General features: G+C 66.7%; 171 protein-coding genes (1 of these 171 cut by a window edge). 76 read left to right on the forward strand and 95 right to left on the reverse strand.

Going from position 1 to position 230,686, the window contains the following annotated elements:
* Positions 1 to 414: 414 nt before the first annotated feature.
* Positions 415 to 807, reverse strand: a complete 393-nt coding sequence (locus HZA32_07125) for a hypothetical protein (GenBank protein ID MBI5423842.1) — start codon at positions 805 to 807, stop codon at positions 415 to 417.
* Positions 808 to 1,098: 291 nt separating this feature from the next.
* Between HZA32_07125 and HZA32_07130 the strand changes: the two genes are divergently transcribed.
* The 4 genes from HZA32_07130 to HZA32_07145 all read left to right on the forward strand — a co-directional run bounded on the left by HZA32_07130 (position 1,099) and on the right by HZA32_07145 (position 4,513).
* Positions 1,099 to 1,461 (forward strand): hypothetical protein, encoded by a 363-nt coding sequence (locus HZA32_07130; protein ID MBI5423843.1) that lies wholly within the window; start codon positions 1,099 to 1,101, stop codon positions 1,459 to 1,461.
* A 166-nt stretch (positions 1,462 to 1,627) separates the two neighbouring features.
* Positions 1,628 to 2,833 carry a hypothetical protein gene (locus tag HZA32_07135; GenBank protein ID MBI5423844.1) on the forward strand — a complete coding sequence of 402 codons (1,206 nt, stop codon included), beginning with the start codon at positions 1,628 to 1,630 and terminating at the stop codon, positions 2,831 to 2,833.
* 3 nt (positions 2,834 to 2,836) lie between these two features.
* A complete protein-coding gene (locus HZA32_07140; GenBank protein ID MBI5423845.1) occupies positions 2,837 to 4,054 on the forward strand; it encodes a hypothetical protein in 1,218 nt (405 codons plus the stop codon).
* A 72-nt stretch (positions 4,055 to 4,126) separates the two neighbouring features.
* Positions 4,127 to 4,513 carry a hypothetical protein gene (locus HZA32_07145; GenBank protein ID MBI5423846.1) on the forward strand — a complete coding sequence of 129 codons (387 nt, stop codon included), beginning with the start codon at positions 4,127 to 4,129 and terminating at the stop codon, positions 4,511 to 4,513.
* 25 nt (positions 4,514 to 4,538) lie between these two features.
* On the opposite strand, the gene HZA32_07150 is transcribed toward HZA32_07145, so the two are convergent.
* Positions 4,539 to 5,366 (reverse strand): alpha/beta hydrolase, encoded by an 828-nt coding sequence (locus HZA32_07150; GenBank protein ID MBI5423847.1) that lies wholly within the window; start codon positions 5,364 to 5,366, stop codon positions 4,539 to 4,541.
* 166 nt (positions 5,367 to 5,532) lie between these two features.
* Here HZA32_07150 and HZA32_07155 point away from each other — a divergent pair, with 166 nt between their 5' ends.
* The 6 genes from HZA32_07155 to HZA32_07180 all read left to right on the forward strand — a co-directional run bounded on the left by HZA32_07155 (position 5,533) and on the right by HZA32_07180 (position 11,165).
* Positions 5,533 to 6,759: an efflux RND transporter periplasmic adaptor subunit gene (locus HZA32_07155; protein ID MBI5423848.1), complete on the forward strand. Its 1,227-nt coding sequence runs from the start codon at positions 5,533 to 5,535 to the stop codon at positions 6,757 to 6,759.
* The gene (locus HZA32_07160; protein MBI5423849.1) at positions 6,756 to 7,463 is read left to right on the forward strand and encodes an ABC transporter ATP-binding protein; all 708 of its coding nucleotides are present in this window, start codon (positions 6,756 to 6,758) and stop codon (positions 7,461 to 7,463) included. The genes HZA32_07155 and HZA32_07160 overlap by 4 nt, the downstream gene beginning before the upstream one ends.
* A 92-nt stretch (positions 7,464 to 7,555) precedes the next feature.
* Positions 7,556 to 8,707, forward strand: a complete 1,152-nt coding sequence (locus HZA32_07165; protein MBI5423850.1) for an FtsX-like permease family protein — start codon at positions 7,556 to 7,558, stop codon at positions 8,705 to 8,707.
* 2 nt (positions 8,708 to 8,709) lie between these two features.
* On the forward strand, positions 8,710 to 9,900 hold the full coding sequence (locus HZA32_07170) for an ABC transporter permease (protein MBI5423851.1): 1,191 nt from the start codon (positions 8,710 to 8,712) through the stop codon (positions 9,898 to 9,900).
* Positions 9,901 to 9,985: 85 nt separating this feature from the next.
* Complete coding sequence (locus HZA32_07175) at positions 9,986 to 10,516, forward strand: sigma-70 family RNA polymerase sigma factor (GenBank protein MBI5423852.1); 531 nt, start codon at positions 9,986 to 9,988, stop codon at positions 10,514 to 10,516.
* A complete protein-coding gene (locus HZA32_07180; GenBank protein ID MBI5423853.1) occupies positions 10,503 to 11,165 on the forward strand; it encodes a hypothetical protein in 663 nt (220 codons plus the stop codon). Before HZA32_07175 ends, HZA32_07180 begins: the two co-directional genes overlap by 14 nt.
* Here the strand turns inward: HZA32_07180 and HZA32_07185 are convergent.
* On the reverse strand, positions 11,151 to 13,082 hold the full coding sequence (locus HZA32_07185) for a tetratricopeptide repeat protein (GenBank protein ID MBI5423854.1): 1,932 nt from the start codon (positions 13,080 to 13,082) through the stop codon (positions 11,151 to 11,153). The two genes, HZA32_07180 and HZA32_07185, sit on opposite strands and share 15 nt — an antisense overlap.
* Positions 13,082 to 13,558, reverse strand: a complete 477-nt coding sequence (locus HZA32_07190) for a methylglyoxal synthase (protein MBI5423855.1) — start codon at positions 13,556 to 13,558, stop codon at positions 13,082 to 13,084. The genes HZA32_07185 and HZA32_07190 overlap by 1 nt, the downstream gene beginning before the upstream one ends.
* A gap of 100 nt (positions 13,559 to 13,658) precedes the next feature.
* Here HZA32_07190 and HZA32_07195 point away from each other — a divergent pair, with 100 nt between their 5' ends.
* The 3 genes from HZA32_07195 to HZA32_07205 all read left to right on the forward strand — a co-directional run bounded on the left by HZA32_07195 (position 13,659) and on the right by HZA32_07205 (position 17,066).
* A complete protein-coding gene (locus HZA32_07195) occupies positions 13,659 to 14,240 on the forward strand; it encodes a TetR/AcrR family transcriptional regulator (GenBank protein MBI5423856.1) in 582 nt (193 codons plus the stop codon).
* Between the two features lie 49 nt (positions 14,241 to 14,289).
* Entirely contained in the window at positions 14,290 to 15,033 is a 744-nt protein-coding gene (locus HZA32_07200; GenBank protein ID MBI5423857.1) for an SDR family oxidoreductase, read from the forward strand.
* Positions 15,034 to 15,227: 194 nt separating this feature from the next.
* The gene (locus HZA32_07205; protein MBI5423858.1) at positions 15,228 to 17,066 is read left to right on the forward strand and encodes a M14 family metallopeptidase; all 1,839 of its coding nucleotides are present in this window, start codon (positions 15,228 to 15,230) and stop codon (positions 17,064 to 17,066) included.
* Positions 17,067 to 17,273: 207 nt separating this feature from the next.
* Here the strand turns inward: HZA32_07205 and HZA32_07210 are convergent, their stop codons facing one another.
* Positions 17,274 to 17,639 (reverse strand): YXWGXW repeat-containing protein, encoded by a 366-nt coding sequence (locus HZA32_07210; protein MBI5423859.1) that lies wholly within the window; start codon positions 17,637 to 17,639, stop codon positions 17,274 to 17,276.
* Positions 17,640 to 17,830: 191 nt separating this feature from the next.
* Between HZA32_07210 and asnS the strand changes: the two genes are divergently transcribed.
* On the forward strand, positions 17,831 to 19,231 hold the full coding sequence (gene asnS / locus HZA32_07215) for an asparagine--tRNA ligase (GenBank protein ID MBI5423860.1): 1,401 nt from the start codon (positions 17,831 to 17,833) through the stop codon (positions 19,229 to 19,231).
* 13 nt (positions 19,232 to 19,244) lie between these two features.
* Here asnS and HZA32_07220 read toward each other — a convergent pair whose 3' ends face one another.
* Both HZA32_07220 and HZA32_07225 read right to left on the reverse strand, forming a co-directional pair.
* On the reverse strand, positions 19,245 to 21,638 hold the full coding sequence (locus tag HZA32_07220; protein MBI5423861.1) for an ABC transporter permease: 2,394 nt from the start codon (positions 21,636 to 21,638) through the stop codon (positions 19,245 to 19,247).
* Between the two features lie 112 nt (positions 21,639 to 21,750).
* Entirely contained in the window at positions 21,751 to 22,947 is a 1,197-nt protein-coding gene (locus HZA32_07225) for a M23 family metallopeptidase (GenBank protein ID MBI5423862.1), read from the reverse strand.
* Between the two features lie 251 nt (positions 22,948 to 23,198).
* Between HZA32_07225 and HZA32_07230 the strand changes: the two genes are divergently transcribed.
* From HZA32_07230 to HZA32_07250, 5 genes are all read left to right on the forward strand, one after another.
* Positions 23,199 to 26,702, forward strand: coding sequence for an autotransporter-associated beta strand repeat-containing protein (locus HZA32_07230; protein ID MBI5423863.1), 3,504 nt, complete (start codon positions 23,199 to 23,201; stop codon positions 26,700 to 26,702).
* A gap of 215 nt (positions 26,703 to 26,917) precedes the next feature.
* Positions 26,918 to 28,192 carry a cobalamin B12-binding domain-containing protein gene (locus HZA32_07235; protein MBI5423864.1) on the forward strand — a complete coding sequence of 425 codons (1,275 nt, stop codon included), beginning with the start codon at positions 26,918 to 26,920 and terminating at the stop codon, positions 28,190 to 28,192.
* A gap of 147 nt (positions 28,193 to 28,339) precedes the next feature.
* Positions 28,340 to 30,172, forward strand: coding sequence for a hypothetical protein (locus tag HZA32_07240; protein MBI5423865.1), 1,833 nt, complete (start codon positions 28,340 to 28,342; stop codon positions 30,170 to 30,172).
* Entirely contained in the window at positions 30,169 to 30,765 is a 597-nt protein-coding gene (locus tag HZA32_07245; protein ID MBI5423866.1) for a hypothetical protein, read from the forward strand. Before HZA32_07240 ends, HZA32_07245 begins: the two co-directional genes overlap by 4 nt.
* Positions 30,762 to 32,399 carry an acyl-CoA carboxylase subunit beta gene (locus HZA32_07250; GenBank protein MBI5423867.1) on the forward strand — a complete coding sequence of 546 codons (1,638 nt, stop codon included), beginning with the start codon at positions 30,762 to 30,764 and terminating at the stop codon, positions 32,397 to 32,399. The genes HZA32_07245 and HZA32_07250 overlap by 4 nt, the downstream gene beginning before the upstream one ends.
* Before the next feature lie 243 nt (positions 32,400 to 32,642).
* Here HZA32_07250 and HZA32_07255 read toward each other — a convergent pair whose 3' ends face one another.
* Entirely contained in the window at positions 32,643 to 33,173 is a 531-nt protein-coding gene (locus HZA32_07255; GenBank protein MBI5423868.1) for a hypothetical protein, read from the reverse strand.
* 251 nt (positions 33,174 to 33,424) lie between these two features.
* Between HZA32_07255 and HZA32_07260 the strand changes: the two genes are divergently transcribed.
* Both HZA32_07260 and HZA32_07265 read left to right on the forward strand, forming a co-directional pair.
* Positions 33,425 to 34,951 (forward strand): response regulator, encoded by a 1,527-nt coding sequence (locus HZA32_07260; protein MBI5423869.1) that lies wholly within the window; start codon positions 33,425 to 33,427, stop codon positions 34,949 to 34,951.
* Positions 34,948 to 35,589 carry a response regulator transcription factor gene (locus HZA32_07265; protein MBI5423870.1) on the forward strand — a complete coding sequence of 214 codons (642 nt, stop codon included), beginning with the start codon at positions 34,948 to 34,950 and terminating at the stop codon, positions 35,587 to 35,589. Before HZA32_07260 ends, HZA32_07265 begins: the two co-directional genes overlap by 4 nt.
* 58 nt (positions 35,590 to 35,647) lie before the next feature.
* On the opposite strand, the gene HZA32_07270 is transcribed toward HZA32_07265, so the two are convergent.
* The 9 genes from HZA32_07270 to HZA32_07310 all read right to left on the reverse strand — a co-directional run bounded on the left by HZA32_07270 (position 35,648) and on the right by HZA32_07310 (position 49,509).
* Complete coding sequence (locus HZA32_07270) at positions 35,648 to 36,172, reverse strand: hypothetical protein (protein ID MBI5423871.1); 525 nt, start codon at positions 36,170 to 36,172, stop codon at positions 35,648 to 35,650.
* 193 nt (positions 36,173 to 36,365) lie between these two features.
* The gene (locus HZA32_07275; GenBank protein MBI5423872.1) at positions 36,366 to 39,119 is read right to left on the reverse strand and encodes a TonB-dependent receptor; all 2,754 of its coding nucleotides are present in this window, start codon (positions 39,117 to 39,119) and stop codon (positions 36,366 to 36,368) included.
* A 176-nt stretch (positions 39,120 to 39,295) separates the two neighbouring features.
* Positions 39,296 to 40,126 (reverse strand): response regulator transcription factor, encoded by an 831-nt coding sequence (locus HZA32_07280; GenBank protein MBI5423873.1) that lies wholly within the window; start codon positions 40,124 to 40,126, stop codon positions 39,296 to 39,298.
* Positions 40,123 to 41,253, reverse strand: coding sequence for a histidine kinase (locus HZA32_07285; GenBank protein ID MBI5423874.1), 1,131 nt, complete (start codon positions 41,251 to 41,253; stop codon positions 40,123 to 40,125). The genes HZA32_07280 and HZA32_07285 overlap by 4 nt, the downstream gene beginning before the upstream one ends.
* Positions 41,250 to 42,821, reverse strand: coding sequence for a hypothetical protein (locus HZA32_07290; GenBank protein ID MBI5423875.1), 1,572 nt, complete (start codon positions 42,819 to 42,821; stop codon positions 41,250 to 41,252). Before HZA32_07290 ends, HZA32_07285 begins: the two co-directional genes overlap by 4 nt.
* 309 nt (positions 42,822 to 43,130) lie before the next feature.
* Positions 43,131 to 46,073, reverse strand: coding sequence for a TonB-dependent receptor (locus HZA32_07295; GenBank protein ID MBI5423876.1), 2,943 nt, complete (start codon positions 46,071 to 46,073; stop codon positions 43,131 to 43,133).
* Between the two features lie 143 nt (positions 46,074 to 46,216).
* A complete protein-coding gene (locus HZA32_07300; GenBank protein ID MBI5423877.1) occupies positions 46,217 to 47,014 on the reverse strand; it encodes a response regulator transcription factor in 798 nt (265 codons plus the stop codon).
* Positions 47,011 to 48,036: a histidine kinase gene (locus tag HZA32_07305; GenBank protein ID MBI5423878.1), complete on the reverse strand. Its 1,026-nt coding sequence runs from the start codon at positions 48,034 to 48,036 to the stop codon at positions 47,011 to 47,013. Before HZA32_07305 ends, HZA32_07300 begins: the two co-directional genes overlap by 4 nt.
* Positions 48,037 to 48,282: 246 nt before the next feature.
* Positions 48,283 to 49,509: an argininosuccinate synthase gene (locus tag HZA32_07310; protein ID MBI5423879.1), complete on the reverse strand. Its 1,227-nt coding sequence runs from the start codon at positions 49,507 to 49,509 to the stop codon at positions 48,283 to 48,285.
* Between the two features lie 151 nt (positions 49,510 to 49,660).
* Between HZA32_07310 and HZA32_07315 the strand changes: the two genes are divergently transcribed.
* Entirely contained in the window at positions 49,661 to 50,152 is a 492-nt protein-coding gene (locus HZA32_07315) for a prepilin-type N-terminal cleavage/methylation domain-containing protein (protein ID MBI5423880.1), read from the forward strand.
* A gap of 107 nt (positions 50,153 to 50,259) precedes the next feature.
* Here the strand turns inward: HZA32_07315 and argF are convergent, their stop codons facing one another.
* The 10 genes from argF to HZA32_07365 form a co-directional block, all read right to left on the reverse strand.
* Entirely contained in the window at positions 50,260 to 51,195 is a 936-nt protein-coding gene (gene argF, locus HZA32_07320) for an ornithine carbamoyltransferase (GenBank protein MBI5423881.1), read from the reverse strand.
* 91 nt (positions 51,196 to 51,286) lie between these two features.
* Positions 51,287 to 52,507, reverse strand: a complete 1,221-nt coding sequence (locus tag HZA32_07325) for an aspartate aminotransferase family protein (GenBank protein ID MBI5423882.1) — start codon at positions 52,505 to 52,507, stop codon at positions 51,287 to 51,289.
* 62 nt (positions 52,508 to 52,569) lie between these two features.
* Positions 52,570 to 53,451 carry an acetylglutamate kinase gene (gene argB, locus HZA32_07330; protein MBI5423883.1) on the reverse strand — a complete coding sequence of 294 codons (882 nt, stop codon included), beginning with the start codon at positions 53,449 to 53,451 and terminating at the stop codon, positions 52,570 to 52,572.
* Between the two features lie 28 nt (positions 53,452 to 53,479).
* Positions 53,480 to 54,619, reverse strand: coding sequence for a type III PLP-dependent enzyme (locus HZA32_07335; protein MBI5423884.1), 1,140 nt, complete (start codon positions 54,617 to 54,619; stop codon positions 53,480 to 53,482).
* A 19-nt stretch (positions 54,620 to 54,638) separates the two neighbouring features.
* On the reverse strand, positions 54,639 to 56,090 hold the full coding sequence (locus HZA32_07340) for a homospermidine synthase (GenBank protein MBI5423885.1): 1,452 nt from the start codon (positions 56,088 to 56,090) through the stop codon (positions 54,639 to 54,641).
* Positions 56,091 to 56,313: 223 nt separating this feature from the next.
* Positions 56,314 to 57,546 (reverse strand): bifunctional glutamate N-acetyltransferase/amino-acid acetyltransferase ArgJ, encoded by a 1,233-nt coding sequence (argJ, locus tag HZA32_07345; GenBank protein ID MBI5423886.1) that lies wholly within the window; start codon positions 57,544 to 57,546, stop codon positions 56,314 to 56,316.
* Between the two features lie 16 nt (positions 57,547 to 57,562).
* Positions 57,563 to 58,594 (reverse strand): N-acetyl-gamma-glutamyl-phosphate reductase, encoded by a 1,032-nt coding sequence (locus tag HZA32_07350; protein MBI5423887.1) that lies wholly within the window; start codon positions 58,592 to 58,594, stop codon positions 57,563 to 57,565.
* A 103-nt stretch (positions 58,595 to 58,697) separates the two neighbouring features.
* Complete coding sequence (rpsI, locus tag HZA32_07355; protein MBI5423888.1) at positions 58,698 to 59,096, reverse strand: 30S ribosomal protein S9; 399 nt, start codon at positions 59,094 to 59,096, stop codon at positions 58,698 to 58,700.
* Positions 59,097 to 59,104: 8 nt separating this feature from the next.
* A complete protein-coding gene (rplM, locus tag HZA32_07360; GenBank protein ID MBI5423889.1) occupies positions 59,105 to 59,527 on the reverse strand; it encodes a 50S ribosomal protein L13 in 423 nt (140 codons plus the stop codon).
* Positions 59,528 to 59,632: 105 nt separating this feature from the next.
* Positions 59,633 to 60,364 carry a hypothetical protein gene (locus HZA32_07365; protein MBI5423890.1) on the reverse strand — a complete coding sequence of 244 codons (732 nt, stop codon included), beginning with the start codon at positions 60,362 to 60,364 and terminating at the stop codon, positions 59,633 to 59,635.
* Between the two features lie 48 nt (positions 60,365 to 60,412).
* Between HZA32_07365 and HZA32_07370 the strand changes: the two genes are divergently transcribed.
* From HZA32_07370 to tal, 3 genes are all read left to right on the forward strand, one after another.
* Positions 60,413 to 60,799, forward strand: coding sequence for a DUF423 domain-containing protein (locus HZA32_07370; GenBank protein ID MBI5423891.1), 387 nt, complete (start codon positions 60,413 to 60,415; stop codon positions 60,797 to 60,799).
* Positions 60,800 to 60,862: 63 nt separating this feature from the next.
* Positions 60,863 to 62,269, forward strand: coding sequence for an HD domain-containing protein (locus tag HZA32_07375; GenBank protein MBI5423892.1), 1,407 nt, complete (start codon positions 60,863 to 60,865; stop codon positions 62,267 to 62,269).
* 7 nt (positions 62,270 to 62,276) lie between these two features.
* Positions 62,277 to 63,227, forward strand: coding sequence for a transaldolase (tal, locus tag HZA32_07380; GenBank protein MBI5423893.1), 951 nt, complete (start codon positions 62,277 to 62,279; stop codon positions 63,225 to 63,227).
* A gap of 102 nt (positions 63,228 to 63,329) precedes the next feature.
* Here the strand turns inward: tal and HZA32_07385 are convergent, their stop codons facing one another.
* The 3 genes from HZA32_07385 to HZA32_07395 all read right to left on the reverse strand — a co-directional run bounded on the left by HZA32_07385 (position 63,330) and on the right by HZA32_07395 (position 71,189).
* On the reverse strand, positions 63,330 to 65,348 hold the full coding sequence (locus tag HZA32_07385) for a S9 family peptidase (GenBank protein ID MBI5423894.1): 2,019 nt from the start codon (positions 65,346 to 65,348) through the stop codon (positions 63,330 to 63,332).
* 150 nt (positions 65,349 to 65,498) lie between these two features.
* Positions 65,499 to 68,243, reverse strand: a complete 2,745-nt coding sequence (locus HZA32_07390; protein ID MBI5423895.1) for a TonB-dependent receptor — start codon at positions 68,241 to 68,243, stop codon at positions 65,499 to 65,501.
* Positions 68,244 to 68,474: 231 nt separating this feature from the next.
* Entirely contained in the window at positions 68,475 to 71,189 is a 2,715-nt protein-coding gene (locus HZA32_07395; protein MBI5423896.1) for a TonB-dependent receptor, read from the reverse strand.
* A 246-nt stretch (positions 71,190 to 71,435) separates the two neighbouring features.
* On the opposite strand from HZA32_07395, the gene HZA32_07400 reads away from it, so the two are divergent.
* From HZA32_07400 to HZA32_07415, 4 genes are all read left to right on the forward strand, one after another.
* Positions 71,436 to 73,430: a S9 family peptidase gene (locus tag HZA32_07400; GenBank protein MBI5423897.1), complete on the forward strand. Its 1,995-nt coding sequence runs from the start codon at positions 71,436 to 71,438 to the stop codon at positions 73,428 to 73,430.
* 62 nt (positions 73,431 to 73,492) lie between these two features.
* Positions 73,493 to 74,374 carry a hypothetical protein gene (locus tag HZA32_07405; GenBank protein MBI5423898.1) on the forward strand — a complete coding sequence of 294 codons (882 nt, stop codon included), beginning with the start codon at positions 73,493 to 73,495 and terminating at the stop codon, positions 74,372 to 74,374.
* Positions 74,365 to 75,681 carry a fumarylacetoacetase gene (fahA, locus tag HZA32_07410; protein ID MBI5423899.1) on the forward strand — a complete coding sequence of 439 codons (1,317 nt, stop codon included), beginning with the start codon at positions 74,365 to 74,367 and terminating at the stop codon, positions 75,679 to 75,681. The genes HZA32_07405 and fahA overlap by 10 nt, the downstream gene beginning before the upstream one ends.
* A gap of 131 nt (positions 75,682 to 75,812) precedes the next feature.
* A complete protein-coding gene (locus HZA32_07415) occupies positions 75,813 to 76,289 on the forward strand; it encodes a nuclear transport factor 2 family protein (protein ID MBI5423900.1) in 477 nt (158 codons plus the stop codon).
* A gap of 118 nt (positions 76,290 to 76,407) precedes the next feature.
* Here HZA32_07415 and HZA32_07420 read toward each other — a convergent pair whose 3' ends face one another.
* From HZA32_07420 to HZA32_07450, 7 genes are all read right to left on the reverse strand, one after another.
* Positions 76,408 to 77,607: a 5-(carboxyamino)imidazole ribonucleotide synthase gene (locus tag HZA32_07420; GenBank protein MBI5423901.1), complete on the reverse strand. Its 1,200-nt coding sequence runs from the start codon at positions 77,605 to 77,607 to the stop codon at positions 76,408 to 76,410.
* Positions 77,608 to 77,699: 92 nt separating this feature from the next.
* Positions 77,700 to 78,185 (reverse strand): 5-(carboxyamino)imidazole ribonucleotide mutase, encoded by a 486-nt coding sequence (purE, locus tag HZA32_07425; protein ID MBI5423902.1) that lies wholly within the window; start codon positions 78,183 to 78,185, stop codon positions 77,700 to 77,702.
* 57 nt (positions 78,186 to 78,242) lie between these two features.
* Entirely contained in the window at positions 78,243 to 78,446 is a 204-nt protein-coding gene (locus HZA32_07430; protein MBI5423903.1) for a hypothetical protein, read from the reverse strand.
* Positions 78,447 to 78,467: 21 nt separating this feature from the next.
* A complete protein-coding gene (locus HZA32_07435) occupies positions 78,468 to 80,450 on the reverse strand; it encodes an RDD family protein (protein MBI5423904.1) in 1,983 nt (660 codons plus the stop codon).
* Positions 80,447 to 81,067: a hypothetical protein gene (locus HZA32_07440; protein MBI5423905.1), complete on the reverse strand. Its 621-nt coding sequence runs from the start codon at positions 81,065 to 81,067 to the stop codon at positions 80,447 to 80,449. Before HZA32_07440 ends, HZA32_07435 begins: the two co-directional genes overlap by 4 nt.
* 9 nt (positions 81,068 to 81,076) lie before the next feature.
* Positions 81,077 to 81,631: an RNA polymerase sigma factor gene (locus HZA32_07445; GenBank protein ID MBI5423906.1), complete on the reverse strand. Its 555-nt coding sequence runs from the start codon at positions 81,629 to 81,631 to the stop codon at positions 81,077 to 81,079.
* A 177-nt stretch (positions 81,632 to 81,808) separates the two neighbouring features.
* Positions 81,809 to 82,570: an amino acid racemase gene (locus HZA32_07450; protein MBI5423907.1), complete on the reverse strand. Its 762-nt coding sequence runs from the start codon at positions 82,568 to 82,570 to the stop codon at positions 81,809 to 81,811.
* Positions 82,571 to 82,756: 186 nt separating this feature from the next.
* On the opposite strand from HZA32_07450, the gene HZA32_07455 reads away from it, so the two are divergent.
* Both HZA32_07455 and HZA32_07460 read left to right on the forward strand, forming a co-directional pair.
* Positions 82,757 to 85,762, forward strand: coding sequence for a bifunctional proline dehydrogenase/L-glutamate gamma-semialdehyde dehydrogenase (locus HZA32_07455; protein ID MBI5423908.1), 3,006 nt, complete (start codon positions 82,757 to 82,759; stop codon positions 85,760 to 85,762).
* A 193-nt stretch (positions 85,763 to 85,955) separates the two neighbouring features.
* A complete protein-coding gene (locus tag HZA32_07460; protein ID MBI5423909.1) occupies positions 85,956 to 86,894 on the forward strand; it encodes a hypothetical protein in 939 nt (312 codons plus the stop codon).
* A gap of 90 nt (positions 86,895 to 86,984) precedes the next feature.
* Here the strand turns inward: HZA32_07460 and HZA32_07465 are convergent, their stop codons facing one another.
* The 4 genes from HZA32_07465 to HZA32_07480 all read right to left on the reverse strand — a co-directional run bounded on the left by HZA32_07465 (position 86,985) and on the right by HZA32_07480 (position 98,442).
* On the reverse strand, positions 86,985 to 90,110 hold the full coding sequence (locus tag HZA32_07465) for a hypothetical protein (protein ID MBI5423910.1): 3,126 nt from the start codon (positions 90,108 to 90,110) through the stop codon (positions 86,985 to 86,987).
* A gap of 164 nt (positions 90,111 to 90,274) precedes the next feature.
* Positions 90,275 to 91,702, reverse strand: coding sequence for a nitronate monooxygenase (locus HZA32_07470; GenBank protein ID MBI5423911.1), 1,428 nt, complete (start codon positions 91,700 to 91,702; stop codon positions 90,275 to 90,277).
* A 101-nt stretch (positions 91,703 to 91,803) separates the two neighbouring features.
* On the reverse strand, positions 91,804 to 93,828 hold the full coding sequence (locus tag HZA32_07475; GenBank protein MBI5423912.1) for a heparinase II/III family protein: 2,025 nt from the start codon (positions 93,826 to 93,828) through the stop codon (positions 91,804 to 91,806).
* 138 nt (positions 93,829 to 93,966) lie between these two features.
* Positions 93,967 to 98,442, reverse strand: coding sequence for an autotransporter-associated beta strand repeat-containing protein (locus tag HZA32_07480; GenBank protein ID MBI5423913.1), 4,476 nt, complete (start codon positions 98,440 to 98,442; stop codon positions 93,967 to 93,969).
* Positions 98,443 to 98,648: 206 nt separating this feature from the next.
* Between HZA32_07480 and HZA32_07485 the strand changes: the two genes are divergently transcribed.
* Positions 98,649 to 100,562, forward strand: a complete 1,914-nt coding sequence (locus HZA32_07485; protein ID MBI5423914.1) for a hypothetical protein — start codon at positions 98,649 to 98,651, stop codon at positions 100,560 to 100,562.
* Positions 100,563 to 100,611: 49 nt separating this feature from the next.
* Here the strand turns inward: HZA32_07485 and HZA32_07490 are convergent, their stop codons facing one another.
* From HZA32_07490 to HZA32_07515, 6 genes are all read right to left on the reverse strand, one after another.
* The gene (locus HZA32_07490) at positions 100,612 to 102,117 is read right to left on the reverse strand and encodes a hypothetical protein (GenBank protein ID MBI5423915.1); all 1,506 of its coding nucleotides are present in this window, start codon (positions 102,115 to 102,117) and stop codon (positions 100,612 to 100,614) included.
* Between the two features lie 49 nt (positions 102,118 to 102,166).
* Positions 102,167 to 103,969 carry a cation acetate symporter gene (locus HZA32_07495; protein MBI5423916.1) on the reverse strand — a complete coding sequence of 601 codons (1,803 nt, stop codon included), beginning with the start codon at positions 103,967 to 103,969 and terminating at the stop codon, positions 102,167 to 102,169.
* 32 nt (positions 103,970 to 104,001) lie between these two features.
* Positions 104,002 to 104,316 (reverse strand): DUF485 domain-containing protein, encoded by a 315-nt coding sequence (locus HZA32_07500; protein ID MBI5423917.1) that lies wholly within the window; start codon positions 104,314 to 104,316, stop codon positions 104,002 to 104,004.
* A 138-nt stretch (positions 104,317 to 104,454) separates the two neighbouring features.
* Positions 104,455 to 106,623: a hypothetical protein gene (locus HZA32_07505; GenBank protein ID MBI5423918.1), complete on the reverse strand. Its 2,169-nt coding sequence runs from the start codon at positions 106,621 to 106,623 to the stop codon at positions 104,455 to 104,457.
* A 92-nt stretch (positions 106,624 to 106,715) separates the two neighbouring features.
* Positions 106,716 to 107,501, reverse strand: a complete 786-nt coding sequence (locus HZA32_07510) for a hypothetical protein (GenBank protein MBI5423919.1) — start codon at positions 107,499 to 107,501, stop codon at positions 106,716 to 106,718.
* 225 nt (positions 107,502 to 107,726) lie between these two features.
* Complete coding sequence (locus tag HZA32_07515; GenBank protein ID MBI5423920.1) at positions 107,727 to 109,550, reverse strand: phosphoenolpyruvate carboxykinase (GTP); 1,824 nt, start codon at positions 109,548 to 109,550, stop codon at positions 107,727 to 107,729.
* Between the two features lie 416 nt (positions 109,551 to 109,966).
* Between HZA32_07515 and HZA32_07520 the strand changes: the two genes are divergently transcribed.
* Positions 109,967 to 110,416 carry a hypothetical protein gene (locus HZA32_07520; GenBank protein MBI5423921.1) on the forward strand — a complete coding sequence of 150 codons (450 nt, stop codon included), beginning with the start codon at positions 109,967 to 109,969 and terminating at the stop codon, positions 110,414 to 110,416.
* Between the two features lie 70 nt (positions 110,417 to 110,486).
* Here HZA32_07520 and HZA32_07525 read toward each other — a convergent pair whose 3' ends face one another.
* Complete coding sequence (locus tag HZA32_07525) at positions 110,487 to 111,326, reverse strand: cation transporter (GenBank protein MBI5423922.1); 840 nt, start codon at positions 111,324 to 111,326, stop codon at positions 110,487 to 110,489.
* A gap of 242 nt (positions 111,327 to 111,568) precedes the next feature.
* Between HZA32_07525 and HZA32_07530 the strand changes: the two genes are divergently transcribed.
* On the forward strand, positions 111,569 to 112,024 hold the full coding sequence (locus tag HZA32_07530) for an acetolactate synthase (protein ID MBI5423923.1): 456 nt from the start codon (positions 111,569 to 111,571) through the stop codon (positions 112,022 to 112,024).
* A gap of 127 nt (positions 112,025 to 112,151) precedes the next feature.
* Here the strand turns inward: HZA32_07530 and HZA32_07535 are convergent, their stop codons facing one another.
* On the reverse strand, positions 112,152 to 115,424 hold the full coding sequence (locus tag HZA32_07535) for a TonB-dependent receptor plug domain-containing protein (GenBank protein MBI5423924.1): 3,273 nt from the start codon (positions 115,422 to 115,424) through the stop codon (positions 112,152 to 112,154).
* Positions 115,425 to 115,629: 205 nt separating this feature from the next.
* On the opposite strand from HZA32_07535, the gene HZA32_07540 reads away from it, so the two are divergent.
* Positions 115,630 to 116,664 carry a LacI family DNA-binding transcriptional regulator gene (locus tag HZA32_07540; protein MBI5423925.1) on the forward strand — a complete coding sequence of 345 codons (1,035 nt, stop codon included), beginning with the start codon at positions 115,630 to 115,632 and terminating at the stop codon, positions 116,662 to 116,664.
* Positions 116,665 to 116,794: 130 nt separating this feature from the next.
* Here the strand turns inward: HZA32_07540 and HZA32_07545 are convergent, their stop codons facing one another.
* The 9 genes from HZA32_07545 to HZA32_07585 all read right to left on the reverse strand — a co-directional run bounded on the left by HZA32_07545 (position 116,795) and on the right by HZA32_07585 (position 125,614).
* On the reverse strand, positions 116,795 to 118,921 hold the full coding sequence (locus HZA32_07545) for a hypothetical protein (protein MBI5423926.1): 2,127 nt from the start codon (positions 118,919 to 118,921) through the stop codon (positions 116,795 to 116,797).
* A 158-nt stretch (positions 118,922 to 119,079) separates the two neighbouring features.
* Positions 119,080 to 119,619 (reverse strand): DUF3299 domain-containing protein, encoded by a 540-nt coding sequence (locus HZA32_07550; protein MBI5423927.1) that lies wholly within the window; start codon positions 119,617 to 119,619, stop codon positions 119,080 to 119,082.
* 50 nt (positions 119,620 to 119,669) lie between these two features.
* Positions 119,670 to 120,848 (reverse strand): DUF4178 domain-containing protein, encoded by a 1,179-nt coding sequence (locus HZA32_07555; protein ID MBI5423928.1) that lies wholly within the window; start codon positions 120,846 to 120,848, stop codon positions 119,670 to 119,672.
* Complete coding sequence (locus tag HZA32_07560) at positions 120,845 to 121,972, reverse strand: glutathionylspermidine synthase family protein (protein MBI5423929.1); 1,128 nt, start codon at positions 121,970 to 121,972, stop codon at positions 120,845 to 120,847. The genes HZA32_07555 and HZA32_07560 overlap by 4 nt, the downstream gene beginning before the upstream one ends.
* On the reverse strand, positions 121,972 to 122,355 hold the full coding sequence (locus tag HZA32_07565; GenBank protein ID MBI5423930.1) for a hypothetical protein: 384 nt from the start codon (positions 122,353 to 122,355) through the stop codon (positions 121,972 to 121,974). The genes HZA32_07560 and HZA32_07565 overlap by 1 nt, the downstream gene beginning before the upstream one ends.
* A 19-nt stretch (positions 122,356 to 122,374) precedes the next feature.
* Positions 122,375 to 122,557: a DUF350 domain-containing protein gene (locus HZA32_07570; GenBank protein MBI5423931.1), complete on the reverse strand. Its 183-nt coding sequence runs from the start codon at positions 122,555 to 122,557 to the stop codon at positions 122,375 to 122,377.
* Positions 122,558 to 122,840: 283 nt separating this feature from the next.
* Positions 122,841 to 123,326 carry a hypothetical protein gene (locus HZA32_07575; protein MBI5423932.1) on the reverse strand — a complete coding sequence of 162 codons (486 nt, stop codon included), beginning with the start codon at positions 123,324 to 123,326 and terminating at the stop codon, positions 122,841 to 122,843.
* Between the two features lie 244 nt (positions 123,327 to 123,570).
* On the reverse strand, positions 123,571 to 124,773 hold the full coding sequence (locus tag HZA32_07580) for an ABC transporter permease (protein MBI5423933.1): 1,203 nt from the start codon (positions 124,771 to 124,773) through the stop codon (positions 123,571 to 123,573).
* 130 nt (positions 124,774 to 124,903) lie between these two features.
* Positions 124,904 to 125,614, reverse strand: coding sequence for an ABC transporter ATP-binding protein (locus HZA32_07585; protein MBI5423934.1), 711 nt, complete (start codon positions 125,612 to 125,614; stop codon positions 124,904 to 124,906).
* 137 nt (positions 125,615 to 125,751) lie between these two features.
* On the opposite strand from HZA32_07585, the gene HZA32_07590 reads away from it, so the two are divergent.
* A complete protein-coding gene (locus tag HZA32_07590; protein MBI5423935.1) occupies positions 125,752 to 128,190 on the forward strand; it encodes a sodium-translocating pyrophosphatase in 2,439 nt (812 codons plus the stop codon).
* Positions 128,191 to 128,282: 92 nt separating this feature from the next.
* On the opposite strand, the gene HZA32_07595 is transcribed toward HZA32_07590, so the two are convergent.
* Positions 128,283 to 129,545 (reverse strand): hypothetical protein, encoded by a 1,263-nt coding sequence (locus HZA32_07595; protein ID MBI5423936.1) that lies wholly within the window; start codon positions 129,543 to 129,545, stop codon positions 128,283 to 128,285.
* The gene (locus HZA32_07600) at positions 129,542 to 130,579 is read right to left on the reverse strand and encodes a Dam family site-specific DNA-(adenine-N6)-methyltransferase (GenBank protein ID MBI5423937.1); all 1,038 of its coding nucleotides are present in this window, start codon (positions 130,577 to 130,579) and stop codon (positions 129,542 to 129,544) included. Before HZA32_07600 ends, HZA32_07595 begins: the two co-directional genes overlap by 4 nt.
* A gap of 424 nt (positions 130,580 to 131,003) precedes the next feature.
* Here HZA32_07600 and HZA32_07605 point away from each other — a divergent pair, with 424 nt between their 5' ends.
* From HZA32_07605 to HZA32_07635, 7 genes are all read left to right on the forward strand, one after another.
* Positions 131,004 to 131,711 carry a hypothetical protein gene (locus HZA32_07605; GenBank protein ID MBI5423938.1) on the forward strand — a complete coding sequence of 236 codons (708 nt, stop codon included), beginning with the start codon at positions 131,004 to 131,006 and terminating at the stop codon, positions 131,709 to 131,711.
* Between the two features lie 32 nt (positions 131,712 to 131,743).
* Positions 131,744 to 132,406 carry a sialate O-acetylesterase gene (locus HZA32_07610; GenBank protein ID MBI5423939.1) on the forward strand — a complete coding sequence of 221 codons (663 nt, stop codon included), beginning with the start codon at positions 131,744 to 131,746 and terminating at the stop codon, positions 132,404 to 132,406.
* 159 nt (positions 132,407 to 132,565) lie between these two features.
* Positions 132,566 to 133,102: a sigma-70 family RNA polymerase sigma factor gene (locus tag HZA32_07615; protein MBI5423940.1), complete on the forward strand. Its 537-nt coding sequence runs from the start codon at positions 132,566 to 132,568 to the stop codon at positions 133,100 to 133,102.
* On the forward strand, positions 133,099 to 134,160 hold the full coding sequence (locus tag HZA32_07620) for a FecR domain-containing protein (protein MBI5423941.1): 1,062 nt from the start codon (positions 133,099 to 133,101) through the stop codon (positions 134,158 to 134,160). The genes HZA32_07615 and HZA32_07620 overlap by 4 nt, the downstream gene beginning before the upstream one ends.
* Positions 134,161 to 134,366: 206 nt before the next feature.
* Positions 134,367 to 137,114 carry a TonB-dependent receptor gene (locus tag HZA32_07625; protein MBI5423942.1) on the forward strand — a complete coding sequence of 916 codons (2,748 nt, stop codon included), beginning with the start codon at positions 134,367 to 134,369 and terminating at the stop codon, positions 137,112 to 137,114.
* A 181-nt stretch (positions 137,115 to 137,295) separates the two neighbouring features.
* Positions 137,296 to 138,432: an SGNH/GDSL hydrolase family protein gene (locus tag HZA32_07630; protein ID MBI5423943.1), complete on the forward strand. Its 1,137-nt coding sequence runs from the start codon at positions 137,296 to 137,298 to the stop codon at positions 138,430 to 138,432.
* Positions 138,433 to 138,494: 62 nt separating this feature from the next.
* Positions 138,495 to 140,546 carry a hypothetical protein gene (locus tag HZA32_07635; GenBank protein ID MBI5423944.1) on the forward strand — a complete coding sequence of 684 codons (2,052 nt, stop codon included), beginning with the start codon at positions 138,495 to 138,497 and terminating at the stop codon, positions 140,544 to 140,546.
* 198 nt (positions 140,547 to 140,744) lie between these two features.
* On the opposite strand, the gene HZA32_07640 is transcribed toward HZA32_07635, so the two are convergent.
* Positions 140,745 to 141,923, reverse strand: a complete 1,179-nt coding sequence (locus tag HZA32_07640; GenBank protein MBI5423945.1) for an epimerase — start codon at positions 141,921 to 141,923, stop codon at positions 140,745 to 140,747.
* Between the two features lie 164 nt (positions 141,924 to 142,087).
* Between HZA32_07640 and HZA32_07645 the strand changes: the two genes are divergently transcribed.
* Positions 142,088 to 143,851, forward strand: coding sequence for a DUF885 domain-containing protein (locus HZA32_07645; GenBank protein MBI5423946.1), 1,764 nt, complete (start codon positions 142,088 to 142,090; stop codon positions 143,849 to 143,851).
* Positions 143,852 to 144,087: 236 nt separating this feature from the next.
* On the opposite strand, the gene HZA32_07650 is transcribed toward HZA32_07645, so the two are convergent.
* Positions 144,088 to 144,972: an NAD(P)-dependent oxidoreductase gene (locus tag HZA32_07650; GenBank protein MBI5423947.1), complete on the reverse strand. Its 885-nt coding sequence runs from the start codon at positions 144,970 to 144,972 to the stop codon at positions 144,088 to 144,090.
* A 128-nt stretch (positions 144,973 to 145,100) separates the two neighbouring features.
* Here HZA32_07650 and HZA32_07655 point away from each other — a divergent pair, with 128 nt between their 5' ends.
* From HZA32_07655 to HZA32_07665, 3 genes are all read left to right on the forward strand, one after another.
* Positions 145,101 to 146,534 carry a PQQ-dependent sugar dehydrogenase gene (locus HZA32_07655; protein MBI5423948.1) on the forward strand — a complete coding sequence of 478 codons (1,434 nt, stop codon included), beginning with the start codon at positions 145,101 to 145,103 and terminating at the stop codon, positions 146,532 to 146,534.
* 120 nt (positions 146,535 to 146,654) lie between these two features.
* Positions 146,655 to 148,835 (forward strand): AMP-binding protein, encoded by a 2,181-nt coding sequence (locus tag HZA32_07660; GenBank protein MBI5423949.1) that lies wholly within the window; start codon positions 146,655 to 146,657, stop codon positions 148,833 to 148,835.
* 102 nt (positions 148,836 to 148,937) lie between these two features.
* Entirely contained in the window at positions 148,938 to 149,759 is an 822-nt protein-coding gene (locus HZA32_07665) for an arylamine N-acetyltransferase (GenBank protein ID MBI5423950.1), read from the forward strand.
* Between the two features lie 259 nt (positions 149,760 to 150,018).
* Here the strand turns inward: HZA32_07665 and HZA32_07670 are convergent, their stop codons facing one another.
* Positions 150,019 to 150,516 (reverse strand): DUF5069 domain-containing protein, encoded by a 498-nt coding sequence (locus HZA32_07670; protein ID MBI5423951.1) that lies wholly within the window; start codon positions 150,514 to 150,516, stop codon positions 150,019 to 150,021.
* A gap of 70 nt (positions 150,517 to 150,586) precedes the next feature.
* Here HZA32_07670 and HZA32_07675 point away from each other — a divergent pair, with 70 nt between their 5' ends.
* On the forward strand, positions 150,587 to 151,123 hold the full coding sequence (locus tag HZA32_07675; protein MBI5423952.1) for a hypothetical protein: 537 nt from the start codon (positions 150,587 to 150,589) through the stop codon (positions 151,121 to 151,123).
* Between the two features lie 103 nt (positions 151,124 to 151,226).
* Here the strand turns inward: HZA32_07675 and HZA32_07680 are convergent, their stop codons facing one another.
* Entirely contained in the window at positions 151,227 to 153,914 is a 2,688-nt protein-coding gene (locus HZA32_07680) for a TonB-dependent receptor (protein ID MBI5423953.1), read from the reverse strand.
* 215 nt (positions 153,915 to 154,129) lie between these two features.
* On the opposite strand from HZA32_07680, the gene ggt reads away from it, so the two are divergent.
* The 5 genes from ggt (at position 154,130) to HZA32_07705 (ending at position 158,726) form a co-directional block, all read left to right on the forward strand.
* A complete protein-coding gene (ggt, locus tag HZA32_07685; protein ID MBI5423954.1) occupies positions 154,130 to 155,905 on the forward strand; it encodes a gamma-glutamyltransferase in 1,776 nt (591 codons plus the stop codon).
* Between the two features lie 50 nt (positions 155,906 to 155,955).
* Positions 155,956 to 156,267, forward strand: coding sequence for a hypothetical protein (locus HZA32_07690; GenBank protein ID MBI5423955.1), 312 nt, complete (start codon positions 155,956 to 155,958; stop codon positions 156,265 to 156,267).
* Positions 156,268 to 156,403: 136 nt separating this feature from the next.
* Positions 156,404 to 156,937 carry a hypothetical protein gene (locus HZA32_07695; GenBank protein MBI5423956.1) on the forward strand — a complete coding sequence of 178 codons (534 nt, stop codon included), beginning with the start codon at positions 156,404 to 156,406 and terminating at the stop codon, positions 156,935 to 156,937.
* A gap of 170 nt (positions 156,938 to 157,107) precedes the next feature.
* Positions 157,108 to 157,596, forward strand: a complete 489-nt coding sequence (locus tag HZA32_07700; GenBank protein ID MBI5423957.1) for a MarR family transcriptional regulator — start codon at positions 157,108 to 157,110, stop codon at positions 157,594 to 157,596.
* Entirely contained in the window at positions 157,590 to 158,726 is a 1,137-nt protein-coding gene (locus HZA32_07705) for a PLP-dependent transferase (GenBank protein MBI5423958.1), read from the forward strand. Before HZA32_07700 ends, HZA32_07705 begins: the two co-directional genes overlap by 7 nt.
* A 237-nt stretch (positions 158,727 to 158,963) precedes the next feature.
* Here the strand turns inward: HZA32_07705 and HZA32_07710 are convergent, their stop codons facing one another.
* The 7 genes from HZA32_07710 to hppD form a co-directional block, all read right to left on the reverse strand.
* Complete coding sequence (locus HZA32_07710) at positions 158,964 to 160,319, reverse strand: 3-oxoacid CoA-transferase subunit B (GenBank protein ID MBI5423959.1); 1,356 nt, start codon at positions 160,317 to 160,319, stop codon at positions 158,964 to 158,966.
* 102 nt (positions 160,320 to 160,421) lie between these two features.
* On the reverse strand, positions 160,422 to 160,904 hold the full coding sequence (locus HZA32_07715; protein MBI5423960.1) for a GNAT family N-acetyltransferase: 483 nt from the start codon (positions 160,902 to 160,904) through the stop codon (positions 160,422 to 160,424).
* Between the two features lie 108 nt (positions 160,905 to 161,012).
* Complete coding sequence (locus HZA32_07720) at positions 161,013 to 161,327, reverse strand: hypothetical protein (GenBank protein ID MBI5423961.1); 315 nt, start codon at positions 161,325 to 161,327, stop codon at positions 161,013 to 161,015.
* A 1-nt stretch (position 161,328) separates the two neighbouring features.
* The gene (locus tag HZA32_07725; GenBank protein MBI5423962.1) at positions 161,329 to 162,507 is read right to left on the reverse strand and encodes a thiolase family protein; all 1,179 of its coding nucleotides are present in this window, start codon (positions 162,505 to 162,507) and stop codon (positions 161,329 to 161,331) included.
* 199 nt (positions 162,508 to 162,706) lie between these two features.
* Positions 162,707 to 163,339, reverse strand: a complete 633-nt coding sequence (locus HZA32_07730) for a flavin reductase family protein (GenBank protein MBI5423963.1) — start codon at positions 163,337 to 163,339, stop codon at positions 162,707 to 162,709.
* Between the two features lie 195 nt (positions 163,340 to 163,534).
* Positions 163,535 to 164,722 carry a homogentisate 1,2-dioxygenase gene (locus HZA32_07735; GenBank protein ID MBI5423964.1) on the reverse strand — a complete coding sequence of 396 codons (1,188 nt, stop codon included), beginning with the start codon at positions 164,720 to 164,722 and terminating at the stop codon, positions 163,535 to 163,537.
* A gap of 110 nt (positions 164,723 to 164,832) precedes the next feature.
* Complete coding sequence (gene hppD / locus HZA32_07740) at positions 164,833 to 165,948, reverse strand: 4-hydroxyphenylpyruvate dioxygenase (protein MBI5423965.1); 1,116 nt, start codon at positions 165,946 to 165,948, stop codon at positions 164,833 to 164,835.
* A gap of 278 nt (positions 165,949 to 166,226) precedes the next feature.
* Here hppD and HZA32_07745 point away from each other — a divergent pair, with 278 nt between their 5' ends.
* On the forward strand, positions 166,227 to 166,817 hold the full coding sequence (locus HZA32_07745) for a helix-turn-helix transcriptional regulator (protein MBI5423966.1): 591 nt from the start codon (positions 166,227 to 166,229) through the stop codon (positions 166,815 to 166,817).
* Positions 166,818 to 167,071: 254 nt separating this feature from the next.
* Here HZA32_07745 and HZA32_07750 read toward each other — a convergent pair whose 3' ends face one another.
* The 4 genes from HZA32_07750 to HZA32_07765 form a co-directional block, all read right to left on the reverse strand.
* A complete protein-coding gene (locus HZA32_07750) occupies positions 167,072 to 169,438 on the reverse strand; it encodes a TonB-dependent receptor (GenBank protein ID MBI5423967.1) in 2,367 nt (788 codons plus the stop codon).
* Positions 169,435 to 170,427 (reverse strand): FecR domain-containing protein, encoded by a 993-nt coding sequence (locus tag HZA32_07755; protein MBI5423968.1) that lies wholly within the window; start codon positions 170,425 to 170,427, stop codon positions 169,435 to 169,437. The genes HZA32_07750 and HZA32_07755 overlap by 4 nt, the downstream gene beginning before the upstream one ends.
* Positions 170,424 to 170,975: an RNA polymerase sigma factor gene (locus HZA32_07760; protein MBI5423969.1), complete on the reverse strand. Its 552-nt coding sequence runs from the start codon at positions 170,973 to 170,975 to the stop codon at positions 170,424 to 170,426. Before HZA32_07760 ends, HZA32_07755 begins: the two co-directional genes overlap by 4 nt.
* A gap of 95 nt (positions 170,976 to 171,070) precedes the next feature.
* Positions 171,071 to 171,727 (reverse strand): hypothetical protein, encoded by a 657-nt coding sequence (locus HZA32_07765; protein MBI5423970.1) that lies wholly within the window; start codon positions 171,725 to 171,727, stop codon positions 171,071 to 171,073.
* A 176-nt stretch (positions 171,728 to 171,903) separates the two neighbouring features.
* On the opposite strand from HZA32_07765, the gene HZA32_07770 reads away from it, so the two are divergent.
* Together HZA32_07770 and HZA32_07775 are read left to right on the forward strand one after the other, a co-directional pair.
* Positions 171,904 to 172,839, forward strand: coding sequence for a hypothetical protein (locus HZA32_07770; GenBank protein ID MBI5423971.1), 936 nt, complete (start codon positions 171,904 to 171,906; stop codon positions 172,837 to 172,839).
* 231 nt (positions 172,840 to 173,070) lie between these two features.
* The gene (locus tag HZA32_07775; protein MBI5423972.1) at positions 173,071 to 173,883 is read left to right on the forward strand and encodes a phenylalanine 4-monooxygenase; all 813 of its coding nucleotides are present in this window, start codon (positions 173,071 to 173,073) and stop codon (positions 173,881 to 173,883) included.
* Between the two features lie 71 nt (positions 173,884 to 173,954).
* On the opposite strand, the gene HZA32_07780 is transcribed toward HZA32_07775, so the two are convergent.
* From HZA32_07780 to HZA32_07800, 5 genes are all read right to left on the reverse strand, one after another.
* Positions 173,955 to 175,439, reverse strand: a complete 1,485-nt coding sequence (locus HZA32_07780; protein MBI5423973.1) for a hypothetical protein — start codon at positions 175,437 to 175,439, stop codon at positions 173,955 to 173,957.
* Between the two features lie 4 nt (positions 175,440 to 175,443).
* Positions 175,444 to 176,667 carry an MFS transporter gene (locus HZA32_07785; GenBank protein MBI5423974.1) on the reverse strand — a complete coding sequence of 408 codons (1,224 nt, stop codon included), beginning with the start codon at positions 176,665 to 176,667 and terminating at the stop codon, positions 175,444 to 175,446.
* Positions 176,664 to 178,721, reverse strand: coding sequence for a hypothetical protein (locus tag HZA32_07790; GenBank protein MBI5423975.1), 2,058 nt, complete (start codon positions 178,719 to 178,721; stop codon positions 176,664 to 176,666). Before HZA32_07790 ends, HZA32_07785 begins: the two co-directional genes overlap by 4 nt.
* Before the next feature lie 45 nt (positions 178,722 to 178,766).
* Positions 178,767 to 181,376, reverse strand: coding sequence for a TonB-dependent receptor (locus HZA32_07795; GenBank protein MBI5423976.1), 2,610 nt, complete (start codon positions 181,374 to 181,376; stop codon positions 178,767 to 178,769).
* A gap of 175 nt (positions 181,377 to 181,551) precedes the next feature.
* Positions 181,552 to 182,559, reverse strand: a complete 1,008-nt coding sequence (locus HZA32_07800) for an AraC family transcriptional regulator (protein MBI5423977.1) — start codon at positions 182,557 to 182,559, stop codon at positions 181,552 to 181,554.
* 245 nt (positions 182,560 to 182,804) lie between these two features.
* Here HZA32_07800 and HZA32_07805 point away from each other — a divergent pair, with 245 nt between their 5' ends.
* The 4 genes from HZA32_07805 to HZA32_07820 all read left to right on the forward strand — a co-directional run bounded on the left by HZA32_07805 (position 182,805) and on the right by HZA32_07820 (position 187,385).
* Entirely contained in the window at positions 182,805 to 183,629 is an 825-nt protein-coding gene (locus HZA32_07805; GenBank protein MBI5423978.1) for a YwiC-like family protein, read from the forward strand.
* Positions 183,630 to 183,802: 173 nt separating this feature from the next.
* Entirely contained in the window at positions 183,803 to 185,326 is a 1,524-nt protein-coding gene (gene nirK / locus HZA32_07810; protein ID MBI5423979.1) for a nitrite reductase, copper-containing, read from the forward strand.
* A gap of 529 nt (positions 185,327 to 185,855) precedes the next feature.
* A complete protein-coding gene (locus HZA32_07815; protein ID MBI5423980.1) occupies positions 185,856 to 186,548 on the forward strand; it encodes a formylglycine-generating enzyme family protein in 693 nt (230 codons plus the stop codon).
* Positions 186,549 to 186,596: 48 nt separating this feature from the next.
* Positions 186,597 to 187,385: an SCO family protein gene (locus tag HZA32_07820; protein MBI5423981.1), complete on the forward strand. Its 789-nt coding sequence runs from the start codon at positions 186,597 to 186,599 to the stop codon at positions 187,383 to 187,385.
* Positions 187,386 to 187,406: 21 nt separating this feature from the next.
* Here HZA32_07820 and HZA32_07825 read toward each other — a convergent pair whose 3' ends face one another.
* A complete protein-coding gene (locus HZA32_07825) occupies positions 187,407 to 189,470 on the reverse strand; it encodes a M13 family metallopeptidase (protein MBI5423982.1) in 2,064 nt (687 codons plus the stop codon).
* A 282-nt stretch (positions 189,471 to 189,752) separates the two neighbouring features.
* Between HZA32_07825 and HZA32_07830 the strand changes: the two genes are divergently transcribed.
* The 11 genes from HZA32_07830 to HZA32_07880 all read left to right on the forward strand — a co-directional run bounded on the left by HZA32_07830 (position 189,753) and on the right by HZA32_07880 (position 201,048).
* The gene (locus HZA32_07830; GenBank protein ID MBI5423983.1) at positions 189,753 to 190,955 is read left to right on the forward strand and encodes an alginate export family protein; all 1,203 of its coding nucleotides are present in this window, start codon (positions 189,753 to 189,755) and stop codon (positions 190,953 to 190,955) included.
* A 58-nt stretch (positions 190,956 to 191,013) separates the two neighbouring features.
* A complete protein-coding gene (gene nrfH / locus HZA32_07835; GenBank protein MBI5423984.1) occupies positions 191,014 to 191,490 on the forward strand; it encodes a cytochrome c nitrite reductase small subunit in 477 nt (158 codons plus the stop codon).
* A 58-nt stretch (positions 191,491 to 191,548) separates the two neighbouring features.
* Positions 191,549 to 193,015: an ammonia-forming cytochrome c nitrite reductase subunit c552 gene (locus tag HZA32_07840; protein ID MBI5423985.1), complete on the forward strand. Its 1,467-nt coding sequence runs from the start codon at positions 191,549 to 191,551 to the stop codon at positions 193,013 to 193,015.
* 122 nt (positions 193,016 to 193,137) lie between these two features.
* Positions 193,138 to 195,390, forward strand: coding sequence for an MMPL family transporter (locus HZA32_07845; GenBank protein MBI5423986.1), 2,253 nt, complete (start codon positions 193,138 to 193,140; stop codon positions 195,388 to 195,390).
* On the forward strand, positions 195,387 to 196,349 hold the full coding sequence (locus tag HZA32_07850; GenBank protein MBI5423987.1) for an NAD(P)-dependent oxidoreductase: 963 nt from the start codon (positions 195,387 to 195,389) through the stop codon (positions 196,347 to 196,349). The genes HZA32_07845 and HZA32_07850 overlap by 4 nt, the downstream gene beginning before the upstream one ends.
* A complete protein-coding gene (locus HZA32_07855) occupies positions 196,346 to 197,326 on the forward strand; it encodes a ketoacyl-ACP synthase III (GenBank protein MBI5423988.1) in 981 nt (326 codons plus the stop codon). Before HZA32_07850 ends, HZA32_07855 begins: the two co-directional genes overlap by 4 nt.
* 4 nt (positions 197,327 to 197,330) lie before the next feature.
* Positions 197,331 to 198,140: an MBL fold metallo-hydrolase gene (locus HZA32_07860; GenBank protein ID MBI5423989.1), complete on the forward strand. Its 810-nt coding sequence runs from the start codon at positions 197,331 to 197,333 to the stop codon at positions 198,138 to 198,140.
* Complete coding sequence (locus HZA32_07865) at positions 198,137 to 199,261, forward strand: ATP-grasp domain-containing protein (GenBank protein ID MBI5423990.1); 1,125 nt, start codon at positions 198,137 to 198,139, stop codon at positions 199,259 to 199,261. Before HZA32_07860 ends, HZA32_07865 begins: the two co-directional genes overlap by 4 nt.
* On the forward strand, positions 199,254 to 200,357 hold the full coding sequence (locus tag HZA32_07870; GenBank protein MBI5423991.1) for a hypothetical protein: 1,104 nt from the start codon (positions 199,254 to 199,256) through the stop codon (positions 200,355 to 200,357). Before HZA32_07865 ends, HZA32_07870 begins: the two co-directional genes overlap by 8 nt.
* A 107-nt stretch (positions 200,358 to 200,464) precedes the next feature.
* On the forward strand, positions 200,465 to 200,704 hold the full coding sequence (locus tag HZA32_07875) for a DUF2249 domain-containing protein (GenBank protein ID MBI5423992.1): 240 nt from the start codon (positions 200,465 to 200,467) through the stop codon (positions 200,702 to 200,704).
* Entirely contained in the window at positions 200,701 to 201,048 is a 348-nt protein-coding gene (locus HZA32_07880) for a cupin domain-containing protein (GenBank protein ID MBI5423993.1), read from the forward strand. Before HZA32_07875 ends, HZA32_07880 begins: the two co-directional genes overlap by 4 nt.
* 10 nt (positions 201,049 to 201,058) lie before the next feature.
* Here the strand turns inward: HZA32_07880 and HZA32_07885 are convergent, their stop codons facing one another.
* Positions 201,059 to 201,790, reverse strand: coding sequence for a histidine phosphatase family protein (locus tag HZA32_07885; GenBank protein ID MBI5423994.1), 732 nt, complete (start codon positions 201,788 to 201,790; stop codon positions 201,059 to 201,061).
* Between HZA32_07885 and HZA32_07890 the strand changes: the two genes are divergently transcribed.
* Entirely contained in the window at positions 201,783 to 202,502 is a 720-nt protein-coding gene (locus tag HZA32_07890) for a Crp/Fnr family transcriptional regulator (protein ID MBI5423995.1), read from the forward strand. The genes HZA32_07885 and HZA32_07890 overlap by 8 nt on opposite strands.
* Positions 202,503 to 202,629: 127 nt before the next feature.
* Here HZA32_07890 and HZA32_07895 read toward each other — a convergent pair whose 3' ends face one another.
* The 4 genes from HZA32_07895 to HZA32_07910 form a co-directional block, all read right to left on the reverse strand.
* The gene (locus HZA32_07895) at positions 202,630 to 205,116 is read right to left on the reverse strand and encodes a recombinase (GenBank protein ID MBI5423996.1); all 2,487 of its coding nucleotides are present in this window, start codon (positions 205,114 to 205,116) and stop codon (positions 202,630 to 202,632) included.
* A gap of 236 nt (positions 205,117 to 205,352) precedes the next feature.
* Entirely contained in the window at positions 205,353 to 205,655 is a 303-nt protein-coding gene (locus HZA32_07900; GenBank protein MBI5423997.1) for a hypothetical protein, read from the reverse strand.
* A 511-nt stretch (positions 205,656 to 206,166) separates the two neighbouring features.
* Positions 206,167 to 208,647 (reverse strand): aspartate kinase, encoded by a 2,481-nt coding sequence (locus HZA32_07905; GenBank protein MBI5423998.1) that lies wholly within the window; start codon positions 208,645 to 208,647, stop codon positions 206,167 to 206,169.
* Positions 208,648 to 208,651: 4 nt separating this feature from the next.
* The gene (locus tag HZA32_07910) at positions 208,652 to 209,683 is read right to left on the reverse strand and encodes an alpha/beta fold hydrolase (GenBank protein ID MBI5423999.1); all 1,032 of its coding nucleotides are present in this window, start codon (positions 209,681 to 209,683) and stop codon (positions 208,652 to 208,654) included.
* A gap of 154 nt (positions 209,684 to 209,837) precedes the next feature.
* On the opposite strand from HZA32_07910, the gene HZA32_07915 reads away from it, so the two are divergent.
* Positions 209,838 to 211,337: a PLP-dependent transferase gene (locus HZA32_07915; GenBank protein ID MBI5424000.1), complete on the forward strand. Its 1,500-nt coding sequence runs from the start codon at positions 209,838 to 209,840 to the stop codon at positions 211,335 to 211,337.
* 18 nt (positions 211,338 to 211,355) lie between these two features.
* Here the strand turns inward: HZA32_07915 and HZA32_07920 are convergent, their stop codons facing one another.
* From HZA32_07920 to HZA32_07955, 8 genes are all read right to left on the reverse strand, one after another.
* Positions 211,356 to 212,414, reverse strand: coding sequence for a TlpA family protein disulfide reductase (locus HZA32_07920; GenBank protein MBI5424001.1), 1,059 nt, complete (start codon positions 212,412 to 212,414; stop codon positions 211,356 to 211,358).
* A 2-nt stretch (positions 212,415 to 212,416) separates the two neighbouring features.
* Entirely contained in the window at positions 212,417 to 215,533 is a 3,117-nt protein-coding gene (locus tag HZA32_07925) for a TonB-dependent receptor (GenBank protein MBI5424002.1), read from the reverse strand.
* Between the two features lie 79 nt (positions 215,534 to 215,612).
* Positions 215,613 to 216,659 (reverse strand): FecR domain-containing protein, encoded by a 1,047-nt coding sequence (locus HZA32_07930; protein MBI5424003.1) that lies wholly within the window; start codon positions 216,657 to 216,659, stop codon positions 215,613 to 215,615.
* The gene (locus HZA32_07935) at positions 216,656 to 217,240 is read right to left on the reverse strand and encodes a sigma-70 family RNA polymerase sigma factor (GenBank protein ID MBI5424004.1); all 585 of its coding nucleotides are present in this window, start codon (positions 217,238 to 217,240) and stop codon (positions 216,656 to 216,658) included. The genes HZA32_07930 and HZA32_07935 overlap by 4 nt, the downstream gene beginning before the upstream one ends.
* Before the next feature lie 252 nt (positions 217,241 to 217,492).
* Positions 217,493 to 220,510, reverse strand: coding sequence for a redoxin domain-containing protein (locus HZA32_07940; GenBank protein ID MBI5424005.1), 3,018 nt, complete (start codon positions 220,508 to 220,510; stop codon positions 217,493 to 217,495).
* A gap of 57 nt (positions 220,511 to 220,567) precedes the next feature.
* A complete protein-coding gene (locus HZA32_07945; protein ID MBI5424006.1) occupies positions 220,568 to 223,729 on the reverse strand; it encodes a TonB-dependent receptor in 3,162 nt (1,053 codons plus the stop codon).
* Positions 223,730 to 223,850: 121 nt separating this feature from the next.
* Positions 223,851 to 224,885 (reverse strand): FecR domain-containing protein, encoded by a 1,035-nt coding sequence (locus HZA32_07950; GenBank protein MBI5424007.1) that lies wholly within the window; start codon positions 224,883 to 224,885, stop codon positions 223,851 to 223,853.
* A 4-nt stretch (positions 224,886 to 224,889) separates the two neighbouring features.
* Positions 224,890 to 225,417, reverse strand: coding sequence for an RNA polymerase sigma factor (locus HZA32_07955; protein ID MBI5424008.1), 528 nt, complete (start codon positions 225,415 to 225,417; stop codon positions 224,890 to 224,892).
* 231 nt (positions 225,418 to 225,648) lie between these two features.
* Between HZA32_07955 and HZA32_07960 the strand changes: the two genes are divergently transcribed.
* The 3 genes from HZA32_07960 (at position 225,649) to HZA32_07970 (ending at position 229,647) form a co-directional block, all read left to right on the forward strand.
* Complete coding sequence (locus tag HZA32_07960; GenBank protein ID MBI5424009.1) at positions 225,649 to 226,350, forward strand: hypothetical protein; 702 nt, start codon at positions 225,649 to 225,651, stop codon at positions 226,348 to 226,350.
* Positions 226,351 to 226,417: 67 nt separating this feature from the next.
* Complete coding sequence (locus tag HZA32_07965) at positions 226,418 to 227,377, forward strand: cysteine synthase family protein (GenBank protein ID MBI5424010.1); 960 nt, start codon at positions 226,418 to 226,420, stop codon at positions 227,375 to 227,377.
* Between the two features lie 53 nt (positions 227,378 to 227,430).
* Positions 227,431 to 229,647 (forward strand): thioredoxin family protein, encoded by a 2,217-nt coding sequence (locus tag HZA32_07970; GenBank protein MBI5424011.1) that lies wholly within the window; start codon positions 227,431 to 227,433, stop codon positions 229,645 to 229,647.
* A gap of 232 nt (positions 229,648 to 229,879) precedes the next feature.
* Here HZA32_07970 and HZA32_07975 read toward each other — a convergent pair whose 3' ends face one another.
* On the reverse strand, positions 229,880 to 230,686 hold the end of the coding sequence (locus tag HZA32_07975; GenBank protein ID MBI5424012.1) for an ABC transporter ATP-binding protein. 1,143 nt of this gene lie beyond the right edge of the window; the window shows 807 of its 1,950 coding nt (coding positions 1,144-1,950); its start codon lies off the right edge, out of view; it ends in the stop codon at positions 229,880 to 229,882.

The raw sequence follows: 230,686 nt of genomic DNA on the forward strand, positions 1-230,686 counted from the left end.
AACCCTCTTGTGGTTGTCCTGAATGCCTTCGCGGCGCAGCAGCACGAGCAAACGTCGATAGCCCCAGCGCCTCCGCACTTCGGCGTGTCGCCGCAAGGCGGAGCGCACCGGCGCTTCGTCGCGTCGGCCGTGGGGCTGGTATCGCAGAGCGCACGCATCGCACACCCGAGCGCTTCGCCATTCGCGTCATCCGCGCAATCCGTGGTGCCATTTCTGCCCCTCGCGCCGCGGTCGCGCCACCCTCGCGATGCCATCCGCGCACACTGCGCCTCGGCGGTGAACTCTCCGCCCGCATGAGCTCCGCCCGGATCATCCTGTCCTTGGACTCCATGCGCGGCAACGCAGCGACGTGGCCTCTCGCAAAACGCGCCGCTCGCGGAAGCGGGCGGCGCGTGTCCGACGCGAGACGCGCACTCAGGTCGTCAACCAATAGATCGAGAGGTAGGAGTCGTTGTCGTCCTTATCCGTGCTGTCCTCCGAAGTGATCTGGACGAGCGCGACCGGGCCGGGGGTCACGGTCGGCGCCTGCACGCGAGCGAGCGTGAACGGCCCTTTGGCGCCGTTCCGCGAGTATTGAAACGTCACCTGCAGACTGGTGGCGGAGCCGGAGTTGATCGTCGCCGTCAACTGGCCGGCCGTGGTCTGCATCGGCACGCCTTCGCCACTGCCTTGGAACACGACGGTTTGCCCGTTCAGGGAGATCGTCACCTGCTGATAGTAGGCGGCATGGGCCTGGCAGGCGAAGTGGATGTCCTTGTTCGACGGAACGGATTGGAGGGTGTAGGGATTCGACACGTTGTTACTCATGATGGTCAGCGGGGGTTGTTGGTTGCGGAGTCGGCCGGAGAGACATTCGCCGGCACACGTCTCAATGCGACAAAGCCACTCCCGGAGTTTCATTGTTCGGAAAAATTCCCGGCGGGCGGCCACGCCGGTTTTTGACCGCCGATTTCGCAAACCGCCCGGATCACTCCGCGAGCCCCATCCGTGCAATCCGTGGCTCCAACTCTGCCACGTGCATTCGCGCCACGCGCCCCACTCGCTGTTTTGGTTTTACTCCGTTTCCTCTGCGTCCTCTGTGTTCACAATCTTCCCTGCATGACCTCCGCCCGCACCGTCCTCGTCTTCGGCCTCTACCTCCTGCTCGTCGGGCTCGGCTTGCTGCTCGTGCCCGACTCCGTGCTCGAGCTGCTGCGGTTGCCTCCCGCGCACGATTTCTGGCCGCGCATCGTCGGCGTGTTGGCGCTCTGCCTCGCCACCTACTACATCGTCGCCGCGCGCACGAACCTCGCGCCGCTCATCCGCGCCACGGTGCTCGTGCGCCTCGCCGTCTTCGGGCTCTTCGGCGCCCTCGTGCTCTTCTCGTTCGCGCCGCGCGAGCTGACGCTCGTCGGCATCATCGACTTCGCCGGTGCGCTCTGGACCGCCTTCGCGCTGAAGTCGGAGCGCGACGCCCGTTGAGGCGCTAGGCGACTTGTCGCCGAATAGGTGACACAGTTCCCGGCGGCGTCGCCGAGTAACGCCTTTACGCCTCCGCGCGCCCGCGCATCGTCGGGAAACACGAGCCGCCTCCCCGTCTCGTTGCGGCCCCCGACGCTCCGCACCGCACGCCGCACCTTTCTGTCCGATGAAAGTCACGCCTGTCCTCCTCGCGCTGTCGCTCGCCGCCAACCTCGCGCTAGGCGCCTTCGCCTATTCGCGCTGGTCCTCTCCTCCCACCACGAGCGTCGCCGCAATTTACACGCCACTGCCCGCCGCGCCGCGCCTTCCCGTCATTGTCCCCACACCTCCGAACGCCCGCTTCGTCGCGCCCGCCGACAACGCCTCCTACGTCGCCCAGCTCCGCGCCGATGGCTTCCCGCCGGACGTCATCCGCGCCCTCGTGCAAATGCGCGTCAGCCGCCGCTATCAGGACATGAAGAAGGCGCTCCGCGGCCCGATCCCCGACGAATACTGGAAGGCCGTTGATTTCAGCAATTTTCCCGGCGGACCCACCACGCCGGAGATGCGCGCGGCCTTCCGCCAGCTCGACCGCGACATGGCCGACGAACTCCGCGCGCTGCTCGGCACCGGCAACGACGCGCTGTCGCCCTACGAACGCAGCCGCCGCGAGCGCACGATGGGCCATCTCTCCTCCGAAAAGATCAACCAAGTCGAAGCGCTCCAGCGCGACTACGCCGATCTCCGCCGACAAGTCACCGAAAGCTCCAACGGCCTCATCCTCAAAACCGACCGCGAGCAACTCCGCCTCCTCGAGCGCGAGCAGCGCGCCGATCTCGCCGCGGTCCTCACGCCCGACGAGTTGCGCGAATACGATCTCCGCGCCAGCCCGAGCGCCGATGCCACGCGCAGCAAATTGCGTTTCTTCGACGCCACCGAGGACGAATACCGCGCCCTCGCCACACTCCAGCTCGAGTTCGACCAAACCTACGGCGTCACCAATCTTTCGCAGGACGAACAAACCCGCCGCCGCACCGCCGAGCCGCAACTGCTCGAGAAGATCAAAGCCCAGCTCGGCCCCGAGCGCTTCGCCACCTACCTCGTCACGACCGATGGCGTCTTCAGCGAAACCCGCGCCTTCACCCGCAGCTACGGCTATGACGACGCCATGGCCCGCCAACTCGTCGCCACGAAACAGGATTTCTCCCGCCGCGCCGACGCCGTGCTCAACGATTCGTCGCTCTCCCGCGAGGCGAGGACGGCAGCGCTCACCGCCCTCAACACCGAAGCCAGCACCCAGCTCGGCGCCACCCTCGGGGCCGACAACTTCGCCAAATACCGCCGCAGCGCCGGCAACTGGATGAACAAGCTCGGCAAGCCGTCCACGCCCTGAGTCATGAAAACGCTGCCCCTTCTCCTCGTCCTCTCGCTTCTCGGCAACGCCGCTCTCACCTACGCCGTCCTCCGCTCCGCCGCGCCGCGTTCCTCGCCGTCGCGCGAACCCGCCGCCGCGTCCGCCGCCTCCGCGCCCACGTCGCACGCCGCCGCGACCTCGAGCAACGCGAGCATGCCCGCCGCGCCAGCGCCGACCCTGTGGTCGCGCGTCTACTCCGACGACATCGAGCAACTCGCCGCGCGCCTCAAGGAGGCCGGCTTCAGCGCCCGCGAAATCTCCGCCATCGTCCTGCCGCGCCTGGCCGAGAAATTCTCCATCGTTCAGTCCGGCCTCCGCCGCCCCTACTGGCAGTCCGACCTGCCCAACTACGCCGACCCCGCCATCCGCGAGGCCATGCGTCGCAACGGAGCCGAGCAACAGCGCCTCTACGAAAAATTCTCCACCCCCGTCGATCTCGCCACCGATCCCGCCGCGCAGGAAAGCGCGCGCCGGCGCTTCGGTAACCTCCCGCTTGAGAAACTCCAAGCCCTGCAACAGCTCGAAGCCGACTACCAGCAACTCGCCCTCAAGACCGTGCTCGAGCGCCGCACGCACCCCGGCGAAACCGTCACCGGCGACCCGTTGGCCGCCCAGAACCTCATCGAGCAGGAGAAGCTCGCCGACCTCGCCAAAATCCTCACGCCCGAGGAACTCGCCCAATACGAACTCCGCAACGGAACGATCGCCCGGCAGTTGAAATGGCAGCTCCGCACCTTCCAGCCGACCGAACAGGAATACCTCGCGATCTACGCCGTCCAAAAGAAATACGCGGCCGTGCTCAACGACCCGACCAAGACTCCCGGCCAGCAAAGCGGCGTGATGGCGGATATCGGCAAGGAGCTCGCCGCCATTCTGGGACCGGAACGCGCCGAGGACTACGCCGCGTCCACCACCACCCCCTCCGACGAAACCGCCATCCTGGTGCAGCGCCTCGGCCTGCCCGCGCGCATCGCTCCGCAGGTCCGCACCCTGCAACGCGACTTCACCACGCAAGCCGCCGCCATCCGCACCAACGCGCAACTCAGCGCCGCCGACCGCGCCGCACAGTTGAGCGCTCTCGCGCAACAAGCCCGCGCCGCCGTCACCGCCAAGCTCGGCGCCCAAGGCTTCGAGGCCTACGACGACCGCAAGGGCGAGTGGATCCGCGCACTCGAAAAGCCCGCGCCCGGCCGGCCCTGAGCGCTCGCTTTACGGCGCCCGCGATTTCCGCATCGTCGTCGCCTTTCCTCCCGCCCCCGACCCTGCCCCACCATGAACGACAAAGACGCCGCGCTCCAAGCCGAACTCCTCGAGAAGATGAAACAGATGCCGCTGACCGGCCAAACTCCCTACGCCGCTGGCGCCGGCGGCCACACGTGGTCGCCCGAAATGGTGCAGTTCCTCACCATCGCCACGTTCGCGTTCATGGCGCTGACACTCATCCTCTGCACGATCCTGCTCTGGCGCCGCAACGCCACCGGCCCGCAAATTCTCCGCGTCTTCGGCATCATCACGATCATCGGCCTCTCGGCGCTGCTGCTCTTCGTCGGCTACAGCAACGAACAGCTCACGCCCATCGTCGGCCTCTTCGGCGCCATCGCGGGCTACCTGCTGGGCAAGGAATCCAATCCCGCCAAGCCCGGCGAGCCGGGCTCCTGAGCGCGCACGAGACGCGCGCCGCCGCTCACTCGCGCGGCGCCAGCACTTCGCGGAACGCCCGCAGCGCCGCCGGGTGGTAGATCGTCAAATGCGACTCGTCCGCGAACGGCGCAAAACTCCACCGCAGCGTCGCCGGCGCCGACTGCTTCAGGTGCGCCGCGAACTCGTGCGCCTCGCGCGCGTTGCCGTCCTTCTCCGCCGCCGCGAGCCACAGCGTCCGGCCCTTCGCCGCTACCGCGGCGAGCCGCACCGGCGCGGCCGCGAGAAACTTGCCGTCGTTCCACCATAAGCTCGGATCGATCGCGATGTAGGTGTCGAACAGCTCCGGCTCGCTCAGCAACGTATCCACGACGAACAACCCCGCGAGCGACTCGCCGACGATCGCGCGCTCGTCCGTCGTGCGGTAGCGCTCGCGGATCAACGGCATCAGTTCCTCGCGCAGAAATTTCCGGAACGCCGCGGCGCCACCCACGACGGGCGCGATCTTCCGGTCGCGCTCGCTCTCGGTCGGCGGCGTGAGGTCGCGCCGGCGCTGCGTGTTCTCGATGCCGACGAGCAGCAGGGAACGCATCGTGCCGTTGGCCGCGCCGATCTGCACCAATCCGGCCACGTGGATGAAATCCTCCGCCAGCCCGCCATCCGGCATGTAGAGCACCGGCACGCGCATCGCCGGCGTCTCCGCGTAACCGGCCGGCAGGTAGACGTTGATGCGGCGGACCTCACCGAGCACGCGCGACTCGACCGTGAACGTCTCGCCGATCGCCAGGGGCGCCCCTGGCGTCGCGCCCGTCGCTCCGCTCACGCTCACCGCCACCGCCGCCCCGAACGCCGCCAGACAGAAACGAAAATTCATACGCGGGAAGGTTTCTTCCGCCTCGCTTCGCGCAACTGCAAAGCGACGAACACGCCAGCCCCGCCCGCCTGGCGCCCGCCCATGACTTCCGTCACGCCGCCGTGACTTTCGGCCAGCGCCAACGCCGTTGACCGGCCCGCTCTGCTGCGGCATGGATGCTGGTCGCATGAGCGTCCCTGGCCCCCGCTTGGAAGACTTGCGCATCGAGCGACCGACGAAGAAGTCGTCCGGCCCGAACGGCCCGTTGCTCGTCGGCATCGTCGCTGCCCTCCTTGTTCTCGCCGCCCTCGCGTGGTGGCTCACCCGTCCGAAGCCACTCGCCGTCCGCACGGCCGCCGCGCGCGAAGTCGCCAGCGGCACCGGCGGCGCGCGCACCGTGCTCAACGCCTCGGGCTACGTCACCGCGCGGCGCGAGGCCACCGTCTCCTCGAAGGTCACCGGCAAGGTGCTCGAGGTTCTCGTCGAGGAAGGTGTGAAGGTCACCGCCGGCCAGATCCTCGCCCGCCTCGACGACGCCAACACCCGCACCTCGCTCGCGCTCGCGCAGGCGCAACTCGAGTCCGCGCGCACCGCACTCGAAGAAACTCGCGTCCGCCTCGGCGAAGCCGAGCGCGAGCGCACACGCCAGCACCAGCTCGCCGAACGCGGCGTCGCCACCGCCGCCGATTTCGACCGCGCCGAGTCCGCGGCCAAGGCCCTCCACGCCCGCCTCGCGCAGCTCGCGACCGAGGTCACCGTCGCCGAGCGCGGCGTCGCCGTCTGGCAACAGCAGCTCGACGACGCCGTCATCCGCGCGCCGTTCGCCGGCATCGTCACCTCGAAGAACGCGCAGCCCGGCGAAATGATTTCGCCGATGTCCTCCGGCGGCTTCACGCGCACCGGCATCTGCACGATCGTCGACATGGATTCGCTCGAGATCGAAATCGACGTCAACGAGAGCTACATCAACCGCGTCGCGCCGGGCCAGCCGGTCGAGGCCTCGCTCGACGCCTACGCCGACTGGAAAATTCCCTGCAAGGTCATCGCCATCATCCCGACCGCCGACCGCCAGAAATCCACCGTGCGCGTGCGCGTCGGCTTCGACCAACTCGACCCGCGCATCCTGCCCGAGATGTCCGTGAAGGTCGCCTTCCGCGACAACAGCGCCGCCACCGCCGCCGCGTCCGCGACGCGCAGCGTCCTCGTGCCGGCCGCCGCTGTCCGTCAGGAAGGCGGCCGTGACGTCGTCTTCGTCGCCGCAAGCGGCCACGCCGAGCGCCGCGCGGTCAGCGTCGCCGGCACGCGCGGTGCGGACACGGAAATTTTGGCCGGCATCGCCGCCGGCGAACGCGTCATCCTCGAGGCCCCGGCCGGCCTCGTCGACGGCGCCCCCGTCAAGGAGACCCAACCATGAGCCAACCCACCGCCCCCGCCGACGCGCTCGTCCGCGTCGAAGGCGTCGAAAAAATCTTCCGCCGCGGCTCGGAGGAGATTCACGTCCTCTCGAACCTGAATCTCCACGTGCCCGCCGGCGAATTCCTCGCGTTGATGGGCCCGTCCGGCTCCGGCAAGAGCACACTGCTCAACCTCCTCGGTGGCCTCGACCGCCCGACGCGCGGCACGGTCAGCGTGGCGGGAGAGGACATCGCCAATCTCTCCGACGGCCAACTCGCCGGCTGGCGCGCGCGGCACATCGGTTTCGTGTTCCAACTCTACAACCTCATGCCCGTGCTCACCGCCGAGCAGAACGTCGAGCTGCCGCTGCTGCTCACGCACCTCTCGAAAGCCGAGCGCAAGAAGCACGTCGCCACCGCGCTCGCGATGGTCGGCCTCTCGCACCGCGCCAACCATTACCCGCGCACGATGTCCGGCGGCGAACAGCAGCGCGTCGGCATCGCGCGCGGCATTGTCACCGATCCGACGCTCCTCCTCTGCGACGAGCCCACCGGCGATCTCGACCGCAAATCCGGCGACGAAATCCTCCAGCTGTTGCAGGCGCTCAACCGCGAGCACGGCAAGACGATCATCATGGTCACGCACGACCCGCACGCCTCCGCCCGCGCCGCGCGCACCGTGCATCTGAACAAGGGCCAGCTCAGCAATGAAGCCGTTGTCTAGAGCTGAGAGTCTAGAGCCTAGAGCTAGGAGCACGACAACGTGCAGAAAGCTCGGGCTCTGGACTCTCGGCTCTGGGATCTAGACTCATTTCCATGAAATTCCTCCACCTCATCTGGGCGAATCTCGGGCGCAAGAAGCTGCGCACGTCGCTCACGCTGCTCTCGATCGTCGTCGCGTTCGTGCTCTTCGGCTTCCTGTGCGCGATCAAGCAGGCGCTCGTCGGCGGCGTGGCGCTCGCCGGCGCCGACCGGCTCATCGTCCGCCACAAGGTCTCGATCATCCAGCTGCTGCCCGAGAGCTATCAGGCACGCATGCTGCGCGTGCCGGGCGTCACCGCCGCCGTGCACCAGACGTGGTTCGGCGGGATTTACCAGGACCCGAAAAACTTCTTCATGCAGTGCCCGGTCGTGCCCGCGGAGTTCATGGCGATGTTCCCGGAGTTCCAGCTGCCGCCCGAGCAGATGAAGGCCTGGCTCGCCACGCGCACCGGCGCGATCGTCGGCCGCAACACCGCACAGCGCTTCGGTTGGAAGATCGGCGACAAGATCCCGATCATGTCGCCCATCTGGATGCGCAAGACGTGGGAGTTCGACCTCGTCGGCATCTACGACGGTCGCGACAAGGGCACGGACACCACCGCGCTGTTCTTCCGCTACGACTTCTTCGACGAGTCGCGCAAGGCGCAGAACTGGGGCCAGGGCCAGGTCGGCTGGTATACCATCCGCGTGCAGGACCCCGCGCAGGCCGCCGACGTCGCGCGGCGCGTCGACGACGAATTCGCCAACTCGCCCGCCGAAACGAAAACCGAGCCCGAAGGCGCGTTCATCCAGGGTTGGGCAAATCAGATCGGCAACATCGCGCTCATCGTCGCTGCGATCCTCGGCGCCGTCTTCTTCACCATCCTGCTCGTGACCGGCAGCACGATGTCGCAATCCGTGCGCGAGCGCATCGGCGAACTCGGCGTGCTCAAGGCCATCGGCTTCACCAACGGCCATGTGCTCGGGCTCGTGCTCGCCGAGTCGTGCCTGCTGACCGTGCTCGGCGGCCTGCTCGGACTCGCGCTCGCGTGGCTGATGATTTCGCGCGGCGATCCGACGGGCGGCTTGCTGCCGCTGTTCTTCTTCCCCGCGCGCGACGTGCTGCTCGGCGCCGGCCTGAGCATCGTGCTCGGCTTCGTCACGGGCATCCTGCCCGCCCAGCAAGCGATGCGCCTGCGCGTGTCCGAGGCCCTCCGGAGGATGTGACCATGTTCAACTGGTTTTCCCAAATCGCCGCCATCGCCCGCTTCGGGTTGCTGAGCATCCCGCAACGCCGCGGCTCCGTCGCCGCCACCGTCTTCGGCATCGCCGGTGTCGTCGCCGTGCTCGTCGGCGTCCTGTCGATCGGCACCGGCTTCCGCCGCGCGATGATGGCGTCGGGCTCGCCCGACGCCGCCATCGTCCTGCGCAGCGGCGCCGACACCGAAATGGTCAGCGGCTTCGGCCGCAGCGAGACGCGACTCATCGCCGACGCGCCCGGCGTCGCGCGCAACGCCACCGGTCCACTCGCCTCGTCCGAACTGTTCGTCATGATCAATCTCCCGAAACGCTCCACCGGCACCGACGCCAACGTCCCGCTGCGCGGCGTCGAGGCCGCGGCGCCGGCCGTGCGCGACAACCTCCGCCTCGTCTCCGGCCGCATGTTCGAATGGGGCAGGAACGAGGTCATCGTCGGCGCGGGCGCCGCGAAGGAATTCGCCGGCCTCGAGGTCGGCGGCTCGCTCAAGGTCGGCTCGGAATCCTGGCCCGTCGTCGGCGTGTTCGAAGCCGGCGGCGGTGTCGCGGAATCCGAAGTGTGGACCGACGCGAAGGTCCTTCAGCAAGCTTACCACCGCGGCGACTCCTTCCAGTCGGTCTACGTGCGCCTCGCGTCCGCCGGCGCGTTTCAGGAATTCAAGGACGCACTCACCGCCAACCCGCAGCTCAGCGTCAAAGTGCTGCGCCAATCCGACCATTACGCGGAGCAATCCGAGGCCATCACACGCCTCATCACCTCGCTCGGTTACCTCATCGCCTTCCTCATGGCGGTCGGCGCGGTGTTCGGCGCGCTGAACACGATGTATAGCGCCGTCGCCAGCCGCACGCGCGAGATCGCCACGCTGCGCGCGCTGGGCTTCGGCCGCTCCGCCGTGATCGTGGCGCTGCTCGCCGAATCGCTCATGCTCGCGCTGGTCGGCGGGGCGATCGGCGGCGGCGCGGCCTTCATCGCCTTCAACAATCTCCACGCCGCCACGATGAACTGGCAGAGCTTCAGCCAAGTCGTGTTCGCCTTCGCGGTGACGCCCGCGCTGCTCGTGCAAGGCATAGTGTGGGCGACCTTCATCGGCCTGATCGGCGGCCTGCTGCCCGCCATCCGCGCCGCCCGCCTGCCGATCGCGAGCGCGCTGCGGGAGCTCTAAGTTCGGCGCGAGGCCGGCGCTCCCGCCGCTCGCCTCGGCGGGATTTGTTGTAAGGATTCGCGCCGAGCGGCGACTAATTCCTGCAATGAACCCTCCTTCCGACTTCGCCGCCCTCTTCCAGTCCTGGCTGGAAGAGCATCGCGGCATCGTCGTGAAGGTCGCCCGCTCGTTCGCCGCGACCCCGGCGGATACCGCGGATTTGCAGCAGGAGTTGCTCCTGCAGCTCTGGCTCGCGCTGCCGTCGTTCGCCGGCCAGGCGAAGGCCTCGACGTGGATCTACCGCGTCTGCCTCAACACCGCCCTCACCTGGCAACGCGGCACACGACGGCGTGAAAGCCACCTCGCACCGGGCGTCGAGCTCGCGCAGTTCGCCGCCGACGCCGCCTCGCCGGCCGAACACGCCGGCGATCGCGAGGTGGTGGAGAAACTCTACGCCGCCATCCGCGCGCTGCCCGACGCTGACCGCGCGCTCGTGCTGCTGCTCCTCGACGGACTCGCCTACCGCGATATCGCCGAGATCACGGGTCTGACCGAAAACCACGTCGGCGTCGCGCTCACCCGCGCCCGCAAGCGCCTCGCCGCGCACCTGAAAGGCACCCTCGATGAACTGGACTGATTGCACCTCCGCCTGGCAGCGCCAAACCGCGCCCGCCCTCACCGCCACGCCCGCCGAGCTGGCGGCGCTCCGCGCCAACTTCGAAGCGACACGCCGGCGCGAAGCCCGCACGCTTTTCATCCGCGACTGCCTCGAAGGCGGCACCGGCTTCGCGGTCGCCGCCGTGTTCGCGCTGTTCTGGTGGTTCCTGCGCCTCCCGAACTGGCCGATGGCCTTGTCCGTCACGCTCGTGCTCGGCGTGTCCGCCGCCTTCGTCCGTGAACGCCTCCGCGCGCGCCGCGCCCGCGTCGGCGCCGACGCGCCGTTGCTCGCCAAGGTGGAAGCCGACCTCGCCGAAATGCTTCATCAACGTCGGTTGTTGCTCTCGCTGCACACGTGGTATCTCGGCCCGCTCTGGGCCGCGGTGATCCTGGTGTTGGTGGCCGTGGCGCTCCGGCTCGGATTGTGGCAGTCGCTGCGCAGCCTCGGCTTCAGTGTCGGTTTCGCGCTCCTCTACCTCGCCGTGCTCGCCGGCGTGTGGTTCCTCAATCGCTATGCCGTCCGCCATCAGCTGGACCCGCGCATCGCCGACCTGGAAAAGCTCCGCGCCGCGCTAAAGCCGGTCGACGCCGAGCGCGTCGACGCGAACACCGCGTCACCTGCGCCGTAACCGCTCCGCCTCCGCCGCCGCGCGCGCCGCCTCGTCCTTTCGCCCGAGCTGCCACAGGCATTGCGCGAGCAGCTGATGCGCATCCGCGTGCGCCGGCTGCCGCCGCACCAATTCCTCCAGCACGGGCACGGCCTCCACCGGCCGCTCGCCCGCGAGCACGATCGCCAGCAACCAACGGCTGACGTCGCGCGCCGGATCGAGTTCGAGCGCACGCCGCAATTCCGGCGCCGCTTCCGCCGCGCGCCGCTGCGCGAAGAACGCCACGCCGAGATTGTGGTGCGCATCGGCGAAATCCGGCGCGGCCGCCAGCGCGACGCGAAAGAGCTCGATCGCGCCTGCCGCGTCACGCTCGGCGAGCAGAAGGTTGCCGAGATTGTTCGCCGCTTTCGCGTGCGTCGGGCGCAACGCGAGCACCCGACGGTAATGTTCCTCGGCCTCGCCCGCGGCGCCGGATTCGGCCAGCGCGAGTGCGAGATTGAATTCCGCCTCGACGTAGCCCGCTTTCAGCTCCGTCGCGCGCCGAAATTCCGTCAGCGACGCCGCGGCGTGCCCGGTCGCACGCCACGCAGCGCCGAGATTGTTCGCCACTTCGGCGTGGCGCGGCTTCAGGCGCGTGGCCTCGCGCAACTGCGTGAGCGCCTCGTCCGCGCGCCCCGCATCGAGCAGTAGCAGGCCGAGATTGTTGCGACCCATCCACGAGTCAGGATTCGCCGCGAGCGTCCGCCGGTAGAAGGTCTCGATGTCGCGATACAATCCGCTCTGCGCCCACGACAATCCGCCGAGCAACGCGCACAGCGCGGCGCCAGCCGCGCCCGCGAGCAGCCGTTGTTCGCGAGCGAGCGTGGCCGCGAACGTCGCCGCTCCGCCCGCGAACAGCGCGATCGGCCCTAGCATCGGCAGGTATTGCCAGTGGTCCGCGACGAACGAGAACTGGAACGCGTAGACGTTGAAAAACCCCATCGTGGGAAACAGCGAACCGAGAAAAAACAACCCCGCCGCCAGCGGCGCCCGCGACCAGTCGCGCATCCTCCACGCGAGCGCGAGCGCGCCGAGCAACGCCGCCGGGAACAGCCATTGCCACCACACGGACGCGCTCACGTCCCAGCGCGGGTAGATGAAGATCAGCTCGGCGGGCCACACGAGTTTGCCGAGGTAGAACCAGCTGACGCGCCCCGCGAGCAGCACGCGCTCGATCAACCCAAGATCAAAATCCGCCCCGTGCGCACCGACCACGCGATGCTCCACCCACGCCGTGAACAACCCAAACACCGCGCCCGCCGCGAACCACGGCACCAGCGGACGCACGTCGCGCGTCCACTCAATTCGTCCGCGCCGCCACCACGCGACGACCAGCAGCGCAGCCGGCAGCGTCGCCGTCACGGATTTGCTGAGCAACGCGAGCGCGAACAGCGCGCTCGCCACCGCGTAGTCGCGCGGCGCACGCCGCTCCTCGAAACGGAGCCACGCCAACGCTGCCGCCAAATAGAACGCGAGCGACAGCGTGTTCTTCTGTTCGGAAATCCACGCGACCGACTCCACCGCCACCGGATGCAGCGCGAACACCGCCGCCGCGAACCACGCCCCCGGCACCGCGAGCCGCCGCAGCACGAGCGCGAACAAGCCCGCCGCGAGCGCGTGCAGCGCGACGTTGACGACGTGGTAACCCACCGGCGCGTCGCCGAAGATCCATTGCTGCACCCAGAACCACGAGTGCAGGACGGGATAATACTGCTCGGTCGCGCCAACTTCCGTCCAGATCCGCCCGAGCCCGCCCAGTGAGCGCAACGCCGGCGCGGTAACGTAGTCGGAATCGTTCCAGATGAATCCCGCGTGCCAGACCGGCGCATAGGCCAATGCGACCGCCGCGCAAACTCCCAACCACGCCCACGCCCCGGCGTTCGCACGGGAGCGGTTCATTACGCTCGAGGCGTCTCCACAGCCACGCGCGAGCGGCGATACGCCTCATAATCCGGCACGCGTCGCTCGTAGCTGCTGTGCATCAGCGGCGACGAGATCAGGAAGTCCGCCGTCGCCCGGTCGCACGCGGTCGGCACGTTCCACACCGACGCCATGCGCAGCAGCGCCTTCACGTCCGGATCGTGCGGCTGCGCCTCAAGCGGGTCCCAGAAGAAGATCAGGAAGTCGATCTTGCCCTCCACGATCATCGCGCCGACCTGCTGGTCGCCGCCGAGCGGGCCGCTGAAGAGCTTGTTCACCGGCAGGCCGATCACGGGTTCAAGCAGCGCCCCGGTCGTGCCGGTCGCCCAGAGCTCGTGCCCCCCGAGCGTGCCGCGGTTGAACTTCGCCCACTCCGCCAGATTCGCCTTCTGCGCATCGTGCGCCACGAGGGCGACGCGTTTCCGCGGGGGCATCGTGATCGTCTTGTAGATCATGCCACCACCATCGCGGGCCGGGCGCACGGCCGCAAGCCGTTGCTCCGGGGTCGAAAAATCCCTGCTTGACCTTTCTGGAACGCGCGTTCTTTTAAGCGCCATGCCACGCGCCAAGGAGTTCGACGAAGCTGAAGTGCTCGACCAAGCACTGGAGCTCTTCCGCGTGCGCGGCTTCAAGCACACCTCCTTCAACGACCTCGTCGAGGAGCTCGGCGTCAGCCGCCAGAGCCTTTACGACACCTACGGCAACAAGGAGGCGCTCTACCATCAGGCGCTGAAACGCTACCTCACCCGCGGCCTCGACCAGATGCGCCGCGTGCTCGAGGAGGATGGCCGCCCGCTCCGCGAGTCGCTCGCCGCGCTCTTCGAAAACATGATCGCCGGCCAGTGCGCCAAGAGCTCGCCGGGCTGCCTGATGGTCAACTCCATGGTCGAGCTCTCGCCACACGACGCCGACGTCCGCGCGCTCGCGCAGGAGCACGCCCGCTCCATCGAAGGTCTCTTCGCCTCGCGCTTCGCCGCCGCGCAACGCAAGGGTGAGATCGGCAAGGCCAAGGATCCGGTCGCGCTCGCCCGCTACTTCTACCACGTCGTGCTCGGCCTCGCCGTCGCCTCCCGCGCCCTCGGCGACCGCGAAGGCTTGCGCCAGACCGCGCAGCTGGCTTTGCAGTCGCTCGACTGATTTCTTTTCGCTCTTTCTGGAACGTTTGTTCCGCTTCCGCACCTTTCACATGAAAAACCAAACCCTCCTCGTCACCGGCGGCACCACGGGCATCGGCCTCGCCACCGCTCAACTCCTCGCCGCCGACGGTGCGCGAGTCATCGTCACGGGCCGCAATCCCGAAACGCTCGCCGCCGCGCGCAGCGCCCTTCCGGCCACCGCGCTCGTCGTCAAGTCCGACTCCGGCAGCCTTGCCGACACGCAGGCGCTCGGCGCCACGCTGCGCCAGCACGGCGTCACGCGCCTCGACGGCGCTTTTCTCAACGCGGGCATTGGCAAGTTCGGCCCGATCGACACGGCCACGCCGCAGGACTTCGAGGACCAGTTCAACATCAACGTCCGCGGCCCGTATTTCCAAATCCAGTCGCTCCTCCCGCTGCTCGCCAACCCGAGCGCCATCGTCATCAACGCCTCCGTGGTCGCCGGGGTGAACTTCGAACACGCGAGCATCTACTCGGCGACCAAGGCCGCCGTCGTCTCGCTCGGCCGCTCGCTCGGCGCCGAACTCGCCTCGCGCGGCATTCGCGTGAACACGCTGAGCCCCGGCCCGATCGAAACGCCGATCTTCGGCAAGCTCGGCCTCGACCCCGCCGCCGCCAAGGGACTCATCGACTCGCTCGGCCAAGGCACGCTGCTCAAGCGCGCCGGCCGCCCCGAGGAAATCGCGAAGCTCGCGCGCTTCCTCCTCTCCGAAGAATCCAGCTTCATCATCGGCGAAGACATCGTCGCCGACGGCGGCGTCCGCCACGTCTGATCACCCGTAACTCCTCCACGCCATGCTCGCCGCCGTCATCGTCATCGCCGCTCTCACCGTTCTCGTCGCGCTCGAGTCCTCGCTCGGGCCGGAGTAGCGCTCCGCCTTTCGCCGGCGGGACGCCACGTCTCGTCGGCGCCGCGCGATTCGCTCTTTCGTTTTCAAGGCGCTGCGGCATCGTCCCGCACCTGCGCATGAAAACCCGCCTGTTTCCCGTGTTGTTCGGCGCGGCGCTCCTCGCCCGCGCCGCTTCGCCGCAAGACTTCCTCCCGCCCGCGCCCGCGTGGCACGGCGCGAACGAAGCACTCATCGCCCAGCCGGACAACCCGTGGATCACGCCCGCTGAGAAGACCGGCCTCATCGACTCGCCGAACTACGCCGACACGCTCGCGTGGCTCGAGAAACTCGCCGCCGCATCGCCGCGCATCAAGCTGGTGGAGTTCGGCGCGACCGCGCAGGGACGTCCGCTCGTGCTCGTCGTCGCCAGCAAGGAAGGCGCGGAAGACCCCGCCGCACTCGCGAAGAACGGCCGCCCCACGCTGCTCGCGCAGGCCGGCATCCATTCGGGTGAAATCGACGGCAAGGACGCGGGCCTCATGCTCCTGCGTGATCTCGCGTTCGGCGACAAGGGCGCGCTGCTCGCTCAGGCGAACTTCCTGTTCATTCCCGTGTTCAACGCCGACGGCCATGAGCGCTCCTCCGAATGGAACCGCCCCAACCAGCGCGGCCCGGTTCACCAGGGCTGGCGCACCACCGCGCAAAACCTGAACCTCAATCGCGACTACATGAAGGCCGACGCGCCGGAGATGCGCGCGCTGCTCGACGTGCTCAACGCCTGGAAACCCTCGCTCTACTTCGACCTGCACGTCACCGACGGCATCGACTATCAATACGACGTCACCTTCGGCCACAACGGCTACGGCGGACAATTCGCCTGGTCGCCGCAAATCGGCCAATGGCTCGACGATGTGCTCGACCCTGCCGTCAGCCGCGCGCTCGCCGCAGCCGGCCACATTCCCGGCCCGCTCGTCTTCGCGCAAAACAACCGTGATCTCGTCGAGGGCATTTCCGCGGGCACCTCCACACCGCGGTTCTCCCACGGCTATGGCGATCTGCGGCACATCCCGAGCGTGCTCGTCGAAAACCACTCGCTGAAACCCTACCGCCAGCGCGTGCTCGGCACCTACGTGCTGCTCGCATCGGCCTTGCGCGCGCTCGGCGAGAACGCCGCCACCGTCCGCGCCGCCATCGAAGCCGACCGCGCCGCGCGACCCGCGAAACTCCCCGCCAACTTCGGCGTGCCCCGCGAGACGGGCGCGACGACCGACTTCGCCGGCATCGCGTTCGAGACCTACGACTCGCCCGCCTCCGGCACGAAGGAAGTCCGCTGGCTCGGCACGCCGAAGACTTATCCGGGCATTCCCGTGCATCTCGACACCAACGGTGCGACACTCGTGCGCCCGAAGGCGTTCTACGTGCCCGTCACGAAGCCCGAACTCATCGAGCGCCTGCGCCTCCACGGCCTAGAAATCGACGAACTCGCCGAGGACACCACCGTCCGCGTCACGCTCGCCCGCCTCGTCGGCCCGAAGCCCAGCGCGATGCCTTTCGAAGGCCACCACACCCTCAAATTCGAGCGCGTGGAATGGGAAACGCGCGACGAACTCTATCCCGCCGGCTCGGTGCGCGTCTCCACCGACCAACCGCTCGGCGATCTCGCGATGATGCTGCTCGATCCCGTGAGCGATGAATCGTTCCTCGCGTGGGGCTTCTTTCCCGAAATCCTCCAGCGCACCGAATACATTGAAGGCTACGTCATCGCTCCGCTCGCGGAGAAGATGCTCGCCGACGATCCGAAGCTGAAGGCCGAGTTCGACGCCAAGCTCGCGGCCGACCCCGCCTTCGCGAAAACCCCGACGGCGCGGCTGCAGTGGTTTTATCGCCGCTCGAAATTCTACGACGAGCGCCACCTTCTCTACCCCGTCGGCATCGAGCGTGACGAGACGCTGCCGCTCAGCGCAATCCGCCCCTAGCGCCGGGCGTGTCCAGCCGCTGTAGGAGCCTGCTTGCAGGCGACCTTCCGCGACAGACGTGCGTGCGTCGCCCGCTCGCAAGCCCCCACCTCGCTGTCTCCGGTTGCGCAGCGACACGCCGTTGCACGGATGCTCGCGGCGGCGCGCAGAAAAAACGGCGCTGCTCGCTCCGCGCCGTTTGACTCTCCCCCAGCCACATTCGGCGGCTCACCGCCAGTAGCCGTCGACGAAGTAGTAACCGTCGTCGCGACGTTCCCAGCGCGGCGCAACCCACACGGCGCCGCGACGAGGCGGAACGACCCATTCGCCCGGGTGCCATTCGTAGCGGCCGTCGCGCCAGACCCACCAACCTTCGACCCACACGTGTTCGACGGACGGACGCGCACCGATCACCTCCTGTTGCAGGACCACCGGCGGAGCCTGCGTGACGACGATTTGCCCCGCCGACGTCACGCCAATCACCGCGGTGGACGGCGGCGCAACCGGCGGCGGCACGGGCGCCACAACCTCCGAGCCACAGCCCGCGAACAGGCCGAGCACCGCTCCAGCCAAAACCGAGACGAGCAATCGCATCGCGTGATTTTCAGAAGCATGAGTTGTCGATTTCATGGGACGTTAGAGCGAGGTGGGCGGCCGTTGGTTGCCCGGGTATTTCCCGTTGCCCGACATCGTCGCGTCACCTGAGGAAGCAGACGCGCGCCGCCGCGTCATATCGGGTTTGCCAAGGCGCGCGCGCGTCGCTTGGTTCGAAGCCCTTTTCCGCCATGCAACGCACTCTCGTCAAAGACGCGCACAACGCCACCGCTCCGAGCGACGCCATCCTCCTCCAAGGCTGGGTCCGCACCCGCCGCGACGCCAAGGCCTTCTCGTTCATCGAGCTCAACGACGGCTCCTGCCTCAAGGGCATGCAGGTGATCGTCGACGCGACGCTGCCCGACTACGCGCAGGTCGCCCGCGCCAACACCGGCGCGTCCGTCGAAGTGCACGGCAAACTCGTCGAGTCGAAGGGCGCCGGCCAGAAATGGGAAGTCGTTGCGACGAAGTTCACCGTGCTCGGCGAGGCCGACGCGACTTACCCGCTTCAGAAAAAGGGCCACACGCTCGAGTTCCTCCGCGAGATCGCGCACCTGCGCCCGCGCTCGAATCTCTTCGGCGCCGTCTTCCGCGTGCGCAGCCGCCTCGCCTACGCCGTCCACCAGTTTTTCCAGAACAAGCAGTTCCACTACGTCCACACGCCGATCATCACGGCGAGCGACGCCGAAGGCGCGGGCGACATGTTCCGCGTGACGACGTTCGATGTGGCCAACCCGCCGCGCACCGAGGACGGCAAGCACGTCGACGACGCGAAGGACTTCTTCGGCAAGAAAGCGTTCCTCACCGTCTCGGGTCAGCTCGAGGGCGAAATCTTCGCGCACGCGTTGAGCAACATCTACACGTTCGGCCCGACGTTCCGCGCCGAGAACAGCAACACCTCGCGCCACGCCGCCGAGTTCTGGATGATCGAGCCCGAAGTCGCGTTCTGCGACATCCACGGCAACATGGACCTCGCCGAGGAGTTCGTGAAATACCTCATCCGCGACGCGAAGGAGCACTGCGCGGCCGACCTCGAGTTTTTCTCCAAGTTCGTCGACAAGGACCTGCTCGCGCGCCTCGACTTCGTGTTGGAAAAACCGTTCGTCCGCTGCAGCTACACCGAGGCGGTCGAAATCCTCGAGAAGAGCGGCAAGACCTGGGAGCACCCCGTCGCGTGGGGAGCAAACCTTCAAGCCGAGCACGAGCGCTACCTCACCGAGGAGCACTTCAAGTGCCCGACCACGGTCTACAACTACCCGCGCGCGATCAAAGCATTCTACATGCGCGCCAACGACGGCTGCGCCCCCGGCCGCGAGACGGTCGCCGCGATGGACCTGCTCGTCCCCGGCATCGGCGAGATCATCGGCGGCAGTCAGCGCGAGGAGCGTTTGGAAAAGCTCCGCGAAGGCATGGCGCTGCACCACCTCGATGAGAAGGGTTACTGGTGGTATCTCGACCTGCGCCGCTACGGCAGCGTGCCGCACGCGGGCTTCGGCCTCGGCTTCGAGCGCATGCTCATGTTCGTGACCGGCGTCGGCAACATCCGCGACGTGATCCCCTTCGCCCGCACGCCGGGCACGGCGGATTTCTAAGTCGAACTGCGCACTACTCCGCGCGCAGCAGCTCCGTCACGTCCACGCGTGCCGCGCGGCGCGCGGGCCACCAGCACGCCGCCACGGCCACGGCGAGCATGAGCAATCCGACCGCGGCAAACGTGAGCGCGTCGTGCGACGCGGTGCCGATCAGCAGCGACTCGAGAAAACGCGACAGGCCCCACGCGACCGCGAGTCCGATCGCGACGCCGAGCGCGGCCAAGCCCGCACCCGCGCCCAGCACGAGGCGATAAAGCGACGCCCCGGTCGCACCGAGCGCCAGCCGCACGCCGAATTCCGCGCGGCGCTGCGCCACCGAGTAAGCCATCATCGCGAACAAGCCCGTCGCCGCCAGCAGCAGCGCCAGCGCCGAGAGCACTTGCAGCAGCGCGAACGCGAACCGTTCGTTCGCCACCTCCCATTTCCGATGCTGCTCGAGCGGATAGAGACCGATCACCGCGACCGTCGGCGCCACTTCGTAGAGCGCGCGGCGCACCTCGGCTTCGAATTTCGGCCCCGGCGCGCCCGCGCACTTCAACAACAGTTCCTCGGCAGCCCAGAACGGCGACTGCCAATGCGGAAAATAGAATCGCGGCTTCGCGCCGTCGCGTTGCGAAACTTGATCGCCGACCACGCCGGCGATTTCCCACGGCTTTTTGTCGAAGCCCTCGATCCGCTCGCCGATGGGATTGCGGTCGCCGAAATAGAGTCGCGCCATCGTTTCGTTGATCCAGATCGCCGGCGGGTCCGACGGACGTTGCGCCGCCATCGGACGCCCGAGGCGCAACGGCACGCCGAGCGCCGCGAGCAATTCGGGAGACGAGGGATTCGCCGCCGCCTCGATCTCGGCCCCGTCCGTGCGTCCGACAATTTTCACCTTCTGCGGATAATAGTAGCTCGGCACCGCGCCCATGGAAAACGCTGCGCTCGTCACGCCCGGCACGCTTTGCACGCGCTCCAACAGCACGCGCCGCCGCTCGACGAGTTGCTCGCCGGTGAGTTTCTCGCGCATCGGGCGGGTCAAGCTCACCGTGTAGCGGTGTTCGAGTTCGTAGCCGGGCTTCTGCCGCGCGATCTGGGCAAACGAGCGCACCATCAAGCCCGCACCCGTGAGCAGCACCACCGCGAGCGCCGCCTCGATCACGACGAGCGCACCACGCAACCGGCGCGTGGCGCGACTCTCGCCGGCGGCGGCCGAGCCGTCCTTCACGACGTCCTGGATGCTCAGTCGCGTGGTGTGCCAGCCCGGAATCACCACCACCGCCAGCGTCGTCAGCGTCCCTAGCACGGCGAGAAACGCGAGGCCTTCGCCACTCAGCTGCGCGACGACACCTTCTTGTCCGCTCGGTGCGAGCGTGAGCAGCAGCGGCATCAGCCATTTCGCAATCGCTGCGCCGAGCGCCACCGCGATGACCGCCATGAGCAAGCCTTCGACAAACAACGGCCGCAACACGTCCCAGCGCCGCGCGCCGAGCGCGAGCCGGATGCCGATCTCGCGCCGCCGACCGAGCATGCGCACGAGCACGAGGCTGCCGGCATTCACAGTCGCGATCGCGTAGAGAAAGCCCACCGCGCCCAAGCTGATCCAGAGCATCCGATGATAGCGGCGCATCCACACGTTGTCCGGCGGCTCCATCAGGCTGGTGACGCGCACCCGGTAATCGCGGACGAATTGCTCGTAGGGCTTGCCCTGCTCCGGATGCATCGCCTCCAACTCGGCGCGCGCCTGATCGAGTGTCACGCCGGGCGCGAGCCGGGCGAGGGTGATGGCCGGCAGAAACGCCTCCGCAATTTCCACCGTCGTGGGCAGTGCGTAAGGCAGGAAAACGCTGCGATCGCCGACCGGGATGGGCGAGGCGAAGTCGGGAGGCATCACTCCGACGACACGGTGCGGGTGATCGTTGATCTTCAGCTCGCGCTCGAGCACGCGCGGATCGGCGCCGAGTCGATCGCGCCAGAACCAGTCGCTGAGAATGACGACCTGCGCGGCCTCGGATTTCGTTTCCTCCGGCAAAAACACGCGTCCGCGCGCCGGCTGCACTCCAAGCATCGCAAAGAAATTCTCCGTCACGCGCGCGGCGAACATCCCCTTCGGCTCGCCGTCAACGAGCACATTGACGGATTCAAAGGAGCCGGCCGCCACCGCCGCGAACGACTTCGCGTCGCGGTAGGCGAAATGCTTCAGCAAAAACGGCGGCTGCGAGCTCGGCATCTTGGGATTCGAGATCTCGACGCGCACGAGCCGCTCGGGCTCGGGGAAGCCGACGCGCGGAAACAACGTCGTCACGATCATGCTGTAGAACGTCGCCGCCGCGCCGACACCGAGCCCGAGCGTGACGACGACCGCGAGAGTGTGGGCAGGACTCCGCGCGAGGGCGCGCGCGGCGATCTTCAGCGGAGAAAGCATGTGGCCGGGGTTACCAGACAACGCCCCAGCCCATCGGTTTCTTAGATTCGAGTCGGCAACAATCTGCGTCCTGCACGCCGTGGCAGCCAAACCGCAGAATGGTGCGACTGCCTCAGCACGCGTGCCGACGTCTCCACGCCACCGCGCCGAGCGCGAGCGCGCCGGCGAGAGCGGCGTAGGTCGACGGTTCGGGCACGGCGGACGCGCCGACCGTGAGCGTGGTGGAGTTCAACCAGATGTCGCTCGCGGTGACGTTCACCGAATACGCCGCGCTGGCGTAGGCACCGAGCCAACTTGTGGGCACCACGAGCTGCGAATTGAAGGTCGTATCGGCGTCCTCGAAGTATTGCGGCGCGGTGTAGGGCTTCGTGAGGTCGCGCGTGTCAAGAGCGGCGTTGGTCGTGGCGTCGAAGCCGAGGCGCTGGTTGAAATCGAGCGTGTGACTCAGCACGACGTTCCCGCTGGCGATTTCGCGCACCGTGACGTCGTAGCGATTGAGCAACGGCAGCTCGTCGAGCGACGAACTGTAACCGAACGTCATGCCGTCAGCGTGCGTGCCGGCGGCGAGGAGCGAGAGCGATTGCGAGTAGGTCGCGCCGCTCGACGCGCCGCGCAACGTGGCGTCGTTCGGATTGAACAGCAGCATCGGGTGCATGTGCGGATCGAACCACGCATCGGTCGACGTGAGGCCGCCGACCGCGATCTGGTTTTCCAGCGGGTTCGAGGTGCCGAAGCGCAACTCGAAGTGCAGGTGATACGCGTAGGCCTCGCCGCCGGAGCCGCCGGTGTTTCCGAGATAGCCGATCGTCGTGCCCTTCGAGATCGTGGAGCCTTTCGTCCACGCCTGATTGTTGATCAGCGTCACGCTGTCGTCGCTCAGGTGCATGTAGTAGGTGTAGAAAGTCGTCCACGTCTGCTTGTCGGGGTTCGTCCCGAACGCGACCGACGAAGGCAGCGTGTGCTTCAACACGACGTAGTTGCCGGCGCTGGCGGAGTAATCGAGCTTCTCGAACTGCGCGTCGTAGGCCGCGAGGATGTTCTCGCCGCCGGCGCCGTCGATATCGATGCCGCGGTGCCAGTCGTAGCTGCCGCTGAGCGAGGGCTGGCGTCGCGGCCCGAACGTCTCCTCGACGTCGTTGAATGTCTTCCCTTGCACCGGGAAGGTCGTGTTCGAGCGGATCGTCGTGAATGCGCTCACGATATCCTCGTAACCGGCGCGCGCCGCCGCTGGCAGGAGCGCGGCAAACGCGACGGCTGCGCGGACAATCGTCGCGCGTGCAAAAGCGGGAAAATGAAGGGACTGCTGCATTGCTCGCCGGCGATGCAATGGCCGTGCCTTGATTTTTCGATGCGCGTAAACCGCTCCCCGCCTGCACTTAAGCACGCTACGTCTTCCGGCCCACTCCAGTTGACCAACCGCTTTTTTCCCACGCCCGGGAATCGCCGCGGGACCGGGGTTAGCGCAATCGACGCTCTTCGCCAGCGCGCCGCGCGCGCTCGTTTGCCGTCGTTTCTGCAAAAATGTTGAACCAACGCCACGCCGTGGCATACCACCGGCCCATGAGACCGGTGATCCGTTTGCTGTGCCGCCTCGCGCCCCTACTCCTGCCAGCCGCCGCTTTGGCGCAAACGACGGTTACCTACACGTGGACAGGCGGCGGAGCCACTATCCTCTTCAACCAGTTCGCCAACGCCAACGCGAACCTCGGCAGCAATTGGGTCGGCGGCAACGCGCCGGTGTCGAACTCCACCGCAACCGATCTTGTTTTCGGCGCCAGCCACGGCGTCCCGTCGTCGGACGGCATGGTGAACGTGGACTTCCAGACCAGCATCAACGTCCACGGCATCACCCTGAACACGCCGGCGCCGACCTACAATTTCGGCTCCGGCTACGGAGCGAACGTCGGCATCGGCACCGGCGGCGTGACGATCAACGGCAGCAATGGCACCGTCACCACGGTCAGCGCGGGCATTCTGCTCCTCGCGAACCAGACTTGGAACATCTCCGATGCCACCCTCTATGTTCACAGCGCGATCGACGAGGACGACAGCTTCATCTCTCTGACGAAGGTCGGCGCGGGCAGCCTCGCCCTCTATAACTCCTCCAGCACCTTCTCGGGCGGCCTCGATGTGCAGGCGGGCGCGATTTATCTCAACGGCGGCTCGACCACCGAAGGCAGCTCCGTGATGCGCGGCCCCGTCGGCACCGGCACGTTGACCCTGCGCGACGGCACCGCCCTGCGCACCGCCCCTTCCACCGAGATCGAACTCCACAACGCCATCTCCCTCGGCAACAACGTCACGCTCGGCAACTACTCCTACGACAACGGCATTTCGCTCTACGGCGACATCACGCCCCGGCAGACCGACACGACCGTCAAGATCGGCGTCGAAGGCGCGCTGTTCATCGCCGGCGCCATCCACAACGCCACCGCGGGAGCGACCTCGATGCGCTTCACCAAACCCCTGAACAATTTTTCCGGGGATGGCCAAATTTCGTTCTATCAAGCTTACCAAAATCCCCCGATCGCCGTCCTCACCGGCCAGAACACCTACACCGGCGGCACGGTCGCCGACGGCGCGGGCGTGATTTTCTACACGCCGGAATCGATCCCAGCCACCGGCTCCATTTCCGCCGTCAACAGCGGCTACATTTCGACCGGCTTCTCCGGCGGCATGACCACGATCCTGTCCCACATCACCGACAAGCCCGGCTTCAACGGCGCCCTTGGCTTCGACACCAATCCCGACCTGTCCTCCATCCCCACGACCTTCGCCGACACCCTCGACCTCAGCGCCTTCAGCGCGGATCACACCCAGTTCATCGGGATCGGTTCGCGCACCTATGCGACGCTCACCGGCGCGATCACCCCGCCCTCCGGCGGCACCTACATCTTCGGTGGCAGCGACGGCACGCTCTACGTGCAGTCCAACCTCACCCAACCCGTCGGCATCCGCGTCCAGAGCACCAATCCCTACGACCCGCTCGCCGTCTATTTTCGCGGCAATAACAGCACGGTCGGCGCCGCCACCGCCGCCTCCTCCCTCATCAACGATCGCTCCATCGTCGTCCTCGATTCCGCGCACGCCCTCCCGGATCTCGGCGCGAACGGCGTGGGCAAGTTCCAGATGGACGACCATGCCTACACCGGGGTCACCGAAAACACCGGCATCTCGCCCACGCAATTCATCGCGCGGCTCAGCACCTACGCCTCCACCTCGATCCTCGGCTTCGACTCCAGCAGCTCCGATGGCCGCACCATCTCCGACACCATCGATTTGTCCGGCTTGGGCTTCCTGTTCCTCGGCACCACTTCGCACGTGCATCTCGCCGGCACGATCAAGGCCCCCGTCGTCGCCGAGAGCCAGAACTCCGGCCGCCTCTCCGTCACCGGTGTCGGCAACAAATCCTGGCTTACGATCGACAGCCCGCTGCAGGCCGGCAACGTCAACTCCCTCGAGATCGGCGGCAACGGCACCACTCCCGTCCAACGCGGCGTCGTCGAACTCACCAGCGGCTCCAGCACCTTCTCCGGCGGCTCCAGCCTCAACAGCGGCTACCTCCTGCTCGGCGCCAGCTCCACAGCCAACAGCGACGCCATCGTCAGCGGCCCGCTCGGCACCGGCACGCTCAACGTCAACAGCTACTACGCCGAATACATGGCCGGCATCGCCACCGCGAGCAACCTCACCCTGCACAACAACATCACCTTCGGCGGCGGCAGCGCGCTGCAATTCGGCGCCTATTCCACCACGAACAAGGACGACCCGGCCTATCGCGTGCGTTCCTACACGAACAACGGCCTCACCCTGAACGGCAACCTCAGCGGCACGCCGGACGAACTCCGCTTCGTCGGCAACGGCACCTTCATCCTCAACGGCGACAACCGCTACCTCACCACCTCCGAACTCGAGATCGGCTACGTTAACTACAACAACGCCTCCCTCGACCTCACCGCCTACTCCAGGCCGCTCGTCATCGCCGGCACCAACACCGCCCTCGGCTCCGCGAACTCGATGGTCTGCCTCTCCGATGGCGCCGACCTCCAGTTCACCACCTCCGCCCCGGTCATCGGCAGTATCATGGGCGGCAACCCCGTCTCCTTCGACGGCGGCATCGACCGCTCCTACATCACGCTCGCCGCCGGCTCCACGCTCACCATCAACCAATCTCAATCCAGCACCCTCCAGTCCAACATCGTCGGCGGCGTCTCCGATCGCACCTCGTCCAACACCACCGTCATCCCCGTCAGCGCCGCCCTCGTGAAGAATGGCAATGAGACGCTCACCCTCACCGGCCAGAGCACCTACTCCGGCGGCACCACCATCAACGCCGGCAAAATCGTCGCCGGCTCCAGCACCACCTTCGTTTCCGACTCCCTCGTCTCCGGCCCGCTCGGCACCGGCACCGTGACCCTCAACGGCGGACAACTCGGCTTCACCAACGGTGCCACGATCGTCAACCCCATCGTGTTCGGCACGAACGGCGGCACGCTCTCCGGCAACACGACCTTCAACCAGAGCATCACCGTCGGCACCAACATCGTCCTGGCCCCCGGCAACTCGCCCGGCACGCTCACCTTCACGAACGCCCTCACGTTCGCGTCGGGCGGCACCGCCAGCTTCGACATCTCCGACTTCGCCAGCTCGGCCGGATCCGGCTGGGACCAAATCCTCGTCACCAGCCCCGGCACTTTCGCGATCACCGCCACCACGATCAACCCGTTCAACATTCAGATCAACTCGTGGTCCGCCACCAACGACGTGCTCGGCGCCCTCACCACCGACTTCTCCTCGCCCGCCTCCATCGCCCTGCTCACCACGCCCGCCGCGATCACCGGCCTCATCGGCGACGGCCAAACCGGCACCAGCAACCTCGTGCTGAACGTCAGCAATTTCACCGCCTACCAGGGCGGCTATTTCAGTCTCTCCGTCGGCGGCGCGAACAACACCCAGCTCCTCCTCAACTTCACGCCCGTCCCCGAGCCGTCCACCTACGCGCTCCTCGGCTTCGGATTGCTTGCGGTCGGCTACGCGGTCCGCCGCCGCGCCAAGCGACCCTGAGCGCCCCGCGAACTCTCCCCTCTCGAAACGGCGGTCCCGCGACCGCCGTTTCTTTTTGCCCGCCACCTCCACGTCGGCCCCGAAACACTCGAACGTTCCTCCGCCGCGCACGGCATTCGCCGCTCATACCCCCCTATTAGCGACTCTGCGATTTCCCCCCCGTTCTTCCGCGGCGGTTGCGCACCGTGCGCACCGCCGTATGTCATAGCAAAACTATGGCCGCCGCAAACCCCCGCCGCGCTGCCGCTGTCCACGCCGCTCCGCTCCGCATCCTGACTGCGGTGCCGATCTGCGACGGACACGACAGCGCCGTCACGACCATCAACATCGAACTCGCCCGCCACGGCATCGAGGTCATCTACCTCGGCTACCACCAATCGGCCACGACCATCGCGCGCGCCGCCATCCAGGAGGACGCCAACGTCGTCGGCCTCAGTTCCTACAACGGCGGCCACATCGTCTTCTTCAAGGAAGTCGTCGACCGCCTCAAGGCCCTCGGCTCGGGCGACATTCCGGTCTTCGGCGGCGGCGGCGGCACCATCACGCTCGCCGACGAACGCGTAATGAAGCGCCAGGGCACCGATCGCATCTTCTTCGCCGGCACGCCGCTCGACGACATCATGGCACTCATCAAGCGCGAGTATGCCCGCGACGCGAAGCCCAACGCCAAATTCAAGGGCGACCGCGCCCTCGCCCGCGCCATCACGCTCGCCGAAACCGCCATGTTTGAAGGTAGGGCGGGACCGCTGGGCCCGCCGCGAATGGCCAAAACGGCGCGCCCAGCGGTCGCGCCCTACCCCAAAGCAAAGAGCGCCAAGCGCTCGCATGTCCTCGGCATCGCCGGCCCCGGCGGCGCGGGCAAATCCACGCTCATCGACGAACTCACCTCGCGCTTCCTGCGCAATGTCCCTCAAGGCCGCATCGCCATCCTCGCCAACGACCCGTCCCACCCCGACACCCACGGCGCCATCCTCGGCGACCGCGTGAGCGCGATCTACGCGCAGGACGACCGCGTCTTCTTCCGCTCCATGGCCACGCGGGGCAGTCTCACCGGCCTCAGCGCCGCCGCCCCCGCCGCGATCGACATCCTGAAAAAGTCCGGCGAATTCGACCTGATTCTGGTCGAGTCCGTCGGCGTCGGCCAGGAGAGCGACCCGTTCGGCGTCTTCGGCGGCAAAAAACTCGTCGACGCCACGCTCTTCGTCCTCGCGCCCTATTACGGCGGCCGCATCCAGCTGCAGAAGATCGCGCTGCTCAACGGCGCCGACTTCGTCGCGCTGAACAAATGCGACCACCCGATGGCCCACACCGCCAAGGCCGAGATCCAAGCCCGCCTCGACTACAACGGCAAAGGCCAAACCCTCCACACCACCACCGCCGCGAAGCACTTCGATCCCGGCGTCGACTCCCTCTTCCGCGCCCTCGCCGAACGCGGCGGCCTCACCCTCTCCACCGGCGGCGAACCCGCCTGCCAGCTCAAACTGGCATGACCGAACGTGCGAACGCGTCTTCACTGGTAGGGCGGGACCGCTGGGCCCGCCGCGAACGTCGCTAGCGGCCGGCCCAGCGGTCCGGCCCTACCTCCAACGCCGCCCGTCTCTCAACTCTCAGCTCTCAACTCCCAACTTTCTGCCCGCATGCCTTCCCTCGGTCGCATCGCCGACTCCGTCGACACCTACAACGCCTTCGTCCGCGCCGAAGTCGCGCGCGCGCGCACCGACGCCGCCTACGCCGCCGACCTCCGCGCCCGCTGGGAAAAAATCCGCGCGAGCGTCGACCACACCACGTCGCCCACCGGCACGAAGATCCCGCGCCTCGCGTTGCCCGACACCGACGAGCCCGGCGCGATCGCCGACTACCTGCTCGGCCAGGGACTGCCCGGCTCGTTCCCCTACGCCACCGCCGCCTATCGCGAGATGTATCTCGACCGCGAGGTAGAGCGCGTTGACCCCAACGCGCTCAAAGCCGCGACCGCGAGCGAAAGTTCCACGCGCGTTGAGGTCAACGCGCGCCACCCCAACGCCACCGTCAACGAGGAACCGATGCGCCTGTTCGCCGGCCTCGGCCTCGCGGAGGACACGAACGCGCGTTTCAAATACCTTTCGCGAAACCAAAAGAGCATTCGCCTCTCCACCGCGTTCGACGGCCCTACGCTCTACGGCCTAGACTCCGACCACGAAGGCGTGCTCGGCAAGGTCGGCGAGGGCGGCGTCGCGATCGACACGGTCGAGGACATGCTGCGCCTCTTCGACGGCTTCGACCTCACGCGCAAGGACGCCTCCGTCTCCATGACGATGAACGCGCCCGCGCCGATCATCCTCGCAATGTTCATCGCCGCCGCGAAACGCCGCTTCGGCGCCGACTGCGTCCCGAACCTCCGCGGCACCATCCAAGCCGACATGCTCAAGGAAGTGCAGGCTCAGAACGAAGTCATCTTCCCCGTCGACGCCTCGCTGCGCTTCCTCGGCGACATGATGGAGTGGTGCGTGCCCAACATGCCGCGCTGGTATCCGGTCTCGATCTCCGGTTACCACATCGCCGAAGCCGGCGCGACGCCCGTGCAACAGGCCGCGTTCACGCTCTCGAACGGGTTCACCTACGTCGAGCTGCTCAAGCAGCGCAGCGCCGACGTGAACGCGTTCGGCCCGCGCCTCTCGTTCTTCTTGGATTGCGGCCTCGACGTCGAATACCTCGTGCTCGGCCGCGTCTGCCGCCGCATCTGGGCCATCGCGATGCGCGACGTCTTCGGCGCCGACGCGAAGGCGCAAATCCTCAAGCTGCACACGCAGACCTCCGGCCGCTCGCTCATCGCCGCGGAGTTCCAGAACAATCTCACGCGCACCGCCGTCGAGCTGATGCTGGCCTACATGAACTACACCAATTCGTGCCACTCCAACTCCGCCGACGAGCCGTTCACCACGCCGACCGAGAAATACGCGCTCCTCGCCTCGCACGGCCAGTCGATCATCCTCGAGGAGTCCGGCCTCTTCAAACACATGATGAACATGTTCGGCGGCGCGCCCGGTCTGCTCGCGCTCGAGCGCCAAGTCGAGAAGGGCATCCTCGATGTCTTCCGCGAGATGGACACGCTCGGCGGCGTCATCGCCGCGATGGAGCAGCGCTACCAGCGCAGCAAGATCCAGGAAGCCGGCCACGCCTATGAGAAACAGATCTACTCGAACCAGCGCCCGATCATCGGCCTCAACAAATACGTTTCCGAGGAAGCCCACCCGAACGTCCCCCTCGCCCGCACACCGCCGCGCAAACAGCGCCTGCAAGTCGAGCGCCTGAAAGCCTTCAAAAAGAAAAACGCGAAGAAGGCGCCGGACGCGCTGCAGAAATTGGAGAACGTCGCCCGCAACGGCGGCAACGTTTTCGGCGAACTCGTGAACACCGTCGAAGTTTGCTCCCTCGGCCAAATCACGGCATGTCTCACCGGCGTGGTCGGGAAATTCCGGCCGATGGTATGAATATGAAATCTATTCTCGCAGCGTTCTTCGCCATTGTGTCGGTGCTCGCCGCGGTCGCTGGGCAGCCGAAGAATGTCATGGAGCTCTTCGGTGGTGCTGAGGCGATGGCAGTGCTTCGCACCGCAACACGTGTTGAAGCCTGCTTTCTAAAACGGTCCGGAACTCAGGGAGACTGGAAATGGGACGAGACCCCCTACGCGCTGCTATCTGATGCGGGAGCGGCGAGGTTGCGCAAGTTGCTCCTCGATGAGGCAACCTATGCATGGGACGAAACGTCGGCTGGGAGCTCATACTCGCACAACATCTCCGTCAGATTCACACAAGGAGGGCACACTCTCAAAATCCTGTTCCTGCTAGATAGCGACTATCTCGCAATCTCGTATGATGGCGCCTGGCGCCAATGGGGTGAAGAATACCGGAAACGGAGCGAGGAATTTTTCTCCATCTTCGAGAGCGAACTTTCCCACCTTTCCCTCTTCGCTGAGATCCGAAATGAAAAGGCCGCTCGTGAGGCAGAACGCGCAAAGTATCGGAAACTCGAACAAGAGGCGCTGGCGAGGGATAGAAAACTGAAGGCAGAAACCAACAAGTGAAACCCACCACCCCTTCCACCACCCCCGCCCTCCTCGACCGCTGCAATGAAATCGCGCAGCAGGAAGCCCAGCTCCGCGAGGGCGGCGGCGCGGCCGGGCAGGAGCGCCAGCACAAGCTCGGGCGTCTCTTCGTCCGCGAGCGCATCGCGGCGCTGATCGATTCGCCGGAGTCGTGGGTCGAGGTCGGTCTCTGGGCGGCGCACGGGATGTATCGCGAGTGGGGCGCGTTCCCCGGCGCGGGCGTCGTCACCGGCATCGGCGACATCGCCGGCCATCCGTGCATGATCGTCGCCAACGACGCCACCGTGAAGGCCGGTGCGTTCGTCCCGATGACGTGCAAGAAAGTCCTCCGCGCGCAGCGCATCGCCTTCGAGTGCAACCTGCCGCTCGTCTACCTCGTGGACTCGTCCGGCGTGTTCCTGCCGATGCAGGACGAAATTTTTCCCGACGAGGACGACTTCGGCCGCATCTTCCGCAACAACGCGGTCATCTCCGCCGCCGGCATCCCGCAATACGCCGCCATCATGGGCAACTGCGTCGCGGGCGGCGCGTATCTGCCCGTGCTCTGCGACAAGATCCTCATGACCGAGGGCAGCGGCCTCTACCTCGCCGGCCCGCAGCTCGTGAAGGCCGCCATCGGCCAGGAAACCGACACCGAGACGCTCGGCGGCGCCGCGATGCACGCGGAGATTTCCGGCACGGTGGATTTCAAGGAGAAGGACGACCCCGCGGCGCTGAAGCGGCTGCGCTCGCTGATCGGACTCCTGCCGGCGGAACCTGTAGCCGGGCTCGCTGAGCCCGGCCCGGGGTCAGCGACCCCGGCTACAGAATTCCCCGCCTCGAAGATTTATGAACTGGTGAGTATCGACGGCCGCAAGGAATACGACGTGCGCGACGTCATCCGCTGCCTCGTCGACGCCGGCTCGCTCGATGAATACAAGGCCGACTACGGCAAATCGATCGTCTGCGCCTTCGCGCGGCTCGGCGGACGCCCGATCGGCATCGTCGCGAACCAGCGCATGCGCGTGCAGTCGAAGGCCGCGGGCGCGGCCGGACTGCAGATGCCGGGCGTCATCTACGCCGACAGCGCCGACAAGGGCGCGCGCTTCATCATGGACTGCAACCAGACGCGCGTGCCGCTGCTGTTCCTGCAGGACGTGTCGGGCTTCATGGTCGGCAAGGACGCCGAGCAGAGCGGCATCATTCGCAGCGGCGCGAAGATGGTGAACGCACTCAGCAACTCCACCGTGCCGAAGATCACCGTCATCACCGGCGGCTCGTTCGGCGCCGGCAACTACGCGATGTGCGGCAAGGCCTTCGACCCGCGCTTCATATTCTCGTGGCCGCACGGCAAATACGCCGTGATGGGCGCCGCGCAGGCCAGCGACGTCGTGTTCAACATCCTCGCCAAGTCCTCGAAGCAGGAGCGCACGAAGGAGGAACTCGACGCGCTGCGCGCGCAGGTGAAGGCCGGCTACGTCGAGCAAACCGACATCCGCTACGGCGCCGCGCGCGGCTGGGTCGACGCGCTCATCCAACCGCACCAGACCCGCGAAGTGCTCCTCCGCGCCTTCGCCCTCGCCTGTCGTCCGGCCCCGAGCGCGAATTTCCACACCGGCGTGTTGCAGGTTTGAGGGAGGGTCCGCGTCCTCGCGGGCCGTGTGCAAGGAGGCGCGAGCGAGCTCGCTCGCCTACCTTGCTGCGGGTATTTGCGGTCTTTCGTAGGCGGCGAGCTTGCTCGCGCCGCTTTGTGCCCGCATCTGCTCCTAAAAAGGCGGAGGCCGCGCACCCCTGCGCGGCCTCCTGTGACAACGGACCTGTCAGTCCTAAAATGAAAGTGGTTTTGGCGTTCCGGTTGTTTGCGCGGTGATTTCGGTTCAGCGCATCGCGACGGTCTTCGCGTTGGTGTTGCCGGCCATCGCCATCATCTGGTGGAAGCCACCGGCCTGCGTGCTGTAGGCGGCGACGATCACGCCGACGATGTTCTTCTCGTTCACGGAAACCGCGTCGGCTTCGTCATTGTTGACGCCTTGGACAACGTAGCCGCGGCGATCTTCATCGATCACGCTGTGGGCGACGAGGCCGCCATTGGACTTCCGGTAGACGAGGGTCATGCCCTTCTTGATGTCGTCGTAAGCGATTTCCTTGACCACGACCGCGGTGCCCGGCGCGTAGAGCGGCTCCATCGAGTGACCGATGCCCCAGAGCGCGGTGCCGCCGTTGTTCTTCGCGGCCTGCTCGGCGAGCTTCATCTCGCTGCCCTTGGCGACGATGACCGGAGCCGGGGTGTTCTGCGCGATCTTGGCGAGGAGGCGCGGGCTCTTGATACCCGCATGGGCGGAAAGGGTGGTCGCGACGACCGCGAGGGTGAGCGCGGCGTAGCGGAGGAGGGTGCGGGTCGTTGTCATGCGACCAGCATCCTCGAAAACGCGATTTTCAATTATCCGTGCGCCTACGCGTCGCGGCCTCGTTTTTTCCGCTAGGGGGTTTCCTGCGGCCGATGCGGGAGACCCCGGTGCGATTTCCGGGAAACGCGCTGTGCCGGAAGATTTTCCTCAAGTTCGCCGCGCCTGCGCCGATAGACGCGGGCCATTTGTAAACACCTCTGAAGTAAGGCGGCTCCTTGCCGATGAATCCTGCAAAGCCTACGATGCCGCCCATGATCCGAGCCCTTTACGCCGAGGATGACCCCAATGTCGCCGGCATCGTGCGCAGCTACGTCGAGCATTTCGCACCCGACTGGGAGCTGGAAATCGTGCCCAACGGCACGCGCTGCCTCGAACGCATGGCCGAGGGCGGCTTCGACATCCTGCTGCTCGACCTCGTGCTGCCCGACACGGACGGCCTGCAAATCCTCGGCGAGCTCGCACGGCGCAATGACCCCACGCCCGTCGTGATGGTCACGGGTCACGGCCAAACCGATCTCGCCGTCCGCGCGCTTCGCGCCGGCGCAGCCGACTGCGTCGACAAAACCTCCCCGCAATTTCTCCAACTCGTCGACATCGTGAAGCGCGTGCAGGCGCGCCACGCCGAGGCCCGCGGCAAACGCCCATCGACCGCCGCCGTCGCGGGACGGCACACTATCGCGCTGATCGAGGGCTCCGCCGCGTTGCCGGGCAGCATCGGTGAATTCCTCGCGCGCCATGCTCCGCAGTTCGACCTGCAGGTCATCGCGACGACGAGCGAGCTGAACCACTTCCTCTCGATCGGCGCGCCCGCGAAAGCCGTCATCGTCGGTCCGACGCCGCACCAGAACAAACCGCTCGAAGTGCTGCGCCAGCTGCGTTCGCACACGACCGACATGCCGGTCATCGTCGTCTCCGCCCGCAACGACGGCGAAACGACGATCGCCGCGTTCAAACTCGGTGCGCAGGACTACATTCTGCAGAAGCCCGACTACCTCACGGAGGTCGTCTTCTCGCTCAACAGCATCCTGCGCCACGCCGAGGCCGAGCGGCAGAACACGCAGCTGCAAAAGGAACTGGAGACGCTCAACCGCTCGCTCGAAGCGCAGGTCATCGCCCGCACGCGCGAGTTGCAGGCACTGTCGCTCCGCCTCCTCCGCATCCAGGAAGACGAGCGCCGCGCCATCGCGCGCGAGTTGCACGACGAGATCGGGCAGTTGCTCACCGGGTTGAAACTCCAACTCGAGGCGGGCCTGAAAGCCGCGGGCGACGCGCCGCTGCGCGCGCATTTTGTCGAGGCCACGACGACCGCGAGCAGCCTGCTCGAGCACGTCCGCATGCTCACGCAGCAATACCGCCCGCGCGTGCTCGACGACCTCGGCCTTCAGCCCGCGATCGAGTGGCACCTCAAGCAGTTCACCAAGCAAACCGGCATCGAAGTCGACTTCGCCGCCGACTTGCCGGCCGCACGCCTGCCGGGTGAACTCGAGACGGTCGTCTACCGCATCGTGCAGGAATCCCTCACCAACGTCGCCCGCCACGCCCAAGCGAAACAAGCCGCCGTCGCCATCACGCACGACGAACGCCAGCTGATCGTCGAAATCTCCGACCGTGGCCGCGGCTTCGATCTCACCGCCGCGCTGGCCAAGACCGATTCGCTCGGCCTCGCCGGCTTGCGCGAGCGCGTGAACCTCGCAGGCGGCCGCATCGAGATGCAATCGACCGTCGGCGCCGGCACGCGCATCACCGCCGAGTTCCCCCTGCCCGTTTCGCCATCATGACCACCGTCATTCTCGCCGACGACCATGAGATCGTGCGCCGCGGCGTCCGCAGCGTGCTGCAAGCCGACGGACGTTTCCAAATCGTGGCCGAAGTGGCCGACGGCCTTTCCGCCGTCCAGCAAACGGAAAAGCTGAAGCCGAACGTCCTGTTCCTCGATCTTTCGCTGCCCCGCCTGCACGGCCTCGAGGCGCTGCGCCAGATCCGCATCTGCAGCCCGAACACGAAGGTGCTCGTGCTCTCGATGCACAACGACGAGCCCTACGTCATCGAGGCGCTACGCAGCGGCGCTTCGGCCTACATTCTGAAAGGCTCGGAATCCGAAGAGATCGTGAAGGCCACGCAAGAGGTGCTCGCCGGCCGGCGTTTCCTCAGCGCGCCGCTCACGGAGTGGGCGATCACGGCGCTCGCAGTGAAGACGCCGGACTCGAGCGATCCCTACAACACGCTCTCGCCGCGCGAACGCGAAGTGATGCAGCTCGCCGCCGAAGGACTCGGCGCGGCGGAGATCGCCGAGAAACTCTTCATCAGCGCGCGCACCGCCGAGACGCATCGCGCGAACCTGATGCGCAAGCTCAGCCTGCAAACGCAGACCGACCTCGTGCGCTACGCGATCCGCCGCGGGCTGATCCAAGCGTGAGCGAGGGCCGGGTGTCGCCGGCATCCCGAACGGCGACGGCCGCGACAGTCCTTGCCGCTCACTTTGCCGCGCGATGGTAGAGTCCGTCGAAGGACGTGGTCCAAGTCGCTCCGTCGTCCGAGGAAATCCCCCAGTGTTGCCGCACCGTGCCGTCGGGGTTCGGCGTGTAGGTGATGCGATTGAGCACGGTGCCGCCAGCGCGGCCGGGACTCGGGCCGCGAATCACCATACTGCCGTCGGCGGCGAGCCCGCCGTGGAGTTCGAGGATGCTGCCGTCGCTGCCGACCCAAAACTGCTGCCAGCATTTTTTCGCAGGGTTCCACGCATTGATGCTCTTGCCCGGATGACCGGGTGATTCCCAGTTCTCGAGCAGACCCCAGCCGCTGGCGATTTTCTCAACGCGACTGTGGCCGACCACCTTGCCGCTCTTCGCGGTGACGTCCCACTCCCCCACCCAGAAATCGAACTGCGCAGACTCCGTCGGCAAAGCGGACGGCGATGGCTGCTTCGTGACCGGGGCTTGGGCGAAGGAGAACGCGCACGAAACGAAACAGAACGCGAGGCCGGCCGATGAGAACTTCATCGCGGCAATTTGGCGGGGCGTGCGGCCGGGTCGACGCCGCGGCGTTGGGCCGCTGGATTTGCGCGACGAGAGAGCCCGACGAACAGGCGTGCAACGGACGGGGCGGCTTCACGGGCGAACGACCGCAAAAAAAGCGAGGCCGGACTCGCGTGAGCGGGCCCGGCCTCGGAGAGGTGCGGCGAATAGGTCGCGCTCAGAACTCGCGGCTCAGGCGAACATACCAGAAAGCGGGCTCCGCGGTGTTGATCGCGGGGTTATAGCCGAACTGGCTGGAAATGTAGAAGGGAGGATCGTCGTTGAGGACGTTGCGCACGCCGACGGTCATCTTGGTTTTCCACGGCGTCTGGTAGCTGACCTGCGGATTGATGCGCCATTGAGCTTTGGTGTCGGGCTCGGTGCCGGCACCCGTGAAAAGCTGCGCCGGATAGCCGCCGATGTAGTTGACGAAAACGGAGGCGGCCCAGTCGCCCTTCGACCAACCCAGCGTGGCGCTGCCGCGCCAGAGCGGGACGGAGTCGGTGCCGTCGATGTCGATGATGGTGGTGACACCGAGCGAGGAGATGGTCTCGCGTTCGAAGTTGCCCGTGTAGGTCGCGGTGAGGCCGGCCCGGAAATTGCCCCAGCCCTTCACGCTTCGGGAGTAGTTCACGCCGAAGTCCCAACCCTCGTTGATGATCTTGTTGGCGTTGAACCAATCCGTGGCGACGTAGTCGATGATGCCGACGCTGAAGCCGGCGGCGGCCTCGGCGGGAGTGAGCGCTTTGCGAACGACGCGGCCGGCGGGAAGAACGGTTTCGTTGGCGAGCGTGAAGGCCGCGGTGTCGCGCGTGATGAGGTTGGTCTGGTCGAACTTGAAGTAGCCGATGTCCAACGACAGGCCCTTGAGGAAACCGGAGGGGACTTCGAGCACGATGCCGGCGTAAGTGGTTTTCGTCTCCTCGGGCTGCAGATCGGGGTTGCCGCGGCCCACGGTCTTGAGCTGGCCGGAGGGTTGGTCGGGCCGGCGCGGGTCGAAGAGCTGGTTGCCGGTGAAGGAAACGCTGCCGGTCTGGTAAAGGAAGGCGAGGTCGGGCGCCTTGAAGGAGCCGGAGTAAGAGCCGCGCAGGAGCAGCCATTTGGTCGGGCGCCAGCCGAGGGCGACCTTCGGCTTCGTGGTGGTGCCGAAATCGGAGTATTCCTCCCAACGCGCGGCGAGTTGGAGTTCGAGTTGTTTGGCGAGGGGAACCTTGAGTTCGGCGTAGGCGGAAGTGACCTGGCGCTTGCCGCCGTAGCCGAAGCCTTCGGAGCCGCCGACGATGTTGCCCGTTTCGTTTTCGAGGGTGCGAACGTCGCTGAGGCTCTCCGCGCGATACTCGAGGCCCGCGGCCGCACCGAGCGGCCCCGCGGGGAGCTGGGCGATGTTGCCGCTGACGGAAACGTCGTAGAGGCCCGAGGTGAACTTGGTCTTCGTGGGATTGGTGCCCGAGTAGTAATCGGTGACGCGCGGATCTTCGGGGCCGAACGGATTGGCGTAGAGCATCTGGCCGCCGATGTTCAGACCCATGAGCGCTTCCTGGACGCGGCTGTCGAACGCGGTGCCGGGGGAGGAATTGTCGAACGAGCCTTGGGCAAACATGTAGGCGGCCTCCCACGTCCATTCGTTGGGCAGCGCGCCACCGAGGCCGAGCAGGTAGCGCGGATAATCAGAGGTCGTATCGACGATGCGCGGGCCCGCGTTCACGAGACGGAAGGTGCTGAGCTCGATCGCCTGCCCGCCGCTGCCAAAGTAGCGCGTGCCATAGGGATTGTAGGGATTGGCGGCGGGAACAACGAGGCGGTTGTTCGTGCCCGCACCCTTGTCGGTCGTGGTGAACGGCGACGGCGCGGAGAGATTGGTGGTCTCGATGCGCTTGAAGAAAATGTCGGCGAATCCGTAGAGGCGCTCGGTGAAATCGTGTTTCACGTAGACGCCGAAGCCGCGACTCTGGTTCTCGGGAAGCAAGGAGGAGTCCTGCTGGAAATTGTAGAAACCGGCGCCGGTGGCGCGCGACGTGGCGACAGCATCGGCGACGCGCGGATCGGTTGTCGGGTTGAGGAAAGTGCGCACCGTGGCAGTGCCGGGAATGAAGAAACGCGCGGGAAACGTGCTCGAGCTGCGCAAGTCGCCGCCGATGACGAGGCCCGTGGCCGGATCGGTCTCGACCTGGTTGGGCGAAGTCTTGTCGTGGCGCAGGTCGGCGTTGCTGGAGAACGAGAGGTCGCGGTTCATCAGCATGTTTCGGCGGGCGTAGTCGACGGTCATGACCACGCTGGTCTTCTCGGTCGCCGCTCCCGCGATGAGGAACGCCGTGACCTCCTGCGAATCGGTGCCGAAGGTGTTGCCGAACGACACGTCCATGCCGACGCCGGTGAACGAGCGCTTGAGCACGATGTTGAGCACGCCGGCGACCGCGTCGGAGCCGTAGATGGCAGACGCGCCGTCCTTGAGGATTTCGATGCTCTCGATCGCCGCGGTCGGAATCTGGCGCAGGTCGATGACGGATTGAAAGCCGTTGAACGCGCCCGCGCCGGAAGGCACCGCGCGGCGGCCGTTGATCAGGACGAGCGTGTTGTTGTTGCCGAGGCCGCGGAAATTGACGGTCGACGTGCCGGAAGCGAAGCCGGTGCCGGAGCCTTCGGGCGAGATCGTGCCGGCGGTGTTGAACGGCATCGCGCGCATGGCGTCCTCGACGTTCGTGAAGCCGGTGTTCTGCAGGTCAGCCTGCGTGATGCGGACGACCGGACTCGGCGTCTCGGCGTCGACACGTTTGATGCGGGAGCCGACGACCGAGAACTCCTCGAGTCGCAGCGTCTTGTCCGTTTCGGTCGGCTTGGTGGTTTGGGCCCACGCCAGTTGCGGCGCGACAGAGGCCAGGAGCGCAGCGACAAGGACGTGCGCGCTCCGCAGGGACATGCGGTTTGGTTTCATGTGTTGTGCTTGGTTGTGGCCGGATCGGGGCTGAAACGCTTCCGGCGGCGCGCACGACACTTGACCGGGCCGCCCGACACAACGGGACCGCGTCGGAGCGCGACCAACGTCTCGTGGGACGCCAAAAAAGCCGCCCGAGTCTCAGGCGGCTGCGACCAGTCGCACGCGCGGGCGCGCTAAAGCGACGCGCGGAGCGCCGGCATGTAGGTGCGGCTGACCTTGAGCTTCGTGCCGTCGTTCAGCTCGACCTGATATTCGCCGTATTGAGTCGGCGTGACTTTGCGCACGTGGGCGAGATTGACCGCCGTCGAGCGGTGAATGCGCACGAAGTTCCGCGGCTCGAGTTTCTCCATCAGATGCAGCATCGTCATGCGCACGAGGCGGGATTTGTCGTTCAGGTGAATCTTCACGTAGTCGCCCACGGTCTCCACCCAGCGAATGTCCGCCGGCGCGCACACGTGGATCTCGCCATCGGAGCGGAAAAGCAGGCGGCCGTCGCGGTCGGTGTCGCCGTCGGCCGGCGACGACGCCGGTCTCGCGGCGGCGAGCGGCGCGGGCGCGACACCGGTCGCGGCGCGGAGCTTCTGGATTTGCTGCATGATGCCGTCGATATGCTCCCAGATCTTCTGGTGTTCGCCGCCGCGGACGACCGCCTTGGCGCGCTGCAACGTGTCGGCGAGCCGCTTGCGCGTGAAGGGTTTTGAAACGTAGTCCACGGCGCCGACGTCGAACGCGCGCAACGCATACTCGCCGTAGGCGGTGACGAACACGACATGCGGACGCGGGCCGGCATCGAGCTCCTTCAGCACGTCGAAGCCGGTGAGCCCGGGCATTTGCACATCCAGAAACAACAGGTCGGGGGCGCACTCGCGGACCGCACGGAGCGCCTGGTCGCCATCGGAGCAGCAGGCCACTACTTCGATTTCCTGATCGGCCCGGAGCAAGCGTGCGAGATCCTCGCGCGCGAGCGGCTCGTCGTCGACGATGACAGTCTTGATTCGGTTCATGGTGGGGCGGAGTGGAAGGGCAAGGCGATGTCGGCGACGACGCCGCCCGGAACGTTCGCGAGCGTGAGCCGCGCGGAGCCATCGAACAGCATGGTGAGACGCGCGCGGGTGTTGCGCAGCCCGATGCCGCCGCTACCGTCCGAGGGCGCGGCGGCGGGGAGCGACGGGCCCTCGTTGAACAGCTCGAGGCGCAACTGCCCGCCGTCCCGCCAGACGCGGAGCCGCATGATCCGCGCGCTGACCTGCCGCGAGAAGCCGTGCTTCATCGCGTTTTCCACGAGTGGTTGCAGCAGCAAGCTCGGCAAAAGCGCGTGGCGACACGCGGGCTCGATCTCGAAGCTGACCTGGAGCCGATCCTGAAAACGGATTCGCTCGATCGCGAAGTAGTGTTCGAGAAACTCGAGTTCGCGCTCGAGCGTGACCAATTGGTCCTGTTTGTGGTCGAGCGCGCGACGCAGCAGCTCGGCGAGTTGCGCGAGTGCGTCCTCGGCGGCCACGGTGTCGCCGCGGCGAATGAGCGCCGTGACGGAGTTGAGGGCGTTGAAGAGGAAGTGCGGATGGAGCTGCATCTTCAGCGCGTCGAGATTCGCCCGGAGGAGACGCGCCTCGAGCTCGGCCTTGGCGACCTTGAGGTCGGCCGCCTCGCGCTGTCCCGCGCGCCATCCGAGGTAGAATTCCACGGCGTAGGCGGGCACCACGATCGCGCTGTAAATCAGCGCGGGCGGCAGCAGTTCGGAAGCGCTCCAGAAATCCTGGGCGACGACGCCGAAGTAAGACCAAGGCAGGCTGTTCGCGACCAGCCCGAGACTCACCGACAATGCGAACTGGCCCACGCCGGCCAGCAGCGCCGCGACGAGATGAGCGGGAAGAATCTGCCACCACGCCATGCGGTCGAACGCCAGCACGCGGCGCAGCGCGAGGACGCCGGGAAGCAGGAGCCACCACAGTCCCCAATTGCCGTAGCGATACAGCCAAGTCGCGCGGAAGCTCGCTTCCGCGCCAGCCGCCAAGTGGACCTGCCAGACATCGAAGGCGACGGCGCCGACGCCGAACAGAGCAAGGCTCCACCAAACCGTGTTCAGGCTTCGCACCCACGACGACGATGGGCGAGGAACGTTCGGGTTCATGGTGTGCGCGCCAGAGGTTTCAGGTCGAGAGCGGCAAACGGATGCACGCCCGAGACATCAGCTTTCCAGCCCTCGACGCGCGGACCGATCACGAACGAGCGACGATATCCCACGACCGGCGTGCACGGCATGTCAGCGAGCAGCTCTTGCTCGACAGCACGCATCGCCGCTCGCCGCTCCTCGCCTTGCCGCTCAAGCGCCTGCTCGACCTGACGTTGTTGCCCGGTCGTGAGGTGCAGTCGATAAGCACGCGGCAACGAATCCAGCGGCGCCGCGGCGAACAGCGACGATTCGCCGCGGTCGAGAGTCCAGTAGTAGTGCATGATATCGAACTCGCCGCGCGCGAGCCGCGCGGTGATCTCACCGACGGAAAGCGGGATGACGTAGACCGTGATGCCGAGGCGAGCGCGCCACTGGTCCGCACAATGAAAGGCGATGGGATTCGGTTGGCGCGAGCGCACCAACGGCAGTTTCAACACCGGCAGACCGCGGCCGTCCGGATACCCGGCTTCGGCCAGCAATCGTTTCGCCTCGGCAAGGTCCTCCACGATCGTGCGCTCCGGCGATTCGTCCGCCCGGATCGGCATGCAGGAAAAAATGGCCGCGCCGCTATCGCCCGCCAGCGAACGAGCGAGCGCTTCGCGATCCAACGCCAGCGAGAGTGCGCGGCGCACGCGCGGATCGTTCAGCGGCCGTCGCTCGACGTTGAAGTGCAGGAGCGAGACCGCGTTGGTTCTTTCCGTGAACACCGACGGCATTCCCGCGCGCTGCATGAGCACGGCGTCGCCGAGATCGGCTCCACCGGACGCCACGATCGGCGAGAAATAGCTCGGCCCGTCAGCGCGCGACAGATGCACGCGCTCGAGACGGACGCCTGCCGCCGCACGATAGCGGGGATTGCGTTCGAGCGCCCAAGTGTCGACGCCAGCCTCGGCCAGGCGGAACGCACCGTTGGTCACCAACTCGGTCGGAGCGCGACGGTAACTCTCCGAGGCGATCTGGTCGGGGCTCGAGCGATGGAGCGGAATCCACGCGGCCCCCGCGATCGCGAAGACGATTCCCGGCACGGGCTGCGGCAGCGAAAGCACGAGCGTGTGCACGTCCGGCGCGCTCACGATGTCCGTCACCTTCGCCAACGAGCCCTCGGCCCGCGATGGCTGAAGCTGCTGCGTCAGCGGGTGCGGGTAGCCGGTCTCCTCCATCCATCGCAACGTGCGCAGGAAATCTTCGGCGGTCACGACGTCGCCGTTGCTCCAAACCATTCCGGACCGGAGGTGCAGCACGACGCGCCGTCCGTCCGGAGAAACTTCCCACGCTTCGGCAGCCGCCGGTCGGATCTGGCCGTCGTCCCCCACTCCGAGCAATGGATCCCACAGCGCATCGATGATCCGCTGGCCAAGCGCCGCTCCATCGCGCCTCACGCGCGGATCGATCGAGAGCCGGGAAGCCGCGTGCACGACTCGCAGCTCGCCGGGTCGCGCCGCGGGTGGCGGCCGGTGCCACGCCACCAATCCGGTCGCCACCGCGCCGAGCAGCAGGACGAGAAGCGTCGACAGCGCGATTTTCATGGAGTGACGAACGGTGGCAGCATGCGGGAAGGCCCTTGGTTTGCCAGCGGAACCCCGCGGTGCAACGGCGCCTCGACCAGCGCGCCCGGATGCCACCCGGAGCACCGTGAAAACGCGACGGACTGCGGATAGGTGCGACGAATCGCAGGCACGGCTGGCCGCGCCGGCCGGCGCCGGCAGCGGAGAATTCACGCGCCGGCGGCGTGGCCGGTCGCAGCGGAAGTCGCAGCCTCGCGTGCGGCGACGAAAAAAAGACGGCTCCGCGCGAGCGCGGAGCCGTCGGGGGAACCGGGGGAATTCCCCCGGGAATCAGAATTGCTTGCGGAGCTGCAGATACACGAAGCGCCCAACGTTGTTGTGCGTGCGTGTATCGTAGCTGTCGTTGAACGCGCCCGCGGCGAACGGCGCGAGCTTGTCGAAGACGTTCGTGGCACCGAGCGTGACGGTCAGGTCCTTGAGGAACAGGTTCTCGCTCTCGAAGGCGTAGCTGGTCTGGAGGTCGACAGTCTCCCACGCAGAGATGGTGCGGATGCCGCCAATCTTGGGTTGGGAAACGTCGGCGAGGAACGCGGCGAAGGCCGGATCGGACTTCGGCGTGCCGGCTTTGTAGAACGCGAGCATCTTCGGGGAGAGAACGAACAGCGGGTCGTCCTGATACGAACCGATGTAGTTGAACGTGACGTTGGAGGTCCACTGCTTCCACTGCCAGTTCACGCCGAAGTTGCCTTTCCACTTCGGAATCGAGCCGGGCGAAATCGGATCGCCGACGGTGCTGACGAATTTGCCGAGGTAGCTCTCGCTCGGGAGGCCGGGACCGGCGTTTTGGTCGAACTTGACCATCTGGTTCGCCGCGGCGGTGAATTTGAAGCGGCCCCAGTCCTGCGTGTTGTAGGCGTAGGTGACCGTGTATTCCAAGCCCTGCACTTTGCGGGAGCCGATGTTGAGGAAGTCCGAGAGGACGGCGCCGCGGATGCCCGGCGTGGCGGCGAAGCTGCCGTTGCTGTTGAGGCGACCGTTGGCGCTGCGGCGGATGAGGCTGGCGAAGGGCGCGTTCGGGTTGATCGTGGCGGCGTTGCCGGGGACGAAGCCGGAACCTTGACCGGCCGCGTTGGCGGCGAGGATGGCCTTGGCGTTGTTGGCCACGATGCCGGAGACGTCGATCGCGTAGAAGTCCACCGAGAAGCTGAGGTTCTTCACGAGGCCCTTCGGCGTGCCGACGAGGCCGAGCGAGACGGCCTTGGATTCGGTGGGCTTCAGATCTGAGTTCGGGCGAATGACGATGGTGGTCTGCGCCGTGTAGGGGAAGCCGAGCGGGTCCACCAACGTGGGATTACTTTGGCCGGCGCTGCCGAAAACGGAACCGGCACCGGGAGCGATGAAGCCCTTGCTCCAGCTGGCGCGCACGAGATAGTCCTTCGTCGGGGCCCAATGGACGTTCACGCTCGGGTTGGTCTTCTTGAAGGTGCGGCTCGACACACCGTCACCGATTTTCTGCGACTCATTGCGCGCGGTGGCGCCGATCGTGAGGCTGTTGACGAAGGCGATATTCTGCGCCTCGCCGATGACCGGAACCTTCAGCTCGGCGAAGAGTGAGCGGCTCTCCGACTGGGTGAAGGAATCCTCGTTGGAGTTCAGGCCGAGCACGCTACCGGAGGCGTAGAGATCGTCGGCGTCGCTGTAGTTCTTGTTCCGGTAGGTTTCGTAACCGGAGGCGAAGCCGAGGTCGCCGGCGGGCAATTCGATGACCGAGCCGGAGACGCGGAAATCGTAGAAGCGATTCCGGATCGGCGACATGATGCGCGCCTTGATCTCGGAGGCCTTGAGGGCCTTGGCGTTGTCCCACGTATAGGTGGTGCCGCCGATGGTGGCGGAACCCTTGGAGAAGGCGGGCGCGAAGGGATTGAAGCGGCCGGCCGAAACTTCGGCGTCCAGCAGCGGGAGCGAGGGCACGCCGGCGTCGAGCTGTTCGTAGTCCTCGCGCTCGATCGTCATGGCCGCTTCCCAGCGCCACTTGTCGTTGATCTGGCCGCGAAGGCCCGCGATCCAGCGGTAGTCGGTGTAGGTCTGCTCGTTGGTGCGGTTGCCGAGCTCGATGGAGCGATAGCGGAAGAAATCGCCGTTCGCGGGATTGAGGATGCCCTGATTATAGGGGCCGAACGACGTCAGGCTGCCGACGGCGGGACCGGCGGGATCCTCATCGAGCGCGAAGGGCGCAGGCGCGAGACCGTTCAGCGTTTTGAGGCGCGAGTAGAGGAAATTGCCGAAGAGCGTGAGCTTGTCGCCCGCGATGGCGTGCTCGAAATTGACCATGAAGGAATTGCGGTCCTGGCCGGGCGCGGAGGGCGAATACTGGCGGAAGTTGAACAGTTGGTTCGAGCTGAAGCCATTCGTGTCCATGTCGATGTAGTCCGCGGCAGTCGGCGTCGCGTTGGCCGGGAAATTCGGGCGGAGAATCTTCGGCGCGCCGCTGAGGGAGATGACTCCCGGATAGGTCGGTGAACCGCCATTGGTGCCGCCGAGCGGACGGTTGTCGGAGGCGGCGCTGTTCGGGCGCTCTGACGCGTAGATCGTGCGGTTGTGGAACATCGAGCCGGTGACGACCACCGAAGTCTTGTCGTTCGAGACGCCGGTGGCGAAGGAGACTTGATAGGTCTCGCGGCCACCCGGAGAGCGCGTGGCGCCGCCGACGGACACGTCCAGCGTCGAACCGTTGTAGCTCTTCTTGAGGATCACGTTCACGGCGCCACCGATAGCGGAGGAACCGTAGATGACGCCCGCACCGTCGCGGAGCACTTCGATGCGCTCAACCGCCTCGATGGGGAGCAGCTGGATGTTCGAGAATTGAAGGGTCACGCGGCCGTTGATGAGCACGAGCGTCTGACCCGCACCGAGGCCGCGCAGGCTGACCGAGGTCGCGCCGCTGCCGCCGTTGGAGTCGTTCTCCGTCGGGCCGGGATTGCCGATGAATGACGGAAGACTGCGCAGCGCCTGGATGGGCGTGAACGCGCCGGTCGCGCGGATTTCGTTTTCCGTAAAGACCGCAACCGGGCCGACCGGCTCGGCGCTGGCTTGAGGAATGAACGAACCGGTCACCACGAACTTATCGAGCTTCAGCGGTTGCTCGTCTTTCTTTTCAGGAGCGGCAGTGTTCGTCTGAGCGAGCGCCAGCACGGGACTCGCCAGCAATGCGAGCACGCGCAACGCAAGAATGCGCGCGCGAGCCGCATGCGGATTGCATGGGTGGGATTTCATTGTGTGTAGTGTAGGTTGCGCGCCCGACACGGGCCGTGCGCCGCGCCAGTTCCGCGTCAACCCCACACTCGCGCAACGCGTCGGCGACCACGCGTCCCGACCTGCGCCAAGGCGTCCGCCCTCCCCACGCACGCCGCTCGGATTCAGAGGTAGCCGAGGCGTTGGAAAAGCTCGGCGCGATAGACGCGGCTCACGCGCAGCCGCGTGTCGTCACGCAGCTCCACTTCGTAATCTCCCGCCACGAGATGCTCGACGCGGCGCACCCAGGCGGTGTTGGCGACGGTCGACTTGTGCACGCGCACGAAGGGTCCGCCGGGGATCCGCTCGATGAATTTCCGGATCGATTCCCGGACGATCACGGAGTGGCCGGCGAGGTAGATCTTCAAGTAATCGCCTTGCGCTTCGACCCACCGGATCTCCGCCACGGGCAGCACATGGATTTCCCCGCCAGAGCGAAAAAGCAGTTTTTCCGTCGGCGGCGCGGGCTCGCGCGCGGGAGCGGGTGCGGGCGCAGGCGTTTGTTGCAACCGATCCAACAAGGCTTCGACGTGCTGATCCAGCGCCGCGAGCCGGCCAGTGCGCAGCCGATGCTTCACGCGCTCGATCATCTCGGCGAAACGCTCATCGGTGAACGGTTTCATCAGGTAATCGATCGCGGCGACGTCGAACGCCGGACGCGCGTAGCTTTCGAACGCCGTCACGAAAACCACGGCGGGCCGCTCGGCCGGCGGCATCGCCTGCAACATCTCCATGCCGCTCATGCCGGGCATCTCCACGTCGAGAAACGCCAGTTCCGGCTTCAGCTCCCGCATGAGGCGACGCGCGTCTTTCGCGTTCTCCGCCTCTCCCACCACCTCAAATTCCGGGTGCGCGCGGAGGAGCCCGGCCACCCCTTCGCGCGCGAGCGGTTCATCGTCCACCAGCAAGGTTCTGATCTTCATGTTTGGTTGCCTGAAATGACAAAAGGCAGTTCGACGCGGGCGACGAAAAGACCGTCCCGCTTCTCCACGACACATCGCGCCTCCGCGCCATAGCCCTGCTCCAGTCGGCGCCACGTGAGTCGCAATCCGGCCCCGGTGCCCGGCGGGCGCTCGCTTTCTTCGTCAGCGAGCGGATTCTGAACCTCCAACACAAGCCGCGCACCTTCCCGTCGCGCGGTGACTTTGACCAACCCTCCGGCGGCGCGGCGCGCGGCGCCATGTTTGACGGCATTCTCGACCAGCGGCTGCAGGATGAGGGAGGGGACGATCGCGCGGCGGCAGTCGTCGGGCAGGCGGAGCTCCGTCGCCAACCGCGCCCCGAACCGCACGCGCTCGATCCCCAAGTAATCGCGCGCAAAATCGAATTCGGCATCAAGCGTCCCCTCCAGGCGCGTGCCGCCCTCGACCAAGCGCCGGTGCAAATCGCCGAGTTGCCCGAGCATTCGCACCGCCTCCGTGTTGCGCCCGCAGCGCACGAGCGTCGCGACGGCATTCAGGGCGTTGAAGAGGAAGTGCGGTTTGACCTGCTGCCGCAGCACATGCAACTCGGACTCGGCCAGTTGCTGGCGGAGCCGCGCCTCGGCGATCTCCCGCGCTTGCAGATTGCGATACACCTCGACCATCACGTAGGCGAACACGACGCAGAAGTAGAGCAACGGATCGATCACATCGCGCGAGCTGACGCGCGCCAGCACCAGGTCCACGGTGCGCTGTGCGGGCGGGACGGAGTAAACCGAGAACATCAGGGGCACTCGCACTAGCACGAACAAGACGGAGAAGAGCACCGCGCCCGACAGGTGCAGGAGCAGATGCAAGTAGCGCTTCGGTCCGGAAATCGGATACCGCAGCAACAGCCACAGAATCGCCGGCGTCATCAGCGCCCAATACACGATCCTCAACACCTGCTGCGCCATCGCCCAATTCCAAGGCGAGGTCCACGGCGCATCTTCCACGTCGACCGCAGCCTGCAGAAGCAGCACCACGCAGCCGCAAGTCCACACCGCCAGCAGCGGAGTGAGGCACGAAGGGAGGCGACGTGAAGGCGACAAGCGACATCGGCCAAAGTGATACCGCCGGTTCGCTGCAAGTCGCGAATTGCGGCCCCGAAAAGGGATACGGCTTGGCGCAATCGAGAACGCCTTGGCGCAGCCAGCCGGCGCTCCAAAACGAAAACGGCGCCCCGCGAGGAGCGCCGTAAAATGCATCGAGCAGCAGCTCGCGCGATAACCTCAGACCTTCGGGCCGCCTTGCGCGTAGTAGCGCGCGCGGAGGCGCAGGCCGTTGAGGCGGATGAAGCCGGTGGCGTCGCTCTGGTTATACCACGACTTCACGCCTTCCATCGAAGCGACCTTCATGTCGTAGAGGGAATACTTCGATTTGCGGCCGCAGGTGATGATGTTGCCCTTGTAGAGCTTCAGGCGAACGGTGCCGCTGACGTGCTTCTGCGACTCGTCGATGAGGGCCTGCAGCGCCTCGCGTTCGGGGGCGAACCAGAAGCCGTAGTAGACGAGCTCGGCGTATTTCGGCACGAGCGAGTCACGGAGGTGCATGACCTCGCGGTCCATCGTGAGCGACTCCACCTGGCGGTGGCCCTGCATGAGGATGGTGCCGCCCGGGGTCTCGTAGACGCCGCGGGACTTCATGCCGACGAAGCGATTTTCAACGAGGTCGACGCGGCCGATGCCGTGCTTACCGCCGAGCTTGTTGAGGGTCTTGAGGACGCCGGCGGGCGTCATCTTCTTGCCGTTCACGGCGACGCAGTTGCCCTTTTCGAATTCGAGTTCGACGTATTCGGCCTTGTTCGGGGCGTCCTCGGGCGAGACGGAGAGCTTGAACATGCCCTTGTTCTCCTTGGTCGTCGGATCCCACCACGGATCCTCGAGGATGCCGGCTTCGTAGGAGATGTGGAGAAGGTTGCGGTCCATCGAATACGGCTTCTTGAGCGAGGCCTCGACGGGGATCTTGTTCGCCACGCAATACTCGATCATCTCGGCGCGGCCGGGAAATTGGTCGCGGAACTTGTCGATCTTCCACGGCGCGACGATTTGCAGGTGCGGTGCGAGCGCCATGTAGGTGAGCTCGAAGCGGCACTGGTCGTTGCCCTTGCCCGTGGCGCCGTGGGCGACGGTGTCGGCCTTTTCCTTCTTCGCGATCTCGAGCTGGGCCTTGGCGATGAGCGGGCGCGCGATCGAGGTGCCGAGGTAGTATTGGCTCTCGTAGATCGCGTTGGCGCGGATCATCGGGTAGATGAAGTCGCTCGCGAACTCCTCCACGAGGTCGAGAGTGTAGTGCTTGGACGCGCCGGTCTTCTTCGCCTTGGCGGGCAAGCCTCGCAGCTCCTCTTCCTGTCCGATGTCGGCTGCGAACGTGACGATTTCGGCGTCGTAGGTTTCGCGGAGCCACTTGACGATGACGGAGGTGTCGAGACCTCCCGAGTAAGCGAGCACGATCTTCATGGTAGAGCGGCCATTTTGAGACCGGGCGGACCGCGCTCGCAAAAGAAAAATGGGTCAAAAACGGGCGGTGCTTTTCACGGGGCTTTCACCCTTGGCGGCTCGCGAACCACAGCGACGCGCAGCATGGTGTGGGCAACCCAAAAGACCTGTCATGAACCCGCTCTCCCCCGTCCGTTCCCGCCGTGCCGCTCGCGGCTTCACGCTCGTCGAGATCATGATCGTCGTCGTCATCATCGGCCTGCTCGCCGCGCTCGCCATCCCCGCGATGCAGCGCGTGCAACGCGCCGCGCAAAACGCCCGCGTCGCGAGCGATTTTCGCGTGTTCTCCCAAGCCTTCGAAACCTACGCGCTGCAAAACGGGTTCTGGCCGAACAATGCCGGCAGCGGCGTCGTGCCCACGGCGCCCGTCTCGATGGCGGGCGATTTCAAGACGGACGTCTGGCAGGCCGTGACGCCGCTCGGCGGACGTTGGAACTGGGATCGGAACATGTCGGGCGTGAGTGCGGGCATCTCGATCGCCGGCATGACTTGCACCGACGAACAGCTCGAGGAAATCGACGCCAAGCTCGACGATGGCAACCTGGGCACGGGACGTTTCCAAAAGACGCAGTCGAACCGCGTCACGTTGATTCTCGAGCAGTGAACGCGTAGGCGCCGGTCTTCGACCGGCCTCGCTCCGCCAGCATTCGCGGCTCTGTGGCGCGAAAGTGAATTCACCTTGGCCGGTCGAAGACCGGCGCTACTCCCACCCTACTTGGTTTGTGCCAGCGTGGCCATGATGGCCTTCTGCATGTGGAGGCGATTCTCGGCTTGGTCGAAAATGACCGAGGCCGAGCTATCGAGGATTTCCTGCGTGACCTCCTGTCCGGCGTGGGCCGGAAGGCAGTGCATGAAGAGCGCGCCGGGTTTCGCCGCCGCCATCAAGTCGCGCGTGACGGCAAACGGCGTCATCACGCGGATGCGTTCGGCGGTTTCCTCCTCCTTGCCCATGCTGACCCACACGTCGGTGTAGACGACATCGGCGTCCTTCACGGCCGCGTAGGCATCGGTGGTGAACTCGTAGCCGTTGGCGAAACCTTCCCTGGCGAGCAGTCGGTTGAACTCGGGCGCCGCGTCGAAGCCGGCCGGGCCTGCGAGCGAGATCTTCATGCCGGCGAGGTTCGCGCCCATGATCCACGAGTTCGCGACGTTGCAGCCGCGATCGCCGACGAACGCGATCTTGCGCCCACGCAACGCTTCGAGCGGATCGCCGCCTTTGCTCCAGCGTTCGCTTAACGTGAACAGATCCGCGAAAATCTGGCAGGGATGCAGCAGATCGGTCAGCGCATTGATGACCGGGATCGTGCCCTCGGTGGCGAGTTCCTCCACCTCGGCCTGTTCAAAGGTGCGGACGACGAGGCCGTGGACGAAGCGCGAGAGGACCTTCGCGGTGTCCGCGACCGTCTCGCCGCGGCCGAGCTGGATGTCATTGCGGTTGAGGAAGAGCGGATTGCCGCCGAGCTCGTGGATGCCGACCTCGAAGGAGACGCGCGTGCGCGTGCTGCTCTTCGAAAAAATCATCGCCCACGTCTGGCCGGCGAGCGGCTTCTCGTGCGAGCCCCGGTCGCGCTTGAGACGCGCCGCCAGACCGAAAATCTGGGCGATTTCGGAGCGGGTGAAGTCGGTCTCTTTGAGAAAGTGCCTCATGGGAAACCGGGGAAATTAGGATTCGGCACCTCGCCCGGCGAGAGCGAATTCTGGCCTAAATCCGGACTTTCCCCGCGAGCGATCGCGACGCTCAACCCGCTTTTTTCACCAGCGCGCCACGGATGATGTCGGTCGCGAGCGTGAGGTGCTCGGCAGTCGCAATGAGCGGCGGGAGCAGGCGGATCGTGTTCAGACCCGCGATCGGGCAAAGCAGGCCGCCGTCGCGCAGGAGCGGGAGGTAAGGCGCGGGATCTCCGGTGAGGCGCAAGCCGAGCATGTAGCCGCGGCCGCTGACGCCGAGGACCTGCTGCGGAAATTCGACGGCGAGCTGCTCGAGCTGGGCTTTCCACGCCGCACCGTTGGCGGCGACTTTGGCGATCAGGTTTTCGCGTTCGAGCACTTCGAAAACCGCGAGCGACGCAGCGCAGGCGAGCGGCGAACCGCCGAACGTCGTGCCGTGCGAACCGGGCGTGAAGAGCTCGGCATGTTTCTCCGCGGCCCAGATCGCGCCCATCGGGTAGCCGTTGGCGATGCCCTTGGCCATGCCGATGACGTCGGCGCGGACGCCGGAATGTTGAAATGCGTAGAAGGCGCCGGTGCGCCCGAAGCCGCACTGCACCTCGTCGAGCATGAGGAGCACGTTGTGCTTGTCGCAGAGCTGGCGCAGGCCCCAGAGGAACTCGTCGGTGCACATCGTGACGCCGCCCTCGCCTTGCACCGTTTCGATCATGATCGCGGCCGTCTGATCGTCGATCAGGTCGGCGAAGCTTTGCACATTGTTGATCTCGCCGGCGGCGAAGCCGGGCACGAGCGGGCGGAATCCTTTTTGGATCTTCTCCTGCGGCGTCGCGCTCATGCCGCCGTAGGTGCGGCCGTGGAACGCGTTCTTCGCGACGAGAATCTTGTAGCACTTGCCCTCTTCGCCGGACTTCCGGATGCCGTGGAGGCGAGAGAGCTTGATCATCGCCTCGTTGGCCTCGGTGCCGGAGTTGCAGAGGTAGACGCGGCCCGGACCGGCTTGCTGAACAATGCGGCGCGCGAGTTCGCCGTAGTTCGGGTTGCGGTAGAGGTTCGAGCAGTGGATGAGTTCGCCGGCCTGGCGGCGGATGGCCTCGACCCAGACAGGATGGCAGTGGCCGAGCGCGTTGACGGCGATGCCCGAGGCGAAATCGAGATACTTCTTGCCGGTGTCGTCCCACGCCCAGACGCCCTCTCCTCGCACGAGCGTGAGCGGGGACTTGGCGTAGTTTTTCATCACATACGCGTCGTAAAGCTCAGCGGCGTTGGTGCGGACGATGGAGGGCTGGTTCATGAGAAAACGAAATTCAGGCGAGCGCGCGCGGCGGCGCACTCCCAAAATCGGGCCCGACCGTATCAGCCGTGCACAATTTCCGTGCCCACGCCCTTGTCGGTGAAGATTTCGAGCAAGAGGCTGTGCGGCATGCGACCGTCGACGAAGTGGACGCGTTGCACGCCTTCCTGGAGCGCGCGGACGGCGCTGGCGACTTTCGGGCGCATGCCCTTGTCGATGACGCCCTTCTTTTTCAGGCCGTCGACGTCGCTGACTTTCAGCGTGGAGATGAGCGACGCGGGATTCTTCGGGTCGGAAAGCAGGCCGGGCACGTCGCTCATGTAGACGAGGCGGCGGGCGCGGAGCGCGGAGGCCACGCGGCCGGCGGCGGTGTCGGCGTTGATGTTGTAGGGCTTGCCGTCGAGGCCTTCGGCGACCGGGGAGATGATCGGCATGAAGCCGTCGGCGATCTCCTTTTTCACGAGCTTCACCTTCACTTCGGTGACGTCGCCAACGTAGCCGAGATCGCAGGGATTGCCGTCGTCGTCGACCGTGAGCTTCTGGCAAACAAGGACGCTGTCGCCGGGCAGGCCCTTCGGGCGGGCCTTCACGGTGACGAGCGTGTCGCAGACGTCCTTGTTCACGATCTCGTCGAGGGTCTTCTTGACGATGGCGATCGTGGCTTCGTCGGTGACGCGGAGGCCGTTGATGAAATTCGCCTTCAGGCCGGAGGCGTCCATGGCCTTCGAGATGGCTTTGCCGCCGCCGTGCACGACGACGACGTTGATGCCGACCGCCGCGAGGAACGCGAGATCACCGGCGACGCGGAGTCGCACGGTCGGGTCCGGATCGTCCATGAAGCTGCCGCCGTATTTGACGACGAACGTCGAGCCGCGGAAATCCTGGATGTAAGGCAGCGCCTCAAGGAGGACGCGGGCCTTGGCGATGTATGCTTGAACGTCCATCGAAAGCGGGGCGCCGGCGACGCGGGCGTCAGAGATTCTCGTGCACGACCTTCGCGGGCGGCATGCCGTTGAAGTAGGTCGCGCTCGCGTGGCTGTAGGCGCCGATGTTGACGCTGTAGACGAGATCGCCGCGCTCGAGGTCGGGCAGATTCTCGGCCATCGAGACGACATCGAGCGCGTCGCAGGTCGGGCCGAAGACGGCGCTGAGCGAAGTCGGGCCTTTCTTGAAGGCCTTCACGGGATACTTGCAGTGGTCGAAGATGACGCCCGAGTAAGTGTGATAGACGCCGTCGTTGATGTAGTAGCTCGTCTTGCCGTCGCGCACGGCCTTGCCGATGACGGAGGCGACCGACGTGCCGGAGACGGCGGCCAGGAAGCGGCCGGGCTCGGCGAGGACTTGGATGTCCTTCGGGAAGAGGCGCTCGAGTTCGGTGTTGATGACCTTCGCCAACTCGGGGAACGGGCGGACGGACTCGTCGTAGGGCGCGGGGAAACCGCCGCCGATATCGATGAGGTTCATCTTCGCGTAGCCGCGTTCGCGGGCTTCCTGGAAGATGTTCGCCGTGAGCTGGAGCGCCTGGACGTAGTTCTCGAAATTGGTCGTCTGGCTGCCGACGTGGAAGCTGATGCCTTCGACGGTGAGGCCGACGCGGTCGGCTTCGAGGATGAGGTCGACGGCTTCACCAGGATGCGCGCCGAATTTCGAGGAGAGTTCGACCATGGCGCCGGTGTTCGGGACCTTCAGGCGAAGGGCGAGGCCGGCGTTGGGCGCGTGCTTCTTGATCTTGTGGATCTCTTCGCGGTTATCGAAGGTGACGAGCGGCTTGTATTTGTTGAGCTGCTCGAGCGTGTCGGTCGGCTTCGTCGGATTGGCGTAGATGATCTTGTCCCAGATCCACTGCTGGCGCTGCTTCGCCGGCATCTTTTTGATGTTCTGGTAGACGATCATGAACTCCGGCATCGAGGCGACGTCGAAGCTCGCGCCCTCTTCGAAGAGGGTGCGAACGATCATCGGATCCGGGTTCGCCTTTACGGCGTAGTAGACCTGCACGCGCGGCAGGTGCTTGCGAAACTCCCGGTAGGCTTTGCGGAGGGCATCGTGGTCGATGATGAACAGCGGAGTGCCGTGCTGCTTGGCCAGTTTTTGGAGCCGGGAGTTCGTGATCATGGCGGCGTGGAACTCGTCGTTAGCCAGCGTCGGTGACGAGGAAGTTCTTGAACTGCCACGGATCCTTCGTGTCGAGGTCGGGCTTGTTGTATTTGGCGAACGTGGTGTCGCGGCCCTTGAGCGGAGTCCAGTCGTAGGCTTGGGAGATCCACTTGCCGAGGTAGGGCTTCGAGATCTTGAGGACGTAGTCGTGCGGCATCTGGTCGGGGACGACGACGCCTTCGTCGGGGTTCTCGATCATCCACATCGTCGCGGCGACGACAGAGATGGCGACCTGCATGGTGGTGGCGTTCTGGTGCGGGACCAGGCGGCGAGACTCCTGAATGCTGAGGTCGGAACCAACCCACCAGGAGTTGTATTCGTGGCCCATGATGAGCGCGCCGAGCACGTCCGCACCGTCCGTGATCTCGTCGTTCATGATGCGCTGATTTTCGTTCAGCTTGTAGTTGTAGCCGCGCATCTCGTTCAGCGAAGCGATGGCTTCGTCGCACGGGCAGTAGGCGTAGTGCATCGTCGGGCGGTAGACGGCCTTGCCGTTCTTCCAGACGGTGAGCGCGTCGGAGATGGTGAAGGCTTCGCCGTGACGGACGACCATGCCGAGGGTGGTCCAGTTCGGCACGAAGGAGCGGACCCAGACGTTGATGCCCATCTGCGCGAGGCAGATTTGGTTCTTCGGGCCTTCCTTGTGGGTGAAGGCGTGCTTCGGGAGGGTCTTCTCGTGCGTGCCCCAGCCCATCTCGGCGGTGGTGGTGCCTTCTTCGCGGAAGCCTTCGATGGACCAGGTGTTGACGAACTCGTCGACCTGCTTCGGCTTGTCGGTGATCTGCGTGTCGCGCTCGGAGCAGTGGATGACCTTCACCCCGAGTTCCTGGGCGAGCTCATTGAAGGTGCCGGCCGCGATGAGCGCGGCGATCTTCTCCGCGCGCTTGCCCTTGGCTTTGCCGTCGGCGATGAGCTTGTTGCCGATGTCGATGAGGCCCTGCTTGACGAAGTGCGAGATGAGGCCGGGGTTGGCGCCGTGCTCGATGACGGCGGTCGGGCCCTTCTCCTTCCACTTCTTGGTCATGCGGCGCAGATTCATGTGGCGCCAGTAAAGGGTCTTCTCGGTCGGGTGGCTGCCGGACTTGTAGGGGTCCCAGAGCTCGGTCGAGGTGTTGATGTAGCGCACGCCGTTGTCGTGGCACCACTGGAGAATTTCGCAGGCGTCGATGTTCCACGCGAGGTCGATGACGATGTCGCCGGCGCTGACGTATTTCGCGAGGATCGTCGCCATGTTCTCTTCGGTCACGCGGTCGTTGACGTAGCGGACGCCCTTCTTGATCCACTTCGCCAGCTTCTCCTTCTTGTCCACGAAATCCATCACAGTGACGTTTTTCGCGGGCACCTTGAGGTGCTTGAAGAGGATCGGCAGCGTGCACTCGGCGACTGCGCCGTAACCGACGAAGAGGATCTTGTTGTTGAATTGAATCATGGTGCTGAGCGGTGGTTGAAAAAGGGGCAGAAGCGGTGGCGAAGCGGAAAATTCACGCGACGCCGCGCAGGAGGAAAATCAGGGCGACTCTTTTTTTGCGCGCCCGGGAGTGCAAGTGAATTTGCGTCACGCTTGTGCGACGCGCGCGGTGCGCGCGCGTCGGAAAATCAGCTGGATCGCCACGCGCCGCGTTGCGGCGCTCGCGATGACGATCGCGGCGCGCTCACTCGCTCTTGTTGTAGTTCACGTAACCTTCCGTGAGGTCGGTCGCGAGGAGGCGGTAACCGGCTTTGCCGAGGTGCAGGTCGATCGTGATGGTGAAGCGGCGGTTCTTCACGATCTCCTTCCACTTCGGTTTCAGCTCGGGGTGCGGCTTGCCGGCGGTCATCGCGGGCGTGTCGTTGTAGCGGATGTCGAGCTTGGCCTCGATAAGCTTTGCGCCGGAGTAGCCGGCGGCATCGGCGAGGCGGCCCCAGTTCGGGTCTTCGCCATACCAGGACGATTTCACGAGGAGGGAATTGCCGATGGCGCGCGCGCACTTCTCGGCGTCCTCGGCGGACGCGGCGCCCTGCACCTTCACTTCGATCACCTTGGTGATCTTCTCGCCGTCGGAGACGATTTTGTCGGCGAGGATGTCGCAGGCTTTCCAGACGGCTTCGGCGAAGAGGACGCGGAGCTCGCGCGGGCTCTTGTCGCCGACGGAGACGCCGGAGTGGCCGTTCGCGAGCATGATGACGGTGTCGTTCGTGCTCATGTCGCCATCGACCGTGATGCAGTTGAACGTGCCGTTGATCGCTTCGGTGAGCGTCTTCTGGAGGAAGCTGCGCGGCACAGAAAAATCCGTCGCGAGGAACGCGAGCATCGTCGCCATGTTCGGCTGGATCATGCCCGCGCCCTTGGCGAAACCGGCGACGGTGTGCTTCTTGCCGTCGTAGGTGAAAGAGACGGTGACGGTTTTGGCCTTCGTGTCGGAAGTGAGGATCGCGTCGGCGGCTTTTTTGCCGTGCGCGGGCGTGCGGCCCTTCTCGGTGACGGCGCGCTCGAGGCCTTTGATCACGCGGTCCATCGGCAACGGCTGGCCGATGCGGCCGGTCGAGCAGACGAAGAACGCGTGCGGCTTTTGGTTGAGCGAGGCGGCGGCGCGCTGCGCCATCGTGTTCGCATCCTTCAGGCCTTCGGGGCCGGTGCACGCGTTGGCGTTGCCGGAGTTGGCAATGAAGCCGTGGAACGGGCCGCCTTCCTCGAGATTCTTCTGGCACAACAGCACCGGAGCGGCCTTGACGGCGTTCTTCGTGAACGTGCCGGCGGCAGTGCATGGGCGCAGCGAGTAAACGAGCGCGAGATCGAGTCGCTTGAGGTCATTTTTTTGGCGGATGTCGCATGCGACGCCCGCCGCCTCAAATCCGGGAACGTCCGTGATACCTGCACTATCCGGCGTAACGGTGAGTTGGGTCATTTTTTGTTGTGTGTGCTTAAAGCAGTCCGGCGGTTTCGGGGAAACCGAGCCAGAGATTCATGATTTGCACGGCTTGGCCGCTCGCGCCCTTCACGAGGTTGTCCTCGGCGGAGGTGATCACGAAGTTGCCCGTGCGCGCGTCGTGCACGGCGGAGATATCCACGCGATTCGTGCCGGTGACGTAGGCTGAGTCGGGCGTCTCGCCCGTCGGCAGAATCGAGACGAACGGCCGGCCCGTGTAGGCGGCGCGCCACGCGGCGTAGACGGCGTCGATCGTCGCTCCGGCGACGGCGGGCGCGGTGATCGTGGTGATGATGCCTCGGCGCATCGGCGCGAGGTGCGGGTTGAACTGGAGCACGACCGGCGCGCCGGCGCGCATCGCGAGCTGTTCCTCGATCTCCGAAAGGTGGCGATGCTTGATGAGGCCGTAGGCCTTGGCGCTCTCGGCGCGCTCGCAGTAGAGATAGGCTTCCTCGGCTTTTTTGCCTGCGCCGGAGACACCGGAGAAGGAATTAGCGACGATGTGTTCGCGCGAAACGAGCCCGGCGTCGAGCAACGGCGCGAGCGGGACGATCACGCTCGTGGGATAGCAACCGGGCGCGGCCGCGAGTTTGATCTCCGTCTTCCACTTCGGATCGGTGAGCTCGGGCAGCACGTAGCGCGCGTGCGGGAGCAGCTCGGGCGCGTGGTGGTGGCCGTAATATTTTTCGTAGGTCGCGAGGTCGGCCACGCGGAAATCGGCGCTGAGGTCGATGACCTTGCGGCCGGCGGGCACGAGCGCCTTGGCGAAGTCCGCCGCGGCGCCGTGGGGCAGCGCGAGGAACCACAGGCCGATGTCGTCGCGCGCTGCGAGTTCGGCCGCGTCGGAGCCGATGAACTTCAGCGTGTCGGCCGCGGTGCCGCGCAGCGCCGGAATCACGCTCGAGAGCGGCTTGCCCGCGTGTTGGCGTGAGGTGACCGCCGCCAGAGTGACGTGCGGATGGCCCAGGAGGAGTTTAACGAGAACTTCGCCGGAGTAACCCGACGCGCCGACAATGCCGACTTTCATCTAATTGAAGGGGGACTAAATGGGAACGTGAGGGATGTTCGCAAATAAAAACGGGGTGCTTTCGGCACCCCGTTCGTGAATGAAAACCTGCTTCGACCAGCGATTAGCGCTTCGAGAACTGGAAGCGCTTGCGGGCGCCCGGCTGGCCGGCCTTCTTGCGCTCTTTTTCGCGCGGGTCACGGGTGAGGTGACCGGCCTTCTTGAGCGTGACGCGGAGCTCGGAGTTGAACTTCAGAAGCGCGCGGGCGATGCCGTGCGCAACCGCACCTGCTTGGGCGCTGATGCCGCCGCCAGCGATGTTGGCGACGACGTCGAACTTGTCCTTCACGTCGGCGGTCGCGAGCGGACCAGCGGCGCGGCGGGCGAAGTTGTCGTGCTTGAAATAGGCGTCGAAGTCGCGGCCGTTGGCCGAGAGCTTGCCGGAGCCGGCAACGAGGCGCACGCGGGCGGTGGAGGTCTTGCGACGGCCGGTGCCGATGAAAACGGTGGAGTCAGCGCTCATGGATCAGATCAAAGCTTGATGGGGTTCTGCGCAGTGTGGGGGTGCTCGGCGCCCGGGAACACGCGGAGCTTGGTCAGCATCTTCGCGGCGATGCGGTTCTTCGGGAGCATGCCCTTGACGGCCTGCATGATGATGAAATCGGGCTTCTTGACGCGGACGTCGGTGAGCTTGCGGTATTTCTCGCCGCCGACGAAGCCGGAGAACGACATATACTCGGTCACTTCTTCCTTCTTACCGGTGAGGACGACCTTGCTCGCGTTGATGACGATGACGAAGTCGCCGGTATCGACGTGCGGGGTGTAAGTGGCCTTGTTGCGACCACGGATGATGTTGGCGACTTTAACTGCGAGACGGCCAAGAACCTGCCCCTCGGCATCGATCAGATACCACTTGGGCTGGACTGTCTCTTTTTTGGCCAGATAGGTTTTCATTGCGGAAAGAGGCCCAAGGGAAAGATTCCGCCCTACCCTGTCAACACCCAAGCTTTCACATTTTCGGCGCGAGGCAGCGCGAAACGGGTTTTAGGGTCTAATCGCTCAAAATTCGTAGCTTGCAGCGAGACTGACCCAGACCTTGCCGCCCGGCGAGGCGCCACTGGGCGACCAAAACGACCTGGCGCCGTTCGTGCCAGCATAGTGGACGCCGGCCGACAGGACGGTCTGGCCACCGACCCGATAGGGCAGCGTCAGATCGAGTCCGTGATAGATGTAGGAATCACCGACGCGAGGCGTGGGCAAGTCAGGCAAGGCGTCCTCCGCACGAACGGAACCGAGGTAGACGCGGTAATTCAGAAAGGCGCCCCAGCTTTTCAGCGCGTATTCGCCGGCGTAACTCAGTTCGCCGATGTCGGCCCGCTGGTCGACCTCGCGCGTGAAGCTGGCAACCAGGCGACCGGGGCCGGCGGGAAACGAAAGCGACGCGGTCAATTCCGTCGCACGCGACGCATGTCCCAAGGGTGCGTCGCCAAACTGGAAATGCGCGACCTCCCATCCACAGCTGACGCCCGACTCGGTCGCGTAGGTGTAGCCGGCACTCAGGCCGAGTTCGCTGCGGCTCGCGGCCTCAAACGGCGTCGCGAGCTGCGCCGCAAATTTCCATGATCCGTCAGCCAGACGCACGGCGGGCGTCACCGTCGCTCCAGCGCGCTCGATGCCGCGCCGCACGAATTTCGAATCGACCGACACGTCTCCCTGGCGCGTCCAATCTCCATCCGCCGCGAGCAGCGGCACCGCCGCGAGGCAGTAGGCGAAGAAGATTGAGACGCGCACGGTCACAGGAAGGTTGGATTTGGACGGATTGTCCACACACTGGTTCCCATGACCGGCTCGACTCGCAATATCACGCTCGCCGCGGCGGCGCTCGGCTTCACCGGCGTCGCGCTTGGCGCGTTCGGCGCGCACGCCCTGAAGCCCTCACTCGAGGCCCACGGTTCCGTCGAAACTTGGAAAACCGCCGTGCTCTACCACCTCATGCACGCCGTCGCACTGCTCGCGCTCGCCGGCTGGCGCGACGCTCACGCGGGCGCGAGCGGACGCGTCGCCGCGCTGTGGGTGGCTGGCGTGATCTTTTTCTCCGGCTCGCTTTACTGGCTGGCGCTGGGCGGACCGAAGTTGCTGGGGCCCGTGACCCCGCTCGGCGGCACCGCCTTCCTCGCCGGCTGGGCCCTGCTCGCGTTCCAAGCGTGGAAGCGACCGGTGGCGTGACGACGCCCGCCTTGCACTGGCGTTGAAAGGTCGCACGCTGAGCCGCACCGGCTCCGCCGCGCCATGCAACTGCCTCCGCCTCTTCTCGCCGCACTCCAAACGCTCCGCTCCGCCGGCGGGCGGCCGCGACTCGTCGGCGGCTGCGTGCGCGACTGGCTGCTCGGGCACGAGCCGAAGGACTTCGATGTCGAGGTGTTCGGTCTCGACTACGAAAAGATGCAGCGCGCGCTCGCGCCGTTCGGTCCGACGGATCTGGTGGGCCGCAGTTTCGGCGTGCTGAAAGTGCGCCTCGCCGGCGCGGAATACGACTTCTCCCTCCCCCGCCGCGAATCGAAGATCGGCGCCGGGCATCGCGGCTTCGCGGTCGAGCCGGAACCGGATCTCACCGAGGCCGACGCGGCGGCGCGGCGCGACTTCACGATCAACTCGATCGCCTTCGACCCGCTCGAAAACCGCCTGATCGATCCTCACGGCGGCGAGCGCGACCTGCGCGCGCGCGTGCTGCGTCACACGAGCGCGGCCTTCGTGGAGGATCCGCTGCGCGTGTTGCGCGCGTTTCAGTTCGCGGCCCGCTTCGATCTCACGCTCGCGCCGGAAACCGCCGCGCTGTGCCGCTCCATCGCCGATACCTACCGCGAACTCGCCATCGAACGCGTGTGGGGCGAGTGGGACAAGTGGGCGTTGAAGTCGGTCAAGCCCTCCCGCGGCCTCTTCGTGCTGCGCGAGAGCGGTTGGCTGAAGTTTTTCCCGGAGATCGCCGGACTCGACGGGTTGCGTCAGGAGCCGGAATGGCATCCGGAAGGCGACGCGTTCGTGCACACGGCGCATTGCCTCGACGCGTTGGTGACGCTCGACGCGTGGAAAAACGGCGACGCGCGCGTGCGGCGCGTGCTGGCGTTGGCGGTGCTGGCGCACGACTTCGGCAAGGCGACCACGACGCACCAAGCCGAGCGGCGCGGCCAGTTGCGCTGGGTCAGCCCCGGTCACGAAGCCGCGGGCGCGCCGCTGACGGAGAGTTTCCTGCAGCGCATCGGCGCGCCGCACGACTTGATCGAGTCCGTGCGGCCGCTCGTCGTGAACCACCTCGCGCATCACCACGGGCAAACGCATTTCCGCGACACCACGGTGCGGCGGCTCGCGCGCAAGATCGCGCCGGCCACGATGGACGAGTTGATCGCCGTGATGACCGCGGACCATCTCGGCCGGCCGCCACTGGTGTCGGAGGAGGCGTTGCGCCGCATCCACGAATTGCGGGATGCGGCACAGCGCCTCGTGGTGGCCGACCGCGCACCGGAGCCGATCCTCTTGGGACGACACCTCATCACGCTGGGCATGAAGCCGGGGCCGCACTTCAAGTCGGCCTTGGACGCAGCGTTCGAGTCGCAGCTCGATGGGGCATTCCACGACGAGGACGGCGGGATTTTATGGATGAGGAACTATTTGCGGGCGCATCCGCAGTTCCTAAAGTGACGGCCTCATGTCTTCCCCGAGCCAGCTCGACCAACTGAAGCAGTTCACCGTCGTGGTCGCCGACACCGGCGACTTCGCCAGCATGAAGCAATTCGCGCCGCGCGACGCGACGACGAACCCGAGCCTGATCCTCAAGGCCGCCGCCATGCCCGACTACGCGTGGATCGTCGACAAAGCGGTGAAGGACGCACCCGCCGGCGCCGACCTCGGCGCGGTGATCGACGGGTTGCTGGTGTTGTTCGGCAGCGAGATTTTGAAAATCGTCCCCGGCCGCGTCTCAACGGAGGTCGACGCACGGTTGTCGTTCGACACGGCGGCGACCGTCGTGAAGGCCCGCGAGATCATCGCGCGCTACGAGAAAGCGGGCATCGGCCGCGAGCGTGTGCTGATCAAGATCGCGTCGACTTGGGAAGGCATCAAAGCCGCCGAGCAGCTCGAGAAGGACGGCATCCGCTGCAACCTCACCCTGCTCTTCTCGTTCGCGCAGGCGGTCGCATGCGCCGAGGCGAAAGTGCAGCTCATCTCGCCGTTCGTCGGACGCATCCTCGACTGGTATAAGAAATCCACGGGCAAGGACTACGCTCCGGCCGAGGATCCCGGCGTGAAGTCGGTCACCGAGATCTACACTTACTACAAGAAATACGGCTACAAGACGGAAGTGATGGGTGCTTCGTTCCGTAACACCGGCGAAATCACCGAGCTAGCCGGCTGCGACCTGCTGACGATCAGCCCGCAACTGCTCGCCGAACTCGCGAAGAGCGACGCGCCGATCACGCGCAAGCTCGACCCGGCCGCGGCGAAGGACGCGGCGATCGCGAAGGTGAGCTTCGACGAGAAAAGCTTCCGCTTCGCGCTGAACGAGGACGCGATGGCGACGGAGAAGACCGCGGAAGGCATCCGCCAGTTCTCCGCCGACATCGTGAAACTCGAGCAACTGCTGGCGAAAAAGCGCGGCTGAGGAGCACGCGCCGACTTGCTCGCAAGCGAGTGCGGCGAGCCAAAAGAAAAAGCCCCGGAGCAATCCGGGGCTTCGTTTTTTGGCGTGCGCGGTGCGGGCGAATCACTCGCTGCCGGTTTTCGCGGGCATTTCCACCACGCGAAGTTCGCCGGGTTTGGCATGTCCCTTCAACGATTCGGAGGGCATGTAGCGAGCCAGGAAGGATTCGACGGCGCGGTAAAACCGGAGCGAGTTCTCGGCTTTTCCGAAACCGTGCCCTTCCTCGGTCTCCACGTAGCTCTCGTAGGTTTTGCCGTGTTTTTTGAGCGCGGCTTCGAGCACTTCCCAATTGCTGATCTCAACGCGCGGGTCGTTCAGGCCATAGGCGTGCAAGGTGGGCACGCGGATGTTGGCGACGTGGGTGACCGGCGAACGGGCGGCCAGGACCTCCGGATCGCGCCCGATCCGGAGTTCGAACACCGCCTTTGAGGCCGCGCTCTTGCCGAGATCCCACCGGGTGATGAGGCGCAAGTCCGAGACGCCGACGTAGTTGATTCCGACGCGAAAAAGCTCGGGGGTCATCGTGACGCCCGCGAGCGCGGCGTAGCCACCGTAGCTGGCGCCGATGATGCCGACGCGCTGCGGATCGCACCACCCTTGGGAGATGGCCCATTGCACGGCGTCGGTCAGATCGTTCTGCATCTTGCCGCCCCATTCGCCATAGCCGGCGTGCTCGAACGAACTCCCGTAGCCGCCCGAGCCACGGTAGTTCACCTGCAGGACGGCGTAGCCGCGATCGGCGAGAAACTGCACTTCGGCGTTAAAACCCCAGCTGTCGCGGATGCCGAACGGTCCACCGTGCGGCATGATCAAGAGCGGCGTGTCACGGTCGGCCTTGCCGCCGGGTTTGGTGAAGTAGCCGTGGATCAGCATGCCATCCCGCGCCGTGTATTGGATCGGCTCCATTGGACTCATGAATTCGGGTTTCACGCCCGGGCGCACAGCGTTGATCGGTTGCACGCGCATGCCATCCCCGCGCAGGTCGCCGAGGAAATAGCGGCCCGGGTCGCGATCCGAAGTGATGAGGAAGAGAAACCGTTTCTCGTCCTCGGACATCGAAAAGATGTGAACATTGTGGTCGGGAAAGTTGCGCTCGAGACTCGCGCCGATTGCTTTCCAGCGCGGGTCGAGCCAATGAGTCGCCCGCTTCACGCCTTCGTGGCGAACGCCGATGAGGCGCTCTCGTTTGGGAGAGAAAACCAGACCGGTGACGTGCGTTTCCGCCGACTCGAACACGGCGCGGTCGAGCTTGCCGGTCTCCAAGTCGAAGGCCCGCAGCGTGCCGAGGTCGTTCTCGGACGTGTCGAGCACATAGGCTTCCTTGCCGTCGGCGCGAAGCCCTAGAATGTCCCACTTGGACGCCCGAATATCGAACTGGCGCATTTTGCGCCACGGCTCGTCGTTGCGAGCGCGATACTGAAAGACGAGTTCGGCTCCCTTTACCTCGGTGGTGATGCGCTGCTGAAGCGTGCGGTCGAATTCGCCGGCATCGACGTCGCGATCCAGCCCGACGACCTGGCTGCGGCGCCCGGTATGCACGTTTACGCGGTAGATCGCCGGCGTCGGATAGAATCGCTGACCGCCATCGTTGAAACGCCGATCGTCGGACTCGGCGGTGAGCCCATAGATCAAAATGTGGTCCGGATCCCATGGGGCGGTATCCACGAGACTTCCCGAGAATATCGAACTCTCGTCGCGGCGCACGCGGGGTTCGACCAGGCGCTTCATCGACTTGGCGGCCAGGTCGGTGCTGGCGATGAGCGGAATCTCGTGTCCCTGCGAAAACACGCGATACAGGATGCGTTCGTTGCCTTTCCAGGTGATGGACGAGATGTTTTCTTTTTCGTAGGCAACGACGACGCTCGCTTTGCCGGTCGTCGTATCCAGCAGGGCGATGCTGTAGCGGCCGCCGTTCGGCGCGATCATGGCGATCTTATTGCCATCCGGCGAAAGCGCCATCGATTGAATGGCATCGGTGCCGAAAAAAGTCTCGATCGGGATGAGTTCCCGAGCGGTGACGGAGGACGATAACAGGGCGAGCGTGAACGCGGTCCAGCATGACCGCGCAACGAGTCGGTTCATAGATGTTGTGTGTTGTGGGGGGAAAGCGGCCCGCGCGTGAAAATTGGCTCGGCGGACCGGGCTGTTCAAGTCGCGGTTGGGTGAATCATCGGTTGCTCAAAAAAAGGCCGGACCTTGCGGTCCGGCCCGGGAGAAACAGTGTGCGTCAGCTCAGAACTTGTAGTTCGCCGAGATGACGAAACGGCGACCGAACGCGTCGTAGGTATTGATGTCGCGGTTCTGGTCGGACTCGCCCGCGGCGAACGGGGGATCCTCGCCGAACACGTTCAACACGGCCACCGACAGGCGCAGGCCTTGCAGCCAGCTGTTGCCGAAGTTGCTGAAGCGATAGCTGAAGCGAACGTCGAACGTCTCGTTGGAGTCGATCGGGCGTTCGGTGGCGGCAACGAGGTCGTCCACTTCGGGAATCCACGAGTGGCTGATGCCCGCGGTCATCTGCTTGTAGGTCCAGTTGAGCTGGGTGAACGTGCGATAACGCGGGTAGGTGCTGCCCGTGAAGCCGTCGGCGAAGTTGCCGGGGAGCGACGTCGGGAGCGTCTGCTGAACGTATTCGTGGATGTAGGTGCCGGTGAGGCTGAGGTCGAGCTTGCCCCACGACTTGGTGTCGTAGGCGTAGTCGACGGAGACGTCGGCGCCGGACTGCCAGACGCCCGCGATGTTCAGGCGCGGGTTGGTCATCCACACCGCGTCGGATTGGCCGGAGGTGATCTGGCCGGGAGCGGTGACCGCAGCACCGTCCGTGAAGTGAGCTTCACCCGCAACGCTCACACCGAGGCGCACGAGGCTGGCATACGGGGACGCAGGTCCGAGGGCTTCAACGGATTGGAGCAGGGTGGTCTGCGGGACGGTGCCGATGAGGTCGCGCTCATCGATGTTGAACCAGTCCGCGGTGAGAGAGAAGCCCTTCAGCTTACGGGGAGACCAAACGAAGCCGGCGGTCCAGTTACGCGACTCGGACGGAACGAGGTTCGGGTTCGAACCACCGCGCGAGCGGTATTGGCGATTGCCGGTCGTGACGTTCATCGGCGTGCCGTCGGCGTTGTAGCGGTTGATGTTGATCGAACCGGTGAAGCCGGAGTTGGACGGACCGTAGAGGGAGAACAGGTCGGGCGCGGTGAACGACTCGCCGTAGGTGGCGCGAACGATGAACTCGTCGTTGAACGGCATCCAGCGGAGGGTGAACTTGGGAACCAACGGATCCGTGGTGGCGGTGTAGAGTTCCTTGCGGCCCGCGAGGCCGATCTCGACCGTCTTGGCGAGCGGGATATTTTGCGCGGGGCTGAACACCGGAATACGGAGTTCGGCAGAGAAGCCGTCGACCGCGATCTTGGCGGCGAAGGGATTCGTCGGCGTGCCTTGCAGCCAGAGCGCGAGGCGGTCGTTGCGGTCGTTGACCATGGAGACGCGTTCCGTGCGGGTCTCGGCGCCGAGGCCGAGTTGGACCGCGCCGGCAGGGAGATCGAAGAGCTCACCGGTGACGCGGATGTCGAAGCTATTCACGCGGCTGACGTAGTCCTGATAACCGATGCCGACGATGCCTTCGATGACGCCCGCAGCCTGTTTGCGAGCGAAGGGGTTGTAGGTGCCGTTGGTGACCGCAGTGTTATAGGCGTTGGTGTCGATCAGGTTGAGCTGACGCAGGGCCAAGGTGCTGCGATTGAGGGTGGCAGCGGCTTCCCACGTCCAGGAGCTTCCGATGGTGCCGCGCAGACCGAAGACGCCGCGCATACCGAGCGAGTCGCCCTTGCGGATACGCGGGAAATCGACGAAGCGATTGCGCGCCTGCACGAGCACGTCGGCGGGATTGAACGCGCTGCTGGCCGCAACGTTGCCGGAGACGGGCTGAGCGTTGAGGGAGCTTTCGGTGAGGCTGTTGGTGAAAAGCACGTCGCCGAAAGCGGTCACGTTGTCGTTCCATTTGTGTTGGACGGCCATCGAAGCGCTGTAGCGCGTGGTCTTCTGGAACATCGTCGCCTTCGCGGAGAGGTCGAAGAATTGAGCGACTTGGTCCTGATTATACGGTCCCTGGTAAATGCCTTGGGCCACGAGCTGCGCAAACGTCAGATCGAGTCCTTGCGGCGGGGCGTTGAGGTTCGGGTTGAGGTAGTAGAGGTTTACGGCGTCCGGGGTGATGACACCCGCAAATGTGGGCGTGCGGAACTGGTTCATACCCCACGGGCGCTCATACTGGTAGAGTGGATCCGTGCTGCGCCATTCGGCGGAGAACGTGAGCTGGGTCTTCTCGTTGCCGGCACCGAGCGTCATGTAGGCTTGGCGGGTCGTATGGTCGCTGGCATCGGGAGCCCAGCTGAAGCTGCCACCCACTTCCGCGCCACGGTAGTTGGTTTTGAGAATCACGTTGACGACGCCGGACACCGCATCCGAACCGTAGGTCGCCGAAGCGCCATCGCTGAGGATTTCGACGCGCTCGACGGCGGCGATCGGGATGAGGCTGACGTCGACAAAGGATCCGGCACCAGTCGCTGCGACCGGGGAGATCGCCGCGCGGCGACCGTTGATGAGGACGAGCGTCGAGCGATTGCGGAGCGAGACCGTGGACGCGCCATTCGTGCTGTTCGCGCGAGTGTTCGCGTTTTCGGCACCGATGTTGCCGCGGCCGAAGAAAGCCGGGTTGGTTTTCTTGAGGACGTCCGTCAAATCGCTGGTGACGCCGGAGTTTTGAATCTCGATCGAGGTGAGGACCGTGACCGGGACGGCGGGGGTGTCCGCCGCGATCGGGATCAGGGAGCCCGTGACGACAAACTTTTCGAGTTTCAGGGTCTCTTCTTCCGTAGGGGCAGGAGCGGCGGTCTGCGCGACCACCGCGGGGATCAGGCCAGCGCCCAAGAGAAGCGCCAGCGCCGACCGCATATTCCAAGCGGAACGTGCGTTCATAGTTCGTTTGTGTTGCAGTTTTGTTAGAGCCGACTGCGGGCTAAGCCCGGGGTCTGCTTGGTGTGACCTTCGGGAAATACCCCCTGCCAAGACGAGGCAAGACGAAATGCGCTAAAATCGAGACCAAGAGGCTTATTTTCAAGCCCAAGCGGCAAAATGTCGGGTTTAGTCCCACAAAAAAAGGCGGCCCGCAACGCGGGCCGCCTTGATCGAGAGTATGCGAAGCGAAGCTTAGAACGCGTATTTCGCTTCGACGAAGTAGAGGCGACCGATCGGGTTGTAGGTCGCGATGTCGACGTTCGAGTCCGTGAACGTGCCACCGGCGGCCGGCGGCATCTTGTTGAACACGTTGTTCACGCCGAGACGGACGGTGAGGCCGTTGATGAACTTCCAGTCGGAGCCGAAGGTGTAGCGGCCGGACAGGTCGAAGCTATCGTAGGACTTCACGTTGAAGGGCGAGCGGGCGGTGCCGGTGCCGTTCACGTCTTCAACACCCGGGATGTGCTGCCAGCCGAGGTTCGCACCCCAGTGACCGCGGCTCCAGGCAACCGACGCGTAGCTCATCCAACGCGGGATCGTGCCGTTGGTGTTGCTGGCCAGGCCGACCGTCTCGAACGGATCGACGTTGGGGAGCGACTGAACGGTGTAGGACTTGTAGTAGCCCACCGAGACATTCGCATCGAAGCGGCCCCAGACATCGTGCTGGTAGCTGTATTCGACCTTCATGTCCACGCCGCTGAGCTTGACGGCGGCGATGTTCACGAGGGTGTCGGTGACGTAGATGTCATCGATCGCGTTGTTGCCGATCTGGCCGGGGGCGGTGATCGGGGTGCCACCGAACTTCGTGATTTGGACGAAGCCGGCATAGGGCGAGGCGGCGCCATTGTCTTCGACGTCCTGGAGGATCGTCTCGGCGCCGATCGAGGAGATCAGGTCGACCTGCTTGATGTTGAAGTAGTCGACGGTGAGCGCGAGACCCTTGATGGCCTTGGGCGAGTAGACGAAGCCGAAGGTGTAGTTCTTCGAACGCGAGGGCATGAGCTTCGAGTTCGAGCCGCTACGGACGTTGGCCTGACCGGAGATCGTGCCACCACCGCGCTTGTCGAGCGCGAGCGGATCGGTGAAGCCGATGCCGCCCGGTCCGAACAGGTTGAAGAGCGTCGGTGCCGAGAACGACTTCGAATAGGTGCCGCGGATCAGCAGCTCCTCGCTGAACGGACGCCAGCTGAGGGAGACCTTGGGAACGGTCGGGTCGTCGGTGTCGCTGTATTTCTCATAGCGGACCGCGGAGTCGAGCTCGAGGGAGTAGACGCCGGGCATGTTCTGCGACTTGCCGATGAGCGGAACGCGCACTTCGGCGAAAATCGAGGAGACCGAGCGGCTTGAGTCGAACGGATCGAGCGTGGTGGCGGATTCCCAACCGAAGGTCGCCGCCTGCGAGTAGACGTCGGCGGTTTGCTTCAGCGACTCGGTGCGATACTCGCCACCGACCGCGAAGCCGACCGGGCCGGCGGGCAACTCAAAGAGTTCACCCGCCACGCGGGCGTCGTAGGTGGTGAGGGTCGAGTTGGCGTTGCCAATCGCGGTGCCGAAGAAGCCGGCCGCCTCGACGGCGCCGGCGGCCTGTTGGCGCGCCGCAAGATTGATGAGACCGTTGGCGACGGCGTCGGCGCGGAGGACCGCGTTGACGACGTTCTTGTTGGTGTAGGATTGGTCGACGAGATTCTTGTTCGCCGCGGTTTCCCACGTGTATTTGTCACCGAGCTTGCCGCGCGCACCGATGATGCCGCGAATGGTCGCGGTATCGTAGTAGTATTGGCGGGGATTGGTGATGAAACGATTGCGCACGAGCATCGTCTGGGTCGTCGGGTTCGACGGATTGGCCGCGTCGAGGACGGCCGAGATCGGCTGCGCGTTCAGCTGCGAGTAGGTCTGGGTCTTGGTGTAGATAAGGTCGCCGAAGACCGTGATGTCGTCCGAGGCCTTGTGCTCGAAGTTGAGCATCGCGCTCGAACGCTTGTTCTGGAGGATCATCGTGACGTATTCCGACAGGTTGAACGCGTATTGCTGTTCATTGCCGAGACCGCTGATGAGGTTCGAGGAGTTGACCTGAATGTAGATGCCCTGCGCGACGAGCGTGGCGAGGTCGGTGTGACCGGCCGGGGGAGCATTGAGGCCGGGCTTCAGGATGTAGTAGACGTTCGGGTTCGTGCGGGTGTTGATGACGCCACCGAAGCTGGCCGTGCCGTAGGTCGGGTTGGAGAACTCGCGGTCTTTGTTGAACACCGGGTCCGACTCCGTGTATTCGGCGGAGAACGTCACCGAGGTCTTGTCCGAGGCGCCGCCACCGACCACCGAGAACGAACGCTCGGCATATTTGCCGCTGTTGCTGGAGAAGCCGTAGTGCGAGCCGATTTCCATGCCCTTGTAGTCACTCTTGAGCACGACGTTGACCACGCCGGCGACGGCATCGGTGCCGTAGGTGGCCGAAGCGCCGTCCTGGAGGATTTCGATCTTCGCGATCGCGGAGATCGGGATCAGGTTCACGTCGACGAACTGGCGTCCGCCCGACGCGAGAACCGCGGAATACGACATGCGGCGGCCGTTCACGAGAACGAGCGTCTGCGTATTGCGGAACGAGACCTGCGAACCGCCGCCGGTGGAGCCGGACGAGATGTTCGCGTTCGAGTTGCCGAGGTTGCCGTTGCCCGAGAACTGCGGCGCGGCTTTGCGCAGCACTTCGAGGACGTTGGTGGTGACACCGGTGGCCTCGATGGCCTTGGTGTCGAGGGTCGTGACGGGCAGCGCAGTCTGCGTGCCGGCGAAGGGGATGTAAGAGCCCGTGACCTCGAATTTATCGAGCTTCAGGACTTTTTCATCCGTTGCGGCATCCGAGGCGCCTGCCGCTTGGGCAAAGCCTTGGGTAGCCAGAGAGACGCTGCCCAAGACAAGGGCAAACGCCGCCAAGGACATCCTTGGGGAGGAGTTCATAGTTCGTTCAGTTGTTGTGTTGTGTTGGTGAGTCGCCACCGGGTGACCCGGCTGACAGCTCGCGCGTGGTTAGAACAACTTAACCCGAACGTAGCAAATCGATTCTCTCGTCGCCCCTACCGGCAAATCTCCCGGCGGCCGCACCGAGCTTGCCGCGACACGACGCGAAGCATTTGATGTCGGCGCACACACAACTGAAATATGAACCTGCTGCGCGCCCCCCGCCTGCTGGCTGCCGCTGTCTGCGGCGCCCTCTCGATCATCAGTCTCGCCGGAGCCGAACGGCCCCCGCTTATCCCCGCCGAGCAATTCTTCGCCGAAGCGGATCTTCGCACCGTCCGGCTCTCGCCCGACGGCAAGAACCTCGCTTTTCTCACCACGCTCGGCACCGGCAAGGTCGGCATCGCGTTGATGCACCTCGACACGGGCAAAGTCGAACCGCTCGTCGTCGCCAAGGATGAGAACATCGAATCCTTCGGCTGGAAAGGTTCCGACTACATCGTCTACGCCGGCGATGTCGGCGGCAACGAGTCCCCGGCCTATCGCTCCATTTCCCTCAGCAAACGCCGTGTCGTCGCCCTCGCTGAATCCTACCGCGAGCGCTTCGCCGATCGCGCCAACTTCGCGAGTCTCGTCGACTGGCTCGAATACGAGCCGAACTACATCATGATCATCGGCCCGCGCGAGATCGGCAGCTTCGACGTCGGGGTCTATCGCATGGACATCCGCAACGGCGAGCGCCGGCCCGTCCCGATCACCACGCAGAAAAACGACGAGGGCGGCTTCATCGTCGACTGCGCCGGCGTCATCCGCGCGCGCAGCCGGCTCACCGCCGACAAGATCATCTTCGAAGTGCGCCGCGACAGCACGAGCGGCTGGAGCAAAGTCGCCGAGTTTCCCTCGAAGGAGCCGAAGTGGGACTTCCTCGAGTTCGCCGCCGACAACGAGACCCTCTACTTCATCTCGCGCGAGCACACCGACACCATGGAGCTGCGCTCGATCAACTGCCGCACGCTCCAAGTCAGCGAATCGCTCTTCCATAATCCCGACGGCGACGTCGACGGCATCATCACTTCCTACGATCGCACCAAGCTCTACGGCGTCAGCTACGAAACCGACAAGGCGCACTACCACTGGATCAGTCCCGCGCGCGCCCAACTGCAGGCGAAAATCGACGCCACCCTGCCCGGCACGGTGAACAACGTCATCAGCACCAGCGCCGACGAGCAGGTCATGGTCGTCCACGCTGGCAGCGATCGCGACCCCGGCACCTACTACGTCCTCGATCTCCGCGCCCCGCGCCTCATGGCCCTCGGCAAGATAAACCGCTTCATCAATCCCGCCCAGATGCAGCCGATGGAGCCCGTGCAATTCACCGCGCGCGACGGTCTCGTCGTCCACGGCTATCTCACCCGCGCCGCCGGCTCCGACGGCAAACCTGCCCCGCTCATCATCAATCCGCACGGAGGCCCCTTCGGCATTCGCGACAGCTGGGGCTTCAATCCCGAAGTCCAGTTCCTCGCCAACCGCGGCTACTCCGTCCTCCAAATCAACTACCGCGGCTCCGGCGGCTACGGCTACAAATTCCAGGAAGCCGGCAAACGCGAATGGGGCGGCAAAATGCAGGATGACCTCACCGACGGCGTGAAATGGGCCATCGACCAAAAAATCGCCGACCCCGCCCGCGTCGCCATCTACGGCGCCAGCTACGGCGGCTATGCCGCGCTCGCCGGCGCCACGTTCACGCCCGACCTCTATAAGTGCGCCGTCAACTACGTCGGCGTCTCCGACCTCGGCCTCATCACCAGCTGGGGCCGCGGCCGCTTCGACCGCTCGAGCGACGAGTTCTACCAGGAATGGGTCGGCGACGATCCGCGCTACAAGTTCGACCGCTCCCCCGTGAACTTCGTCGAGCGCATCAAAATCCCCACCCTGCATGCCTACGGCTTCAACGACCCGCGCGTCGAGATCGACAACTGGAAACGCCTCGAGGCGAAACTGAAACAGTTCGGCAAAACCTACGAAATCGTCATCGCCGGCAACGAAGGCCACGGCTTCCGCAACGAGAATTCGCGCATCGGCTTCTACCAGAAACTGGAGTCCTTCTTCTCCCGCTACCTCGTCGGCGAAGTCACCGCCGCGGCCAAGCCGGGCGAACTGCGCGTCGTCGAGATGCCAGCCAAGGACAAGCCCTGAGCCGAAGACCCTAGTGCTCGTCGGTTGACTCGCCTGCACCGCCCTTCAACCGTGGACATCGCATGTCCGCGGTTTGGTCGCTGCTCGCATCCGGGATGGACTATGCCGGCCTTTTTCCGCCGGCGAAGCTCGGCATGCCCGACGCCGTCCGCCGGCATGTCGACTATCTCGCCGGCCCGCACCGCGCCCTGCTCGGCGCCTTCGTCCTGCCCCTCGACCGCCTCGCCGAATTCGAAACCGCCTTCGCGACGCTGACCCCGGCCCGGCAAACCGGCTGGCAACTCAATGTCCTCGCCGGCGCCGATCCCGCCGCCGATGCCGCGATCATCACCGCCTTCAACGCCCGCCACGCCGCCGCCCGCATTGTCGCCGTCGAAACCAAAGCGACCGAGCCCGCCGGGATCGCCCGCGCCGTCGCTCCGTTCGCTCCCTCCCTCGACGTCTGGGTTGAGCTTCCCTCCACCGCCACCGATCTGCCGGCCCTGCTCGACGCCGTCCGCGCCACCGGCCGCTGCGCCAAGCTGCGCACCGGCGGCGTCACCCCCGACGCCTTCCCCGCTCCCGCCGCCGTCGCCCGCTTCCTGCGCGAATGCCACCGCGCCGGCGTCGTCATGAAAGCCACCGCCGGGCTCCACCACCCGCTGCGCGGCGACTACCCGCTCACCTACGAGGTCGGCAGCCCGCACGGCCCGATGTTCGGTTTCCTCAACGTCCTCCTCGCCGCCACGCTCACCCAGGCCGGTGGCTCCGAGGCCGAAACGATCGCCCTGCTCGACGAACGCGACGCGCGCGCCTTCACCGTCACCGCTGAATCGATCGCGTGGCGCGGTTTCCGCTTCACCGCGCCGCAACTCGCCGCGACTCGCCAGACGCTTTGCCGCTCGTTCGGTTCGTGCTCCTTCACCGAGCCCCTCGACGGCCTGCAAGAACTCCATTGGTTATGAGCCTCAACTTCACGCACGACCCCGCCCGCCGCAGTTGGGTGGACTCGGCCAATCTCCCCGACGCAGACTTCCCGCTGCAAAACCTGCCCTACGGCGTCTTCCGCACCAGCGGCAATCCCGCCCGCCGCATCGGCGTCGCGATCGGTGACCGCATCGTCGACCTGCATGCCGCCGCCTCCGCCGGGCTCCTGCCGGAAAGCGTCGCCGCCGTCTGCCAGCAACCCGCGCTCAATGCCCTCATGGCCGCTGGCGCTCCCGCGTGGTCAGCGCTCCGCGCCCGCCTCAGCGAATTGCTCGACGCCTCCAGCCCGCTCGCCGAACTGCGCGCGCGCGTCGAAGCCTGCCTCGTCCCGCTGCGTAGCGCCACGCTCCTCCTCCCCGCGCAAATCGGCGACTACTCGGATTTCTACGCGTCCATTCACCACGCGACGAACGTCGGCTCCATGCTGCGGCCCGACAATCCGCTCCTGCCAAACTACAAGTGGGTTCCCATCGGCTACCACGGCCGCGGCTCGTCGATCGTCGCCAGCGGCACCGCCATCCGCCGCCCGCACGGACAACTCAAGCCCGCCGACGCACCCGCGCCGGTCTTTGGCCCGTGCAAGAATCTCGACTACGAGCTCGAGATCGGCGCGTTCGTCGGCCCCGGCAACACACTCGGCGAACGCATCCCGCTCTCCGCCGCGCCGCAGCATCTCTTCGGCATCGCGCTGTTGAACGACTGGTCGGCGCGCGACATCCAAACGTGGGAATACCAACCGCTCGGGCCGTTCCTCGCGAAAAATTTCGCCAGCACACTCTCTCCGTGGGTCGTCACCTTCGAGGCGCTCGCGCCTTTCCGCGTCCCCGCGATGGCGCGCCCTGCGAGCGATCCGGCGCCCCTGCCCTACCTCGTCGATCATCAGGACGCCGCGCTCGGCGGCATCGACCTCACGCTCGAGGTTTGGTTGCTCACGGCCAAGATGCGACTCGCCGGCGAGTCGCCTCACCGCGTTTCGCGCGGCAAGTTCACGGAGATGTATTGGACGCTCGGCCAAATGCTCGCGCATCACGCGAGCAACGGCTGCAACCTCTCGCCCGGTGATCTTCTCGGCAGCGGCACGGTCTCCGGTCCGACGCGCGATGCGCGCGGTTGCCTCCTCGAATACACCTGGCGCGGCACCGACCCGCTGCGCCTGCCCAACGGCGAGGAACGCAAATTCCTCGCCGACGGCGACGAGGTCATCATGCGCGGCTACGCCGAGCGCCCCGGCGCCCGCCGCATCGGCCTCGGCGAATGCCGCGGCATGATCATGCCCGCCGCCTGAGCGCGCAGCCCGCGCGCCCCCACGGCGCAACAGGTCGCGCTCGTCGCACGTTTCGCCCCGCTGAACGGTGCCACGCCGCGCCGCGCCGCAACGGTGTCGCCTTCATCCGCCGCGCCCGCCACGCTGCGCTCATGAAATTTCTTCGCTCCCTCCTCGCCGCCCTCAGCCTCGCCACGCTCGCCACCGCCGCCGTGGACAAGGCGAAATTAAAGGAGGAAATCGCCGCGATGGAGGACCAGTTCTGCGCCATGGCGAAGGAGAAGGGCATCCTCGCCGCGTTCCAGCATTTCGCCGCGCCCGACGTCGCGTTCATCGACACCGACCCGCGCCAGTTTCGCGGCCCCGCCGCCGTGCTCCAACGCATGGGTCAGGACAAGCCCGGCGTCTCGCTGACCTGGTCCGCCTCGTTCACCGACGTCTCCGACGACGGCACACTCGGCTACAACTACGGCCGCTACGAATTCCGCTCGCCCGGCCCCGACGGCAAGGAGCGCGTCGGCACCGGCTGGTTTCTCACCATTTGGAAGCGCCAGCCCGACGGCACGTGGCGCTACGTGATGGACAACGGCGCGCCGGATCGCCCGGTCGCGGCACCAGGGAAGAACTAGTCAACTTCCCGAACCGCGCGCATTGCGGGCGTGGCAGGCAGCGACCTTGGTCGCGCCGGAGAGCTAAATGCGCGCGCAAGCACGCTACCTACGGTGTGCTCAATTTTCGGACCGGCCCTTAGCTCGCGAGGCGCCCCTTGTATTTCTGCGCGAGTTCGAACGCCATCTCGGCGTCCCGCGCCACCACTGTGAAGTGCCCCATCTTGCGCCCGACGCGCGGCTCTTCCTTGCCGTAAAGGTGCAAGCGGACGTTCGGCTGCACGAGCAGCGCGTCCCAATTCGGCTCGCCGACGCACTTGCCAGCCGCGTCCCATTTCCACGCATCGCCGAGGATGTTCACCATCACGACCGGTGAGAGCAGCGTCACCGCGCCGAGCGGCAACCCGCAGATCGCGCGCACCTGCTGCTCGAACTGCGAAGTCATGCACGCATCGATCGTGTAGTGGCCGCTGTTGTGCGTGCGCGGCGCGAGCTCGTTGATCAGCACATCGCCCGACCTCGTGACGAAAAACTCCACGCCGAGCACGCCGACGAGATCGATCTTCTCCGCGACGAGCCGCGCGAGTTTCTCCGCCTTGGCCAGCACCTCGGCCGGCACGCGCGCGGGCACGATCGAGAAATCCAAAATGTGGTTCGTGTGAATGTTCTCCGAGATCGGAAACACGCGCACCGCCGCGCTCGCCGAGCGCGCGACGACGGCGGAAACCTCGCACGCGAAATCCACGAACTGCTCGATCACGACCGGATGCCCGGCGAATTTCTTCAGCGCCGCCGGCACGTCGGCCTCGGTCATCACCTTGAGCTGGCCCTTGCCGTCGTAGCCGAAGTCCGCGGTCTTCACCACGCACGGCACGCCGACCTCGCGGATCGCCGCTTCAAGAATTGTAGCCGGGGTCGCCGACCCCGGTCCGGGCTCACCGAGCCCGGCTACACCCACCTCCGCGAAACGCGCGTGCGGAAAACCGTTGTCGCGGAGCCAGCGCTTCTCGCGCGAGCGGTTCTGCGTCGTCTCGAGCACACTCCAGTGCGGGCGCAGTTGCGTGAGCGACTCGATGTGCTTCAGCGGCGCCGCCGGGACGTTTTCGAATTCGTAGGTGACCACGTCGCACTCGCGCGCGAACGCCGCCAGCGCCGCGAGATCCTCGTAGGGCGCGTTCACTTCCTTGTGCGCGACAGCCCCGGCGGGGCAGTTCGCCTGCGGTTCGTAGACGTGGATGCGGTAACCGAGCCGCGTCGCCGCGTGCGCGAGCATGCGTCCGAGCTGCCCGCCGCCGAGCACGCCGATCGTTTTTCCGGGGAGAAGAGGAGCTTTCGTCACAGAGGAAAACCCGAGAGACACAGAGAACACAGAGCCTTTCAATCCAATCCTCAGTGGGCTCCGTGTTCCTCCTTCCGTCTCTGTGTCGAGAGTCAGGGCAATTTCGATTTCAGGATCTTCTTGGTCTGCGTGGCGCGGAAATCACTCCACGCGCGCTTCGTCTTCGCGTCGGATTGTGCGAGCAGCGAGGCGGCAAAGAGCGCGGCGTTGGTCGCGCCGGCCTTGCCGATCGCGAAGGTCGCCACCGGCACGCCGGCCGGCATCTGTGCGATGGAGAGCAGCGAGTCGAGGCCCTTCAAAGTCTTCGACTCCACAGGCACGCCGAGCACCGGGAGCGTCGTGAGCGAGGCGGTCATGCCCGGCAAATGCGCTGCGCCGCCCGCGCCGGCGATGATGAGCTTCAGCCCGCGGCGCTCGGCCGACTCGGCGTAGCTCACCATGAGTTTCGGCGTGCGATGCGCGCTGACGACGCGCTTCTCGAACGGGACGCCGAGCGCCTCGAGTTGCGCGGCCGCATGCTGCATCGTCTCCCAATCGGAGGTGCTGCCCATGATGATGCCGACGAGTGGTTTTGCCATGAGGCGCCTACCTATCGACGGTCGCCGCACCGCTGTCAGCCCAGAAATCTCGCTAAGTCACGAGCGCGCGCCGAGCAGCCGCGCCGGCAGGGTGAACAGCGCTTTCACGAGCGAAAACACCCCGCCGATCGCCGCGCCCGCCAGGCGGAACGGGAGCGCGATCAGCCAGACGATCGGGGCCAGCACGAGCGCGAGCAGCGCCAGCGGCCAACACAGCACCAGCAGCACGCACCACACGAAGAAGGTGAGGATCGTCGTCATGGCGCGCGCCGTTTCATGGCCTCAAAGGAGCGACGTGCCCTTCGGCACGCGCACGATGGTCGTGCCCGCGACGCGGTCGTGCCAGCTCTGCTTCTCCTCGTCGAAGGAGACCCAGATGAAGCCGAGGCACGCGGGGAAGAACGACAGGAACGCCGTCAGCGCGCGCACGATCGCCACCGCCCAATCGATCGGCCGGTCGTCGAGACGCACGACCTTCAGTCGGCAGATGATGCCGCCCACGGTGGTGCCACGGAGCTTCCACATCACGGCATGATACGCCGCGACGCCGATGAAAAGTGCTCCCGGCCCGTGTTGCAGGGCGCCGAAAATCCCGAGCGGAATCACCAGCATGATGAAGTCGATCAACGCCGCGCCGGCGCGGATCCACAGGCCGGCGCGCGGCAGCGTGGCCGCCATCAACGGCGGCACAGCGCTCGCCGCGGTCGACGCGCCATACACGGGCGGCACGACCTCGGGCGCCGGACTCGGGGCCGGAGCCGGCGGGGGCGTCCAAACCGGCGCGCTCGCCGCTCCGAAGCCCGCACTCTGCGCCGGCATCGCAGCCGCCGGCGGCACATAGGTCGTGGGCGCGGGACTGACGGTGCTTTCGCCCGCCACAGGCGCGGTGAACGCCGCGGCTGCCACCGGCACAGGCGCAGGCACGACCGGTGCCGCGGGTTTCTTCTCGCGGCCGAACATCGCCAGCACCGCGCAGCCGAAGCCGAGGAACCACACGAGCAACGTGAGGATGCCACCGAGCACGGGCACAAGGTAGAGCAGGATGAAAAGGAGACCGCCGAACAGCACCGCGAACGCCGGGTGGAAACGATCGCCGGTGAGCTTGCGCCCAACGAGGCCGTAGATCGCCGCCTTGCCGAACATCGCACTGAGCAGCGTGGCAACGGGGAGCACGAGCAAGGCGACCGGAATGCCGATAATCGTGATGCACAGCAGCACGAACATCACCGGCAACGCCAGGATCGACAGCATCGCCGCGAGGATGACGTAGAACGGCTCCTCGATCAGCTTGTCACCGGTCGTAGCGATCTTCTTCGGGAAGAGGAGTCCGAGCAGTGCGTAGAACGCGATCGAGAAGGCCGTGACGATCCACAGCCAGCCCAGGTGCGCACCGAAGGCGAGCGGGCGACCGAAGCGCAGCGCGTGGTCCCACCAGCTCACGAGTGAAGCCGGCCGAATGTTCGGACCAATCGACTGGACCTCGACACTGCCGTGCACGACGGCGCTGGGATCACGTTGGATCTCGCCCATTACGCACGTGAGATTGCCATCGACGACCGCCTTCGGACCGAGCGTAAGGTTGCCGAGCACGGCAACCACGTTGCCGTGCACCCGGCCGTTGACCGTGTTGTCGCCCATCACCGCGACGGCGTCGTTCATCACTTCGCCCTCGACCGTCAGATTGCCCATCACCGCGACGGCGTCGTGAGGGACCACGGTGCCGGCAGCGACAACATTGTCGTCTCCCACCATGACGCGGTCGCCGTTGTTCGACGTGCGGGTGCGCTTGCTGCGCTTCAATTCGGAAACTTGTTTCTGCACCTCGCGCACGGCGGCGCGGGCTTCCTCGCGAGCGCGTTCGGCGGCGGCGCGGGCCTCGCTCCGCGATTTCTCGGAACCTGACCGCGCTTTCTTTACGGCCTTCTCGGCTTCAGCGAGCGCGCGCTCGGCCTGCGCGCGGGCTTTTTCGGCGGCTTCGACGGCGGCTTGGTCGGCCTGGTCGTCGTCGGCCGGCTCGGCGGCGGCTTCCGTCGTCGTCGCGGTGGTTTCAGCGGGCGCGGCGGTTTCAGTCGGCTGCGCGGGAACGGCAGTTTCGTTGGGAACCGCGGCTGGTTCCGCGGCCGGTGCCTGTTCGGTCGGAGCGGGCGGAGGAGTTTGCTTGTCCGGTGACGCCGGAGGGTCGTCCGCACGGAGCAGCGCGCCCGCGGCGAAAAACGCCAGCAGCGGCAGCAGCCACGCGAGGGTCTTGAAGCGCACAATCTTCATGAGTGGGTTCGGTAAAGGGTTCGGTAGGCGACGGCGCCGAGGCCGAAGAAGGAAGCGTAGAGCATCGCGACGACGGCGATGCCGCCGTAGAGCCAGAGCGCCGGGATGCCGCCGATCACGCGGCCGGCAAACTCGACCATCCAGGTGCCGAGCGCGACGAGGGAGGAGAGGAACTGCACGCGCTCACCGACTTCTTGCGTGATCGCGCCGGCTTGCGGCACCCGGCCGAGGAGCGTGAGGGCATAGACCGCGGCGACGACGAGGCCGGAAGACGCGGTGGCGAAGGCGGCTTTCACGCCGGTCGGCCAGTAGCTCCAGCTCTTGTGCCACCAAGCGACGGCGTTGCGCTGCTCGATGGCGGCGAGGACGCGCGCCTCGAGGGTGCGCGGAGCGCGGCGCGGCGGCAGCGCGCGGAGTTCGGCGTGGACGAGTTGTTCGACTTGAGCAGCGGAAAGCGCGGCTTGCGGCGCCGCGGAAGCGGTCTGCGCGTGGCGCGCGGCGAGTTTGGCCTCGAAGCGCGCGGCGAAATCGGCCGGGGCCTTGCGCGGCGGGAGCGCGCGGAGCTCGCGGTGGATGAACTGCTCGAGTTCGTCAGGATTCATTTTCTCGGGATTCATGACGAGGGCTCAGGGTTGGAAGGTTTCGTGGGCGGTGCCGCGACGGACAAGGATCTTGGCCAGCGCCTCACGGGCACGGAGGATGTCGGTTTTGACCTTGGAGAGGGAGACGCCGAGTTTCTTGGCGATGTCCTCGTAAGGCATGTCTTCGAAGTGAAACAGGATCAGCGGCACGCGCTGGTGATCGGGCAGTTTGGAGAGGGCCTGCTCGATGTATTCGCGGCGTTCGGAGGAATCGACGCCGACGAAAAACGTGTCGGGCGCGGCGAACTCGACCTCCTTCTCCTCACCCTCGTCGTTGCGGTGGACGAGGTCGGAGAAGAAGCTCCAACGCTTCTTGTAGCGCTGGATGTGGTTGATCGACATGTTGGTCGCCACCGTCTTCAGCCAGCCGCCGGCCGTCGGGCTGCCGGCGAGCTTTTCCCAATGCTCGTGGGCTTTGATGAATACCTCCTGCGCAATATCCTCCGCTTGCGTCTCATTTCCGATGAGCCGCACGGCGGTGGAGTAGACCATGTCTTGGTAGTTGCGCATGAAGGTGGTGAAGTCGGTCGGGACCGTCATCCCGTCTGAGTTCGTTTGCACTGGAGTTGTGTCGTGCATCAGAACACCTCCGCGCCGGTCGAAGTTGCAGAAAGTTTCGCCACCAAAAACGACTGTGAACCAGCGAGTTGAATCAGCGTCAAACGACCCGATTCGAGACCGCCGAACGAACGCCCGCGAGCGGGCATGAGGCGGGAATCACCCACGACGCCCTCCCCGACCGGCAGTCTTGGTCCCAGTCGGCTTGCTGTCGATGATCCACTTCGCCGCCGCGAGGGCGTGAATCTCGGTGCTATCCAGGATCGGTTCGCTGAAATCGTCGGGCTTGAGCAACAGGCCGAGCTCGGACGAACCGAGCACGATCGCCTGCGCGCCTTGCTCGCGGAGCTCGCCCGCGAGACGCAGCAGTGTATCGCGCGACGATTCGCGCACGATGCCGCGACAAACCTCGCCGTAGATGATGCGGTCGAGTTCATCCAAATCCCGCGCGTGCGGCTGCAAGACGGCAATCGGCTTCCGTGGCCGGCCGGGCTCCGGTTTGTCCTTCGGCCGTTCGAGCAGGAAATCGTGCTCCAGCGTGAAACGCGTGCCGAGCAGACCCACGCGGGTGACGCGCGCGCCGCGGAGCTCTTTCAGGACGGCATCGCCGAGGTGGAGCAGCGGGATATCGACCGCGGATTCCACGTGCTCTGCGACGTAGTGCATGAGGTTCGAGCAAATCAGGACGCCGTCCGCGCCGGCGCGTTCGAGCGTGCGCACGGCTTCGGCGAGCATGGCCCCGGCGTCGTTCCAGCGGTTTTCCTTCACCAACGTGTCGAGCGACTGGAACTCGAGGCTATTGATGATCATCCGCGCCGTGTAGAGGCTGCCGAAGCGGCTGCGCACCGTCTCGTTGATGAGGCGGTAGTAGAGAGCGGTCGATTCCCAGCCGATGCCGCCGATGAGGCCGAGGCAGTTCATGCGATTGCGTGCGGACGCGTAGCCATCGTGTGTGCCGCCCATCGGATGCCGCGCGCGCCGCGATGGCAAGCGGCGAGAAGAAATCGATTTTCCTGCAATTAGAACTCGTGAACGCACGTTTTTGATGCCGCGCGCCCGTTGCGACACCGCGGCCGAATCGGACTATTGCGCCAACGCTTTCACGCCATGGCTCAATTCCTCACCCCCGACCCGAAAGTTGAATCCGCCGTTCGCGCCAAGGGCGAACAGCTCTTTGCCCTCATGGACAAGCAGCCGCCGCCGGCGCTGTTCTCCAAGAAAGGCGCCTACGCTCGCCTGATGGATTGGTCGATGAAGGACCCGGCGTTCAAGACGCAGCTCTTCCGCTTCGTCGACGTCCTCCCCTCGCTCAACTCCTCCGGCGAAATCGTCCGCCACCTCCAGGAATACCTCGGCGACAAAGCCGTGGAGCTCAACCCCGCGCTCAAGGCCGGCCTCGCCGCCTCGTCGTTCGCGCCCGCGCTCGTCGCCGGCCCGGTGAAGGCGCAGATCGTCGACATGGCCGGGCAATTCGTCGCCGGCGAGACGGGCGAAGACCTGCTCAAGCAGATCAAAAAGAACATCAAACTCGGCATCGCCACGACCATCGACCTCCTCGGCGAAGCGGTCGTGAGCGAGGAAGAGGCCGACGTGTTCCTGCAGCGCAATCTCGAGATCCTCGACTCGGTCTCGAAGTTCTACGCGAAGGAGCCCGAGCCGTGCTTCAGCGATCTCGGCCCCGACAACAAGCCGCTCCCGCGCCTCAATCTCTCGGTCAAAATTTCCGCGCTCACGCCCGACGTCCATCCGGCCGATCCGGAAAACTCGATCAAGGCGCTCAAGCACCGCCTCCGCCCGATTCTCCGCCGCGCCATCGAAGTCGGCGCGCTGGTGAATTTCGACATGGAGAGCTACAAGCTGAAGGACCTCACGCTCGCGCTCTTCAAATCGATCTTCGAGGAACCCGAGTTCGCGCAAAAGCCCGCCATCGGCATCGCGATGCAGGCCTACCTGCGCGACGCCGAGCAGGACATCCGCGACATCGTCGCGTGGGCGCGCAAAAACAACCGCCCGCTCAACATCCGCCTCGTGAAGGGCGCGTATTGGGACGCCGAGACCGTCCTCGCCCAGCAGCGCGAGTGGCCGATCCCGGTGTGGCAAAAGAAGCCCGAGTCCGACGCGAACTACGAGAAGATGACCGTGTTCCTCCTCGAGAACGCCGACATCATCACGCCGAACTTCGCGTCGCACAACGTCCGCTCGGTCTCTCACGCCATCGTCCAAGCCGAGCGTCTCGGCGTGCACCCGAAGCACTACGAGTTCCAAGCGCTCTATGGCATGGCCGACGAGCTCAAGGCCGCGCTGCTCCAGATGGGCCACCGCGTCCGCGAATACAGCGCCATCGGCGAACTGTTGCCCGGCATGGCGTATCTCGTCCGCCGCCTCCTCGAGAACACTTCCAACGAAGGCTTCCTCCGCATCAAAAACATGGGCGAAGCCTCGAAGGAGCAGCTCCTCGGCAACCCCGTCAACGCCCTCGCCGCCGCCACTGAGCCGCTCGCGCGCAAGCCGCGCCCGGCCGGCGCGTTCGTCAACGCCGCCAACACCGACTACACGCTCGCCGCCAACCGCGAGAAGCAGCGCGTCGCGTTGAAGCAGTTCGAGGCGACCCAGCTCGGCAAGAAGTGGCCCGTGATCATCAACGGCAAGAAGGTCACCGACCGCCCGTTCCTCCCGTCCGTCAACCCCGCGCGTCCCGCGCAGGTCGTCGGCTACTGGGCCAAGGGCACGGTGCAGGACGCCGAGGACGCTGTCGCCGCCTCCGTCGCGTTCTTCCCGAAGTGGCGCGCCACGCCGGTCGACGATCGCGCGAAAATGCTCGAGCGCGCCACCGACCTCATGGAGTCGCGCCGCATGGAGATTAATTCGCTGCTCATCCTCGAAGCCGCGAAGCCGTGGGTCGAAGCCGACGCCGACACGTCCGAAGCGATCGACTTCCTGCGCTTCTACGCCGTCGAGATGCGCCGCATGGCGAAGCCCGTCGTCACGCAAAAAGTCCCCGGCGAACACTGCGTGCAACAGTGGACGCCGCGCGGTGTCGGCGTTTCGGTCGCGCCGTGGAATTTCCCGCTCGCGATCCTCACCGGCCTCACGGTCGCGCCGCTCGTCGCGGGCAATTGCATGATCATCAAACCCGCGCGCCAGACCTCGATCATCGGCGCGTTCCTGATGGACATCCTCACGCAGGCCGGCGTGCCCGCGGGCGCGTTGCACTACCTGCCCTGCTCCGGCGCCGACGCCGGCGCGCACCTCGTCGCGCACCCGAAGATCGATTTCATCGCCTTCACCGGCTCGCGCGAAGTCGGCCTCGGCATCTACGAGGAGGCGGGCAAGACCAAGCCCGGCCAGCTCAACCTCAAGAAGGTCGTGTGCGAGATGGGCGGCAAAAACGCCATGATCATCGACAACGACGCCGACATCGACGAGGCGATCCCGGCGTGTCTCTACAGCGCGTTCGGTTTCGCGGGCCAGAAGTGCTCCGCGCTCTCGCGCCTCATCGTGCTCGAAGGCGTTTACGACAAATTCGTCGAGCGCTTCCTCTCCGCGTGCCCGACCTTCCCCGTCGGCGATCCGTCGCTCCCCGGCACGATCGTCAATCCAGTCATCGACGACGCCGCGCAGAAATCGATCCTCGGCTACATCGAAGCCGGCAAGAAGGAGTCCAAGCTCGCCTGGCAAGCCACGCTCACGCCCGAGCAGATCGCGAGCGGCGGCTACTTCGTGCCGCCGACCGTGTTCACCGGATGCAAACCCGACCACAAGATCGTCCGCGAGGAAATCTTCGGCCCGGTCGTCGCGATCCTCAAGGCCAAGGACCTCGACGAAGCCTTCGCGATGGCGAACGACAACGACTACGCGCTGACCGGCGGCTTCTTCTCGCGCAGCCCGCGCGCAATCGAGCGCGCCCGCGAGGAGTTCCTCGTCGGCAACCTCTACATCAACCGCGGCAACACCGGCGCGATCGTGGAGCGCCATCCGTTCGGCGGCTTCAAGATGTCCGGCGGCGGCACGAAGGCCGGCGGCCGCGAGTATTTGGAAAACTTCCTCTTTCCGCGTCTCATCGCGGAGAACGTGCTCCGCCGCGGCTTCACGCCGCCGGAAGAGAACGAGTAAGCGACACCCCCGCCCGAAAGGGCGACCCACCAAGCACACGCCATTGCTGGCTGTTACCTCCCCCAAGCAAACAAGGCGCGCCGCAGAAAAGCGGCGCGCCTTTTTCTTTCGCCCTTGCCTCATGCAATCGACTCAGGTTGCGTTTCTCCGGGCCTCCTGCCGACGACCGTGTCGGTGCGATGGCCCTTTTTGCATGCACTGCTCCATTAGACGTCTCGCCGCACTGACCTGCATTCCGGCATTAGCTCTTCTCTTCGGTTCCTGCGCGCAGAACCTGGCTTCGCCCGCGCCCGCAACCTCGGCGGCTCCCTCGCCTGAAATTGACGCGCTCCTCGCCCGGATCGACTCAGCCTACGCCGCCGCGCGCACGATGAGCGCCGATTTCCGCTACACCGTGAAATCCGACGTGCGCAACCAAGAGGTGATCGGGCATGCGCGGCTGATGAAGCCCAACTACGCGCGTCTGACCCTCACTCGCATCGCCGAGCCGGCGTTTCCCAACCTGATCGGGTCGGATGGCTACATGACCTACACCTACGTGCCGAAAAATTTCCGCGGCGGCCGCAACCCGATCTCGACTCCACTGAACCCTGAGTTCCGCACGCCCGCCGATCCGAGCGCGCCGCGAGAGATTTCCACGCGATCAGCGGTGTCTGATCGTATTATCACAAACCGCACCTTCGAACCGGGCCCGCACGACCCTGATCTCGCCGCACGTCAGGCCTCGGGCCTCGAGGGCGGCGGTCTCATCGACGCAACGGTCACCGACCCCCGGGGTCGCGATCTTCGCCTGTGGGACAGCATCGCGCTGCACGCGTTCTTCGACCCGCGGGTAGCGCTGCGCATGCTCTATTTCCGCATCCCGAGCGAACTGAAGATGGAAGCTCCGCAAACCATCAACGGCGTCACTTACACGGTGATTTATCACCGCTACGAAACGGGCAACATCGAGGGAGGCGAGCTGTCCGCGTTCGATCAGCGCGTATTCGTGGGGCCGGACAATCTCATCCACCGCTACGAGCTGCGCTTCGTCTCGAACGGCAAGCCTGGCTTGCAGCTCATGGAGCTGAGCAACGTGCGGATCAACGAGCCCATGCCGGTCGAATCGTTCTCCTTCACGCCTCCGCGTTAGGCGGAGCGCCCGTTAAACCGTGGCGGGCGGCAAGCCCGCGCCACTTTTCCGCCTCAGCGGCTGAACGTCTCCGACGCGGCCGCCTTGTTCTCACCACTTCAGCGCGCGGTAGATTGTCCGGTAGTAACCCCAGAACGGCTGCTCGGAATCGACGACCTCACGCTGCACGGCGATGATCTTCGGCACCTCGCCGAGGCGCTCCACGGCTTCGTAATCCTTGCGCGCCATCGCGGCGAGCACCTCGCCGTGATGGCGGAAATACGCCGGGTTTTCGACATACTCGGTCACCGTGCGATGCACGTCAGCCTTCTCCGGCGGCGGTGGCATCGTGTAGGTGAGCTGCTCCTTGAATTCGTGCAGGTCGATCCACGCCGTCTCGATCACGCCCTTCACCGCCTCGGGATCGAGGTAACAGCCGCGCTCGAACGCGAGGTCTCGTTCCGCCTTCTCGAAAATCACGGCGCGCAGGTAGCGCGCGATTTCCGTCCGACCTTTTTCGCGATTGTCCAGATAGGCCGCGCGCCAGCGGATCTCGTTTTCGAACTTCCGATAATTTTCCCGGTGCTTGGGCAGCTTGGCGGCGGCGAGCGCCTTCTCGAAGTAACCCAGCACCTCGCCGCCTTTCAGGCGGACGCCGTCCATCTCGACGTAGCCGAGCAGCGCCCGCAGGAAGAGCACGTATTCGCCGTCCTCGATCGAGTCGTCGCGTGACTTGTCACCCGGATACGGCACGACCTCAAGCGCATCAGCCTCCTTGAGCTTCGCGCGAGCTACGTCGAATTTGCCGGCAAATAGCGCCTCAAGGCCCGCACTCGCCGCCGCCTCGGACTGCGCCTGGTGCAGGAGGTAGCGCTCGCTTGTCACTCCCGCCTCCGTCTTGGCCGCGAACGCGAAATCCCCGGCGGCGAAAGCCAGCCGGAACTCGAGCAGGTCGCCGCCTTTCAGGTTTTTCCAGCGCGGATCCGCTTTCAGCTCGAGCAGGCGTCGCATCAGCAGCGAGCAGTCCGCGTTCAGTCGCTGAAGCGCGGCCGCGTCGAGGTCCTCCGAGTGAAAATTCCACACGTTCCGGCCCTCGTCGAAGTGCGGAGCGACCTGCGGTGCGAGCGCGCGCAGCATCAGCTCCGGCGCGAGCAGGCCGAACGAGGCGCTGTCCTTCGCGTTGGCCTCCGCGGGCTGGAGCGCTTCGCGGGCGTCGGTGATTCGGCGCGGGATGATCTGCGCCCAAGTCCATTGCAGCGCCACGGCGGGCACGGCGCGCAACTCCGCCGCGATTTCCGGCAACGGCCCGGCGCTGCGCGTGCGATTCACCTCATCGATCCACGCGGTGAGATCCGCGTAAGCCGTGGCGGCGGGCGAAGCACCGCGCAGGGAACTCACGAAGGCGCTCAACTCCGCCGGATAAACTCCCCCGGTGTGCGTCGGCAACTGGAGGTTTTCGATCTCGTAGCCGAGCTGGTCGCGCTGCTCGAGCAAGGGCAGCAGGTCGAGCGTGCCGGTGAGGTCACCGGCCTTCCGTCGCAGTTGCGCCAGCGTCAGCAGAAACGGCCGGTCGTGAATCTGGATCGCGGCGACGTAGGTCGAATAATCCGCCTCGAAGGCCCGGCAAATCTGGCGCCACGGCAGCGGCCCCGGCAGCGATTTCTCCTCGGCGAGCAACTGCCGCAGCGTCCACGCGCGCGTCTCGAGTCGGAGGAAAGTCGGTTGTGCTTCCTGAGCCTTCGCGGTGCCCAAGTGGGGCGGAAGCCAGTCGTTGAAGTGCGCGTGCAGCAGGCCGGGCGGAAGTCCTTCCGTCGGCGCTCCGCTTTCGGTGCTGTCGGTCGGCGCGGGATAGTTCGCGCACGCGCCGCTCATCCGCACCAGCTGCCCGATGCGCGCCGTGCACTCCTGCTGCCGCGCGGCGTCAGCCTCAGGCACGGTCAGCCGCTCGAAGGTCGCGAGCGCGGCGCCGATTCGGTAGTGATCGCCGAGGCGCAACGCGTCTTCGGGCGTGTCGAGGGCGTTATCCACGGCGAAAGGTTCGTGCTGCGTCTGCCAGAGATCGATCGCGCGTTTCAGTCGCGCATCACCGGGCGCGAGCGGCGCGCCACCGGTGATTTCCGCGATGGTGTTCAACAGGTCGCCGTCGGGCCAAGCCGACGGGAGCGCCTTCACTTCGCTCAGCGGCCAGTTCGGCGCGAGCGCGCGCAATCGCGCCAGATTCTCGACCGCGAGCGCCGCGCTGTCCGCGTCGCCTTCGTTGGGAGTCGAGGCGAACAGCTGCGCCGCCTTTTCGAGTTCTTCACGGAAAGTCGCACGATCGGACGCGGGCTCGGCTCCGACACGCAGCGCCAGCCAGCTGGCGAACAGCCGGCGGCGAGCGGCCAACGTCGGCAGCTCGAGCTCCGTCTTCGTCAGACTTTCCACGACCGTGCGCAGCTGCGCAAATCGCGCACTGCGGCCCGCCATCGCCCCCGGCTCGTTCCGACGCTGCCGCGCCTGCGCGACCAACGCCTCGATCTGGAATCGCTGCGCCGCCAGCTCGGGCGCACCGGGCTCCAGCCGCGCGCAAGCGGCTCGGTCCGCGTCGAGTTGCGCGCGCAAGCGAGCCGTCGCCGGCAGCTCCGCCGCGCCGAGCGCCGAGGCGGCCTGCAAGCGCTCCTCGGCCACATCGAGCTGGCCGTTTTCGAGGGACGTCGCGGCGTCCTCCATGAGCGCATCCAACTGAAAGGCGCCGAAGTCGTAGGGCTCCTCCGCGAGGTCGTCGGCGACGACCGCGCCTTGTTGTTGCCGCCAGTAAACGTGATCGGCGATCCGCGCGAACGCGGCGGGGCGGATGTCGTCGCTCGCGCCGGCCTGCGCGAACGCGTCCGGAAATTCCTTCTTCAGCTCATCGAGCCGCGTCCGCGCCGCCTCGACGTGCCCGGTTTTCAAACCGGCCCACGCCACGCCAGCGCGCGCGGTGACGTCTTGCGGGAACTTTTGCAGCACGGCGAAGAAATCCTGCTCGGCCTGTTTCCATTGCTCGAATCGCAACAGCCACACGCCGCGCTCACGCAAGAACGCGAGCCGCGCTTCGCCGCCCGTGGGTTCAGCCGGTGCGTCGACCGCGCGGTCGATCCGCGCGCGGGCGCTGCGGCAGGCGTCGGTTTCACCGGCGCTGAGGACGCTCGCGGCGGCAAGCAGCGCGCCCAGCGTCAGTGGAAGGAGAAGGCGGGCAAATTCCCGGGGAATTTTCATCGGCTCGATGGGCGGCATTCGCAATGCGCCGGGAACCGAGATCGGCCCTGCGGGCGCAGTCGAAATGCAGTCGCGCCTCTCTCGCCATCGCAATCCCCACCCGCGAGCCTACGCGGTTTCGCGTAGTTTCCCGGGGCGGAAATCAGCTGCGGTGGCCCGAGCCGCTAGACGCCGGCGTAGGCCAGCACGTCGTCGACGCCGTAGTCGTTCGCGCCGGGTTTGAGGTAGCGCGCGATGCCGCGCACGTCGTCGCCGGCGGTGACGATCGGCGGTTCGACGCTGCCATCCGCACCGCGTTGGCCGAGGCCGATGGCGGCGAGCAGGCCGTTGCAGAGGCATTTGCGGCCGACGGTTTCGGCGATGTCGCCGCCTTTGGCCGCGAACTTGTCGGCGGGCGCGGCGGGACAGCGAAAACCTACCGCGCCGTCGGGCTGCGCGTAGGCGTCGCGGAGGTAGCCGAGATCGCATTTGCGCGCACGCGCGTCGTAGACCGCGGCGTCGGCCACGGTGCCGGGAAGATCGACGACCTTGAACGGCATGCCGGTGGGCGACGCGCGTGGGTCGGTGCGGAGATCGAGCGCACCCTCGCGGGCCTTCGCGAGCGCGGCAGCTTTGATTTCCGGCGTGAGCCCGCTCTCGCGACAGAAGGCGAAAGGCGTGCCGACTTGCACGCCGGCGGCGCCGGCGGCCTCGGCGGCGCGGAGCGCCTCGGGCGTGGCTTGCGAACCGGCGAGGTAGAACGGCAGGCCGATCGCTTTGATGGCGTTGAGATCCGGTGTGTCGCGCGGGCCGTAGATGGGTTCGCCGCGCTCGTTGAGCGTCGTGCCGCCGCGCGGCGGCGCGTTGTGGCCGCCGGCCGTGGCGCCTTCGACGACGAAGCCGTCGACCTTGCCGCTGGACTTGCGGGCGAGCGTAAGGGCAAGAACCGACGAGGAAACGATCGCGAGGAAGCGCGGGCGCGGCAGCGCGAGCTTTTCGCCCGGCAACAGCGTGGCGGGATCGAGTGTGATGGCGTGCTCGTCCTTGGTGCCTTCGACGGTGACGCGCATCTCGGCTTTCTCACCGGCGGCGAAGCGGTCGAGGATGCCGGGGATGGATTTCGGAATGCCGGCGCCCATCAGCACGTAGTCGACCTTGGCGAGCATGGCGCCGTAAAGCGAAGCGAGCGTGGGCAACTGGATTTTCTCGAGGAGATTGATGCCGACAACGCCGTCGTGCTTTTCCTTCGCGAGGTAAACCTCGACGAAGTTCGCCGCGGCGGTGAGGCCGAGCAATTCGGCCGCGGAATCGAGCGAAAACATCGGCGCGAGCTTGTAGGGCTGGCCACGGGCGATGCCGCCGGACACGAAGTATTTCTCGAGGATTTGCCCGACATTCGGCAGCGGGCACGCGTCGAGCGCGCGGCGCATCGCGCCGTCGAGATCGCCGTCCTGCAGGCGGCGGACGAAGACGGTGTTCAGTGCCGTGCCGGAAACGACGCCGAGGTGCCCGCGCAACGAGACGGCGCGGGCGAGATTCCAATTCGAAACACCGATGCCCATGCCGCCTTGAATCAAGCGCGGCCAGTGCGTGGGGGGATTGGTCCAATGCATGACGCCTCAATTGCGAGGCCGCGCGCCGCGCGAGGTCAATCACGGGACCCGTCACCTTGGCGCATATCTTGCCGAAAACTGGGCGTGAACGCGTCGAGGCGCTATTTCGCGGGAAAAATGCGCGTGGTGAAATTCGCCGCGGCGCCGCGCGTCTCGAGAAAAAGCGTCTCGCGGCGACGGGGCGGCACGTCCGGCGTGTCGCCGTGCCAGAGGCGGAACTCGCCGGCGCACTCGATCTCGACGATGAGTGTGCGTGCGCCGAAGCGCACGGGAACCACGGCGCGGTCGCGGAACGTCGCGCCGCGCACCTCGCGCCAGTAACCGAACGGCTCGGGGCGACCGTGAGCGAAATCGGGCGCAGCGGAGAATTCGGAGCCGAGTTGCGCGGCACCTTCGAGCTGGAGGGTGAAGCCGAGCGCGTGTGGGTGGCCGTCATCGGTGGCGAGCTCGACGCGATCGACGAACGCGTCGCCGGAGATCTCGATCGTGCGGCGAGCGCGGGCGTGCGGCGTGTAGCGCGGTTGCTCGACGCTCAGGCGCGCGGGCGCGGCGGAGAATTCGAGCACGCGGCCGAGTTGCGGGGATTGCGGGATGCCGTCGACGCGCGGCCATTGTTTCGCGTCGTTGAGCGCGGCGAGGTCCTCGCCTTCGCCGTCGATGAGCGGGACGTTGTGATTGGCGCCGCGAGCGAAGTAGCCGCGGTGCATCGGCGAACCGTAGCCCGTGGTGCCGGTGTCGTGGCTGACGTCGATGCCGTCGAAACTCGCGGACCAGTTAAGCGCCTCGGGCTGCGCGTGCGAACGCTGGAGCTGGCCGTAGTGGACGAAGACCTGCCACGGGCCGGACTTGAGCACGGCCATGCGCGAGGACTCGAGGAGGCGCGTCGTCACGACGGGCAACTCGGGCAAGGTCGGTGCGGCGGGCGGCGGATCGAGCAAGGTGTCCCAATCGCGGCGCTCGGCGGCGGCTTGGAGACCAAGCGCCGTGGGAAACACGCGGTAGGCCGACGCGAAGAGCGAGCGATCGGGTGCGGTGCCGGGCGCGCCGCTGTCGGCGGGATTCGGGAGCTTGCCGTCGGGGAAACGCAGCGTGAGCAGGCTGAGCAGGAGGTTTTGCGCGATGTTGAGTTCGTCGGCGAGCTCGGCGGCGCGACCGTGGAGGCCGGCGGCGGTGAAGAGCGAGAGCGTGGCTTGCGCCACGTAGGCGTTATAGCCGAGCGATTGCTCCCACCAGAGGTAGTCGCTCGTCACACCCTCGGCCATCTGGCGGCGGAGGCCGAAGCGGCCGTCGAGCGCCTCGCGCCACATCGCTTCGTCGCCGAGGAGCAGCGCGACCTGCGCGACGGCGCCGCGTTGCCAGACGGCGATGTTGTGGATCGCCTGGAAATTCTTGTTCAGCACGGCGACTTCGGGGCGGAAGAGTTTTTCGGTCCACGCGGCGCGGCGATCGGCGGTAACGGTCTCGCCGAGGAGGCGCGCGGTGTCGGCGAATTTGATCAGGCCGTTCGCCTCGCTGAGCGTCTGCCAGAAGAGGCGCGCGCCGGTGCGCGTCGGTGCGTTCTCCGGTGGCGAAGGCCACTTCAGGTAGTTGTCGGCGTAGAAATCGAGCTGCGCGGCGGCCCAGTCGGCGTAGCGCGGCTCACCGGTGAGCCGCGAGAGCTTCGCGGCGCGGACCATCATGGCGAGGTGACGGTCGCGGAAGCCGACGACCCACCACGCGTGGAGTTTAGGCGTGATGGAGACGTGCGGATCGGAGGGGCTGGAGAAATGATCGATCTCTTCGCCGGGGATGCGGTCGACCCAGGTGAGGCGCGAGGCGTCCTTGGGACTGATGCCGTCGTGCGACCAGCCAGCGATCCACTCGACGCGGTCGCGGTGGCGGGAGATCCAGGCGTCGAGCTCCGCGTGTTCGCGGGCGAGCCATTTTTGCCAGGCGGGGTCGCTGGCGACACGTTCGCGGGCGCCGGCCCAATCTTCGCGGGCGGCACGCCACGGTTGGCCGGCGGCGGCGTAGATCTTCCAGTCGCGGAACTGGGCCGCGGGATCGGGCTTGGGGAAACGCGGAGCGGCGGGTGCCGCGGCGGCGAACGAAGCGAGAAGCAGGAACGAGAGCGGCAGCGCGCGCATGGCGCGGGGAGAGTCGCGCGGGACGACGAACGCGTCAACGGCGAGGAGCCGGGAGATTTTCCGCCGCGCGAGACGGAGAGAATTTTCCGCGCGCAAGGAACGCGAAGGAGCGTTGCGCCGGGGCCCAGCGGTGCCGCTTTATCTCTTCTGCTGCTGGCGCCAGCGGCGGACGCCGAAGAGCGCGAGACCGGCGCCCATGAGCATCGCGCCGTAAGTGGAGGGCTCGGGAACGGGCCGCCACGGACGGACTTCGTTGCCGTGATCAAAGCCTTCGGAGGGATAGTCGGTCGTCCAGATCGTGTCGTTGCCGACCCAGGAACCGGACGGGGCGAAAGTGACGAGGTTGAGCGGCGAGGTCGCCTTGTTGCCCGGATCGTTCGCCACGATGAAGAGGTCGTTGAAGTCGTTCCAGTTGGCGACGGAGAGCGTGTAAGAGGTGAGCGAGAGCGTCGTGAAGTTAACGACGGAGTCGGTGCTCGCGAAATCGATGATGGAGTTGCCGGTGACGCTGAGGGTGCCGAAGGTGGTGGTGGTGCCATTGAGCTCGAGGGTGCCGCCGTTGAGCTGGATGTTGATGCCGGAGTTGTTGAAGTCGGCGCCGAGGCGGAGCGTGGAGCCGGCGTTGACGACGATGGTGCCGGTGCCGAGGAGCTGGGAGACTTCGAGGAGGGAGAGGCCGCCGTCGAGGGTGAGCGTGGAGTTGCTGCCGAAGTCGAGGGTGCCGAGGCCGGCGAGAGTGCCGATCTTCTGGGCGAAGCCGACGAGCGACATGGTGGCGCCGCTGTCGATCTGCAGGTCGATGGTGGAGCTGTTGAGGGCGTTGTTGGCGCCCATGGCGAGCGTGCCGGCGGAGACGGTGACGTTGCCGGCGAAGGTGTTGGTGCTGTTGGAGAGCGTGAGGGTGCCGGCGCCGTCCTTGGTGAGCTGGGAGCTGGCGGTGCCGGTGAGCTGGCCGGCGATGGTGGTGTTGGCGGCGCCGCCGACGGTGAGGGTGTTGCTGCCGACGGCGACGGTGTTGTTGAGGGCGAGCGAGCCGGCGTCGGTGTTGATGCGGACGTTGGCGTTGGCGATGGTGATCGCGCCGCCGATGGTATTGTCGCCCGCGATATTGCGGAGAGCGCCGGTGTTGCCGATACCGGTGCCGCTGAGGCTCATGGTCTCGTTGCCGATGGTGAGATTGGCGCCGCCGTTGTAGTTGATGTCCTTCTGGAGCTGGAGGGCGGCGCCGTCGGCGACGGTGACGCCGGCGACGGTGGTGCCGAGGCCGTAGGTGTGGCGAACGTTCACGACGCCGGAGTTGATCGTGGTCACGCCGTCATAGGAATTGTTGCCAGTGAGCGTGAGGGTGCCGCTGCCGTCTTTGGTGAGAGTGCCAGTGCCGGTGCCGATGGCGCCGTTGATCCAGGTGTCGCCGGAGCCGCCAACGGTGAGGTTGCTGTTGTTCGCGCTGGTGACGTTGCCGTTGAGGGTGAGGCGGTCGGCGTCGGAATTGATGCGGCTGCTGGAGGCGAGGTTGACGATGCCGTTCCAGGTGTTGTTGCCGGCGAGATTGCGGAGGGCGCCGTCGTTGGCGATGCCGGTGCCGTTGAGCGTGAGGCGCTCGAGGCCGATGGTGACGTCGTTGCCGCCGTTGTAGGCGACGTCCTTCTGGATCTCGAGGGCGGCGCCGTTGGCGACGGTGGTGCCGGCGTTGACGTCGTTGGAGTTGTGGCCGCCGAGCGCGGTGTCGGTGCGGATGTTGAGGACGCCGGCGTTGACGTTGGTGGCTTCGGAGTAGGTGTTGTTGCCGGCGAAGGTCATGCGGCCGGCGCCGAGTTTGGTGACGCCGCCGGAGACGACGCTGGCGGTGAACAGCAGGTCGTCGTATTGGGCGCCGTTGGCGACGGTGATGTTGCGGTTGCCGGCGGCGGGGGTGAGCCAAAATTGGTAGCCGGTGACGGTGGCGGTGTCGGGGGAGGAGCCGACGTTGACGTCGCCGTTGAGAACGAGGGTGCCGCCCGCGCCGAGGGCGATGGTGCCGCCGTTGAGCGTGAGGCCGTTGATGGTCTCGTAGGTGCTGTTGAGGTTGAACGTGCCGTAGCGGTTGACGGTGACGTTCACGTTATCCGCAAGTTTTTCGATGCCGTAGCCGGTGGCGTAGAGGAGCGTGGCGGAGTCGGTGCCGTTGCCGATGGTGATGTCGCCGCGAATGGTGGTGTTGCGGAAGCCGACGGCGTTGTTGGTGGCGAGGACGAGCGTGCCGCGATTGACGGTGGTGGTGCCGGTGAAATTGTTCACCTGCCACTGGGAGTTGAGCCAGACTTCGCCGGTGCTGTTCACGACGAGATTGCCGGCGGTGCCGGTGCCCATGGCGCCGATGAACACGGTCTTGCCGGGGCCGTCGACGGTGAGCGTCTTGGTGCCGAGATCGATCGTGGTGCCGGTGGTGCCGACGTAGAGGCGGTCACCGAGGGTGCCAGAATTGACCGTGCTGTCGGCAGTGAGAGCGATGTTGCCGTTGAACCAGTTCACGTCGCCGCTGACGTTGCGGAGCGTACCGCCGGCGAGGGTGATGGCGTTGGAGGCGGTGACGCCGCCGCCTTGGATTTCAAGGGTGGCGCCGGTGTTCACAGTGGCGGAGCCGGAGCCGAGCGAGGTGGCGTTGCGGATGTTGATCGTGCCGCCGGAGACCGTGGTGTTGCCCGTGTAGTTGTTGGCGGCGGAAAGGGTCAGGGTGCCGGAGCCGGTCTTGGTGAGGCCGCCGGTGTTGGTGTTGGCGAGCGAGGAGGCGAAGGTAACGTTGTTGCCGTTGGTGTCGACGGCGATGGCGCTGGAGCTGTTGCCGATGCGCGACGAAAGGTCGGTCGTGATGCCGCTGCCGTATTGGAGCGTGCCGCCGGTGAAACGGACGGTGCCGGCGGTGCCGAGGGCGACGGCGTTGTTGGCGACGACCGTGCCGCCAGCGAGCGTGGTGCCGCCGGTGTAGCTGTTGGCACCGGAGAGCGTGAGCGTGCCGGCGTCGTTTTTGATGAGGGCGCCGCCGCTGCTGTTGATCTGGCTGGAGAAGGTCGTGTTGCCCGCGCCGGCGATGGTGAGGTTGTAGGCACCGAGGTCCGTGTAGGAAGCGAGCGTGAGGCTGCCGGCGGTGGATTTGATGGTGGCGGCGCCGCCCAGCAGGATCTGGCCGCTAAGGGTGTTCGAACCGGAGAGGTTGTTGATGGCGCCAGCGGAACTGACGCCGGTGCCGGTGATCGTGAAATCGCCCTCGCTGACCGCGATGTTATTGGAAAGCTCGAGGGTGGCGCCGTTGGCCACGGTGTTGCCGAACGTCGAGGTGCCGAGCGCGCCGCTGTTGGTGATCGCGAGCGTGCCTCCGTTGATGAGTGTGGGGCCGACGTAGGTGTTCGCGTTGGAGAGAACGAGGCGTCCGGCGCCGGCTTTGGTGAAGTTGGCGTAGTAGGAATTGCTGACGACGCCGGAGAACGTGGTCGTGCCGGTGTTGTCGACCGTGATCGTGCGGTCGCCGGCGCCGAGACTGAACGTGCCGGAGAGAGTGAGGTCCTGCGAGCCGCCGATGGTGAAATTCGCGTTCGCGACGGTGTTGTTGGTCAGCGAGCGGGCGCCGCCACTGGCGCTGAGGGTGCCGCCTGCGATCGTGAGGGTCCCGCTGCCGAGCGCAGAGTTATTGCCGACGGCGAGGGTGCCGGCGTTGAGGGTCGTGCCGCCCGTGTAGTTGTTGGCGGCGTTGAGGATGAGCGTGCCGGCGCCGGACTTGGTGAGGCCGCCGGTGTTGGTGTTGGCGAGCGAGGAGGCGAAGGTGACGTTGTTGCCGTTCGTATCGATCGCGATGGCACTGGTGCTGTTGCCGATGCGGGAAGAATAGTCGGTGGTGATGCCAGAGCCGTATTGGAGCGTGCCGCCGGTGAAGCGGACGGTGCCGGTGGTGCCGAGGGCGTTCGCGGAATCGGCACGCAGAGTGCCGCCCGCGATGGTCGTGCCACCGGTATAGCTGTTGTTGCCGGAGAGCACCCAAGTGCTGTTGCCGCTTTTCGTGACCGTGCCGCCCGTGCCGTTGATCGTCGAGCTGACGGTGCCGAGGCCGGAGCCGTTGCCACCCAGGGTGAGCGTGTTCGTTGCGCTCGTGGTGATGCTGCCGCCGGTCGTGGAAATGGTGAGCGCGCCGGAGCTGCCAACGTTGAAACTCGACGCGGCGCCGAGCGTAAGGCGGAAATTGGCACCAGTGAGCGTCTGGCCCGAGTCGTCGTTGTTGGTGATGCCCGTCGCCCCGAGCGTGTAGGTGCGCGTCGGGCCGCTCGTCTTGCTAATCGTGAAGGCTCCGGCTCCGTTCGCGAAAGTGATGCCACCAATCGTGTAGTTCGAACCGACCGAAATGGTGCCGCCAGTCGCGCCCCCGATGGAGGCGAACTCGCCGACCGCGTTGACGACGTTGTTGCCGGACCAATTGGTAGTCGTATCCCAGTTGCCGCCACCTGCCGGCAACCAATTCACAGTCTGCGCGGGCAACGACGCCGCGAGCCACGCCATCGATCCCAATACCGCCGCAGAAAACCGCACACCACGGAGCGCAATTCTCCGGAGCAGGGCGTCGGCAATAGCAGTGGAGCGGGCGCGCATGGGGTTCCTGATACTACGAAAGTCAAAGGGTTGCCCCGGAAGAGTCCATCACAAATTAGGGATAAACACCTAGGACTTGGTGGACCACTTGGGGTCTACACGCCAAATCCTAGCCTAAATCCTAGGGTCTTACTCCCATAAATTGACTTGCTCACCCCGCAAGCGGCCGGTCTAATCGGCCCTACGGACAAAATCTGAGGTCACCCATGAAACTGAATCTACCCCGTTTTGCACTCAGCTGCTTCGCGATGCTGGCCGGACTCGCGAGCGCCAACGCCCAAGTCGGGCCAGGCACTCCCGAGGTCACCTACAACCCAGGCTTGACCCGAGTTGAGGGCGACCAGCCGCTCACCCGCACCGTCTACGTGGCGATCACCTCGCCTTCGAACGTCCCTGTGGGCTCGTCGACTTCCATCACGCCTGTTTTCAGCATGCTGAGCCAGCCGGCTGGCATCCCTGACGCGGTCGCGTTGAGTTACGTTTCGTTCAACCCTTCGACGCTGACCTTCACCGGCCCGGGACAAACCATCCTCGCCCGCGTCGACCTCGCCTTCCCCGACGGCGTGCCCGGCGGCCTCTACGCCTACAAGTTCCTCACTCCCGGCTGGCCGGTCGGCACGCAGGATCTGGGCGGCTTCCTCAATGCCACGATCTATCCCGCGCCGCCGCCCCCGGGCCCGCCGACCGTTGAAATCACGTCGCCGGTCGCGAACGCGCAATTCACCTACAATCCGGCCGTCGGCCTTCAGGTTCCCATCACCTTTCTGGCGAATGCTCCCGTGGTTTCCCCGCTGCGCACCGTGGTCGGCGACGTGAACGGCATTTCCATCACGCCGCTGCAACAAGTCACCAATACCGACGGCTCCGTCACCGCGACCGGTTCCGTCAACATCACGGCCCCGGGCACCTACACCATTACCGCCCGCGCCACGAATGACGAAGGCACCGCCACCGACGTCAGCGACTTCACCGTCGTCCTCTCCGTCCCTCCCCCGACGGTCGCCATCGCCTCGCCGGTCAACGGCAGCACCTACACGCTCCCGGCTTCCGGCCCGCTCAGCGTGCCCTATTCGTTCAGCGGTCACAGCTTCTACGGCGGCATGCGAACGCTCACCGCCACGCTGAACGGGCAACCGGTCACGTTCACTCCCGCCGGCATCGGCACCTTGGACGCCACCGGCACGGGCGACTTCTCGATCACGACCGCCGGCTCCTACGAGCTCGTCGTCACCGGCACCGACGACTACGGCTCCGCGACCGCGCGCACGACGTTCACCGTCACCTCGGCCACCAACGCGCCGCGCCCCTGCATCAAGATCAATTCCCCGGATAACTGCGCCGTCTACACGCGCGTAGCTGGCTCCGGTCCCACGCTCATTCCGTTCTCCTACACCGGCGTGGCCGGCACCGGGTTCACCATCAGCTCCCTCACCGGCACGCTGAACGGCTCCCCGGTCACCGCTACGGTCACGGGCATCGGCACCCAAACCGCCACGGGCACCGGCACGTTCTCCATCACCACCGCGGGCACCTACACGCTTTCGGCCACCGCCAAGAGCGGCAACTCCGTCGCCTCGACCTCCGTCACCTTCAGGGTGAAGGAAGTCCAGCCCCCGCAGGTCACCTGCAGCGTCAACTGGATCGCTCCCACCTCCGGATGCACCAGCTACAAGGGCGGCGCCAGCGTCGGCATCAAATTCGAAGTCAACTGCCGCGAATGCCGTTCGCGTGACGACGATGATTGTCACTGGGGCTATCGTTCGCGTGACGACGACGATTGCCACCGGGACTACTCCGGTTGCGATCGCAACTATTACGGCTGCGACCGCAATTACTCCGGCTGCGACCGTGACGGCTACAGCTCCTCCTACACCGCCGTCGATCGCACCGTGGTCGTATCCGTTTCGGAGATCTACTCCAACGGCTCCGCGGGCGCGCCGCGCCTCTACGCCTACGGCGACACGGCGACCAGCTCGACCTACACCATCAAGAACGGCAACGACTACACGCTGAACTTCGGCACCGCGTCCGGCAAACACCGCTACCGGATCGAAGTCTATCGTCCGAAATCGGGCGGCGGCACCGAGCTCCTCGGCCAGCGCGAGTTCACTACCAAGTAACCCGCTCCGACTCCCCTTCCTCCAAGGCACGGCCCGCGCCGTGCCTTTTTTATTTCTTCTTCGCGGCCGGCGGCGGCTGCGCCGCCCGGTCCGCCATCATCCGTTCCAGCACGGCGTAATTCAGCTCGGCCGACACCGGCCGCACCACCGACAGCAGGAACAACGGTGACCAACCCTTCCCCCGCAGCCGCTCCTCGATTTTTTGCTGCGCGACCAAGCTCGCCGCACTCTCTCCAGAGAAAAGCTTTCGCAATTCAGGCAACGCGTCCACCTGCCCGGCCAGGGCCGCCGCGCAAAACACCGCCGCCGCCGCCTCGTCGCGCGCCGCCGTCGCCGGCAGCCGCAGGCACGCCGCCCGCACTTGGTCCAGCAATGCCGCGTTCGGATAGCGGATGAGATGCTGCCCGACGATCGCGATGCCCGCTGTGCCATCGTCGCCGCGCGCGCCGATCAACACCGACGCTTCGCGCTGCAACGACGCCGGATTCCGGCCCACCGCGTGGACCGCCAAAGTCAGTCGCGCCACATCCCGCCCCGAGAGGCTCGCCCGCGATTGCCGCAGCAGGTCCAGCGCCTCGAACGTGTCGCCAAACTCGATCAACCGCTCGCCCCGGTGCATGATCGCATAGGGCGAACTTGGCCGCGGCGCCGCAGCCAGCGCCTTCCGCGCGGCGGACACATCGCCGCGCCGCAACTGGGCCTCCAGCGCGCACACTTCGCGCGCCACCGCCGGCACCTTGGGGTTGTTCGCCACCTTGGTCAGCAAATCCCAATTGCGCTCCCACCGCGCCGACGTGAGCAGAGCATGCGTCCACGCCGCCGCCGCTTCCGGTTCGGCCATCAACTGGATTTGCGCCAGCCCCGCCACGCCCGCCATCTGACCGCGGGCGAGCATGCTCCGGCACCAGATCCGCGCGATCTCGTTCGCATGGTCCGGGTGCTGCTGAAACATCTGCCGATAAAATCCGTCGACCGTCTCCGGCTGGATCAGGTGCAGCAACTGCGCCAGCAACATGCCGCTCGCATAGTCGCCCGGGTTCAGTTGCCGCGCCACCAGCAGGCTCGCGATCGCCTCCCGCGGCCGGCCGTCCGCCAGCGCCGCTTCAGCCTTCTCGCGAAACAGGTCCGCCCGCACCTGTTTCAATTCGTGCCAGGCGCGCGGCCAGAAAACCTGCCGCAAACTCACCCGATACCCCACCCAACGCATGCCGCCCCACGCCAACAGTCCGCCGAGGAGGACCACGGTGGCCAGCGCGCCCGCGTGACTCGCCCACACCCGGCCCCAATACGGCCGCACCTGCGCGGGCGGCACGCTGCACACCCACTCGCCCTTCGCGCTCTTCATCAGCAGCGGACAGACCCGCTGCTGAAACCGCTCCGGCTTCGCCCAGAAAATCACCGCGTCGCACCGCACATCGCCGCCCGAGCCTGAATCGCTCGGATTGTGGCAGGGGCAATGCCCCTTGCGCCCGCGCGCGACGAAGATCGTCTTGCGCGCGTTCCACCACCACCACGCGCCGATCGTCCGGAACCAGTCGGCGAGCCAGCGTTTCATCCCGTCGAGAAAACGGCCCGCCCCACAATGGCGCAAGCCGCATCCCCGCTCAATGCCCCGCGCCGGCCGAGTGCTCCTGGATGTATTCGTTCTTCAGGCCGAGCGTCTCCGGCGCGTGCAGCACGAGCATCTTCATGCGGATGTCGCCCGGCACCTTCGCCGCCGTGAGCTTCGAGACGACGATCATCAGTGTGATCGCCAGCGGGACCGTCCAGATCGCCGGCTGCTCGCACAGGATGCGGAGCAGCGGATGCTCTTTCCAAAACGCGTTCATCGGCGCGAAGCCCGCGAACAGCTTCCCCATCGGCCCCTTGTCGAGCGCGAGATTGCTGATGTTGACGACCGTCGCCGCGCCGAGCGCGAACAACCCGCCGCTCAACATGCCCGTCGCCGCGCCGGTCATCGTCATGCCACGCCACCACACGCTCATGAACAGCAGCGGGAAATAGCTCGCCGCTGCGATCGCGAACGCCTGGCCGACCATGAAATTGATCTCGAGCGGCTCGACAAAACAGCCGAGCCCGATTGCCACGGCGCCGATGGCGACCGCCGCGATCTTGAACATCCGCAACCGCTCCTCCGCCGTCGCGTGCGGCTTGAGCATGCGCCCGTAGACGTCGTGCGCCAACGCACCCGTCATCGAGACGAGCAATCCACTAAACGTGCTCATGAACGCCGCGAACGCACCCGCGCACGTGATGCCGCTCAAAATGCTGCCCCACACGCCGCCGACCACACGCGGCAACTCGAGCACGATCTTGTCCGTGCCCTTCGCGCCGGCGCCCGCGTAGAGCTCGGGCAGCAAATTTCTGCCGATCACACCGAACACCGGCGGGAACACGTAGAAAATGCCGATCAAGATCATCACCCACATCGTCGTGCGCTTCGCCGCCACGCCGTCGGGGTTCGTGTAGAACCGCACCAGGATGTGGGGCAATCCCGCCGTGCCGCACACCAGCGCGATGATCAGCGAGTAAGTGTAGAGCAGCGAATACGGCCGCGCTTGTTCCGCGTTCAGACCCGCCGCCTTCGCCGCCTTCGTCGTCAGCGGTCCGAACGGCGAAACCCACGCGGTGTCCGCCGGGGCTTTTTCCACCAGCGGCTTCCGCTCGACGCTGTAGCCGGGGTCGCCGACCCCGGCCCGGCCAGCCTCAACGAGGCCGGCTACAGTGGCGGCCGGTTTCGCCGCCGCGAGCGCGCGACCGTCGTTCGCCCCGACGTGCGCACCGTAGAACCCGTAAACCGACATCAGCACGAACACCGGCACGCTGATCGCGAACATCTTCATCCAATACTGGAACGCCTGCACCAGCGTGATGCCCTTCATGCCACCGAGCGCGACGTTCAGCGTGATCACCGCACCGACCGCCACCACGCCGACCCAGTAAGGCAGGCCGGGGAAAATGTAGGCCAGCGTCGTGCCCGCGCCCTTCATCTGCGGCATCGTGTAGAAAAACCCGATGAACAGCACGAAGCACACCGCGATTTTCCGGAACAGCGGCGAGTCGAACCGACCCTCCGCGAAATCCGGGATCGTATACGCGCCAAACCGCCGCAGCGGCCCCGCGATAAACAACAGCAGGAAAAGGTAGCCGCACGCGTAACACACCGGATACCACAACGCGTCGTAGCCGCTCGACATCACCATGCCCGCGATGCCCATGAACGACGCCGCGGAAAGATACTCGCCGGAAATCGCCGACGCGTTCCATCCGACCGACACCGAGCGGCCCGCGACAAAGAAGTCGCTCGCCGTCTTCGACGTTTTCGCTGAGCGGAAACCCATCCACACCGTCACGGCGACCGTGACGAACGAGAATCCGAAAATCCACGGATCGACGCCGCCGAGCATGCCGGTCGCGGCCACGAAAAGAGGCAGCGCGCTCATTGTTCCGCCCTCCCCTTCTTCACCTGCTCGACCTCGTCCTGCTCGAGCCACATCGAGCGACGGATGAAAAACCACGAGATGCCCCACACCGCCGGGAAGAACAACACGCCGAGCAGCAGCCAGCTCAACGTGAAACCCGCGATGCGCGTCGCCATCAGCTGCGGCGCGAAATAGTTGGCGAGCGGGAGACCGAACAACACGACCAGGAAGGCCGCGGCGCAGGCGATGGACAACTTCAGTTGGCGGCGCATGAGCGTATGGAGAAACGCTTCGCTGTGCACCGCGTCGTCATGGGGTATCGGGGCAGGCATCGGGCGGCGAGCGTGCGTGGCCGCCGCAACGAGACAACAACGTTTGTTGTTCTAACCGCAGACTGGCACCACCGAGGGCCGCACGGCGCAGCGGGAACAAACACCGGGCACGGCACGCCCACGCACCGCCGGTGGCGCTTATCCGGCGCGGCGACGCGCCTTGCGGCGCCAGATTCCCAACGCGAGGACCATCGCCGCCAACATGCCGGCCCCGTAGGTGCGCGGTTCCGGAATGCACCGGGCGCTGAGGCGATTGTCGAAATCGTTCCACACGGCCTCGCCGCCGGAGGAAAACACAATGCGCGAGAGGTAGCGCGAATCGGGACTGTTCGCGATGTAGAACTCGTCCGTCGCCGACCAGTTCAGCAGCGTGAGGGTCACACCGTCCGCGATCGCCAGCCAATCGATGGAGAACACGGATTTGCTCGAGCCAAAATCGATGATCGAGTTGGCGGTGACGCTCACCGCGCAGAGGGATTGCGTGGTGTTGTTGAGATAGAGCGTGCCACCGCTGAGCGTGAGGTCACTCCAGTTCGTGGTCTGGTTGTTGCCCGCCATCAAAATCGAGCCGCCGTTGAGACGGATGTCGCCGCTCAGTGCCGCGCCGGAGGACTTGGCGAGAACCAGCTCACCCGAAGAGACGAAGGCCGCGCACATGTAGTTGTCGCCAGAACCGCCGATGGTGGTGGTCCCGCTGCCCGCCAGCTGAATCGAGCTGAGGCTCAGCAGGCTGTTGATCGTCTGATTGCCGGAGCCGGTGACCGAAACCATCCCGGCATTGACCTGCGGGCCCGTGAGCAGCGAGGTGCCGGAGCCGCCAAAGGTGAGCGTGCCACTGCCGAGGTTGATGGTGCTGTTGGTGGTGAACGTCACTGAATCGCGAATCGTGAGATCCAGCGCGTTGAGCTGCGAACCGGTGAGGTTCACCCGCGATGCCCCGCCCACCACCACCTCCGCGCCGCCGGAATTGATGTCGCCGGCCACACTCACCGTCGCGGCGGTGTTGGTGTTGTTGAAGGTGATGCCGATCTCGGAACTGAGGTCGCCTCCGAAGGACACGTTGCCCGTTCCGCCGATCGTCGACTTCCATGTCGACGCAGCCTGTTCGAATCGCGTGCTGCCGGATCCGCTCACAACCAAATCGCCAGCGGAGATTCTGTCCGCAAACGTCGTGGCGCCGGAACCGGTCACGGCAAGGGTGTAGGAGACATCCGCCGTTCCGCTGAACGTCGTCGCGCCGGAGTTCGCCACGACAATGTCGCCGGCGCTGGCGTTGCCGCGAAAATCAATCGCTCCCGAGCCTCCGGCCGTCAGCGTCCCGGCCGCCCAATATTCCTGACTGAACGTGGTGGCGCCCGAGCCTGCGACAGACACTCCGCCCGAGCCGCCCACCTGACTAAAAACCGTGCTGCCCGCACCGTTGACCGTGAGCGTGGAGGATCCCGTGTCCAAATAGCCGCCCAACGTCAACGTGCCCGCGGAAGAAGTGATCGTGGAATCGCCCTGCAAGTTCACTTGGGCCGCGAGCGTGTTGGCCCCCGAATTGTTGACGATCGTGCCCGCCACATCGAACGAGCCTTCCGTGACGGTGATGTTGTTCTGGAGGCGCAGCGTGCCGGCCGCGCCCACGGTGTTGCCCCATGTGAGCTCGCCGAGCGCCGCGCTGTTGGTCAAAACCACGCTGCCCTGGTCGACGCGCAGCACGTGGCCGAACGTGTTGGTCCCGCTCAGCGTCAACGTGCCGGCGCCTTGCTTGGTCAACGTATTGCCGGCGGATCCGCCGGAGAGGACGCCTGAGAGCGATACATTCCCCGCCCCACCCACGTTCAGGTCGTTGTAGCCCAGGTTGACGTTACCCGAGACCGTCAGCGCGCCGCTGTTGGCCGTCCACGTTTGAGCGGCATTGAGCTGCAAGCCCATCGCGATCGTCTGGCTGGCCGCGCTGTTCGAAGTGATGCCGCCGACGTCGGTGCGCAGTATTTTCGAGGTGGAGCTGCCGAGCGTGAAGGCGCCCGCGGAGCTGCTGAAAGTCACGCCGCGCACCGTATAGTTCGAGTCCATGTCGGGGCTCAGGCGCTTCGTGCCGGCAAACACGATGTCCGTGGATGTCCCGCTGGTCGGCGCCTTCGCGCCGCCCGTGCTGGTCGTCCAATTCGCGTTGCTGCTCCACTTGTTGCTGGTGCTGCTTCCGCCCGACCACGTGAAGACCGTCTGCGCAAAGGCGCCCGCCGCCAGGCAGGACAACGCTGCGCCCGCCGCCAAGCGACGGAGGATGGAATAGATGAGGATGCCTGCGCTTTTCTTCACGACCGGACCAGGCCGGGGTATCGCAGCCCGCTAAATGCAGACACCCCGACGCCAACGAAATCGGCACCGCCCCGCCGGTCTTGAGCGAAAAATCAGAAATCGATCGTCCGCAACGGCCCCGGCTTCACCACGAAGCGGTCATCGTAGGGCGTCACCCGCTTGAACTCCGAGCGCGTGATCTCGACGTGCGCGTTGACCGGCACGAAGAGCACCGACGCCGACCCGGTCGCGGAAACCTTGGTCACCGCCGGTCCCGCATCGGCCAGCACGCGCTCGAACTCGAGTCGTCCCGCCGCCGCTTTCACGCCGACGACCAGCGCGACGCGCACCTTCTCGCGCAGACGCACCTCGATGCTTTGCAAGCAATGATCGGTGCGCGCCACGCGAACAAACACCTGAAATTTCTCCGGCGGGAACCTCGAATCGTCCAGCTTCCGCAACGGGACTTCGTAGGTGATCGACGTCGCGGCGTCCGCGCCAGCGACTTCGGTCGCGTGCGCCAGATCGAGCAATTCGCCGAGCGTCTTCCGGTCGCGTTGGGTTTGTTTGGTGCGAGTCTTGCGGAACTTCTTCTGCTCTGCCTCGGTGGCCGGACGGCCGTCCTTCTCCAGCATCGTCCACTGCACGTCGTAATGCTGCGAGGGATCGAAGCGCGAGCGGTTGCGGGATTTCACGACGCCTTTCTTGTCGAGTTCGACGTGCTCCTCCGTGAAGGCCCAGCGGTTCGCATCCTTCGCGAAGCCGCGCACCGCCTCGGCCAGCGGCAGGGGTGCACCGGCGAACGGATCGTCCGCGGGAGCGCTTGCAATCGTTTCATCGGCCCGCGCCGCAAGCGCGAGCCAGACCAAACCGGAGAGAAGGAAAACAAGTCGACGCATGAGTCTCTAAGACCGTGCGCGGGGAATTTGTTTCGGCAAACGCGTCCTGACGGGCGGTCTTCCTCCAAAGCGCGTGGATGGTTCACCGGGCGAATGTTCGGGCGGCTCAGCGACCCATGCCGGAAGTGCTCGCCGAATCCCGTCCGAACATCAGGCCACGCCGCGAGCAAAGAAAAAGCCGGGCGCGGAGCCCGGCTTCGTGAGGATGGAATGCGCTCGCAGGTCTCAGCCCATGCGGCACATGAGCAGTTCGCGCTCGAAGATCAGCTCCTTCGGCAACGTCGCGTGCAGGTCGAAGAACAGCTCGCCCTGGCCGAGCACTTCCGTCTTCCACGCTTCCTTGTCGAACTTCTGCAGCTCGTCGAACTTCGCCTCGGGGAAATCGAGGCCGTCCCACTCGATGTCGCGGTAGCGCGGCACCCAGCCGATCGGCGTCTCCTTCGCTTTGCCGCCCGCGCGCACGCGGTCGACGATCCACTTGAGGACGCGCATGTTCTCGGAGAAGCCCGGCCACATGAATTTGCCCTCAGCGTCCTTGCGGAACCAGTTCACGTGGAACACGCGCGGGGTCTCGGTGAGGCCCTTCTGCATGTTGATCCAGTGACGGAAGTAGTCGCCCATGTTGTAGCCGCAGAACGGCAGCATCGCCATCGGGTCGCGGCGGACCTTGCCGATCGTGCCGGCGGCGGCGGCGGTCATTTCCGAGCCCATCGTCGCGCCGATGTAGACGCCGCTGGACCAGTTGAACGCCTGGAACACGAGCGGCATCGTCGTCGCGCGACGGCCGCCGAAGATGATGGCGTGGATCGGCACGCCCTCGGGATCTTCCCAGGCCGGGTCGATCGTCGGGCACTGCTTGGCCGGCGCGGTGAAGCGCGCGTTGGCGTGCGCGGCGGTGACGCCCTTTTCCTTCGCGAGCGCGGGCGTCCAGTCGTTGCCCTTCCAGTCGATCGCGTGCGCGGGCGCTTCCTTGGTCATGCCTTCCCACCACACGCCGCATTCGTCGGTGAGCGCGACGTTGGTGAAGATGGTGTTCTTCGCGAGCGCCTTCATGGCGTTCGGGTTGGTGTGATCGCCCGTGCCGGGCGCCACGCCGAAGAAGCCGGCTTCCGGATTGATCGCGCGCAGGCGGCCCTGGGCGTCGGGCTTGATCCACGCGATGTCGTCGCCGACCGTCCACACCTTCCAGCCTTGCTTCTGGAAGTGCGGCGGCGGAATCAGCATCGCGAAGTTCGTCTTGCCGCAGGCGCTCGGGAACGCGGCCGCAACGTAGGTCTTCTCGCCGTTCGGGTTCTCGACGCCGAGGATGAGCATGTGCTCGGCCATCCAGCCTTCGTCACGCGCCATCGCGGAGGCGATGCGGAGCGCGAAACACTTTTTGCCGAGCAGCGCGTTGCCACCGTAGCCGGAGCCGAAGCTCCAGATTTCGCGGGTCTCGGGGAAGTGGACGATATACTTCTCCTTGTTGCAGGGCCACACGACGTCCTTCTGGCCGGGCGCGAGCGGAGCGCCGACGGAGTGGACGCAGGGGACGACGCGTTTGAAATCCTTGTCGATGAGTTTGAACACGTCCGCGCCGATGCGCGCCATGATGCGCATGTTGACGACGACGTAGGGCGAGTCGGTGAGCTCGACGCCGATCTGCGACATCGGCGAGCCGATCGGGCCCATGCTGTAAGGCAGCACATACATCGTGCGCCCCTTCATGCAGCCGTCGAAGAGACCCTTGAGGGTCTTGCGCATCTCGAACGGGTTGACCCAATTGTTGGTCGGGCCCGCCGCGTCCTTCGAAAGCGAACAGATGAACGTGCGGTCCTCCACGCGCGCGACGTCGCTGGCGTCGGAACGCGCGAGGAAGCAGCCGGGCCACTTCTGCTGGTTGAGTTTGATGAACGTTCCGCTGGCGACCATCTGTTCGCACAACGCGTCGTATTCTTCCTGCGAACCGTCGACCCAGTGGATGGCGTCCGGCTTGCACAGCGCGGCGATCTTTTCGACCCACGTGATCAGGTGCGGATTTGAGCTCAGCGGCTTCGGGGAGTTCTTCATAGCGCCGGCGACACTACGGGGCAACCTCCCTCCAGCAACGGGAAAGCCTGTGCAGACACGCCATTAAACCCGCGCTTCTTCCTGCATAAGCAATCAAATGCTCAGGCGAATTTCCGCGCGAAATTCAGGTCCCTTTCAGGTGCAAAGCTACGCCAAACGCGGGCGTAAGTCTCGCCCGCGGCCGCTCACGCAAGGCGTATGCACGCTGCGTTTTGCACGCACCCAGCATGCGTCAGTCGCACCCGCGTCGCCGCGCATGAGTTGATGCGGAGTGCGCGCGCGTTGCGCGCCGCGTGTCATGCCGTTGCGAACCGCCGCCGCCGGCCGTCGCACGCATCGTGTCGGTCGGCGCGCCGCCATCGCGCTTCGACCACGCCGGGCTCGCCAAGCGAGCGACGACGCGCACGCTGGCCCGCATGAAACTTACCCCTTGGCTGCTCGCCTCCCTGTTTCTCGCCTCCGTCCTGTTGGGTGACGACAAAGCTCCGCCCGCCGCGCCCGCCCCGGCACCCAAGCTGCCGCCAAACATGACCATCTATTACTTCTGCCTGCTCACCCGCGGTCCCAACGCGGGCAAAGGCACGAAGGAGGAACTCGCCGCCGGTCAGGCTGCCCACATGGCCAACATCCAGCGTCTCGCCGACACCGGCAAGCTGCTCGTCGCGGGCCCCATGATGGATCGCGGCGACTGGCGCGGGATCTTCATCTTCAAGTGCGCCTCGCTCGAGGAAGCGAAGGAACTCGTCGCCTCCGATCCGCTCGTCAAGGAGCAGCGCCTCCTCGCCGACGTTCGTCCGTGGCTCACGATGAAGGGCAACATCCGCGACCCGGAATTCCCCACCGCGCCCGCCGCGCAGACGCCCTGAGCGTCTCCACGTGTATCGCACCTAGCAGCCCAATCGAAGTGTAACCTATTAGGTTACACTTTCCGCAGACTCACTTCATCGGCTCGACGTGCACGGTGACGTCGCTGATGGAGTGCGGCGCGGAGGCGATCAGCGCGTCCTTCACCGCGTGCGCGATGTCGTGGCCCTCGCGCACGGGAATCTCACCGTCGACGCGCACTTGGATGTCCACGAGATGGCTGAGCCCGCTCTTGCGCACGCGCACCTTGTGCAGCGCGAGCACGCCCGGCACCGCAGCGGCGATCTCGCGCACCTCGCCCTCGAATTGCGCGGACACCGCCGTGTCCATGATGTCGCCGAGCGCCTTGCCGCTCATGTTGAAGCCGTTGAACGCGATGATCACGCAGGCGAACAGCGCCGCCCAGTCGTCGGCCGTCTCCCAGCCCTTGCCGCCCCACAGCGCGATCGCGATGCCGACGAATGCCGCACCCGAAGTCAGCGCGTCGGAGTAATGATGCATCGCTTCGACGCCGAGCGCCGTGCTGCCGACTTCCTCGCCCGCCGCGCCCATGCGGCGCGAAAACCAAATCTTGGCCGCCACCACGGCGGCGAGCACCACGAGGGTCCACCACTCCGGCGCATGGTGCGGCGTGCGGATTTCGTGCACCGCCTGCAAGCCGACGAAGATCGCCATCGCAAAGACGAACAACGCCACCACCAGCGCTGCGAGCGCCTCGGCTTTGCCGTGACCGTAAGGGTGATTCGCATCCGGCGGCCGAGCCGCCACGCGAAAGCCCGCCCACACGAGCAGCGAAGTCAAGATGTCCAACAGCGATTCCGCCGCGTCGGCGATGAGCGCATAAGTGTGACCGAAGATGCCGCCGGCAAACTTCACGGCAGCGAGCGCGGCGTTCAGCGCGATGCCGCGCAACACCAGCCGCGCGCCATCCTCGGCGCGTCGCGCGGTGCGGGCATGTTGGTCAGGCGGCGACATCGCCCTCACGCTACGCGCGGCCCCGCGTGTCACTCAAGCCTCGCGGCGCGCCTAATCCTGCCAGCCGCGCCCGCGAATCTTTCACGCGCCTAATTTCCCCGCTTCCGTCAGTCGCGCCCGCCCGCGCCGGCTTGAAGCCAGTTGACCCATCCCGGCCGCGCGCTACGGTCCGCGTCGCCATGGAAGAAATGGAAACCACGGTCGCCACCGACCCGGTCATTCAATTTTCGGTCTTCATCGAGAACCGCGTCGGCCGCCTCCACGACCTGACGGCCATGCTCGCGAAGAACAACGTCCACATCATGGCGATGACGACGCTGGACACGACCGACTGCGCCATCGACCGGATGGTCGTCGACGACCCCGAGCGCGCCCGCGAGCTGCTCGCGGTGAACAATTTTTATTTCACCGAGTGCCAGGTGCTCGCGGTCGAGTTCGTCGACGAATCGAAGCTGCAGGAGATCTTCCGCAGCTTCTACGAATCCGAGATGAACATCCACTACGTCTACTCGTTCGTCTCGCGCCCGCGCGCGAAGTGCGGGCTCATCCTCAACGTCGAGGACCTCGAACTCGCGGCGCAGACGTTGAATCGCCGCGGCTTCAAGATTCTCACGCAGCGCGACATCGCGCGCTGAGCCAGGTCTTCGCCCTCGCTCCCGTTCCGGCGGGTGCGATTCGCACGTCGCCCGCCATACGCAGCGGCAAAACAAAACCGCCCCGGCACGGGCCGAGGCGGTGAGGGAAAACTCCACTGAGCGGCGTTCAGAGATCGAACGTCGCGGTGAGGATGAACTGGCGCGGGTCGATGATGCGGTAGCCCCACGGCGTGCCGTCGGGATTGACCGCGAAGGCCTGCAGGCGGCCGTCTTCGAGGACGTTGTTCACGTTGAGTTGCAGGCGACAGGTGCCCTTCTGCAGGCGGATCGTGTAGCCCGCGGAGACGTCGAGCGTGTAGCGCGCCTTGTCGTAGACCGGCTTGTTCGGGTCGAGGTCGCGCACGACGCCGTCGGCTTCCGGCGCGGCGCCGAGGTAGCCGATGATGGCCCTGTCGTTCCAGCGGACGGCGCCGCCGATATCGAGCGGCTTGAGCCACTTGTGGTCGGTGCTGCTGCGGAACTTGAAGTTGGTGAGGAACGAGGCGGCCCACTCGCGATGCTGGGTGCGGAGCTTTCCCTGCGTGGCGACGGCGAGCTTCATCGGCGCGAGCAGGTTCTGGAGATACCAGTTCTCGGGCGTGAGGTTACCGACCTTGTAGGTGCCGTTCCAGTAAGCGGAGCCGTCGAAGGGGCTTTTGGCGGCTTTCCACTCGGGCATGCGCGATGCGACGTAGTTTTGGAGGTCGGGCGACATGATGCCGTTGAGCGCTTTCGACTGCCGCACGGTGCCCTTGAGCGTCCAGTCGCGAGTCGGGTTGTAAGTGATCTCGACTTCGCGGCCGCGGGAAATGGCGTCGCTGGAATCGCCGTGGGTCTTGTTGCGATGGCTGTCGATGAAGGCCGGCGAAACGGTCATGAGCGCGGCGGCGCCTTCTTCGAGCTGCGTGGTCGTCCAGTCGGCGTGGGCCTTCTGGAGTTCGAGCATGTAGAAGCCTTCGAGGTCGGGGTCGCCGCCGGTCATGTTGCCGTCGGCGTCGAGACGCACGGCGCGCTGGACGATGGTGTTGATCTCGCTGGAGCCGCGGCCGATGTCGATCGTCTCATACTGCTTGGCGCGGATGGAGAGTCGCGGGTCGCCGCGCTCGTCGCGGAAGAATTGGAGATCGAAACCGTAATCCTTCGTGCGACCGCGCGGATCGGGCAGCGGATTGCCGTAGATGTTGTAGGCGAGCGAACCGGGGACGAAGGCGTCGGCCTCGTTGTAGGTAAGCGCGAGCCAGCTGAGCGGGCGCACCACGAGGCCGTAGTTCGTCGTCTGGCCGCGTTGGCTCACCCAGTCGTAGGTGCCGAAGCTATCCATGTCGGACAGATCGTAGTAACCGTTGGTCAGATTATTCGGCGATTTGGCGGGATTGCCGTCGCGCGTGCGGTTGAAGTCGCGGCGGATCGCGGCCAGCGGCACGATACGGTCATCGAGGAACCAACCCTGCCACACGGCGCCGGTCGTGCTCAGCAGGCGGCGGTTGAGGCGGTTGGCGTAGTAATACTCGTCGAAGTCGACGCTCTCGTTGATCCACTGGCCGGTGGCGCCGTTGTAGTAACGAAGCGTGTAGGTGCCCTGGGCGCCGGGCAGACCGACGGGCGCGTAGTCGACGTTCTGGCCCTTGGCATCGCCGACGTAGTAGCGCGGGTAGGCGCGCCACGAGGCGTTGTTGCGGTTGAAGGTGGCGGCGTCGGGCGTCATCCACGCCTCGGTGGAGGACATGGTGTCTTTGTAGCCGAGGCTGCCGCCGAAGAGCCGGCGATATTCGGCATAACCGGTGAGGGCGTGTTTGCCGAGGAAGCGGAGCCAGCTCTTGTTTTGCGTGAAGTCCGTCCGATAGCCGAGGACGGAGCGGTAATTTTCGGTATTGTTGCGCGACTTTCGGAAAGCCGGCTCGGAGCCGCCGATGTAGGGGCGGAGGAAATACGGATTCACCGAACCGTCGAGGAGGCGCTCGTTGATGTCGATGTAGACCTGGAGCTTGCCGCCGTCGGATTTGCCGAGGAATTCGCGGCTGTAGGTGCTGATGTGCTCGCGGAGAAAGCCCGCCTGGAAGTCGAGGCTCTGCGTGGGCGTGCGGAAGATGTTCTGCTCAAGCTCGCCCCACGCCACCTCGCCGCGCACGCGTGAGAAGTTGGGTGAGAGAATGCTCGTCGTCGTCCAGTCGTAGAGGGATTGGTCGCTGATGCCCGGCGTGGTGAAGAGCGGATACTGCGCGGTGTAGCGGAGGTAGCGTGTGGTGTTTTGCAGCAGGCGCGCGGTGCCGGCGATGTTCTGCGGGCCGGTGCCGGCCGTGCCGCTGACCGGCATGCGGTTGATGGTGTAGAGCTGCACCTGGCCGTTATCGATATACCAGCTGGGCCGACCGGTGAAACCGGTGTCGGTCGCCGCGATCGAATACGGCAGCAGCGTCGCCTCGTTGGCGCTGGTCACGCCGGTGATGCTCGTGCCGTTGGCGAGATGGACGGTTTCGGTGAGCGGGTCCCACGTGGGTTTGCCGCTGGCGACCCAGTCGGAATACATGTCGCGCGGCGTGGACGAATTCGGGCGGTTGTTGAAATTGCGGTAGGATTCGAAGCCGCCGCGGATCGTGGTCTTCGTGAACGGCCGGTAGGTCATCAGCGCATTGAAGCGGCGCGTGATGTCGGCGGAGGGCTTTTGCTCGAAGCCGCGGTGGTCGTGCACGCCGAGGACGCGCAGGGCGAGTTTGTTGGGCAGCAGCACGTAGTTGGCGTCGAAGCTCCCGCGGTAGCCGTCGGAGCTGTCGACGCGCGTCTGCAAACGATAGCGGTTGCGCGTGGTGTTGGCGCGCGCGGTGTTGGCGTTCACGCCGCCGCCGGTGGCGCCGAGGCCGAAGAGCGTGGAGTTCGGACCGCGCAGGATTTCGATCGACTCGACGTTGTAGGTGTCGACCGGAAGCGAGGAGCTGAAGCCGTTGACCGCGATGTTCGCGGCGGTGAGCCCGCGCATGCGCGTGGCGCCATTGGGATTCGAGGCGACGTCGTCGGTGACGTTGCCGCGATCGACCGTGAAGCTGGTCCACTGATAAATGCCTTCGGTGCCCAGCTCGTAGCGGAACATGTCGTTGATATCGAGCGACGCGGTGTCCTCGAGCTGCTGCTTCGTGATGACCGAGATCGACGCGGCGACATCCTCGAGCTTGGTGTTGAGGCGCGTGCCCGACATCGTCGAGTAGGCTTGGTAGCCTTGGTCCTTCGACGAGTTCACCTGGAAGGGCGAAAGCTCGACGACGTTGTCGAGACGGTCGACCGGCGCAGCCGGTTTGGCGGGCGAGGTATTTTCCTGAGCGCGGCCGAGCAGGCCGGCGGTGAGCGCGGCTCCGAACGCGCAGGTGCGAAGAGCACGGTTTCCGAGGAGCAGGTGGCGATGGGACATGGGATGGAGTGCAGGACAGCGTCCGTCCCGATCGCGGCGGGCGGAAGGAACGGACAACACGGACGAGGAACCCTGAGGGTTCGAAGGGGTGGCTTAGCGGGCCGAACCTCTGCCTCGCCGCCGGGAGCCGCAATCCACGCGGATTCGTTCCGTCCGAATGAGGGGAGCGTTGCCCTCGCCGGTCCGCTCGGAACGCTCGCGAGTCATGAGCGCAGTTTCCCGCCGTCCGACGATCCGCAGCCTCGCCGAGAGTCTCGGCGTGTCGCGCACCACCGTATCCGAAGCGCTGCGCAACCGGCCGCGCGTGAGCGCGGAGACCCGCGAACGCATCCAGCGGGCGGCGCACGACGCAGGCTACCGGTTCAACCCGCTCGCGAGTTCCGTGCTAAGCCAGGTCCGCCGCACGCGCCTCGGCGCCTTCCACGGTGTGCTCGCCGCCATCGGTCAGGAAGAGCCGGCGCGCATCCCCTTCCCCGGCGCGTATTGGCGCGACCTGTTGCAAGGCGCCACCGAGCGCGGACTCGAACTGGGCTTCAAGCTCGAGCACTTCGTCGTCGGCCAAAACCGCCTGACGGTTCCGCGACTGGACACGATCCTGCGCTCCCGCGGCATCCGCGGCGTGTTGATCATGCCGGCGTGGGACCAACCGGATTTCCGCGCCCTGAATTGGCCCGCGCTCAGCGGCGTCTACGCCGACTACCTGATGGAGAGCCCGGGGTTGCCGTCGGTGTGTCCCGATCACCCGCGGGGCATGGAGCTGGCGATGTCGCGGTTGCACCAGCTGGGGTTTCGCCGCCCCGGCCTCGTGCTCCTGCAACAGGAAAGCGCGCGTCTGCACGACCGCTGGCTCGCGGCCTTTCTCGCCTTTCTCCACCTCCATCCCGACGTGCGCGCGCTGCCGCCACTGATCGTGCCGGCGATGAACGCCGAAAGCTTCAAGCGCTGGTTCCGCAAACATCGGCCCGATGTCGTCGTCGGCCACCGCGCCGAGATGATCGCTTGGATGGAAGACTGCGGCGCCCGCGTGCCCGAGACGCACGGCTTCTGCTGCCTCAACCTCGGCCTCAACGCCCAACCCTGCGCCGGCCTCGATCAGCGTCCTTACCACGTCGGCGTGCGCGCGATCGAACTCGTGATCTCGCAAATCCACCAAAACACCTACGGCACGCCGGAACTGCCCTCGAACACGACGGTGCCGATGCGCTGGGTCGACGGCCCGACGCTGCAAGCGCGGAGCTGAAATTAAGACGCAACGCGTGTGGTAGGGTCGGACCGCTGGGCCGACCGCGAACGTCCAACCGGCGGCCCTGCGGTCCCGCTTTACCTGAACGCGCGCCGCTCCGCCCAACACCACGCGGCGGTCGCGGTGCTCACGGCATGCGGTTGAATCCCTCGCTGCGCACGACCCAGCCTTCTTTCGGAAAACCCGGCGCTTCGCCCGCGGGCGCGCCGTCCCAGCCGCCGGCCATCGTGCCGACGGCGAGCAGCATCGCTACGTTCACTGGCAGATAGGCCGGGCAATTGTCCGGCTCCTTCGGTCGGCGCACGTGACCGTTCACCATGAAACGCGCGGCCGGCGTCGGGTTGCACAGGATGTCGATCGCGGTCTGCGGCTCGCCGAGGCGCGTCGCGGTGAGCGCTCCCTGGCCGTAAGCCCAGCTGACCCACGCATTCGCTCCGCCGTTGCGGCGCATCACTTCGTGAAACGTGCGGCGCATCGTCTCGAGGTCGACCGCGGCGGTCTGCGGCATGAAACCGAGCGCCATCAGCATCGAGGTCGGCGCGCCGCCTTTGTGCGCATACAGATCCGGCTGCGTCTCGATCTCGACGTAGAAGCCCTCCGGGCTCACGGGCAACGGCGAGAGCTTCGCGAGCACGTCGGCCCATTTCGGCTCGGGCGCGAGACCGAGCCGCTCGCGCCACGCCTGCGCGACCTTCAAGCCGTAGTGCCAGTAAGCGAGTTCGAAGGTCGGATTCTGCGTGGTGTTCGCGCCGGCCTTTTCGCTGACGTTCTTGATCGGCGGGCCGAGCACGTAGCGGTTCGTCTTCGGGTCGAGAAAGGCAAAGGAGGCGAGGAACTTCGCCGACTCGAACACCACGTCGCGGTAGCGTTCGAGCGTCTCGCGTGTGGGCTGGGCGCGATAAACCAGCTCGCACAGCGCGATCGGGTTCGGCTGGTTCCAGATGATGTAGGGATTGATCGTCCCCGGCCCGGTGCGGCCGTCGATGCCCGACATCTTCGGCCAGCGCACGCCGTCGAAACCCTGCGCTTGCGCGTCCTTCAATCCGGCGGGCAACAGCACGTCGCGATACCACACGAGGCTCTTCTCGAGCAGCTCCGTGCGGCCCCACACGTAGAAATGCGCCGCGTGCCAGAAATACATTTCCGAGTGATGCTTTCCGAACCACGTGATGTTCGTCAGCCCGTCCTCCGACGGCGGAAACGCGCCGGCGTAATTCACCTTCACGAGGTAGAGCGAGAGAATGATGCGGCGCTCCAGCTCCTTCGCCCGCGGGTCGGTGCTGCCGGCGAAATCGATGATGCCACCCCGCATCCAGTAATCCTTCCAACCCGCCACGCTCGACGCGCGCACATCGGCGAACGTCAGCGCACTTTCGGGCGACGCGACCGCGGCCGGCGCGAATTCGCAGGCGAACGCCAGCGCGTCGCCGCCGCGGGCCGCGAGTTGGAAATGATGCGGCGCCAGCTCGCGCAGCTCCGCCTCGCCGGTCCAGCGCACGCGCACGAAGTAGCGGCTCGCATCGAGTTCGCGCCGCAGCTCGGCGAAACCCGCACCGCTGCGCGCGAGCGTGGTGCGGTGCTTGTCCGGATGATCCCAGGCGAACGGCGGCTTGTTGCGGGCGTTGAGCTTGTAGGAATACGGAAAACGCAGCGCGACCGCGAGCCGCCCGGCCTTCACCAGCGGCGACTCGATGCGCACCGCCGCGGCCGCCGCGGAAGCGTGCGCGACCGTCTCGACGACCACCGGCTCGCCGGCGAGCGTGTAGGCGCTGCGCACAAGGCCCGTCCAGGGATTGAGCGTCTGCTCGATCGCGGAGAGCTCCACTTCCTCGACGATCCGCCCATCGAGCCAGAGACTGATCTGCCCGAGCGGGATCGGGTGCGGGTTCTCGCGAAAATACGTTCCCGCGGGACTGTTTTGCCGCCCCGCAAAGTGCACCGTGCGCCCGTGGAAATCGTGCGCCATCATCGCATCCTCGAGCTTCAGGCCCTGCACGTTCGGGAACTCGTGCCACGCCCACGGCAGCGTCGAACTCGTCTCGAGCGGGATGCCCTCGTCGTAGAAATGGCTCTCGAAAGTCTGCAGACCCGTCGGGTCGACCGTGAACGCGAAGTCGCCGTTGCCCACGCTCAGCGGGCTCTCGACGTCGACGCGGGTGAGGCGGACCGTGTGGCGCTCGACGACGGCTTGGCGATCGATCGGCGCCGCCAGCGCAACGATCGAAAACACCGGAAGCAGGAAAAGGTGACGCATGGGGAGACGGGGTTGTGCGTGCGCGGCACCCCGCGCGACGCGGCGGCGACTGTGAAGCGCCCGCCGCACCGGCCGCAAACGAAACCCTCGACGAGTCCTTCGGACCGTCCACTTGTCAGCGATCGACTACTGCTGACGCGGGGCGCTTCGCGCGCGCGTCAGCTCTTCGACTCGAGCAACCGCTCGCCGTCGAGTTGGTAGATCGCGGAGAGGTAGCCTTCCTCGAAAACTTCGCCGACCTTCAGTTTGCCCACGAGCGTGATCGGCGTGTCCATCAGCGGCGGGATGCCGCCATTGGCCATCTTCACGGTCACCCACTCGTTGATGCGCGGCATGACGCCGAAGCAACACGAACTCTGGTCCTTCATGAGAAGAAATTCGGTGACCTTTCCCTCCTTGAATTTCGTCGGCAGCATGAAGCCCGTGATCGCGACTTTCTTCGCGTCGAGCTTGCGGACGAAATCCGGGATCTGATCCTTCGGCTTCGCGTTCGCGTCGGCCGGAGCCGCCTTGCCGTCCGGCGTGCTCGCGGTCTCGTAGCCCGGCGGCACGTAGTTGAACGCGCCGAGCAACGAAAATTCCACGCGCTCGAATTCCTTCTTCTCGCCGTCCGCCGGCTTCGCCGCGGTGTCGGCGCCGCGCAGCGTGAGCGCGCCGCAAGCCAGAGTGAGCAACAGAAGTTTCGTGGCAGCCTTCATCGCCGCGCACCGTAGGCCGTTTCGCCCGGGCGTCAAAAGGTTTGGTGCGCTCAACGCACCCCGAGGTCCTTGAGCGCGGCTGGCGCAACCAGCCGGCCCTTGAACCAGAAAATGCGCGTCTCGTCCCAGCGACAGAGCAGCCACTCGTCGCCGCGTCGCGCCAGGAATCCATATTGGTCGCGCGCGGACCACGGCGCACCTGTCGCATCGCCGTCAATCGGGCCCGCCCGCGCGAGCAATAGATTGGTCACGGTGTAATGTTGATCGCCGATCGCGAGGTTTGTGGACGATCGGACGCGAGCGGCAAGCCAGGCGTCGAATTTCGCCGGCATCTCCATCGACTCCAAAAGCAGCCAGTGGTTCGCCCCGCCCTCCCACCCGTGCACCAGCAGCGCCTCGCGGCCGTCATCGCCGCGCAAGCGATATTCGCGCACCTCAAAACGCGCCCGCGGCTGGAGCACGGCAACTTTCGCGTGTGCCGTCACCGCGAACGACTGGCCGGCGATCGCCCCGCGCGCGCCTGCCGGAACGACCTGCGCCGGTGCCGGCTTCATCGCCGGTGCCGCCGCAAACACGACGTTGGGATCCGGATCGTAGTTTTCGTAACAGCCCCGGATCAGAAAAAACGAAATCAACCCGATGATCCACACGGCGGCCTTCACCTGTTCCCAATCGATGGAGGAGCCGACCGGCGCACTGTAGTTCTCGTTGTAACCCGCCATCCGCGGCAGCCCGAACGCGCTTTCGACCAGCCGCCGGCCGATCGTCTGTCCGATGTAGAACTCGATTTTCCCATTCACCCACGTCGCCACGAACAGCCGCTGCTGGCCCGCATCCGCGTTGAAGTAGCGCGCGGTCTCGTGCCACGCGACGTTGCCCGGCGGCTCGCCCTCGATTTCCTCCGCATAAGACTCGTCCACGAGCGTGATGGGAATCTGCCGGCCTTCGTATTCGACCGTGTCGCCGACTTTCTTCGCTTCCGCCTCGGCGATCGTGAGTGGACGACGCGGCTCGAGCAGCGTGAACCATTTCCAAGTCGGGCCGTCCTCCGTCTCCTCGAACACGAGCGTCGCACCGAGGCCGTTGGCGTCGGCGACGTTGAACTCCGTCCAGTAATACTTCTCGCCGTCGATCTCGACGCTGTAGACGACCCAGCCGCGCACGGTGTAGCGCCGGCCGCGCAACTGGCCCGACATCCCGACTTTGAGCGCGGTGGGGTTCTTGCTCATCGAAAGAAATGCGGCACGAAGCGGCTCAGGTTGCCCGTGATCAGCCGCGTGTCTTCACGCACGCCCAGCCCCGCCGGTTCATGGTCGACGACCCACACGCCGCACACCGGCCGGTTGCCGCCGAACTCCGGAATCGGCGCCAGCGCCTGGTAGACGAAGCCCTCGGCGCCGTAATCGCCGTCGTTCTCCTCCACGGCCACGCCGCCCTCGACGCGCGTGACGTTGGCGCCTTCACGACTCAGCTTCGGCTTGCGCACGAACGAGCCGCCGAGCCCCGCCGCGTCCACGGTCTCGAACGCCGGCAGCAGATTCGGGTGCTCGGGATAAAGCTCCCACAGCACCGGCAGCAGGCCCTTGTTGCTCAGCAGCATTTTCCACGCGGGCTCGATGAACTGCACCGGATCGCGCGCGAGATGCGGCGCGAACTCCTCATGCCAGAGCCACTCCCAAGGGTAGAGCTTGAAGCAGCGCTCGATCGCCTCGCCGCGCAAATCCGCAAACGCGCCGCGCGCCGCGTCCCACCCGATGTCCTCGATGCGCACCTCGCGCGTGAGCACGCCGGCCTGCTCCGCGGTGTCGCGGAGATACAGCACCGTCTGCTCGTCCTCGGGGTTGTTCTTGATCGACGAAAAATGCACCGGCTTCCCCGCGTAGCGGCGCCACGCCTCGATGAGGCGCTCGTGGAGCGAGTTAAACTGGTCGGCCTCCGCGCGCACATCCTGCAACCAGAACCACTGCGTCACCGCCGCCTCAACGAGCGCGGTGGGCGTGTCGGCGTTGTATTCGAGGAGCTTCGGCTCGCCACTGCCGTCGAACGCCAGATCGAAGCGCCCGTAGAGCGAAAAATCATCGCGCTCCCACGAACGCAAAATCGCCGGCACCGCCGCGTCCGGAATGCCGAGCCGCGCCCACCAACTCCGCGCGATGACCTGCTCGGCCGCGTCGATGCAGAGGTAGTGCAGCGTGTGGGCCGCGGCCTCGAGACGGTCGATCTCCGCCGCGGAAAACTCGTAGCACGCCGACTCATCCCAATACGGCCCGTTGTCGTGCGTGTGGTAGGTGAGCCCGTGATACTCGACGCGTTCGCGCCAGTCCCGGCGCGGGGGGATCGCGTGGCGTTGCATCACGAGTGGATGTAGGTCGAGCGCCCGCTCGACGTGCTGCCGAAACCGCCGCGCGGGATGTCGGTGCGGAGCGACTCCGCCACGCGCGCCGCATCGGCCGTGGGCGAGGAAAGATTCACCACGCTCTGAAACGGCGACTCGTGCCAGGCGCCGGCGTAATAGAACTGCTTCTTCGCGGGATCGTAGGCGTTGTAGGGCTGCGCAAAGAAACCGCGAAACGGCGCGTGGTAGTAGCCGGCGCCGGGGATGAAGTGGTCGTTCTCGTAGATGCTGTCGGGCGTCACGTGCGGCTCGTTCACCGTCACGGTGGGCGCGCACGACGTCAGCGCGCCGGCCGATACGCCGCCGAGCAACACGAGACTGATCTTCCGCGAACGTTTCACTGCTCCGCGCGAACGCGGGTCAACCGATCATCGCCGCCGCGATGATGATGCACACCCCGAGGATCACCGCGCCGCCGATGATGGCGGCAGCAACGTTGCGCTCCTCGACGATTTCACGGTGCAGGTTGCCGGGCGTGAACTTGTCGAACAGCTTGTAGCCGACGATCGCCAGCGCGATGCCGACGAGGGCGAACAACACCATCAAGCCGAGCCCGGAGAGGGGCGAAGCGTAGATCCAGCGAACCGAGGGAGCGCCGTCAGCCGCGAACACGGCGGCGGGCGCGAGCGCCGCAAGCGCGGCGAGGGACAGGAGTTTTTTCATGGGCCGAACGCCGGGCACGCTGCGGCGACGCGCGCGCGCTGTCAATGCGCGCGCCGTTGCACGTGCGGCGGGAATTTCCAGCGAACGCCGCTTCGCCGTAGCGCAGGCTTCCAGCCTGCAACGAACGCCGCAGCGAGCCGGACGCGACGCTACAGCCTCGGCCTCAATCCTCGTCGTGGTCCTTGTTCACGGGAAACGTGAACGCGACGTCCTTGAACACCGCGCCGCGAATCTCAAGCGCGGCGATCTTGCCCGCGAACTCGCCGTCGCGCTTCAGCCAATCCGCCTGCGCGGTGAACTGCGCGGTGTCGCCGATGGTTTCGCCGGAGAGTTCGTTGGCGACGGCGGCGAGCGAGAGTTTTTCGGCACGCCCCTTCACGTCGACGACCACCTCGATCGCTTTCGCCGGCAGGCGGACGAAATTCTCCGCATGTGCATCGAGCACGTAGAGCGTGAGCGTGCCGGCCTCGGCGTCGCGCACGAATTCGAGCGCGAACTGGTGCTCGCCCACCTCCACCAGCGTGCCGCCATGCGGCGCGACATGGGCGTGGTGTGCGTGCTCATCGGATTTGGCGCGAGCGACGACCGCGAGAGCGGAGGCGGCCACAATACACAGTGCGGCCAAGGAGAAGAGACGAAGCGTTTTCATGCGGGAGCGCGTGGCAAGCTGCGGCCTCGCGGCCGTGCTGTCAACGAACGCGCCGGCGCGCGCGCGCCACAAGCCGGGAGGGCTCGCGTCCCCGCGAGCCGCGGCCCGTCAGGAGACGGGCCCTCCGAAATCGCCACGCGACAACTGGCGGCATCCCGCTCGCCGCTGTCCCGATGCAACCGGCGCAGTTTTCGCGCCGAAATTCTTCTCCCTGCGTCGGAAACGCCGGCGCCACGCCGCCCGCCTACGACAGCGGCGCGATCGTCTCCGCCACCGGCACGCGGTAGGCCTTCCACGCGGGGAGCAGGCCGCCGAACATCGCGAGCGCGACGAGCGTCCCCGGGCCCCACCAGAAAACGGGGTTCCAGCGGAACGGCTCGAGCACGACGCCCGTCTGCGTCTGGATCACCGACGCCACGCCGTAGGCCAGCACGGCGAACGCCGCGAAACCCAGCGCCGCGCCGAGCAGGCCGATCGCGGCGGCTTCGCCGACGACCGCGCCGAACACCGTGCGGCGCCGTGCGCCGAGCGCGCGCAGGATCGCGATGTCGCGCTGGCGCGCGCTCATCGAATTGTAGATGCTCACGAGCACCGAACCGGCCGCCACGACCGCGACGAGCCACGCCACGAGCGTCAACACCTGATCGACCCAGCTGATCTTGTTGAACAGGTCGGCGACAATGCTGCCGATGGGATACGCGAAGGTCATCTTGTTGCCCTGCTTGTTGATCATCATGTCGAGCATGACGCCGGCGGAGGGCGCGCGGAGCTGGATGAGCACGGCGCTGACGTCGCTCGCCGTGCGCGGATCGTGGCCGGCCATCGTCTGCACGCCGCTGAGCGGAATCCAGATCACACGGTCAACCGGCGTGCCGGTCGGCGCGAGCAGGCCGGTGATCGTGTAAACTTCCTCGTGCTTCGCCGCCGCGTCGAATGAGAGGCCGTGATACGGCTGAAACGTGTCGCCGATTTTCACGCCGAGCTTCCGCGCAGCGAGCGCACCGACGACGGCTTCGCGTTTGCCGTTTTCGAACAGCCGGCCGCCGGGCAGCACGGCGTATTTCTTGCCCGGAGCGAACTCGACGTCGAAGAACTGGGGCGTCGTGCCCACGATGCGCCAGCCGTAATAATTGTCGCCGACGGCGAGCGGGATGGCAGTCTTGATCGCGGGGTGGCGGCGCACGGCCTCGACGTCCGACGCGGGGAGATTTCCCGGCGACGCCTCGAGGTGGAAGATGGCGTTGAGCACGAGCTGGAGTTTCGAGCCGCGCGCACCGAGCACGGCGTCGTAGCCCGAATTCGTGTTGGCGAACGTCGCCTGCGACTGCGTCTTCACGACCCACACCGTCAGCAAAAGACCCGCCGCGAGCGCGATGCTGCCTGCAGTCACGAGCGTCGAGAGCGCGTGCTGCCGGAGCGAGCGGTAGATGAGGTTCCAGATCATCATCCGATTTTGGATTTCGGATTTTGGATTTTGGATTGAGCGACCGCTGCGGGCGGTAGGGCGGGACCGCTGGGCCCGCCGTTGCGCGAACGTCTTTGCGGCGCGCCCAGCGGTCGCGCCCTACCCTCGCGATTCACGTCGCACCTCCTGTGTTAGCCGGCGCGGCGCGGTTCAACGCGCGGAAATCCTCCACGTCGGGGAACTGCGCGAGCACCGCCTCGTCGTGGCTGACGAGGAGCAGCGCGGCGCCGTTCTCGCGGCAGACTTCGCGGATCAGCGCCAGCGCCTCGCGGCTGTTGCGGGCATCGAGGTTGCCGGTCGGCTCGTCGGCGAGGACGAGTTTCGGGTGATTCGCCAGCGCGCGGGCCACCGCGACGCGCTGCTGCTGGCCAGTCGAGAGCTGCCGCGGGAAATGATGCAGCCGTTCGCCGAGTCCGACGCGCCGCAGCAACGCTTCGGCGCGCGCCCGGTCGACACCGCGGCCGAATGCCATGCCGAGCTCCACGTTTTCGAGCACGGAGTGGCCTTGGAGCAAATTGAACGTCTGGAAAATGTAGCCGATCGTCTCCGCGCGCAATCGGTCGCGGCCCGCTTCGCCCAGCGTCGCCAAGTCGTGGCCGTCGAGCGCGAGGTGGCCCGAATCGGGCGCGAGAATGCCCGCGATCAGGTTGAGAAAGGTGGTCTTGCCCGTGCCGCTTTCGCCGCGCAGCGCGCGTTGTTCGCCGGCTTCGAGCGCGAACTCCCGCACGTCCACCACCATGACTTTACCGCTTGCGTCGCCGGACCGGGTCGCGCCGCCGCGCGGATAGCTTTTCACGAGATCGCGGATGGCGAGGAGCGGCATGTTGCGGATTAACCCTTGGAAAAACGAAAATTAAACCGGCTAACAGGTCAATGGTTCCCCCGCGTTGACGGAGTTTGCTCTGGCTTGCGTCATATCGCTTTGGCAACGTCCGGCCACTTCAACCCCACCCCATCGCTATGCTGAACACACACCTCTGCAGGCGGACCGTGCTGGCCTTTGCCATGCTCGCGTCCGCCGTTTCTTCATTTGCCAGCGAAGCTGACATCAAGATCCCCGACCTGACGCAGGTCCACTTCGACGGGCTCGGCGGCATGAGCGGTCTCACGCTGATGTATCTCGGCATCGTGCTGTGCGCGATCGGCGCCGTGTTCGGCCTCGTGCAATACGCCCAGACGAAGGCGCTGCCGGTGCACGCCTCGATGGGCAGCGTCTCGAACACGATTTGGGAAACGTGCAAGACCTACCTCTTCACGCAGGGCAAGTTCCTCGCGATCCTCTGGATTCTGATCGCGGCGTGCATGGTCTACTACTTCGGGTTCCTGTCGCACAACAGCCCGCTCCACGTCGTCGTCATCCTGCTCGCGTCGGTGCTCGGCATCCTCGGCAGCTACGGCGTCGCCTGGTTCGGCATCCGCATCAACACCGTCGCCAACAGCCGCGCGGCCTTCTCCGCCCTCCAGGGCAACCCGCTCGCCACTCTTTTCATTCCGCTGCGCTCGGGCATGAGCGTCGGCCTGCTCCTCGTCTGCGTGGAGCTGTTCTTCATGATCTGCATTCTGGTGTTCCTGCCGCGCGAGTTGGTCGGACCGTGCTTCATCGGCTTCGCCATCGGCGAGTCGCTGGGCGCCTCCGTGCTCCGCATCTGCGGCGGTATCTTCACCAAGATCGCCGACATCGGCTCCGACCTGATGAAGATCGTCTTCAAGCTCCCCGAAGACGACCCCAAGAACCCGGGCGTGATCGCCGACTGCACCGGTGACAACGCCGGCGACAGCGTCGGACCGACCGCCGACGGCTTCGAAACCTACGGCGTCACCGGCGTCGCGCTCGTCGCGTTCCTCGCCCTCGCCCTCGCCGCCAGCGCCCAGCTCTGCGCCATCCTCATCATCTGGCTCTTCGCGATGCGCGCGCTGATGATCGTCACCTCGCTCGTCTCGTATTTCCTCAACGAGATCATTTCGAAGGCCAAATACGGCGCGCAAAAGGACTTCGACTTCGAGGCCCCGCTCACGCACCTCGTCTGGATCACGTCCGCCGTCTCGATCGGCATCACGTTCCTCGCTTCCTACTTCCTGCTCGCGCACCAAAGCGGCGGCGTGCAGCCCGACCTCTGGTGGGTCCTCTCCGTCATCATCAGCTGCGGCACCATCGCCGGCGCGCTCATCCCGGAGTTCACGAAGATCTTCGTCAGCACCAACAGCCGCCACGTCAAGGAAGTGACCAACTGCTCCAAGCACGGCGGCGCGTCGCTGAACATCCTCTCGGGCTTCGTCGCGGGCAACTTCTCCGCGTTCTGGATGGGCCTCATCATCATGCTGCTGATGTGGGTTTCCTACTACTTCTCGCAGAACCCGGCGCTGATGGCGCTGCTGCCCGGCAAGTTCGCCTTCGCCGCTCCGATCTTCGCGTTCGGCCTCGTGGCCTTCGGCTTCCTTGGCATGGGCCCGGTCACCATCGCGGTCGACAGCTATGGCCCGGTCACGGACAACGCGCAATCGGTCTACGAACTCTCGCAGATCGAGAGCAAGCCCGGCATCGCCGCGGAAATCGAGAAGGACTTCGGCTTCAAGCCCGACTTCGAGAACGCCAAATACCAGCTCGAGAAGGGCGACGGCGCCGGCAACACCTTCAAGGCCACCGCCAAGCCCGTGCTCATCGGCACCGCGGTCGTCGGCGCCACCACGATGGTGTTCGGCATCATCATGCTGCTCGAAAATCTCTTCGGCGACGTCGTGCAGAAGCTCTCCATCGTCCAGCCCGAGATCATCCTCGGCCTCATCATGGGCGGTTCCGTGATCTACTGGTTCACCGGCGCGTCCTGCCAGGCCGTCGTCACCGGCGCCTACCGCGCCGTCGTCTACATCAAGGAGAACATGAAGCTCGACGCGACGACCGCCTCCGACAAGGACAGCAAGGAAGTCGTCCGCATCTGCACCGAATACGCGCAGAAGGGCATGTGGAACATCTTCATCGTCGTGTTCTGCTTCGCGTTGGCGCTGCCGTTCTTCAACGCCTACTTCTTCATCGGCTACCTGATCGGCATCGCGTTCTTCGGCCTGTTCCAAGCCATCTTCATGGCCAACGCCGGCGGCGCCTGGGACAACGCCAAGAAGATCGTCGAAGTCGAACTCCGCCAGAAGGGCACCGACCTCCACGCCGCGACCGTCGTCGGCGACACCGTGGGCGATCCGTTCAAGGACACCTCCTCCGTCGCGATGAACCCGGTCATCAAGTTCACGACGCTCTTCGGTCTCCTCGCCGTCGAGATCGCGGTCACGATGACGAACGTCCAGGCCAAGCACGCCATCGGCGCGGTGTTCTTCCTCATCGCCCTCGTCTTCGTGTATCGCAGCTTCTACAGCATGCGCATCCCCGACGACACAGCGAAGGCCTGAGTAACTCCACTCCGTAGGCAGCGAGCTAGCTCGCGCCCCACATTTCCAAAAGGCCGCGGCGCTTTCGCCGCGGCCTTTTGTTTGGAGCGCGCCTACATCGAGGACGTGAGGTTCGCGTGCTCGCGCCAGAGCCAATCGAGCCAGCTCGCCACCGTCTTCGAGCGCCGTCGCGCCGTCGACCTCGTGGCGTAGCCACCTCTCTCGATCAACTCGGTGATTTCGTCCTCCCAAAGTGGACGACTATCGAGCTTCGCACGAATCGCCTCACGGAAGACCGGCGTCGCGGCCACCGCGCGAAACAGCAACTCAAACCTCTCCCAGCGCGAGGCGTGAACAAACCGCGCGCCCTCGGGCAGGAGGTCGAGCGCGCGATCGATGTAGCCAAGCCAGCGCGCCGCCGCCGAATAGTAGATACCCTGACGCTCATCGAAGCTCATTACCGCCGCGATATCCGCCGCCCGCGTCGCTTCGTGCGCGAACAATTCCACGGCGGTGATCACGGTCCCGAGCGTATCCGCCTGCGGAAACGGGATGTCGCCGGGGAGCCGCGCCACGGGCTTGGCCTCCAGATACAAATCGGCCATCGACCGCACCTGCGATGGTTCGTCCAGCGTGAACCAGCCATGCTCGCACAGTCGCACCGAGTGGTAGTCATCCGCTTCATCAAACGCGTAGCGGAAGAGGCCGAAGGTCTTATTCACGTAGCTCAGGAAGACGGGCACGACCTCCTTCTTCGTGATGTCGCGCCACAGCCGCCACGGGTAGTAAAGCTGGCGCACGAGAAAGTCGGCCGGTTCGCCGAGCTTTGCCTCGAGCAGCCAAATCTTACCGCCCTCGAAACCGGCATCGACCTCGATCTGCGCGCGATCGATCTCGAGCCGGTGGACGCGATCCTTGCCGTGAAACCGAAACGCGAACGCCGGTGTGCCGCTGCGCCCACGGATCGTCAGCGCAAGTTCGGGATCCCCGGTGAATTTCTGCAGCATCTGCGATATGGCCGCCACGTCGATGGCCGCGGATTCCTTCGTTAGCTCCTCTTTCCACGGCAGCGTGGTGTAAGACTGCAGCCTCGCGGGCGAGTGGTAGTGCGCCGGCCCGGCGGGCGGGATGGAGCAGTATCCGTCGCCGCGCACGAGCGTGTAGCCATGCCGGCTGGTCGGCAGGATCGTGACGTCGGCCTTCTTGAGAACGTCGGGCCGCGCATCGCGACTGTCCCACTTGCTCATGTTCCGCGGCTCCTTCCCCGTGAGCGCCTTGATCTGGTGTGCAGCGAGCTCAAAGCGCCCATCCGCATCGAGGTGCGCGAGGATGTGAAGTTCGGCGAAGAGTTTTTTCCAGGCTTCGTTGTTGGTCACCGCGGCCTCCCTTCATGAACCACCACCACCTCGTTCACCTTGCCGCGCCCGGCGCCGTTGCTGTTCACGGCGCGGGCCGCGCGGACCATCTCGATCCGAAACCGTCCATAGAGACGGTGCACGTCGGGATGGTCCGCATTGGACAGCACCAAATGCGCACCGCGCTCGGCCGCCGCGATGAACAACTCCGCCAGCTTCTCCTGCTCCCGCGGACCGAATCCGCTCTCGGTGTAGGAGGTGAAATTGGCCGTGGCAGACACCGGCACATACGGCGGATCGATATAGGCGAAGTCGCCCGCGCCCAGACTCGCCATCGGACCGGTGAAGTCCTGTTTTTCGATGCGCACTCCCTGTAGCGCCAAGTGCGTATCCCACAGGTTCTCGCGCCAATACATCGGCGGCTTGGGATACTTGCCCCAGGGAGCATTGAACTGCCCCGACTGATTCACCCGCCACAATCCGTTGAAGCAGGTGCGCAGAAGGAAAATGAACTCCGCCGCGCACCCCACTGGATCACTGCCGTCGGCCATCCTCGCGCGATGCGCCGTCCGCACTTCATAGAAGTAGCGTTCCGGGTCCCGCGCGTATGCTTCGCCGTGTCGATCCAGCAGGAGCATGAGCTCCTCCGGATGATCGCGCACAACGCGATAGGTGTTAACCAGGACGCCGTTGAGATCGGACAGCGTAGCCGACATGCGCGGATGCCGTTTTTTCAGGTGGAAGAAAACCGCTCCGCCCCCGACGAACGGCTCGATATAACGCTCGAACCGCGCCGGGAAAAACCGCTCGAACTGCTCGACTAATCTCCGTTTCCCGCCGACCCATTTGACGAATGGCTCCGCCAGCGCGAATTCCTGCGGAGCAGGGCGTTCGGGCCGGAGAAGATAATCGCCGGAGTTTTCCCGCAACGCGGGCGAGGTCGGCGCCTCTTTCGTGAAAGCAGGACGACGGAAGCCAAGCTGGCCCTTCTTCGCTTCGTTTGTCCCACGGTGATGTCTATTTCTTGTTACACGTGCACCTTTGGTTTTGGTCACGTGCTGATCGGATCGATCCGGAAAATTTGGAGATCAAGGCCCAAGTGCACACCAACGCAGTGTTGCGGGCGTGCGTGAATATTGATCTCGTCGGACTCGGTTCCCTTGGGCCATGGCAACCAGTCAGCATGACATCGTTATTCGCACCCTGCAGCGTCTGGGCGACGTCGCCAGCCTGGCGGAACTCTACCGTGCCGTGCCGCAGGCCGGCTGGGCGACGCGCACGCCAGACGCCACCATCCGACGCATCGTGCAGACGGAACCGCGCATATACCGAATCAAGCCCGGTCTCTATGCTCTCGTCGCCAAACGTCGCGAGCTGGACGCCAAAGCCCTTGTCATGACCCGCCGCCGACCGCCATCGCCCTCGAGCGAGCCCACCGGCGCTCCCTACATCGCGACGCGCACTCAAGCTCACCTGGTCATGTTGACCCTCGAACGTCTCGGCGGCATCGCCAGTCTCGCCCAACTCTACCGCGAGGTGCCGACGCGCGATTGGAAAACGAAGACGCCCACGGCCACCATCCGCCGAATCGTCCAGCTCACCCCGGGCATCTACAAGCTCCGACCCGGCCTCTACGGCTTGGCGAGCCGGCGCTCCGAATTCGAGGCGCAAGGCATCATTGCCGAGACAGCGCGAAACCAGAACTCGCCCGAGCTGCTACAGTTCAACCACTCCTACTACCAGGGTGTGCTGCTGCGCCTCGGCAACTGGAGGGGCTACGAATGCTGGTCCCCCAATCAAGACCGCAACAAGCCGTTCCAAAACACCGCGCTCGGCGCCGTGCGCACGCTGCAGGAGCTGCCTCGATTCTCGCATCAGGAACTTGTTCGCAAGAGTTCCACGGTCGACGTGATTTGGTTCAACCAGCGCCTGATGCCGCAGACGTTCTTCGAAGTGGAACATTCCACCGACATCTACAACTCCCTGCGCAAATTCGCGGAATTCCAGGATTTCAGCTGCGAAATGGTCGTGGTTGCAGACACGAAACGCCGCGCCGAATTCGAGCGAAAGAAGCAGGATACCGCCTTTCGGGACGTGCGGGAACGAGTCGCGTTCCTCTCGTATCGGAAACTCATCACCAGCTACGAGCAGGCCAGCCAAGTATCCGATGGTGAGTTTCAGATCTGACACGCGGCCCCGAATCGAACAAGATTGGGGTCATGCGCCTTCATCTGCTTGGAATAATCCTCCTCGGCACCCTCCTCGGAATCGCTCAGGCGACTGCCGCCGCTCCACTCCGCGTCGCCTGCCTCGGCGACAGCATCACCGAGGGCGCGGGGACGCAGGATCTCGCCCGCGAATCCTATCCGGCGCAGCTCGCCGGCTTGCTCGGCTCCGGCTACGAGGTGCGCAACTTCGGTTGCGGCGGCGCCACGCTGCTCGACATCGGCGACAAGCCCTACCGGTCGCTGCCGCATTTCGCCAAAGCCTGCGCGTTCCAGCCTGAGATCATCGTCATCGGCCTCGGCACGAACGACACCAAGCCGCAGAATTGGCAATACCGCGACCGCTTCGTCGCCAACTACATCTCGCTCATCCGCCAGCTCCGCGAGTTGCCGTCGCATCCGCGCATCCTCATCTGCCGCCCCATGCCCGCCTGGCCACCGAGCGGTTGGGCCATCTCGCCGGAAATCCTCGAGCGCGACCTGCCCGCGTTGATCGCGGAGATTGCCGCCGCGGAGAAAGTCCCCGTCATCGACCTCTTCACCCCGATGCGCGACCAGCACGCCCTCACGCCCGACCACGTCCACCCCAACGCCCAAGGCGCCGCCATTCTCGCGCAAACCGTCGCCGCAGCGATTCGCGGAACCGAGAAACCTTAGACGCCGCGCGGGCCGCGCCTTACTTCCTGCGTTCGGAGCCCGACCCATCCGGCCCCTCCCCCGGAGACGAGGGCTTCTTTTAGAAAATATCCCTTCTCTTTAGTCATTTCGGCGCCCCGCCGTGTCTCAGGGGCATGGCGGATTCATCCCTTTCGGAAAATGCCCCCTGAAACCACCGCAGAAGGCCGCTGGTTTGCTGAAAACCTGCTCGTGCACGAACCGCAGCTGCGCGCGTGGTTGCAGAGCCGCTTCGGCTCAAACGTGCCGGTGAACGACGTCATTCAGGAGGCCTATCTGCGGGTGTTGCGGGCCCGCCAAACCGACGCGGTCAACGCGCCCAAGGCCTTCCTCTTCGCCACCGCGCGCAATCTCGCGCTCAACGCCGCGCGCAGCGCGAAGGTGCGCGGCGAACACGTCTCCGATCCGCTCGATGAAACCGAGTTGCTGGACGAAAGCGCCAACGTGCGCGAAACCGTCGCCCACTACGAGGAACTGGAAATCCTGACCAAGGCGATCCAGTCGCTGCCGGATCGCTGCCGGCAAATTTTCACCCTGCGCAAAGTCTACGGCCTCTCCCAGGCCGACATCGCGCGAAAGCTCGACCTCTCCCCGCGCACCGTGAACGCCCAACTCGCCATCGGACTCAACAAATGCGCGGACTTCGTGGGCAAGTTCTGCGAGAAAGGATCGGCATGAACCCGGCCGAATCGGACCCCGCCGCCGCGCGTCGCCAACGCATTCGCGAAGAGGCCGCGGAGTGGATCATGAAGCGTGACGCCGGCTTCACCGCAGCGGAGCAGGACGCCTTCTTCGAATGGCTGGCGGCCTCCCCGCAACACGCGGAGGCCTACACCACCCTACAAGCTGTCTTCAAACGCATGGACGTGATGGTCGAGTGGCGGCCGCTGCATGCGATCGAGCCGAATCCCGATCTGCTCGCCGCGCCGCCGGCGCGGCCCCATAGCCGCCGCATGCTCGCGTGGCTTGGCGGCATGGCCGCGGTGCTCGCGCTCGGATTCGCCCTCTGGCCCGCCCGCCCGCCCGATTCCTCGCCCGTCCCCGTGCGCCTCGCCGCCGGCGAAGCCGCGTTCTCCTCCGAGCGTCACGCGCTGGAGGACGGCTCCGTCGTCGTGCTCAACCGCGGCGCGCAAGTCGCCGTGCGTTTCGAGCCCAAGCGCCGCGTGCTCGATCTCATCTCCGGCGAAGCTTACTTCCAAGTCGCCGAGGACAAGGCGCGGCCGTTCGTCGTGCGCGTCGGCGGCGTCGCCGTCACAGCGGTTGGCACGGAGTTCAACATCTCTCTCGCCTCGGATCGCCTCGAAGTGCTCGTCACCAAAGGCCGCGTGCGCGTCGACCCGCCGCCCGCGGCCAGCCCCGCACCGAGCGCGGCTCCGGCACCGGCGCTGCTCGAGCGGACGCTCGACGCGGGACAGGGCGTCGTCGTCCCCACCACCGCGCCGGCCACGTCGTGGGCCGTCGAAACCTACACCCCGCAGGTCGTGGAACAAAAGCTCGCCTGGAAAAACGATCTCGTCGATTTCCGGGCCGCGCCGCTGTCCGACGTCATCCTCGAGTTCAACCGCCGCAATCACACGCAACTGGTCATCGGCGACGAGGCGCTCGGCGACGAGCCGATCACCGGCAAAATTCGCCTCGGAAACCTCGATAGTTTTCTCGCGATGCTCGACGTGACGCACCACATCCAGGCCGAGCGCCATGGCACTTCGAAAATCGTGCTGCGTCGCGCGCCGTGAACTCCGTCCACGCTCCCGTCACTCGATGACCACGAACGCACGGGAGGCGCGAACGACAGCGCACCGCAACCGCGTGCCCCACCGTCCCTGTTCTCTCGAATCCACCGTTCTTCCACTGTCATTTAGTCATTCATGATCTTCCAGGTGTCTTGGAGGGCGAACCCCCGCCTTCGTGCGCCTGACTCCGTTATCTTCCCCGTCAGTTGATGCTGTTCCGGCGTCTCGCGCGCTCTCTTTGGCTGCCGCTCCTCGTGCTGCTGCACGTGGTGAGCGCGAGCTTTGCCGCCGCAACGCCGACAATCGATTTTTCCATCCCCGCGGGCCCGGCGCACGAGCGGCTGAAACTCGCCGCGCAGCAAGGCAACGTCGAGGTGTTGATCTCCACCGATGTGCCGGAGTCGGCGACGACCCGCGCGGTGCAAGGGCGTCTGACGCCCCAGGAGGCTTTGGCGCAGATGCTCGCGGACACCCCGTTCGCGGCCGTCCCGGTTAGCGGCGGCCAAGCGTTCGGCATCCTCCGCAAATCGCCGCGCCCCGCCCCGCGAAGCGACGGCGGCACCAATCAATCCGGCTCCTCTACCCAACCCCTTTCTTCGATGGAAACCTCAGCCGCGACCCCGCGGAAAACCTGGCTCTCGGCTGCGCTCGGCGCGGTCGCCTCATTTGCCTTCGCCGCTCCGCCTCCGCTCTCCGCGCAGGAAAAAGCCGCCGAAACCGTCGTGACGCTCAACCCGTTCGAGGTGCGCGCCGCCGGCGAAACCAATCTGTGGACCGTCAACCAATCCTCCGGCGGCACCCGCGTCGCGGTGCCGATCAAGGAACTGCCCTTCTCGCTCGATGTGCTGACGACGCGTTTCATGGACGACTTCATCGTCAGTGATCTCGGCGAGGTGCTCTCGCAGGTCGGCAACGTCTCCGGCCTGGAGTCCTACACCGGCGCCGGCTCCGGCAACTCCATCCGCGGCTTCTCCCAATACTACCAGCTCCGCAACGGCTTTTATCGCAACGGCGTCATCGACAAGACGCTCGTCTCCCGCGTCGAGGTCATCAAAGGCCCCTACGCCGCCATCTACGGCCGCGGCGAGCCCGGCGGCGTGATCAACTACATCTCGAAGCGCCCGGTCTTCGGCCAGAACTCCGGCAAGGCGCTCATCGAGGTCGGCGAGAACCGCACCAGCCGCGTCCAGCTCGAGCACAACCTCGCCCTCGGTCGCCGCACCGCGCTCCTGCTCGCCGGCTCCTACGCCGAGCGCGATTTCGACCAGATGTTCACCTTCGAGCGCACACGCAACTTCGGCGCCGTGCTGCGCACGCTCCTCACCGATCGCACCGAGCTGCTCCTCGAACACGAGCACATGTTCCGCCGCAACAACCGCGGCCGCCCCGTCATCGACGTCCGCATCGACGGCCTCGATCCCACCGACGGCACGCGCAACAAATACACCGGCGCGTTCGCCTACGACTTCATGGCCAAATACGGCTGGGTGAACACCCTCGGCCCCACGACCTACAGCGACCGCCAGCTCGACACCGTCAACCTCACGCTCATCCACCAGTTCTCCAGCGACGTGAGCCTTCGCGTCGCCTACAACGACTCGCGGACCACGCAGGACTACGACTACACGGCCTTCGGTGGCTCCACGATTCTCGTCAACCCGACCACCCGCGAGTTCACGCGTTGGAACACCGTCGCCTCGCCCTTCTGGCGCCAGCTGCCATCCGACGTGAAAAACCTCCAAGCCGACCTCACGGTGAACTTCGAGACCGGCCCCGTGAAGCACTCCACGCTGTTCACCTTCGACTACTCGAACCAGATCGACGGCCGCATCTCCGAACGCGCCGCCCGCGGCGTCGCCACCGATGTCCACACCGTCACCTACACCGGCGCCGTGCCCAACTACACCAACGACACCGGCTCGCTCCACGGCCCGCGCACCAGCCCGATCCCGGCGTTCAACACCTCCATCAGCCGCTGGGCCACGCCGCAGTATTACACCTGGCTCCAGGAAAACCGCAGCCTCGACTACGACATCTCCGGCGTGTTCCTGATGCACCGCGCGCGCTTCCTCAACGACAAGATCCTCGCCATGGCCGGCGGTCGCTACGACACCGCCAAGACCGTCATCACCGATCGCCTCAGCCCCGACAAAACCACCGTCACCGGCCGCACGCAGTCCAAGGTCGACGATTTCACCTACAACGTCGGCCTGAACTACTACGCCACGCCCAAGACCGTCCTCTACGGCTCGCACTCCACCTCGTTCAACCCGAAGGGTGACGTCTACTCGCACACCGGCGAACCGATGCCCAACGAACGCGGCGACGGCTGGGAGGTCGGCTTCCGCACGCAACTGCTCCAGGAGCGATTCGACGTCGGCGCGAGCTACTTCCACATCGAGCGCCAGAACGTCCGCATCGCGAATCCCGACTTCGACAGCGCCGTCGACAATCCCGCGCAGAAACCGCAATTCATCGCCGGCGGTCTCGACCGCTCGAAGGGCTACGAAGTCTACGCCAACGGCAAAGTCACCGACGCGCTCTCGCTCCGCGTCTCGCTCGGCACCGTCGACGCCAAACACGTCAAGAGCCTCGACGCGTGGAAGGAAGGCCTGCACCTCGTCCGCACGCCCGAGTGGAACTACGCCGTCGGCGCCAACTACCGCGTGCGCACCGGTCCGCTGAAAGGCCTCAGCCTGAACGCCGCCTATCGGGCCCAGAGCAGCTATCGCCTCATGGACCAAACGCCGTCCGCGACCGACCTGCGCACCAACCTGCGCGCGGAGGAAGGTGGCATTCTCGACCTCGCCGCCGGCTACAACTGGAAAACCGGCACCCGCCTGAAGCACACGATCCGCTTCGCCGTGAAAAACGCCCTCGACGACATCTTCATCGAAGGCAGCGGCTACTTCACCCTCGGCCGCCAGTTCACCAGTTCCTACACGCTCGAATACTGAGCCGCCCGCTTGCCTACTGGTAGGGCGTGCAACGCGAAGCGTCAGCCAGCCAGCGTCCTCGGTGAGCCGCGGCTCGGCCAAGGTGGTCGCCGCTGTCTCCAGCGGCGACAAGGCGCACGCACCGCTCGTCAACCACCGCCGCGCTTCCGCGACTCCAGACCCGACCGTCGACCCTCTTCGCATGAACCACCCGCTCCTCCACCTTCTGTTCCTGTGCTTCGTCGCAGTCGCAACTCTTCGCGGCACCGAGTCCCGCGAATCTCCCGACGCCACCGAATCCAAAGCGCCCGCCGAGCCACCCGGCTTGGTCTGGCACCGCGCCACCGACTGGGGCGTCGAAGGCCGCGCGCTGCCCGAGGCGAAACGTCTCCGCTGGTTCGACCGCCTGCCCGCCGACGCGCAAGGCCGCGTCACCGAGAAAGTCTGGACGCTCAGCCGCGACAGCGCGGGCATGCTCGTGCGCTTCCGCACTGACGCGACGACACTGTGGGTCGACTACACGTTGCTGCGCGGTCCCAACGCCGGCGCCAACCAGACCGCGATCGGTGCCAGCGGCGGCGACCTCTATGCCCGCGACGACTCCGGTCGCTGGCGCTGGGTCGGCGTCACGCGGCCCAGCTCGCAACACGTCCGCCAGGAACTCGTCAGCGGCCTCGCGCCCGGCTCGCGCGAATACGCGCTCTACTTGCCGCTCCGCAACGGCGTGGAAGAACTCACCATCGGCGTCCCACCCGAAGCGAAGTTCGAAGGCCTGCCGCCGCGCACGGCCAAGCCCGTCGTTTTCTACGGCACCTCCATCACGCACGGCGCCAGCGCTTCGCGGCCGGGCATGACGCACGTCGCGATCCTCGGCCGGCGCCTCGACCGCCCGGTGATGAACTTCGGCTTCTCCGGCAACGGCCACATGGACGCCGCCGTCGGCGAGGTCCTCACGCAGATCGACGCGGCGATCTACGTCATCGACTGCCTGCCGAACATGAACCCGGCCTCCGTCCGCGAGAAATGTCCGCCGCTCGTCCGCCAGCTCCGCGCCGCGCGCCCGGACACGCCCATCGTGCTCGTCGAGGATCGCCGCAAACCCAACGTCTGGCTCCTGCCCGCGCGCGACCGTTTCCACTCCGACAACCACGCCGCGCTGCGCGAGTGCTTCGTCGCGCTCCAACGCGAAGGCATTGCCGGTCTCCACTATCTGCCCGGCGATGCGCTGCTCGGCGACGACAGCGAAGCCACCACCGACGGCTCGCATCCGAGCGATCTCGGTTTCGTTCGCCAGGCCGACGTTTTCGAACCGGTCCTGCGAAAAATTCTCGGCCCGTAGTCCGCGCCCCCGGTCTGGCGGCGACCGTTCCCCGCCGTCTCCAACCCCAAACCCCGATCCCCATGAACCTCCGCGTTCTGTTCCGTTCGCTCCTCGCCGCCGGCTCGCTGGGCGGCAGCGCCCTCCACGGCGCCACTGGCAATCCGTGGTTCGACGACTTCGTCGCCTACGACAACGCCAAGGGCTCCGCCTACACCGCGCGCACCGACGCCGCCTACCTCGCGTGGCAGGAAAGCTACATGCTGCGCAGCTATCTCAACCTCTACGAAGTGTCGCAGGACACCGCGTGGCTGACCAAGTTCACCAACCACGTCGACACGGTGCTCACCGCCGCGGTCGACCACGACGGTGACGGCTACCGCGACTGGACCACCGCGCGCTATTCGCCGAACCTCGCGCTCAACCCCGGCTTCGAGACCGCCGACGCCGGCGACCCGACGCTGCCGGCCAACTGGACCCGCAGCGGCTCGACCGCCACGACCGCGTTTCGCACGAACGCCTCCGGCGCTTACGTGCCGGGCAACGCCTGCTCGGGCCTCACCTGGGGCGCGGAGCTGATCACCGCCGGCGCCACCCTGCAGCGGCTCTACCACGACATCCCGACCTACCTGCCCAATCACCGTTACGAACTCGCCTTCTCGGCCAAGAACGGCGGCAGCGTCGCCGCGCGCGCGTTCGTCTACGATCGCACCACGAGCACCGTGCTCGGCAGCGCCTTTGCCAACTCCACCAGCTGGAAAAGTTACGCCGTCGAGTTCGTCATGCCCGCCGCCGGCCACGACGTCGAAATCTGGCTGAGCCACGCCACCACCACGACGAGCGGCGACACGGTGTTTTTCGACAACATGCGCGTCTCACCGTTCTTCGCCTATCACGTCGTCGACGGCATGATCGGCACGCCGATCGCCGCGTTCGTCCGTCTTGTGAATCAAAACGCGACCGCGCTCGCCTCGTTTCAAACCCAGGCGAACGGCTATCGCACCTTCCTCGAAAACCACGTGATCGCGAAGTGGGAGGATCCCGCCGGCTTCTACGGCAACACCTGGGTGAACGTCTCCGCCACCGAGGGCTATTACCAGGAACCGACCGGCTACGACACTTTCTCGTCCAACACGTCGTTCAGTCCCCTGCCACACAACCAATCCTTCGCGCTGCTCGGCGTGCAGAGCATCCTCCACGACGTGAACGGCAACACGGCTTACCGCCAAAAGGCCGACCAGTGCGCGACGTTCTTCGCCAACCTGCTCACGATGCAGGGCAGCGCCTACCTGTGGCGCTACGGCACGCACACCGGCGCGAAAATCGAGGACGCATCCCACGCCAACGTCGATTTGGAGTTCATCACTTCGCTCCACCGCGGCGGCCACGTCTTCACCGGCGCGGACCTGACGAAATTCACCGCCACGCTCACCGGCTATGTGTGGAACGGCTCCACCACCGCGCCGTTGCTGCACAACCTCGTCAACGGCACCCAAGGCTCCTATTGCACGGACTACGATTTCTCCCGCGAGATGTGGGGCTGGGTGCCGCTCGCGCAGTTCGACCCGATGGCGTGGTATATCGGCGCCGCGCAATACGCCGCCACCGCGCCCTCCGACCCGAGCGAGGCCGCCACGCTCTCCGAACTCATCAAGTGGGACCCCGTCAAGCTGACCAACCAGGGCTTCGAACTCGCCTCCGCCACCGACCCGACGCTGCCCGCCCGCTGGAGTCGCGTGCTCTCCACTCTCACGACGGCCTACCGCGACGGCGCGAACGCCCGCCGCGGTGCCTATGGCCTGACGCTCGTCGCGAACGGCACGCAGTGGCAGAAACTGAAGCAGCCCTGGACCGACTACGTGGCTGGCGCGACGTATGTCGTGACGCTCGACGCCAAGGTCGACAGCTCCGGCGCCGACGGGCGCGTCTGGATCGTGAACGAAACCGCCGGCACCACCATCGCCAGCTACAACATCACGAGCACGACCTGGACGACGCATTCCTTCAACTTCACCGCCCCCGCCAACGGCACGGACGTTGTCTCCATTCTCCTCGGCCACCGCGACTACACCGTCACCGGCGGCCAGGCGCACTACGACAACGTGTCGATCAAGCGCTCGGGCGATGCTTGGTAGCAAAACGGGCGAGCCCTTGGGGGCTCGACCGGTAGGCGAGGGTGCTCCGGCTGGGGCCGGGGCACCCTTTCGGCCCGCCCGCCACGACCCATTTCACGCGCCTCCGTCAACGGCGCGTGCTGCCGTCGCCCGCCCGCCGGCGAACGGAGTCCGGCGCAGCCTCTCCCTTTCGGCGAGAGGCGCGCTCCAACTAGGCTCTCAGGTCTTCGCCCGCGCGTGCCACGCCGCGAGCACTGCGGCTTCCTTGTCGGCCTTGAGACCGGCCTTCGGTTTCGCGCGCCGGTCGTCGGGCAGCGACTTCCAGAACGCGAGCGTGTCCGCAGCCGTCACCGCGAGCGGACGGAAGGTCAGGCCGGCGGCCACGGACTTCTGCCAGCTCATGCGATGGAAGCCGACCGTCTCGCCCTGACCCGGCACCCAGACGGTAAGCTCGCCCCACGCCTGCACTTTCTGCTGCTCGATAAAATCAGCCGTCACGTGCGTGAAACGCGCGTTGCCGCCCACCGCCGCGCGCACGCCGTGCAGCATCGCGCCGGTCGAGAGCTCGTAGTCGGGACCGTTGCCGTTGAAGGCGCCGAACGCGCGCTGCTCCACCAGCCGCACCATCCACTCGGCGAGGTCGCGGGCGTCGATCAGCTGCACCGGGTCGTCCGCCGGGGGCGCGAGCACTTCCCCGCCCTGCGCGATGCGCACCGGCCAGTAGGTGAAGCGGTCGGTGTCGTCGCCGGGTCCGACGATCAACGTCGGTCGCACGATCGTCGTGATGCCCGGGAACCATTTTTCCGCCTCGGCTTCGCAACCGGCCTTCATCGGGCCGTAGAGGTTCATGTTCGCGAGCAGCGTGGCCCGCGTCTCCTTCATGAGGTCGGGACCGGTGTATTTCGCGAGCGGCGCGGTCTCGTCCATGCCGGCCTTCGCGGTGTCGGCGTAGGCGGAAAGCGACGAGACATAGACGTATTGCTTCACCTTCCCCTGTAAAACACGGCCAGCGTCGCGCACCCAATACGGCACGCTCGTCGGGTTGTCGATGCACGCATCCCACTCGCGGCCCTCGAGCGACTTCAGGTCGCCGGTCTCGCGATCGCCGGTCAGTTCCTCGACCTCCGCCGGCCATTCCTTCGGGCGGCGGCCGCGATTGAAGAGCGTGAGCTTGTGCCCGCGCGCGAGCGCGTAGCGCACCTGATGCGGCCCGATGAAACCCGTGCCGCCGAGGATGAGGATGTTCAACGGCTTCGCCGCGCGCTCGATGCCGCTGAGCGGATCGATGTGCACCGGCTTCGGTTTCGGCGCGGGCGCGGCGGTCTGCGCGGTGGCGCGGTTGAGGAGCGTGGCGGCGCCGGCGAGCGCGCCGAGTTTGAGCATGTCGCGACGATTCATGGGGGTAGTGACGCCACTGTGCGCAACCCGCCGCTCACGCCAACGCGAATCCGGCGAGGAGTCTTCAACCTCCGACGAACGCTGCGCGGCGCGCGACGGCGCGACCGTCGTCGCAGCCCGCTCGACTTCGCCGGCCGGCGCAACAAGCTCCGCGACTTCACGCCATGAAACTACCCCGTCTGCTCGCCACGCTCGCGCTGAGCGTCTCTTCGCTGTGCGCCTTCGCCCTCGCCGCCAACGCCGACTTCGACCGCTGGGCCGAGTCGTTCGCCACCGACTGGGTGCGCGCCAACCCCACTTTCTCCACGATCCAGCAATATCTCCCCGCCGCCGAACAGGACACGCTCGACCGCCAGCTCACGCCGAACACGAAGGAATACCGCGCCGGCCGCGTCGCCGCCGCCAAGGCCGCGCTGGCCGAACTGGCGAAATTCGATCGCGCCACGCTCAGCGCCGACCAGCGCACGTCGGCCGCTACGATCGAATGGTCGCTGCGCGGCATCGTGGAGAGCGAGCCGTTCGCCGACTACAACTTCGTCTTCAACCAATTCGGCGGCCTGCACGTGAACACGGTCAACTTCCTCACGCAGGCCCACCCGATCCGCAACCAGCGCGACGTTGAAAACTACCTCGCGCGCCTCGCGCTCGTCGCCGGCCGCATCGACGAGGGCGTCGCACAGGCGAAGGACGCCGCCGCGCGCGGCCTGCTCATGCCGGACTTCATCACGAAGTCCACGCTCGGGCAGTTCGAGCGCTTCCTCGCCGGCACGCCGCGCGAAAACCGTTTCGTCGCCTCGCTCGACGAACGCGCCGCGAACTTGAAGGACGTAACCGCCGAGGAGCGCGCGCAATTCGTCGCCGCCGCCGAGAAAATCACCGCGGAGCAAATCATCCCGGCGTTCCGCCGCGCCCAAGCTCTGCTGCAAGAACAGTTGCCACATACCACGAGCGACGCCGGCCTCTGGCGCCTGCCGGGCGGCGACAAAGCCTACGCGAACGCCCTGAAGCGCTTCACGACCACCGACCTGACCGCCGAGCAAATCCACCAGCTCGGCCTGCGCGAGGTCGCGCGCATCGAAAAGGAGATGGACGGCTACTTCCGCCAGCTCGGCTACAACGACGGCTCGATCAAGGAGCGCATGGAAAAACTGGAGCACGACCGCCAGCCGACGGAGGCCGACCCGCGCCCGATGATGCTCGCGAAATTCGAGTCGATCCTCCGCGACGCCGAACAGCGCGCAAAGCTCGTCTTCGACCTCACACCGAAGGCCCCCGTCGTCGTGAAACGCGAGCCGCCGTTCACCGAAAAAACCGCCGCCGCCCACTACACCGGCCCCGCGAAGGACGGCTCGCGCCCCGGCATCTTCTGGGCGCCGCTGCCCGGCCCGACCTTCGAAATCGCGACCATGCGCACGCTCGTCTACCACGAGGGCGTCCCCGGCCACCATTTCCAGATCGCGCTCCAGCGCGAGACCGAGGGCCTGCCGCGCTACCGCCGCGACGGCGTATTCAGCGGCGGGTCCGCCTACGCCGAGGGCTGGGCGCTCTACGCCGAGCAACTCGCCGCAGAAAACAACTGGTATGAAGGCGACGTTGTCGGCCGCCTTGGCCAGCTCGACGACGAGCTGTTCCGCGCGCGCCGCCTCGTCGTCGACACCGGCCTCCACGCCTTCAAGTGGACGCGCCAGCAGGCGATCGACTACGGCATCAAGGCCTCCGAGGTGGAGCGCTACGTGATGAATCCCGGCCAAGCCTGCGCCTACAAGATCGGCATGCTGAAAATCCTCGAGCTGCGCGGCCAGGCGCAGCAGGCGCTCGGGCCGAAGTTCGAGATCAAGAAGTTCCACAACCTCGTCCTCCAAACTGGCAACGTCCCGCTCGCCGTGCTCGAACAGGTCGTGAACGAGTGGGTCGCCGCGCAGAAGTAAGCGACGCGACTCGGATTGCCTTCGTGCACGCTCAACCACGCGCGCCGTAGTGTCAGTCGTCACGCCGGTTCCGAGCCGGCCCAGCCGTGGGCCGGCCCGGTACCCCAATAGGTTACCCGGTCCCTCGGACGCACGACCGAGTCGGGAGAGCACGCCGGCGCCCTCGGTAACCTATTAGGTTACTCTGGGTCGGCGACGGTTCGCGGGCGTGGCTGGCCGGCGGGAAGCGGTTACCTTCACGCGTGGCGGCCCTTGAACGTCAGCTCGGCCACGCCGCTCTTGTCGAGGCCGCCGAGGCCGCGCGCGACCATCCGGTCGAACTGCGCCTTCGTCGCCGCGGCGAGCGGCAGCTCGAGGCCGACATCGCGCCCGAGTTGCCAAGCGATGGTCGAATCCTTGGCGGCGTGCGCGGCGGAGAAATAGCAATCGTGCGCGCGGTTCTGCATGTCCTCGCCGTCGGTCTTGAGCACCTGCGAATTCGCGCCGGTCTGCGCGAACACCTCGCGCAACATGTCGAGATCAAGCCCGAGCGCCTGACCGAGGCCTAGACCTTCGGCGAGCGCGGCAGTGTGGATGTTCATGACCATGTTCACGAGCGCCTTCACCTGTGCGGCCTGTCCGGCGGCGCCGATGTAGCGCAGCGCGGAGCTGAGATTTTTCAAAATCGGTTCCACGCGCTCGAACACCGCGCGGTCGCCGCCGCACATGAGGTAAAGCGTGCCGTTGCGCGCCTGCGGGATCGACGAAGCCATGCAGCCTTCGAGCGACGAAGCGCCCGCCGCTTTCGCGCGGCGCTCCACTTCCACGTGCACGCCGGGCGTCAGCGTGGCGCAGTTGACGAAGACCTTGCCGCGCGCGCCCATGAGCAGCGAATCGCCGCTCTCCGCAAACACCGCGAGCTGCGCCGCATCGTCGGTCACGACGGTGAAGATCACGTCCGCCGCCGCGGTCACGTCGGCCAGCCGCGCGGCGGACATCGCACCGATCTCGGCGGCGAGCGCGGCGGAGGTCGGCGCGTGGGCGTCGTAGACCACGGTGACGGCGTAGCCGCAATCCTTGAGGCGGCGCGCCATGTTGCCGCCCATGCGGCCGACTCCGACGAAAGCGATGCGTTCAGACATGTTTGCGTGGTGGGTTGGGCGGTGAACATCCCCATCCCGCGACAAAGTGCCAGCCCGTTGTGCGCGACCGGACCGCCTCCCGCGATTTCGCTTTGCGGAAACGCGCCGCTCGCGCACGGTTCCGCGCCATGCCCCGCTCCACGCCGCCTGGCTACGCTCTCATTGTCCTTTCGCTCGCCTGCACGCTGGCCGCGTCAGCGCAAACCGACGCCGTCCGGCGCGACATCGGCAAGTTCTACGCGCAAAATTGCGCGGCCTGCCACGGCCGCAACCTGCAGGGCGGGCTGGCGCCCTCGCTCCTCGACGACCAGTGGCTGCACGGCGACCGCGACGAGGACATCGCCCGGGTCATCCGCGACGGCGTGAACGACGCGATGGACGGCTACCGCGACGAGTTGAGCGAGGCCGACATTCGCGCGATGGTCATCTTCATCCGCGAGAAACGCGCGGGGTTTTCCTCCTCCGAGTCGCGTCCCGCCCGGCCGCAACCGACGGAGCCGATTGCGAGCGAGCGGCACCGATTCAAGCTCGAGACGGTCGCCGACCGGCTCTCCACGCCGTGGGGCATGGCGTTCCTGCCGGATGGGCGCCTGCTCTTCACGGAGAAATCGGGCCAGCTCCGCGTGATCGAGCGCGGCGTGCTGCGCCCCGAGCCGATTCGCGGCACGCCGGCCGTGCGCGACGCCGGCCAGGGCGGCTTGCTCGAGGTGGCCGTGCACCCGCGCTACGCGGAGAACGGCTGGATCTACCTCGCCTACTCCGACCCCGCGACGCGCAACGGCGAGCCCGTGAGCCTCACCACCCTCGTGCGCGGCAAGCTCCGCGACGGCGCGTGGGTCGAGCAGCAGACAATCTGGCGCGCGCCGCTCGAATTCTACCGGCCCGGCGGCGGCGTGCACTTCGGCTGCCGCATCGTCTTCGATCGCGACGGCTACCTGTTCTTCTCGCACGGCGAGCGCGGCCGGCAGGAAAACGCGCAGGATCTCAAGTTGCCCAACGGAAAGATCCACCGCCTTCACGACGACGGCCGCATCCCGGAGGACAATCCGTTCGCGAAGCAGCCCGGCGCGTTCGCCTCGATCTGGACCTACGGCAACCGCAACCCGCAGGGCCTCGCGCTCGACCCGCGCGACGGTTCGCTCTGGGAAACCGAGCACGGCCCGCGCGGCGGCGACGAGCTGAACCTCATCCGGCGCGGCGCGAACTACGGCTGGCCCGTCATCACCTACGGCATGAACTACAACGGCACGCCGATCACGGCGACCACCGCGAAGGACGGCATGGAGCAGCCGGTCACGCACTGGACGCCGTCGATCGCGGTGTGCGGCATCGATTTCTACACCGGCGACAAGTTTCCCGGCTGGAAGCACAACCTGCTCGTCACCGCCCTCGCGCAACAGGAGTTGCGCCGCGTCGTGATCGACGGCGGCAAGGTCACGCACCAGGAAATCCTCCTCAAGGATTTCGGCCGCGTGCGCGACGTGCAGACCGGCCCCGACGGCACCATCTACGTCGCGCTCAACCAGCCCGACCGCATCGTGCGGCTGGTGCCGACTCAGTGAGGAGCCTCCGCCGCGGGCGAAACGCGCGCGAGTTCGGGCAACCTTCGCCCCGTCTTTAGCTTTGCGGCGGCGCGCGTGCGCGTCTTGCGTCGAGGCGGTCGCCCCAGCCCCGCTCCGCGCATGATCTTCCTGCTCCGCCTTCTGCTTCGCCTCGTTTTCCGTTTCCGCGTGGAAGGCGCCGAGGCGTTGCGCGGCCCGGGCCCCATGCTCCTTTGCCCGAACCACACCTCGTGGCTCGACTGGGCGTTCGTGCTCGTGTGCCTCGACGACGACTGGAAGTTCGTCGCGTCGTCCACCACCGCACAGGCCACGTGGATCCATCGCAAGATGATGATCAACTCGCGGACGTTCCCAGTGGACAACACCTCGTCGTTCGCCGTCCGCGGCATGGCCGAACACCTCGAAAAGGGCGGCAAGCTCGTGCTCTTTCCGGAGGGCCGCATCTCGAGCACGACGGCCCTCATGCGCGTCTACGATGGCACCGCGTTCCTCGTGCACCGCAGCGGCGCGAAGGTCATCACCTGCTACCTGCGCAACGCCGTCCGCGTGAAATGGGTCCGCCACAAGGGCTGGACGCAATGGTTCCCGCGCGTGTCGGTGCATTTCAGCGCGCCGCTCACCGCGCCCGACACGTCGACGCTGGCGCACAACGTCGCCCGCCAGAAGATCACGCAATGGCTGCGCGACCAGATCATGCTGCAGCAATTCGACGCCGAGATGCGCTGCGGCCCGGCCACGCTGCCCGCCATGATCGCCGCGACCGCCCGCGCGCTGCCGCACAAGATCGCGCTGGAGGACATCTCGTTCACGGAGTTCACCTATTCGCGCCTCATGGTCGCGACCGACGTGCTCCAGCGCACGCTCGGCCGCCATCTCTCGTCCGCGCGCGGCGAGCGCATCGGCGTGATGCTGCCCACGGTCAACGGCGCGGTGACGACCGTCCTCGCGCTCTGGTCGCTGGGGAAGACGCCGGCGTTCCTCAACTACTCGACCGGCCCCGCCGTGATGCTCGCGTGCGCGCAACTCGCCGGGCTGAAGCAGGTGCTCACTTCACGCGCGTTCCTTGAGAAGGCGAAGATCAACCTCCAGCCGCTGCAGGACGCCGGCCTGGAATTCATCTACCTTGAGGATGTCCGCGCCGAGGTGACCGGGCCCGTGAAACTCGCCGCGGCGGCGCGCAACTTCCTCTCGTTCGCCCACGCGCTCACGCATGCCCCGGTCGACGCGACCGACACGGCGGCGGTGATCTTCACCAGCGGCTCCGAAGGCGTGCCGAAGGGGGTCGAACTCTCGCATCGCGGCATGCTCGCGAATCTCCGGCAGATTTTCGCCGCCGCCGACCTGCGCGACGACGACCGGTTCTTCAACGCGCTGCCGTTCTTCCACAGCTTCGGCCTCGTCGGCGGCATCGTCGCGCCACTCGTGCGCGGCTGCTACGTGTTCAATTATCCGTCGCCGCTGCACTACCGCATCGTGCCGACCGTCGTCTACGAGAAGAACTGCACGATTCTCCTCGGCACGAACACGTTTCTCAATGGCTACGCGCGCAAGGCGCATCCCTACGACCTCCAGACGGTGCGCTACCTCGTCGCCGGCGCGGAAAAGGTGCAGACCGCGACCTTCGAGACCTACGCGCGCAAGTTCGGCGTGCGGATCCACGAAGGCTACGGCGCCACCGAGTGCGGCCCGGTCGTGTGCATCAACACGAAGATGGACCCGCGCACTGAGACCGCCGGCCGTTTGCTGCCGGGCGTCGAATATCGGATCGAACCCGTCGTCGGCGTGCCCGAGGGCGGCCAGCTGTTCGTGCGCACGCCCGCGATGATGAAGGGTTACCTCAATGCCGACGCGAACGCGAAGTTCCAGGTGCTCGGCGGCTGGTATGATACGGGCGACATCGCGAAGATCGACGCCGACGGCTACGTCACCGTGCTCGGCCGCCTCAAACGCTTCGCCAAGGTCAGCGGCGAAATGATTTCGCTCACGGCCGTGGAGGACGCGCTCGCCGGGGCATTCGCCGCGCAATTCGGCGCACGCTGCACGATCGCGATCGTCGCCGTGCCCGACGCCGAGAAGGGCGAGAAGCTCGTCGCGCTGGCCAACGAGCCGCGCCTGCAACTCGCCGACGTCCGCGCCGCCGTGCGCGCGAAGGGCCTGAGCAATCTCTGCGCGCCACGCGAACTGCGCTTCGTGCACGCGATCCCCAAGCTTGGCTCCGGCAAGACGGACCATCGCGAACTGCTGCGGCTCCTGCAGGCTGGCGAGACCACGCCCGCACAGGCGGCCCCGGCGGCCGGCTGACGCGAGTCGAACGCCCGGCTCCACTTGCGCCGCCACAGTCCGGCCCGAAATATTCGCCGAACAGCCACTGGTGCCACGGCACCATTCGGGTAATCTCACCGCATGTCCGATGCCTTCAACCTCGACGCCTACTGCGCCCGCATCGGCTACACCGGTTCGCGCGAACCGACTCTCGCGACGCTGCACGCGCTGGCGTTTCACCACGCGACCGCGATCCCGTTCGAAAACCTCGACGTGCTGCTCGGTCGCCCGATCGTCCTCACGCCCGCCGCGCTCGTGGCCAAGCTCGTGCACGCGCGACGCGGCGGCTATTGCTTCGAGCAAAACGGCCTGCTGCTACTCGCGTTGCGCGCGCTCGGCTATCGGGTGACGCCGCTCGGCGGCCGGGCCCGCTGGCAATTGCCGCGCGATTTCGTGCCGCCGCGCACGCACCTCATTCTCCGCGTGCATCTCGCCGGCGGCGACTGGATCGCCGATTGCGGCCTCGGTTCAGCCTCGCTCACCGGCGCCATTCCGCTGACGTTCGACGAGCCGCACGGGACGCCGCACGAAGCCCGGCGCCTCGTGCGCGAGGAGGATGGCCGGATTTTCCACCAGACGCGCCTGGAGGACGGATGGGCGGACGTCTGCGAGTTTTCCCTCGCCGAGATACACCCGATCGACTGCGAGGTGGCCAATTGGTGGACGAGCACCAACCCGACCTCGAAATTCAAACAGGACCTGATGGTCGCGCTCGCGCAGACCGATGGCACGCGGAAGGCGATCCGCACCGGCGTCTTCACGCATCGGCGCGGCGCGGAGATCCTGCACCAGCGCACAATCGAGTCCGCCGCCGACCTGCTCGCGCTGCTTGCGGAACACTTCGGCCTCCCTTTCCCGCCAGACACGCGCTTCGGTCCGCCCGATGCGCCGTGGGCACGCTAGTCGCGCTGCACGCTCACCGTGAAAGTCCCGCCATCCGGGTGTCTGGTCACCACGACCAAGATTGCGCCCGCATCGATGCAGCGCTGCACAAAGGCGCCAACTTCGGACTGTGGGATGTTTTCGTGCCGCTCCATGAGAATCATCTAATCCGCAAATCTACCCGCCGACCGCGTCAGCCGCAGGAGGGAAAACCGCCTAACTTTAGGTGCTCCGCGAGACGGGCCGGCCGCACTCGCCCGCACCGGCGCCCGGTTCGGATTCAGGCCACGGGCGGCGGCGGCTCGCGGCCTTCGCTGAGTTCGATGAGGTCGAAGGAGGTGCTGGCCGCCACGTGCGCCAGACCGGCTTCCCGTTTCAGAGTCTCCAGGTAGGCGGTGACACGATCGTTCCACCCGAGCTTTCTCGCGTGCTCGTTCCAGACCATCGCCTGAGTGCGATTGGGCCGTAACCCGCGCGCAAAGATCCACTCGGCAATTTCGGTGTCGTCGCCGCCTTGCCGCACCCGCGCCTCGATCTCGGCGAAGGGAACACCGAGAAATCCGCAGATCTGTCCGTCGAGTCCGACCGGCAACCCGTAGTGGCTGTGATAGTCCGCTGGGAGGTCGCCGGCGTGCATGAGCCGGATCTTGTCGAGCATCCGACCGAGGTAATGCAGGCCGCCGACGACCGAATCGTAGGGCTGCGCAAACTGTAGACGTGGGGCATATCGATGAAACGACGGCCCGCTCTCGTTCGATGCGCGAATTTCAGCGGACATCGACGGCCCCAATGCGCGGCTTTGAATTTATCAAATCACGCTCCCGCCGCGCTCTCGCTATACTGCGGGCATGAACCCTCGCAAACTCCTCACCCTTCTCCTCGCACCCGCGCTGGCGCTCGTCGCCCACGCTTCCAACGCCCCGACCGGCAAGGTCGGCGTCTACGACTCGCGCGTCGTCGCCTACGCGCACTTTCTGCAACCCGCCCAGCAGGCGGCGATCAAAAGCATGATCACTGAAGGCCGCGCGGCCAAAGCCGCGGGCGACACGGCGCGCTTCACTGAGCTGGAAAAGAAGGTCGTCGCCGGCCAGCGGAAGATGCACCTCCAAGTCTTCAGCACCGCTCCGATCCCGGAAACGTTGGCGGCGATGCAGGACCGCGTCGCTGAAGTCCAGCGCGAGGCGGGCGTCGATCGCCTCGTGTCGAAGTGGGACGAAGAGGCGTTGCGCGGCGTCGCTGCGGCGGATCGCGTCGACGTCACCGACTTGCTGGTGCGCGGCTGCGAGCTCAACGAGAAGCAGCGCCAAACCATGAAGGAGATCGCGGCCAAGGAGCCGCTGCCGCTGGCCAAGGCGCGTGAAATGGGCGCCTCCGGAAAACTGTAACCGACACCCGTCCGCCTCCCGCCTGTCACGCGGAGCGGACAGAAACAAAAAGGCGCGGACCTCGGTCCGCGCCTTTGCGTTTTCGAATGGGTTCGTCCCGAGCTTAGAAGCGGAACGCGACCTTGCCGTAGTAGGTCACGCCGTTGAAGCCGAAGGGCGAGATGCTGCTGTAGGGGAAGATGCCGACGTTGTCGGAGCCGCTGAACGGGGCGCCGTTGTAGATCTTCGAGCGGATGTTCTGGTCGGGATAGATGTCGAACAGGTTGTTCGCGCCGACCGAAACGGTGATGTTCTTCGTGACCTTGTAGCTGACATCGAGGTCGGTGAGCCACTTGGCGCCGAAGGTCTGGATGACCTGCTGGTTGGTCGTCGTGCCGCCGACGGTGCCGGGGACCGCCGGGCGGAACTCGACGTTGTAACCGGGCGTGAGGGCGTCGATCTGTGCCTGCGTCGCGCTCGTGAAGGCCACGCTCGAGACCTTGCCGAAGCGGGCCTCGCGGAGCTGCACGGACCATTTCTCGTAGTCCCAGAGGACGGAGAAGTTGAAGGCGTCGCGCGGTTGGCCGCGCTCGAGGCGGATCGTTTCCGTGAGGTCGAACAGCGGCGTGGTCGTGATCGCGGCGAGCGTCGAGTTGGCCTGTTTGATCTTCGTGGCCTTGGTCTTGTTGTTGTTGTAGGCGCCGGTGAAGGTGAACTTGCCGAGGTCGGACGTCTTCCAGGTGTAGCGACCGCTGACGTCGAAGCCGGTGGTGCGGGTGTCGACCGCATTGGTGAAGTAGCGGCCGCCGCCGATGCCGGTGATGCCCTGCGTGGCGAGGAGGTTGATCACGGGCGTGCCGGTGAAGTTCGAGGAGAGAACGATGCGGTCCTTGATCTCGATCCGGTAGCTGTCGACGGTGAAGGAGAGATTCTCGTTCGGATTCCACGTGCCGCCGAAGGAGTAGCTGGTGGACTTCTCGGGCGTGAGCGCGGTGGCGCCGAGGGCCTTGGCCGCCGGGGCGCTGACCGGGAAGGTCAGGATGTCGAACGGCACGCCGCCGATGAAGTTGGTGGCGGTGGAGCTGAACCACTCCTGCGCGAGGTGCGGGGCGCGGAAGCCGGAGGCGACGGAGCCGCGGAGGGCGAAGCCGTGCGGGAGCTTCACGCGAGTGGCGAGCTTGGCCGTGGTGTTGGAGCCGAAGTCGCTGTAGTCCTCAAAGCGGGCGGCGGCGGAGACGAGCCACAGCTCGTTCACGTCCTGCTCGAGATCGAGGTAAACCGCCTTGGAGTCGCGCGTGTGCGTGCCGGCGTCGGACGGCTTGAAGCCGGGGAACACCTGCGCGCCGACGGCGGCGAGGCCGCCGTTGTTGGGGCCGCCGATGATGGTGGAGCCGCCATTGCGGTAGGAGTCGGGATCGCCGGCCGCGATGGAGTAATCTTCCTGGCGGAATTCGAGGCCGCCGGCGATCTTGAGCGGCGTGGGCAGGCCGAGGTTGGCTTGCGAGGTCACGTCGAGGTTGTTCGTCCACTGCTTGAACTTCAGCTGGCCGTCGTAGAAGGATTTCGGGCTGCTGTTGCCGAGGGTGACGTTGGCGGACTCGGCGGTGATGTAGTCGAGGGTGTTGTAGCCGTAGACCGAGCTGAGATCCCAATCGAAGGCGCCGGCCTTGCCTTGCGCGCCGCCCGCCCAGGAGGCGTCGATCACTTCGGTCTGGATGTAGGGCAGGAAGCCGTCGGGATAAATCGCGCGGATCGTGCGGTCGTCGCCCGCGCGGCGGAAGAATCCGGCGCCGTTCGCGTGGCGGTTGCTGAAGCCGCCGAAGAAGTAGAGCTCGAGGCCGTCGCGGAGCGGATACTCGCCGTTGAACCACGCGCCGTTTTCCTTGACCATCGGGTCGCCGAAGCGGTGGTTGAAGCGGTTCACGGTCTGCTCGCGCGGATCGAGGGTGCCGTTCGAGGCAGAGAGGCCGGTGCCGGAGCCGTAGTTGCCCGAGATGGTCGAGGTGCCGCCGTTGCCGAAATACTGCTGGCGCGTGTCGGCCTCGATGCGGTTGGTCGGATCCTTGTCGCGCGACCAGGCGGTGAGGAAGAGCGAGCCGGCGTCACCGAGCTTCGTGCCGGCGTAGGCGCTGATCTTGAAATCGTCGCCGTCGCCGACGCCCGTCTGCGCGAAGGAGACGTCGCCGCCCCAACCGGTGTCGTGGCGGAGGATGACGTTGATGACGCCCGCGATGGCATCGGAGCCGTATTGGGCCGAGGCGCCGTCGCGCAGCACTTCGATGCGGCCGATCGCGGCGGCGGGCAGCGCGTTGAAGTCGGTCGAAACCGAGCCGCGTCCGATCGAGCCGTTGAGGTTCACCAGCGAGCTGGTGTGGCGGCGCTTGCCGTTGACGAGCAGGAGCACCTGGTCGGGCGCGAGGCCGCGCAACGTGGCGGGGCGGACGTGGTCCGTGCCGTCCGTCAGCGACGGACGCGGGAAGTTGAACGACGGCACCTGCGCCTGGATCATCTGCGCGGGCTCGGTGTAGCCGCCGCGCGAAAGTTCGGTGCCGCTGATGACATCGATCGGCACGGGCGACTCGGTCACGGTGCGGTTGTTGAAGCGCGAGCCGGTCGCGACGAACGCATCGAGTTTCACGACGCTGTCCTTGGCGACACCGACGCGGTCGGAGTTGTCGGCCGGAGTGGCCGGGGTGGTCTGGGCAAAGGCGGCCGAAGCGAGGCCGCCGAGGAGAGCAACGGCGCCGAAAACGCGCAGTTGGCGGATGCCAGCGCTCACGCTGGACCCGCGGAGGGTCAGTTCTTGGTTCATAGGTTGGCTAGGCAAATTCGTCGGAAAAGAACGGGGCAGAGGACCGACGTTGTGTGTGTTGTTCGCGGCGGAACCTACTCATGGCCCGACATTGCTCAAGCACTACCTCAGCCAAGCGAGGCGGATATGACCCGCAGATTTCCTCGCTCCCGGCGAATGCCTCCGACCCGCAAGTTGCGTCTTGAGACCGCCCCGCGGCTGGCAAATCGTGCGCCATGCTTACCCCTTCCCGCCTGATCGCCGGCTTGGTTGCGGCATCGCTCGTCCTGCTCAGCGCGCCAGCCGCGCTCGCCCAACGTCCCGCGGTCGAAGCGCCGCACGGCATCGTCACCTCCGCGCACGATCTCGCTTCGCGCGCCGGCATCGAGATCCTCCAGAAGGGCGGCAACGCCGTCGACGCCGCCGTCGCCACCGGCCTCGCGTTGACCGTCGTGTATCCGTTCGCCGGCAACATCGGCGGCGGCGGCTTCATGGTCATCCACCTCGCCGAAGCCAACGGCCAGCCCGCGCGCGACGTCGTGATCGATTACCGCGAGACCGCGCCCGCCGCCGCTTCGCGCGACATGTATGTCGGCCCCGACGGCAAGGTGCTCAAAGGCGACGGCTCCTCCACTTCCGGCTGGAAAGCCAGCGGCGTGCCCGGCTCCGTCGCCGGCTTCGCGCTCGCGCTCGAAAAATACGGCTCCGGCAAAGTCACTTGGGCCGACGTCTGCGAACCCGCTCGCCGCATCGCCGCCGAAGGCCACCGCATCTCGCAGACCACCGCACGCGGCTTTCGCGATTGGGGTCCGCGCCTCTTGGCGCAGTTCGACGAGTCGAAAAAAATTTACCTGAAGAACGGCGAGTTCTGGTCGCCCGGCGAACTGTGGGTGCAAGCCGATCTCGGCGAGACCTTCGCGCGCCTCCAGAAGTTCGGCCCGCGCGAATTCTACGAAGGAGAGACCGCCAAGCGCATCGCCGCCGCCATGGCGCAGCACGGCGGCAACATCACCCTCGATGACCTGAAATCCTACCGCGCCGCCGAGCGCACGCCCTTGCACGGCAAATACCGCGGCTACGACATCGTCACCATGCCGCCGCCCAGCTCCGGCGGCATCGCGCTCCTCCAGATGCTCGCGATGCTCGAACCGTTCGACGTCCGTGCCATGGGCCACAACTCCGCGGCCAAATACCACCTCTTCGCCGAAGTCATGAAACGCGCCTTCCGCGATCGCGCCGAATACCTCGGCGACCCCGACTTCGTGAAGGTTCCCGTCTCTGCGCTCCTCGACCCCGCCTACGTGCAGGGCCGCATGAAGAACTTCTCGCCCGACAAAGCCACGCCCGCCAGCGCCGTGCAGCCGGGCCTCGGCGCCTTCGATCCGAAAACCGCGCTCGTCCACCGCGAAAAGATGGAGACGACGCACTTCTCCGTCGTCGACGCCGCCGGCAACGCCGTCGCCAACACCTACACGCTCAACGGCGCCTACGGCTCCGGCGTCACGATCCCCGGCACCGGCATCCTCATGAACAACGAAATGGACGACTTCACCTCGCAAGTCGGCACGCCGAACGCCTACGGCCTCATCCAAGGCGAGGCCAACGCCATCGCCCCCGGCAAGCGCCCGCTCTCGTCCATGACGCCCACCCTCGTCACCAAGGACGGCAAACTCATCCTCGTCACCGGCAGCCCCGGCGGCCCCACGATCATCAACACCGTCTTCCAAATCATCACGAACGTCATCGACCACGAGATGCCCGTGATGCAGGCCGTCGAAGCCCCGCGCATCCACAACCAATGGATGCCCGACATCGTGACCTTCGAGCGCTACGGTCTGAATGCCGACACCGCCGCGCTCCTCCGCGCGAAAGGCCACACCGTCCGCGAACGCGTCTCCTACGAAGGCGCCTATCAAGGCGACGGCGAAACCATCGCCATCGACTGGAAGACCGGCCTCCGCGCCGCCGCCCCCGACCCGCGCAAAGGCGACGCCGCCGCCGTCGGCTACTGACCGCCGAGTAGCGCAGGCGTCCCCGCCTGCCTCGGATCGACTGAACAAAGATGAAGTTCCCTCAGCGAGCCCTGCACGACTACTTGGTGCGAACCACGCCCAAGGAGGGCGTCATCAAGAAGTATGCCCACGCCGTCACGCTCGCCGCCTGCGGGCTGATCATTCCGAGCGTCTGCGCGATCTTTATCCGGCGACAGGGCCTTCAGGAGAACGAGCCAGAGTGGGTGTGGGGCGCGGAGACGCTCTGGAAGGCCCACTTGGGGATCGTCCTCGCCGCCGGTCTGCTCTGGGTATTCGAGCGACCGAAGCGAACAGCGTATCTCCCAGTCGATCCCATCGAGGACGTTGAGGAAGAATCGTAGAAAGGTTCCTCGGCCGCTTCACCGGGCTGTCCTGTAGCGGGGAGCGCTAGCGACCCGTTTCCCTTATCGACCGCGCGCACTGCCAAGAAAGTTGCTATTGACATCTTTCAACTATTGGTTGCCAGTGGCAACCACCATGGAAACCTCCTCCTTCCTCTCCTCCCTCCGCTCCCACGCCGCGCTCCCGGTCGTGTTTCGCACCGGCTCGGCCGCGATCTCGTCGCACTATCACCTGACCGAAGTGAAGCGCGTCGCCTACGAGACGATGGACTGCGGCGCGCAAACCCACCGCTGGTCCGAAACCCAATTCGAACTCTGGGCGCCGCCGCTCGCCGCCGCCCTCCCCGGCCGCGACCACATGCCCGCCGGCAAGTTCCTCGCGATCATCGACCGCGTCGAAAAAGAGCTCCCGCTCGACGGCGACACGCCCGCCCGCATCTTCGTGGCGCTCGGCGACGCCCCCGCCGCCCTCTACGACATCGCCTCCGTGCACGCCGACGACGGACGCCTCCACGTCGAACTCACCGCCGACCGCGCCCGCTGCAAAGCCGCCGAGCGCCGCGCCGCCGTCCTGACCGGAGGCTGTTGCGGCAGCGATCGCGGCACGGACAGCGCCTGTTGCACCCCGGAATCGTCCGCCGACCAACCCGCCGCCGCCTGCTGCGCCTGACCGCGCACGATGTAGGAGCCTGCTTGCAGGCGACACGAAGCCGATTCGCGACTGAACGTTCGTGTCGCCTGTAGACAGGCTCCCGCAACTCCCGGCGAGTTCCGCCCACGCGCCCACTCGCCCCCACGCCGCGCTCGCCAAACCGCGAGCGCGGCTCCACCTTCGCCTTCATGCCGCGCGTGGCCGCCCAGTCCGCCCAGAATGCCGACGCCCTTCTCCGGGAGGTCGTGCACCTCTTCCATCAGGCGCAGCGCTCGATGACCGAGTGCTGCTCCGACGCGACCGCCAAGGAATGCCAGGCTCTCCTCCTCGTCGGCAGCGCCGAATCTCCGCTCACGGTGCAGGAATTCGCCGACCGGATGAGCCTCGAGAAAACCTGGGCCAGCCGCCTCGTCGCGCGCCTGGAAAAACGCGGCCTCGTCACGCGCGTCGACCACCCCGATGACGGCCGCAGCTGGCTGATCGAACTCACCGCGAAAGGCCGCAAGGAGCACAGCGCCCTCGAAAACTCCCTGAACCAGCACGCCGTGAACCTGCTCGGCTGCGTTCCTGCTTCGGAGCGCGCCAACGTCGAACGCGCGCTCGTCCACCTCCGCGACGCCCTCGCCCGTTGCCTGGTCGAGTGCGCACCGGGCACCTCGAAGAAATCCTCATGTTGAACTCCGCTCATCCCGAAACCCGCGCCGTCCACGCCGGCCGCGCGCCGGATCCCGCCACCGGAGCCGTCACGCCCAACCTCGTCTTCAGCTCCACGTTCGCGCGCGACGACCAAGGCCAGCTCCTCGGCAGCCACATCTACTCGCGCACCTCGAACCCAAACCGCACCGCCGTCGAAACCGCCCTCGCCACCCTCGAAGGCGGCGCGCACAGCCTCGCGTTCGCGTCCGGCCAGGCCGCCTCCGCGGCAATCTTCGCCGCCCTCGCTCCGGGCGACCGCGTGCTGCTGCCGGACGATCTCTACCACGGCACGCGCTACCTCGCGACAAACGAGTTCGGCCGCTGGGGCCTCGTCGCGGAATTCATCGACACCAGCGACCTCGCCGCCGTCGCCGCCGCGCTGCAAAAAGCTGCGCGCCTTGTCTGGCTCGAGACGCCGTCGAATCCGCGCCTGAAAATCTCCGACGTCGCCGCGGTGGCAAAACTCGCCCGCGCTGCCGGCGCCCTCGTCGTCGCCGACAACACGTGGGCCACGCCCGTGCTCACGCAGCCGCTCGCGCTCGGCGCGCACGTCGTGCTGCACTCGACCACGAAATACCTCGGCGGCCACAGTGACCTGCTCGGTGGCGCGCTCGTCCTCGGTGCGGACGTGCCGTCGGAATTTCTCGCCCGCCTGCGCTCGTGGCAAAATCTCGGCGGCGCCGTCCCCCCGCCGTTCGACTGCTGGCTGCTGTTGCGCAGCCTGAGCACGTTGCCGCTGCGCGTGCGCGCGCAATCGACCACCGCCGCGACCCTCGCCGCGTGGCTCGCCGGCCACCCGAAGGTCGAGCGCGTCTACTATCCTGGCCTCGCCTCGCACCCGCACCACCTCGTCGCCGCGCAACAGATGAGCGCGTTCGGCGGCATGCTGTCGTTCGAAGTGCGCGGCGGCCACGACGCCGCCAAAGCCGTCGCGTGCCGCGTGAAGCTGATCACGCAAGCCACGTCGCTCGGCGGCGTGGAAAGCCTGATCGAGCACCGCCGTCCGGTCGAAGGCCCCGCGTCGGTCACACCGCCGGGACTGCTGCGCTTCTCCGTCGGCCTCGAACACATCGACGACCTGCGCGCCGATCTCGAGCAGGCGCTGGGCTGAAACAGGAATTCCGCGATCATCGCGCAGGCAGGCGGCTCGCGTCTACGTCCTGCGACGGATACGTAGCGCCCGCCTGCTGGTATTGAGGTAGGGCGGGACCGCTGGGCCTGCCGCGAGGCTCTCAACACGTTCCCGGCGCGCCCAGCGGTCGCGCCCTACCGCACGCTCCGTTGCTCTTGGGTAGAGCGTCTTTCCCTCAACGCGCTCGAAACAGGTTGAGGTCGATCCGTTCCACCTTCACGCGAACGCCACTTCGAACGGCGCACCGGTTTTCGCGCGGACTTCGTCGAGCGTCACGCCGGGGTGCAGCTCGATCAGGCGGAGGCCGCCGCCGGACGGTTTCACTTCGAACACGCAGAGGTCGGTGATGATCAGGCTGACGACGCCTTTGCCCGTGATCGGAAGTGTGCACTGTTTCAAAATCTTCGGGCTGCCGTCTTTCGCACAGTGCTCCATCACGGCGACGACGCGGCGCACGCCGGCGACGAGGTCCATCGCGCCGCCGGGGCCTTTGACCATTTTGCCCGGGACCATCCAGTTCGCGATGTCGCCGTTGTCGGCGACTTCGAGCGCGCCGAGGATCGAGAGATCGATGTGGCCGCCGCGAATCATCGCGAAGGAGTCGGCGCTGGAGAAAAACGCCGAGCCGGGGATCGTCGATATCGTCTGTTTGCCGGCGTTGATCAGGTCGGGATCGACCTTGTCCTCGGGCGGGAACGGGCCGATGCCGAGCAGGCCGTTTTCCGACTGAAGCGTGACGTTCATGCCTTGGGGAATGAAGTTCGCCACGAGCGTCGGGATGCCGATGCCGAGGTTCACGTAGTAGCCGTCGCGCAACTCCTTCGCGGCGCGGCGCGCCATGAGTTCGCGGATGGGCGTTTCCTTTTTCGATGCGGCGGCGCCCTGCACGGTGCGGAACTCGATGCGCTTCTCGTAGCGCGGGCCCTGAATGATGCGATCCACGTAGATGCCGGGCGTGTGGATTTGGTCGGGCTCGAGTTCGCCGACCTCGACGAGTTCCTCGACTTCGGCGACGCAAACGGCGGCGCAGGTGGCGATCATCGGGTTGAAGTTCCGCGCGGTTTTCCGAAACACGAGGTTGCCGGACTTGTCGCCCTTCCACGCCTTCACGAGCGCGACGTCGGCGCGGATGCCGCGCTCGAGGACGTATTCCTTGCCGTCGAAGGTTTTCGTTTCCTTGCCCTCGGCGAGCTTCGTGCCGAACGCGGTGCGCGTGTAGAAACCGGGAATGCCCGCGCCGCCCGCGCGCAGGCGCTCGGCGAGCGTGCCCTGCGGGATGAGTTCGAGCTCGAGCTCGCCGGCGAGCACTTGTCGCTCGAACTCCTTGTTCTCGCCGACGTAGGAAGCCATGACCTTGCGGATCTGGCGCGTCTTGAGCAGCAAGCCCATGCCGAAGTCGTCCACGCCGGCGTTGTTGCCGACGATGGTGATGCCCTTCACGGCGCTGTCGCGCAGCGCGAGGATGAGATTTTCCGGGATGCCGCAGAGGCCGAAGCCGCCGGCGGCGAGCGTCATGTCATCGTGGAGAAGGCCGGCGAGTGCGGCCGCGGCAGAGGCGTGGACTTTGCTCATGTGCGTGGGGGAGCGACAGTGGGTTGGGTTGTAGGAGCCTGCTTGCAGGCGATCAGGAGCGACGAAGCGCGCAACGCGCCTGGGTCGCCTGCAAGCAGGCTCCTACAGCGGTGAGGGTGAAAGTGGACCAAGCGTCTTGCGCATCAGGATTTCGTCGTGGCCGGCGACAACGTAGTCGCGCAAGCGGCCGACGACTTCGTAGCCGGCGCGACGGTAGAGGCGCTGCGCACCACGGTTGAACGCCGAGACGCAGAGCAGGACGTTGCGGTGTTTTTGGAAAATGAGGGCCTCCGCCCAAGCGAGCGCCGCACGGCCGATGCCGCGCCCGCGCATTTCGGGCGCGACGCCGATGGTCTGGACGTAGCCGCCGAGCGGGCCGTTGAGATCGAGCACGAGAAACCCGGCGCGCTCGCCGCCCGAGCGAACGACGAAGCACTGCTTGCGGCGATTGCGCAGGAGCTTCAACGCGTCGGCTGGTCCGCGTCCGAGCGTGAGCCAGGGCTCGGAGCAAGCCATGACGCCGGCGGCCCAAGCGCGGTCGGGCGCGCGCATCGGACGAACGGAGAATTGGCGAGTGACGCTCATGCCGTGAGTGGGCGTGCTATTTTTGACCACGGATTTCACGGATGCCACGGATGGAAAACCATCCGTGCAATCCGTGTGATCCGTGGTGAATTTTCAGGAGCATCGATGCTAGTCGGATTTGGAAGCGGCGGTGCGTAGTTTCAGCAGCAGGTTGGTGATGAACTCGTCCTGCACGGCTTTGTAACCTGCATCCTTCAACCGAATATCTGCATCGTCCAAGTAGTGCTCCAATTCATGAGGCAGCCTGTCGTAGAGGCTGCGGAACCGAGAATACGTTATCTCGCGGAAGGCCGCAGCTCGACGATACCACTCGTCCAGCGAAACGGAGTCGTTCACTGGAAATGAGACGAGTCGCTCGAGTTCGGATGTGTAGTCTCGAACCAGTGGCGCTTCAGCGGCGTCAAATTGCAGTTCTGGTTTCAATTCACACCAGCTCCACGCACGCGGCCAGTCCTTCGCCGCCGCCGATGCAGATGGCGGCGACGCCGCGTTTGAGGCCGCGCTCTTTCAGCGCCGCGATGAGCGTCACGAGGATGCGCGCGCCGCTGGCGCCGATCGGATGGCCGAGCGAAATCGCACCGCCGCGGACGTTGAGCTTTTCACTCGGCACGCCGAGTTCCTGCGCGAAGGCCATCGGCACGACCGCGAAGGCTTCGTTCACTTCCCAGAGGTCCACGTCGCTGACTTTCCAACCGGCGGCGGCGAGCGCGCTCTGCGTCGCCTGCACGGGCGCGGTGGTGAACCACACGGGATCCTGCGCGTGGCCGCCGAAGGCGACGAGACGCGCGATGGGTTTCAGGTTTTTCGCGGCGGCGTGCTCGGCGGTCGTGACAACGAGCGCGGCGGCGCCGTCGTTAATGGTGGAGGCGTTGGCGGCGGTGACGGTGCCGGCCTTGTCGAAGACGGGGCGCAGCGTCGGGATTTTTTCGTAGCGGACCTTCGCCGGGCCCTCGTCGTGCTCGACCTTGGTGACGTTGCCCTTGGCGTCGGCGATCTCGACGGGCGTGATCTCGGCGGCGAAGCGGCTGTCCTTCTGTGCGGCATTGGCGCGCTTGAAACTCTCGATGGCGAACGCGTCCTGCTGCTCGCGCGTGAAGCTGTATTTCGCCGCGCACTTCTCGGCGCAGTTGCCCATGTGGACGTTGTTGTAGGGATCCCAGAGGCCGTCGGAGATCATCGAGTCGACCAGCTGGCCGTGGCCCATGCGGTAGCCGTCGCGCGCCTTCGGGAGGAGATACGGCGCCTGACTCATGTTCTCCATGCCGCCGGCGACAAAGAGCGTGCCCATGCCGGCGCGGAGCGAGTGCGAGGCCTGCATGACGGCCTGCAAGCCGGAGCCGCAGACCTTGTGAATCGTGACGGCGCGCGCGGATTGCGGGAGGCCGGCGTGGATGGCGGCCTGGCGCGCGGGCGCCTGGCCTTGGCCGGCTTGAAGGACGTTGCCCATCAGGACGTCGGTGACGTCGGCGGGCGCGACGCCGGCCTGCGCGAGCGCGCCCTTGATGGCGGCGGCGCCGAGCTTGGCGGCGGGGACGGACGCGAGTGCGCCTTGGAACGAGCCGAGCGGCGTGCGCGTGGCGGAGAGAATGACAATGTCGGTCATGGCGGGAACGGGAGTGGGGTTTGGAACTCCGACGATGAATCGTTCTCCTTCTCTTACTTGTTCTCGCTCTCTCAGCAAAGGAGAACGCGAACAAGGAACGAGAATGAGAACGAGAAAGACGCGCCACGTGCGGTCTTATGGCCCGCGGGCGCAACCGAAACGACATCCCCGGCGGGCCCAGCGGTCCCGCCCTACCTTTTTAGCTGCGCAGCGCGGAGCCGCCGGCGGGACGCGCGACGGTGAACAGTTCGCCGGTGCGCATGTAGTAGTCGCCGGAAAGGCGCGCGATCAGGTCGAGCTTCGTCGGGTCGATGGTCTTGCCGTCGGCGGCCAGCACCGCATCGGCGACGTGCATCGCGACGATGCGGCCGAAGACCACGTTGCCCGCACCGACGCCGCTGCCGATCGTAACCACGCGGTCGAGCACGCACTCGATGGCGATGGGCGACTCGGCCACACGCGGCGCGCGGACCTTCGACGAGGCAGTCGGCGTGACCTTCGCGTGCGCGAACTCGCTCTCGCCGTAGGGCAACGGTGCGGCGGTGGCGTTCATCGGCTCGGCCAGCCAGTAGGGCACGAGGTTCACGACGAACTCGGGCACGGCCTCGATGTTGCGCAGGGTGTCTTTCTTGCCGCCGTCGCGATTGTTCGTGGGCACGAACATGAGCGTGGGCGGGTTGGAGCAGATCGCCTGGAAAAACGAGAACGGCGCGAGGTTCGGCTTGCCGTCGGGCGAGATGGTCGAGACCCACGCGATCGGGCGCGGGATGATGGCCTGGGTCATCCAGGCGTAGCCGTCGCGCGGGGCGAGTTTTTCAAAATCCAAAATCATGCGGACGAGGAAAAGTGTTTCGCCGCCGAAGGCAAAGTCGGTGTGTGTGCGCGTTGTGCTTTTCCCTATGCACAAGCGAGCCAAGCCGAGGCAGGGGCCGTTGCCCCAACGGCCCTTCGGGCGCAGATCGGCACCGAAGCCGAGGGCGCTTGGGGGCAAGCGCCCCTAGCCGCTCCCCTCGGGGCGTGCAGCAGCTCAACCGAGCCAGCTGAGCGGATATTTCGGGTCGTCCATCGCGAGCGCCTGTTCGGTCAGCTCGAGCGGGAACGCGGTGTCGAACATCACGGCGAGTTCCTCGGTGCGGTCGGCCTCGAAGCTCTTCAAGGTCGTGCCCGGATGCGGGCCGTGCGGGATGCCCTGCGGGTGCAGCGTGAACGAGCCGGGCTCCACGCCCTTGCGCGAGCCGAACTGGCCGCGGACGTAGAAGAGCACCTCGTCGGCCTCGGTGTTGTCGTGCGCCCACGGCACTTTGATCGCCTCGGGATGATGGTCGAGCCAGCGCGGCGCGAAGGTGCAGATGACGTAGCCCTTGATCTCGAAGGTCTGGTGAATCGGCGGCGGGAGATGGACGGTGCCGGTGATGGGCTCAAAATCGTTCGCGTTGAACGTGAATGGATACAGCGCGCCGTCCCAACCCACGACGTCGAAGGGATGCGACGCCATGATGTTACGGGTGAAACGCGCGCCGCGGTCCTTCACGAGGATCGCGTAGTCGCCGTCCTTGTCCTCGGCGATGATTTCGGTCGGGCCATGGATGTCGCGCTCGCTGTAAGGCGCGCCGAGGCGCATCTGGCCTTCGGGGTGGCGGTAACGCTCCGGCACGCGCACCGGGTGCGTCGACTCAAGGATGAGGTAGTCCTCCTTCGTCACGTCGTCGGGCACGAGGCGGTAGATCGTGCCGCGCGGGATGACGATGTAGTCGTCCTGCTTGTAGCGGAGCTTGCCGAAGTTCGATTCGAGCCAGCCGCCGCCGGAGAACACGAAGATCACGTCATCGTTGGAGCCGTTGCGGTAGAATTCGTAGCCTTCCTCCATCACTTTCGCGGGACGGCAGCGCGAGCAGGTGATGTCGGCGTTGAACATCAGCGGCACGCGGCCGGTGTAGGGATCGCCGGCGCGCGGCATCGCGGCGGACTTGAGGTGGTGGTGACGCAGCGGGAGGTGCGCGGCGACCTTGGTGGGTTGCTCGCGGAAGAGCTCGACCTTTTTCACCATGGTCGGCGGACGCAGGTGGTAGACGATCGAGTAGGCGCGATCGAAGCCCTCCGTCGTGATGATGTGCTCGTAGTGCAGGCCCTCGCCCTTGTAGCTCGTGGCGACGTCGCGCGGGAACTTGATGTGGTGCTTGCGGGGCATCGCCCCGAGGGTGCGGTAGAAGGGCATGGGGGTGGGAAGAAGTAGCGAGTAGCGAGTAGTGAGTAGCGAGTAGAAGGGTGGCGGAGGCGGGTGCGAGATTCGGTCGATCTACTCGCTACCCGCTACTCACTACTAGCTCACAGCGTTCCGCGCCTCATCTGTTCGCGCTCGATGGCTTCGAAGAGCGCGCGGAAGTTGCCTTCGCCGAAGCCCATCGAGGTGCCTTTGCGCTGGATGACTTCGAAGAACAGCGTCGGGCGCGCGAACACGCACTTGGTGAAAAGCTGCAGCAGGTAACCGGTCTCGTTGTCGCGATCGACGAGGATGCTGAGCGGACGGAGCGTCTCCTTGTCCTCGTCGATCTTGCCGACGCGCTCCTCGAACTTGTCGTCGTAATAGCTATCCGGCACGTCGAGGAACTCCTGCCCCATCTTCCGCATCTCGTCGATCGTCGTAATGATGTTCGGCGTGAGCAGCGCGATGTGCTGCACGCCGGGACCGTTGTATTGGTCGAGGAATTCCTGGATCTGCGAGTTGGCGGACGACGGCTCGTTGATCGGCATCTTAATCCAGCCGTCGGTCGAGCTGACAACCTTGGACATCAGCGCGGAGCGACCGGTGTTGATGTCGAAGTGCATGAACAGATCGAGGCCGAACACCTGCTCGTAGAACGTCACCCACTCGTCCATGCGCTCCACATTGGCGACGATGTGGTCGATCATCGCGAAGTTGATGTCGCGATCGTCGATGCCGCCGGCGACGTTTTGAAAACCCGGCAGAAACTCGCCCGGCTGCTTCCGCTCGATGAAGCTGTGGATCGTGTCGCCGTAGGCCGCGATCGCCGCGCCCGCGACGAAGTCGTCGCTGAAGTATTCCTTAACGGGATTCGCCCCGCGCCGCTGCGCCTCGGTGAAAGCGTGCTGCGCGTCCTTCACGCGGAACGCCACGTCGCGCACGCCGCAGCCATGCTTCTCGAGGTGCACACGCACCGCGTCGGCCTCGACGCCCGTGCCCTGCGGCTCGGTGACGAGGAAATTCACGCGGCCCTGGCCGACGAGATGCGCGCGGCGGCCGCGCAGGCCGGTGGAATTGTCGCCGTAGGCGCGTGGCACCATGCCGTATTTCGTGACGAAGAAGTCGCGCCACTGGTCCGCGTTATCGACCCAGAATTCGATGTGATCGAATTGTTTCAGGCCGAGCGGATTTGCGGCGGTTTTGCGCTCAACGGGTTTATCGAAGAAAGTTCTACTCATGGTCGGTGGAGGACGGGACCGGCGTGGAAGGCGTGGGGGTAGGCGCAGACCATAGCCGCGAAGTGTTTTTCGGTCCATAGCCCGAACGGAGTAATCGCCCTTGCGCCCCCTCGTTCTCGTTCTCCTACTCGTTCTCGTTCTCTCGCTCGTTTGCTCCGCTCCGCGCGCCGCAGCGCGATCCCGGAGAATGAGAACGAGTAGGAGAACGATGAACGATCTCAGCCCTCCGCCCTCCGCTTTCTGTCCTCGGTTCTCTGTCTTCCGTCCTCCGTCCTCCGATGTCCTCCCTCGCCCCTGCCCTGCTCGACCACGTGCTCACGATGCTCGAAGACGTGCCCGTCGGCCTGCTCCTGCTCGACGCGCAGTGCCAGCCGCTCTGGTTTAACGAGGAAGCCGCCCGCGCTTGCGCCGTCTGGAATCACGGCGAGCGCCACGCCGCCGCGCTGCGCGCCCGCTCGGCCTTCAAGGTGCCGCCCGTCCTCGCCGAAGCCTGCGTGGAACTGCGCGACGATCCGACCGCCGAACCGGTGAAGGTCGTCTCCGATAACGCCCGCGGCCTCCACGCGCGGATCAAGCTCCAGCAGGCGCGCGCCGTCGACGCCGGCCACGCCTTCCACATCCAGCTCGACTACCGCCGCCCGCGCGGCGACCGGCATCGTCCGCTCTCGCCGGGCGCCGTCGCGTTGCTCGCGCGCCTCTCCGAGCGTGAGCGCGAGGTCGCCATGCGCGTGCGCGAGGGCCTGCGCACCGCCGAGATCGCCGCCGAGCTGCGCCGCAGCCCGCTCACGATCAAGACGCAGCTCGCCGCCATCTTCACCAAACTCGGCGTGCGCGGCCGCACCCGCGTCGCCGCGCTGCTGAATCGCTGAGCCGCGCTACTCTCCGCCGTCGTCGATCGCGACGAGCAGGGCGAGAGCGGCCAAGACGACCAACGCGATCACACTGCGGCCTCCCTTGAGCGCCCGTCCGCCGACCGCGTCTCCGCCCGTCCCACGCACGCGGCGCATCGAACGACAGACGGAGTGAAACTGCCAGGGCGGCTCATTGGACGGCGCAGGCGCGCCGCTTCAAGAGACGATTCGGAACGCGCCCACCCGCCATCAGCGCGAAGATTTTTCCGCAGTCAAAAATCCCACTGCACGCCCGCGCTGGGCAAAAGCGGCAGGGATTTCTGCGGCGTGCGCGTGATGCGGAACGTCGTGCCGGCGCCCTCGATGCGAGCGTCGTAGCGGAAGACGTTGCCGGCGCTGTAGACGTTGAAGAGGTCGATGAACGCGCGCACCGTCGCGCTCGGACCGCGCCAGATGCGCGTGACGCGCAGATCGAGGCGGTGGTAGCCGGGCAACCGCGCGCCGAGCGGCGCGAGCAGGCGCGGCGTGAAAAGCGTGCCGCCGTTGTTGAGCGACGCGGTGTCGTAGATGAAATCCGTCGTCGGCCAGCCGGAGCGGTATTGCCACGCGGCGGAGAAATCCCAGCGCGCGTTCGGCGACCACGTGCCGTCCAGCGTGAGGGTGTGGCGCTGGTCGCGCGCGACCGGCCGCCAGCGCCCGCCCAGCTCCTCCTCGGCGCGCGTCCAAGCGTAGCTGGCCGACCAGCGCAGACGCGGCCCGGTGCCGCGCAGGCTCGCTTCTGCGCCTTGCGCACGGCCGGCGGTGGGCGCTAGGCGCACGCGATCGTATTCCAGTTCACCGGCGAGGCGAAGCGGGTTGACGAGATTCTCCCAATGCGCGAGCGGATCGGCCACGCGGCGTTGGAAAATCTCCGCGCGCGCCACGAGACCGGGCCGCAGCACGCGATCGAGGCCGAGCACGACGTGCGTCGCGCGTTCGCCAGTCTGGAACGTCGTCTCGCCATCGCGCACCGGCAGGTCGTGCAAGCCCTGCGCCTGCCGGTAGACGCCCCACGCCGCGCGCAGCGTGGTGGCGCCGTAGTGCGCGGCGAGGTTGACGCGCGGGCTGAGCCCGCCGCCGCCGGTCCAGCTCTGGCGGTCCTGGCGCAATCCCGTCTCGGCCACCACGTGTTCGCCGAGACGTTGGCGCCACGCGGCGTAGATTCCGAACGAGCGCCCGTCGGCGTCGCGCGCCAGATCGCGCGTGGCGCGGTCGACGACGGCCACGCCGTTCACGGCGCGGAGCGAATCAACGGTGCTGTCGTAGCGATAGGTGGCGCTGCTGCGCGCCGCCTCAAAGCCGGCCCGGAACAACGTTCCGGCGCCGGACTCGATGGTCCAGTCCTGCCGCAATGTGAATTGGTCGAGTCGGCGTTGGTCGTCGAGGTTGTGCAGGAGATTCGAACCCGAGGCGCCGGAAGTCGGCCGCGTGGAGCGGTTCCAAGCCAGGGCCGCGACGCCCAACGCGGTGTCGGCCGACACGCCGGCGCCGAACCGCGCCTGCCAACGCAGCCACGCGTAGTCGTCGCGATAGTGGCTCGCGAGCATCGTGGAGTCGTTCGGATTGAGGTAGCGGAGGCGATCGCGGGAACTCAACACGCTCACGGCGAGCGTGTGGTTGGCGTCGAGGTCGTATTCGACCTTGGCGAACGCATCGTGGTAGCGTGGCGTCAGCTCCTCGGCATTGGCGATCTCGAGCGAGACGTCGGGATAGCCGAGCCGCACGCTGGCGAGCCACGCCCCGCGTCCGTCGGCGAAGGTGCCGCGGCTCGTGCCGCGCGCGCCCATGAGACTCAAACCGAGCGCCGTGCGCGGACGGGACGCGACGGGCCGGTCGGTTTCCAACAGCATCACGCCGGCGAGGCGGTCGCCGTATTCGGAGGTGAAGCCGCCGGTGATCAGATCGAGGCGCGAGACCGTTTCGAGATCGATGACGGAAAGCGCGCCGCCGAGATCCTTGAGGTGGAAGGGCTCGATGAGCGTGTTGCCATCGAGGCGCGTGAGGATCTTGTCGTTCGCCGCGCCGCGCACCCAGAACTTGGCGGAGAAATCCGAGCCGGAGAGCCCGGGCACGCGCGCGATGGCGCGAAACACGTCCTCGCCGAGCTGCGGCAGCCGCGCGATCTCGTCGTGGGTGAACGTCGCGGCGCGCGGCGCGAGGTCCTCGGAGATGCCGAAGCGGCTCGGCGTCACGACGTAGTCCGCCAGCTTCACCGGCTCCGGATCGATGACCTCCCGCGCGGCCGCCACACCTGCGAGGCGCGTGGCGCGCGCGACCGTCGGCGCGGGCGCGGTGCGATCGGCCACGATGTAAAATTTCCCCTCGGACGACACACGCGCCGCGTAACCCGTGCCCACCAGCAGCCGCACGAGCGCGTCGGCGGGCTCGAATTCGCCGTGGAGCACGGGCGAGCGCGCATGTTTCAAATCCGAATACACGAACAGCAACTCGATGCTGGTCTGCCGCGACAGCGCGATGAGTGCGTGCGCGGTGGACTGCGCGGGGATGTCGAGCCGCACGGGCGTGCCGCGCGCGGCGAGGACCAGCGCGGCGGTGGCGACGAGACTCGCGGACCAGCGAGCGAGAGAGCGGCGGCTCATTGGCGAGGCACGGGAGCCGCGATGCGGACGACGTCACCATCGCGCGCGACGCGGAGCGGGTGTCCGTCGAGATTTTCCAGGCGTTTCAGAAACCCCTCGAGGTCCGCGATCGGATACGCGCCACCGAGTTCGATCTCGGCGACGGCGTCGGCGACCTCGATCTTCACGCCGTGGTAGTGCGCGACGCGCGCGGCGGCCTCGCGCAGGTGCGTGCCGCTGAAGATGACGCGGCCCTGCAACCACGCGACGGCGTCCTGCAACTGCTCGAGCGGGAGCTTGCGCAGATCGGGCACGCCGGCGCGCAGCACGAGCTGGTCGCCGGGCGCGAGCTTGCGCGACGCGCCGCCCGGGCCGGAGACGAGCACGGAGCCTTCGAGCACGGTGACTTCCACGGTGTCGGCGGCTTCGAGGCGGACGTTGAACTTCGTGCCCGTGACACGCACCTCGCCGGCCGTGGTCTCGACGACGAACGGCCGCGCGGCGTCCTTGGCCACGGCGAAGAACGCTTCGCCCTCGGCAAGCCGCACGCGTCGCTCGTCGGCAGTGAAGGCGGCAGTGAGCGTCGTGCGGGCGTTGAGGTCGACTTGGGAGCCGTCGGCGAGCGCGTGCGCGGCGTGCTGTCCGGCGGCGGTGGCGAGTGGCGACGGCGCGATTGCGGAAGGGTGCGGGGAGAAAAACACGAACGCGAGGGCGAGCGCGGCGGCGACGAGCGCGCCGCCCGTCAGCCACGCGCGGCGAGGCGCGGCGAGCGGTGCGGCCGGCAGCTCGACACGGCCGAGCGCGGCGAGTTGGGGAAGCACGCGCTCCGCGTCGCGCGAGAGGCGCACATAGTCGGTGAGCGCGGCGCGGTGCCGCGAATCGGCGGAGAGCCAGGCGGCGAGTTCGCGGCGCTCGTCCGCGGTGAGCGCGCGACCGGCGAGGCGGCCGGCCCAGAGCGCGGCTTGCTCGTCCAACGCGGCGAAGGGATCGGCGTGGTCCGGCGGGTTCATGGGCGGGTGTCCTCCTCGGCGGCGAGCGCGGCGCGGACGAGGCGCAGCGCGCGGGCGTGCTGTTTTTCCACCGTGCTCACGGCGATGCCGAGGCGAGCGGCAATCTGCGCGTGGGTGAGGTGTTCGACGGTGTTGAGAGTGAAAACCGCGCGGCAGCCGGGCGGGAGCGCGGCCACGGCGCGCTCGAAGCGCTCGAATTCGAGGCGCGCGGCCACGGCGTCGCGCACGTCGGGCGCGGCGGCGGCGTGCGCATCGAGTTGCACCGGCTCGACGCCGTCGATGGGCGCGAGGTTGCGGCGGCGGATGTGGTCGATGACGAGCCGGCGCGCGGTGACAAAGAGGAAGGCTTTCGGGCGGCGCACGGTGTTGCCGCGCATCGCCGGGTAGAGGCGCACGAAGGAGTCCTGCGCCACGTCCTCCGCGCGAGCGGCGTCGCCGCCGAGCAGGCGCGTGAGGTAGCGCCGCAGCGGCGCCACCGTGGCGCGGTAGAAACCCGCGAAGTCCTTCGGGTCGTCGGGCGAATCCGGCATGGCGAGAGCGGGAAACATGCGGGCGGGCGGCGGAACGGGCGAGGAAAACCGCGACGGCGCGGCGCCGGAAGCGGCGCGCGCCGGGGAAGCGGGAAGCGTGTTCGGACGGGGACTCAAAAGACGAAGCGCAGCGTCCACGCGTAGCGTTGGTAGTCGCCGCCGCCGGCGACGGCGGCGTGCGTGAGCGAGAGGCCCGCGCTCCAGTGCCGGGCGAAACGCCAGTCAAGGCCGAGGCCGTAGCGCCACTCGCGTTCGTCGAAGTCCGAGACGCGGGCGTGGTCCACGCGCGGTGTGAGCACGAGCGAGGCGCTCACGGGCACCTCCAAACCGGCGCCGAACTGGATCGCCGTGCCGGTTTCCTTCACGCGAAACACCTTTTGCGTCGCACGGCCGAGGCCGAGGTCGACGAAAGGTTGCGCCACGCTCCAATGCCCGCCGTGAACGACGCCGCGAAAGAGAGTTTCCTCGCGCTTCACGAGCGGAAGGATGGCCGGACCGTGCACGCTGACGCGCTGGTGATTGATCCCGACATCGAGCCACGAGGAAAGCGCGGCGAACGCCTCGAGCGAGACTCCCTGCGCCGTGGAATCGAGCGGCGCGGCGTCTTGAAGCCGATACCAGTCAATGGCGATTCCGACGCGGGATTGGCCGAGCAGGCCGCGCGTGGGCGCGTCGGCAACGGGCGCGCCGTCGGCGGCAAAAGCGCGGAGCGCGAGGAGAATGCCGGCGAAACCGGCGAGACAAAGGAAACGAAGGGAGCGGATGGGCATGGCGATGGTGGTTGCGCGACCGTCGGGCAGAGCGTCCGGCCAGTAGCGTCACTGGACGGGACGAACGGGACCGGCGCACCCGCCATCCGCCGTGAAATTTTTCCGCCGGCCCGGCGCAGACAGCCTCCCGCCAGCCCGGCATTGCATCCCGCACCGATTCTGCCTTTCTCCCGCGCATGAGTTCCGCCGCGTCCTCCCCGCCGCACTCGAAAACCTTCGGCCAGTGGCTCCGCCATGAGTTCCTCCGCGAACTGCGGCGTGGCGCCGTGCTCCTCGTGGTCGGCCTCGCCGTCGTGTTCGCCGCCGACAAGTTTTCGGCCGACTTCGGCCCGGCGTGGAGCCGTCTCAACTACCGGCTCACCAACGTCGCCCTCGAGCAACACCCCGCCGCGCTGCGCGAAGCCTTCGCCGACCGGCTGTCGCAGACCCAATACGGCTGGAACATCTTTTCCTGGGCTGAGCCTTTCAACGTCACCGCCGCCCGCGCACGCCTGCGCGCGGAATTCCCCGACTTCGCCGGCCTCGACGCGCAAGGACGCGCGGTGCCGATGCGCGGCTCCTCGCGTCACCAGAGCGACGCCGCCCAACAGCAGGCGCGCGCCGACGCCTACCGCGAACGCTACACGGCCATCGAGTCGCACCGCTTCGGCCGCCTCTATCCGGAAGACTCGCCGTTCGAAATGCCAGGCGCGACCGTGCGGCTCGGCCGCCTCGTCACGAAAATCCTCGGTGCGCCCGACGCCGCGATCCATCTTTTCCGCCGCACCCACGAAGCCGGGAACGTCAGTTTCCTGCTCTTCTGCCTCACGTTCGCCGTCGCCGCCGCGGCGCTGTGGACCTCGCCTCGCCCCGCCCGGCATTGGCTGAAGCTCCTGCTCTGCCCGTTCCTCGCCAGCACGCTCGCATGGGGCGTGATCCTGTTCATGTCGATCGGCGCCGCGCTCTTCGGCAGCTTCACTCCGAACACCTCCGCGCTCGCCGTTTTCGCCGGCATCCCGCTCCTCTACTTCGCCGCGAAGATCCCGCTCCGCCTGCTCGAGCAACTCCAGCTCAAGCCCAAGCCGTGGGACGGCGTGGAACGCCGCCGCGGCCCCCGCGCGCCCGTCGCCTGAGATTCGGAGGACTGAATACGGAGGACTGAGAACCGAGGACCGGGAACGCTCGCGGCGGCGCGCACGTTCCCCGTCGGCTCGCCGCTCTCAGTCGCCAATCTTCGATCCTCCGTCTTCCGTCCTCGGTCCTCAGTCCTCAGTCTTCCGGCGCACTTTCCTCCTTTCGGACTACCGCTTTCCGGTGGTCTCAAAAGCGATAGTGAGTAACTGGTGTGGCAACCAAACCACCCCATGACCCCCACGCCTTCCACGACCGATCACCCCGAAACCCCGACGCAGGACGGCAGCGATCCGCGCTGCATCCCGCACAAACTCGTCAAGCCACTCCCCATCGGCGCCGAGTGCAAATACCCGAACTACTCCACCGAGGAACAGGACGTCTGGCGCACCCTCTACGCGCGCATGGAGACGCTGCTCCCGGGCCGCGCCGCCGACGAATACCTAACCGGGCTCCGCGCGCTCGACCTCGAGCACGACCGCATCCCCGCCCTCGCCGACGTCTCGCGCAAACTCGAGAAAATCACCGGCTGGCGCATCGCGCGCACGCCGGGCCTGCTCGACGCCCACGACTTCTTCACTTACCTCGCCAACCGCGTTTTCCCTTCCACCGACTACATCCGCGCGCGGAGCGAGCTCGACTACACGCCCGCACCCGACTGTTTCCACGACATCTTCGGCCACACGCCGATGATCGTGCATCCGCGCTTCGCGGACTTTTATCAAAAAATCGGCCAAGCCGCGCTGAACTGCAAAGACGCCGCCACCGAGGAAGGCCTCACGCGCATCTACTGGTTCACGGTCGAGTTCGGCCTGATCAAAAACCCGTCCGGCCTGCGCATCTACGGCAACGGCATCATCTCCTCGTCGGGCGAGACACAACACTGCCTCACCGACAAGGTGACGAAAATCCCCTACACGCCCGAGCGCCTCGCGCAACAGGCCTACGACATCTGGCATTTCCAGAATCCGCTCTTCGTCATCGATTCGTTCGACCAGCTCGAAAACGAATTCGTCCGCTGGTCGAAGGAGCGCGGCCTGCTCTGACGCCGCGCCGGCGCGCCGGCGAATGTTCCTATTAAGCAACTTTCGCCCGCGACCCGCGCGGGCACCCACCGTCACGCCGGCGGATAATCGCGCCATAGATCCAGCAGCACGCCGTTCGTCCAGCCGAAGCCGTGCTGCGACACGTATTCGCCGCCCGACGGCGGGCGCTCGGGCTCGACCACGTCGTATTTTTCCAGCAGCAGCCCCGTGCGGCGGAAGGTCGCGACGTTCACGTCGATCCAGCGGCGCGCGATCTCGGCGGCGAGCGCCGTGTGACCGTGCTGCTCGAGCCCGCGGACCGCGAGCCACTGCAGCGGCGCCCAGCCGTTGGGCGAGTCCCATTGCTCGCCCGTGCGACGCAACGTCGTGACGAGCCCGCCGGCGCGGAGAAAATCCGTCCGCAAACGACGCGCCACCGCCTCCGCCTGACCGAGCGTCGCGAGTCCGCAGAACAGCGGCAGCACGCCGGCGAGCGAGAGACAGGTGCCGGGCCGGCCGGTGTCCAGATCGTGATCGCAAAAAAACTCCGCCTCGGCCGACCAGCAGTGCCGCACGATCGCTTGATGCCGCGCGCGCGCCGCAGCCTCGAGACGGCGATGCCCGTCCCAGTCGCCCGCCGCCGCGTGGGCGCGCGCGAGTGTGGTTTCCAATTTCCACAGGAAGCAGTTCAGATCGACCGGCACGATCCGCGTCGTGCGGATCGTCTCGAGCCCGCCGCCCTCGGCCAGCCAGCGGCTGCTGAAGTCCCAGCCGCTCTCCGCCGCCGACCGGAGATCCCGGAACAACTCCTCGCGCGGCCGGTTCGCCCGCGCCGCCAGCGCTTCGTCGCGACGGAACGCCTCCGGACGCGGCAGCTCGAGCTGGTCCCAGTAGCGATTGAGCACCGCGCCGCCGGGCAGCTCGACCACGTGGCGCGTCGGCGCCGCGCGATCCATCCAATAGTCGTGTTCCGCCGCCAGCGCCGCGCGATACGGCACGAGCGCGGACGGCGGCTGACCCGCCGTCACGAGTTCCACCATCATCGCCAGCAACGGCGGCTGCGAGCGGCTGAGGTAATAGCTGCGGTTGCCGTTCGGGACGTGGCCGTGGCGCGCGATGAGGTGGACGAAGTTCGCCACCATGTGCCGGATCAACGCCCGGCCCGGCGCGCTCTCGCGCAGCCCCAGCATCGTGAAGTAGCTGTCCCAATAATAGATTTCGCGAAAACGTCCGCCCGGCACCACGTAGGGCTCGGGCAACGGCAGCAGCGTCGAGCCGCGCTCGGCCACATCGCCTTCACGACGCAACACGGTCCAGAGCTGGCGGATCGCGTCGCGGATGTCGCCGGGCGCGGCCGCGGCCGCGATGGCGGCCGTTTCCGGCGGCAGGCGAAAATTTTCGCCGATGAACCGCCGGAGGCGTTCCACCTCGGACCCGCCGGTTGCGCGCGCGGCATAGGCGTCCGCGATCTCGCGCCACGGCCGCAGCGGCACGCTGTCGACGAACACCTTGTCGTCGTCGAAGACCGCGCCGAGCTGCACGTCGCGGAAGAGCGGATCTAGTTCGAAAATCTCCATGGCCTCACGCCGCTTTCGCGCGCCGCATCCAGCCGATCACTCCGAGGCACACCGCCATCAAACCGAGCGGCACGAGCGACAGATAGAACGCCGTCTGGCCGCCGTAGGATTGAAACACGCGCCCCGTCACCAGCGAACCGCTCGTGCCGCCGAGCGCCGAAGCGATGACGATCACGCCCGCCATCGCCGCGTGGCGCGCGGGCGGGAGCGAGCTGAGCACGAGCGAATTCAGCGTCGGATAAATCGGCGCGAGGAACACGCCAATGAGCGGGAAGACGAACGCCGCCAGCGGCGCCGTGCGCCAGCCGTCGATCGGACCGTGCGTCGCACCGGCCAGCGGCAGCGCGACGAGCACGAGCGCCGCCGCGCCAGCGAGGCATACGGCGAGCACCCAACCCCACGGCACGCGCGACAAAAGCCAGCCAGCGGCAAAGCGCCCGAGCGCCGTCGAACCGGCGAGGATGCCCGCCATCTGCACGCTCAGCACCGCCGGCAGATGCAGCACCGTGTGGTTGAAAGTCGGCAACCAGCTCATGATCGCCTGCTCGGTGAGCACGTAGATGAAAACGCTGAGCGCGAACACGAGCACCAGTGGCGAGAGCGCGAGGGCGAACATGTCGCGCAGGCCGCCGCCCGCCGCCGCGCCGGCGTGGGCGCGCGACTCGTCCACCGGCACGGTCCAGAGCAGCGCCGCCGCCGCGAAAGCGACCGCCGCGAGCACGAAGTAAACACGGAACCACGCCGTCGAGGCCGGCACCGCGTCGTCCACGAACGCGCCGAAGAGGAAATACGCCGCGAGCACGCCGAGCATGAAGCACGACTCGAGGAAACTCATCAGGCTCGCGTGCTCCTTCGCGTCGTCGGTCACGAGGCCGAGCGTGGCGAAGACCGATACCTTCATCACGCCGAAGCACACGCCGGTGGCCACGAACAGCAGCTTGGTCGCCCAGAAGCTGGCGAGAAACGGCATCGCGACGCACATCGCGCCGATGGCGACGAGCGCGGCGAGCATCGCGCGCTTGTAGCCGATGCGCAGCAGCCACGCCGCGACGAAGAACGAGGTCGCGGCGATGCTCAGGTCCTTGCACGCCTCGAGCACGCTCGCGCTCGACGGACTGACGCCGAAGTTGCGCTGCACCTGGAAAATCACCGTGCCCACGCTGTTCAGGAGGCTGGCGAAGAGAAAATAGTTGAGGAACAGCGAGAGCTTGAGGCGGAAATGCTTCATGGGGTCGGAGCGGCGTCGGTCGAGGGGCGAACAGCGAGGTAAACGGTGCTCCAGAGTTGCGCGGCGTTGGATTCGTCGGCGTGCGAATGAGCGAGTCCGTAGGGCACGAACGCCGCGCGGCCGTCGCGCGGCTCCCAACTCCACAACTCGCCCGTGCTGCGCGCCTGCATCGCCGTGATGGCGCGCCAGAGTCGCGTCTCGGCGGCGAGCAGCGCGCGGCGCGTGGCGTCGGGCAAATCGCCGCGCGCCAGCTGCCGGCGCAGGCCGGCGGCGAGCAACGCCTGCTGCCACGACCACACGACGGTGCCGTGGTAGGCGTCGCGCGTGAATTTCGCGCGCAGCGGCGCGGCGGCCCACACGGGATTCGCGACCACGACGCCGACGTCCGTCAACAAGCCGGCGGGAAACGGACGCAGCAGCAGCTCGGCGGTTTGTGCGACCTGCGCGGGCGCGGGTTCGCCGAAGAGCCACGCGAATCCCTCGTCGCTGTGCATCACCGGCACGGCCGCGCCGGCGGCGTCGAGCGCGAGCGCGTGGTATTCCACCGGCGCGGAGACGCTCGCGAGCGCGGCCGTCGTGTCGAGTCCCTGCACGGCGGCGTAGTCGGCCACGGCGGCGCGGGCCGCGTCGCGCGGGACGACGCAGCGGAAGAGTTTCTCGGCGCTGCGCCATGCAGCGGCGGAGGCGGCGGCTTGCGCGGCGGGTGCGGCGGCTTCGCCGAGCCAGCCGCTGCGGTAGAAACGCTCGGCGGCGTGGAGCGCGGCGGGCACGAGCGCGGCATTGATGTCGTAGGCGTAGCGGCCGCCGCCGAGACCGTCGTCGGAATCGCGCCAGTTGCCGACGGGGATGCCGGGCTTGAGCGCGACGAGATGGGTTGCACGCGGATCGGCCGCGAAGGGCGCGGCGGCGCTCAGCACGGCATCGAGATTGCGGCGGAGCAACGCGGCGTAGGTCACGCCAGCGGGCGAGCGGCGCGCGAGAAAATCCGGCGCGCGTCGAACGCCGTCGGGCGTGTCGAGCAGGTAGGCGGCGAGCGTGGGTGCGAGGAGGAAGTCGCCATCGACCATCTTGTAGTCGAGCTCGGGCGCGCGGGTGTCGGCCGGCGGCGCAGCGAGCGTGCGGTTGTGGAGCGCGGCGTATTCGCCGATGCCCTCCTCGTGCGCGACTTCGCCGGACGGGCCGAGCCGGTCGAGCACGGAGGCGAAGGCCGATTCGACGACTTCGGGCTGGAGCACGGGCAGCAGCAGGCGCGTGGTGAGGAGCGTGTCGCGCCCGAAATAGGTGAGGAAGCGCCACGAGCCCGCGGCGAATTTTTCGCGGAAGGCGAGGAATTCGAACACGTCCTGATCGCGCGGGCGCGGCGCGACGCCGGGACGGAAAAGTTCTTCGCGGCGGAACGGCGTGAGCGGCGGCTCGTCGGTGAGCGCGGTGAGGCGCAGGTCGATGCGGCCGTCCGGGCCGGCTTCGAGCACGACGCCGTCATCGGTCACCGTGACGCGCGTGCCGGACTCGCCGGCGAGGGTGAGTTGCTGATGCGTGCGACCGTCGATGCTCGCGCGCTGATAACGCAATTCGGCGCCGGGCGCGCGTTGCGCGACGAGTTCGGCGGGAATCTCGCGTGCGCCGCGCCAGATGAATTCGCGGAGCGAGCGGATGTTCGCCAGCAGGACGTGACGAACGACGAGGCGCGGGGCATCGCTGCGCAGGTGAGCGATGACGCCGCGGAGTCCGTCGGCCGGTTGCGTCGGCTCGAGTTCCGTGCCGGGCGTGAGCGTGAGCGACGCCGCAGCGGAGCCGGCGTCGAACCAGAGACCGGCTCCGGTGTTGCCGGCGGGAAAAGCGACGATCACGCGCGGCGCGGGGCCGGGCGTGAGCACGAGGTGCGCAGCGACCGGGCCGGCGCGCAGGAAATGATTTTGCGTGAGCCCGTCCGCCACGGCGAAGCGCAGCGGAGGAGCCACGGAGACCGGCGCAGCACCTGAAAGCGCAGCGCCGGCCAGTAGGAACGTCGCCGCGGCCACGCCGCGCCGCCCGAGGAGTCGACCCCCTAAGATCGACGGCTCGAAGGAACGGCGGGGCGCGCGGCGGGACGTCATGGATCAGAAGCGGTAGGTGATCGAGGAGACGATCGACCGCGGGAGGATCGGGCGGGCGTTGAAGTAGGCGCCTTGGCCCGAGCCGGAAGCCTGACGCGGATCGCCCTCGGTGAGGCCGGCGCTGTCGAGCAGGTTGGAAACCTGAAGGCGGAACGTGAAGTCGCGCTTGAAGGCGAGGCTGAAGCCCGCGTTCACCTCGGTGAAGGCGCTGAGCGGAATCGCGTTCGGGTTGGCTTCCTGATTGGTCGGGCGGCGGCCGGTGTAGGTGAGCGAGAGGTCGAACGCCGGGCGGCCGAGGCTCGTCTCGGGCAGCGTGTAGGTGCCGCTGATGGAGCCGTAGACCTTCGGCGTGCGCGTGGGCGTGAGGCCGTCGAGCGACGTGAGCGTGCCGCCGATGTTGACGAGGCCGGGCGTGACGATTTTCGGGCGCTGGACGGTGCCGCGCACGTCGATGGAGAGCGCGCGGATGGGATTCCAGGTCACGTCGAGTTCGACGCCGGGGCTGTCGAGGCCGATGGTGAACTGCGTGGGCACGGCGACGCCGTTCACGAGTTGGAAGCCGCCGGAGAGGACGTCGCGCTGGCGGGCGTAGAAGAGCGTGAGGAACGCGGCGATGTGATCGCCGCCGTATTTGTAGCCGGCTTCGAATTGCTTGACCGTCTCGATCTTCGCGGGCGTGACGTCGCCGTTGGCGGTGCCGCCGCCGTCCATGATGATGGCGTCGGAATTCGAGAAGCGCGGCGCGGCGGAGTAGCGCGCGAAGAAGGCCTGGCGCTTGTTGAGCACGTAGTTCGCGCCGAGCGTGTAGGCGGCCTTGTTCTCCTTGGCGTGCGTGTTGAGGTAGTTGCCGCTGCCGAAGGTGGCGTTCATCAGCGCGGGCGCGGGATTCGCGCCGGTCTGCGTATAGGAATTGAGATCGTATTTGCGGAAGGTCTCGTAGTTGCCGTCGTAAGTGCGGTTGGCGAAGCGGACGCCGGCGTCGAGGACGAGGCCGCCGATCTTGTGCGTGAAGTCGACGTAGGGCGTGACCTCGTCGATCTGCGCGGTGCCGTGGCGGTAGTAGCTGCCGATCTGCGTGACGCCGTTGTAGGTGTATTGGCCGAGGACGGCGCCGGTGGTGGCGTTGACGTAGGCGAGATCGAGGCGGTGGTATTCGGGGCTGATATCGATGAGCATCGTCTCCCACTGCCAGAGCTTGGTCTCCTCGGTGGTTTTGGCGTAGAGGCCGGCGAGCACGGTGGTGTTGCCGTCGTTGAAGGTGCCGACGAGGCGGACGTCGTCCTGGAAGTCGGTGAACTTCGCGTCGGAGCGCCAGTGGTTCACGAGGTTGCCGAGGCCGTTGCCGTTGAGCGTGGCAGCGGCCGCGGCGTTGGCCGCGACGACGGCGCCGCCCTGGCCGGGCGCGGTGAGACGGAAGCGGTAGTTGCCGTCGCCGCCGAGCGCGGCGGCCCACGTGGAGGCCGGGACGTTGCCGCCGGTCGCGAGATTGTTGGCGATGGTCTGGAGCGGCGTGGCGGTGCTGAAGGGATTCGAGTTCCAGGATTTCTGGACGGTGGCGTAGCGGTTGCGGTTCTCGAGGGTGAGGTTCTCGTTCAGCTTCACCTGCAGTTCGCTGCCGATGTATTTCAGGTCGACTTGAATGCCGTCCGCGAGGTCGTGGTCGATGGGACCGACGGGCGAGCCGGGGAACACGAAGTGGCGCAAATCGGGCGACGCGGTGGCGCCGGTATGCAGGTCGGGGCCGCCGGGAATCGTCTGCGGATCGGACGTGCTGCCGGTGAGCGGGATCGGGAGCAGAAACGCCGTGCGGTCGTCGAGCGCCTTGCCCGTGACCTTGAAGTAGCCGGCGTCGTTCTTGAACTTGTGATTGAGCGCCATCGTGAGCTGGCCGCCCTTGTTGGCCTTGTAGCCGGGCGAACGCTGGCCGTCGTCGGCGCGATAGAAACCGCCGATGGCGTAGGTGGTCTGCGGCGAGATCGGGCCGGCGACCCACGCGTCGTTGCGGATCAGGCCGAAGTCGCCGAACTCGACCTTGTATTCGCCGGCGAGCGTCTGCGTGCCTTCGCGACCGAGGAAGTTGATCGCGCCGAGCGGGGCGTTGGTCGTGAACACGCCGGAGCTGCCGCCGCGCAAGCCCTCGACAGTGGCGATCCACGTGGCGACACGCGTGTAGTTGTCGGCGGTGGAGAACGAGGTGTCCTCCTCGGAGACGACGGGCAGACCGTCCTCGAGCATCACGGAATAGCGGAAGCCGTTGCCGGCGCCGACGCCGCGGACCGCGAGGACGTTATTTGCCTCGCCGCCGCTCGATTCGAAGTAGAAACCGGGGATCGCCTTCATCAACTCGGCGACGCTGCGCGGAGCCATGGCGTCGATCTTCGAGCGGTCGACGGTCGAGATGGCGAGCGGGCTGTCGAGGCGCGACTGCGGTTTGATCGAGCCGGTGACGACAAAGGCATCGAGCTGAAAGACGGACTCGCTAGCCGGCGGCTGCGGCGCGGGCGCGGTCGTCTGGGCGAGCAACAGTGCGGGGGCACTGGCGAAGAACATCGCGAGACCGAGGAGCGAACGGGACGCGTCTCGGCGCACGACTGAACAGGTGGAGCAGTTCATGATGCAGGGTTGGTGGGGTTTGCTGTTGGCCGGCGTCGCGCGCGAAAGTGGATTCGTCCGCGCGCGCCGCGGCAGTGCATCACGAAAGAGAGCGGCGCGGCGTTGCCCACCACCGAGCCTAGGAGATTCCGGAAAACGCTAGGAGAATTCAAAGCGGGCGCGACGCGGCGGCGTTTCATTGCGCAGCGGAGCTCGGCACGCGATCGCACCACGACTCCACGACCTCGTGCACGGTGTGCATCTCATTGCGCGGCGCGCGCGCGGGCTGGCGCAGCGTTTCCTCCAATTGCCGCGCGTCGACGCGATACTGCTGCGGCGAGCGGCCCGTGGCCTGCCGGAAGACGCGCGCAAAATAGTTCGCGTCGGCGAACCCGCAGCTCGCCGCGATGGTCTTCACGCTGAGCCGCGTGCGGCTCAGCGCGTCGATCGCGTTCTGGATGCGCAGGCGATTGATGCGTTCGACGATGCGCTCGTTCGTCGCGCGGTGGAAAATCTTGGAGAGATGGTTCGACGAGCACCCGACCTCGCGCGCGAGCGACTCCACGCTGAGGGTGTCGACCTGGATGTTGTGCTGGATCAGCCATTCGCACAGCGCGACCGGATCGGTGGACGCGGGCCGGTGCGAGGCGGGAGTGGCGACGAGCGTGCGCAACAGCGAGAACTCGGCGAGCAGGAGGCCCTTGATCGCGAGCGCGTTCACCACGGGATTGCTGTCGTGGAATTCGCAGATGCGGTCGAGATACGTGATCAGATCCTGAAACAGATCCGTGGTGAAGAAGTGCACGTCGTCCGCGCGCGGCACGCCGGGGGCAACCTCGTGCGCGACGTGCACGTCGACGGTGTTGTTGTAGTAGGAAACCACGACGTTTTCGAACGGCTCGCCGTCGGCCCGCACCGTTTCTCCGTGAGGCATGCCCTTCGGCACGATGCAGACTTCGCCCGCGCGCAGCGTCACGCGTTGCTCGGGAAACTCGAACTCCGTCACGCCCGCGAGCTGGATGAACAGCTCCGGCTTGAAGTGGTAGGGCATCCGCCCGTGCTGCTCGTAGAGGCGGCGCTGGCGCGGGATGTGGTAACGCAGCTGGTTGCGCTCGAGCGCGTCGATCTGCCGGCCGAAGACTTGGGCGAACAGGTCGTTCGAGGTGTGGCCGCCGCCTTTGAGACTGGCTGCGAACGAAATCATGATGGGCCTTGCGGGGGGTGAGCGGGGCCGTCGGTCGCGAAAGGTCCCGGGCCGGCAGGGACTTCGCGTCGAACAGGAAACGTGGGGTTAGAAAAATCTATCTGCCACCGATCTTGCGATTTTCACAGGGGAGTCGACCGCAATACGGGAGAGAAACCGGTCCAGAACAGGAAAAATCTACGCGATACGCCGGGCTTTGACTTTCCTCAAGGACGGGTGCGCGCTCTTCGGGCACACTCACCGCCATGCGCAACGTCGCTCCCGGCTCGGCCTCGCCAACCTCCTTCCGCTCCCTCGTGCTGCCGCGCGAGCACGGCAGTTGGTCGCTCGCGCTCGAGCCGGTCGCGCTCGGCCTGCTCGTCGCGCCGTCGCGCGGCGGCGCGTGGCTCGCCCTGGCGGTGATCGCGGGATTCTTCACGCGGCGTCCGCTGAAGCTCGCCGTCACGTTGCCGCGCTCCGATCCGCGCCGCCGCGCCACGTTCGGCTGGATGCTCCTCTTCGCCACCACCGCGCTCGCCGGACTCCTGCTCAGCACCGCGCCGAGTTTGTGGCGTAATACGCCACATCCAACCTGGACCGCGCTCTGGCCGCTGCTGCTCGCGACGCCACTCGGAGCGGCGTTCCTCTGGTTCGATTTGCGCGGTGAAATGCGCGAGGCGGAAGCGGAGATCGCCGGCAGCGCCGCGTTCGCGCTCGTGCCCGCGGCTTTCGCCACACTCGCCGGATGGAGCGCGGCACCCGCGCTGTCGCTCGCTGGCCTCATGCTCGCGCGGAGCGTGCCCACCGTGCTCACCGTGCGCACGTATCTGCGTCTCGCGAAGGGCAAACCCGCGACCGCTCTGCCCGCGCTCGCGTGCGCCGGTGGCGCGCTGATCGTCGTCGTGGCGCTGGCCACGCGAGACCTCGTCCCCGGCACCGCGGTCGTGCTTGCGCTGCTGCTCGCGGCGCGCACCGCGTGGCTGCTCTCGCCGCGCGCGCCGACATGGAGTGCGCGGCGCGCGGGCATCACCGAAGCGATTCTGGGTGCCGTCTTCGTCGCCGCACTCGCGCTCGGCTACGGCGCACGCTGACCACCGCACGCCGCGCGCGTCCGGAATTTTTCGCGGTCGCTTGACCCGCATCAAGGCGCGATCGCGCGCCCGGCGTTATGCTCTCGGGAGTAAATCCCGGACAAACTCACGCCATGAACCGCAAACCCCTCGATTTCCCGCGCTCCTCGATCGGCTATACTGCCGCCTCCACGATGAAAAACCCACGCATCACCGTCCTCGCGACGGCCGGCCTCGCCTTGGCCGCCGCGCTCTGCACCGCCTCGCTCGCCCACGCCAACGAAGGCCCCACCGACGCCAAGGGCCCCGTCATCCTCCCGTCCGAAGTGCAGGCCATGCCGGTCGAGCAGGCGATTCTCACCGCGCCGCCGCACGTGCCGCCGGCCATCACGCGCAAATACGCGGCGCGCGTCGTCGTGCAGCTCGAGGTGCGCGAAGTCGTCGGCCGTCTCGCCGACGGCGTCGAATACACTTTCTGGACCTACGGCGGCAGCGTCCCCGGCTCGTTCATCCGCATCCGCGAAGGCGACGTCGTGGAATTCCACCTGAACAACCACCCGTCGTCGAAGCTCCCGCACAACATCGATCTCCACGCCGTCACCGGCCCGGGCGGCGGCGCGGCATCAACGTTCACCGCGCCGGGTCACAGTTCGCAGTTCACCTTCAAGGCTCTCAACCCGGGCCTCTACGTCTATCACTGCGCCACCGCGCCCGTCCCGATGCACATCGGCAACGGCATGTATGGCCTCATCCTCGTCGAGCCGAAGGACGGCCTGCCGCCTGTCGACAAGGAATACTACGTGATGCAAGGCGAGTTCTACACCACCGGCAAATACGGCGAGGAAGGTCTGCAATCCTTCGACATGCAGAAGGCCATCGACGAACGCCCGCCCTACGTCGTGTTCAACGGCGCCGTCGGCTCGCTCACGGGCGACAAGGCCATCACCGCCAACGTCGGCGAGCACGTCCGCATCTACTTCGGCGTCGGCGGCCCGAACGTCACGTCATCCTTCCACATCATCGGCGAAATCTTCGACAAGGTTTATCCGGAAGCCGGCCTCAGCCTGCCCAACGCCAACGTCCAGACCACGCTCGTCCCCTCCGGCGGCGCGTGCGCCGTGGAGTTCAAGGTCGATGTCCCCGGCACGTTCGTCCTCGTCGACCACTCGCTCACGCGCGCATTCAACAAGGGCGCGCTCGGCATGCTCAAGGTCACCGGCCCCGAGGACCGCGTCACTTACTCCGGCAAGGAAATCGACGCCGTCTACTTCGGCGCCGCCGTCGATTCCGATGCCTCAAAGCGCGCCGCCGATCTAAAAGCCAAGATCGCCGCCGAGATCGCGAACAATCCCGCCATCGCCGGCTTCACCAAGGAAGCGCAGATCGAAAAAGGAAAACAGGTTTACATGGGTCTCTGCTTCGCCTGCCACCAGCCCGACGGCAAGGGCATGCCCGCGGTCTTCCCGCCGCTCGCCCAGTCCGACTACATGCTCGCCGACCGCGACCGCGCCGTCCGCGTCGTGCTGAAGGGCCTCACCGGTCCCGTCACCGTCAACGGCCAGTCGATCAACAGCGCCATGCCGCCGCAGGAAGCCGCGCTCACCGACGCGCAGGTCGCGGACGTCCTCACCTACGTCTTCAACTCGTGGGGCAACAAGGGCGACGCCTTCAAAGCCGACCACGTGAAAGCCATCCGCAACGAGGCCCGCAGCAACTAAGCGCGCGGCAACTGAGCGCGCGGCAACTGAGCGCGCGGCCAGGGTGGTCGCCGCTGTCCCAGCGGCGACAAACTCCCGCTGCCACCTCGATCCGCGCCGTCCGAAAAATCTTCCCGCCTTGTCCACGACTCCCGTCACCGTCCGCCGCACTCTTCCTGCCCCGGCCCGCACCGGCGCAGGCGCGGCGTGTTGCGGCCCGGACACGGCGGCTAATTTGTCCCCGGTTAGCGTCAGGGTATCAGTAAACTGCACTCCGTCCGCGGCGCCTCGTGCGCTGCTCGCACTCCACGCGAGCGCCGCGGCCGGATCTTCCCCGAAGTCCGTCCTGACCAAGTGTAACCTATTAGGTTACACTTCCCCCACACTCCCCTCTCTCGGGCAGCGAGTTTGTAACCTATTAGGTTACACTTGGCGCTCGCTCGCTGCGGCGGCACTCGCCGTTCCGCTCTCGACCGCGCTCGGCGCTGCCTCGCCAAGCGATCCGAGGACTAGCTCCCTCAACCCGGCCGCGGCGTCCACAGCCGTCGTCATCCCCGCCGGCAGCTATGTTCCGCTCCAGCGTTCCGTGAAGGACCTCGCGAGCGTGCCCGTCGCCGCGTTCCGCTTGGACGTCACGCCGGTCACCAACGCCGAGTTTCTCGCCTTCGTCCGCGCCAACCCCAAGTGGCAACGCTCGCGCGTCAGCCCGCTCTTCGCCGACGCCTCGTATCTCGAAACGTGGGCCGGCGACCTCGAGCCCGGCCCGCGCGCACCCGCCAACGCGCCGGTCGTGCGCGTCTCGTGGTTCGCCGCGCGCGCTTACGCTGCGTGGGCCGGCAAGCGCCTGCCCACCACCGCCGAGTGGGAGCTCGCCGCCAGCGCCGGCTACACGCGCGCCGACGGCAAGAACGACGAGCAGCTCAACCGCGACCTCTACGCCTGGCTCGCGCGCCCCGTGCCGGCCGTGCTCCCCGACGCCGCGACCGCGCGCCCGAATTTCCACGGCGTGCGCGGTCTGCACGGCCTCGTCTGGGAATGGGTCAGCGATTTCAACACCGCGATGGTCACCGGCGAGTCGCGCGCCGACTCCGGCCTCGAACGCGACCTCTTCTGCGGTGCCGGTTCGGTCGGCGCCAAGGACACGACCGACTACGCCGCGTTCATGCGGCAAGCGCTCCGCTCCTCTCTCCGCGCCAACAACACCACGTCCTCCCTCGGCTTCCGCTGCGCGCAGGACCTCTGAACGATCTTTCTCTTTCTTCTTTCTCCCAATCTTTCTCCGCGCCACGCCATGAACACCACGTCCTTCCCCACCCCAACGTCTTCCCGCCCCCCCGCACCGAGTAACCCAATAGGTTACTCATCCCGCTCGCTCTCACTCTGGGGCGGTAACCTATTAGGTTACTCCGTCCGTTTGGCCGCGGTCGGGGTTGCGCTTTCCGCCGCGGTCGCGGTTAGCGCCGGCTCTTGCTGCAAGCCCGAGCCGAAACCGGAACCCAAGGACGCGTGCTGCGCCGCGGCCGAAAAGCCCGCCTCCGCGAAGAAGGCCGATTGCTGCAAGCCCGCGGAAGCCGCCGACACCACCGCTGCACCCTTCACGCGCACCTCGCTCTACCAAGCCGACGGCTCCTTCACCGACGATTCGGGGAAATCCTTCCGCCTCGCCTCCCTGCGCGGTCGTCCCGTCGTGGTGAACCTGTTCTTCGCCACCTGCGGCTACGCCTGCCCGCTCGCCGTCACCGACCTGCTCGCCGTGCAAGCGCGCCTCTCGCCCACGCAGCGCAAGGACACCGTGTTCGTCCTCGTGTCGTTCGATCTCCAGCGCGACACCGTCGAGGCGCTCGCGCAATACCGCGCCGCGCGCCAGCTCGACGACAACTGGATCCTCCTCCGCGGCGACGACGCGTCCGTCCGCGAACTCGCCGCTCTCCTCGGCGTGAAATACAAGCAGGAAGCCGACGGCTCCTTCGCCCACTCGAACCTCTTCACGATCCTCAACCGCGAAGGCGAAGTCGTCCACCAGCGCATCGGCCTGCAAAGCGGCATCGACGGCGCCGTCGCCGCGCTCACCGCCCTCTAAAACCACCTTCGCGCCGCGGCGCTACCACAGGCGCACACGTGCGTCCGGGGCGAGGTAGAGCCAATCGCCGGGACGGACGTCGAAGGCGTCATACCACGCATCGAGATTGCGCGCCGTCGCGGCGCGAAACGCTTCCGGCGCATGGTTGTCGGTCTGCACTTGTCGGCGCAGACCCGCTTCGTCGGTCTTCGCCCGCCACGCGCGAGCGAAGGCGATGAAGAACTCGCGATTCTGCGCCCGCGTGTATTCCGCGTCGGCGGCGCGTGCGCCGAGTGCGTGCCGGTGCGCCACGAAGGCGAGTTCCAAGCCCGCGAGGTCGGCGAAATTTTCCACCAGCGTCCGCTGTCCGTCGAGCGGCAGATCCGCGGCCCGGCATGCGGCGAACTGCGCGATGAGGGGCTGCGTGGCGGCGGCGTAAGCGGCGCGATCCGCGTCGGTCCACCAGTTACGCAGTGCGCCTCCCGCGTCGTAGTCTGCGCCGAGCGTGTCCACGAAGTGGCACATTTCGTGGGCAAAGATCGCGCCGATCGACCCATAGAGCGCCGCGCGCGAAGCCGCCGGGTCGAACTTGGGCGGCTGCAGCAGCGCGGCCGCGAAGTTGTAGGAGTTGAGCAGGAGGTTGATCACCGCGCCGGATTGGTGCGGCGACATCGTCCACTCGCGTAGATCGACGGGCCGGTCGAGTCGGGCGAGCGCAGCGCGATGGCGCCATTCCGCCACGCGGCGGCGATTGCCGAAGGCGTCGTCGCGCGCGACCGTCAACGCGGAGTCGTCCACCCAGGTCTCCGGGTGACCCGCGCTGAAATGCGCGACCCGCAAAATCTCCTGCGCGCGCCGGCGACCCTCCGGGCTCAGCCAGCGAGCGGTGGCCACGCCGCGCTGGAAATGCGCGAGCATATCGTCGGCGACCGCCTGCACGCGCGCCTTCACCTCCGGCGGGAAAAATTTCTCCACGTAGGCCCGGCCCAGCAGCTCGGGCAGCGCCCGCTCGAGCTCGGCCAGCGCAAGCTGTGGGCGCGCACCAGCGGGTTCCGCGCGGGCGGCGGCAAACTCCGCCGGCAACACGTCCGCATGGCGTTGCACGAGGTGGAAACGGAGATAGTCCTGCCACACGGCCAAAGGCTGGGCGTCGATCTGCGCCGCGATGCCGGTCACGGCGGCCGGCTGCCAGACCGCGATCTCCAGCGTGGTCTCGAGTCCGGCGGCGCGGAAGAACTTTTCCCAATCGAGCCCCGGCGCGCGGGCGGGGAAATCGCTGCGGAGCCACACTTGGTCGGCGTTGCGCTCGTTGGCCGATTTCTCGTCGGAGACGTGCGTGTGCGCCAATTCCGTTTCGAGCGCGAGCACGGCGCGCGCGCGCTCCTCCGCGCGGTCGCAGCCGAGGCGACGCAGCGTCGCGGCGATGCCGGAAGCGTAGCGCGCGCGGCTTTCCACGGCTTCCGCCGTCTCGGCGGTGTAGGCCTCCGCCGCTCCGAGTCCGAGCCCGCCTTGCAGGAGATAGGCGTGGTGCCGGCCGTCGCCGCGAATGCCAAATTGCACCGCAAACCCGAAGACGTGCGGCGAGGAAAAGACGCCGGTGTTCAGCGGGTCACAATCGGCCCGCAGTTCGGCGCCGAGCCAGTCGGCCAGCGCACCTTTGTCCCCGAGCGCATCGATGCGCTGCAACAGCGGCTGGAGCGGGGCGGTTCCGCGAGCCTCGATGGCCTCCGTGTCGAGGAACGCCGCGCGATAGTCGCCGATCTTTCGCGCCGTCGAACCGGGCGCGGCCTGCTCCGCGCTGGCAAGCAACTCGGCCATCTGTCGCTTTGTCTGCGCGGCGATTTCATCGCGCGCCGTCCAGCGGTTGCGCCCGGTGGGCAGAGCGGTGGCCTTGAGCCACGCACCATTGGCGTAGGCGAAAAAGTCGTCGCCCGGATGCACGGCGATGTCCACGCCGTCATCGACGCGGGGCGGAGTCTGCCGGGGTTCCGTCGCGCCCTCGAGGACAGCGGGGAGAAACGCAAGTCCGACGCCGAGCAGAAGACGCGTGGAAATCCGGCCCGCGCGGAAGCGCGACCCGCGAGGCGAGGCTGATTCGTGGTTCATTTTTTCCAGGGGGTAGAGAACGCGATCAGAGTCGCGTCCGATGGTTCCCGCACAATCGCCGCGAGCCCACTCGCAGTCCCGCCCGACGTAACGCGCAATTGGCACGACCAAACTGCGCCGCGTGGGTCGCGCGCGTCGCATCCGCGTCGCTCCTTATCGCGCGCAGTTCGTGCCGTTATAGGCGGCGCGTCTTGACGCAGATCAAGGTTTTCGCCGCGACGGCCGGGTATCGTTCCCGGGTCAACGGCAACCACGGGCCGCTCCGACAACCTGCCCGTATTCATGAAATCCCTCGCCGTTCTCCTTCTCGCCGCCACGCTCGCGCTCGCCGCCCACGCTGCCGAACCCGCCTCGTTCGCCGACGCCGTCGCGCAAGGCAAGGTCTCACTCAACGCCCGCCTGCGCTACGAAGGCGTGCAGCAGACCAATCTGCTCGACGCCAACGCGCTCACGCTCCGCACGCGCCTCGGCCTCACGACCGCGAAGTTCCACGGCTGGCAGTTCTCCGTTGAGGGCGAGAACGTCACCGCCTACGACGGCGACGCCTACAGCCAGTCCGGCCTCAATCCCGCCGCCGCCCGCCGCGCCGTGGTCGGCGACCCCGAGACCACCGAGCTGAACCAGCTCTGGCTCGCCTACACTTTCGGCAAAACCACCGCCACGCTCGGCCGCCAGAAGCTCATTCTCGACAACGCCCGTTTCGTCGGCGACGTGGGCTGGCGGCAGAATCAGCAGACGTTCGACGCGCTCGTCGTGCAGGACAAATCGCTCAAGGACACGACGCTCACCTACGCCTACCTCGACCAAGTGAACCGCGTGTTCTCGCGCCGCCACGCGCAAGGCCGCTGGGATTCCGAGTCGCACGTGTTGAATGCCGCCTACACCGGCAACCCGCTCGGCACCGTCACCGGCTACGCCTACCTGCTCGACTTCGACAATTCCACCGCCAACTCCTGCGCCACCTACGGCGTCAGCCTCGTCGGCGCGCAGAAGATCAGCGACGCCCTCAAGTTCACTTACCGCGCCGAGCTCGCGACGCAGTCCGACTACGGCTCCAGCCCGCTGAGCTACTCCACCGTCTATCACAGCGTGGAGGCCGGCCTCGCGGCGAAGTCCGTCAGCTTCACGCTCGGTCACGAGCTGCTCGGTTCCGACAACAACGTCGGCTTCAAGACTCCGCTCGCGACGCTGCACGCCTTCAACGGCTGGGCCGACCTCTTCCTCGCGACGCCCGCCGCCGGCCTGCGCGACGTCTACGTCAAAGGCACTGCCAATTTCCCGTCGGCTGTCACGCTCACCGCGTTCTACCACTGGTTCGAAGCCGCGAAAGGCGGCGCGGATTTCGGCACCGAGACCGACGTGATGCTCTCGCGCAAGTTCGGCAAATACGTCACCGCGACGGCGAAGGCCGCCGAGTTCCGCCGCGACAGCCTCGCCTACGCCAACGTCCGCAAGGTCTGGCTCCAACTCGACTACGCGTGGTGAACCTCCATCGGGGATTCCCCGCTACTTCGCCTCGTCGCGCTTCTGCTAAACTCCTTCCATGAAACCCCCGGCGCCCCGCCTCCGTTTCTACCTCGCGCTGACGCTCACCGGCGTGATCGGCCTGTTCCTCGGGCTCGGCAGCTACACGTTCACGTTCGCCCACGGCCTTTCGTATTTTTCCAACGACCCGAAGGCGTGCGTGAACTGCCACATCATGCGCGAGCAGTTCGACGGCTGGCAGAAATCCCCGCACCACGCCGTCGCCACCTGCAACGATTGCCACACGCCGCACGACTTCGTCCGGAAATACCTCACGAAAGCGGAAAACGGCTACTGGCACTCGAAGGGTTTCACGCTGCAGGACTTTCATGAGCCGATCATGATCCGCTCGAAGAACGTGGCCGTGCTCCAGGAAAACTGCGTCGCGTGCCACCAGCAGATCGTCGACGGCATCAACACCCACCCGGGCGATCCGCAGAAGATGCTCGATTGCCTCCACTGCCACCGCGACGTCGGCCACGGCCCCGTCCGCTGACCGCTCTTTCTCTTCCCTCTTTCTCTCAATCTTTCTCCTTCCCCGCCCCTCACCCGCCATGAACTCCCGCCTCTCCAGCCAACGCGGCCTCAGCATCGCCGGCTACCTCGGCCTGCTCGCCCTCTTCGCCGTCGCCACCTTCGGCGTCCTGATGCTCTACCAGAACATCGTCGCCCGCAAAGCCGAGGCGACCAAGGATGTCTTCCGCGTCGTCGAAGTCAGCGACAAGACGATCGACCCCGCCGTCTGGGGCAAAAACTACCCGCGCCAATACGACAGCTACAAGCGCACCGTCGACACCGAGCGCACCAACTTCGGCGGCAGCGAGGCGTTCCAGCACCTCGACGCTGATCCCATGTGGCGCCGCATCTTCGCCGGCTACGCCTTCGGCATCGATTACCGCGAGGAGCGCGGCCACGCCTACATGCTGCAGGACCAGCGCGAGACCGAGCGCGTCACCAAACGTCCGCAACCCGGCGCCTGCCTCCAGTGCCACGCCTCCACAGTGAACCTTTACCTCGAGCAAGGCCTCAAGGCCGGCGCGCCCGCCGGCAAGGAGCACTGGGAAGAGCAAATGCAGAAGGGCTTCGAGGTCGTCTGCAAGATGCCCTACGCCGAAGCCACCAAGCTCGTCGAGCATCCGGTCTCGTGCATCGATTGCCACGACGCCGAGACGATGGCGCTCCGCGTGAACCGCCCGGGCTTCCTCAACGGCATCCGCGCGCTCGCCAAGTCCGACTACCCGACGCCGCACCTGCCGAGCATCGAGCGCTGGCGCAAGGAAGGCCGCAAAGGCCAATACGAACCCAACAAGGACGCCACGCGCCAGGAAATGCGCTCGATGGTCTGTGCCCAGTGCCACGTGGAGTATTACTTCAAAGGCGAGGGCAAGCTCGTCACCTACCCGTGGGACAAGGGCCTGAAGGTCGAGCAGATCGAGACCTACTACAACGAGGTCGGTCACAAGGATTGGGTGCACAAGGAAACCGGCGCCAACGTGCTCAAGGCCCAGCACCCCGAATTTGAAATGTGGAGCCAGGGCATCCACGCCCGCGCCGGCGTCTCCTGCGCCGATTGCCACATGCCCTACGTCCGCGAAGGCGCCGTCAAGGTCAGCAACCACCACGTCCGCTCGCCGCTCCTCAACGTCGCGCAGGCCTGCCAGACCTGCCACCGCGTCCCCGAGCAGGAAATCAAGGCCCGCGCCCTCGCCGTGCAGGACCGCAACGCCGCGCTCCTCACCCGCGGCGAGAAAGCGCTCGTCGGCCTGATCGACGCCATCGTCGCCGCGCAAAAAGCCGGCGCCACGGATGCGCAACTCAAAGCCGCGCGCGAGTTCCAGCGTCAGGCCCAGTGGCGCCTCGACTTCGTCTCCGCGGAAAACTCCATGGGCTTCCACGCTCCGCAGGAAGCCGCGCGCATCCTCGCCGAGGCGATCGACTACGCCCGCCAAGGCGAACTCGCCGTCGCCCGCGACACGAAGCCGGCCGCTCCCGCCGTCGCCACCGCCGCCGGCACACCGTAAATTTGGTTTGGTTCCGATCGAGAGGCGCGACTCGACCGAGTCGCGCCTCTTCGTTTTCCACGCCGCCGCGCGCCCCGGAACATTGGCTCGCGCCATCCGGTCGCATTTCGCAATCTGCCCCGATGCGCCCTGCGTATGTGCGACTCGCCCACTGGCTGTTCCGGCACCGACGCGCCGTCGTCATCGCGTGGCCGCTCGCGCTGCTGCTGTGCCTGCCCGCCGCCCGCCGCGCGCCGGATTTTCTGCAAGCCGGCTCCGGGCAACTGCCCGGCGCCGACTCGGCTGAAGTGGAAACCGCCCTCGCGCGCGACTTCGACCATCCGTTCACGCACAGCCTCGCGATCACGTTCGACTCCGCCACCGCACGCATCGACGCGCCGGAGTTCCGCGCCGCACTCGCCGATTTCGCCTCCGCCCTGCGCACGAGTCCCGCCGTGGCGCGCGTCGTGGTGCCGGACGAGCAGGTCGCCGCGCAATTTCGCGCTGCCGACGGACACTCCGTCGCGGTGCTGCTCGGGTTGAAGGCCGGCCGCTTCGACGAAGCCGAGGCCGCCGTGCCCGTCGTCCGCGCCGCCGTGCGCGCGGCGTGGCCGGCCGCGCGCTTCCCGGAGTGGAGCGTTCGCGTCACCGGTCGCTCCGCGATCAACTACGACCTCGGCGTCTTCAACGCCCGCGACTCGCAGCGCGCCGAGCTGCGCGCGCTGCCGCTCTCGTTGATCGTGCTCGTCTTCGTGTTCGGCTCGCTCGGCGCCGCGGCGCTGCCGCTGGCCCTCGGCGTCGCCTCGACCACAGCCGCGCTCGCGGCCGTGCCGGCGCTGGCCTCGTTCACGCCGCTCAACATCCTCTACCAAAACGTCGTCACGCTCCTCGGTCTCGCGCTCGGCATCGATTACTCGCTCTTCCTCGTCAACCGCTACCAAGAACAGCGCGCCGCCGGCGACGATCGCGAGAGCGCGCTCGCGACTACGCTCGCTACCACGGGTTTCGCCATCACGTGTTCCGGGCTGACCGTGTTGATCGGACTCGCCGGCTTGCTGCTCACACCGCTCTTCGAACTGCGCTCCGTCGGCCTCGGCGGACTCGTCGTCGTGGCGCTGAGCGTCGCGCTGTCGCTGACGTTGCTGCCCGCGCTGTTGGTCACGTGCGACCGCTGGCTCGGTTCGCCGCGCTGGCTCGCGCTCCGCATCGCTCCCGCCCAGAGCCAGACGCGTTGGGAAAAATGGACCGCGTTCGTCCTCCGGCGCCCCATCGCGGCGCTGCTGGTCGGCCTCGCGGGATTGCTCGCGCTGAGCGCGCCGCTCCTGAAACTGCACCCGGGATTCCCCGACCGGCCGTGGCTGCCGACGACAATGGAAAGCACCGAGGGATTCGCCGTCCTGCAGAAGATGGGCGTCTCGCAGGAGGCGATGCCGTTCCTCATGATCGTCCGCGCCACCGACGGCGGCGAACTGCTCCCGCGTCACCTCGACGGTTTGATCGCGCTGTCGGACGAATTATGGGAGGACGGCCGCGCCAATCGCATCTTTGGACCGGCGGACCTCGCGCCGATGGTGCCGCGCTTCCTCGTGCGGGAATTCTATCGCGACTTCGAACGCCATTTCGCGGAGAAGCCGGAACTCGCCGCAATGATCCTCAGCCGCGACCGGCGTTCCGCTCTCGTGCAAATCGTCCTGCACGACGACGCCACCTACGGCGCCACGCAGGAATACTCCCGTTGGCTGCGTGAGCGACGCGTGCCCGGGCTTACGCTCGCGGTCGGCGGACACTGGCCGGGCGCGCTCGATTTCGACGCGGTGTTGCTGCGTGCCTACCCGATCGCGTTCGGCGCCGTCATCGCCGCGACGTTCGCGGTGTTGGCATTCGCGTTTCGCTCGCTGCTCGTCCCCGTGAAGGCGCTCGTGTTGAACGCGCTGTCCGTCTCCGCCGCCTTCGGCGCGATGGTCGCGGTTTTCCAATGGGGCTGGGGCGCCGCGTGGCTCGGACTCGACGGGCCGACAGGCGCCGTGCCGCTCGTGATTCCCATCATGGTTTTCTGCCTCACGTTCGGGTTGAGCATGGACTACGAGGTGATGATCCTTGCACGCGTCCGGGAGGAATTTCTTCGCTCGCCCGATGGCGACGCCTCGGTGCGCCGCGGGCTCGTCGCAACGGGCCGCATCATCAGCGGTGCCGCTGCGATCATGGTCGTGGTGTTTGGCGCCTTCGCGCTCGCGGGCGTCGTGGTCGTGAAGATGTTCGGCTTCGGCCTCGCCGTCGCCGTGGCGGTCGACGCACTCGTCGTGCGCGCGCTCATGGTGCCGGCCGCGATGAAACTCGCTGGCCGCTGGAACTGGTGGCCGGGCCTGCGTGGCGCGCCGGCGCCCAAGGCCGAATGAAACTCCTCGTCACCGGCGCCTCAGGCTTCGTCGGCGGCGCGGTCGTCCGCGCGGCGCGCGCCCGCGGCTGGGAAGTGCGCGGCATCGGACGCCGCGCGCTGGCGGAAGACGGTTACGCCGCAATCGATCTCACGCGACCGTTCGACTTGGATTTCCGCCCGGACGTCGTCGTGCACGCCGCCGCGCGGTCATCGCCGTGGGGACGTGAGCGTGAGTTCACGGCGCAGAACATCGACGGCACGCGCCACGTGCTGGATTTCTGCGCGACGCACGGCTGCCCGCATCTCGTTCATATCTCCACTGCCGCCGTGCTCTATCGGCGCGAACACCAGCTCAACCTCGACGAACAAACTCCGCCGCCCGAGCAGCCGATCAACGACTATGCTCGCACCAAGCTCGCGGCCGAGCGCCTCGTGCGCGGCTACGGCGGCAGCTGGGCCATCCTGCGGCCGCGCGCAGTGTTCGGACCGGGCGATACCGTCGTATTTCCGCGGATCCTGCGCGCGCTCGAGCGCGGCCGCTTGCCGTTGATCGAGTCCGACCGACCAGTCTTCGGCGACGTCATCTTCGTCGACACACTTGCCGACTACATCCTGCGCGCCGCCGAGCGCCGCGCGACCGGCGTGTATCACGTCACGAACAACGAACCGGTGGAAATCTACGCGTTCCTCCGGCGCATTTGCGAAGGTCTCAACCTGCCGCCGCCCACGCGTCGCGTGAGCGCCACACGCGCGCTCCGGCTCGCTGCCTTCGTGGAGACGATCTACCGTTGCCTGCCCTTCCTCGGCGAACCGCCCGTCACGCGCTTCGGCGTCAGCGTGTTCGCCTGGTCCAAAACCTTCGACGCCCGCCGCACGCTGCGCGACCTCGGTCCGCCTTCCGTTAGCCTCGAGGAAGGCCTGCGCCGTTTTCTCGCCGCCGAGCGCGCCCGCCGCTCCGCGCCTCTTTCGCCCCCATGAAGCAACACTTCAAGATCATCGGCTCCGCCCGCGCGCTGCCGAGCAAGTGCCTCACGGCCGACGAACTCGATCGCCGCGCCGGCTTGCCCGCCGGCTGGACCGAGCGCCACACCGGCGTGCGCTTCCGCTATGAAGCGGTTGAGCCCGAGAACGGCACGACGCTCGGCTGCCAGGTCGTGCGCGAGGCGTTGGCTTCCGCCGGCCTCGGTCTGCGCGACATGGAGCTGCTGATCGACGCCAGCCTCTGCGTGCAGCAACCGATCCCGAGCAACTCCGCGCTGCTCCAACAGGCGCTCGGCCCCGAAGCCGCGGGCGGCGCGACGATGGACGTGCACTCCAGCTGCCTCGGCTTCGCGGTCGCGCTGCAAGTGGCGAACGGCTTGTTCGCGAGCGGCGCGCATCGTCGCGCGGTCATCGTTTGCGCCGAGACGCACCTGCGCGGCGTCAACTGGAACGACCCGGAAAGCTCACACCTCATGGGCGACGGCGCCGCGGCGGTCGTGCTCGAAGCGTGCGCGCCGACGCACGACTTCGTGTTCCGTTTCCAGACCTTCGGCGCCGGCGCGAACCTTTGCCAGGTGCAGGGCGGCGGGCATCGCCTGCCGCCCTACGACTACGCCGAGTCGAAGCGCGCGCTCTACCAATTCGAGATGGACGGCAAGGGCGTGCACAAATTCGCCAGCACGCACCTGCCGCCGATGGTCCGCGACGCGCTCGCGGAAGCCCGCGCGAGCATCGGCGACCTGCACGTCGTCCCGCACCAAGCCTCGGGCCCCGCCATCGAGCTGCTCGCGCGCCGGCTCGGCGTGAATCCCGAGCGGTTGCACTCGTCCGTCCAAAATCACGGCAATCTCGTCGCCGCCGGCCTGCCCTTCGTGCTGCACGCCGCGCGCGCCGAGTTGCCCGCGGGCACGCGCGTGATGCTCATCGGCACCGCTGCCGGTTACTCGCAGGCCGTGGCGATCTTCACGCTCTGAGAAAATGGAAACGCGTTTCTTCAACGGCGGTCACTGCGGCCAGCTGCTCGCGCTCGTCGACCGGCGCAGCTGGCGCTGGGTGCGCTTCCACGCCGTTTTTCTCGCCGTGCGCCATCCGCGCGAAGGCTGGGTGTTGATCGACACCGGTTACGGCGGGCGTTTCCCCGCCGCGACGCGACGCTGGCCGTTCTTCCTCTATCGTCTCGCGACGCCCGCGACGATGGCGGGCTCGACCGCCGACACGCTGCGCGCCGCCGGCATCGCGCCGGAGGAAATCCGGCACGTCGTCGTCACGCACTTCCACGCCGATCACATCGGCGGACTCGCCGATTTCCCGCACGCAACCATCCATCATCACGCCGACGCGTGGCGCACGCTCGCCGCGCTCTCGCCGTTCAAGCAACTGCACGCCGCCTTCCTGCCCGCGCTCGTGCCCGATTGGCTGGCGCAGCGCAGTCGCCCGATCGCGGCCGAGGCCTTTTTGGCGGGGACCGAGTTGCCCTTCCCGATGCACGATTTGTTCGGCGACGGCACAATCCAGCTGCTCGACCTTCCCGGGCATGCGCCGGGACACCTCGGCGTGCGCCTGCCCGGCGCCGAGCGCCCGCTGCTCTACGCGACCGACGCCTACTGGAACGCGGCCCAGATTGCCGGCGGCGTGGACCTGATTCCGCCCGTGTTGCGCGTCCAATGGGACGGTCGCGCCTACGTTGAAACGGTGCGCCGCCTGCGCGGCGTGCAGGCAGCGGGGACACACACCCTGCTCGCATGCCATGCGCCCGAGACGCAGGCGTTCGTCGCAGGCAACCCATGAACGTGCTCGTCACCGGCGCCCGCGCGCCCATCGCCGCCGACCTCGCGCGCGCGCTGTCGCTCGCGGGCCATCGCGTGTGGGTGAGCGACAGTCTCCGCTGGCCGCTCGGCGCCGCGAGTCCGTTCGTTGCCGGCTACGTGCGACTGCCGGCGCCGCGCCGGGATTTTGGCCGTTTTTGCACCGCGCTCGCCGGGGCCTGCGAACGACTCGCGCTCGACGCCATCGTGCCGACCTCGGAGGAAGTTTTCTGGCTCGCCGGCACGCGCCATCGCCTGCCACCGGGCGTCGATTTGCGCACGAGTGCGCTGCCGGTGCTAGCGCAGCTGCACCACAAGGGCGAGTTTGCCCGGCTCGCGGCCAGCCTGGGCTACGGCGCGGCAGCGAACCACGTGCTTACTTCGCGCGACGAGATTGCCGCGCTGCGCGAGCCCGAGCGCTACGTCTTCAAGCCCGTCTACTCGCGCTTTGCCGCTCGCACACTACTGGCTCCAACTCCGCGCCAGCTCGCGCGCCTCGCGCCGACGCCCGTCGAGCCGTGGCTCGCCCAAACGCGGATCGCGGGCCACGAACTCTGCGCCTACAATGTCGCGCACGACGGCCGGCTCCTGCTGCACATCGCCTACGCGCCACTCGTGCGGCACGGCGTTGGCGCCAGCATCAGCTTCGGTCCGGTGGAACACGCCGGCCTGCGCGAACTCTGCTCCCGCATCGTCGTCGCAACCGGATTCACCGGGCAAATCAGCTTCGATGTCATGGAAACCGACGACGGCCGGCTCGTCGCGCTCGAATGCAATCCGCGCGGCACGAGCGGCGCGCATCTCGCCGCGCAACATCCGGCCGTGCTCGCCACCGCGCTGCTCGGCCAGACGACCGCGCCTGCCGACAGGCTGCCGACCGAGCCACGCCTGCTGCGCGTGCCGTTGCTGTTGAGCCAGCCCTCCGCTTGGCTCCGCTGGCGCGAATGCCGCGAACGCGACGCCCTCCGCGCCGCCGGTTTGCCGCTGCACGCACAACTGCTCGCTCTGACGGAGATGACGTGGCTCGCGCTGCGCCACCGCACGAGCCTCGCGCGCGCGTCGACGGCTGATTTCGAATGGAACGGGGAGGCGATGCGTGAGTGACGCGGCGTGGCGCACGTTCCTCGGAGCAGGCTTGCGCGGCGACGCCCCGCTGGTCGCCAACGCGGATGTCACTGTCCACGAGGTTGCACTCGCCGGCGAGCGCGCACCTGTCGTCATCAATCGCGGTCGCGCCGCGGAAACAAGCTGGGTGGCGAGCTTGCGCAACGCCTACGGGCCTTATGCGCGCGCCGAAGCCGCCGCCGCGAATCTCAGCGCCTTCGCGCGCCGGCTCGGCGTCGCCGCGTCGCACGTCGGCGAGACGTTGCTCGCAGCCGGCGGACTCTCGGGCGGTTGCTACCTCGACAGCTGGCTGATCGCGACGGAGCTGCACGCACCGCAATTGACCAGCGCAGCCGTGCTCCACGCGCTGGACGAGGTGATGCGACTCGCGCCGCGCGAGCCGATCGTGCTCCGCTCGCTCACGCCCGCTCTGCACCGCGAGTTGCTCCTGGGTGTCGCGGAGGCCGGTTTCCTGTTGTTGCCGACGCGGCAGGTGTGGCTCGTGCCCGATCTCGCGAGCGGCGCATGGCGGCGGCGGCGCGACCCGGCGAACGACCTGCGCCTCGCCGCCGAGTCGGCGGAAGCCTGGCAGTGGATTGATGGCGCGGCATTTTCCGCGGACGACTTTGCCACGGCGCACGCGCTCTATCAGCAGCTGTATCGGCGGCGCTACCCGACGTTCAACCCCGACTACACCGTGGAGTTTTTCCGCCGCGGCGTGGCGAGCGGTTTTATCGAGGTGGCGGGAATGCGTCCGGCGCGCGGCGGGCCGTTGCAGGCCGTGGTGGGCATGGTGCATCGCGGCGGCGTGTCCGCGACGCCGTTGCTCGGCTACGACCTCACGGCACCGCAGGAGCTCGGCCTCTATCGCCTCGCCTCACTCCACATTTGGCAGAACGCGGAGCGTCGCGGCACGCTGCTCCACTGCAGCGCGGGCGCGGGCGCGTTCAAGGAGAGCCGCGGTGCGACGCACGCCGTGGAGTTCGCCGCGGTATGGACGGGCCATTTGCCGCGCGCCCGCCGGGCCTGCCTTGCGACACTCGCGGGGACGCTGCGTCGTTGGGCGGTGCCCTACATGGAGCGTCACCGGCTTTGACGCCGGCGCGTTTCGGGGGAAACTTCCGCCTCGCGGCCCGAGCATGACCTGCGTCAAGGCGCCGGACCGCTTTCCCCGCTATTTTTCCCTCCACGCCCCGGCGCCGCATGAAACCCAAATCCTTCAAAATCTTCGACGTCCGGCCGCTGCTGGCTCAAGGCGCGGAACCCTTCCCGTTGATCCGCGAACGCGTCGATGCGCTCGATGCCACGCACGGTCTGACCATCGTCGCGCCGTTTCTTCCCGCGCCGCTGATCGAGTTGCTCAAGAGCGAAGGCTTCGAATCCACGATGGAACGCCGCGCCGACGGCGCGTGGGCCGTCAATTTCTGGAGGCAAAACCCATGAAAGCCATTCTCGCCACCGACGCCGCCGGCGTCGCCCCGCTCACCCTGCCCGACCGCGCGCCCGATCATGGCATCGTCTCACAGGCGCTCCTCACTGCGCCCGGCCTGCGCGCGACGCTCTTCCGTTTCGCCGCCGGACAGGAACTCTCCGAGCACACCAGCCCCGCGCGCGTGCTGGTGCAGGTCGTGGCCGGCGAATGCGAATTCTCGGTCGCCGGCGAGCCGCGGCTGATCAAGCCGGGTGAGTTGCTGCACTTGCCGCCGTCCGCACCGCACGCCGTGAAAGCGGTCAGCGATCTCACGCTGCTCGTGATCCAAGCGACGCCGCCCGCAGCGCGCGCGTGAGTCGCCGCGCTCAGGCGAGTTCGCGGTGCCGCTCGCGGTAGATCGCGCGCAAGCCGCTCTCGCGCCAGCCGAACGCGACGCCGTCGAGAAAGTTCAACCAGCCCACGTCCTCATGCCGCAACCCGACGAACTGCTCGCGCACGGCCATGATGTTGATGTCGTGCGACACGTGCAGATCGAGCGCGCGGGGCGTCGACGCCACTTCGGCGAGCCGCTCGCGGATGTGAGCCAGAATCTCGCTCGCGCAACGATCCGCCGGATCGATGACGTTCGCAGGCAGTTCGCCGCCACACCAGAGGCGCACGAAATGTGGGCCGTGCAACTCGAAGAGCCGGCCAAACTCGTCGCGGTCGCGCGTGTAGCCGATTCCGAGCGCCTCGTGCGCGCCGTGGATCTCGGCCGTGGCGCCGAGCCGGCGCACGCCGCGCGCGATGCCCTCGGCCGTTTGCTGGCAGCGCTGCACCGGACTGAAAAACAGCCGCACGCGCGCGAAATCCCCGAGCGACGCGCCGAACGCCTCCGCAGCCGCGTGGCCCTCCGCGGTGAGAAGAGGCAACTCCGGCCGCGTCGGATCAACGATTTCCTCGCGCGCCGCATGCCGCAGCACCGCTGCCACCGGATGACCGGATCGGGCCTCGTTTCGCAAGGTTGCCAGAAGAGCTTCGCCACGCATCGTGAAAATTGATGCGCGGCCCACGCCCGACAGGTCAAGCCCGCGCCGCTCCCCGCCGTCCATGCCCACGCCTCCCCGCTCCGCCGAATTCAAACTCACCGGCCTCATCGGCACGCTGCGCTGCGCGCAGCTGTTCAGCGGACTCTCCGGCGAGGACCTGACGATGATCGCCGGATTCACGCAGACCGTGGCGCTCGCGAAGGACGACTATCTTTTCCACGAGGGCGAAAGTTCGCGCGGCTGCTACCTCGTGCAGAGCGGCGCGATCAACGTCCACAAGGTCAACGCCGCCGGGAAGGAGCAGGTGATCCACGTTTTCCGCGCGGGCGAGTCGCTCGCCGAGGCCTCGCTCGCGTCGCCGACCGGCTATCCGGCCAACGCCCGCGCGGTCGAGCCGAGCACCGTCCTGCTGATCCCGAAGGCGCCGCTGCTGGAGCTGATCGGCCGTCGCCCCGACCTCGCGCTGCGCATGCTCGGCTCGATGAGCACGCACCTGCGCGTGCTCGTCGGCATGCTCGACGACCTGACACTCAAGGACGTCGAGACGCGCCTGCTCCACTGGCTGGTGAAACACGCGCGCGACGCGAAGGACGGTGTCGTCCCGCTGCGCGGCACCAAGCGCGTGCTCGCGGCCGAACTCGGCACGAGCAGCGAAACACTCTCCCGCACGCTCGCGCGCCTGCGCGACGAGAAGCTGATCACCGTCGCGGCGAAGAGCATCGCCGTGCACGACGCCGCGAAGTTGGCCGCGATGCTGCGGCACAACCTGGGCGAGGCGTAGAGGAGCGGGAGCTTGGGTGGGGGCCGTTGCCCTCAACGGCCCTTCGCATACGCCCCGCGATCGCGGAGAGGGCGCTTGAGGGCAAGCGCCCCTACCGCATGGCGATCGACACCCGACTGCGACGCGCTTACGTCAGCTCGCACGCGCCGCCGGCGCAGGCGACGACTTCCTTGAGCTTCGTCTCGTCGGTCTGCTCGACAAGTTCGGTGTAGTTCACCGGGTTGTATTTCAACCGGTTCCACTTCGCGAAATCGTCCTCGGTGGTCACGGCCTCGCGCGGCGCCTGCGGGTAGCGCTTGTCGCCATCGTGTCCGAGCAGCGACACGCCGGTGAAGTGTTCGCGGTGCTTCCAGATGAATTCCGAGACGGCGTTCCATTCCTCGTTCTTCACCGTGCAGGTGTTGGAGACGTTGTGATGCAGGCCGGGCGAGCGCGAGTTGGGCGCCTCGCCGTTGAGCACCCAGTGCTGCTGCACGAGCTGGACGAAGTGCAGGAAATCCACCGCGCCGATCTCGTCGCGCAGGATGGCGTGCGCCGGCGCCTCGACGGCGAACGTGATGACGTCATCCGTCTCGGGACGGTAGACCGACGACTCGGTCATGTGCGGGTTGCTGGCATGGAAATGCCGGTAGATCGGGTCCTTGCGGTTCGCCTGCACGCGACGGAAGTAGTGCCGCGCGTGGTGCGGATGGATGCCGGACGCCGCGCCGAGCAGGAGCGACGCGGTGCCCTCGGGTTTCACGCAGGTGACGCGCGCCGCCGGACGGATACCGATGACGGAGGCGACGATCTGGTTCGCCGCGCGACAGAGGCGCGCGCCGCGCTCGAGCACCTCGGGGTTGAAGAGGATTTCCGGATTGTCCATGAACCCGCAGATCGAGACGCCGAGCAGCGCGTCGCGCTCATTGAGGTAGCGCGTCACCGGCCCGAGATACGGGATGTGCGTGTAGGACGCCTGCAACGTGCCGATCACGGCGGCCTGGATGCAGGCGACGAGGAAATCGTCGACGGTCTGCAGCGCCGCGCCGTTGATCGTGCTGAGATTGCACATCTGCCAGCCGGAGAGCCGCGTGCCGGGTTCGACGGAGCCGGTGTAGCCGAGCGCGCGGAGCTTCGCGACCTCCGCTTCGTCGTCGAGCGCGCCGCCCACGACGGGGTGCAGGCCGATTTCGCAGCACGGATTGCAGCCGTAGTCGGGATGATCGGCGAAATAGAAGCCGGGCTCGCCGAACTCCTTCTGCGCGGCGAAGAGGCGGCGGAAGAGCGTGTCGTCCTGCGCGCCACGTTGCAGCACGGCCGAGTTGTTCGAGGCGGAGCGCTGCGGGTTTTTCTCGAACCAGTTGCCGGTCTTCGCGGACATCATCTCCTCGTCGTCGGGCGAGAAGAGGCAGATCGTGGCCGAGCGGCGGATGCCGCCGCTGAGCACGGCGCGCGCGGTGAACATGCAGATGTCGTAGACCTCGATCGGGCGGAGCTTGCGACCCGAAGCGGCCGTGAGGATCGCCTCGACGTCGATCAGCGCCTGCTTGAGCGGCAGATGGCCGGGCGCCTTGCCGCCGGCGGTCACAAGCGCCGCGCCGCGCGGGCGGATGGCGGAGAAGTTGAACTCGGCCTTGAAGTGCTCGAAGTGGCTCCGCACGAGGAAGTGCAGCGCATCCGACCAGCCCTCGATGGTGTCCTCGATCGCGTAGTGTTCGACGCGCAGCTCCATTTCCTCACCGCGCACCGGCAGCGTGGGCAGAAGCTCGACGTGGTGGCGTTGCACCGAGAAGCCGCAACCCGTGCCCGCGAGGAGCAGGAAGAAGTATTCGCGGAAAAACTCGAGCCGGTCGACCGGGCTGAACGAGCAATTGAAGAGCCGCGCGTGGTTCTTGAGGATCGCGTCGCCGCCGAACTGCAGTGAGCGCATCGACGGCAGCACGCGCTTCATCGCCACCGCGCCGAACGCGCGATGGATCGCGTCCTGCAGCGTGCCGCCCGCGAGCCATTCCGCGAGGAAGCGACGGTCGCCCGGCTGCACCGGCGAACGGTCGTCCGGCGGCGGGAGTTTCTGCGTGAGGCGGTCCTTGAAATGCTCGAGGTGCATGCCCATCACGCGGCGCGAGGCCTCGGGGAACGACTCGCGGCGGCCGAGATCGCGGCGATAGCGCGCGTATTTCGCCGTGGCGATGTAGTCGCTGAGGCCGTTCTCCGCGTAGTGATTCAGGCGGTTGGCGTCCTTCTTCGCGCGGTAGATGATGTAGCTGCGCGCGACCTCCCACTCGCCGTCGGCAGCGATGGCCTTCTCGACGGTGTCCTGCACCTCCTCGATCGTCGGATGCCGGCCCTGGCGGTAGACGAGTTCGATCATGCGGCCGACGCGAGCGGCGATCGCCTGGCAGCGCGCGAAGGTGTCGGCATCGAGGCCGTAGCGCGCGTCGGCGTTGGCGCGCGCGGGGTTGTCGGCGGCGCCGTTTTTCACCTCGAAAAACGCCAGCGCGACGGCGCGGGTGACCTTGGCGTTGTCCCAGGGCATCGTGGTGCCGTCGCGTTTGACGACGCGGCGATCAGCAGCGGCGATGGCCGTGGTGGCGTGGCGGGAAGAGAAGCGAGCGAGTAAAGTTGCAGCAGTCATGTTCGTGCGGGGAAACGCGCATCATACGAACGCGACCGCTGCGCCGCTAACCATCGGTTGGCTTATCGCGCAGGTGACGCGCAAATTTCTGCGCAGCTTTTTCCGCGGAAAAACGGAAAAAGTTCTGGCCAATTTTTTCGGAGTTTGTTCGCGCACGACTTGCGCGCTCTCAGCTCTCAGCTCTCAGCTCTCAGCTCTCAGCTCTCAGCTCTCAGCTCTCAGCTCTCAGCTCTCAGCTACAGCCAACGCCATGTCACCGCCTGCGTCGTGAGCGCCAGCGTCACGGCATAGCCCGCCACGAAGCTGAACGACACCGCATCCCAGCGTCCGAACCAGTCGCGCACGCGCGCCGCGCGCAACGCGCCATACCAACCCGCCCAGAAAACCCCCGCGGCCGGCGGCACCGCGAAAGCGATGTCGGATTCGAACGCGCGCCCAAGCAGCACGAACGCCGCCGCGAACGCCGCGACATGCAACGCCCCTTCGGCCGTCCCGACGCGCCGAAGTGGCGCGGATGCTACGGTGACTTCATCGTCCATGCCCCGCAGTCTAGCGCGCCACCGCCGCGGGAGCCATACGCAGCGCTGCGTAGGAGGTCCGAAACCCCGCCGACGCCAAGGCACCTCGATCCGAGCGAGATTCGTCACCCGAACACGCAAGGTGGGCGTCGGCGTCCCTGCCGACGCCGGCGAAGGCGGCACATGGCGCGCTCGCGGCTTTCGTCGCCGCCGGGGATGGCGGCGACCACCTTCACGCACCGCGCGCCGTGCCGTATCCGCCGATTTCGTCGACTACGGATAGCACGGATTGAGTCGGATTCAACGGATGCCTCCCACGAAGCGCATCCGTGCCATCCGTTTTCATCCGTGCAATCCGTGGCCAAGAAAACGTGCCGACGCAGCACGCGCCGCTCTCGCCGCCTGCGTGCCAAGGTAGGGGCGCGGACTCCGTTCCGCGCCGAGGAATTCGCGGCGGGCCCAGCGGTCCCGCCCTACCCGTCCTCTGTTCTCCGTGCGCTGTCCTCGGTCGCCCGTCCTCCGTCTTCCGTGCTCAGTTCGCCCGGCCGGTGCGGAGGTTCTGGGCGAGACGCAGAATGTCGGATAGGACGCCCGACGCCGTCACATCTCCGCCGGCACCCGCGCCGCGCACGACGAGCGGATACTGGCTGTAGCGTTCGGTGTGGAACGCCACGAACGCCTCCGCGCCGCGCAAGCCCGACGCTGGATGCGCCGCGTCGACGCCGACGGGCGCGACCGTGACCGACGAGCCATTCGCACCGGGCTCGATGCGCGCGAGATAGCGCAGCAGCTTGCCCTCGGACTTCAATTTCGCGACGCGCTCGACGAACGCCGCGTCGGCGGCTGCGAGCTTATCGATGAACTTTTCCGGATCGTCCTCGCGCAAGTGTTCTGCGGGCACGAACGGCTCGAGCTTCACGTCGGCGAGGTCGAGCTGCAGGCCGAGCTCGCGCGCGAGGATCAGCGCCTTGCGGGCGACGTCGAGGCCCGAGAGGTCGTCGCGCGGATGCGGTTCGGTGTAGCCGAGGTCCTTCGCCTTCCGCACGGCCGCGGAGAGCGGGACGCCCTGCGTGAGCTGTTCGCAGAGGAAGCCGAGCGTGCCGGAGAACGCGCCTTCGATGCGCACGACGACGTCGCCGGTGCGGACGAGGTTTTTCAGCGTCTCGATGACCGGCAGCGCCGCGCCGACAGTCGTCTCGTAGTGATAAGCGCGGTAATGGCGGCGCGCGGCCGCGAACATCGCTTCGCGCTCGGCGCGCGGGAGCGCGAGCGGCTGCTTGTTGGCCGAGACGACATTGATGCCGAGATTGAAGGCCGCGACGTAGAGCTGCTCCATGCCGGGAGAGGCCGAGCAATCGACGAGCACGGGATTCGGCAGGCGCGCGAGTTCGGGCAACAGCTCCGCGACCGCGCGGCGCGACTTCGCCTCGGCGAGCGTCTTCGCCGCCGTGCCGGCCGCGTAGCCGGGCGCGTGGAAAATGCCGCCCTGGCTGCCGGCGAGGCCGACGAGGCGCACGTTCACGTCATGCTGCGAGCGCAGCGCGTCGCCGTGCGCGGCGAGTTGTTTCAACAGGCTGCCGCCGACGATGCCTTTGCCGAGGAGCAGCACGTTCAGCTCCGCGTGTGCGAGATTGAAGGCGGCGTGCACCGTGCGCACCGCGAGCGCGGTGTCGCTGGCGTCGACGACGACCGAAATGCTCCGCGCCGACGCGCCCTGCGCCATCGTGCGCACGGACACGCCGACGGTGCCGATGGCGTGCAGCATGCGGCCGGCGACGTTCGGCCGGCGGCCCATCGACTCGGCCACGAGCGTGACGAGCGATACGGGCGAGAGCACGGGGCCGAGCGTGAGGTCGCCGCGCATCAAGTCGGCCGCGAGCGCCTGCTGGAGGATCTCCTTCGCGCGCACCTCGTCGGCGACGGGCACGACGACGGTGAAGGTCTGGCCGAGCGTCGACTCGGTGCTCAGCCACACTCGCACGCCCTCGGCGTCGAGGGCCGCGACGGCGCGGCTGACGACGGGCCGGCCGATGCCGGTGCGGCGCGACTGCACGCCGATGAGCGAGAGGTTTTCGAGGCTCGTGACGCACGTGGGGCGCGCCGGATCGGGATTGCCTGTGGCATCGATGCGCGTGCCGGGCGCATCGGGGTGCGTCGTGCTGCGGATGACGAGCGCCGCGCCGCATTCGCGCAGCGGGATGATCGTCCGCGAGTGGAACATGCGCGTGCCGAAATACGCCAGCTCGAGCGCCTCGTCGTAGGACAGCCGGTCGACCGGAGAGGCTTCGCGCACGAGGTTCGGGTCAGCGGTCATCACGCCGAGCACGTCGGTCCAGACGGTGACGGCCTCGGCCTTGAACAGCGAGGCGAGGAGCGTAGCCGTGTAGTCGGAGCCGTTGCGGCCGAGCGTCGTGGTGTGGCCGTCGCGCGTGCGGCCGATGAAGCCGGTCACGATCGGCGCGACTCCCGAGAACGTCGGCAGGAGCGCGTTGAACTTTTCCGCCGTGGCGGCCTTGTCGACGGCGGCGTTGCCGAAGGTCGCGTCGGTCGCGACGAAATCGCGAGCGTCGACGGCCTTGGCCGGGCAATTCCGCTCGCTCAGCGCACGGGCGACGAGGGCGACCGAGATGCGCTCGCCGGCGCTGATCACGGCGTCGAGCGAACGCGGCGAGCATTCGCGGGTGAGTTCGATGCCGGAGAGCGTGCGTTCGACGGGCATGAGCACTTCGTCGAGGTCGGCCTTGAACGCGCGCAAGCCGTGCGCGGTGAGCACCGGGCGCGCGATGGTCGTGGCGAGTTCGCGCACGCGGCCGAGTTCGCTGCGGGCCTGCGTGATCTCGCCGTCGGCGGCGGAGCGCGCGGCGAGGATGAGCCAGTCCGTCGTGTCGCCGGGCGCGGAGACGACGACCGCCACCGGTTTCGGCGCGGCGGCGATGAGATCCAACACGCGCGGCAGGCGGCCGAGTGTGCCGACGGACGAGCCGCCGAATTTGTAGATCTGCCAGGAGCTCATGGGTTCAAAGGGTCAGCGCGCGGCGCACGAGTTTTTCCAACTGCGTCCACTCGAGGAGAAACGCGTCGTGGCCGTGCGGGCTGCGCAACGTGGCGCGAGCGACTTTCGTGCCGTTCGCGCGCAGCTGCTGCGCGAGCAGCTCGGATTGCGCGGGCGTGAAGAGCTGGTCGGTGTCGACGTCGACGACGAGCGCGGGCGCCTTGATGCGCGCGAGCGCCGGGCCGCGCGTGCCGGGCAGCGGCGCGGTGAGGTCGTGGCAATCCATCGCGTCGAGCTGCGACTCGTAACATTGCGCGGTGAAGCGGCCGTGGAGCTTCTTGCCGTGGTGCTCGAGGTAGCTGCCGATGGTGCGGGCCGTCTGTTTTTGCGCGAGGCCGGGCTCGGCGCGGTAAGTGAGCATCGCAATCTGGCGTGCGACCTCGAGGCCGCGCGCGGCGTGATGCGGATAACCGGGATCGACGCGCAACGCGGCACGCGCGACGTGATTCCAGCCGACCGTCCACGGCGTCGCCGTTGCGCTGGTGGCGATCGGCATGAGCCGGGCAAAGCGCTGCGGATCGCGTGCGCCGAGCGCGAGCACGACCATGCCGCCGAGCGAGCCGCCGGCGACGAGTTCGACGCGTTTCAGGCCGAGCGCGTCGAGTCCCTGCAGAATGGCGCCGGCGAGATCGACGCTCGTGAGCTGCGTCTTGCGGGACTTCGGCCAGCCCGGCATGCCCGGCGCGCTGCTGCCGTAGAACGACCCGAGGTTGTTGAAACAGAGGATGCGATGCTTCGTGGGATCGAGCACGCGGCCCTCGCCGATCAAGGGCTCCCACCAGCCGTCTTCGCCGCCGACTTGGGCGCTGCCGGTGAGAGCGTGCACGAGCAGCACGGTCGGCACGTCGGCCAGCGGCTCGGCCGGCGTGTCGCCCTCACGGCTCCACCACCACGCCGCGATGCGATGCCGGCGCACGACTCCGCCGCGCGCCAGCCGGAGATCCGGCAGCGCGAGGATGAAGTGCTGCGGCGCTGCGGCAGGACATCGAGTGGCCATGGCGGAGGAGCGCACCAAACGCGAGGCCCCGTCTCAACGCCCCACCAAGTCATAGCCCTACGTCTTTCGGCTCATTCGCGATATGACATGGAATCAAGCCCCGGTGACCGGTCCGCGTGTTGCGGCGTCGCGCGGGCTGCGCGCCAATCGCCGCATGTCCGTTTTTCGCCCTCTGCCGCTCGGCACGCCCATTCCCGGCTCATTGCACTCTGTCTCGTGCAGCCTGCCGACGATGGCGGACGTGATCGGCTACGAGGAGCGCGACGCGCGCGTGATCGAGGCGATGCGCGCGGGCTATCCGCGCTTCGCAGTGCATCCGCTGGTGCAGGAGCTCACGCGCCTGCTCGCGACGGACTTGGCGAAACCCGGCGAACAAGTCTGGCCCGTCCTCAACGCCCGCGCTGCCGCCGCGCTCGTCGCGCAACTCGGCGCGGACCGCGCGCGCGCCACGGCGCATGGCGGCGTCGCGGTGGTATTACACGCCGCCGAGCCCGACCTCGCGGCGCGCGCCAAGCTCTGGCTCCAGCACACAGGCGGGCTGCTCAGCTCGCGCGGCGCCGAGGACGCGCTTGCGCGGCTCGGTCGACGCGCGGTGGTGGCCGAGCCGGTGTTCGCCGGCAATGCCCGCACGGCGATCGAGGGCGTGTTGCTGCCGCTCTTTGGCGGCGCGGCGGCGAGCGACCTGTTTCTCGCTGGCAGCGGCATGGGGGCGATGCACGCGGCGTTCCGCGCCATCTCGCGTGTGCAGGGCGCGCGCGGCCGCACGGCCTGGGTGCAACTCGGCTGGCTGTATCTCGACACCATCGCGCTGCTGAAGAAATTCACCCCCGAGCCGGCGCGCGACCACCTCGTGCAGCACGACGTCACCGATCTCGCCGCGCTGGAAAAACTCTTCGCGCAGCACGGCCCGCGCATCGCCGGCATCGTCACCGAGGCGCCGACGAATCCCTTGGTCCAGACCGCGGACCTCGCGGCGATCAAGGCGCTGGCGCATCGCCACGGCGCCCGGGTTATTGCCGACCCGGCGATCGCCTCGCCCTTCAACGTCGACGTCCTGCCGCACGCGGACATCGCCGCGTTCAGCCTCACAAAATACTCCTCGCACGAAGGCGACGTGATGGCGGGTGCGGCGGTCATCAATCCCGCCGGTCCCGACGCCGACGCGCTGCGCGCGGTGCTCGGCGACGAACTCGATCCGCCTTACGCCCGCGACCTGGCGCGGCTCGCGGCGGAAATCCAAACCGCGCCCGACGTCGTGCGCCGCATCAATGCCACGACGCCGCTCGTCGCCTCGTTCCTCGAGCGGCATCCGCGCGTCGAACGCGTCTGGTGGTCGCAGCAACGAGCCACGCGGGACAACTACGCGCGCATTGCCCGCACGCCGCAGTCGGTCGGCGCAGTCGTGTCGTTCACCCTCCGCGGGTCGCTCGCGAATTTCTACGACCGCCTCACGCTGCCCAAGGGGCCGAGCTTCGGCATGGCGACGACGTTGATCTGTCCTTACGTCTACCTCGCGCACTACGACCTGCTGCCGCAGCGCGGCGGCGGCACGACGCTGCGCGATGCCGGCCTGCCGCCGGAGCTGTTGCGTCTGTCGGTCGGCACCGAGCCCGCAGGCGACATCGTCGCGGCACTTGGCGCCGCGCTCGAGTGAGGCGCGCTCGCGCCGCGCTCAATCTCCGCGCAACAGTCGCCCGACTTCGGCATCGAGCCGCTCGGGCGGGACGTTGGCGACGGCGAGACGGCCGGTGCGATCGAAGAGGAACACCGCGGGGATGGACGTGATCGCGAAACGCTCGGCGAGTTCGTTCCGGCCCTCGCCGTTGAGGAGAAAATGCTGCGGCCACGTCAGGCCGTGCTGGCGGATGAAGGTTTCCAGTTTTCCGCGGGTGCCGGGCCGGTCGAGCGAAACGCCGACGATCTCGAGGCCGGCGGCGCCGTGCTCGTCGCGCAGCTGTTTGAGCCGCGGCAGCTCGACGACGCACGGCTGGCACCACGTCGCCCAGAAATCGAGCAACACCACTTTCCCGCGCAGCTGCTGGAAGTCGACCTCGCGGCCGTCGAGCGCGATGAAGCGCAGTTCGAACGGCGCGCGGCCAATCAGGCGGAGGAATTGCCGCCGCGTCGCCACCTCGCGCAGCAACGCGTGCGGGCTCGCGGCGAGCCGCTCCACGATCTCACCGGCGGCGGCAGGGTCCAAGCCCTCGAGGCGCTCGAGCGTGCGCAGTTGGATCAAACGAAGTTCCGGATTCGCCCCGAACCGGGCGACGTGATCGTCGAGTCGCCGCTGGATCGCCAGCAGCTGGGCGGCGGTGGGACTCTCCCCGCAGCGGGCCGCTTCCTCGTCGATGAGGAGCACGGAGGCCGTTCCGCGAATTTCGGTCGGAACGTCGCTTCGGTCGACCGCTTCGGCAGCGAGCTGGCGCACGCGCGCGTTGAAGGCCGGCGGAACGGTGTCCGGAACCGGCCACGGGCGAACCTCGCGGAGGTGCACGGCCACGGCCCAACGCCGGGGATCCTGCGGATAGGTGTCGAGGAACGCAGCGCCGAGGCGCTCGAGGTCGGCGACTTTGCGGTCCCACCACGCGTTCTTTTCCGCCTTGGTGGCGTTGGCGGGCATGGAAGCGTCCCGAATTTTCTCGAACTCCGCCCACGCACGATCGGCGGCCGGCTCGGCCGCGAGGCAGCTGACAGCGGCGGCCAGCAAGACGAACAGCAGCGAGAGGCGCATGTTCAGAAGGATTTGGTGGCTTCGAAATACACGAACCGCTGGCGCGGGTCGTTGAGCAGGCTGTGCCACAGGTTGATGCGCGCAGTGCGGAGCGGCGGCGTGCGATCGAAGACGTTCAAGGCGCCGAGGGTGAACTTCGTGCCCGCGAGCCAGTCGCGCCAGCTGGTGCGCTCGCCGACGCGCGCGGGGAACGAGTAGCTGAACTGGACGTCGTGCTCGGTGGAGCTGGGGATCTTGTCGCCGTCGACGCCGGTGCGGGTCGGGCGCGAGGGTTTCAAGGTGTTGGTGTCACCTTCGTAGGAATGGATGTAGCGGGCCGTCCAACTCGCGGTGAAGCGACCGGTGTTGAACCAGACGCGGCCGCGGCCGCGGAGCTTCACCGGGCCGTCGCCGAGCAGGTCGACATCGCCCGCGCGATCCTCGAACGGCTGTTCGTCGACCGAGCGTTGCTTGAAGTCCAACACGTAGGTGCCTTCGACCGATCCGCCGAAGCTGCGCGTCGAGGAGAGTTCGCGGCGGTAGTCGGCCTTGACGTCCCAGCCGGAGGTGATGAGGCGCGAGAGGTTCACCGGGCGCGCGTCCATCTCGATGATCGGGCCGGGCATGCCGGCGGGATCGCCGGGCAGGCGCGGGCCGCGCACGATGCGGTCGGGCACGTAGGTGACGAGGTCCTGCTCGTTCGGGTAAGTGATGACGTCGCTCTTGTCGTAGCGGTAGTAAGCGACGTTGAGGGTCAGGCCGGGGATTTGGCGCGGCGTGAACACCACGCCGAGGTCCCAGGTCTTGCTGGTTTCCGGCCGCAGGCGGGGATTGCCGCCGACGAGGTAGACTTCGGGCTCGACCGGTTCGTCGCCGCGGAGCGGATCGGTGGCGATGCCGAACGTGATCGGGCCGATGTCCTGCACGGGAGCGTAGAGATCGGACTGGCGGGGCGGCTGGAAGCCCTCGCTGAAACTGGCGCGCAGCGCCACGTCCGGCAGCGGCGCGTATTTGAACGCCACCATCGGCGGCGCGGCGGCGCCGAAATCGTCGTAGCGCTCGAGGCGGATCGCGGCGGAGAAATCGAGCGACCACAGGCCGGGGCGACGGTTGCGCTCGCCGACGAGCGGGACCTGGACTTCGCCGTAGGCGGCGATGGCGCGGCGGGAGGAGTTGCCGTTGATGTCCTCATCCGCGTAGGCCGAGCCGGGCAGGAGCGCGTAGTCGCCGTAGCGGAGCTGGGTATCGGAAGTCAGGTGCTCGAAACGCACTTCGAAACCGAGGGAGAAATTCGTCAGCGCGCCGGCGATTTCCATCAGCTCGCCGTTCACGCGCCAGTTGGTGGCGGCGATTTCGGTGACCTCGTTGCGCGTATCGAGGCCGCGCAACTTGGCCAGCTCGGACTCCGAGGCGAGCGGTGCGCTGCGCAGATCGCGGAAGGGGTTGTAGTATCCGGCCGCGACGGCCGGCGCGAGGAGCAGGTGGTAGGTGGTGGCGTCCGAGTGGGCGTCGTTGCGGTCGCCCGAGAAATCCACCGCCCAGTTGAGCGGACGCGCGAAGAGCTCGAACTTGCCCTTGAGACCGGTGACGGCGCGCAGGGTGAGCTTGTCACTGTCGGAGTAGCTGTCGGGCAGGTCGATGGGATCGACGAGCACGGAGATGGATTTGCCGACGAAGCCCGGGGTGACGTTCGTGCGGAAGGGATTCACGGGGGAGTTGGCCCCGAGGTTGATGACCGTGAGCGTGCGATACGCGCCGACGCTGGTGTCGGCCCAGCGCCAGCTGAGTTCGCTGTAGGAAGAGAGTCCGTTCTTGAACGTGTGCTCGAGCGAGGCGAAGGCGGCGTAGGACTCGCTCGGCGCCACGAGCTTGGCGCGGCCGATCGAGGGCAGGTCGCGGATCGGCTGGCCGGCGTTGGCGGCGAAGGAGGCGGGCGTGAGCCCGACGCCGTTCGAGCCGGTCGGCACGTAGGCCCACGCGGCGGTGGGCGCGCCGGGGATGCCGAGCGGCGGCAGGGCGGGACTGGAAACGGTGACGAGCGGCAGCGGCGATTGGGCGTTGCGGAGGACGTCGCGCAGGTAGGTCGGCGCGCCGGGCGGCACGCGCTCGAGCGCGACTTCCCAATAGCGGCGGTCGCTGAGATGGAGGTCGTTCTTGCGGTTGTATTCGAAGGAGAGATTGAGCGCGGTGCGGCCGTCGTTGAACTGGCGGCCGTGGAAGACGCTGCCGCGGACCTCCTCCGCGCCACCGCGCGCGGCGCCGAGATACAGGCTGGCCTCGGAGCCGGAGAAGCCTTTGCGGAGAATGATGTTGATCACACCGCCGACGGCGTTGGCGCCGTAGATCGCGGAGCCGGAGGTGGCGAGGATCTCGATGCGATCGACGGCGCTGAGCGGAATGCGACTGACGTCGGCGCCGCCGAACTCGCCGCCGAAGAGGCGCCGGCCGTTGATCATCACCAGCGTCTGGTTCTCGCCGAAGCCGCGGAGATTGATGCCGTCGGAGGAAAACGGAAAGCCGCCCGTCTGGCCGAGCTGCACGGCGGCGAGGTTCTGCGAGCCGGTGCCGAAGCTGGTGTTGCTCGGCAGGCTGCGGAAGAACTCCGGCAGGTTCGTCACGCCGGAGCGGTCGATCTCGGCGCGGTCGATCACGGTGTAGCGCACGCCCTCGTTCTCGCGGCGGGGCACGACGCCCTGGTTGACGATGCCGGTCTCCCGCACACCGGTGACCTCGTAGCGGTCGAGCACCACGGCGCCGTCCTTGACCTGCGCCGCCCGGCTGTCAGCCGGACGGCTTGCGTCGTTTTTTTCGTCGGGGGCGGAGCGGTTGACGGTGAGGGCGCCGGTCTGCTCGTCCTGCACGAGCGCGAGGTCGGTGCCGACGATCATCCGCTCGAGCGCTTCGCGCGCGGTGAACTCGCCGCGCACGGGCTTGGTCGCGACGCCGCGCACTTTGTTGACGAGGAAAACGACCTGTTCGCCGGATTGCTCGGCGAATTGCCGGAGCGTGGCCGCGGCGTCGCCGGCGGGCACGTCGAAGTTCTTCCGAACCGGCTCGGCGGCGGACAGGCCGACGGCGAACAAAAGCACGAGGAAAAAGCCGGCGAGCCGGCGCAACGCGAAGAGATGACGAGGTGACATGGTGAGCCGGAAGGGCCGGCCACTTGTTGTGACGAACCGAAAACGAAAGCGGGCTACGTGGCCGCGGAAATTTTCCGTGTCAGCGGGCACGCCGAATCACGATCCGATCGGGGCCGGCGCGCACGGCAATCATCTCGCCGCTGCTGGTGAGCAAGCGCACGAACGCCTCGACGTCCTCCGCGCGGAACGTCGCCTCGACCGGCAGCGGCGCGAGGTCGGCGTCGCCGAGCTCGATCTGGACGCGATTGCGGGCGTTGAACTGGCGCACCACCTCGGCGAGCGGCGTCTCGAGGAAGCGCAGACGCGGCTCGCGCCACGACAGCTCCGCGCGGATGACCGCCGGAGTGACGTCCTCCACGGCGGGCGCGACCGCAGCGGTCGCCACGGTGGGCACGCTCACGCGTTGCCCGATGCCGATTTCCGGAATCGGCTCGCGCGCGACCGGCAGCGTCGCAGGCGGATCCACGCGCACGCGGCCCTCGGTGACGAGCACCTGCACGCAATCGGTTTTCAGGCGGACGTTGAAGGCGGTGCCGACGGCGCGCACCGCCACGCCATCGGCCTGGACGATGAAGGGGCGGACCGGGTTCTTCGTGACTTGGAAAGCGGCCTCGCCGCGCACGAGCGCGACGCGCCGCTCGCCGGCGGTGAATTGCTCGCGAATCTCGGTGTCGGCGTTGAGGTCGACGATGGAGCCGTCGGGCAGCGTCATGCGCTGGTAACCGCCAACGGTCGTGGCGTAGTGGGCGTGCGGCTCGCCGGCGGAGGGCGCGGCCGGCCGGAGCCAGAACCACGCACCGGCGAGCGTCAGGCAGGCCGCCAGCGCCGCGGTCGCCGCGAGCGAGCGGAAAGGCAGGACGTTGGCGCCCGCCGGTCGGGCGAGCAGGTCGCGATCCGGATGCACGCGCGCCTCGGGCCGGAATTCGCGTAGCGCCTGCAACGAGCTCCAGGCGTGCTCGAGGCGACGCACGGCTTGTTCGTGTCGCGGATCGGCCGCGCGCCACGCGGCGAACGCCGCGGCGTCCTCGGTGGACAGACCCTCGTCGCGCTCGGCCAGCCAGGCGGCGGCGGTGGCCTCGATGGCCTCGTCGCGCGGGAAACCGGTGGAATCGAAGGGAGCGCTCACGGTTTGTTTTCCTCCGGCGCGATGCGAGCGGTCGCGATGCCCCGCGCGGCGAAATAGTCGGCGCACCGGCGCATGCCTTTGGCGAGTTGCGCCTTCACGGTGTGCTCGGAGATGCGGAGCTCCGCGGCGATTTCCTTGTGCGAGAGGCCGTAGAGGAGGCGCAGCGTCATCGCTTGCCGGCAGCGATCCGGCAGCGCCTGCACGGCGGCGGCGAGCAACTCGAGTTCCTGCTGGCGACCGAGGGCGTCGGCGATGCCGGGAGATTCCTCCAGCACGGGCAGCGCCGCGACGTCGGCGACGGACTCGATCGCGACGACCTCGCGGCGGCGAAAGAGATCGAGCGCGAAGTTGCGCGCGGTGGTGAACAGATACGCCTTGGCGTAGCCGACCTTGCCCGCCTGGCGGGCGCGGATCAGCCGCAGGTAGGATTCCTGCACGACATCGTCCACATCGGGCAGAAAGGGAAATTTCCCGCGCAGCCACGCGCGCAGCGACGGCTCATGCGGTTGCACGTCGCGCGCGAACCAGCCCGCGTCGACGGACGCGGGCGAGGACGGCGGCTTGAGGGAATCGGCGGACATGCGGACGAAGGCGAGGAATCTGTGCGGGGCACAGGGACGGAGACAAACATCGATGTTGTCCCGTCACCTTGTTTGACGAACGTCCGGCCGAAACGGGCTACGTCGTCGCCGAAAAATCAGAAACCCGCCGCTGCTAAGCAGACGGCGGGCTTCACACACACATACAACGACGACAAGATAGCAGGGCCGCGCGACACGCTCCATGGGCCTTTCGGTCCATAACGTGTCATGCGGCCCTAGCCGTTCGTCGGATCAGCCGCGGCGCTTGAGGTCGGCGGCGCCTTTGGCGACGAGCGCGGGGTCGACGTTGACGCCGGCCTTCGAGAGCGCGGCCTCGAGGATCGCCTCGCCCGGAAGGTAACCGATCACGATGTCCACGATCTTGCCTTCGCGATCGATGATGAACTGGCACGGGATGCCGCCGACGCCGTAGCGGGCGCGCGACACGCGCTCGGGCTTTTTCTCGGCGGCGTCGTGCGTCCAGACCATGTCGGGATATTTCGCCTGGTTGGCTTTGACCCATTGCTCGAACTTGGCGCGGGCATCGCTCGTGCAGTTGGCGAGGACGACGACGCCCTGGTCCTTGTAGTGGGCGGCGACTTCCTGGGTGTGCGGCATCGAGGCCATGCACGGCCCGCACCACGTCGCCCAGAAATCGAGGATGACGACCTTGCCGCGGAAGTCGGAGAGCTTCACGTCCTTGCCGTCGACGGTCTGCGAAACGAAGTCCGGCGCGACGGCGCCGATCTTGAGCATCTCGACGCGCGGCTCGGGCTTGGGCGTGGCCGCAGCGATGTCGGCGGCGGTCCAGACTTTCGCGGGCATGTCGGCCGGCGCGAGCTTCACGCCCGAGCGGAGGAGCAGGTTGCCCATGGTCTCCCCGTAGCGCGGACCGAAGCCGGCGCTCCAGCCGGCGAGTTTGCCGGCGGCGTCGAAGACGAGGGTCGTCGGGATGGGCGACATCACGCCGCCGAGCTTGAAGGTGAAGATCGATCTCATGTGCTCACCGGACGCCTTGCGGAAGGCGGCGCGCTCCTCGTCGTTGAGTTCGGCCATGTCCTTGTCCGGGCGCGGCGATGGGCCGGCGGGGTCTGCCACCAAGGTGCCCACGACCTTGGCGCTGTTCTCCGCCTGCCACTTTTGCACGACATCGAGCGCGGCGTAGCCGGCGACACCGACGAACTTCACGTCCGGGTATTTCTCGCTCCACGATTTCCACGCAGCGAGGAACGGCTCGCCCGGGCCGTGAGCGCCGCTCCAGACGCCGACGACGGTGACGTGGCCCTCCAGCAATGCGGAGAGCTTCGCGCGCGAACCGTCGAGTTGCAGCAGTTCGACATCAGGCGCGGAGGCGCCAGCTTTCAACTCGGCGAAATTCTCGCGGAAAGGCGGCGGCGGATTCTTCTCGGCGTCGGCCGCGGCGGCGGCGCGGGCTTTCTCCTCTTCGGCGGATTTGGCGAGCTGTTCCTTGCCCTTGGCGACGATGGCGGCGTCGACCTTCACGCCGAGCGTGGCGAGCGTGGCTTCGGCGCGGGCGTCATCTTCGCCGCCGTTGCCGAGGATGGTGGCGGCGATCTTGCCGTCGCGTCCGATGATGAACTGCGTGGGGATGCCGACGACGTGGTAGAACTTGTTCGAGGCGCGCTCCTCGAAGGTGGCGCTGCCCTGCTCGTTCGGGTCGAAGAAAAACTGCAGGTCGGGATACTTCGGCTGGTTCTTGGGAATCCACGCCTTGAAGCTCGCGATCTTGTCACTGGTGCCGGAGGCGACGACCACGACGTCCTGATCCTTGTATTTGGCGGCGAGCTTTTGCGTGTGCGGGAACGAGGCGATGCACGGTCCGCACCACGTCGCCCAGAAGTCGAGGATGACGACCTTGTCCTTGAAGTCGGACAATTTCACGGTGCGGCCGTCGACGGTCTGCATCGGAAAATCCGGTGCGACCGCGCCAGCGCCGAGGGTGGCGGGGCGCTTGACCGCGGTGGCGGGCTCGGAGGGCTTCGCCTGAATCGTCGCCGCGGCCACCGTGGCGGGTGCGGCGGCTTTGGCGGCGGGCAGCATGCCGCCGCCCATCGGAGCGGACGCGGGCGGATTGGCGCGCGCGGCAGCGAGGGCTTGCTCGATGAGTCCCTTGTCGGCGTCGTTGAGTTTCACCTCGGCGCGCTGGAGGATCTCGCGCAACAGGCCGCTGACCCGCGGTCCCATGCCGATGACGCCGCCGACGAGTTTGCCGTCGGGGCCGACCACGCAATACGCGGGATACATGCCGGCGCCGAAGATCATGTAGGAGATCGCTTCCATCATCGCCTTGCCGGCGGGATCCCAGGACACGGTGTAGCCGGGGGCCGCGGTTTCCTTGGCCCATTTCTCAAAGTCGGCGCGCTCGGTCGTGGTGTTGATCGCCCAGACGGCGAGGCCTTGCGCCTGATACGCCGAGGCGATCTTGGCGACGTCGTCCGGCGGGTTGCGCGCGCCGGTCCAGAAATTGATGAACACGGTCTTTCCGCGAAAATCGGAGAGCTTCACGGTCTTGCCGTTCACGTCGGTGGTGGAGAAGTCCGGCACGGTCTCGCCGGCGGCCATGTTGGCGAAGCGCAGCGTGGGATTCGCGGCGGTCGGCATCGCGGCGGTCTTCGCGATCATCGGGATCGATTTCGGGCGGTTGGTCTCCTCCGGCGGCAGGCCGCTGAGGTCGACGGGCAGGCCGCCCTTGGCAAGCAGGCGCAGCACGTGCGGATTCACGGTCGGGCCGCCGCCGCCGGTGGTGCCGATGAGTTTGCCGTCCTTGCCGATGAGGAAGAGCGTCGGGAAACCGGAAACGCCATACTGCGTGTTGAAGACGGACGTCGCCCAGTTGTCCTTGCCCGCCGGGTCGTGCGCGGTGCGGAACTTGTATTTGTCGCCGTTGCGTTTGACCCAGCCGTCGTAGTTGGCGCGCGAGTCATCGGCGCAGACGGCGAGGACGACGAGATCGTTGGCGGCGTATTTTTCCGCGAACTCGCTGTTGTGCGGCATGGAGGCGACGCACGGGCCGCACCACGTGGCCCAGATGTCGACGAGCACGAGTTTGCCGCGGAAGTCGGAGAGCTTGATCTCCCGATTGTCCGGGCCGACGACGGTGAAGTCGGGCGCGAGCTCGCCCGGTTTCGGGCCGATGTGGGTCGAGGGAGCGGACGGAGTGACGGTGGCGGGCGCAGTCACCGGATCCTCGGCGAGGAGGAAAAGCGGGGCGGCGGCGAGACCGAGGAACAGCAGAACGAGTTTCTTCATGGGAAAAGGAGGCCCGCGGCGCATGGCGCCGCGGGCGGGAATGGGAACGGTGAGGAGTTAGAACGGCAGCAGGAACGAAAGTTCGTAGGCGCGACCGAGGATCAACTGGTAATGGAGCGCGGCGTTGAAGCCCCAGATCGTGTCCGAGAACGGCGGCTCCTTGTCGAAGATGTTGTTCACGCCAAAACCGACGCGCAGGCGCTTGCCGTAGCCGCGCCAGACGCCGTTCTTGAATTCATAGGCGATGCGCGCGTCGACCTTCGTGACGGAGGGCGTCGGGTAATAGACCACGGAGGCGCTGTTGGCCACGAGGTTGTTGCCGGCGCTGTTCGAACCGAAGCCGTCGAGGTGCCAGATGAATGCGGCGACGCTCCAGCGGTCATTGTTCCAGTTGAGGCCGACGTTGTATTTCCACTTCGGCGGAGCGGCGGTGTCTTCCTCGAGCACCACGGCCGGCTGGCCGGGCGCGACTTGGCGTGTCGCCTCGAGCGTGTGGCTGGCGAAGACCGTCGCGCGGAACCGGCCGAGCTGCTGCCACGGCAGCGTGTAGTCGGCGGAGAGATCGAGCGAGCGGTTCACGATGTGGCCGAAGTTTACGAAGGTCTGGTCGACGTTCGTGATCACGCCGGGCTGATTGAGCGAGACGTCGGTCGGGCTGGGCGTGGCGCGGGTGACGCGGCCGGGGAAGAGCGCCTCGTTGTTCACGATGTTCTGCGCGCTGATGATCTGGAGCGCGTCGGACTGCTTCGTCTCGTAGATGTCGAGCTGGAGCTTGAGCCCCTTTAAGAAGGGCGGCTCGTAGACGATGCCGTAGAACATGTTTTCGGAGGCCTCCGCCTGGGGATCCAGGTTGGAGCCGCGCGAGACGATGACGCCGGTCGTGCTCGCGGGCGTGCGGCGCGGGTCGGTGATCGTCGCGGTGGTGTTCGGCGAAACGACGAGATACTCGGTGACTCCGGGCGCGCGGAAGCCCTGGCTCCAGCTGGCGCGGAACAGGAGCGAATCGAACGGCACGAACGAGAAGCCGATCTTCGGCGTGGTCTTGGTGAAGCCGCCGGCCTTTTCGTGGCGGCCGGCGAGCTGGAGGTCGAAGCGCTTAAGGAACGTCCGGGCGTTCGGCTTGCCGAAGACCGGCACGGCGAGCTCGGCGTAGACGGCGCTGCGGTCCTGCTCGCCCGACACTTCGGTGCGGGTGGCGACCGGAGTCGGGCTGTTCGTGCTGAAGGTCGTCGTGACGCTGTTGACCTTGGAAACGCTGTGGCTGCCGCCGACGGCCATCTTGATGGGGCCGCCCCAGAAGTTCATCAAATCGCCGTCGAGATCGAGGTCGATGCCGCTGGCGGTCGACTCCGAGAAAACGGACGGATAAACGGCGAGGCGCTCAAGCAACGCGGCCTGCGAAGGCGCGCCCGCCGCGCGGGCGTCGATGAAGGGATTGAAACGCTGCGCCGGATCGGCGGCCGTCATCAAGGCGACGAAACCGCCGCCGTTGTAGTTGCGGCTGATCTGGCGGTCCTTCTGGTTTTGCCAGGTGCCCACGAGTTCCCATTGCCAGGTTTGCGCGAACTTGCCGCGCAAGCCGCCGCTGACGGCGTCGTCGAGCGTGCGCACCACCTGCGACTCAGGTCCGAATTCGACGAGCATCATGCCGATGCTGACGTTCTGGTTGAAGGGATTGAAGGCCGCTGGCAGGACCGCCGCCGAACCGAAGCCGCCGGTGATCGAGCTGGCGGAGATTTGCGCGTTGGTCGTGGTCGTGTTTTTCGTCGTGCGGAAACTGCCGAAGCCCTCGACGCGGTCGTTGAACTTGTAGGTGAAGTTCGCGTTGAGGCCGATGGTTTCCTTCTCGGGGATGAGGTCGAGGAACTCGGCGGTGTTGAGGCGGCGCTGACCGGAGCCGTTCACCACGCTGGCCGGCGAGACGATGTTCGTGGTCGGGATGAATTGCGCGATCGTCGGCGTGCCGGTGCTGCCTTCGGGCGTGAGCACGACGCGGATGCCGGGGATGGCGTCAAACGTGCCGGACACGACGCCGCCGGAAGCCTGCACGACGGCGGGGTAACCCCAGAGCAGGCGGAAATCGCGGCCGTTGTTGGTCGCGCCCGTGGTGAGCAGCGTGCCGGTCGGAATGCCGGTGTGATTCTGGTTCTTGGAGAAATTGCGGTGGTTGGCCTTGAGGTTCTGCCGGTCGAAATAGTCGACCGCGACCGTGCCGCTGAGTTTGCCGAGGTTGAAGCCCTGCATCAGCGTGCCGGCTCGTTCGCGGCCGCCGCCGTGCTCGGAAATACGGGTCGCGCCCGTGGCTTCGCCGCCCACAAAATCCTTTTTCAACACCACATTGATCACGCCGGCGACCGCATCGGCGCCGTAGATCGCGGACGATCCGTCAGTGATCACCTCCACGCGATCGATCATGCCGAGCGGGATGGTGTTCAAATTCACGAAACCCTGGCGCGTGTCGGTCGAGCGGTTGCCGGAGCCGGACTGCGCGACACGGCGGCCGTCGACGAGCACGAGCGTGGAACCGGAGCCGAGGCCGCGAAGGCTGACGCCGGAAACGCCGGTCTGCGCCGGCGGAGCCGCGGAAGAGCCGAGGATGAGATTGAATGGCGGCGTGCTCGTCTCCGTGCGCTGGCCGAACTCGGGATTGAGTTCGTTCGGCGCAGAGCCGCGACCGGACGAGATGCCCGAGTAGGTCTGCGGGATGGAATTGAGGAAATCCGCGAGCGTGAACGCGCCGGTCGAGCGGATGTATTCCGCATCGTAAGCGTTCACAGGCGACGGTCCGGCGACGTCCGTTTGGCGAATACGGCTGCCGAGCACGCGGTAATCGTCGAGCTTCACGGCCTTTTGCAGGTCGGTCGCGGGCTTCATCGCCGGCTGGTCGCTCGCCCGACGGAGGCCGAGCGCTCCGGTGCTGGCATCCTGCACGACGACGAGGTCGGTGCCGGCCACGAGCTGCTCGAGCGCAGCGCGGGCGGAGAGCTCGCCCTTCACGGCGTTGGTCCGCACGCCGCGAACGATCTCGACGGGATACACGATCTGCTCGCCCGATTGCTCGGTGAAGGCGGCCAGCGTCGCCGAAGCGGCGCCGGCGGAGATGGAATAGGTTTTCTTGGTCGGCTCGGCGAAAGCGCCCAGCGTCAGCATCGTCAACGCGACGAAAACAGCCGCACCGCGGAATCGGCGCAGCCAGAGGAACGGGCTCGGTGTGTTCATGGTGTGTGAGAGGTGGCCGGGGAGGTGGAGAGAGGGGCACCCGGCAAAAGGGACGACGACCCGCGACGTCGTTTCCATTATCGCCGCGCGCAGATTCCGCGCGGCGCGACACCCTTATGACTCAGCGCGGCGGCGCGGAGCGGAGCACGTAGCGGCCATCCTCGTATTCGGCGTGCACGCCCGAGGTGAGTTCGAGCAGGCGCACGAAGGCGTCGGCGTTGTCCGCGCGAAATTTGCCGCCGAGCGGGAGCTTCGCGATGCGGCGGTCGGCGACCACGATGCGCGTCTCCTGATTGTAGCGGTTGAACTCTTTCACGGCCTCGTCGAGCGGCGTGTCCTTGAAATTGAGGCGCATGCCCTGCCACGACAGCGCCGACTCGATCTCGTCGCTCGTAGCCTCGATCACCACGGGCGCGAGCGGCGTGGGCACGGCGGCGTTGACGCTCGTGCGTTCGCGCGCGCCGACCATGGCGGCGTTGAGCGCGCCTTGAAGCTCGGGTTCCTCGGGCTTGGGCGGATCGATGCGGACCTTGCCCTCGGTCACGAGCACGTCGACGGCGCTGCCGTCGAGGCGGACGTTGAAAACCGTGCCGACCGCGCGCACGCGCACACCGCCGGCGGTGACGATGAACGGCCGGTCGGGATTCTTTGCCACGGTGAAATAGGCCTCGCCGCGCACGAGTTTGATGCGGCGCTCGGTCGCGGTGTAGTCGACGGCGATCTCGGCATCCTTGTTCAGTTCGACGACCGAGCCGTCGGCGAGCGTGCGCAATTCCGACGAACGGAGGACGCTCACGGTCTTCGACGCCGTGTCGAACGGCCGCACGAGCACCAAGGCGAACGTCACGACGGCAGCGACCGCGAGCGCGGCACCAGCCCAGCGCCAGAATCGACGGCGCGGCACGGCGAGCAGGTCGGGATTCGGCTTCTGGCTGTGTTCGGGTTTCCACTCCGCCAACGCATCGAGCGCGCTCCAGGCTTTTTCGAGCCGGGCGACGGCGGCGCCGTGCCGCTCGTCCTCGCGGAGCCATTGCAAGTAGGCGTCCTGTTCCTCGGGGGTGAAGCCGCGGTCGCGCTGCGCGAGCCACGTCGAGGCGGCGGCCACGATGGCTTCCGGCAGGGGTGAAGGGGTGGGATTTTCAGCAGGCGAACGCATGGGCTCAGGGCAGACCGTGGCGGGCGAGAAACTCGGTGCAGCGACGCATGCCGTTGGCCACCTGCACCTCGACCGTGTGCTCGGAGATCCCCAGCTGCGCCGCGATGTCCTTTTGGGACAAGCCGTAGATCTTCCGCAAGGTCAGCACCTGGCGGCAGCGGTCGGGCAGCGATTGGATGGCATGCGTCAAAATTTCGAGTTCCTGGCGGTGGGCGGCGCTTTCGGCGACACCGGGTCCATCGTCGTAGACGGGCGAGGCGCCCAGTTCCGTTATCGGCTCGAACGAAACGATCTGGCGACGGCGCGCCCAATCGATCGCGAGGTGCCGCGCCGTGGTGAAGAGCAGCGCGCGGGGCGTCCGCACCTCGCCGCGCGACCGGGCGCGGAGGACGCGAGCGAAGGACTCCTGCACGAGGTCGTCGACGTCCGGCAGCGCGGGGAACTGGCTGCGCAACCAAGCCCGCAGCGCAGCCTCGTGCGGCTGCACCTCGGCGGCGAACCAACGCGAAAGCTCCTGTGGATCGTGGCTCAACGGACGAACGAAGTGACGGCCGGGACCCCACTCCGCTGGTGCGGGCGAGTCGAGCCTTGAAACGTGGCCGGAAACTTTTCCGCGCACCCGCTAATGGAAATTGGCCGCCCGTTCGTCGTTGCGCGGAGAGGGAGACGACGCGTCGCCGCCGGGCGGACGCACGCGATTGACCGAAAGGCGCACGCTTTCGCGCTCGCGGCGCGGCGCGGCGGGCGATTCGCTGCGAGATTCATGTCCGCTTCCGCGCCACACACTTCGCCGGAGCCGCCGTGGCGCATCGGTCTCGAGAGCGCACGCCGGCTCGTCCTGCCCGGCTTGGTGCTGGTCTCCGCCGCGGCGGCGCTGGTCACGAGCTACTACCACGTGGAATCGGTCCGGGCCGCACTCGAGCGCGTGGCGGCCTTCCGCATGGACTGCGGCTGGTGGTTTTCGGCGGCGGCGCAGGCCACTTTCGGCGGGCTGATCCCGTTTCTCTACCTGCATTTCCATCCGGCGACGCGCGCGGCGCATCCGGCGCGGCACGTCGTGTTCTTCGTGTCGTTCTGGGCCTACAAGGGGATCGAGGTCGACGCGCTCTACCGGTTGCAGGCGGCGGTGTTCGGCGATAGCCCGGCGCTCAGCTGCGTGCTGCCGAAGATGCTGGTCGATCAACTGATCTACAACGGCCTCTGGGCGGCGCCGCTCGCCGTGCTCATCTACGCGTGGAAAGACGCCGGGTTTCGCTGGACGGAGCCGCTGGCGGATTTCAGGCAACCGCGCTGGTATTACCGCCGCGTGCTGCCGGTGATGATCGCGGTGTGGGCGGTGTGGGTGCCGGGCGTGTGCTGCATCTACGCATTGCCGCTGGCGCTGCAGATTCCAGTCAACTCGCTGTTGAACTGCTTCTGGGTTATCCTGTTCTCCCTGATGACCGTGCGCGACCGCGCCCCTTGACTCGACGCTTGGCCCCAACGGCCTATGGTCCGGCGCCGGCCAATGTGTTAGCTTGGCGCCTCGCGCGATGAACTCCCCTGCCCTTTCCGCTCCGAACGCGACTCTGCCACCGCTGTTCGCCCTCATTGGCCGCACGCCGCTCGTGCCCCTGCATTTTCCGGAAGCGGGTGTCACGCTTCACGCCAAGGCGGAGTTCCTGAACCCCAGCGGCTCGATCAAGGACCGCCTCGCCGCCCACATCATCCTCGACGCCCGCGCGCGCGGCCTGCTCCGCCCCGACTCGGTCATCCTCGAATGCACCAGCGGCAACACCGGCATCGCGCTCGCGATGGTCGGCACCGCGCTCGGCTATCGCGTGAAAATCCTCATGAGCGAAACCGCGTCCGTCGAACGCCGCCACTTGATGCGGCATTTCGGCGCGGAGCTGCAGCTCTTCAAGGCCGACCGCGGCTACATCACCGGCATCGAGATCTCCGAGGAAATGGCGAAAAACGATCCGCGCATCTTCCTGCCGCGCCAGTTCGCCAACCCGCTCAACGCCCAGGACCACGTCGACCACACCGGCCGCGAAATCCTCGCGCAATTGCCCGGCCGCATCGACGCCTTCGTCAGCGGCTACGGCACCGGCGGCACGCTCAACGGCTGCAGCCGCGCCCTCCGTGCCGCGCACCCGCAACTCAAGGTCGTCGCGATGGAACCGGCCGAGGCCGCCATGCTCAGCGGCGAGTCGCCCTGCTGCCACAGCATCGAAGGCGTCGCCGGCGGCTACCTCCCGCCGCTCCTGAAGGATGTCCAGGTCGACTGGCCGGAAAAAGTCTCGAGCCCCGATGCACTGGCGATGACCCGCCGGCTGGCCCGCGATTTCGGCTTCCTCGTCGGCACCTCGTCCGGCGCCAACGTCGTCGCCGCGCTCCGCACCGCCCAAAAGCTCGGCCCCGGCGCCCAAGTGGTCACGATCCTCTGCGACCGCGCCGAGCGCTACTACTCCACGAAACTCTTCGCGGAAACCGCCGCGCCGTCCGTCTAAGGGAACGACGCCTCCCGCCGTTTGAAATATTCTCCGCCCCGCCTACTCTCACCATGATGACCCTCCGCCGTTTTCTGTCCGCCGCGCTCGGCGCCTGCCTCGCCTTCGCCGTCCTCGCCCCCGTGGAGGCCAAGCCCGTCCGCAACGGCGCCGTGGTCGCCGAACTCGTGTCGCCCGACGCCTCGATCCAGCCCGGCCAGCCGTTCTGGGTGGCGCTGAAGCTCACGCACGACGAGCACTGGCACAGCTACTGGATCAACGCCGGCACCGGCTACCCGACCTCGATCACCTGGACGCTGCCCGCCGGATTCACCGCCGGCCCGATCGTCTGGCCGACGCCGCACACCGTGAAGGACACCGCCGGCAAGATCACCGGCAATGGCTACGAGGGCACGATCTTCCTGTTCACGCAGATCACTCCGCCCGCCAATCTCGCGCCGGACACCACCGTCTCGCTCAAGGCCGCCGCCGAGTGGCTCATGTGCAAGGACTCCTGCATGCCCGGCGATGCCCAGGTCGAACTCGCGCGCCCGGTGAAGGCCGCGAAGCCCGAACCCGACATGACGATCGCGCGCGCCTTCAACAACGCGCTCGCCACCGTCCCCGCTAAGGCAAGCGAGTGGGCGTTTACCGCCCAGCGCGACGGCGCGAAGATCACCTTGCGCATCACTCCGCGCGCCGACGGCAACACACACGCGTTTTCCGAACTTCACTACTTCGACGAGGCCGGCGTGGTCGACTACGCCGTCCCGCAGACCGTGAAGAAGGAAGGCCGCACCTTCGTCCTCGAGATGGCCGCGTCGTCCGACGCCGCCGCTGACGCGCCCGGCCTGAAAGGCGTGCTCACCGCCACCAACGGCTTCGGCGGCACCTACGCCTCGCATGGCGCGCTCATCGACGAGCCGTTCGTCGTTAAGGAACCGATCAAAGCCACCGCCAAGACCGACACCGCCGCCGCGACCGGTCCGAAATCGGGTGGCAGCCCCACGCCGCCCGCCGGCTCCGCAGGCGCCGCTTCCGCGCCCGCCTCGCTCCTCGGCACGCTCTTCCTCGCCTTCGTCGGCGGCCTGATCCTCAACCTCATGCCCTGCGTGTTCCCCGTGCTCGGCATCAAGATCATGGGCTTCGTCAACCAGTCCGGCAGCGACAAGCGCAAGGTCGTGCAACACGGCGTCGTCTTCGCGCTCGGCGTGCTCGTCTCCTTCTGGACGCTCGCCGGCGTGCTGCTCGCGCTCCGCTCCGGCGGCGCGCAACTCGGCTGGGGCTTCCAGCTCCAATCGCCCGCGTTCGTCTTCGGCATGGCGGCGTTCCTCCTGATTTTCGCCCTCAACATGAGCGGGCTGTTCGAGGTCGGCCTCTCCGCCACCGGCGCCGGCGCGAATCTCCAATCGAAGGACGGCCTCGCCGGCTCGTTCTTCACCGGCGCGCTCGCCACGCTCGTCGCCACGCCCTGCAGCGCCCCGTTCCTCGCGCCCGCCCTCGGCGCCGCGCTCACGCTCTCCGCCATCGAGTCGCTCGCCGTGTTCACCGCCATCGCCGTCGGTCTCGCGCTGCCGTATCTGCTGCTCTCGATTTTCCCGCAGGCCATCAAGGTCCTGCCGAAGCCCGGCGCGTGGATGGAAACCTTCAAGCAGTTCATGGCCTTCCCGCTCTACGCGACGGTCGGTTGGCTGCTCTGGGTGCTCGCGGGCCAGACCGCCGGCGACGACTACGCGCTGCTGAACATCGCGTTCGGCTTCGTGCTCGTCGCGATGGCCGCGTGGGCCTACGGTCGCTTTGGCCAGACCTACGGCAAGCCGACGCGCCAATTCCTCGGCAAGCTCGCCGCCGTCGCGCTGTTTGTCGGCGGCATGTGGCTCGGCTGGCCGAAGGACGCGAGTGCCGCGCCCGCCGCGGGTGCCGACGGCAAGCCGGCTTATGCCGTCACTTGGGAAAAATGGAGCCCCGAGGCGATCGCCGCCGCGCAGAAGGCGGGCAAGTTCGTCTACGTCGACTTCACCGCCCGTTGGTGCGCCACGTGCCAGACGAACAAGGCCACGGTTTTCCACAACGACGAGGTGCTCGCCGAATTCGGCAAGAAGAACGTCGTGCTGCTCCGCGGCGACTGGACGAACAAGGACCCGCTCATCACCGCCGAACTCGCTCGCTGGAGCCGCTCCGCCGTGCCGTTCAACCTGATCTACGCGCCGGGCAAGTCTGAGCCGGTCGTGCTGCCGGAGTTGCTCACGCCCTCGATCGTCCTCGGCAAACTCGCCGAAGCCGCGCGCTGAAGCGCGCTTTCAAAATGCCTTGTCATCGCGAGGCCCGCAGAGCGGGCCGTGGCGATCCAGCTGGATTGTTTCGTCGTCCCGCAGGGCGGGACTCCTCGCAATGACAGGTTGAAGACGCGCCCCAGTCAGTCGGAAATGGGCCCCCGAACGAACACGAATCTTCGCGGGTCAGGGTCTTGGCCCATTCGTGTTCATTCGTGTCCATTCGTGGTTCCGTCAGCTCGAATGGGATTCACCCCGCGTCGTCTGTCTGCACGAACTGCGCGTGCAGCTTCGCGTAGACGCCGCCGCGCTGGAGCAACTCCGCGTGCGTGCCGCGCTCCACGATGCGCCCGCGGTCTAGCACGAGGATGAGATCGGCCTGCCGGATCGTGCTGAGCCGATGCGCCACGATGAAACTCGTCCGCCCGCGCAACAGCGTGACGAGCGCCTTTTGCAGCCGCGCCTCGGTGAGCGTATCGATCGCGCTCGTCGCTTCGTCGAAGATCAGCATGCGCGGGTCGGCCAGCAGCGCGCGGGCGAAGCACACCAGTTGGCGCTGTCCAAGTGAGAGCGCGGAGCCTTTTTCGCCGACCTGCGCGTGGATGCCACCGGGCAAAGCTTCGATGAGATCGAGGCAATCGAGCCGGCGCAGCGCTTCGGTCACTTCGGCATCGCCGGCGTCGGGTTTGCCGAGGCGGATGTTCTCGGCGACGGTGCCGCTGAAGAGAAAATTCTGCTGCTGCACAAGGCCCATTTGCTGGTGCAGCGAGTGGCTGGTGAGCGTGCGAACCTCGCGGCCGTCGAGGAGCACCTCGCCCGCGGTCGGGAGGTAGAATTTCGCCGCGAGGTTGATGATCGTGCTCTTGCCGCTGCCCGTGTGGCCGACCAGCGCCACGGCCTGTCCGGGTTCGGCGATGAAATTCAAACCCTGCACGACAGGCCGCGCCGGGTCGTAACCGAAGACCACGTCGCGAAACTCCACGCGCAAACCGGCGCTGGGCGCCGGCAAGGGAGAAGGGCCAAGGGACAAGTGACAGGAATCCGAACCACCGTCCGC

The sequence above is a fragment of the Opitutia bacterium genome, from assembly GCA_016217545.1.
Lineage (GTDB): Bacteria > Verrucomicrobiota > Verrucomicrobiia > Opitutales > Opitutaceae > Didemnitutus.

Bases quoted from the DNA above. Each gene is read 5' to 3' on its own strand.
- HZA32_07125 (MBI5423842.1), bottom strand. From the start codon at position 807: ATGAGTAACAACGTGTCGAATCCCTACACCCTCCAATCCGTTCCGTCG.
- HZA32_07130 (MBI5423843.1), top strand. From the start codon at position 1,099: ATGACCTCCGCCCGCACCGTCCTCGTCTTCGGCCTCTACCTCCTGCTC.
- HZA32_07135 (MBI5423844.1), top strand. From the start codon at position 1,628: ATGAAAGTCACGCCTGTCCTCCTCGCGCTGTCGCTCGCCGCCAACCTC.
- HZA32_07140 (MBI5423845.1), top strand. From the start codon at position 2,837: ATGAAAACGCTGCCCCTTCTCCTCGTCCTCTCGCTTCTCGGCAACGCC.
- HZA32_07145 (MBI5423846.1), top strand. From the start codon at position 4,127: ATGAACGACAAAGACGCCGCGCTCCAAGCCGAACTCCTCGAGAAGATG.
- HZA32_07150 (MBI5423847.1), bottom strand. From the start codon at position 5,366: ATGAATTTTCGTTTCTGTCTGGCGGCGTTCGGGGCGGCGGTGGCGGTG.
- HZA32_07155 (MBI5423848.1), top strand. From the start codon at position 5,533: ATGAGCGTCCCTGGCCCCCGCTTGGAAGACTTGCGCATCGAGCGACCG.
- HZA32_07160 (MBI5423849.1), top strand. From the start codon at position 6,756: ATGAGCCAACCCACCGCCCCCGCCGACGCGCTCGTCCGCGTCGAAGGC.
- HZA32_07165 (MBI5423850.1), top strand. From the start codon at position 7,556: ATGAAATTCCTCCACCTCATCTGGGCGAATCTCGGGCGCAAGAAGCTG.
- HZA32_07170 (MBI5423851.1), top strand. From the start codon at position 8,710: ATGTTCAACTGGTTTTCCCAAATCGCCGCCATCGCCCGCTTCGGGTTG.
- HZA32_07175 (MBI5423852.1), top strand. From the start codon at position 9,986: ATGAACCCTCCTTCCGACTTCGCCGCCCTCTTCCAGTCCTGGCTGGAA.
- HZA32_07180 (MBI5423853.1), top strand. From the start codon at position 10,503: ATGAACTGGACTGATTGCACCTCCGCCTGGCAGCGCCAAACCGCGCCC.
- HZA32_07185 (MBI5423854.1), bottom strand. From the start codon at position 13,082: ATGAACCGCTCCCGTGCGAACGCCGGGGCGTGGGCGTGGTTGGGAGTT.
- HZA32_07190 (MBI5423855.1), bottom strand. From the start codon at position 13,558: ATGATCTACAAGACGATCACGATGCCCCCGCGGAAACGCGTCGCCCTC.
- HZA32_07195 (MBI5423856.1), top strand. From the start codon at position 13,659: ATGCCACGCGCCAAGGAGTTCGACGAAGCTGAAGTGCTCGACCAAGCA.
- HZA32_07200 (MBI5423857.1), top strand. From the start codon at position 14,290: ATGAAAAACCAAACCCTCCTCGTCACCGGCGGCACCACGGGCATCGGC.
- HZA32_07205 (MBI5423858.1), top strand. From the start codon at position 15,228: ATGAAAACCCGCCTGTTTCCCGTGTTGTTCGGCGCGGCGCTCCTCGCC.
- HZA32_07210 (MBI5423859.1), bottom strand. From the start codon at position 17,639: ATGCGATTGCTCGTCTCGGTTTTGGCTGGAGCGGTGCTCGGCCTGTTC.
- asnS (MBI5423860.1), top strand. From the start codon at position 17,831: ATGCAACGCACTCTCGTCAAAGACGCGCACAACGCCACCGCTCCGAGC.
- HZA32_07220 (MBI5423861.1), bottom strand. From the start codon at position 21,638: ATGCTTTCTCCGCTGAAGATCGCCGCGCGCGCCCTCGCGCGGAGTCCT.
- HZA32_07225 (MBI5423862.1), bottom strand. From the start codon at position 22,947: ATGCAGCAGTCCCTTCATTTTCCCGCTTTTGCACGCGCGACGATTGTC.
- HZA32_07230 (MBI5423863.1), top strand. From the start codon at position 23,199: ATGAGACCGGTGATCCGTTTGCTGTGCCGCCTCGCGCCCCTACTCCTG.
- HZA32_07235 (MBI5423864.1), top strand. From the start codon at position 26,918: ATGGCCGCCGCAAACCCCCGCCGCGCTGCCGCTGTCCACGCCGCTCCG.
- HZA32_07240 (MBI5423865.1), top strand. From the start codon at position 28,340: ATGCCTTCCCTCGGTCGCATCGCCGACTCCGTCGACACCTACAACGCC.
- HZA32_07245 (MBI5423866.1), top strand. From the start codon at position 30,169: ATGAATATGAAATCTATTCTCGCAGCGTTCTTCGCCATTGTGTCGGTG.
- HZA32_07255 (MBI5423868.1), bottom strand. From the start codon at position 33,173: ATGACAACGACCCGCACCCTCCTCCGCTACGCCGCGCTCACCCTCGCG.
- HZA32_07260 (MBI5423869.1), top strand. From the start codon at position 33,425: ATGATCCGAGCCCTTTACGCCGAGGATGACCCCAATGTCGCCGGCATC.
- HZA32_07265 (MBI5423870.1), top strand. From the start codon at position 34,948: ATGACCACCGTCATTCTCGCCGACGACCATGAGATCGTGCGCCGCGGC.
- HZA32_07270 (MBI5423871.1), bottom strand. From the start codon at position 36,172: ATGAAGTTCTCATCGGCCGGCCTCGCGTTCTGTTTCGTTTCGTGCGCG.
- HZA32_07275 (MBI5423872.1), bottom strand. From the start codon at position 39,119: ATGAAACCAAACCGCATGTCCCTGCGGAGCGCGCACGTCCTTGTCGCT.
- HZA32_07280 (MBI5423873.1), bottom strand. From the start codon at position 40,126: ATGAACCGAATCAAGACTGTCATCGTCGACGACGAGCCGCTCGCGCGC.
- HZA32_07285 (MBI5423874.1), bottom strand. From the start codon at position 41,253: ATGAACCCGAACGTTCCTCGCCCATCGTCGTCGTGGGTGCGAAGCCTG.
- HZA32_07290 (MBI5423875.1), bottom strand. From the start codon at position 42,821: ATGAAAATCGCGCTGTCGACGCTTCTCGTCCTGCTGCTCGGCGCGGTG.
- HZA32_07295 (MBI5423876.1), bottom strand. From the start codon at position 46,073: ATGAAATCCCACCCATGCAATCCGCATGCGGCTCGCGCGCGCATTCTT.
- HZA32_07300 (MBI5423877.1), bottom strand. From the start codon at position 47,014: ATGAAGATCAGAACCTTGCTGGTGGACGATGAACCGCTCGCGCGCGAA.
- HZA32_07310 (MBI5423879.1), bottom strand. From the start codon at position 49,509: ATGAAGATCGTGCTCGCTTACTCGGGAGGTCTCGACACCTCCGTCATC.
- HZA32_07315 (MBI5423880.1), top strand. From the start codon at position 49,661: ATGAACCCGCTCTCCCCCGTCCGTTCCCGCCGTGCCGCTCGCGGCTTC.
- argF (MBI5423881.1), bottom strand. From the start codon at position 51,195: ATGAGGCACTTTCTCAAAGAGACCGACTTCACCCGCTCCGAAATCGCC.
- HZA32_07325 (MBI5423882.1), bottom strand. From the start codon at position 52,507: ATGAACCAGCCCTCCATCGTCCGCACCAACGCCGCTGAGCTTTACGAC.
- argB (MBI5423883.1), bottom strand. From the start codon at position 53,451: ATGGACGTTCAAGCATACATCGCCAAGGCCCGCGTCCTCCTTGAGGCG.
- HZA32_07335 (MBI5423884.1), bottom strand. From the start codon at position 54,619: ATGATCACGAACTCCCGGCTCCAAAAACTGGCCAAGCAGCACGGCACT.
- HZA32_07340 (MBI5423885.1), bottom strand. From the start codon at position 56,090: ATGATTCAATTCAACAACAAGATCCTCTTCGTCGGTTACGGCGCAGTC.
- argJ (MBI5423886.1), bottom strand. From the start codon at position 57,546: ATGACCCAACTCACCGTTACGCCGGATAGTGCAGGTATCACGGACGTT.
- HZA32_07350 (MBI5423887.1), bottom strand. From the start codon at position 58,594: ATGAAAGTCGGCATTGTCGGCGCGTCGGGTTACTCCGGCGAAGTTCTC.
- rpsI (MBI5423888.1), bottom strand. From the start codon at position 59,096: ATGAGCGCTGACTCCACCGTTTTCATCGGCACCGGCCGTCGCAAGACC.
- rplM (MBI5423889.1), bottom strand. From the start codon at position 59,527: ATGAAAACCTATCTGGCCAAAAAAGAGACAGTCCAGCCCAAGTGGTAT.
- HZA32_07370 (MBI5423891.1), top strand. From the start codon at position 60,413: ATGACCGGCTCGACTCGCAATATCACGCTCGCCGCGGCGGCGCTCGGC.
- HZA32_07375 (MBI5423892.1), top strand. From the start codon at position 60,863: ATGCAACTGCCTCCGCCTCTTCTCGCCGCACTCCAAACGCTCCGCTCC.
- tal (MBI5423893.1), top strand. From the start codon at position 62,277: ATGTCTTCCCCGAGCCAGCTCGACCAACTGAAGCAGTTCACCGTCGTG.
- HZA32_07385 (MBI5423894.1), bottom strand. From the start codon at position 65,348: ATGAACCGACTCGTTGCGCGGTCATGCTGGACCGCGTTCACGCTCGCC.
- HZA32_07390 (MBI5423895.1), bottom strand. From the start codon at position 68,243: ATGAACGCACGTTCCGCTTGGAATATGCGGTCGGCGCTGGCGCTTCTC.
- HZA32_07400 (MBI5423897.1), top strand. From the start codon at position 71,436: ATGAACCTGCTGCGCGCCCCCCGCCTGCTGGCTGCCGCTGTCTGCGGC.
- HZA32_07405 (MBI5423898.1), top strand. From the start codon at position 73,493: ATGTCCGCGGTTTGGTCGCTGCTCGCATCCGGGATGGACTATGCCGGC.
- HZA32_07415 (MBI5423900.1), top strand. From the start codon at position 75,813: ATGAAATTTCTTCGCTCCCTCCTCGCCGCCCTCAGCCTCGCCACGCTC.
- purE (MBI5423902.1), bottom strand. From the start codon at position 78,185: ATGGCAAAACCACTCGTCGGCATCATCATGGGCAGCACCTCCGATTGG.
- HZA32_07430 (MBI5423903.1), bottom strand. From the start codon at position 78,446: ATGACGACGATCCTCACCTTCTTCGTGTGGTGCGTGCTGCTGGTGCTG.
- HZA32_07435 (MBI5423904.1), bottom strand. From the start codon at position 80,450: ATGAAGATTGTGCGCTTCAAGACCCTCGCGTGGCTGCTGCCGCTGCTG.
- HZA32_07440 (MBI5423905.1), bottom strand. From the start codon at position 81,067: ATGAATCCCGAGAAAATGAATCCTGACGAACTCGAGCAGTTCATCCAC.
- HZA32_07445 (MBI5423906.1), bottom strand. From the start codon at position 81,631: ATGACGGTCCCGACCGACTTCACCACCTTCATGCGCAACTACCAAGAC.
- HZA32_07450 (MBI5423907.1), bottom strand. From the start codon at position 82,570: ATGAACTGCCTCGGCCTCATCGGCGGCATCGGCTGGGAATCGACCGCT.
- HZA32_07455 (MBI5423908.1), top strand. From the start codon at position 82,757: ATGGCTCAATTCCTCACCCCCGACCCGAAAGTTGAATCCGCCGTTCGC.
- HZA32_07460 (MBI5423909.1), top strand. From the start codon at position 85,956: ATGCACTGCTCCATTAGACGTCTCGCCGCACTGACCTGCATTCCGGCA.
- HZA32_07465 (MBI5423910.1), bottom strand. From the start codon at position 90,110: ATGAAAATTCCCCGGGAATTTGCCCGCCTTCTCCTTCCACTGACGCTG.
- HZA32_07470 (MBI5423911.1), bottom strand. From the start codon at position 91,702: ATGCATTGGACCAATCCCCCCACGCACTGGCCGCGCTTGATTCAAGGC.
- HZA32_07475 (MBI5423912.1), bottom strand. From the start codon at position 93,828: ATGCGCGCGCTGCCGCTCTCGTTCCTGCTTCTCGCTTCGTTCGCCGCC.
- HZA32_07480 (MBI5423913.1), bottom strand. From the start codon at position 98,442: ATGCGCGCCCGCTCCACTGCTATTGCCGACGCCCTGCTCCGGAGAATT.
- HZA32_07485 (MBI5423914.1), top strand. From the start codon at position 98,649: ATGAAACTGAATCTACCCCGTTTTGCACTCAGCTGCTTCGCGATGCTG.
- HZA32_07490 (MBI5423915.1), bottom strand. From the start codon at position 102,117: ATGAAACGCTGGCTCGCCGACTGGTTCCGGACGATCGGCGCGTGGTGG.
- HZA32_07495 (MBI5423916.1), bottom strand. From the start codon at position 103,969: ATGCTCGGCGGCGTCGATCCGTGGATTTTCGGATTCTCGTTCGTCACG.
- HZA32_07500 (MBI5423917.1), bottom strand. From the start codon at position 104,316: ATGCCTGCCCCGATACCCCATGACGACGCGGTGCACAGCGAAGCGTTT.
- HZA32_07510 (MBI5423919.1), bottom strand. From the start codon at position 107,501: ATGCGTCGACTTGTTTTCCTTCTCTCCGGTTTGGTCTGGCTCGCGCTT.
- HZA32_07515 (MBI5423920.1), bottom strand. From the start codon at position 109,550: ATGAAGAACTCCCCGAAGCCGCTGAGCTCAAATCCGCACCTGATCACG.
- HZA32_07520 (MBI5423921.1), top strand. From the start codon at position 109,967: ATGAAACTTACCCCTTGGCTGCTCGCCTCCCTGTTTCTCGCCTCCGTC.
- HZA32_07530 (MBI5423923.1), top strand. From the start codon at position 111,569: ATGGAAGAAATGGAAACCACGGTCGCCACCGACCCGGTCATTCAATTT.
- HZA32_07535 (MBI5423924.1), bottom strand. From the start codon at position 115,424: ATGTCCCATCGCCACCTGCTCCTCGGAAACCGTGCTCTTCGCACCTGC.
- HZA32_07540 (MBI5423925.1), top strand. From the start codon at position 115,630: ATGAGCGCAGTTTCCCGCCGTCCGACGATCCGCAGCCTCGCCGAGAGT.
- HZA32_07545 (MBI5423926.1), bottom strand. From the start codon at position 118,921: ATGCGTCACCTTTTCCTGCTTCCGGTGTTTTCGATCGTTGCGCTGGCG.
- HZA32_07550 (MBI5423927.1), bottom strand. From the start codon at position 119,619: ATGAAGGCTGCCACGAAACTTCTGTTGCTCACTCTGGCTTGCGGCGCG.
- HZA32_07555 (MBI5423928.1), bottom strand. From the start codon at position 120,848: ATGAGCAAGAACCCCACCGCGCTCAAAGTCGGGATGTCGGGCCAGTTG.
- HZA32_07560 (MBI5423929.1), bottom strand. From the start codon at position 121,972: ATGCAACGCCACGCGATCCCCCCGCGCCGGGACTGGCGCGAACGCGTC.
- HZA32_07570 (MBI5423931.1), bottom strand. From the start codon at position 122,557: ATGGTGTTGTTCGCCCTCGTCGGCATCGCGCTGGCGATCGTCGGCTAC.
- HZA32_07575 (MBI5423932.1), bottom strand. From the start codon at position 123,326: ATGAAAACGCTTCGTCTCTTCTCCTTGGCCGCACTGTGTATTGTGGCC.
- HZA32_07580 (MBI5423933.1), bottom strand. From the start codon at position 124,773: ATGATGATCTGGAACCTCATCTACCGCTCGCTCCGGCAGCACGCGCTC.
- HZA32_07585 (MBI5423934.1), bottom strand. From the start codon at position 125,614: ATGCCGCTCCTCGCCATCCGCGATCTCGTGAAAAGCTATCCGCGCGGC.
- HZA32_07590 (MBI5423935.1), top strand. From the start codon at position 125,752: ATGCTGAACACACACCTCTGCAGGCGGACCGTGCTGGCCTTTGCCATG.
- HZA32_07605 (MBI5423938.1), top strand. From the start codon at position 131,004: ATGTTGACCCTCGAACGTCTCGGCGGCATCGCCAGTCTCGCCCAACTC.
- HZA32_07610 (MBI5423939.1), top strand. From the start codon at position 131,744: ATGCGCCTTCATCTGCTTGGAATAATCCTCCTCGGCACCCTCCTCGGA.
- HZA32_07615 (MBI5423940.1), top strand. From the start codon at position 132,566: ATGCCCCCTGAAACCACCGCAGAAGGCCGCTGGTTTGCTGAAAACCTG.
- HZA32_07620 (MBI5423941.1), top strand. From the start codon at position 133,099: ATGAACCCGGCCGAATCGGACCCCGCCGCCGCGCGTCGCCAACGCATT.
- HZA32_07625 (MBI5423942.1), top strand. From the start codon at position 134,367: ATGCTGTTCCGGCGTCTCGCGCGCTCTCTTTGGCTGCCGCTCCTCGTG.
- HZA32_07630 (MBI5423943.1), top strand. From the start codon at position 137,296: ATGAACCACCCGCTCCTCCACCTTCTGTTCCTGTGCTTCGTCGCAGTC.
- HZA32_07635 (MBI5423944.1), top strand. From the start codon at position 138,495: ATGAACCTCCGCGTTCTGTTCCGTTCGCTCCTCGCCGCCGGCTCGCTG.
- HZA32_07640 (MBI5423945.1), bottom strand. From the start codon at position 141,923: ATGAATCGTCGCGACATGCTCAAACTCGGCGCGCTCGCCGGCGCCGCC.
- HZA32_07645 (MBI5423946.1), top strand. From the start codon at position 142,088: ATGAAACTACCCCGTCTGCTCGCCACGCTCGCGCTGAGCGTCTCTTCG.
- HZA32_07650 (MBI5423947.1), bottom strand. From the start codon at position 144,972: ATGTCTGAACGCATCGCTTTCGTCGGAGTCGGCCGCATGGGCGGCAAC.
- HZA32_07655 (MBI5423948.1), top strand. From the start codon at position 145,101: ATGCCCCGCTCCACGCCGCCTGGCTACGCTCTCATTGTCCTTTCGCTC.
- HZA32_07660 (MBI5423949.1), top strand. From the start codon at position 146,655: ATGATCTTCCTGCTCCGCCTTCTGCTTCGCCTCGTTTTCCGTTTCCGC.
- HZA32_07665 (MBI5423950.1), top strand. From the start codon at position 148,938: ATGTCCGATGCCTTCAACCTCGACGCCTACTGCGCCCGCATCGGCTAC.
- HZA32_07670 (MBI5423951.1), bottom strand. From the start codon at position 150,516: ATGTCCGCTGAAATTCGCGCATCGAACGAGAGCGGGCCGTCGTTTCAT.
- HZA32_07675 (MBI5423952.1), top strand. From the start codon at position 150,587: ATGAACCCTCGCAAACTCCTCACCCTTCTCCTCGCACCCGCGCTGGCG.
- HZA32_07680 (MBI5423953.1), bottom strand. From the start codon at position 153,914: ATGAACCAAGAACTGACCCTCCGCGGGTCCAGCGTGAGCGCTGGCATC.
- ggt (MBI5423954.1), top strand. From the start codon at position 154,130: ATGCTTACCCCTTCCCGCCTGATCGCCGGCTTGGTTGCGGCATCGCTC.
- HZA32_07690 (MBI5423955.1), top strand. From the start codon at position 155,956: ATGAAGTTCCCTCAGCGAGCCCTGCACGACTACTTGGTGCGAACCACG.
- HZA32_07695 (MBI5423956.1), top strand. From the start codon at position 156,404: ATGGAAACCTCCTCCTTCCTCTCCTCCCTCCGCTCCCACGCCGCGCTC.
- HZA32_07700 (MBI5423957.1), top strand. From the start codon at position 157,108: ATGCCGCGCGTGGCCGCCCAGTCCGCCCAGAATGCCGACGCCCTTCTC.
- HZA32_07705 (MBI5423958.1), top strand. From the start codon at position 157,590: ATGTTGAACTCCGCTCATCCCGAAACCCGCGCCGTCCACGCCGGCCGC.
- HZA32_07710 (MBI5423959.1), bottom strand. From the start codon at position 160,319: ATGAGCAAAGTCCACGCCTCTGCCGCGGCCGCACTCGCCGGCCTTCTC.
- HZA32_07715 (MBI5423960.1), bottom strand. From the start codon at position 160,904: ATGAGCGTCACTCGCCAATTCTCCGTTCGTCCGATGCGCGCGCCCGAC.
- HZA32_07725 (MBI5423962.1), bottom strand. From the start codon at position 162,507: ATGACCGACATTGTCATTCTCTCCGCCACGCGCACGCCGCTCGGCTCG.
- HZA32_07730 (MBI5423963.1), bottom strand. From the start codon at position 163,339: ATGATTTTGGATTTTGAAAAACTCGCCCCGCGCGACGGCTACGCCTGG.
- HZA32_07735 (MBI5423964.1), bottom strand. From the start codon at position 164,722: ATGCCCTTCTACCGCACCCTCGGGGCGATGCCCCGCAAGCACCACATC.
- hppD (MBI5423965.1), bottom strand. From the start codon at position 165,948: ATGAGTAGAACTTTCTTCGATAAACCCGTTGAGCGCAAAACCGCCGCA.
- HZA32_07745 (MBI5423966.1), top strand. From the start codon at position 166,227: ATGTCCTCCCTCGCCCCTGCCCTGCTCGACCACGTGCTCACGATGCTC.
- HZA32_07750 (MBI5423967.1), bottom strand. From the start codon at position 169,438: ATGAGCCGCCGCTCTCTCGCTCGCTGGTCCGCGAGTCTCGTCGCCACC.
- HZA32_07755 (MBI5423968.1), bottom strand. From the start codon at position 170,427: ATGAACCCGCCGGACCACGCCGATCCCTTCGCCGCGTTGGACGAGCAA.
- HZA32_07760 (MBI5423969.1), bottom strand. From the start codon at position 170,975: ATGTTTCCCGCTCTCGCCATGCCGGATTCGCCCGACGACCCGAAGGAC.
- HZA32_07765 (MBI5423970.1), bottom strand. From the start codon at position 171,727: ATGCCCATCCGCTCCCTTCGTTTCCTTTGTCTCGCCGGTTTCGCCGGC.
- HZA32_07770 (MBI5423971.1), top strand. From the start codon at position 171,904: ATGAGTTCCGCCGCGTCCTCCCCGCCGCACTCGAAAACCTTCGGCCAG.
- HZA32_07775 (MBI5423972.1), top strand. From the start codon at position 173,071: ATGACCCCCACGCCTTCCACGACCGATCACCCCGAAACCCCGACGCAG.
- HZA32_07780 (MBI5423973.1), bottom strand. From the start codon at position 175,439: ATGGAGATTTTCGAACTAGATCCGCTCTTCCGCGACGTGCAGCTCGGC.
- HZA32_07785 (MBI5423974.1), bottom strand. From the start codon at position 176,667: ATGAAGCATTTCCGCCTCAAGCTCTCGCTGTTCCTCAACTATTTTCTC.
- HZA32_07795 (MBI5423976.1), bottom strand. From the start codon at position 181,376: ATGAACTGCTCCACCTGTTCAGTCGTGCGCCGAGACGCGTCCCGTTCG.
- HZA32_07800 (MBI5423977.1), bottom strand. From the start codon at position 182,559: ATGATTTCGTTCGCAGCCAGTCTCAAAGGCGGCGGCCACACCTCGAAC.
- HZA32_07805 (MBI5423978.1), top strand. From the start codon at position 182,805: ATGCGCAACGTCGCTCCCGGCTCGGCCTCGCCAACCTCCTTCCGCTCC.
- nirK (MBI5423979.1), top strand. From the start codon at position 183,803: ATGAAAAACCCACGCATCACCGTCCTCGCGACGGCCGGCCTCGCCTTG.
- HZA32_07820 (MBI5423981.1), top strand. From the start codon at position 186,597: ATGAACACCACGTCCTTCCCCACCCCAACGTCTTCCCGCCCCCCCGCA.
- HZA32_07825 (MBI5423982.1), bottom strand. From the start codon at position 189,470: ATGAACCACGAATCAGCCTCGCCTCGCGGGTCGCGCTTCCGCGCGGGC.
- HZA32_07830 (MBI5423983.1), top strand. From the start codon at position 189,753: ATGAAATCCCTCGCCGTTCTCCTTCTCGCCGCCACGCTCGCGCTCGCC.
- nrfH (MBI5423984.1), top strand. From the start codon at position 191,014: ATGAAACCCCCGGCGCCCCGCCTCCGTTTCTACCTCGCGCTGACGCTC.
- HZA32_07840 (MBI5423985.1), top strand. From the start codon at position 191,549: ATGAACTCCCGCCTCTCCAGCCAACGCGGCCTCAGCATCGCCGGCTAC.
- HZA32_07845 (MBI5423986.1), top strand. From the start codon at position 193,138: ATGCGCCCTGCGTATGTGCGACTCGCCCACTGGCTGTTCCGGCACCGA.
- HZA32_07850 (MBI5423987.1), top strand. From the start codon at position 195,387: ATGAAACTCCTCGTCACCGGCGCCTCAGGCTTCGTCGGCGGCGCGGTC.
- HZA32_07855 (MBI5423988.1), top strand. From the start codon at position 196,346: ATGAAGCAACACTTCAAGATCATCGGCTCCGCCCGCGCGCTGCCGAGC.
- HZA32_07860 (MBI5423989.1), top strand. From the start codon at position 197,331: ATGGAAACGCGTTTCTTCAACGGCGGTCACTGCGGCCAGCTGCTCGCG.
- HZA32_07865 (MBI5423990.1), top strand. From the start codon at position 198,137: ATGAACGTGCTCGTCACCGGCGCCCGCGCGCCCATCGCCGCCGACCTC.
- HZA32_07875 (MBI5423992.1), top strand. From the start codon at position 200,465: ATGAAACCCAAATCCTTCAAAATCTTCGACGTCCGGCCGCTGCTGGCT.
- HZA32_07880 (MBI5423993.1), top strand. From the start codon at position 200,701: ATGAAAGCCATTCTCGCCACCGACGCCGCCGGCGTCGCCCCGCTCACC.
- HZA32_07890 (MBI5423995.1), top strand. From the start codon at position 201,783: ATGCCCACGCCTCCCCGCTCCGCCGAATTCAAACTCACCGGCCTCATC.
- HZA32_07895 (MBI5423996.1), bottom strand. From the start codon at position 205,116: ATGACTGCTGCAACTTTACTCGCTCGCTTCTCTTCCCGCCACGCCACC.
- HZA32_07900 (MBI5423997.1), bottom strand. From the start codon at position 205,655: ATGGACGATGAAGTCACCGTAGCATCCGCGCCACTTCGGCGCGTCGGG.
- HZA32_07905 (MBI5423998.1), bottom strand. From the start codon at position 208,647: ATGAGCTCCTGGCAGATCTACAAATTCGGCGGCTCGTCCGTCGGCACA.
- HZA32_07910 (MBI5423999.1), bottom strand. From the start codon at position 209,683: ATGGCCACTCGATGTCCTGCCGCAGCGCCGCAGCACTTCATCCTCGCG.
- HZA32_07915 (MBI5424000.1), top strand. From the start codon at position 209,838: ATGTCCGTTTTTCGCCCTCTGCCGCTCGGCACGCCCATTCCCGGCTCA.
- HZA32_07920 (MBI5424001.1), bottom strand. From the start codon at position 212,414: ATGCGCCTCTCGCTGCTGTTCGTCTTGCTGGCCGCCGCTGTCAGCTGC.
- HZA32_07925 (MBI5424002.1), bottom strand. From the start codon at position 215,533: ATGTCACCTCGTCATCTCTTCGCGTTGCGCCGGCTCGCCGGCTTTTTC.
- HZA32_07935 (MBI5424004.1), bottom strand. From the start codon at position 217,240: ATGTCCGCCGATTCCCTCAAGCCGCCGTCCTCGCCCGCGTCCGTCGAC.
- HZA32_07940 (MBI5424005.1), bottom strand. From the start codon at position 220,510: ATGAAGAAACTCGTTCTGCTGTTCCTCGGTCTCGCCGCCGCCCCGCTT.
- HZA32_07945 (MBI5424006.1), bottom strand. From the start codon at position 223,729: ATGAACACACCGAGCCCGTTCCTCTGGCTGCGCCGATTCCGCGGTGCG.
- HZA32_07950 (MBI5424007.1), bottom strand. From the start codon at position 224,885: ATGCGTTCGCCTGCTGAAAATCCCACCCCTTCACCCCTGCCGGAAGCC.
- HZA32_07960 (MBI5424009.1), top strand. From the start codon at position 225,649: ATGTCCGCTTCCGCGCCACACACTTCGCCGGAGCCGCCGTGGCGCATC.
- HZA32_07965 (MBI5424010.1), top strand. From the start codon at position 226,418: ATGAACTCCCCTGCCCTTTCCGCTCCGAACGCGACTCTGCCACCGCTG.
- HZA32_07970 (MBI5424011.1), top strand. From the start codon at position 227,431: ATGATGACCCTCCGCCGTTTTCTGTCCGCCGCGCTCGGCGCCTGCCTC.